The sequence below is a fragment of the Nocardia thraciensis genome (assembly GCF_054782435.1).
The window spans coordinates 1-208,631 of record NZ_BAAGSM010000037.1 but is presented as its reverse complement, the minus strand read 5'-3'; the positions used below and the strand labels follow the sequence as shown (position 1 = coordinate 208,631).

General features: G+C 68.4%; 166 protein-coding genes, 1 tRNA gene and 7 pseudogenes. 78 read left to right on the top strand and 96 right to left on the bottom strand.

Features of this window, described 5'->3' with window-relative positions:
* Positions 1–223: 223 nt before the first annotated feature.
* Genes ACYVLQ_RS24965 through ACYVLQ_RS24950 form a run of 4 tightly spaced genes read right to left on the bottom strand, consistent with a single transcriptional unit; the run spans position 224 to position 3,769 of the window.
* Positions 224–1,627, bottom strand: a complete 1,404-nt coding sequence (locus tag ACYVLQ_RS24965) for a cytochrome P450 (RefSeq protein WP_460699947.1) — start codon at positions 1,625–1,627, stop codon at positions 224–226.
* 14 nt (positions 1,628–1,641) lie between these two features.
* The gene (locus tag ACYVLQ_RS24960) at positions 1,642–2,859 is read right to left on the bottom strand and encodes an MAB_1171c family putative transporter (RefSeq protein ID WP_460699946.1); all 1,218 of its coding nucleotides are present in this window, start codon (positions 2,857–2,859) and stop codon (positions 1,642–1,644) included.
* The gene (locus ACYVLQ_RS24955) at positions 2,856–3,353 is read right to left on the bottom strand and encodes a hypothetical protein (RefSeq protein WP_460699945.1); all 498 of its coding nucleotides are present in this window, start codon (positions 3,351–3,353) and stop codon (positions 2,856–2,858) included. Before ACYVLQ_RS24955 ends, ACYVLQ_RS24960 begins: the two co-directional genes overlap by 4 nt.
* Positions 3,353–3,769 (bottom strand): helix-turn-helix domain-containing protein, encoded by a 417-nt coding sequence (locus tag ACYVLQ_RS24950; RefSeq protein WP_460699956.1) that lies wholly within the window; start codon positions 3,767–3,769, stop codon positions 3,353–3,355. The genes ACYVLQ_RS24955 and ACYVLQ_RS24950 overlap by 1 nt, the downstream gene beginning before the upstream one ends.
* Positions 3,770–4,333: 564 nt before the next feature.
* Between ACYVLQ_RS24950 and ACYVLQ_RS24945 the strand changes: the two genes are divergently transcribed.
* Complete coding sequence (locus ACYVLQ_RS24945) at positions 4,334–5,311, top strand: hypothetical protein (RefSeq protein WP_460699944.1); 978 nt, start codon at positions 4,334–4,336, stop codon at positions 5,309–5,311.
* Between the two features lie 45 nt (positions 5,312–5,356).
* Here the strand turns inward: ACYVLQ_RS24945 and ACYVLQ_RS24940 are convergent, their stop codons facing one another.
* Genes ACYVLQ_RS24940 through ACYVLQ_RS24930 form a run of 3 tightly spaced genes read right to left on the bottom strand, consistent with a single transcriptional unit; the run spans position 5,357 to position 6,949 of the window.
* Positions 5,357–6,190, bottom strand: coding sequence for a helix-turn-helix domain-containing protein (locus tag ACYVLQ_RS24940; RefSeq protein WP_460699943.1), 834 nt, complete (start codon positions 6,188–6,190; stop codon positions 5,357–5,359).
* Positions 6,187–6,720, bottom strand: coding sequence for a DUF6879 family protein (locus ACYVLQ_RS24935; RefSeq protein WP_460699942.1), 534 nt, complete (start codon positions 6,718–6,720; stop codon positions 6,187–6,189). Before ACYVLQ_RS24935 ends, ACYVLQ_RS24940 begins: the two co-directional genes overlap by 4 nt.
* Entirely contained in the window at positions 6,704–6,949 is a 246-nt protein-coding gene (locus ACYVLQ_RS24930; RefSeq protein ID WP_460699941.1) for a hypothetical protein, read from the bottom strand. The genes ACYVLQ_RS24935 and ACYVLQ_RS24930 overlap by 17 nt, the downstream gene beginning before the upstream one ends.
* 330 nt (positions 6,950–7,279) lie before the next feature.
* Between ACYVLQ_RS24930 and ACYVLQ_RS24925 the strand changes: the two genes are divergently transcribed.
* A complete protein-coding gene (locus ACYVLQ_RS24925; RefSeq protein WP_460699940.1) occupies positions 7,280–7,435 on the top strand; it encodes a hypothetical protein in 156 nt (51 codons plus the stop codon).
* Entirely contained in the window at positions 7,432–7,572 is a 141-nt protein-coding gene (locus tag ACYVLQ_RS24920; protein WP_460699939.1) for a hypothetical protein, read from the top strand. Before ACYVLQ_RS24925 ends, ACYVLQ_RS24920 begins: the two co-directional genes overlap by 4 nt.
* A gap of 72 nt (positions 7,573–7,644) precedes the next feature.
* Here the strand turns inward: ACYVLQ_RS24920 and ACYVLQ_RS24915 are convergent, their stop codons facing one another.
* Entirely contained in the window at positions 7,645–8,256 is a 612-nt protein-coding gene (locus ACYVLQ_RS24915) for a TrmH family RNA methyltransferase (protein ID WP_460699938.1), read from the bottom strand.
* Positions 8,257–8,295: 39 nt separating this feature from the next.
* On the opposite strand from ACYVLQ_RS24915, the gene ACYVLQ_RS24910 reads away from it, so the two are divergent.
* Positions 8,296–8,637 carry a hypothetical protein gene (locus tag ACYVLQ_RS24910; RefSeq protein ID WP_460699937.1) on the top strand — a complete coding sequence of 114 codons (342 nt, stop codon included), beginning with the start codon at positions 8,296–8,298 and terminating at the stop codon, positions 8,635–8,637.
* Here ACYVLQ_RS24910 and ACYVLQ_RS24905 read toward each other — a convergent pair.
* The gene (locus ACYVLQ_RS24905) at positions 8,615–8,929 is read right to left on the bottom strand and encodes a DUF4190 domain-containing protein (protein WP_460699936.1); all 315 of its coding nucleotides are present in this window, start codon (positions 8,927–8,929) and stop codon (positions 8,615–8,617) included. The two genes, ACYVLQ_RS24910 and ACYVLQ_RS24905, sit on opposite strands and share 23 nt — an antisense overlap.
* A 184-nt stretch (positions 8,930–9,113) precedes the next feature.
* On the opposite strand from ACYVLQ_RS24905, the gene ACYVLQ_RS24900 reads away from it, so the two are divergent.
* Both ACYVLQ_RS24900 and ACYVLQ_RS24895 read left to right on the top strand, forming a co-directional pair.
* Positions 9,114–10,490 (top strand): sensor histidine kinase, encoded by a 1,377-nt coding sequence (locus ACYVLQ_RS24900; protein ID WP_460699935.1) that lies wholly within the window; start codon positions 9,114–9,116, stop codon positions 10,488–10,490.
* Positions 10,487–11,137, top strand: coding sequence for a LuxR C-terminal-related transcriptional regulator (locus ACYVLQ_RS24895; RefSeq protein WP_460699934.1), 651 nt, complete (start codon positions 10,487–10,489; stop codon positions 11,135–11,137). The genes ACYVLQ_RS24900 and ACYVLQ_RS24895 overlap by 4 nt, the downstream gene beginning before the upstream one ends.
* A gap of 42 nt (positions 11,138–11,179) precedes the next feature.
* Here the strand turns inward: ACYVLQ_RS24895 and ACYVLQ_RS24890 are convergent, their stop codons facing one another.
* The 7 genes from ACYVLQ_RS24890 to clpB all read right to left on the bottom strand — a co-directional run bounded on the left by ACYVLQ_RS24890 (position 11,180) and on the right by clpB (position 19,408).
* A complete protein-coding gene (locus tag ACYVLQ_RS24890) occupies positions 11,180–11,938 on the bottom strand; it encodes a lysoplasmalogenase (RefSeq protein WP_460699933.1) in 759 nt (252 codons plus the stop codon).
* A 102-nt stretch (positions 11,939–12,040) separates the two neighbouring features.
* Entirely contained in the window at positions 12,041–13,096 is a 1,056-nt protein-coding gene (locus ACYVLQ_RS24885) for a beta-ketoacyl-ACP synthase III (RefSeq protein ID WP_460699932.1), read from the bottom strand.
* Entirely contained in the window at positions 13,093–13,638 is a 546-nt protein-coding gene (gene pyrE, locus ACYVLQ_RS24880; RefSeq protein ID WP_460699931.1) for an orotate phosphoribosyltransferase, read from the bottom strand. The genes ACYVLQ_RS24885 and pyrE overlap by 4 nt, the downstream gene beginning before the upstream one ends.
* A gap of 4 nt (positions 13,639–13,642) precedes the next feature.
* Complete coding sequence (locus tag ACYVLQ_RS24875) at positions 13,643–14,455, bottom strand: SDR family NAD(P)-dependent oxidoreductase (protein WP_460699930.1); 813 nt, start codon at positions 14,453–14,455, stop codon at positions 13,643–13,645.
* 21 nt (positions 14,456–14,476) lie between these two features.
* Positions 14,477–15,826: a hypothetical protein gene (locus tag ACYVLQ_RS24870; RefSeq protein ID WP_460699929.1), complete on the bottom strand. Its 1,350-nt coding sequence runs from the start codon at positions 15,824–15,826 to the stop codon at positions 14,477–14,479.
* Between the two features lie 90 nt (positions 15,827–15,916).
* Positions 15,917–16,786 (bottom strand): DUF5666 domain-containing protein, encoded by an 870-nt coding sequence (locus ACYVLQ_RS24865; RefSeq protein WP_460699928.1) that lies wholly within the window; start codon positions 16,784–16,786, stop codon positions 15,917–15,919.
* Positions 16,787–16,849: 63 nt separating this feature from the next.
* Positions 16,850–19,408, bottom strand: coding sequence for an ATP-dependent chaperone ClpB (gene clpB, locus ACYVLQ_RS24860; protein ID WP_460699927.1), 2,559 nt, complete (start codon positions 19,406–19,408; stop codon positions 16,850–16,852).
* A gap of 240 nt (positions 19,409–19,648) precedes the next feature.
* Between clpB and ACYVLQ_RS24855 the strand changes: the two genes are divergently transcribed.
* The 4 genes from ACYVLQ_RS24855 (at position 19,649) to ACYVLQ_RS24840 (ending at position 23,799) form a co-directional block, all read left to right on the top strand.
* Positions 19,649–20,581 (top strand): NADP-dependent oxidoreductase, encoded by a 933-nt coding sequence (locus ACYVLQ_RS24855; protein WP_460699926.1) that lies wholly within the window; start codon positions 19,649–19,651, stop codon positions 20,579–20,581.
* 84 nt (positions 20,582–20,665) lie between these two features.
* Positions 20,666–21,523 (top strand): pirin family protein, encoded by an 858-nt coding sequence (locus ACYVLQ_RS24850; RefSeq protein WP_460699925.1) that lies wholly within the window; start codon positions 20,666–20,668, stop codon positions 21,521–21,523.
* Between the two features lie 209 nt (positions 21,524–21,732).
* Positions 21,733–22,890: a globin domain-containing protein gene (locus tag ACYVLQ_RS24845; protein WP_460699924.1), complete on the top strand. Its 1,158-nt coding sequence runs from the start codon at positions 21,733–21,735 to the stop codon at positions 22,888–22,890.
* Positions 22,891–23,013: 123 nt separating this feature from the next.
* Entirely contained in the window at positions 23,014–23,799 is a 786-nt protein-coding gene (locus ACYVLQ_RS24840; protein ID WP_460699923.1) for an FAD-binding oxidoreductase, read from the top strand.
* 63 nt (positions 23,800–23,862) lie between these two features.
* On the opposite strand, the gene ACYVLQ_RS24835 is transcribed toward ACYVLQ_RS24840, so the two are convergent.
* The 6 genes from ACYVLQ_RS24835 to ACYVLQ_RS24810 form a co-directional block, all read right to left on the bottom strand.
* Entirely contained in the window at positions 23,863–25,032 is a 1,170-nt protein-coding gene (locus ACYVLQ_RS24835; protein ID WP_460699922.1) for a globin domain-containing protein, read from the bottom strand.
* Between the two features lie 970 nt (positions 25,033–26,002).
* The gene (locus ACYVLQ_RS24830) at positions 26,003–26,398 is read right to left on the bottom strand and encodes a heat shock protein transcriptional repressor HspR (RefSeq protein WP_460699921.1); all 396 of its coding nucleotides are present in this window, start codon (positions 26,396–26,398) and stop codon (positions 26,003–26,005) included.
* Entirely contained in the window at positions 26,398–27,567 is a 1,170-nt protein-coding gene (gene dnaJ, locus ACYVLQ_RS24825) for a molecular chaperone DnaJ (protein ID WP_460699920.1), read from the bottom strand. The genes ACYVLQ_RS24830 and dnaJ overlap by 1 nt, the downstream gene beginning before the upstream one ends.
* Positions 27,568–27,621: 54 nt before the next feature.
* The gene (grpE, locus tag ACYVLQ_RS24820; RefSeq protein WP_460699919.1) at positions 27,622–28,347 is read right to left on the bottom strand and encodes a nucleotide exchange factor GrpE; all 726 of its coding nucleotides are present in this window, start codon (positions 28,345–28,347) and stop codon (positions 27,622–27,624) included.
* The gene (dnaK, locus tag ACYVLQ_RS24815) at positions 28,344–30,188 is read right to left on the bottom strand and encodes a molecular chaperone DnaK (protein ID WP_460699918.1); all 1,845 of its coding nucleotides are present in this window, start codon (positions 30,186–30,188) and stop codon (positions 28,344–28,346) included. Before dnaK ends, grpE begins: the two co-directional genes overlap by 4 nt.
* Positions 30,189–30,470: 282 nt before the next feature.
* The gene (locus tag ACYVLQ_RS24810) at positions 30,471–31,121 is read right to left on the bottom strand and encodes an HhH-GDP family DNA glycosylase (protein WP_460699917.1); all 651 of its coding nucleotides are present in this window, start codon (positions 31,119–31,121) and stop codon (positions 30,471–30,473) included.
* A 138-nt stretch (positions 31,122–31,259) separates the two neighbouring features.
* On the opposite strand from ACYVLQ_RS24810, the gene ACYVLQ_RS24805 reads away from it, so the two are divergent.
* Positions 31,260–32,420 carry a zinc-binding dehydrogenase gene (locus ACYVLQ_RS24805; RefSeq protein WP_460699916.1) on the top strand — a complete coding sequence of 387 codons (1,161 nt, stop codon included), beginning with the start codon at positions 31,260–31,262 and terminating at the stop codon, positions 32,418–32,420.
* Between the two features lie 23 nt (positions 32,421–32,443).
* Here the strand turns inward: ACYVLQ_RS24805 and ACYVLQ_RS24800 are convergent, their stop codons facing one another.
* Positions 32,444–32,716 carry an IniB N-terminal domain-containing protein gene (locus ACYVLQ_RS24800; RefSeq protein WP_460699915.1) on the bottom strand — a complete coding sequence of 91 codons (273 nt, stop codon included), beginning with the start codon at positions 32,714–32,716 and terminating at the stop codon, positions 32,444–32,446.
* Positions 32,717–33,092: 376 nt separating this feature from the next.
* On the opposite strand from ACYVLQ_RS24800, the gene ACYVLQ_RS24795 reads away from it, so the two are divergent.
* From ACYVLQ_RS24795 to ACYVLQ_RS24775, 5 genes are all read left to right on the top strand, one after another.
* On the top strand, positions 33,093–36,086 hold the full coding sequence (locus ACYVLQ_RS24795) for a LuxR C-terminal-related transcriptional regulator (RefSeq protein ID WP_460699914.1): 2,994 nt from the start codon (positions 33,093–33,095) through the stop codon (positions 36,084–36,086).
* Between the two features lie 47 nt (positions 36,087–36,133).
* Positions 36,134–37,369: a hypothetical protein gene (locus ACYVLQ_RS24790; RefSeq protein ID WP_460699913.1), complete on the top strand. Its 1,236-nt coding sequence runs from the start codon at positions 36,134–36,136 to the stop codon at positions 37,367–37,369.
* A 176-nt stretch (positions 37,370–37,545) separates the two neighbouring features.
* Positions 37,546–38,913, top strand: a complete 1,368-nt coding sequence (locus ACYVLQ_RS24785) for a S1 family peptidase (RefSeq protein ID WP_460699912.1) — start codon at positions 37,546–37,548, stop codon at positions 38,911–38,913.
* Positions 38,914–39,036: 123 nt separating this feature from the next.
* Complete coding sequence (locus ACYVLQ_RS24780) at positions 39,037–40,389, top strand: S1 family peptidase (protein ID WP_460699911.1); 1,353 nt, start codon at positions 39,037–39,039, stop codon at positions 40,387–40,389.
* Between the two features lie 122 nt (positions 40,390–40,511).
* Positions 40,512–41,351 (top strand): NRDE family protein, encoded by an 840-nt coding sequence (locus ACYVLQ_RS24775; RefSeq protein WP_460699910.1) that lies wholly within the window; start codon positions 40,512–40,514, stop codon positions 41,349–41,351.
* Positions 41,352–41,369: 18 nt separating this feature from the next.
* Here the strand turns inward: ACYVLQ_RS24775 and ACYVLQ_RS24770 are convergent, their stop codons facing one another.
* The 3 genes from ACYVLQ_RS24770 to ACYVLQ_RS24760 all read right to left on the bottom strand — a co-directional run bounded on the left by ACYVLQ_RS24770 (position 41,370) and on the right by ACYVLQ_RS24760 (position 44,040).
* Complete coding sequence (locus ACYVLQ_RS24770) at positions 41,370–42,023, bottom strand: hypothetical protein (RefSeq protein WP_460699909.1); 654 nt, start codon at positions 42,021–42,023, stop codon at positions 41,370–41,372.
* A gap of 199 nt (positions 42,024–42,222) precedes the next feature.
* Entirely contained in the window at positions 42,223–43,062 is an 840-nt protein-coding gene (locus tag ACYVLQ_RS24765; protein ID WP_460699908.1) for a hypothetical protein, read from the bottom strand.
* Positions 43,063–43,272: 210 nt separating this feature from the next.
* Positions 43,273–44,040 carry a hypothetical protein gene (locus ACYVLQ_RS24760; RefSeq protein WP_460699907.1) on the bottom strand — a complete coding sequence of 256 codons (768 nt, stop codon included), beginning with the start codon at positions 44,038–44,040 and terminating at the stop codon, positions 43,273–43,275.
* Positions 44,041–44,526: 486 nt separating this feature from the next.
* Between ACYVLQ_RS24760 and ACYVLQ_RS24755 the strand changes: the two genes are divergently transcribed.
* Both ACYVLQ_RS24755 and ACYVLQ_RS24750 read left to right on the top strand, forming a co-directional pair.
* Positions 44,527–47,604 (top strand): (Fe-S)-binding protein, encoded by a 3,078-nt coding sequence (locus ACYVLQ_RS24755; protein WP_460699906.1) that lies wholly within the window; start codon positions 44,527–44,529, stop codon positions 47,602–47,604.
* Positions 47,605–48,228: 624 nt separating this feature from the next.
* The gene (locus ACYVLQ_RS24750; RefSeq protein WP_460699905.1) at positions 48,229–49,086 is read left to right on the top strand and encodes a lytic polysaccharide monooxygenase; all 858 of its coding nucleotides are present in this window, start codon (positions 48,229–48,231) and stop codon (positions 49,084–49,086) included.
* Between the two features lie 198 nt (positions 49,087–49,284).
* Here ACYVLQ_RS24750 and ACYVLQ_RS24745 read toward each other — a convergent pair whose 3' ends face one another.
* Positions 49,285–49,734 carry a hypothetical protein gene (locus ACYVLQ_RS24745; protein ID WP_460699904.1) on the bottom strand — a complete coding sequence of 150 codons (450 nt, stop codon included), beginning with the start codon at positions 49,732–49,734 and terminating at the stop codon, positions 49,285–49,287.
* Between the two features lie 200 nt (positions 49,735–49,934).
* On the opposite strand from ACYVLQ_RS24745, the gene ACYVLQ_RS24740 reads away from it, so the two are divergent.
* The 3 genes and pseudogenes from ACYVLQ_RS24740 to ACYVLQ_RS24730 all read left to right on the top strand — a co-directional run.
* A complete protein-coding gene (locus tag ACYVLQ_RS24740; protein WP_460699903.1) occupies positions 49,935–51,323 on the top strand; it encodes a helix-turn-helix domain-containing protein in 1,389 nt (462 codons plus the stop codon).
* Between the two features lie 76 nt (positions 51,324–51,399).
* The gene (locus tag ACYVLQ_RS24735) at positions 51,400–52,677 is read left to right on the top strand and encodes a pyridoxal phosphate-dependent aminotransferase (RefSeq protein WP_460699902.1); all 1,278 of its coding nucleotides are present in this window, start codon (positions 51,400–51,402) and stop codon (positions 52,675–52,677) included.
* Positions 52,678–53,043: 366 nt separating this feature from the next.
* Positions 53,044–54,339, top strand: a pseudogene (locus tag ACYVLQ_RS24730) (YibE/F family protein); the annotation flags it as partial.
* Between the two features lie 622 nt (positions 54,340–54,961).
* Here the strand turns inward: ACYVLQ_RS24730 and ACYVLQ_RS24725 are convergent.
* Both ACYVLQ_RS24725 and ACYVLQ_RS24720 read right to left on the bottom strand, forming a co-directional pair.
* Entirely contained in the window at positions 54,962–56,323 is a 1,362-nt protein-coding gene (locus ACYVLQ_RS24725) for an Hsp70 family protein (protein WP_460699901.1), read from the bottom strand.
* A gap of 162 nt (positions 56,324–56,485) precedes the next feature.
* Entirely contained in the window at positions 56,486–57,808 is a 1,323-nt protein-coding gene (locus tag ACYVLQ_RS24720) for a UDP-glucose dehydrogenase family protein (protein WP_460699900.1), read from the bottom strand.
* A 269-nt stretch (positions 57,809–58,077) separates the two neighbouring features.
* On the opposite strand from ACYVLQ_RS24720, the gene ACYVLQ_RS24715 reads away from it, so the two are divergent.
* Both ACYVLQ_RS24715 and ACYVLQ_RS24710 read left to right on the top strand, forming a co-directional pair.
* Positions 58,078–58,611, top strand: coding sequence for a YdcF family protein (locus ACYVLQ_RS24715; protein ID WP_460699899.1), 534 nt, complete (start codon positions 58,078–58,080; stop codon positions 58,609–58,611).
* A gap of 130 nt (positions 58,612–58,741) precedes the next feature.
* Positions 58,742–60,385 (top strand): purine-cytosine permease family protein, encoded by a 1,644-nt coding sequence (locus ACYVLQ_RS24710; RefSeq protein ID WP_460699898.1) that lies wholly within the window; start codon positions 58,742–58,744, stop codon positions 60,383–60,385.
* Positions 60,386–60,588: 203 nt separating this feature from the next.
* Here the strand turns inward: ACYVLQ_RS24710 and ACYVLQ_RS24705 are convergent, their stop codons facing one another.
* Both ACYVLQ_RS24705 and dcd read right to left on the bottom strand, forming a co-directional pair.
* Entirely contained in the window at positions 60,589–61,632 is a 1,044-nt protein-coding gene (locus ACYVLQ_RS24705; RefSeq protein ID WP_460699897.1) for a fused (3R)-hydroxyacyl-ACP dehydratase subunits HadA/HadB, read from the bottom strand.
* 142 nt (positions 61,633–61,774) lie between these two features.
* Entirely contained in the window at positions 61,775–62,353 is a 579-nt protein-coding gene (dcd, locus tag ACYVLQ_RS24700) for a dCTP deaminase (RefSeq protein ID WP_460699896.1), read from the bottom strand.
* A 163-nt stretch (positions 62,354–62,516) separates the two neighbouring features.
* Here dcd and sigK point away from each other — a divergent pair, with 163 nt between their 5' ends.
* Complete coding sequence (gene sigK, locus ACYVLQ_RS24695) at positions 62,517–63,167, top strand: ECF RNA polymerase sigma factor SigK (RefSeq protein ID WP_460699895.1); 651 nt, start codon at positions 62,517–62,519, stop codon at positions 63,165–63,167.
* Complete coding sequence (locus ACYVLQ_RS24690; RefSeq protein WP_460699894.1) at positions 63,160–63,903, top strand: anti-sigma factor; 744 nt, start codon at positions 63,160–63,162, stop codon at positions 63,901–63,903. Before sigK ends, ACYVLQ_RS24690 begins: the two co-directional genes overlap by 8 nt.
* 190 nt (positions 63,904–64,093) lie before the next feature.
* Here the strand turns inward: ACYVLQ_RS24690 and ACYVLQ_RS24685 are convergent, their stop codons facing one another.
* On the bottom strand, positions 64,094–65,176 hold the full coding sequence (locus ACYVLQ_RS24685; RefSeq protein ID WP_460699893.1) for a DUF4185 domain-containing protein: 1,083 nt from the start codon (positions 65,174–65,176) through the stop codon (positions 64,094–64,096).
* 203 nt (positions 65,177–65,379) lie between these two features.
* The gene (locus tag ACYVLQ_RS24680; protein ID WP_460699892.1) at positions 65,380–67,215 is read right to left on the bottom strand and encodes an acyl-CoA dehydrogenase; all 1,836 of its coding nucleotides are present in this window, start codon (positions 67,213–67,215) and stop codon (positions 65,380–65,382) included.
* A 302-nt stretch (positions 67,216–67,517) separates the two neighbouring features.
* Between ACYVLQ_RS24680 and ACYVLQ_RS24675 the strand changes: the two genes are divergently transcribed.
* Positions 67,518–68,120 (top strand): alpha/beta hydrolase family protein, encoded by a 603-nt coding sequence (locus ACYVLQ_RS24675; protein WP_460699891.1) that lies wholly within the window; start codon positions 67,518–67,520, stop codon positions 68,118–68,120.
* A gap of 56 nt (positions 68,121–68,176) precedes the next feature.
* On the opposite strand, the gene ACYVLQ_RS24670 is transcribed toward ACYVLQ_RS24675, so the two are convergent.
* From ACYVLQ_RS24670 to ACYVLQ_RS24655, 4 genes are all read right to left on the bottom strand, one after another.
* Positions 68,177–68,887, bottom strand: a complete 711-nt coding sequence (locus ACYVLQ_RS24670) for a class I SAM-dependent methyltransferase (RefSeq protein ID WP_460699890.1) — start codon at positions 68,885–68,887, stop codon at positions 68,177–68,179.
* A 232-nt stretch (positions 68,888–69,119) separates the two neighbouring features.
* The gene (locus ACYVLQ_RS24665) at positions 69,120–70,226 is read right to left on the bottom strand and encodes a DUF4185 domain-containing protein (protein ID WP_460699889.1); all 1,107 of its coding nucleotides are present in this window, start codon (positions 70,224–70,226) and stop codon (positions 69,120–69,122) included.
* A 170-nt stretch (positions 70,227–70,396) separates the two neighbouring features.
* A complete protein-coding gene (locus ACYVLQ_RS24660) occupies positions 70,397–71,140 on the bottom strand; it encodes a crotonase/enoyl-CoA hydratase family protein (RefSeq protein ID WP_460699888.1) in 744 nt (247 codons plus the stop codon).
* 26 nt (positions 71,141–71,166) lie between these two features.
* Positions 71,167–71,952: an alpha/beta fold hydrolase gene (locus tag ACYVLQ_RS24655; RefSeq protein ID WP_460699887.1), complete on the bottom strand. Its 786-nt coding sequence runs from the start codon at positions 71,950–71,952 to the stop codon at positions 71,167–71,169.
* Positions 71,953–72,050: 98 nt separating this feature from the next.
* On the opposite strand from ACYVLQ_RS24655, the gene ACYVLQ_RS24650 reads away from it, so the two are divergent.
* The 4 genes from ACYVLQ_RS24650 to ACYVLQ_RS24635 all read left to right on the top strand — a co-directional run bounded on the left by ACYVLQ_RS24650 (position 72,051) and on the right by ACYVLQ_RS24635 (position 73,361).
* Positions 72,051–72,275, top strand: a complete 225-nt coding sequence (locus ACYVLQ_RS24650) for a hypothetical protein (RefSeq protein ID WP_460699886.1) — start codon at positions 72,051–72,053, stop codon at positions 72,273–72,275.
* A complete protein-coding gene (locus tag ACYVLQ_RS24645; protein WP_460699885.1) occupies positions 72,262–72,558 on the top strand; it encodes a hypothetical protein in 297 nt (98 codons plus the stop codon). Before ACYVLQ_RS24650 ends, ACYVLQ_RS24645 begins: the two co-directional genes overlap by 14 nt.
* Positions 72,559–72,670: 112 nt before the next feature.
* On the top strand, positions 72,671–73,000 hold the full coding sequence (locus ACYVLQ_RS24640) for a hypothetical protein (protein WP_460699884.1): 330 nt from the start codon (positions 72,671–72,673) through the stop codon (positions 72,998–73,000).
* Between the two features lie 178 nt (positions 73,001–73,178).
* Positions 73,179–73,361 (top strand): hypothetical protein, encoded by a 183-nt coding sequence (locus ACYVLQ_RS24635; protein ID WP_460699883.1) that lies wholly within the window; start codon positions 73,179–73,181, stop codon positions 73,359–73,361.
* Between the two features lie 51 nt (positions 73,362–73,412).
* Here ACYVLQ_RS24635 and ACYVLQ_RS24630 read toward each other — a convergent pair whose 3' ends face one another.
* Entirely contained in the window at positions 73,413–74,222 is an 810-nt protein-coding gene (locus tag ACYVLQ_RS24630; RefSeq protein WP_460699882.1) for a MerR family transcriptional regulator, read from the bottom strand.
* 38 nt (positions 74,223–74,260) lie between these two features.
* Positions 74,261–74,788, bottom strand: coding sequence for a VOC family protein (locus ACYVLQ_RS24625; protein WP_460699881.1), 528 nt, complete (start codon positions 74,786–74,788; stop codon positions 74,261–74,263).
* A 93-nt stretch (positions 74,789–74,881) separates the two neighbouring features.
* On the opposite strand from ACYVLQ_RS24625, the gene ACYVLQ_RS24620 reads away from it, so the two are divergent.
* Complete coding sequence (locus ACYVLQ_RS24620) at positions 74,882–75,349, top strand: hypothetical protein (protein ID WP_460699880.1); 468 nt, start codon at positions 74,882–74,884, stop codon at positions 75,347–75,349.
* Positions 75,350–75,518: 169 nt separating this feature from the next.
* On the opposite strand, the pseudogene ACYVLQ_RS24615 reads toward ACYVLQ_RS24620, so the two are convergent.
* Positions 75,519–75,853, bottom strand: a pseudogene (locus tag ACYVLQ_RS24615) (ATP-binding cassette domain-containing protein); the annotation flags it as partial.
* A gap of 182 nt (positions 75,854–76,035) precedes the next feature.
* On the opposite strand from ACYVLQ_RS24615, the gene ACYVLQ_RS24610 reads away from it, so the two are divergent.
* Both ACYVLQ_RS24610 and ACYVLQ_RS24605 read left to right on the top strand, forming a co-directional pair.
* The gene (locus tag ACYVLQ_RS24610; RefSeq protein WP_460699879.1) at positions 76,036–76,392 is read left to right on the top strand and encodes a DUF1048 domain-containing protein; all 357 of its coding nucleotides are present in this window, start codon (positions 76,036–76,038) and stop codon (positions 76,390–76,392) included.
* A 7-nt stretch (positions 76,393–76,399) separates the two neighbouring features.
* Positions 76,400–76,717 carry a DUF1048 domain-containing protein gene (locus ACYVLQ_RS24605; RefSeq protein ID WP_460699955.1) on the top strand — a complete coding sequence of 106 codons (318 nt, stop codon included), beginning with the start codon at positions 76,400–76,402 and terminating at the stop codon, positions 76,715–76,717.
* A 186-nt stretch (positions 76,718–76,903) separates the two neighbouring features.
* On the opposite strand, the gene ACYVLQ_RS24600 is transcribed toward ACYVLQ_RS24605, so the two are convergent.
* Positions 76,904–76,974 (bottom strand) — tRNA-Gly (locus ACYVLQ_RS24600).
* A 462-nt stretch (positions 76,975–77,436) separates the two neighbouring features.
* Here ACYVLQ_RS24600 and ACYVLQ_RS24595 point away from each other — a divergent pair.
* Together ACYVLQ_RS24595 and ACYVLQ_RS24590 are read left to right on the top strand one after the other, a co-directional pair.
* Positions 77,437–77,982: a histidine kinase gene (locus ACYVLQ_RS24595; protein WP_460699878.1), complete on the top strand. Its 546-nt coding sequence runs from the start codon at positions 77,437–77,439 to the stop codon at positions 77,980–77,982.
* Positions 77,983–78,208: 226 nt separating this feature from the next.
* The gene (locus tag ACYVLQ_RS24590; RefSeq protein WP_460699877.1) at positions 78,209–78,577 is read left to right on the top strand and encodes a hypothetical protein; all 369 of its coding nucleotides are present in this window, start codon (positions 78,209–78,211) and stop codon (positions 78,575–78,577) included.
* Positions 78,578–78,685: 108 nt separating this feature from the next.
* Here the strand turns inward: ACYVLQ_RS24590 and ACYVLQ_RS24585 are convergent, their stop codons facing one another.
* The 6 genes and pseudogenes from ACYVLQ_RS24585 to ACYVLQ_RS24560 all read right to left on the bottom strand — a co-directional run bounded on the left by ACYVLQ_RS24585 (position 78,686) and on the right by ACYVLQ_RS24560 (position 82,378).
* A complete protein-coding gene (locus tag ACYVLQ_RS24585; protein WP_460699876.1) occupies positions 78,686–79,000 on the bottom strand; it encodes a hypothetical protein in 315 nt (104 codons plus the stop codon).
* A 133-nt stretch (positions 79,001–79,133) separates the two neighbouring features.
* Positions 79,134–79,649 (bottom strand): DUF5994 family protein, encoded by a 516-nt coding sequence (locus tag ACYVLQ_RS24580; protein WP_460699875.1) that lies wholly within the window; start codon positions 79,647–79,649, stop codon positions 79,134–79,136.
* A 100-nt stretch (positions 79,650–79,749) separates the two neighbouring features.
* Positions 79,750–80,980: pseudogene (locus tag ACYVLQ_RS24575) on the bottom strand (fatty acid desaturase family protein).
* A 408-nt stretch (positions 80,981–81,388) separates the two neighbouring features.
* Positions 81,389–81,550 (bottom strand): hypothetical protein, encoded by a 162-nt coding sequence (locus ACYVLQ_RS24570; protein WP_460699874.1) that lies wholly within the window; start codon positions 81,548–81,550, stop codon positions 81,389–81,391.
* Positions 81,551–81,666: 116 nt separating this feature from the next.
* Positions 81,667–81,744 (bottom strand): annotated as a pseudogene (locus ACYVLQ_RS24565) (hypothetical protein); the annotation flags it as partial.
* Positions 81,745–81,880: 136 nt separating this feature from the next.
* Positions 81,881–82,378, bottom strand: a complete 498-nt coding sequence (locus ACYVLQ_RS24560; RefSeq protein ID WP_460699873.1) for a DUF5994 family protein — start codon at positions 82,376–82,378, stop codon at positions 81,881–81,883.
* 267 nt (positions 82,379–82,645) lie between these two features.
* Here ACYVLQ_RS24560 and ACYVLQ_RS24555 point away from each other — a divergent pair, with 267 nt between their 5' ends.
* A complete protein-coding gene (locus tag ACYVLQ_RS24555; protein ID WP_460699872.1) occupies positions 82,646–82,792 on the top strand; it encodes a DUF6307 family protein in 147 nt (48 codons plus the stop codon).
* Positions 82,793–82,931: 139 nt separating this feature from the next.
* Here the strand turns inward: ACYVLQ_RS24555 and ACYVLQ_RS24550 are convergent, their stop codons facing one another.
* Positions 82,932–83,939 carry a glycosyltransferase gene (locus tag ACYVLQ_RS24550; RefSeq protein WP_460699871.1) on the bottom strand — a complete coding sequence of 336 codons (1,008 nt, stop codon included), beginning with the start codon at positions 83,937–83,939 and terminating at the stop codon, positions 82,932–82,934.
* A gap of 259 nt (positions 83,940–84,198) precedes the next feature.
* Between ACYVLQ_RS24550 and ACYVLQ_RS24545 the strand changes: the two genes are divergently transcribed.
* Positions 84,199–84,708: a DUF5994 family protein gene (locus ACYVLQ_RS24545; protein ID WP_460699870.1), complete on the top strand. Its 510-nt coding sequence runs from the start codon at positions 84,199–84,201 to the stop codon at positions 84,706–84,708.
* Here ACYVLQ_RS24545 and ACYVLQ_RS24540 read toward each other — a convergent pair.
* Both ACYVLQ_RS24540 and ACYVLQ_RS24535 read right to left on the bottom strand, forming a co-directional pair.
* Positions 84,650–85,984 carry a fatty acid desaturase family protein gene (locus ACYVLQ_RS24540; protein ID WP_460699869.1) on the bottom strand — a complete coding sequence of 445 codons (1,335 nt, stop codon included), beginning with the start codon at positions 85,982–85,984 and terminating at the stop codon, positions 84,650–84,652. The genes ACYVLQ_RS24545 and ACYVLQ_RS24540 overlap by 59 nt on opposite strands.
* A gap of 89 nt (positions 85,985–86,073) precedes the next feature.
* Positions 86,074–86,247, bottom strand: coding sequence for a hypothetical protein (locus ACYVLQ_RS24535; RefSeq protein WP_460699868.1), 174 nt, complete (start codon positions 86,245–86,247; stop codon positions 86,074–86,076).
* Between the two features lie 174 nt (positions 86,248–86,421).
* On the opposite strand from ACYVLQ_RS24535, the gene ACYVLQ_RS24530 reads away from it, so the two are divergent.
* Complete coding sequence (locus ACYVLQ_RS24530; RefSeq protein ID WP_460699867.1) at positions 86,422–87,162, top strand: TetR/AcrR family transcriptional regulator C-terminal domain-containing protein; 741 nt, start codon at positions 86,422–86,424, stop codon at positions 87,160–87,162.
* Positions 87,163–87,179: 17 nt separating this feature from the next.
* On the opposite strand, the gene ACYVLQ_RS24525 is transcribed toward ACYVLQ_RS24530, so the two are convergent.
* Positions 87,180–87,947, bottom strand: coding sequence for a TetR/AcrR family transcriptional regulator C-terminal domain-containing protein (locus ACYVLQ_RS24525; protein ID WP_460699866.1), 768 nt, complete (start codon positions 87,945–87,947; stop codon positions 87,180–87,182).
* A 114-nt stretch (positions 87,948–88,061) separates the two neighbouring features.
* On the opposite strand from ACYVLQ_RS24525, the gene ACYVLQ_RS24520 reads away from it, so the two are divergent.
* From ACYVLQ_RS24520 to ACYVLQ_RS24505, 4 genes and pseudogenes are all read left to right on the top strand, one after another.
* Positions 88,062–88,499, top strand: coding sequence for a DUF5994 family protein (locus ACYVLQ_RS24520; RefSeq protein ID WP_460699865.1), 438 nt, complete (start codon positions 88,062–88,064; stop codon positions 88,497–88,499).
* A gap of 41 nt (positions 88,500–88,540) precedes the next feature.
* On the top strand, positions 88,541–88,966 hold the full coding sequence (locus tag ACYVLQ_RS24515; protein WP_460699864.1) for a DUF5994 family protein: 426 nt from the start codon (positions 88,541–88,543) through the stop codon (positions 88,964–88,966).
* 718 nt (positions 88,967–89,684) lie between these two features.
* A pseudogene (locus ACYVLQ_RS24510) lies at positions 89,685–90,206 on the top strand (nucleoside hydrolase); the annotation flags it as partial.
* A gap of 171 nt (positions 90,207–90,377) precedes the next feature.
* Positions 90,378–90,803 (top strand): PPOX class F420-dependent oxidoreductase, encoded by a 426-nt coding sequence (locus tag ACYVLQ_RS24505; protein ID WP_460699863.1) that lies wholly within the window; start codon positions 90,378–90,380, stop codon positions 90,801–90,803.
* Between the two features lie 15 nt (positions 90,804–90,818).
* Here ACYVLQ_RS24505 and ACYVLQ_RS24500 read toward each other — a convergent pair whose 3' ends face one another.
* From ACYVLQ_RS24500 to ACYVLQ_RS24485, 4 genes are all read right to left on the bottom strand, one after another.
* On the bottom strand, positions 90,819–91,232 hold the full coding sequence (locus ACYVLQ_RS24500; RefSeq protein WP_460699954.1) for an SDR family oxidoreductase: 414 nt from the start codon (positions 91,230–91,232) through the stop codon (positions 90,819–90,821).
* Positions 91,233–91,256: 24 nt separating this feature from the next.
* Positions 91,257–91,706: an SRPBCC family protein gene (locus ACYVLQ_RS24495; RefSeq protein ID WP_460699862.1), complete on the bottom strand. Its 450-nt coding sequence runs from the start codon at positions 91,704–91,706 to the stop codon at positions 91,257–91,259.
* Between the two features lie 125 nt (positions 91,707–91,831).
* Positions 91,832–92,860: a hypothetical protein gene (locus ACYVLQ_RS24490; RefSeq protein WP_460699861.1), complete on the bottom strand. Its 1,029-nt coding sequence runs from the start codon at positions 92,858–92,860 to the stop codon at positions 91,832–91,834.
* A 207-nt stretch (positions 92,861–93,067) separates the two neighbouring features.
* Complete coding sequence (locus ACYVLQ_RS24485; RefSeq protein WP_460699860.1) at positions 93,068–93,685, bottom strand: trimeric intracellular cation channel family protein; 618 nt, start codon at positions 93,683–93,685, stop codon at positions 93,068–93,070.
* 231 nt (positions 93,686–93,916) lie between these two features.
* On the opposite strand from ACYVLQ_RS24485, the gene gnd reads away from it, so the two are divergent.
* Positions 93,917–94,945 (top strand): phosphogluconate dehydrogenase (NAD(+)-dependent, decarboxylating), encoded by a 1,029-nt coding sequence (gene gnd / locus ACYVLQ_RS24480; protein WP_460699859.1) that lies wholly within the window; start codon positions 93,917–93,919, stop codon positions 94,943–94,945.
* Positions 94,946–95,115: 170 nt separating this feature from the next.
* Here the strand turns inward: gnd and ACYVLQ_RS24475 are convergent, their stop codons facing one another.
* The 4 genes from ACYVLQ_RS24475 to ACYVLQ_RS24460 all read right to left on the bottom strand — a co-directional run bounded on the left by ACYVLQ_RS24475 (position 95,116) and on the right by ACYVLQ_RS24460 (position 100,878).
* Entirely contained in the window at positions 95,116–96,444 is a 1,329-nt protein-coding gene (locus ACYVLQ_RS24475) for a lipase family protein (protein WP_460699858.1), read from the bottom strand.
* Between the two features lie 47 nt (positions 96,445–96,491).
* Positions 96,492–97,757, bottom strand: coding sequence for a hypothetical protein (locus tag ACYVLQ_RS24470; protein WP_460699857.1), 1,266 nt, complete (start codon positions 97,755–97,757; stop codon positions 96,492–96,494).
* A gap of 426 nt (positions 97,758–98,183) precedes the next feature.
* Positions 98,184–99,605, bottom strand: coding sequence for a lipase family protein (locus ACYVLQ_RS24465; RefSeq protein ID WP_460699856.1), 1,422 nt, complete (start codon positions 99,603–99,605; stop codon positions 98,184–98,186).
* Between the two features lies 1 nt (position 99,606).
* Entirely contained in the window at positions 99,607–100,878 is a 1,272-nt protein-coding gene (locus tag ACYVLQ_RS24460; protein WP_460699855.1) for a hypothetical protein, read from the bottom strand.
* Between the two features lie 455 nt (positions 100,879–101,333).
* Between ACYVLQ_RS24460 and ACYVLQ_RS24455 the strand changes: the two genes are divergently transcribed.
* From ACYVLQ_RS24455 to ACYVLQ_RS24440, 4 genes are all read left to right on the top strand, one after another.
* A complete protein-coding gene (locus ACYVLQ_RS24455) occupies positions 101,334–102,488 on the top strand; it encodes a glycoside hydrolase family 3 N-terminal domain-containing protein (RefSeq protein ID WP_460699854.1) in 1,155 nt (384 codons plus the stop codon).
* A gap of 110 nt (positions 102,489–102,598) precedes the next feature.
* The gene (locus tag ACYVLQ_RS24450; protein ID WP_460699853.1) at positions 102,599–103,198 is read left to right on the top strand and encodes a TetR/AcrR family transcriptional regulator; all 600 of its coding nucleotides are present in this window, start codon (positions 102,599–102,601) and stop codon (positions 103,196–103,198) included.
* Between the two features lie 232 nt (positions 103,199–103,430).
* Positions 103,431–104,324 carry a helix-turn-helix domain-containing protein gene (locus ACYVLQ_RS24445; RefSeq protein ID WP_460699852.1) on the top strand — a complete coding sequence of 298 codons (894 nt, stop codon included), beginning with the start codon at positions 103,431–103,433 and terminating at the stop codon, positions 104,322–104,324.
* Positions 104,324–104,524, top strand: a complete 201-nt coding sequence (locus ACYVLQ_RS24440; protein WP_460699851.1) for a DUF397 domain-containing protein — start codon at positions 104,324–104,326, stop codon at positions 104,522–104,524. The genes ACYVLQ_RS24445 and ACYVLQ_RS24440 overlap by 1 nt, the downstream gene beginning before the upstream one ends.
* Before the next feature lie 178 nt (positions 104,525–104,702).
* Here ACYVLQ_RS24440 and ACYVLQ_RS24435 read toward each other — a convergent pair whose 3' ends face one another.
* Together ACYVLQ_RS24435 and ACYVLQ_RS24430 are read right to left on the bottom strand one after the other, a co-directional pair.
* Positions 104,703–105,578 (bottom strand): MaoC family dehydratase, encoded by an 876-nt coding sequence (locus ACYVLQ_RS24435; RefSeq protein ID WP_460699850.1) that lies wholly within the window; start codon positions 105,576–105,578, stop codon positions 104,703–104,705.
* 10 nt (positions 105,579–105,588) lie between these two features.
* Entirely contained in the window at positions 105,589–106,950 is a 1,362-nt protein-coding gene (locus ACYVLQ_RS24430) for a 3-oxoacyl-ACP reductase (protein WP_460699849.1), read from the bottom strand.
* A gap of 228 nt (positions 106,951–107,178) precedes the next feature.
* Here ACYVLQ_RS24430 and ACYVLQ_RS24425 point away from each other — a divergent pair, with 228 nt between their 5' ends.
* From ACYVLQ_RS24425 to ACYVLQ_RS24415, 3 genes are all read left to right on the top strand, one after another.
* Positions 107,179–108,519, top strand: coding sequence for an acetyl-CoA C-acetyltransferase (locus ACYVLQ_RS24425; RefSeq protein ID WP_460699848.1), 1,341 nt, complete (start codon positions 107,179–107,181; stop codon positions 108,517–108,519).
* Between the two features lie 130 nt (positions 108,520–108,649).
* A complete protein-coding gene (locus tag ACYVLQ_RS24420) occupies positions 108,650–108,859 on the top strand; it encodes a hypothetical protein (RefSeq protein WP_460699847.1) in 210 nt (69 codons plus the stop codon).
* Positions 108,856–109,275 (top strand): type II toxin-antitoxin system VapC family toxin, encoded by a 420-nt coding sequence (locus ACYVLQ_RS24415; protein ID WP_460699846.1) that lies wholly within the window; start codon positions 108,856–108,858, stop codon positions 109,273–109,275. The genes ACYVLQ_RS24420 and ACYVLQ_RS24415 overlap by 4 nt, the downstream gene beginning before the upstream one ends.
* Before the next feature lie 44 nt (positions 109,276–109,319).
* Here ACYVLQ_RS24415 and ACYVLQ_RS24410 read toward each other — a convergent pair whose 3' ends face one another.
* On the bottom strand, positions 109,320–110,657 hold the full coding sequence (locus ACYVLQ_RS24410; RefSeq protein WP_460699845.1) for an ADP-ribosylglycohydrolase family protein: 1,338 nt from the start codon (positions 110,655–110,657) through the stop codon (positions 109,320–109,322).
* Between the two features lie 6 nt (positions 110,658–110,663).
* Positions 110,664–111,110, bottom strand: coding sequence for a hypothetical protein (locus ACYVLQ_RS24405; protein ID WP_460699844.1), 447 nt, complete (start codon positions 111,108–111,110; stop codon positions 110,664–110,666).
* A 346-nt stretch (positions 111,111–111,456) separates the two neighbouring features.
* On the opposite strand from ACYVLQ_RS24405, the gene ACYVLQ_RS24400 reads away from it, so the two are divergent.
* From ACYVLQ_RS24400 to ACYVLQ_RS24375, 6 genes and pseudogenes are all read left to right on the top strand, one after another.
* On the top strand, positions 111,457–111,942 hold the full coding sequence (locus ACYVLQ_RS24400; RefSeq protein WP_460699843.1) for a universal stress protein: 486 nt from the start codon (positions 111,457–111,459) through the stop codon (positions 111,940–111,942).
* A gap of 98 nt (positions 111,943–112,040) precedes the next feature.
* Entirely contained in the window at positions 112,041–113,132 is a 1,092-nt protein-coding gene (locus tag ACYVLQ_RS24395; protein WP_460699842.1) for an isochorismate synthase, read from the top strand.
* A gap of 130 nt (positions 113,133–113,262) precedes the next feature.
* Entirely contained in the window at positions 113,263–113,433 is a 171-nt protein-coding gene (locus ACYVLQ_RS24390) for a DUF2613 domain-containing protein (RefSeq protein WP_084520114.1), read from the top strand.
* A 49-nt stretch (positions 113,434–113,482) separates the two neighbouring features.
* A pseudogene (locus tag ACYVLQ_RS24385) lies at positions 113,483–113,974 on the top strand (alpha-(1->3)-arabinofuranosyltransferase domain-containing protein); the annotation flags it as partial.
* A 25-nt stretch (positions 113,975–113,999) separates the two neighbouring features.
* Positions 114,000–114,563 carry a hypothetical protein gene (locus tag ACYVLQ_RS24380; RefSeq protein ID WP_460699957.1) on the top strand — a complete coding sequence of 188 codons (564 nt, stop codon included), beginning with the start codon at positions 114,000–114,002 and terminating at the stop codon, positions 114,561–114,563.
* Positions 114,536–117,967, top strand: a pseudogene (locus ACYVLQ_RS24375) (alpha-(1->3)-arabinofuranosyltransferase domain-containing protein); the annotation flags it as partial. The gene ACYVLQ_RS24380 and the pseudogene ACYVLQ_RS24375, both read left to right, overlap by 28 nt.
* 595 nt (positions 117,968–118,562) lie before the next feature.
* On the opposite strand, the gene ACYVLQ_RS24370 reads toward ACYVLQ_RS24375, so the two are convergent.
* Positions 118,563–119,702, bottom strand: coding sequence for an acyltransferase family protein (locus ACYVLQ_RS24370; RefSeq protein ID WP_460699953.1), 1,140 nt, complete (start codon positions 119,700–119,702; stop codon positions 118,563–118,565).
* Between the two features lie 299 nt (positions 119,703–120,001).
* Here ACYVLQ_RS24370 and ACYVLQ_RS24365 point away from each other — a divergent pair, with 299 nt between their 5' ends.
* Positions 120,002–121,135, top strand: coding sequence for a PorA family protein (locus tag ACYVLQ_RS24365; protein WP_460699841.1), 1,134 nt, complete (start codon positions 120,002–120,004; stop codon positions 121,133–121,135).
* A gap of 69 nt (positions 121,136–121,204) precedes the next feature.
* Here ACYVLQ_RS24365 and ACYVLQ_RS24360 read toward each other — a convergent pair whose 3' ends face one another.
* A complete protein-coding gene (locus ACYVLQ_RS24360) occupies positions 121,205–122,488 on the bottom strand; it encodes a polysaccharide biosynthesis protein (protein WP_460699952.1) in 1,284 nt (427 codons plus the stop codon).
* Between the two features lie 364 nt (positions 122,489–122,852).
* Here ACYVLQ_RS24360 and ACYVLQ_RS24355 point away from each other — a divergent pair, with 364 nt between their 5' ends.
* Together ACYVLQ_RS24355 and ACYVLQ_RS24350 are read left to right on the top strand one after the other, a co-directional pair.
* Positions 122,853–124,871, top strand: a complete 2,019-nt coding sequence (locus ACYVLQ_RS24355; protein ID WP_460699840.1) for a hypothetical protein — start codon at positions 122,853–122,855, stop codon at positions 124,869–124,871.
* A gap of 38 nt (positions 124,872–124,909) precedes the next feature.
* Complete coding sequence (locus ACYVLQ_RS24350; RefSeq protein WP_460699839.1) at positions 124,910–125,347, top strand: VOC family protein; 438 nt, start codon at positions 124,910–124,912, stop codon at positions 125,345–125,347.
* 18 nt (positions 125,348–125,365) lie between these two features.
* Here the strand turns inward: ACYVLQ_RS24350 and ACYVLQ_RS24345 are convergent, their stop codons facing one another.
* A complete protein-coding gene (locus ACYVLQ_RS24345; RefSeq protein WP_460699951.1) occupies positions 125,366–126,541 on the bottom strand; it encodes a glycosyltransferase family 4 protein in 1,176 nt (391 codons plus the stop codon).
* A 351-nt stretch (positions 126,542–126,892) separates the two neighbouring features.
* Between ACYVLQ_RS24345 and ACYVLQ_RS24340 the strand changes: the two genes are divergently transcribed.
* Positions 126,893–127,690 carry a class I SAM-dependent methyltransferase gene (locus ACYVLQ_RS24340; RefSeq protein WP_460699950.1) on the top strand — a complete coding sequence of 266 codons (798 nt, stop codon included), beginning with the start codon at positions 126,893–126,895 and terminating at the stop codon, positions 127,688–127,690.
* Positions 127,691–127,700: 10 nt separating this feature from the next.
* Here ACYVLQ_RS24340 and ACYVLQ_RS24335 read toward each other — a convergent pair whose 3' ends face one another.
* The 6 genes from ACYVLQ_RS24335 to ACYVLQ_RS24310 form a co-directional block, all read right to left on the bottom strand.
* Positions 127,701–128,000, bottom strand: coding sequence for a hypothetical protein (locus tag ACYVLQ_RS24335; RefSeq protein WP_460699838.1), 300 nt, complete (start codon positions 127,998–128,000; stop codon positions 127,701–127,703).
* Between the two features lie 187 nt (positions 128,001–128,187).
* Positions 128,188–128,391, bottom strand: coding sequence for a hypothetical protein (locus ACYVLQ_RS24330; protein ID WP_460699837.1), 204 nt, complete (start codon positions 128,389–128,391; stop codon positions 128,188–128,190).
* Positions 128,392–128,659: 268 nt separating this feature from the next.
* Positions 128,660–130,492, bottom strand: coding sequence for a phosphoenolpyruvate carboxykinase (GTP) (locus tag ACYVLQ_RS24325; protein ID WP_460699836.1), 1,833 nt, complete (start codon positions 130,490–130,492; stop codon positions 128,660–128,662).
* Positions 130,493–130,950: 458 nt separating this feature from the next.
* A complete protein-coding gene (locus tag ACYVLQ_RS24320; RefSeq protein ID WP_460699835.1) occupies positions 130,951–132,627 on the bottom strand; it encodes a hypothetical protein in 1,677 nt (558 codons plus the stop codon).
* Entirely contained in the window at positions 132,614–133,753 is a 1,140-nt protein-coding gene (locus tag ACYVLQ_RS24315; RefSeq protein ID WP_460699834.1) for a hypothetical protein, read from the bottom strand. The genes ACYVLQ_RS24320 and ACYVLQ_RS24315 overlap by 14 nt, the downstream gene beginning before the upstream one ends.
* A gap of 106 nt (positions 133,754–133,859) precedes the next feature.
* Positions 133,860–134,648, bottom strand: coding sequence for an SDR family oxidoreductase (locus tag ACYVLQ_RS24310; RefSeq protein WP_460699833.1), 789 nt, complete (start codon positions 134,646–134,648; stop codon positions 133,860–133,862).
* 485 nt (positions 134,649–135,133) lie between these two features.
* Between ACYVLQ_RS24310 and ACYVLQ_RS24305 the strand changes: the two genes are divergently transcribed.
* Entirely contained in the window at positions 135,134–136,552 is a 1,419-nt protein-coding gene (locus tag ACYVLQ_RS24305; RefSeq protein WP_460699832.1) for a lipase family protein, read from the top strand.
* Positions 136,553–136,577: 25 nt separating this feature from the next.
* Here the strand turns inward: ACYVLQ_RS24305 and ACYVLQ_RS24300 are convergent, their stop codons facing one another.
* Complete coding sequence (locus ACYVLQ_RS24300; RefSeq protein WP_460699831.1) at positions 136,578–137,432, bottom strand: NAD(P)H-binding protein; 855 nt, start codon at positions 137,430–137,432, stop codon at positions 136,578–136,580.
* 51 nt (positions 137,433–137,483) lie between these two features.
* Here ACYVLQ_RS24300 and ACYVLQ_RS24295 point away from each other — a divergent pair, with 51 nt between their 5' ends.
* Entirely contained in the window at positions 137,484–137,783 is a 300-nt protein-coding gene (locus ACYVLQ_RS24295; protein ID WP_460699830.1) for a TetR/AcrR family transcriptional regulator C-terminal domain-containing protein, read from the top strand.
* Here ACYVLQ_RS24295 and ACYVLQ_RS24290 read toward each other — a convergent pair.
* From ACYVLQ_RS24290 to ACYVLQ_RS24280, 3 genes are all read right to left on the bottom strand, one after another.
* Positions 137,704–141,885, bottom strand: coding sequence for an nSTAND1 domain-containing NTPase (locus ACYVLQ_RS24290; protein WP_460699829.1), 4,182 nt, complete (start codon positions 141,883–141,885; stop codon positions 137,704–137,706). The genes ACYVLQ_RS24295 and ACYVLQ_RS24290 overlap by 80 nt on opposite strands.
* A gap of 101 nt (positions 141,886–141,986) precedes the next feature.
* On the bottom strand, positions 141,987–143,078 hold the full coding sequence (locus ACYVLQ_RS24285) for a sensor histidine kinase (protein WP_460699828.1): 1,092 nt from the start codon (positions 143,076–143,078) through the stop codon (positions 141,987–141,989).
* Positions 143,071–143,766, bottom strand: coding sequence for a response regulator transcription factor (locus ACYVLQ_RS24280; RefSeq protein ID WP_460699827.1), 696 nt, complete (start codon positions 143,764–143,766; stop codon positions 143,071–143,073). Before ACYVLQ_RS24280 ends, ACYVLQ_RS24285 begins: the two co-directional genes overlap by 8 nt.
* A gap of 195 nt (positions 143,767–143,961) precedes the next feature.
* Between ACYVLQ_RS24280 and ACYVLQ_RS24275 the strand changes: the two genes are divergently transcribed.
* Positions 143,962–144,318, top strand: a complete 357-nt coding sequence (locus tag ACYVLQ_RS24275) for a hypothetical protein (RefSeq protein ID WP_460699826.1) — start codon at positions 143,962–143,964, stop codon at positions 144,316–144,318.
* Positions 144,319–144,342: 24 nt separating this feature from the next.
* Here ACYVLQ_RS24275 and ACYVLQ_RS24270 read toward each other — a convergent pair whose 3' ends face one another.
* Both ACYVLQ_RS24270 and ACYVLQ_RS24265 read right to left on the bottom strand, forming a co-directional pair.
* Entirely contained in the window at positions 144,343–145,401 is a 1,059-nt protein-coding gene (locus tag ACYVLQ_RS24270; RefSeq protein WP_460699825.1) for a tetratricopeptide repeat protein, read from the bottom strand.
* A gap of 90 nt (positions 145,402–145,491) precedes the next feature.
* Entirely contained in the window at positions 145,492–149,682 is a 4,191-nt protein-coding gene (locus ACYVLQ_RS24265) for an nSTAND1 domain-containing NTPase (RefSeq protein WP_460699824.1), read from the bottom strand.
* A gap of 143 nt (positions 149,683–149,825) precedes the next feature.
* Here ACYVLQ_RS24265 and ACYVLQ_RS24260 point away from each other — a divergent pair, with 143 nt between their 5' ends.
* The 4 genes from ACYVLQ_RS24260 to ACYVLQ_RS24245 all read left to right on the top strand — a co-directional run bounded on the left by ACYVLQ_RS24260 (position 149,826) and on the right by ACYVLQ_RS24245 (position 152,540).
* Positions 149,826–150,746, top strand: coding sequence for a hypothetical protein (locus tag ACYVLQ_RS24260; RefSeq protein ID WP_460699823.1), 921 nt, complete (start codon positions 149,826–149,828; stop codon positions 150,744–150,746).
* A 113-nt stretch (positions 150,747–150,859) separates the two neighbouring features.
* A complete protein-coding gene (locus tag ACYVLQ_RS24255; RefSeq protein WP_460699822.1) occupies positions 150,860–151,324 on the top strand; it encodes a DUF4189 domain-containing protein in 465 nt (154 codons plus the stop codon).
* Positions 151,325–151,364: 40 nt separating this feature from the next.
* Entirely contained in the window at positions 151,365–151,775 is a 411-nt protein-coding gene (locus tag ACYVLQ_RS24250; protein WP_460699821.1) for a hypothetical protein, read from the top strand.
* Positions 151,776–151,862: 87 nt separating this feature from the next.
* A complete protein-coding gene (locus ACYVLQ_RS24245; protein ID WP_460699820.1) occupies positions 151,863–152,540 on the top strand; it encodes an RNA polymerase sigma factor in 678 nt (225 codons plus the stop codon).
* A gap of 4 nt (positions 152,541–152,544) precedes the next feature.
* Here ACYVLQ_RS24245 and ACYVLQ_RS24240 read toward each other — a convergent pair whose 3' ends face one another.
* The gene (locus ACYVLQ_RS24240; RefSeq protein WP_460699819.1) at positions 152,545–155,025 is read right to left on the bottom strand and encodes an ATP-binding protein; all 2,481 of its coding nucleotides are present in this window, start codon (positions 155,023–155,025) and stop codon (positions 152,545–152,547) included.
* Between the two features lie 567 nt (positions 155,026–155,592).
* Between ACYVLQ_RS24240 and ACYVLQ_RS24235 the strand changes: the two genes are divergently transcribed.
* From ACYVLQ_RS24235 to ACYVLQ_RS24225, 3 genes are all read left to right on the top strand, one after another.
* A complete protein-coding gene (locus ACYVLQ_RS24235) occupies positions 155,593–155,718 on the top strand; it encodes a hypothetical protein (RefSeq protein ID WP_460699818.1) in 126 nt (41 codons plus the stop codon).
* 221 nt (positions 155,719–155,939) lie between these two features.
* A complete protein-coding gene (locus ACYVLQ_RS24230; protein WP_460699817.1) occupies positions 155,940–156,752 on the top strand; it encodes a hypothetical protein in 813 nt (270 codons plus the stop codon).
* A gap of 11 nt (positions 156,753–156,763) precedes the next feature.
* Complete coding sequence (locus ACYVLQ_RS24225) at positions 156,764–159,298, top strand: ATP-binding protein (protein ID WP_460699816.1); 2,535 nt, start codon at positions 156,764–156,766, stop codon at positions 159,296–159,298.
* Here the strand turns inward: ACYVLQ_RS24225 and ACYVLQ_RS24220 are convergent.
* Positions 159,291–160,478, bottom strand: a complete 1,188-nt coding sequence (locus ACYVLQ_RS24220; protein WP_460699815.1) for an LppU/SCO3897 family protein — start codon at positions 160,476–160,478, stop codon at positions 159,291–159,293. The genes ACYVLQ_RS24225 and ACYVLQ_RS24220 overlap by 8 nt on opposite strands.
* 211 nt (positions 160,479–160,689) lie before the next feature.
* Here ACYVLQ_RS24220 and ACYVLQ_RS24215 point away from each other — a divergent pair, with 211 nt between their 5' ends.
* Positions 160,690–161,280 (top strand): RNA polymerase sigma factor, encoded by a 591-nt coding sequence (locus ACYVLQ_RS24215; RefSeq protein WP_460699949.1) that lies wholly within the window; start codon positions 160,690–160,692, stop codon positions 161,278–161,280.
* Between the two features lie 23 nt (positions 161,281–161,303).
* Here ACYVLQ_RS24215 and ACYVLQ_RS24210 read toward each other — a convergent pair whose 3' ends face one another.
* From ACYVLQ_RS24210 to ACYVLQ_RS24175, 8 genes are all read right to left on the bottom strand, one after another.
* Positions 161,304–165,479, bottom strand: a complete 4,176-nt coding sequence (locus ACYVLQ_RS24210) for an nSTAND1 domain-containing NTPase (RefSeq protein WP_460699814.1) — start codon at positions 165,477–165,479, stop codon at positions 161,304–161,306.
* Positions 165,480–165,548: 69 nt separating this feature from the next.
* Positions 165,549–166,415, bottom strand: a complete 867-nt coding sequence (locus ACYVLQ_RS24205) for an alpha/beta fold hydrolase (RefSeq protein WP_460699813.1) — start codon at positions 166,413–166,415, stop codon at positions 165,549–165,551.
* A gap of 69 nt (positions 166,416–166,484) precedes the next feature.
* Positions 166,485–166,721, bottom strand: coding sequence for a hypothetical protein (locus ACYVLQ_RS24200; RefSeq protein ID WP_460699812.1), 237 nt, complete (start codon positions 166,719–166,721; stop codon positions 166,485–166,487).
* 128 nt (positions 166,722–166,849) lie between these two features.
* Complete coding sequence (locus ACYVLQ_RS24195; protein WP_460699811.1) at positions 166,850–168,805, bottom strand: hypothetical protein; 1,956 nt, start codon at positions 168,803–168,805, stop codon at positions 166,850–166,852.
* Between the two features lie 108 nt (positions 168,806–168,913).
* Entirely contained in the window at positions 168,914–190,969 is a 22,056-nt protein-coding gene (locus ACYVLQ_RS24190; RefSeq protein WP_460699810.1) for a YwqJ-related putative deaminase, read from the bottom strand.
* 6 nt (positions 190,970–190,975) lie between these two features.
* On the bottom strand, positions 190,976–191,125 hold the full coding sequence (locus ACYVLQ_RS24185) for a hypothetical protein (protein WP_460699809.1): 150 nt from the start codon (positions 191,123–191,125) through the stop codon (positions 190,976–190,978).
* Positions 191,122–192,549, bottom strand: a complete 1,428-nt coding sequence (locus ACYVLQ_RS24180; protein ID WP_460699808.1) for a hypothetical protein — start codon at positions 192,547–192,549, stop codon at positions 191,122–191,124. Before ACYVLQ_RS24180 ends, ACYVLQ_RS24185 begins: the two co-directional genes overlap by 4 nt.
* Positions 192,546–192,866 carry a hypothetical protein gene (locus tag ACYVLQ_RS24175; protein WP_460699807.1) on the bottom strand — a complete coding sequence of 107 codons (321 nt, stop codon included), beginning with the start codon at positions 192,864–192,866 and terminating at the stop codon, positions 192,546–192,548. The genes ACYVLQ_RS24180 and ACYVLQ_RS24175 overlap by 4 nt, the downstream gene beginning before the upstream one ends.
* 258 nt (positions 192,867–193,124) lie before the next feature.
* Between ACYVLQ_RS24175 and ACYVLQ_RS24170 the strand changes: the two genes are divergently transcribed.
* From ACYVLQ_RS24170 to ACYVLQ_RS24150, 5 genes are all read left to right on the top strand, one after another.
* Positions 193,125–193,754 (top strand): DUF4328 domain-containing protein, encoded by a 630-nt coding sequence (locus ACYVLQ_RS24170; RefSeq protein WP_460699806.1) that lies wholly within the window; start codon positions 193,125–193,127, stop codon positions 193,752–193,754.
* A gap of 122 nt (positions 193,755–193,876) precedes the next feature.
* The gene (locus ACYVLQ_RS24165; protein ID WP_460699805.1) at positions 193,877–194,128 is read left to right on the top strand and encodes a hypothetical protein; all 252 of its coding nucleotides are present in this window, start codon (positions 193,877–193,879) and stop codon (positions 194,126–194,128) included.
* Between the two features lie 297 nt (positions 194,129–194,425).
* Positions 194,426–195,184 carry a tRNA (guanosine(46)-N7)-methyltransferase TrmB gene (gene trmB, locus ACYVLQ_RS24160; protein WP_460699804.1) on the top strand — a complete coding sequence of 253 codons (759 nt, stop codon included), beginning with the start codon at positions 194,426–194,428 and terminating at the stop codon, positions 195,182–195,184.
* A gap of 44 nt (positions 195,185–195,228) precedes the next feature.
* Positions 195,229–195,951, top strand: a complete 723-nt coding sequence (locus tag ACYVLQ_RS24155) for an NYN domain-containing protein (protein ID WP_460699948.1) — start codon at positions 195,229–195,231, stop codon at positions 195,949–195,951.
* Entirely contained in the window at positions 195,951–199,514 is a 3,564-nt protein-coding gene (locus ACYVLQ_RS24150; RefSeq protein ID WP_460699803.1) for an MMPL family transporter, read from the top strand. The genes ACYVLQ_RS24155 and ACYVLQ_RS24150 overlap by 1 nt, the downstream gene beginning before the upstream one ends.
* Before the next feature lie 125 nt (positions 199,515–199,639).
* Here ACYVLQ_RS24150 and ACYVLQ_RS24145 read toward each other — a convergent pair whose 3' ends face one another.
* The 5 genes from ACYVLQ_RS24145 to ACYVLQ_RS24125 form a co-directional block, all read right to left on the bottom strand.
* On the bottom strand, positions 199,640–200,449 hold the full coding sequence (locus tag ACYVLQ_RS24145; protein ID WP_460699802.1) for an alpha/beta fold hydrolase: 810 nt from the start codon (positions 200,447–200,449) through the stop codon (positions 199,640–199,642).
* A 36-nt stretch (positions 200,450–200,485) separates the two neighbouring features.
* Positions 200,486–201,184, bottom strand: a complete 699-nt coding sequence (locus ACYVLQ_RS24140) for a DUF1707 SHOCT-like domain-containing protein (RefSeq protein WP_460699801.1) — start codon at positions 201,182–201,184, stop codon at positions 200,486–200,488.
* A 72-nt stretch (positions 201,185–201,256) separates the two neighbouring features.
* Positions 201,257–201,925, bottom strand: coding sequence for a response regulator (locus ACYVLQ_RS24135; RefSeq protein ID WP_460699800.1), 669 nt, complete (start codon positions 201,923–201,925; stop codon positions 201,257–201,259).
* Positions 201,922–203,100, bottom strand: coding sequence for a MacS family sensor histidine kinase (gene macS / locus ACYVLQ_RS24130; RefSeq protein WP_460699799.1), 1,179 nt, complete (start codon positions 203,098–203,100; stop codon positions 201,922–201,924). Before macS ends, ACYVLQ_RS24135 begins: the two co-directional genes overlap by 4 nt.
* Complete coding sequence (locus ACYVLQ_RS24125; protein WP_460699798.1) at positions 203,084–204,301, bottom strand: AI-2E family transporter; 1,218 nt, start codon at positions 204,299–204,301, stop codon at positions 203,084–203,086. The genes macS and ACYVLQ_RS24125 overlap by 17 nt, the downstream gene beginning before the upstream one ends.
* Before the next feature lie 599 nt (positions 204,302–204,900).
* On the opposite strand from ACYVLQ_RS24125, the gene ACYVLQ_RS24120 reads away from it, so the two are divergent.
* Positions 204,901–205,455 (top strand): recombinase family protein, encoded by a 555-nt coding sequence (locus ACYVLQ_RS24120; protein ID WP_460699797.1) that lies wholly within the window; start codon positions 204,901–204,903, stop codon positions 205,453–205,455.
* A 103-nt stretch (positions 205,456–205,558) separates the two neighbouring features.
* Here the strand turns inward: ACYVLQ_RS24120 and ACYVLQ_RS24115 are convergent, their stop codons facing one another.
* The 3 genes from ACYVLQ_RS24115 to ACYVLQ_RS24105 are packed head-to-tail and all read right to left on the bottom strand — an operon-like array spanning position 205,559 to position 207,229.
* Positions 205,559–206,404, bottom strand: a complete 846-nt coding sequence (locus ACYVLQ_RS24115; RefSeq protein WP_460699796.1) for a helix-turn-helix domain-containing protein — start codon at positions 206,402–206,404, stop codon at positions 205,559–205,561.
* The gene (locus ACYVLQ_RS24110) at positions 206,401–206,919 is read right to left on the bottom strand and encodes a DUF6879 family protein (RefSeq protein ID WP_460699795.1); all 519 of its coding nucleotides are present in this window, start codon (positions 206,917–206,919) and stop codon (positions 206,401–206,403) included. The genes ACYVLQ_RS24115 and ACYVLQ_RS24110 overlap by 4 nt, the downstream gene beginning before the upstream one ends.
* Positions 206,900–207,229: a hypothetical protein gene (locus ACYVLQ_RS24105; RefSeq protein WP_460699794.1), complete on the bottom strand. Its 330-nt coding sequence runs from the start codon at positions 207,227–207,229 to the stop codon at positions 206,900–206,902. Before ACYVLQ_RS24105 ends, ACYVLQ_RS24110 begins: the two co-directional genes overlap by 20 nt.
* 220 nt (positions 207,230–207,449) lie before the next feature.
* Between ACYVLQ_RS24105 and ACYVLQ_RS24100 the strand changes: the two genes are divergently transcribed.
* On the top strand, positions 207,450–207,617 hold the full coding sequence (locus ACYVLQ_RS24100; RefSeq protein WP_460699793.1) for a hypothetical protein: 168 nt from the start codon (positions 207,450–207,452) through the stop codon (positions 207,615–207,617).
* Positions 207,618–208,631: the final 1,014 nt, after the last annotated feature.

Below are 208,631 nucleotides of genomic sequence, written 5' to 3'. Positions count from 1 at the left end.
TCATGCAGCACAACCGGATCCGACGCATCCGAACCGGATCACAACCACGTAAGACACGGTCTTACGGCCGGAATCGATCGCCAGCGGAGTGGATCCCAACCAAAAGCATGCCGGGAACGCAGAGCCGAACGTGCCGGGAACGCATGAGCTGAACGTGGCGAGGATGACGAGCAGAACGGACTGGCTGAGCTGGGCGGGCTCAGGGAACGGAGGGGCTCCCGGGCTAGGGGCGGGTGCGGGGCCGGAAACGCAGGTGGAGGCCGGATGGCTTGAGGGTTAAGGTTTCTCGGACGTCGAGGTGGTAGGTGGGGTCCGGGTCCAGGTCGAATTGGTGGAGGAGGGCGGCCAGGGTGACGGCTATTTCGTGGTGGGCGAATTGGCGGCCGATGCAGGCTCGTGGGCCGGTGCCGAAGGGTTTGTAGGTGCGTGGGGGCAGGGCGCGGAGGTTGTCGGGCAGGAAGCGGTCGGGGTTGAAATCATCGGCGTCGGGCCCCCAGGCCGGATCGCGGTGCGCGGCCTGCAGAAGCACGAGCACCCAGTCCTTCTGCCGGAATCGGTACCTGCCGTCGCACAGTGTGGTGTCCTGTTTGGCGCGCCGGAAGTAGCCGGGGGCGGTGGGCCACAGCCGCAGCGTCTCGTCGACGGCGCGGCGCAGGGAGCGCAGCTTCGGGACGTCCTCGAAGCCGATGCCGGGGAATTGCGCTGTGGGCCAGCGCTGGTCGAGTTCGGCGCGGATGTCGTCCGCGAAGCGCGGGTGCACGGCCAGGTAGTGCAGGGCGAAGGCGATGGTGTTGGCGGAGGTCTCGCTGCCCGCGATGAGGAAGGTCAGGATCTGATTGCGAATATTGGTGGTGTCCAGACCCGTGCCGGTGTCCGGATCCACACCGTCCAGCATGAGATCGAGAATGTCGCGGGTACCCCTGTGCGGCTGGGCTTTTCGCGCCTCGATAATGGCATCGACGAACTCGTGCGCGCGGACGAGATCGGCCAGGTGCCGCCGCTGGTCGGCCCGGCGGAAGACCCGCTCGAACCAGGGCAGCACATCGGTGCGGCGGTTGGCATAGGTCAGTTCCCGAACCATGGCCGCCACGAACGGATTTCGCTGCGAATCGGCCATCGAGCCGAACGAATGAGAGAACCCGGCCCGCGCCATGATCTCGAACGTCAGCGTATTCGCACGCTCCGGAATATCGATCCGATCCGTGCACCCGTCCAGGCTTTCGGTCAGCTCGCGTACCGCGCCGACGATCGTCGCGTGATAGTCGGCCATCGCGGACTTGGTGAACGCGGGGGCCAGAACGTGATGTGCCTTGGCCCAGTTCGGTTCTCGATTGAAGGCCGTGAACAGCCCGTCCCCCGCGAGCGGCCGTAGCTTCATCAGCGAATGGCCGATGTGCTTCTCCCACAGCTGCTCGTTGTTGACCTCCTCGATCGCCGCCGCCCCGGTGACGATGGTCGCGGGAAATCCGAAGAGCTTCTGTTCGAAGACCGGCCCCAGCTCCCGCCCCTGCCGCGCCAGCCGCTGACAGGGTTTGGCGAAGTCCGTGGTCAGCACGTCCCCCAGCAGCGGCAGGCGGTAGGGCGGATGCGGCAGGGTCTGCGGCACCGCCGTCGAAAGCTCTGTCATATCGATTCCCCTGTTCACCGGGCCGGTTCCGGCATGGTGTCGATGGCGGTATCGGGCGGGTGGCTCGCGACGAACCGGCACGCGGCGGGCCACCACGCGGCGAGCCGGACCAGTTCGGCGACCTCCTCCCCCAGCGTGGCAGGCGCCGACGAGAGCGGCATCTCGGTGGCGTCGCCCGGGGCGTCGCCCGGGGCGCAGCACAGGCGCACCGCATAAGCGAGCCGCAGCGCATGGTTCGCGGAATCGATCTCCGACTGCGGAATGTGCTCGGCGGCAACGAATCTCGTTAGAACGGCGGAATCGATCTCGCGGAACCAGGGGCGCAGCTCCAGCATGGCGTCGCGAATCTCGACGGCCGTGCGGTGCAGCTGCAGCACGGTGGCCCGGCGCGGCGGCGGCTCGTCGTCCAGCGGGAGCCTGCTGTCGGGAAACAGGCCGGTCATCGACCGCCACAGGGGCTGCAGGCGACGCCAGCGGCGGCTCGTCGCGTCGACGCCGAGGAGTTCGCCGAGCGATCTACCCAGCGGTGCGGCGGCGACGACCCCGATGACGGTGGCGATCCAGAAGAAGTTCCGCGAATTCGTCTGCAGCCGGTACTCGACGGAATCGACGACCCCGAACTCCTGCAGCACCGCGAGAATCAGCGCGACGGCGGTCGTCACGCCGATCGCCGCACCCGCCGCCGCGATCCCCGCCAACACTGCCCGCTCGCCCCCGGTGATGCCGGGCTGCCGAAACTCCGCTCGGCAACGCCGGATCATCTGGGAGGCGAGGTACAGCGGCAGCACGGCGAACGCCACCCAGACGAACACCTCCGCCATGCCACCGGACACCTCGACCGGCTGTCCTTCCCGCCGCGCCCGCGACCCCGCTACCAGCATCGCGATCGACAACAGCGCGGCGAGACCGTAATAGGCGAACTGTCGCCGCCGCACGACGGCCGGGCACTTCCCCGAGAGCAGATCGATGACGCACAGAAACGGCCCGACCGACGCGACGATGGTGCACAGCGACAACTGCTGCACGGCGGTCACCGTCACCGGAGACACCGTGGCGATTGCCTGCTGCACCGCGTGCTCGCGCAGCAGTTGGGTCGCGGCGATAACCGTGAGCGTGGTGTTGAGGTACTGCTCGGCGCCGCTACCGTTGAACCAGCGCCAGCGGACCGCCACCACGACCACCAGCACGCCGATGAGCGGCCAGGCGATCGCGGCCGAGACCGACGACGTCACCGCTGCCTGAACAGGACGTTGCGGAGGTTCTGCCGCCGGGCGCCCGGCGCCGAGGAGACCATGACCATGGTGGCGAACAGTTCCGCCTCGCGCTCCATCCCGCTGCCGTAACCGGACCGGCCGAGCACGGCCCGCACGGCGGACGGATCGATATCGGGCAGCAGGGCCCGCAAGGTCGCATCGCCCGGCGGACCGCCGTCTCCCGCCGGATAGGCACGGTCGTGACCGAGCACCATATGCCCGACCTCGTGGCACACGATCTGGTCGATGTGGTACTCCGAGGTCCCGCCCTCGTAGACGATCACGTCGTCGTCCTCGCGCATCAACCACAGGCCGCAGGGGCTCTCGACCACGCCGAGCGCGCCGATCGGGACCAGGGTGATCGGACGGCCGCGCAGTTCGGCGACGGTCGCGACGAACCGATCGCGGTCCCAGGGATCCGGGATCGGCAGCCGCTCGAGCGCCTTCCTGATTCGCCTGGCCGATGTTCCCATTACGGTCCGTTCCGAGCCTGTCCTTCGTCTGCCGGTCGGCGCCGGGCGCCCTGCGAGTCGACCGGGGGCAGATTCTCCAGCTCCCTGGCCCGGTCGACGATCGAGGCGATACTGGACAGCGTGCGCGGGGTCAGACCCGACGCGCGCAGGGCCAGATTCCGCACGCCCGCATCCTTCATAGCCTGAAGCAGGCTCAACTGCGAATCGAGCGCGTCGTCCGTGCCGGTGTCGAGCAGGTAGGACGCGGGGACGCCGAAGAACTGCGCGATCGCCCGCAGGTGCGCGACGGTGGGGTTGGTCTTCAATCCCGAGCGCAACTGCCACAGATAGGCCGGGCTGATCGACGTGCCCGTCGCGCTCGTGATCGCCTCCGCCGCAGCGGCATTCGACAGCTGCGGCTCGGACGGCCGATGCATCACCTCGAACAGCCGATTGATCTTGTCGGCCAGGTCGGTCGACACCCCCTCCGGACCGCCGGATGGTGTGTGCTCGTCCCCCACGGCCCCTCCGTCCCGAGTATCGGCAGCTTTGACGACAGTACATCACACAGCCATTGACATATACCAACGTACATGGGACGGTCTGTGTCTACGTAAGTAGACGTAGGCCTCGTCCGGTGTGCACTGGCGCGAAGGGGGAGTCAGTGCGCACCGGACGTCCGGCACCCGCGCTGAGATGCGGGGACGGCGCTCCGGTCGACGACGCCCGGAGCGTTTTGGCGTTTGCGGCGAAAGATGGTGTCGCGCAGCGCCCTCGGCGCGCGACTCGCCGCATCGCACCGGCCGACTCGAGTAGTTCCCCCGATTCGTCGCGTCCGCCGGTGCGGAATGCTCGACGCATGGGCTTACGGAATCGGCATGGTGCACCGTCGAATCGGCGCTTGGGCGGAGCGGTTCGCGGGCAGGCCCGGGTGCAGCCCTCTACTCGGCAGTCGCACCCCGTACGCGGCGTTCTGCCGCCGGGCAGGGGGCGCTGAGGCAGTGTTGCGAGTCGGGATCGCCGCCGCCATCGCAATCGCCGCTGCCGCACTCGGGGCGTGTACGGGCGCGCCGGACCGGAAATCCGAGGCACAGGAACTGGAGCGGGAGGTGCGGGCGCTGCCCGGAGTGACCAGCGCATATGTGAACTACAGCAACGACATCACCCAGGGCGTCACCACGTCCGTCTCAGTGGATATGCACGCCGCCACGATCGACCAGATCGAGGCCGTCGCGGCGTGGGTCGCCGACAGTCACCGGCAGCACTTCGACGAGTACAAGCGATCGGCGAGTTTCTCCGTCGGCGGTGGCACTGTCGAACATCGCACGGACAAGCCGGACCGCCACGTTTTCGTGACCCCGGCACTGGTCGGAGGCGATGCCCGCGCGATCAGAGAGATCCGATCCGCACTGCCGCCCCCGACCACCACCGAAAGCCGGATCGACTGGACCCGAACGGATCTCGGCACCGAACTGACCCTGCACGACGCCGCCGACGATTCCGTACTGAGCGCCGTCCGCTCCGTGATCGGCGATCAACCGGTACCGGTGCGGGTCTTCCCAGCGGTGCGCACCGACATCGCCTGGAAGGTCGACTTCCCGTTCTCCGCCGACGACGATTCCCGAGTGCGCGACATACTTTCCCGCTCGCCCCTACCCGTCCGCAGCGTGGACGTCACGTCCGGCCGCATCGCACGGATGAAGGTCGCGACGGCGAACTCCGCCGAAGCCCACGCCCGATTGGTGTCGCTGATCGACACCGCCACACCAGATCCGGAACACCCGATGCTGCTGGAATGGGAACAACCTCGCCCGTCGAACACCAATAGCGAACCGAAGTTCCAAGGCAGCGTCCACATCGGCGGCTGCACCTACAACACCAAATCGGCGGGAGAACGCGACCCCGAGAAGTACTACACCCCCGAAGCCATCACCCTGCAACGGCAGCTGCGCGACAGGTACGACACCTGCCCCAGGTAGGACCCGTGAACAGCCTCGCGAGTTTCGGACCTGCGCCGCACGCCGTCATCGGCGTCTGTCCAGTTCGGCTTTGATCAATGCGCGGGCTGCCTCCCCGTGGACCGCTCGCTCCGCGAGTTGAGCAAACATCTTGCGGTACAACGCGATCTCCCGGGGCTGCGTGATCGTCAACTCCGCTGAAACGGCCTCCACGGTGACCATACGATCATCGAAGATCACGAAATTCGTTGTCTGCATCGGGAGTTCCGCAGACAACGGAAGGATCTCCAGATGCAGAGTCGGTAAGCTCATCGCAACGAACAGCCTGTCCAGCTGTCCGGCCATTACGTCGTTACTACCGACAGCATTGTGGAGAGCCTGCGCTCCGATGATGAAATGGAAACGTCGGCCACCTCGGTACAGGATCCGTTGCCGTTCCATCCGCTTGGCAACACCCTCACTCAAATCGTCCGGTATCTTATGGAATTCGATCGAGTGGGCCAATACCGCCTCGGCGTATTCAGGCGTTTGAAGCAGCCCAGGAATCAGTATCGGCTGATACGCTCGCATGTACTCTGTCTGCTGAGCAAGTCGCAGTGATTCCTGTTGTCCTCGCTTCGTGCCAGTGCCGAGTATTCGCCGCCATTCGAGATATGCCGCTTCCACATTGTTCAATGTCGCTGTCAGGTCAGGTAGTTGATCGATCTGACCCGTGTGTATGCAATAGGCCCTCAGGTCCGCGATGGTCGGCCGAGCTTTTCCGTATTCGATCTTCGATACCCGGGACTCGTGCCAGCCTGCCAAGTTGGCAAGCTGGCGTCCGGTGAGTCCAGAATTTCGACGCATCTCGCGAAGCCTCCGACCGAAGGCTTCTCTCGCTTCACGAACAGAATCAGTCACAGCCGGACGGATTCATCCGATCGCGAAATGTACTCCTGATACGGCGTCGCGAGTCCCCAGAGCCGCCTTCGGACTTCATTGCAATACTCGACGATCCGGGGGTCTTCCGTAATGCCAGCACCGGCTGGCTTCCCATCTCGATCGATAAGATTGAAGGCAACCGTTTCGGTGTCGAACAGCCACCAATCATCCGATGGAACCTCACCCGCAAGATGGCGCGGCAAATATCGTATGTCTTCACCTGCCTCCACGTTGCTTCGAGTCACCCCAAAGAGCCATCGCTGATAGTCACTGTGGGGCACCGTTACAACCCGTACTCGGCTGACCTTGACGCCTCGCTCGGCAACGGAGCGCATGAACGCGACCCACGGCCGCTCACCGTAATCCGGCTCAGGCTCGCCGTCGAGAAATCGCTGAAATGGTTCGGATTCTTGCGGAACGCCGTACGAGTCCCGAACCTCCAGGTGAAACGCATCGCCAGTGCATCGGCGAAATAGATCATCGAATGGCTTGTCAGTCAGCAGGTACACCGAAATATGTCCTTTCCGCCTTTGGCACCTCAATGGCAGCCTCGTAGCTTTCCATACTCAGCTTCTCCATCATCTGAGAATCGGTCACCGGCTCACCGGTGACAGTAAATGTCCCTCGCCCGGTGTCGATCAACGTCGCGCGGATGAACGATTCGTGCGGAAGATATCCGAGCAGCAGATGTGGAATCTCGACAGTTTCGGACTTTTCGGTGCGCCACCCGACGATCAAGAAGCCTGGATCTGTGGCATACAGGCTCGGACAGTCCCGGTCTCCCGAGCCACCCTTCCCAAGGAACGTGAGATTCAGACACATGTTTCGGCCCCCTATCTCGATGTCGGCCGGTCTGACCGACAGGTCTATCTTCGCTCGGATTGCCAGAACTCGATTCGAATCGGGGAATTTTGGCAAACATTCGCAAACTCATCGACTGGGTTCCGGGTGGCTTCGTAGCGTCCGAGTTGCACTCGACGCCTGGGACGCTTGCCGGTCTCGTCCAGGCCGTACGCAGGACGAACCCAGACCGGGATGGCTCACGATCGATCGATCCTTGGAGTCGATATGAACTGGCGCACAAGGCTTTTCGAGTTTCCCGGTGGAGTACTGGAGGTGCAGGACTACGGCGATACCGATCCGGAGGGTCGCCCGGGGTTCTACATGGAGTTTGTTTACGGTGGCGAAGACAGCGGCGGTGTGGCCGACCGCGAGGCGTCGTGAGCTGGCAGGTCGGTCTGATCGTGGTGGTGGCCATACCGCTCGTTGTCCTGGTGCTCGCGATGGCCTGGCCGGAGCGGTTGCCGAAAGACCGGACCGTTCAGGCGATCCGTGACCGGATCAAACGTGAGGACACCTGACCGATCGCCGCTCCGGCTTCACAACGCCCGAGTTGCGGGAAAGGTGTTGGTGCACTGCGGGTTCGGTGATTCTCACCAGGCCCGGGTGAGGTCGGCGTGCTGGCGGATCCAGGAGTGCATGGCGATTCCGGCGGCGACACCGGCGTTGATGCTGCGGGTGGAGCCGAACTGGGCAATGGAGACGGTCATGACCGCGGATTGTTTGGCCTCGTCGGTGATGCCCGGTCCCTCCTGACCGAACAGCAGCAGGCAATTGCGGGGCAGCCGTGCGGTTTCCAAGGGAATCGAGCCGGGGACGTTATCGACAGCCACCACCGCCAGTTCCTCGCGGTCGGCGAATTCCAGCAGGCCCGCGACGTCCGGGTGGTGCACGATGTGCTGATAGCGGTCGGTGACCATGGCGCCGCGGCGATTCCAGCGGCGACGGCCGACGATGTGCACCGCGGCGGCGGCGAAGGCATTGGCGGTGCGCACCACGGTGCCGATATTGGCGTCGTGCCCGAAGTTCTCGATCGCCACGTGGAAGGGGTGGCGGCGGCGGTCGATATCGGCCACGATCGCCTCGCGCGTCCAATACCGGTAGGCGTCGACGACATTGCGGCGATCGCCGTGCGCGAGCAATTCCGGATCCAGGCGCTGGTCGTCCGGCGGTGTGGCGCCGAACTCCTCCACCCACGGACCCATTCCATGCGGGTGTTCTCCCCATTCGGTGGGACCGGTGGTGTGCGAGTCGTCCAGGTGCGCGCCCTCCGGGTACGCCGCCCCGTTCTCCCGTTGCGCCGCTACATCTTCCCGGGCTTCGTGCCCCTGGCTACCGTCTTCGCGCCCTCGGGTACCGGCCTCGCGCCCTCGGGCATCGTCTTCGCGCCCTCGGACACCCGCCTCGCGCCCTCGGTTACCGTCTTCCCGCCACTGCACACCGTCATCGTGCCGCACGGTCATTTCGGTACCGCGTACGGTCCCGCTCACGACTCCACCTCGCTGGCGCTCGGCTCCATCGTGCGCGATGCGCGCTGTGGTGCCGGTTCGCTCGCAAGCTCGCTCACGCGGGCGCCCTGGCGATGAAAACCGCGATGAGGACGACGTAGCCGACCAGCATGAGCAGGCCGAGCAGGGTCAGCACTGTCGACACGATGCCGAGGACATAACCGGCCTGCACGGTGGAGCGCCCGCCGTACATGCCGCCGGAGTTGTCGATCTCGGTGAGCACCCGGCGCCCCATCACCCAGGCGAACGGCCCGACGAGGCCACACAGCAGGCTCACGATACCCAGGATGAGAATGGTGGTGGCCTGGGGATGCTCAGGCGGTTGGTACTGCGGGTAGCCATAGCCGTACTGCGGCGGCGGGTAATTCACCTGGGTCATCGTAACCGTGCGTCCCGGCTGGTGGTCGCCATCGAGGTCGCGGGCACAACCCCCGTCGCGCCCTGGAACCACGCCGCGCGATGATCGATGCCGACAGCCCGGTGTAGCTGGCCACACCACCGATTCGGTGGGTCACTCCCTCGAATCCGGCCGGGCCCGCGACCAGCATGGAGATATGACCGAGACCTTCGCCGAACCGACCCTGGTGCTCGAGCGCACCGACCGGCCGCCGCTGACCGCCGCACGGGTGGCCCGCGCGATCCTGCGCGCGCCGATCGAGGCCCGGACCTGGAAGGAACTGGCCTATCTGATCGCGGCCTTCGTGCTCGGCGGCATCGCGATCATGTACCTGTTCTTCGGGTACGGCGCCACTCTCTACATGTCCATCGCGCTGATCGGCATCCCGCTGCTGGCGCTGGTGCTGCTGGGCGGGCGGATCTGGGGCCGGATCCATCGCGCGCTCGGTTCCGTTCTCTTGGATACGCCGATGCCCGCGCCGCCGGACTTCGCGCCGCGGCGCGGTTTCTTCGGCTGGCTGCGCAGCGCGTTCACCGATCGCACGTCCTGGCGAGCGTTGGTTTTCCTGATCGCCGAGGTGGTGCTCGGCCTGTTCGCCGGATACGTCGTCCTGGTGTTCATCGCGATGACCGTATTCACCGCGATCTCCCCCATTCCGTGGGCGGTCTTCCATCCGATCAATGTCGACGATCAAGGGCGCGAACATCATTCGCTGTTCCAGTTCGGCGACTTCTACGTCGACACCTGGCCGCGGGCGCTCGGCATGGCCGCGATCGGCATCATCTTGTGCTTCGCACTGCCCTGGCTGGTGCGCGGCGTCGCCTGGCTGCACCGGCTGCTGGCGCTGGCCCTGCTGACCCCGACCGCCCGCGATCGCCGGATGGTGGAGCTGCAGGAGAGCCGCAAGGTCGCCGTGGAGGATTCGGCCGCCACCCTGCGCCGCATGGAACGGGACCTGCACGACGGCACCCAGGCCCGGCTGGTCACCATCGCCATGGCGCTCGGCCGCGCCGAGGAGCGCATCGCCGCCGGGGGCGATGCCACGGATCTGATCGCCGACGCCCACGCCAGCTCCAAGGAGGCCCTCGCCGAGCTGCGGGAACTGGTGCGCGGCATCCATCCGCCCGCGTTGGAACTGGGCCTGGAACCGGCGCTGGAGACGCTGGCCGCCCGCTGCGCCGTGCCGGTCGAACTGCGAGTGCTACTGCCGCAACGGCCCAATCCGGCCATCGAGGCGATCGCCTACTTCTCGGTCGCCGAACTACTCACCAATGTGGTGAAGCATTCCGGCGCCACCAGCGCGTGGGTGTCGGTGCTGCCGACGGGCGGGCACGCCATCGCCGTCTCCGTCCGCGACAACGGACACGGCGGTGTGCTGCAGCCCGCCGTCCCCACGGGGGAGACCATGGTGAGCGGCGGATTGTCGGGGCTGTCCGCGCGGGCCCGGGCGGTCGACGGAGCGTTGACCGTGGACAGCCCGGCGGGCGGGCCTACCGTCGTCACCGTGACGCTGCCGATCGAGGGGCCGCAATGAATGCCTTACGTGTCGTGATTGCCGAGGACAGCGCGATCCTGCGTAACGGTCTGGCCGGGCTGCTCGGCGACCGCGGCCACGAGGTCGTCGAAATGGTCGGTGACGCAACACGTTTGAGCGAGGTGATCGCCGAGCACCGGCCCGATGTCGCGGTAGTGGATGTGCGGATGCCGCCGTCGTTCACCGACGAGGGCCTGCTCGCCGCGATCGAGCTGCGCCGCAAGTTCCCGGATGTCGGTGTGCTGGTGTTCTCCCAGTGGGTCGAAACCCGGTATGCCACAGAACTTCTCGCGGGCGGGGCGAGCGGGGTCGGCTATCTGCTCAAGGACCGGGTGGCCGACGTGCGCGAGTTCGTCGACGCCCTGCAGCGCGTCGCCACCGGCGGCACCGCCCTCGACCCGGAAGTTGTGAGCCAGTTGATGGGCGCGGCACGCCAACAGGATTCGCTGGCCCGGCTGACTCCGCGCGAGCGCGAGGTGCTGGAGCTGATGGCCCAGGGCCTGACCAATGCCGCCATCGCCCAGTCGCTCACCGTCACCGAGCGCGCGGTCGAGAAGCACATCGGCAACATCTTCTCGAAGCTGGAACTGCCGCCATCGGATACGCATCACCGCCGGGTCCTGGCGGTGCTGCGGTTGCGAGGCTGAACCACCCCGCTTCGTCGCCTGATATGTCCCCTGCTCGGAAACCTACCGTGGCACCATCGTTTCGACGTCACACCGATCGACCAGTCGAGAATCCATGTCGGCGAGACGGTTTAGCCTCGAGTGCACCCGGGGATCGGTCAAAAAGTACTGTGCCGCAGCGTAAGTCGAGAGGATGGCGCCCTCCGTGACTCGGCGGGAGCGGTCGGTGCGGGCGAACAGGCGACGCAGCACGATCAGGCCGTCGGAGACGGTGAACAGTAGCGCGCCCAGGCCGAGGCGGCTGCGGGGATCGCGGTTCGGAAGATTCATTCCCGCAATATTTTTCGCGTCCGGGGCCAAGCTGGGATCGGAGGCGAGGACCGCGGCGGCGCCCAGTGCCGCGCCGTAAGAGGACAGCGGCACAGCGAGATTCGGCGCCTTGGCCCGTAGCAGCGCACCGGCGCCCACCCACGCGGCCACCCGTGGCAGCGCGATCGCCGGACGCGGCCGCGCGCCCCGCCGCCACCACAGCGCGGAGTACCCGGTCTGCATCACCGCGAAAGCCGAAGCGCCCGCGACCAATCGACGATCATCGTCCGGATCAATCAGCAGCATGTCCCCGACGGTCGCGGCGCCGAGTGCGCCGAGCAGCACCCGCCGCTCCGTGCGATCGAGCCGCGCACCGCTGTGCAGCAGGTCGGCGGCCAGCAGCGGCATGAGCAAAGGCTTTGTGGCCCACTGCCATCGGTCCCGCCCCGTCACCGCCGAGTAGACGGTTGCCGTGGCCGCTGCGACATATGCCGCACGAAATGGTCGCGCCATCGTAGGGAACCTTAGCTTTCAGTGATGGCCCCGGCCACAAGCATGCCGGGGATGCGGGTGGCGGCTATGCCGGGGATGCGGGTGGTGGTCATGGTGGGTGGGTCAAAAACTGGGGTCTATCGGCTTGGGAGGGAGTGTTACTACCTGGCCCGCGTAGCTGAGGCCTGCGCCGAAGCCTAGGACCAGGGCCAGTTGGCCGCCCTTGGCCTTGCCGGTGACCAGCATCTCCTCCATCGCCAGCGGGATGGAGGCGGCGGAGGTGTTCCCGGTGTTCTCGATGTCCCCGGCCATCGGGATGTCCTCGGCCAAGCCCAGATTCTTCTTCATCAGCTCGTTGATTCGGGCGTTGGCCTGGTGCGGGATGAACACCTCGATGTCCTCCTTGGCCACTCCGGACAGCTCGAGCGCACTGGACAGCGCCCGCGGCAGCGTCACCGCCGCCCAGCGGAACACCCGCGGGCCCTCCATCCGCAGCGACATCCGGCCCACCGGCTCCAGGGCCGGGTCGGTGCCCTGCAGCGCCTGCGCCTTGTTCATGAACTCGAGGAAGTCGACATCCTGGGCGATCGCCCCGGCGTTCTCGCCGTCACTGCCCCACACCGTCGGGGAGATGCCGTTCTCCTCGCTGGGCCCGACCACGACCGCGCCCGCGCCGTCGCCGAAGATCATCGCCGTGCCGCGGTCGGTGGGGTCGAGGCCGACCGTCATCGTCTCCGCGCCGATCACAAGCACGTACTCGGCCGACCCGGCCCGAATCATGTCGACGGCCACGCTCAGGCCATAGCCGAACCCACCGCAGCCGGAGGTCAGGTCGAAGGCCGGAATGCCGTTCATCCCCAGGTCGTAGGCGACCGACGGAGCCCCGTGCGGGGTCAGCTTCAGCCAGCTCGAGGTCGCCAGCACCAGCGTGCCGATCTTCGCGCGATCCACGCCGCTGTTGACGAGCGCCCGCTCACCCGCGGCCACGGCCATCGTCTGCAGCGTCTCGTCGCCGCTGATCCAGCGCCGGTTGCGAATGCCGGTGCGCTCGAAGATCCACTCGGGAGTGGAGTCGAGCATCTCGCACACCTCGGCGTTGCTGACGATGCGCCGCGGTCGGTAGGCACCGATGCCGAGCATCGCGACGTTCTCGCGACCCCTCTGGACTGCGATGGTCATCCGAGCGCCAGATCCTTCAGTCCGAGAATCGACCGGTACTCGAGGCCCTCCTCCGCGATCACCTTGTCCGCACCGGTTTCCCGGTCGACGACGGTGGCCACCCCGACCACGGTCGCCCCGGCATCACGCAGCGCGCGCACCGCGGTGAGCGGCGAATTTCCCGTGGTGGTGGTGTCCTCCACCACCAGCACCCGCTTGCCCGCCACGTCCGGACCCTCGATCTGGCGCTGCATGCCGTGCGTCTTGGCGGCCTTGCGCACGACGAACGCGTCCAGCGGGCGGCCCGGGGCGTGCAGCATGGCCAGGGCGACCGGGTCGGCGCCCATAGTGAGTCCGCCGACGGCGTCGAAATCCCAGTCGGCGACCAGTTCGCGCAGCAGCGTGCCGATCAGTGGCCCGGCCTGATGCTGCAGGGTCGCCCGGCGCAGGTCGACGTAGTAGTCGGCTTCCTTGCCCGACGACAGGATGACCCTGCCGTGCACGACGGCCAGCTCGCGCACGAGCTCCGCCAATCTGTCTCGGTCCGTCGTGGACTCGATCATGTATTTATGTCCTTCCGCGTGCGTTGAACATGCCTCGGTTGAGGCGGACCTGCACGGACCTCGGGATCAGTCCGGCGACCGCCGTCAGCGCTTTGTACTGCACACCGGGCACACTGATCACCCGGTCCTTCTCCAGGTCGTGCATCGAGCCGGCCACGACCTGATCCACACTCAGCCACATCGGTTTCGGCAGCGAGGACATGTCGATTCCCGCTCGCCGATGGAATTCGGTGCGCACGAAGCCCGGGCACAGCGCCTGCACCCGAACCCCGGTTCCGGCGAGTCCGCTCGCCAGTCCTTCGCTCAAGGATATGACGTAGGCCTTCGAGGCCGAATAGGTCGAACCACGTCCGGGCACCAGGCCCGCGACGCTGGCCACATTCACGACCGATCCCTTGGCCGCGGCGATCATCGAGGGCAGCGCGGCCCTGGTCAGCTGCACCACCGCGGTGACGTTGACATCCAGCTGCGCCTGCAGACGGGCGGGGTCGACGGACCAGAACTCACCGGACAGGCCGAATCCCGCGTTGTTGACCAGGAATTCGACCCCCTTGTCGAGGCGGGCCGCGACCCGGTCGCGGTCGGCGGCGTCGGCCAGGTCGGCCCGCAGAATCTCGGACCGGGTGTCGAAGCGCCGCCGCAGCTCCTCGGCGAGCGCCATGAGTCGCTGCTCGTCGCGCGCCACCAGCACCAGGTCGTAGCCGAGCGAGGCCAGGCGCTCGGCATAGCCCTGTCCGATTCCGGAGGTGGGGCCGGTGATCACGGCGACGGGACGGGTGGCGCCGGGCAGACGCGCGGCCGCAGGAGAATCACTCATGCGGCCATCATCCCGCACCCGTCATCGGGGTGCGGGGCCCTGATACGGGCGGAACCCGGGATGGAACGGACCGCCCGGCTGCTCGGGGAGTTCGTCGCGGGTGCGCCCCTCGCGCCACTCGTCCTCGACGAAATCGTCCTCGAAATCGGCTGCGGGAGAATCGGTGTCGTCGTCCTCCGGTAGCTCCTCGGCGGGCGGCCAGTCGCGCCGGATGCGCTGGCGCGGATCGGGCACGACCGCCAGTTGCGGGCGGCGCGGCGGCTCCGGATCGGTCTCGCCCGCGATGTCCTTGACCAGCGGGGCGAAATCGGCGTCCTCGTCCTCGTCCTCGTACTCGTAGCGGCGGTCTTCGACGCGCCGTGCGGCCTCGAACCGTCCACCCGCGTGGTCGCGGTCCTCGTCGTAGGCGCGGTCGCCGTACTGACCGTCGTCGTCGGCACGATCCTTGCCATAGGCACCGGCGTACGGGCGGCCCTCGTCGTAGGCGTCGTCGCCACCGGGGCGGTCGTCGTAGGCGCGATCGTCGTCGTAGGCCTTGCCCGCGTACGCGCGATCGTCGTCGTAGGCCTTACCGGCGTACGCGCGATCGTCGTCGTAGGCGGGGTCGTCGTACTCCGCGTCGTCGTCGAAACGCGCGGCCGCGTAGCGCGCATCCCGACCCGGGTGGTCGTCCTCGTCCGGCTCGGGACCGCGGGGCCGCGGGCGGGGGCGGCCCGGATCGTGCAGATCACCGTCGCGACGGCTCGCGTCGGAACCACCGGCCACGGGCGGCAGCACGTGCAGCAGACCGGACAGCCGCAGCACCGCGTCGATGGCGCCCTCCCAGTCCCGCGACGTGGCGCCGACCGGCAGCATGCCCAGGGTCCAGTTGCCCTCGCTCCACAGCTGCTGCACCGAATCCGGCAGCGATTCGATGAAGGCGACCATGCGCTGGTCGACGGCATGGCGGGCGATATCCGGATTGGTCGCGAAGACCACGCGGTCCCCGATCGCGCCGAGTAGCTCGAGATCGGCGTCCTTCGGCGGCGACGCCGTCTTCAGCCGCAGGTCGATATCGATGTCGGAGCCGATCTGGCGGCGCACCGCGACGAGCGTCGCCGCGTCCTCCAGGTCGAACAGCACGAACTTCTCGCCCTTGCGGTTGCCCGAGACCACGTCCACGGCGGAGAGATAGCCGAGTTTCGCCATGGCCCCGCGGCGCCAGTTGGACGCCAGCGACGGTTCGACGGATACGTAGGTGTAGCCCTGCGACTTTGCCCAGACCTGCCGCACATGACCGGTCCGCTGCCGCTGGAGCCGATCGAAATACAACAGCACGATCGCACCCACCAGTGCGATCGCTGCAAGCCCGAACCAGATTGCTGCGGTCATCGCCGTCGAGTCTAGTTGGCGCACGCGCGCCACGGTGGGCGCACGCCGGTGCGTGGCGGGTTGACGCGTCCCGCGACGGCTCCGGCGCGGTTATCTCGGCGGGGTGACCGAGGTGCTGATGATGATTTTGGCCAGGATGGAGCCGTCCGGGGCCTTGTCGCCCTGCACCACTACCATGTCGCCGGGGTGCAGATCGGTGACCGCGCTCGATCCCGACGCGATGATCTGGGTCTGCGCGTCGGTGTGCACCGTGACCGTCGTACTCAGCAGCGACTCGATGGTCAGGGTGGAGCCGTCGTTGGTGCTGATCGTGCCCATGGTGGCGCCGATATCGTCGATATCGCCGAGGCCAGGCAGCGGCGGCAGCCCCGGCTGCTGACTACCGGAGGGATTCGGCGGGACGACCGGGATGCGCGACGCCGACGTCGACCGGGTGCCGGTGTTACCGGCCGTCGTGGAGGAGGAATCGTCCCCCGCCAGGAACAGCCCCGCGGCGATTCCGCCCAGTACCACCAGCACGAAGATGGCCGCCGTGATCGCGATCCACAGGCCGGTGCGGCTGCGGCGCGGCGGTTCCCCAGGTGGACCGGGTGGACCGATCGGCTGCGTGGGGCCACCCGGCGGCGCACCGGCGGGAGCGACGCCCTGCTGGTCGTACCCCGGCGCCCCCGGGTAGCCGCCGTAGGGATCCTCGTATCCGCCCCAGGCACTGTCGTAGGGCGGCAGCTCCCGAGTCGCATTGGGTCCGGGCGTCTGATCGAAATACGGATAGGCCCGGGTGGGCTCATGCTGCTGCGGATACTGGTACCCCACGGTCGGATCGGCCCCCTGGCCGTACGCCTCCGAGTACTCCGACGTGTGCAGCTCCGGCTCGCCCGGCCGCTCCGACGGGCCGACCCGCTCGGTCGGCGCATCGGGCGAATCCGGCCGCTGCGCCCACGGGTCACTCGGATTCGTCATGCCGTCCAGCGTAGGTGCAGATCCGGAATACAGCGGGTAAGTGCCCCACGGGAACGCCTCTCGCTATGACCTCCCGACGATCAGGCCGTCGCCGTCCGGGGAGACGGAGACCTTCACCAGGTCGCCGTCGGCCACTTCGCCTGCCAGCAGTTCCTTGGCGAGCGAGTCGCCGATGGCCTGCTGGATCAGTCGGCGCAGCGGGCGGGCGCCGTAGGCCGGGTCGTAGCCGCGCACGGCCAGCCAGAACCGGGCCGAATCGCTGACGTCCAGCTTCAGCCGCCGCTGGGCCAGGCGCTTCTGCAGCTGAGCCAGCTGGATGTCGACGATGTCCTCCAACTCCTCCTCGTTCAGCGCGTGGAACATCACCACGTCGTCGAGGCGGTTGAGGAACTCCGGCTTGAACGCCGAGCGCACGGCGTTCATCACGAAGTCCTGATCGCCGCCCGCCCCCAGGTTGGAGGTGAGGATGAGGATGGTGTTGCGGAAGTCGACCGTGCGGCCCTGGCCGTCGGTCAACCGGCCCTCGTCGAGCACCTGCAGCAGGATGTCGAACACGTCCGGGTGGGCCTTCTCGATCTCGTCGAACAGCACCACCGTGTAGGGCCGCCGCCGCACCGCCTCGGTCAGCTGGCCGCCCTGGTCGTATCCGACGTAACCGGGCGGGGCGCCGACCAGGCGAGCCACCGAATGCTTCTCGGAGTACTCGCTCATATCGATGCGGATCATGGCGCGCTCGTCGTCGAACAGGAAGTCCGCCAACGCCTTCGCCAGCTCGGTCTTGCCGACGCCGGTCGGGCCGACGAACATGAACGAGCCGGTCGGCCGGTTCGGGTCGGCCACCCCGGCGCGCGCCCGGCGCACCGCGTCGGAGACGGCCTGCACGGGCTGCTTCTGCCCGACCACGCGCTTGCCGAGCTCCTCCTCCATGCGCAGCAGCTTCTGGGTCTCGCCCTCGAGCATGCGGCCCACCGGGATTCCGGTCCACGACGACACCACCTCGGCAATATCGTTGGGCCCCACCTCTTCCTGGAGCATGACCTCGCCGTCCGCGGCGGTGCCCGCCTTCTTCTCGGCCTCGGCCAGTTGCTTCTCCAGCTGCGGGATGCGGCCGTAGCGCAGCTCGGCGGCCTTACCGAGATCGCCGTCGCGTTCGGCGCGCTCGGATTCGCCCCGGAGCGTCTCGAGCTCCTCCTTGACGACGCGGACCGAGTCGATGGCCTGCTTCTCGTTCTGCCAGCGAGCCATCAGCTGGCTGAGCTTCTCGCGATCGTCGGCCAGCTCCTGGCGCAGCTTCTCCAGCCGCTGCTTGGAGGCCTCGTCGGTCTCCTTGGCCAGGGCCATCTCCTCTATCTCGAGGCGCCGCACGGCCCGCTCGACCTCGTCGATCTCGACGGGGCGCGAGTCGATTTCCATGCGCAGCCGCGAGGCGGACTCGTCGACCAGATCGATCGCCTTGTCCGGCAGGAACCGCGAGGTGATGTAGCGGTCCGACAGCGTGGCCGCGGCGACCAGCGCGGAGTCGGTGATGCGCACGCCGTGGTGCACCTCGTAGCGCTCCTTGAGTCCGCGCAGGATGCCGATGGTGTCCTCGGCCGAGGGCTCGCCGACCAGCACCTGCTGGAAGCGGCGCTCCAGGGCGGCATCCTTCTCGATGTGCTTGCGGTACTCGTCCAGCGTGGTCGCGCCGACCAGCCGCAGTTCGCCGCGGGCGAGCATCGGCTTGATCATGTTGCCCGCGTCCATGGCCGATTCGCCGGTGGCGCCCGCGCCGACGATGGTGTGCAGCTCGTCGATGAAGGTGATGACCTCCCCGGCGCTCTGCTTGATCTCCTCGAGCACGGCCTTGAGCCGCTCCTCGAACTCGCCGCGGTACTTCGCACCGGCCACCATCGCGCCCAGGTCCAGGGCGACAAGTCGCTTGCCGCGCAACGATTCCGGCACGTCACCGGCGATGATGCGCTGGGCCAGGCCCTCCACGATCGCGGTCTTGCCGACGCCGGGCTCGCCGATCAGCACCGGGTTGTTCTTGGTGCGGCGGCTCAGCACCTGTACGACGCGGCGGATCTCGGTATCGCGGCCGATGACCGGATCGAGCTTGCCTTCGCGGGCCGAGGCGGTCAGATCGGTGGAGTACTTCTCCAGCGCCTGATAGCTGCCCTCGGGATCTGGCGAGGTCACCCGGGTGTTGCCGCGGACGGCGGTGAACGCCTCGCGCAGCGCGTCGGCGGTGGCGCCGTATTTCAGCAGCAGCTGCGAGACATCGGAGTCGCCCTCGGCCAGGCCGACCATCAGGTGCTCGGTGGAGACGTACTCGTCGCCGAGTTCGGTGGCCAGCTTCTGCGCGGCGGTGACCGCGGCCAGCGATTCGCGTCCCAGCTGCGGCGATGTGGTGGCGCCGGTCGCCCGGGGGAGCCGGTCGACGATGTCCTGGGCCTCGCGCCGCACCGCTGCCGGGTCGACAGCGACGGCCTTCAGCAAGGGGGCGGCGATGCCATCGGTCTGATCCAGCAACGCCACCAACAAGTGCGCCGGACGGATCTCCGGATTGCCCGCGGCGGAGGCCGCCTGCAGGGCGGCGGTCAGCGCCGCCTGGGTCTTGGTGGTGGGATTGAACGAGTCCACGTGCACCTTCCTACTAGTCGATTCCGCAGCGCCCGATGTGCTGCTCCGATCAGTTCAACGCCGTAGAAGTTGAGTGTGTTCCGCTCAAGCCTAGATTTTTGACCCGAGTCAACGCTACGCGCCGCGAACGAAACCGAATGCCCTGAATTGCATAACTATTCGGTGCACTCTGCCTACGATGGCCGTGCTCGACGCATCACCCAGCTGACCGAACACCCGTTCCGGACGAATGGAGCAGCGATGCGCGCGATGGTGGTACAGAAGTTCGGTGACCGGCCCGGGTCGGGCGATATGCCGACGCCGGAGCCGGGGCCCGGCAGCATCCAGATCCGGATCGAGGCGGCCGGGGTCAATCCCTACGACCGCAAGCTCATCGACGGCATCCTCCAGGGCAAGCTTCCCTACGATTTTCCGATGATTCCGGGGGTCGACGGCGCCGGAACGGTCTCCGCCGTGGGCGCCGGCGTCGGCGTCTTCTCGATCGGCGACCGGGTGGCGGGGAAGTTCCTGGTCCCGCCGATCGGGCACGGCACCTTCGCCGAATTCACCACCGCGCCCGAGGACAAGGCCACCCTGATCCCCGACGAGGTCACCGCCCTGCAGGCCGCGGCGCTGCCGACGGCCGGACTCACCGCCCAGGACCTGGCCGACGCGACCGGCATCGGCTCCGGTCGACTGGTGCTGATCAACGGCGCGGCGGGCGGCGTCGGCTCGTTCCTGGTACAGCTGGCCGCCACGGCCGGGGCGCAGGTGATCGCCACGGCCCGCCCCGACGACAGCGACCGGATGATCCGGCTGGGCGCGACAGAGGTGGTCGACTACACCCGGGCCCCGGTCGGCGACTCGGTGCACTTCGCCCATCCGGACGGCATCGACGTGCTGATCGACCTGGTCTCTCCCGCACCGCAACTGGCCGACCTCACGCGGATCGTGCGACCGGGCGGCCTGGTCTACAGCACGATCTTCGCCGCCGACGAGGCCGCACTGCGCGCCCGCGGCCTGAAGGGCGGCAACTTCGAATCCACCGGCGGGGCCCCCGAACTGCGCCGCCTGCTGCAGCGCGTGGCCGACGGCGACGTGGTGGTCCCGATCGACGCGGTCCGCCCGCTCACCGACGCCCCCGACGTGCTGGGCGCGAGCGGTGCCCGCGGGAAGACGGTGCTCGTCGTCTGAGCGGAAGTTCCCAGCCCCGGGACGAACCGCGTCCGTCGGTCACGATCTGTGGGGCGTCACGACCTGCGACAGAGGGAGCCCACCATGACGACAGCGGCACACCTGCCCGGTCGTGCGGTCGCCGCGGTCCGCAACCGGATCGATCGCGGCCCCGGTGGCGGCAGCGACAATTCGGCCCTGGTGATCGCGCCGGGCAACTGGGAGGCCAGCGACCCGTTCCTGCAACTGTCCGAGAACTGGTTCAGCACAACGGGATTCGACTGGCATCCACTGCGTGGCTTCGAAGCCGTCACCTATGTCGTCGACGGTGAACTCGAGTATCGCGACAATCGCGACGGCGGCGGTGTGCTGGAACCCGGTGACGCGCACTGGCTGACGGCCGGACGGGGCGTCATGCACGCGGAGGCCGCGCACCGCGGGCGGCCGGTGCACACCCTGCGCCTGTGGCTGAACCTACCCGCCGCCGACAAGTTCGCCGAACCGTCCGCGCGGGAACTGCGCGGCGCGCAGATGCCGGCGCGGTCCGAGGAGGGTGTGCTCGTGCGGGTATTCGCCGGACGATCCGGCGATATCACCGGACCCGCCTCCGGTCACCTGCCGGTCACCCTCGTCGATGCCCGCATCGAGCCCGGACACACCCTGAGCCAGGAGATCCCGGCGGGACAGCGCGGCTTCGCCTACGTGCTCGAGGGCGGCGGGCGCTTCGGCGCCGACGGCACCGCCGCGCGTGCGGGCCAGGTGGTGCACCTCGAGATCGCCGACACCGAGACCTCCCTGTCGATCACCGCGGACACCGGCCTGCGCGTGCTGCTGTGCACCGGGAGCCCGATCGCCGAGCCGGTGGTCGCCTTCGGCCCGTTCGTGATGAACACCGACGATCAGATCCGCCAAACCCTGATCGACTACAAACGCGGGTCCTTCGGGCCGTTCCCGGCCGCTTGAGCGTCCTGCCTCGTCGAACGTCGTTCGCGCCGTCCGTTTTCCGCGCTGATCGCCGCCCGAAAACACGATCGTTCCGGGTTTCACCACCGGTCATTGTGGGTAATGGAATCCGCCCATAACCGTGCGACCACGGTTTTTTCGGGGATACTGGACCGCGAGGCCGCCGGTACACCGGTGGACAGTTCTATGTAGAAAGGAAGCTCGACGTCGTGGATGCGCGTACGGCTGCGCTGGTCCGCGCCAACTTCCGGTCCGTTGTCGAGGCGCCGAACGGGCCCGAGCGGTTGATCAACGCGTTCTACGGGCACCTGTTCGCGGAGAATCCGCAGTTGCGTGAACTCTTCCCACCGGCGATGGATATGCAGGCCAAGCGGCTGATGACAGCCATCGGCTTCGTTCTCGACCACCTCGAGGACTGGGATCGCGCTCAGCGCTTCCTCGAGCAACTCGCGCGCGACCATCGCAAGTTCGGTGTCCAGCCGGGCCACTACGACCTGGCCGGACGCGCGCTGGTCGCCGGGTTCCGGACCTACAACGGCTCGAACTGGACCCGGCAGCTGGAGGAGGGTTGGCGCGATATCAGCATCCTGATCTCGGCCTCGATGGCGATCGGCGCCAACTCCGACACCTCGCAGCCGTACTGGGAGGCGACGGTGGTCGGCCACCGCCGGGTGCTCGACGATCTGGCCATCGTGCGGCTGCAGTCGGAGTCGCCGATTCCGTACCAGGCCGGGCAGTACGTGCCGGTGTCGATTCCGCAGCGGCCGAAGATGTGGCGCTACCTGTCGCCCGCCATCCCGACGAACCCGTACGGGGAGATCGAGTTCCACGTGCGCAAGGTCCGCACGGGCTGGGTGAGCCCCGCGATCGTCAACGAGACCCGGGTCGGGGATCCCTGGCTGATCGCCGGGCCGCTGGGCGGGCTGCACGTGGAGCGCGACACCGGCCGCGACGTGCTGCTGATCGGCTCCGGCACCGGCGTCGCGCCGCTGCGCGCCCAGCTGATCGAGATGGGCAGGCGCGGCATGAATCCGCGGGTGCACTTCTTCATCGGCGGCCGCTACCCCTGCGACCTGTACGACGTCGAGAACATGTGGCAGCTGTCGTTGAGCAATCCGTGGCTGACCGTGATTCCGGTGTGCGAGAACGAATCCAACCCGTGGTGGCACCCGTACCCGCCGGTCGATCCGCCGTTCGGCATGCACCGACGGTTGATCGGTAATCTGGGCGCGGTGGTCGCCAGCTTCGGCGCGTGGGCGGACCGACAGATCCAGATCGCCGGGTCGGCACGGATGATCGCCGACACCAAGCGCGCACTGATGGCGGTCGGCACACCGGAGTGGACGATCATGTCCGATCCGGTGTGAGAGGTTCCGGCCGAAAGCACGCCGGAATGACGAGCTGCGCAGGGCACGCCGGAATGACAAGGTGCGCAGGCACACCGGAATGATGAGCTGTGCAGGAACTCTTCGACTGATAGGGGTAGCCCAGTGACGATCGGGCCCGACGACACCGGCGAAATCTACCTGGGCGCACCGACGGAGTGGACCACGACGGTGGTGGGTCATCACCGGTTGCGCCACGACATCGCGGTGATCCGCCTGATCGGCGAGTACGTGCCGTTCCTGGCCGGGCAGTCGGTGGAGGTCCAGCTGCCGCAGCATCCCGGGCTGCGGCGGCGGCTGTCCCCGGCGCTGCCGCCCTCCCTGGACGGCAAGCTGGAGTTCCACGTGCGGACGGTGCCCGGTGGGTGGTGCAGCGGCTCCATCGTGGCCGATACCCGGCCCGGCGATCAATGGCGGATCGGCGCACCGGCGGGCTGGCTGAGCGTCGACGACTGGGCCACCGACGTCGTGATGATCGCGGGCGGAACGGGTTTGGCGCCGCTGCGCTCGCTGCTGCTGGAACTGGCCCGCCGCCCCGAGCCGCCGCGCACCCACCTGTTCATCGGCGGCCGTTCCCCCCGCGACCTGTACGCCTCGGACATGCTGTTCCTGCTGGCGGGCGAATTGCCCTGGCTCACCGTCGTTCCCGTGGTCGAGAGCGCCTACGACCCGGAATGGCAGGACGACTGGTACGAAACCTGCCGCGTGGACGTCGGTTTCGACGTGAACGAGATGCTGGAGGGCACCCTCGCCGAGGTGGTCGGCGATATGGGCCCGCTCCTGAACCACCAGGTGCTGGTGTGCGGTTCTCCGGGCATGGTCCGGTCGACCATGGACAGCCTGATCCGAAACGGAACCCCGGCGGAAGCCATTCGCTACGAGGGGATTTAGAGCCACCGGGTATTTCCGGCGGGCCGATGGGTTGGCGCTCGGTGTATTGCCCAGGCTGTGCAGCTAGAACAGGGGGTCGTGGCGGATGTTGTTGGTGGGGGTGCCTGCGGCCATGAGGCGGAACTTGGTGGTTTGCACCATGCTTGGGGAGCCGACTATCTGCACGTCGCGGTCGGCCCAGGGGCCCTCGGCGGCGACCACCTTGCCGATCTGGCCGAAGCGGCGGGGTTCCAGGCCCGGGAGTTCGCGCGACCGGTCGTCGGAATCGTAGAACCACCACGGGTTTTCGCTGTTCTCCACGACCGGAGTGACGGTGAGCCACTTGTTGGCGATGGCGAGTTCGCTGAGGGTCTGCAGGTCGTAGAGGTCGCACGGATGATGGCCGCCCACGAACAGCTGCACCCTGGGATTGGACCGCCGCTTGGTCATCGCCATGAGCTGGGCGCGCAGTGGCGCGATGCCGGTACCGCAGCCGACCATCAGCATCTTGCGCCGCGTATTGCGGAGAATGCCGAGCCCGCCCAGCGGCGACCCCAGCAGCCACCTATCGCCCACCACCGTATGCCCGACCACTGAGGGACTGACCCAGCCCCCGGTGACGGCGCGGACGTGAAATTCGATCTCCCCCTGGTCGTTCGCGGGCACGGCCGGTGACATGTACCGCCACATTCGCGGCCGGGACGGAATCTGCACGCTCAGGTACTGCCCGGCGGCGTACTGCATCGGCTGATCCAGCCGCAGCCGCACAATCGCCAGATTCTGCAGCACCTCGCGGTGCTCGATCACGGTTCCGGTCCAGTACGGCGGCGTGTCCTCGCGTTCGGCGGCGCCGATCATGGTGTCGGCGATGACGCCGATGCCCTCGTTCCAGGCGCGCTCCACCTCGTCGGTCCACAGCTCCGTCCCGGCGTGGGCGCACAGCGCCGTCTGCAGCGATTTTCCCACGGCCGCATAGTGTTCGGCGGTCACGCCGTACTTGCGGTGGTCGCGCCCGAGCTGCGCCAGGAAGGGCAGCAGCCGGTCCGGCTCCTCCAGCCGGTCCACCGTGTAGGCGATGGCCCGCACCAGCCGGTCGCGCTGGGCGTCGAGGGCGGCCGGGAAGAAATCGCGAACGTGCGGATGCTCGGTGAACAAGATGGCGTAGAACGATCGGGCCAGCTTCTCCGGTCCCCCCTCCTCCGCAGCAACCGCCTTGAACGTCGTTCTAATCAATGCGACGGTCCGCGAATCCATGTGTCTCACAACCCCATTTCGCATTCGAGCACGGGCCGCGAGAACGAGTGAGGTGCTGCGGACACTCGACAGCAGCCGATGTGAATCGAGTGTAGGTGAGGTTTGCCAGCGACGGAATGGTCCGTTTAAACAACGCGCATGTAATTCCGTTTAAACCAGGAGTCTGGGTGTAAACCCCCGTGGAAACAGACCGTTTGACTAGGACACGCCGCTCGAATAGGTCTGCACATCAACTAATTTGGGTGATTCGTTTTGTGGATCGCCGATTTGCAGCGACATTGCCGCAAACAGTAGACATGTCGCAGCGCACTACGAAACCTCGCGAATCCGACAGTCCGGCAACGACACCGCGACCCGCCCCCTATTTCCGGCACGAACGTCCCACTCGCCCACGCTGTTCCATGCACCTGCAAGCACAGCACATATCTCGCAACAAAACGCAAGCCTGCAAAGCCATGCTTCCCAACGCAATTAGAGACTGGACAGTACGGCACCTTCTCCTCAGTCCGGCGTACTTTTGGCCGGAATCCACAGCGAGACCCCGGCCAAAAGCGTGCCGGGGATGACGACGGACGGGCATACCCGGGGATGACGACGGACGGGCATGCCCGGGGATGACGACGGGCGAGCATGCCCAGGGATGACGACGAGCGGACATGCCCGAGGATGACGACGAACGGACATGCCGGGGATGACGACGAACGGACATGCCCAGGGATAACGACGGGCGGACATGCCCAGGGATAACGACGAACGGACGTGCCCCGGGATGACGACGGGCAGACATGCCGGGGATGACGATGATGGGCGGACGTGCCCCGGGATGACGATGGGCCGACATGCCGGGGGTGACGATGGGCGGGGCGACGCAGGCCCACGGGTGGGGTGATCAAGGCGGCGGCGACAGCCGGGACGAGGACAGCGCCTCCGGTTTCCCAGGGGCGCTGTCCTAGAGGTGTTTTCGCGGCAACTACCGCCGCTTGTTGCGCGGCTGCCACACCACCAGTGCCGTGCTGCGCTGCGGTGGGGTCAGCTCCGGGCGGTAGCCGACGCGCAGCCGCTCGACCTCGGCGGCCAGGCTCCGGACCTGCTCCTGCAGGTCCTCGACCTGATTGGTGAGTTCGATGATCCGCTTGATACCGGCCAGGTTGACGCCCTCGTCCTGGGACAGCCGCTGCACCTCGCGCAGCAGTTCCACGTCCCGGGCCGAGTAGCGGCGACCGCCGCCGGAAGTGCGTTGCGGAGTCACCAGACCCAGCCGGTCGTACGTGCGCAGCGTCTGCGCGTGCATACCGGCCAGCTGGGCCGCCACGGAAATCATGAAGAACTCCGTGGCGCCGTGTGCCTTCTTCGGATCGCCGTTCATCACGCACCTGCCCATCCAGCACGCGGGTCGAACCCGCCGGCCTTCTCCGCCTCCGCATAGCGCCGCAGCGCCTCGGAGGCATCGTCGTCCAGCTTCTGCGGCACCGCGACCTTCACCGTGACGAGCAGGTCGCCCGCGCCGCCGCCCCGCTTGGGCACACCGCGTCCACGCACCCGCAGGGTACGCCCGTCGGCCGTGCCCGGGGGCACCTTCACGCCGACCCGCCCGTCCAGGGTCGGCACCGAAACCGTTGTGCCCAGCACCAGTTCACCGTAACTGACCGGCAGCACCAGGGTCAGGTCGTCGCCGTTGCGGCCGAAGACCTTGTCCTGGCTGACGTGCACGGTGACGAACAGGTCGCCCGCCGGGGCGCCGCGCAGACCCGCCTCTCCCTGACCGGCCAGGCGAATGCGCTGACCGTCCCGGACCCCGGGCGGGATCCGCACGGTGATGGTGCGGGTGCGGTTCTGGATGCCGGAGCCGTGGCAGTCCGAGCACGGGTCGTCGATGATCGACCCGGTCCCGCGGCAGTCGTCGCACGGCTCGCTGAACCCGAACGCACCCTGGTTGCGGCTGATCACACCGGTTCCGTTGCAGTGCGGGCAGACTCGCGGGCTGGTGCCCGGCTTGGCGCCGCTACCGTGACAGGTGGTGCACGGCGACGGGCTGGTCATCCGCAGCGGCACCGTGACGCCCTGCGCGGCCTCGCGGAATCCGAGGGTCGTCTCGGTCTCCACATCGCTGCCGCGCCGCGGCCGCGTCGAGGTACGCGCTCCGGCGCCACGGTTGAACAGGCCGCCCAGCAGGTCACCCAGGCCACCGTCGCCACCCGCGGCCTGCGCGCCGCCGAAGATGTCACCCAGGTTGAACTCGCTGAAGCCGCCCTGCCCGTAACCGCCGCCGGGCGAGAACCCGCCGCGGCCGAAACCGCCGCTGGCGAACAGCCTTCGGGCCTCGTCGTACTCCTTGCGCTTCTCCGGATCCGACAGCACGGCATGCGCCTCGCTGACGGCCTTGAACCGCTCCTCGGCCTTGGCGTCGCCCGGATTCTTGTCCGGGTGCAGGTCACGGGCCAGCTTGCGGTAGGCCTTCTTGACGTCGTCGGCGGTGGCGCTGGAGGAAATACCCAGCTCTTTGTAGAAGTCCTTCTCCAGCCACTCCCGATTCACCGGGCATCTCCTCCTTTCCTGTTGTCGTCCGGCCCGCGGGCCGGAAGGCGCGTCTTACGCGATGCCGTCGGCATCGTCGCCAGCGTTCGCCACGTCCGGTGTCTCCACCAGATCCGTCACCCCGTCGGTGACTCCCACGAGCGCGTGCCGCAGGACTCGGTCACCGAAGCGGTAGCCCTTGCGCATCACCACGCCGATCACCGGATCGTGGCCCTCGCCCTCGTGCTGCACGGCCTCGTGCAGCGTGGGGTCGAAAGGCTCGCCCTCGCTGCCGAATTCCTCGAGGCCCTGCTTGGTCAGCGCGTCGACCAGCTTGTCCGCCACCGACTTCAGCGGCCCGGACTCCAGGTCGCCGTGCGCCTTGGCGCGGTCGAGATCGTCGAGCACGCCGAGCAGTTCGGTGACCACCGACGCCTTGGCCGTGTCGATCGCGGCCTTGCGGTCGCGCTCCACCCGGCGCCGGTAGTTGGCGTATTCCGCGGTCAGCCGCTGCAGATCCGCGGTGCGCTCGGCCAGTTCGGTGCTGATCGCGTCGGCGAGGGCCGAGCCGTTGCCGGACTCGGCGCCACCGGCCTCCGGGGCGGGGGCCGCGGCGCCGTCGGCCCCGGCCTCCGCCTCGCCCTGCGGCGCAGGGCTTTCGGAGTAACCCTCGAACTCCGGAGCGGAGCCCGCGGTGCGACCCTCGAACTCGTCAGCGGCGCGACCCTCGAATTCCGACGGCTTCACCTTCCGCTTGTCCACGATGGTGATCGGCTCCTGTTCGGGGTTGCGTTCGGTCACTTCTTCTCCGGCTCTTCCACGACCTCGGCATCCACGACGGTGTCGTCGGTGGTGGATCCGGCGGGACCGTCACCGTTGCCCGACGCGGCCGACTCCGCCGCCGACGCCTCGTAGATAGCCTGGCCCAGGGCCTGCGACTCGGTGGCCAGCTTCTCCACCGCCGTCTTCACGGCCGCGGTGTCGGTGCCCTTCAGCGCCTCCTTGGCCTCGCCGATGGCCGCCTCGACCTTCTCCTTCACGTCGGCCGGGACCTTGTCCTGGTTGTCGGCGATGAACTTCTCGGTCTGGTGCACCAGCGATTCGGCCTGGTTGCGGGTCTCCGCCTCCTCGCGACGCGCCTTGTCCTCGGCCGCGTGCGCCTCGGCGTCCTTCACCATGCGTTCGATCTCCTCCTTGGACAGGCCGGAGCCGTCCTGGATCTTGATCGTGTTCTCCTTGCCGGTGCCCTTGTCCTTCGCGGTCACGTGCACGATGCCGTTGGCGTCGATGTCGAAGGTGACCTCGATCTGCGGCACGCCGCGCGGGGCCGGCGGGATGCCGGTCAGCTCGAAGGAACCGAGCAGCTTGTTGTGCGAGGCGATCTCGCGCTCGCCCTGGAACACCTGGATCTGCACCGAGGGCTGGTTGTCGTCGGCCGTGGTGAAGGTCTCCGAGCGTTTGGTCGGGATGGTGGTGTTGCGCTCGATGAGCTTGGTCATCACGCCGCCCTTGGTCTCGATGCCCAGCGACAGCGGGGTGACATCGAGCAGCAGGACGTCCTTGACCTCGCCCTTGAGCACACCGGCCTGCAATACGGCGCCGATGGCGACGACCTCGTCCGGGTTCACGCCCTTGTTGGGCTCCTTGCCGCCGGTCAGCTCGCGCACCAGGTCGGTGACGGCGGGCATGCGGGTCGAACCACCCACCAGGACAACGTGATCGATGTCCTTGACCGAGATGCCCGCGTCCTTGATCACCGACTGGAACGGCTGCCGGGTGCGGTCCAGCAGATCGGAGGTGATCTTCTGGAACTCGGCGCGGGACAGCTGCTCGTCGAGGAACAGCGGGTTCTTGTCCGCGTCGACGGTGATGTAGGGCAGGTTGATCGAGGTGCTCTGGCTCGAGCTGAGTTCGATCTTGGCCTTCTCGGCGGCCTCACGCAGGCGCTGCAGGGCCATCTTGTCCTTGGTCAGGTCGATGCCCTGGGAGCTCTTGAACTTGTCGACCAGCCAGTCGACGATCCGGTTGTCCCAGTCGTCGCCGCCGAGGTGGTTGTCGCCGGAGGTGGCGCGGACCTCGACGACGCCCTCGCCGATCTCCAGCAACGAGACGTCGAAGGTGCCGCCACCGAGGTCGAAGACCAAGATGGTCTGTTCCTTCTCGCCCTTGTCCAGGCCGTACGCCAGCGCGGCGGCGGTGGGCTCGTTGACGATGCGGAGCACGTTCAGGCCCGCGATCTGCCCGGCCTCCTTGGTGGCCTGGCGCTGCGCGTCCTCGAAGTAGGCGGGCACGGTGATGACCGCGTCGGTGATCTCCTCACCGAGGTAGGCCTCGGCGTCGCGCTTCAGCTTCATCAGCGTGCGCGCGGAGATCTCCTGCGCCGTGTACTTCTTGTCGTCGATCCCCACGTTCCAGTCCTCGCCCATGTGGCGCTTGACGGACCGGATGGTGCGGTCGACGTTGGTGACGGCCTGGTTCTTCGCCGGCTGGCCGACCAGCACCTCGCCGTTCTTGGCGAAGGCGACGATCGACGGGGTGGTGCGCGAGCCCTCCGAGTTGGCGACGACTACCGGCTCACCGCCTTCGAGTACGGCGATGACCGAGTTGGTGGTCCCGAGGTCGATACCGACCGCACGAGCCATGGTTGTTCCTCCTAGTTGACGTACGTGTGTGGGGTGCAGGGGCGAACCTCCTGCGGCGGACCTCGCCCCGAACACCTCACGGAGCACGGTCCCAGCAACGCTGAGCGTGGTCCACTCAATCCTGCCTGCACTCCGAACCGGAGTCAAACGAAGACTTGAGTCTCACTCACTCAACTTAGCCTCGATCGACTCAACGGACGGCACACCGCATCAATTCCCGCCGGGCGAAAATTCTTTCGGGAGCCCGGCGGGTCGTGGAGATGATCGTCGCTTCGACCGCCCTCAGGGGGCCGCGGCCAGGATCTCGTCGGCCAGTTCGCGGTCGAGGCTGATACGGACCAGGGCGGCGGCCAAGTCGGCGTCGCGGCCGCGGGGGCCGAGGTCGTCGAGGGCGTGCGGGTCGGTGGGCAGGTGCAGCTGTTCGGCGCCCTTGCGGGCGCGCTCGTCGAAGTGGGGACGCACCCAGGTCCACACGTCCTGCACCTCGCGCAGGAAGATGTCGGCGCCGACCGGGCCGATGCCCTTGAACTGTTGCAGCAGTTCGGCGAGGCGGCGCGGATCGCGGTCGGCCTCGTCGGCGAGCCTGCGCAGGTCACCGTCGTACTTGTCCAGCAGCAGGGCGGCGTTCTCGCCCAGCCGGGTCGCGGTGGACTCGTCGTAGCGCTTGTAGTGGGCGCGGCCCAGGGCGTCGACGAGTTCCTGCCAGTCGGCGTCGGCGACCCGCTGCGGGGTGCGGTAACCGGAGCTGTTCAGCTCCCGCGCGGCGGCCACCGCGATCTCCGCCGAGATCCGGGTGCTCAGCAGTTTCGCGAGCACGAGCAGTTGGAACAGCGGAGCGGGTTTGTCGGCCAGCGTGATCCCAGCCTCCGCGGCGTAGCTGGTGCCCGCGCGGTCCAGCAGCACGCGCACGATGTCGGTGTTCTTTCGACTCATCTCGCACCACCTTTCGTCAGCCTCGGCGTACCCCGCCAGTCGCGGGTTACACAGCTTCGTCGCGCTGTCGCCCGATATGTGGAACCGCAGTGTTCCGAAGTGACTGTCGGCCGCCCGGGGGCGGGGTACCGTGCGGGTATGAGGGCGGTGGTCTGTTCCGAAGGCGAGCTCGAGGTCGCCGAAATCGGTGCGCCGCAACCGGGTCCCGGCCAGGTCGTGCTCAATGTGCTGCGGTGCGGGATCTGCGGGTCCGACCTGCATGCCCGGGTGCACTGCGACGAACTCGCCGAGCTGGCGGCGGCCACCGGATACGACCGGTTCATGCGGTCGGACCAGCGGGTCGTGATGGGCCACGAATTCTGCGGGGAGATCGTCGAATACGGGCCGCGCTGCCGCACACGGTGGCGGCCGGGGACGCGGGTGGTGGCCCTGCCGATCGTCCGGCACGGGCGAATGCCGGAGCTGACCGGACTGTCGACGGCGGCCCCCGGTGGCTACGCCGAACAGGTCATCGTGCAGGAGGCGATGACCTTCCCGGTACCGAACGGGCTGTCGTCCGAGCATGCCGCGCTCACCGAACCCATGGCGGTGGCATGGCACGCGGTGCGCAAGGGCCGGGTGAACTCGCGGCAGACCGCGTTCGTGATCGGCTGCGGCCCGATCGGCCTCGCCGTGATCACCATGCTGCGCGCGGCCGGTGTGAAAACCATTGTCGCCAGCGATTTCTCACCCCGCCGCCGGGAGCTGGCCACCCGCTGCGGCGCCGATGTGGTGGTCGACCCCGGCACCGAATCGCCCTGGACCGCCGCACCGCGGAAGGGCCGTGTCATCGGGGTCGAGGATGTGCTCAATCTCGGCTTCGACGCGATGGACCGGCTCCGCCGAGTCCCGAAACTGCCGTGGTGGTATGTCTTTCGGCTGGCGCATACGCTCAATGCCGGGCCCGCCGGTCCGGTGGTCTTCGAATGTGTCGGTGTCCCGGGCATCATCGACCAGATCATCACCGCCGCCCCGCCGCGATCGCGGATCGTGGTGGTCGGGGTGTGCATGGAGACCGACAGCTTCCGCCCGGCGATGGCGATCAACAAGGAGATCGAGCTGCGGTTCGCGTTCGGCTACGATCCCGGCGAATTCCGCGACACCCTGCACATGATCGCCGACGGCAAGGTCGACCCGGCTCCGCTGATCACCGGCACCGTGGGCCTCGACGGCGTGGACAACGCCTTCGCCGCCCTCGGGAGCCCAGAGGAGCACGCCAAGATCCTCGTCGATCCCGCTAGCGCGGCCACCACGCCCTGAGCGACCGTGGGGCCGGTGCACGCTCACCGCGGGTGATCGGCGCCGGCGGCGGGCGCATCGATACCGCGGTCACCGAACGCCTCCGCCATGTCGACCGGCGCCCAGACACTCGCCGTCGCCGGCGCGGTGACCAGTGTCGACTCGGCCAATACCGGTGCCACCGCGGCAATATCCTCCGGTGTCACCGTCGTCAACCCGGCCGCTGCCAGCGCCTGTGCCGGGTCGGCGCGATAGTGCGCCGCGGCCTCGTCGTCGCGCAGGCCGATGAGGAATTCGCGTATCGCGTTGGTGCTCATCGCGCGTCGCCTCCTGGATCGGCGGATGCCGGGCGATCCGCGGCATCGACTTGTCGCTCTCACGCTAGGAACCGCCGTCGGCCGCCGAATCGGGGCGAAGCCCCCTGTTTTGCACGGCCGCGGGCCGGGCATTGGGGGAATTTCCCCGAACCGGCCCGGCCGGAGTAACAACGAACACCCAGCAACCGAAAGCACCGGTAGGTCGAAACGACCACTAAGCCTTGCGAACAACATGTGCTTCACCTCGCGTTTCGAACGACAGGGGCTCTCGAATGACGCATGGCCCGGTGCCCGGCGGCACCGTCGGATCGTCGATTGCGGCCGCCGCGGCGACCGCGGTCCGCTGCTTGCCGGACGAACAGGTGGTCGAGGTTCGGTGACAGCGAGTACCGCGATCGCGCACGATTCGCTCCCGGGTGCGCGAGAACTCTTCCGGGAGCTGGATTCCGCGGGTCCGGACCCGCTGATCTATCTGATCCGGGGCCGCTCCGGCACCGGTAAGTCGACGCTGCTGGCGGCGGTCCGGCACCGGCTGCGCGGCCGGGGGATCGTGTCGTGTGAGACCGCCGCCGAGGCGGCCGCGGGCAACGGGAGCCGTCCGGCCCTGATCGTCGACGACGCCCACGCCCTCGGCCCCCACGAGCTGGAAAAGCTTTGCGAGACCGTCGAATCGGGGCAGTACACGATGGTGCTGGCCACCCGTCCGCGGCCGCACGATCCGGCCCTGCGCGCCCTCACCGCGGCGGTATCGCGCCGCGGCCGGGTGCTCGACCTGCGCACCCTCGGCGTGGCCGATATCGCGCCGTTCGCACGGGAATTGGGAATGATGGTGCCGCGGCCGGTGTCCCAGCACATCCACGGGCGAACCGCGGGCATCCACGGCGGCGTGGTGGCGGCGCTGTCGGCGGCATGCGCCACCCGCCTGGAGGCGGGGATCGAGGCGGTCGACGAGGCGGTGACCGCCTGGGCGCGAAGGCTGCTCGACGACACCGACCAGGCGCTGCTGGACGCGTTCGTCATCGCGTCGACCGGCGCCGGACTGGATCCGATCGAGCTTGCCGAGGTACTGGACATGCCCGCCGACGACGCGGCGGATCTCATCGATCGCGCCCGCGCGAGCGCGCTGGTGACCGATGCCGACCTGCTGCTCGCGCTCGCGGTGGCGCCGCTGCGCACCCTTGTCGGCGACCGGCGCTTCCTCGCCGTCCAGCGGCGACTGCTGCGGGCCCGGCTCGAGGCGGGGCTGCTGCGCAACCACACCGCGCTGCTGCTGGCCGAGGGCGGCGTCCGCGATCCAGGACTGTCCGAATTCCTGTGCGGTGCAGCCGAAAAGGCGGGACCCGAGGCGAGCCGCTACTACGCGGCCGCGGCCGCGAGCGGCATCGGGGCCGGGTGGAAACCGACTCCGGCGGTGACGGTCCGCTGGGCGGAGGCCGCGGCCCGACTCGGCAACCACGACCTCGCACTGCGGCTGACCGAACCCCTCCTCGCCGGGCCGGACACCCCCGCAACGGAACTCGCGGCGGCCGTCCGCATCTGCTCCGGAGTGTGGATCCGCCGCGGACTCCCCGCCCGGGCGGCGGAGCTGTACTCGTGGCTCGGTCCGCAACGCGTCGGCACCGACGGGGCCGCCGGGGCCACGGTGTTGTACCTGGTGGGCGAAATCGATGCGGCCGCAGCGATGTCCGCCGCCGCGACATGGTGGCCCCCCACCGAGGCCACCGCCCACGCAAATCTCATCGCCGCAGCGGTGGCCCAATCCCTCGCCACCCCCACAGCAACCGACAGCACCACCGAACCGACGGACGAAACCACCTACGGTCCAGGCGCTTCCGCCGCCCGACACGGCGCTACGGACACGCCCTCGCCGATGCCGACCACCGCACCGACCGACGCGACCTGGGCCCCGACAGATTCGGACTCTTCCGGCACGAATATCGCCGCCGCCCCGCGGACCCAACCCGCCAGCACAGCAGTGCCTCGGCAAACGCCCACCACCGCGCCGCGCGCTGTCGCCCGGGATCAGGCCGGTCCGGACACCGCCGCCGTGGGCCACGGCGCCACTGGAACGCATTGGCGAACGTCCACCACACCGCCGGAGGACACCACTCGCGATCAGGACCGACATGGCGGCACGGGAACGCGGCCGCAGGTGTCCGATGCGGCGGGGCGCACAGCGGTCTTGGGGGCCGCGTCGGCGCTGATTCAGGCTGCGCGAAGTGAAGTTTCGGAGACCGCCGATCGCTTTCTGCCGTATTCGGCGGTATCTCTCGCGACGCTGCTGTGCCTGAGCATGGGCGAGCCGCGGCGGGCCGCCGATGCCCTGCGGGGGGCGGCCGGTCCCGTCGACACCGACGCAGCCGCGCTGACATATCCGGATGCGCCACCGACCTCCGACACGCGGACCTCCCCCGACCCCCACCTGCTGGTGCTCTCGGCGTGGACATCCATGCTGGGCGGCGACGAGCAGGCCGCGGCCGCACTCCTCGCGGCGCTGCCCCTCGACACCCTCCCGGCACGCGACCGGCTACTGGCGCACGGCGCCCTGGTGGGGTTGGCGCGGCGCAGCGGCGACCACGCCGCGCTGACGCTGACCTGGCAGGCCGCGCGCCCGCTGCTCGACGACGTCGGCGTCGACCTGCTGGCACTGCTGCCGATCGGCGAGCTGTGGCTGGCGGGTATCCACCTGCGCGACGAGGACCGGGTCGCCCCGCTGGTCGACGCGGCGGGAAAGCTGTTGCACCGCTTGGGCGTTCCCTCCGCCTGGTCGAACGTCTTCCACTGGTACGCGATCCAGGCGGCGATCGCGCACGGCCGCCCCGACGAGCTGATGGCCCCCGCACGGCGTCTGCAGGCCGCGGCCCGGGCCGGGGATCCGCACGCGGCGGACCTGGCCGGTGCGGGCCGCACCTGGGTGCTCGTGTTGCGGGGCGAGGTCGTCGGCGAGCGGGTGACCGCCGCGGTCCACAGGCTGGCCGACATCGGCATGGCCTGGGATGCCGCGCGACTGGCGGGCGACGCCGCCCTGGCGGCCGACGATTCCGCGACGGCGACCGCGCTGCTGAAACTCGCCCGCACCGTCCGCACCCGATCCCGCCCGCCCCGGCTGCCGCTGCCCTCGCCCGAACCCGTCCAGGGTCCGCGGCCCGCGGCCGTAGCGCACGACACCATGCTCAGTGAGCGCGAACGCGAGGTCGCCGAACTTGTGCTTTTAGGACTCACCTACCGGGAAATCGGCGCTCGACTGTACATCTCGGCGAAGACGGTGGAGCATCATGTCGCGCGGATCCGGCGTCGGATCGGAGCCGGGTCCCGTTCGGAGTTATTGTCGATGCTCCGCGCCATGGGCCACGGCTCACTGCTCGTGTGACATCCGGTGCGGAGCCGACGGAACACACCGAAGCGAGGTAGAAGAGGATGGCCACAGGGGTGGGCCTGCGCATCGCGGAGGACGAATGCATCGCGGCCATCGTTGCCGGAGCCGGTGAACCGGACGACGATCCGACCGAACCCCACTACATCGTCCGCGATTCGGTATTGCACATGTCCGACGACGGCGATGCCGCGCTGGGCGGCGACCCGCCGGAAGGACACTCCCACTCCATCACCGAATTCTTCGCGGCCGTCGGCGACCCGGCCGGTATCTCGGTCGACGACGGCGAGGCCTACCGCGCCGAGGACCTGGTCGCGACCGCGCTGTTCTGCCTGATCAACCTGGCGGCCGACCATCTCGACGGCCCGGCGGAGTTCTACGCCACGCACCCGGCGGACTGGCCCGCCCAGCAGGTGAGCGCGCTGCGCGACGCCCTCGACTATCTCGGCCTGCGCTCGGTGGTGCTGGTCAGCGAGGGCGACCTACCCGACCCCCCGGGCGAGAGCGGGAGCACCCCGGGGGCGCCGGACACGGCAGGCCGCGACTACGCCCGCAACGCCGCACGCGCCGCCTTGGCGGCCGTCTTGGCCACTCCGGCCGGAACCACCCCGCCGGATCCGACCCACACCGAGAATTCGCTGATCGCCACGGATGTGCTCCCCGCACTCTCCGCCGACGGGTCTGTGGCGCAGGCCTATTCCGCGGCCATGCCCGCGGCGTATTCGGCGGATATTCCGACGGCCTATTCGGCCAGCGTGCCGACGGCCTACTCCGAGGCCGCACCCGCGGACAACCCCGCCGCTGCGGCGGCCGGAGCCGCGGCGTCGACCGCGGCCGAACCGCCGTCCACACCACCGGCGGAATCCCGCCGCAACCGCCGCACCCTCCTGTTGGTCGCGGCCGCCGCCGTCTGCGGCCTGGTGCTCGGCGGTGTGGGGATGCTGCTGATGCGCGACGAGCCCGCCACCCCCGTCCCACCGCTACCCAACGCCCGGTCCGAGCCCGTCCCGACGACCGCCGCCCCGCCGCCCGTCTTCGTGGCCCCGCCGCCGACGACCGTCATCGTGGTACCCGCCCCGGAGCCGGAGACCCTCGAACCCGCTCCCCCGCCGCCACCGCCGACCACCGAGCCCGCGCCGCCGCCGCCGACGACCACCTCGCCGACGCGGACCCCCCGGCCCACTCCCACCACACCGCGGCGCACCCCGACTCCGCTGCTGCCGTACGTGCCTATCCCGAGTTGGCTGCCGTACCCGACGCTGGATAAGCCCTACCGCTGAACTCCGTGATCGTTTCGTAGCGAACTCCGCGCATTTGTGCCCTAAAGTGAAGCGCTGACCCGAGTCTCCGGCGCCCGACCGGACACTCGGTCTGCTGCAGGACGAGGGCCGGTGCCCCACAACGGTTTACCGCCCGCGGATTCACCTGGCACAACGGTGCCTGACGAAGGGACTTCATGCGCAAGTTGCCGGCGCGTCGCGCCACGGTCAAAGCTGCCGCGGTTGCGTTCGCCTCGACCATTCTCCTAGGTCCCTGGATCGGCTCTCAGCCTGCGCTAGCGGAACCGGCCCCGAATGCGGTGCAGCTCAACGCCGATCAGCTGCCCCTGGAACTGACGCAGGCGATCACCCGAGACCTGAAGATGACAGCGGCCGAATACCTCGACCGTTCCGCGCGCGCACAGCAGCTGCGCACCTACGCCCAGGAGTTCCGCTCCGAGCGCCCCGACGATTTCGCGGGCGCCTGGATGGCCCCGGACGGCAAACCGGTCGTCGCGGTCACCTCGCTCGACGCCGCGCACGTCGCCGCCTCCGACGGCTATCAGACGCGGCTCGCGCCGATCTCCGCGAACAGTCTGGAGTCCTCGCTCGATCAGCTCGTCGGCTGGATCGGCGGCCTGCCGCGCGAGATCTCCGCCGCCATCAACTCGGTGGCCGTCGATTTCCTCAACAGCCAGCTGGTGCTCAACGTCGCCAACACCCCGGCCGGGCATCTGCTCAATCTGCCGACGCTGATCGCCAACGTCAAGGTGGTGCTCTCGCCCGACGGCGGCGGTCCCGTGGAGCGCCGCCCGATGGCGGGCGACACCTACATCAGCGCGCCGACCGCACTCGACAATGCGGAGCTGAAGGCGGTGGATGTCTGCTCCTTCGGCTTCAACAGCACCGACGCCGCGGGCAACGCGCTGAATATCAGTGCGGGACACTGCGATCCGAATCTCGACAAGGGCGACGGCCAGGCCGACGTCTACCTGCCCAATATCCGCGACCTCAAGGCCAGCCCGAAGCTCGGCACCTTCGTGCGCGCCCGGGTGGGCGGCCAGAGCGGCCTGGACTATTCGGTGATCAAGCTGAGTGAGCGCGCGGTCAAGGCCGGGATGGACCAGCCGTCGGTGCGCGGTGCCAACGGCACCACCCTCACCGTGACCGGCACCGCCGAGCCCGTCGTCGGCGCGCCGATCTGCAAATCGGGCCAATCCTCCACATTCACCTGTGGATTCGTGGTGGCCGACCGCGTGGAGACGCAGCTGTTCACCTCGACGGGCGAATCCAAGACCGTGCGCGGGTTCGCGAGCTCGGCCTGCACGCTCGGCGGCGACAGCGGCGGCGCGATCGTGTCCGGCACGCTGGCGCTGGGCATCACCAGCGGGTCGAATGCGGCCGACGCGCCCGACTGCGGCGAGGCCAATATCGGTCTGGCACAGTATGGTGGCACCGCATCGCTCGGAATTCCGATCCGGGCGATCCTCGCCGACATCGACGCCGCCTCCGAGGGCGGAATCGGCTCCGGTGTCTCGGTTCGCACCCGCCCGAACGCCGGGTGAAAGCCGAACGAATGATGAACTATTCGCGTAACACCCTGACACTGTGTCGGTATGTCCGAGTGTCAACCGAAATAGACCCCGGGATAAGTAGGCATAACCGTGCACAACCCATATAGTCGGCACATGCTCCTGCCACGCATCCGTCTTTCGCCGCCCGTCGCGGGTCGGCACCCGCACATCCGCCGCCGCAATCGCCGCGCCCTCCCCTTGGTCGCGGCGTCGATGCTGGTCCTCGGACCACTGGCGGCGACGGCGTCCGCGGAACCCGCTCCGGCGCCCGCCCTGCCCGCCGATCTGATCTCGGCCGTTACCCGGGATCTGCACATCTCCCCCGACGAGTACATGCACCGCGCCGACGTCGCGCAGCAGGTCGGCGCCTTCGCCACCAACGCGCAGCGGCAGTACCCACAGGCGTTCGCGGGCGCGTGGCTCGACGAGGCCGGTAAGGCCGTGGTGGCGGTGGCGCAGGGGCAGGGTTCCGACGCCGCCCGCAAGTCGGCGCAGGACGCCGGCTTCCAGGTCAAGGACGTCGCCAAGAGCGAGACGGTGCTCCGCAGCGAGAAGAACGCCTTCCAGCAGTGGCTCTCGACGCAGCCGGAGGCGGTCGCCCAGGCGGTGCGCGGCGTCGTCGTCGACACCGTGAACAACAGCATCGCCGTGCGAGTGGAGAAGGCCGGGCTGCCGATGCCGGGCTTCGTCGATCCGGCCCGGGTGATCGTGATGCCGAAGGCGCCGGTGGGCCCGGAGGAGGCCGACGTCGCGCAGGCCACCCCGATCGCCGGCGAGCAGGGCCCCGGCCCGTACGCGGGCGGCGACGGCTACGCGTCGGTGGCGGGCAAGATGAAGCTGGTCTGCTCGGCCGGGTTCAACGGCCTGGACCGCAACGACAACATCGTGAACATCACCGCGGGTCACTGCGATCCGAACATCCCCGCGGCGGGCACCGCCAACGCGCCGGGCATGTTCGAACTGTTGCCGGGCAACAAGACCGGCGCGCAGCTGGGCACGTTCCAGAAGTCGGTGCTGGGCGAGCAGGACTACTCGATCGTCGCGATCGACAACGCCGCCCGGGATCGGTTCTCCAACAACATGGTTCGCCAGGGCAACGGCGCGCCCATCGCGATCACCGGGGTGGCCACGCCGGTCGTGGGCGCCCCGGTCTGCAAGTCGGGTTCGCGCACCGGCTTCTCCTGCGGCGTGGTGAACGCGGTCGACCAGACGGTGCAGGTCGGCGATCGCGACCTCACCCAGGCGTTCTCGGTCAACATCTGCGCGCTGCCCGGTGACAGCGGTGGCCCGATCGTGACCGGCACCCAGGCCCTGGGCATCTCCAGCGCCTCGTCGGTGGCCGACTACCCGATCTGCGAGATCCCGAACATCATCGGAGCGCTGACGGGCAACGCTCCGCAGCTGTTCGCGCAGCCGGTGAGCGTGGTGCTCTCCGACAACCCGGGTCTGCGGGTGCGCACCAGTTGAGCGGCATTCGACGGTGAAAGGGCCGACGGCGACCACGCCGTCGGCCCTTTCACTGTGCCGGGCAGTCCAGCGGCAGCGCAGGGCCGTATCGCGGGCCGTGTGCTGTCGGGCATGCTGGAGTCATGTGCTTGGTTCTGGTGGGCTGGCGGGCTCACCCGCAGTACCGGTTGATCGTGGCGGCCAACCGGGACGAGTTCTACTCCCGCCCCACCGAATCGATGCGGTGGTGGCCCGAGGAGCCGGGTTTGCTGGCCGGACGGGATCTGGGGGCGGGCAACGCGATTCCCGGCACCTGGCTGGGCTTGCTGCCGTCGCGGTACCGCTTCGCCACGGTGACGAACGTGCGCGGGCCGAACGAGGCGCGCGCCGACGCCCGTTCCCGCGGCGCGCTGCTGATCGACTATCTGCACGGTGACGTGGGTCCCGAGAAGTTCGTGCGCGGCGTCGCGGCGGCGGCGGACGACCACAACGGCTACAACCTGGTGGTTTCCGATCTGGAAACGCTGTGGTGGCACAGCAATCGGAGCGCGCACGCGCCGCTGGAACTGGCCGCGGGCCTGCACGGGGTGTCCAATGGCGCGCTGCTCGGCTCCGCGGAGAACGGCGCCGCCGTGATCCACACCGATAACGGGGCGGCGGCCTGGCCGAAGGTCCGCGACGGACTCGCGGCCCTGCGCACGGTGATCGATTCCGAGCCCGGCGATGTGGCGGGCTATTTCGACGTGCTGTCCGACCGCACCGTCGCCCCCGACGGCGAACTGCCGCGGACCGGTCTGTCGCAGCGGCGCGAGCGGGCGGTCTCGGCCCGTTTCGTCGCCGATGCCATGCACGGGACCCGGTGCAGCACAGTGCTGTTGGTCCGCGAGGACGGCGCCTTCACGGTGGCCGAACGGTCGTTCGGCCGCCTCGGGCGGCGCCGAGGCGAGGTATCGTTCACCGGCAGCCTGGAGCTACCGGTGTGACGGTCCGTCCGGTACCGGTCAGCTCGCCGGATTCGCGGCCGCCTCCGGCCGATCCGCCCAGGGCGTGGTGCCGTCCGGCGCCTGCAGCGTCCGCATCAGTTCCACACCGTCCCTGACCACCGCGGGCCCGCCACCGGCGACCGCACCCAGCACGGCGCCGACCGCGCCGAAGACGATCGCGCCCGGAACACACAGCATCAGAACGGCGATGACGCAGCCGATCGCACCGGCGATGGCCCCGCCGATCAGGGCGCCGATCGCGGCGGCGACTCCGAGCCGGGACGAGAAATCGTTGATGGCGCGGCCGTTCTCGAGCGGTGAGGCGACGAAGCCCACGGGCTGCTCCGGCGTCAGTTCGAGGACCCGGCCGTCTTCCCGCAGCATGGGTCGGACCGGAATCGGCGCGCCGGAAACGCGGAAGTCGAGCGGGAATTCGAGGGCCACGGCGCCCGCGGAATCCTTGATACCGACGAATTGCCTGGTCTCCCCGGGCTTGTCGAGCAATTCGAAGGTGCCCCCGGCGAGCTTGGTGACGACCGTCTTGTCCACCAGCTGCGCCGAGTAATCGATGGAATGCGGGACGGAAGCGGGTTCGGCGTGGGCGGTGCCCAGAACCGTGGTCATCGCGCCGACGACCACGGCAGCGGCCACGGTGACGCTGCGGAACTTCATGCGATCTTCCAATCCCCTAGCGGCCGCGCGACGTGTGTAAAGTGCACAAACACCGCACAGAACGCCGTGAGCGTAGCCGACGCCGACCCGGCGCGGGACCGATTCGGACAATCCGGCGGATAGCAACCGGGACAGCGATATTCACAACGAAACCGGCCCGCTCTCCGCGGGAGAACGGGCCGGTTCGACGAAGTGATCGTTACCGCGGTTTGGTGTTGTCCGCCATCGGCGGACCGTCGGGCACCGGCCCCATCGGCCGGGACGGCGGGCCCACGGGATCGGCCCACGGCGTGGTCCCGGGCGGCGCCTGCAGGGTGTTCATCATCTCGACACCGGCGGTGGTCACTGTCGGCCCGCTGCCGATGGCGGCGCCGACGATTCCCAGCCCCACCGCGCCCGCGACGGTTCCGGCGACGGCGCCGATCAGACCGCCGACGACGAGTCCGGGAACACAGAGGGTCACGGCGTCGGCCACACATCCGACCGCGGCGCCGGTGGCCAGGCCGAGCACCGCGCCGACTCCGATGCCGAGCACTACCCCGATCACCGCGCCTATGACCGTTCCGGCTCCCGCGCCGAGGCTGAGCTTCGTCGTGAAATCGTTGATCGCGCGCTGATTTTCGATATCCGACGCGATCGGCTGGACGATGCCGGTGACCGGGCGGGAGGTGTCGAGACCGACCGGCTTCTCCGGCGTCACCTTCAGGACCCTGTCGGCATCCTCGACCGTGGCGTGGACCGGAACCGGCACGCCGCCGACGCGGAAGCTCAGCGGCATCTCGAGCGCCACGGCACCGACGCGATTCGCGACACGGAGGACCTGCTGCGCCTCGCCGGGAGCGGCCGACGGACTGTCGACCAGCTCGAACGTTCCCCCTTTGAGCTTGGTGACAACCGTCTGACCCTCGACCACCGACCCGTAATCGATGTAATCGCCCTGCGGTCCGGCCGTAGCCGGGTCGGCGTGTGCGGTACCCGCCACGACGGTCAGGGCACCGATGGCCACGGCGCCGACCGCGGTCATTGCGCGAAACTTCATAGATCTTCCAATCCCTCATCAGGACGCATCGTGCGTACCTTCGCCCTGTGAGCCTCACCTCGCGCGAACCGGCAGTGCCGCGCGGATGAAGGTACGTACGGTGCATGCGTCGAGGCGAGCTTAGTCGAATCCCGCCGACGCACTGTCCCCGAACGCGAACCGGCCCGCTCTTCCCTATAAGAGCGGGCCGGTTCGGATCGAACAGAGTGACTAGGCGGGCGGCTGCTGTTGCTGCTGCTTCATGGCCTCGTCGGTGTAGCGGGTGGTGCCCGCCGGGGCGTTCAGGGTGTTCATCAGCTCGACACCCGCGGCCACCAGCGTCGGCCCGCCGACCGCGACGGTCCCGAGAATGCCGCCGATGGCCGCGCCGGTCGGCAGACCGACGAGACATCCGACGATGACACCGAGCAGCCCGAGGGCACAGCCGACCACCGCGCCGATCGCGGTGCCGACGAATCCGCCGATCGCGGTCGCGAGTCCGAAGTACGTGGAGAATTCACCCAGCGCCCGCTGGTTCTCGACGTTGGACGCCACCGGCTTGACGACGGGCTTGACGTTGAGCGGCTGGTCGGTCGGCAGTCCGGCCGGTCGCTCGGGCGTGACCGCCAGGGTCTTGCCCTCGTCCTTGACCTCCGCCTTCACCGGAATCTGCTGTCCGGCAATCGAGTACGCCAGCGGGAAACTCAGAACCGTGCTGCCCGTGTCGTCTTTGAGATTGACGAGGGTCGCCGACTCTTCCGCGGGGTTGCCGGCGATCTCGGTTGCCGTGGCGTTCGGCGCCGCGGGTGCCTCGGTCTTCGTCAGTTCGAAGGTGCCGCCGGCTCCGAGACGGGCGACGGCGGCTTTGTCTTCCTGCTTGACCGAGTATCCGATCGTTTTCTCGGCCGGTGCCGCGGGTTCGGCGTGGGCGGTGCCCAAACCCACGGTCAGGGCGCCGATCACCAAGGCGCCCACCGCAGTAGCGCTGCGGAACTTCATTCGGTTATCCAATCCATCATCAGGTAGCGGCACGCATCAAACCGCGAGAGCCCACGCATCCCTCAAGTCGCTGCTCCGTCCGAGCGACCTGCGAGACCCTCCCCGAGCGGTGTGATGATGCGTACAGCAGGCAGGACGAGGTGAGCCTAGTTCAATAGCTGGCGAGAAGCGAGATCCGTTTTCCGCCAGTGGAACTAAGCCTGTCCTGCGTTATGGGCCGGATTTGCCGGGTTTTACCGTGATAGCCGAACCACGCCCGAGCAAATACCCAGGGCGGCCCCGCCGAAAATCCAAACCGAAAAGTGTGCACGGTCACACATCCGGCAAGGGTCAAGCCCCAGCAATCTGGGGCCGTTTCCCGGCTGAGATCATAGGGTAGACATGTAAGTTACCGGCGGGTAACTTACTGGACGTTAAGATGCGTGCAACCGTCCACGGCAACAGCCCCGCCGTTGGATGCTCGTTGAACCGAAGGAAGGTCGCGACATGAATGCCCTGACAGTGACGCTGGGCGTGATTGGAGTGGCGTTCAGCCTTGTGGCTTGGGCGTCATTCTTCGGCGGCGTCGGCAAGATGGTCCGCGCCATCATGATCGGACAGCCCGCCCCGGACCGCTGGAGGCCGTTCTTCCCGCGCATCAAGACGATGCTCGTCGAGTTCCTGGCGCATACTCGGATGAACAAATTCCGCACCGTCGGCTGGGCGCACTGGCTGGTGATGATCGGGTTCCTCGGCGGGTTCATCCTGTACTTCGAGGCGTATCCGCAGACGTTCGATCCCGAATTCCACTGGCCGATCATCGGCGACTGGGGCATCTACCACCTGTGGGACGAACTGCTCGGCATCGGCACCGTGATCGGCATCGTGACGCTGATCGTCATCCGCCAGCTCAATCATCCGCGGGTGCCGGAGCGGCTGTCGCGGTTCAGCGGCTCGAAGTTCGGCCCCGCCTACACGATCGAGCTGATCGTGCTGATCGAGGGCCTGGGCATGACCTTGGTCAAGGCCGGGAAGATCGCCACCTACGGCCACGCCACCGTGTGGAGCGACTTCTTCACCATGCAGGTGGCCAAGTTGCTGCCGTCCAGCGTGGCGATGGTGTCGGTCTTCGCCTTCGTCAAGATGGTCTCGGGCAGCACATTCCTGCTGCTGGTCGGACGCAATATCAACTGGGGTGTCGCATGGCACCGCTTCGCGGCCTTCTTCAACATCTACTTCAAGCGTGAGGACGACGGCGGCGTCGCACTGGGCGCGGCGAAGCCGATGATGTCGAAGGGCAAGGCCCTGGTCGACATGGAGGAGATCGACCCCGACAGCGACACCCTGGGTGCGGGCCGGGTCGAGGACTTCTCCTGGAAGGGCTGGCTGGACTTCACCACCTGCACCGAATGCGGCCGCTGTCAGAGCCAGTGCCCGGCGTGGAACACCGGTAAGCCGCTGTCGCCGAAACTGCTGGTCATGTCGCTGCGCGACCACGGCGTGGCGAAGGCGCCGTACCTGCTGGCCGGTGGCCGCAAGGCTGGGTCTTTGAAAGACGGGGGCGGCGACGAGGTCGGCCTGGTCGACGCCGACGGCAAGCCGAACGAGGCCGCGCTGGCGAAGATTTCGGATGCCGCGAAGGCCGAGGCGGAGCGCCCGCTGGTCGGCGGCGAGGACGTCGGCGGCATCATCGACCCCGAGGTGCTGTGGAGCTGCACCACCTGCGGCGCGTGCGTGGAGCAGTGCCCGGTGGATATCGAGCACGTCGACCACATCATCGATATGCGCCGCTACCAGGTGCTGATCGAATCGGAGTTCCCCTCCGAGCTGGCCGGTCTGTTCAAGAATCTGGAGAACAAGGGCAACCCCTGGGGCCAGAACGCCAAGGACCGGCTCAACTGGATCTCCGAGCTGGACTTCGACATTCCGGTGTTCGGCAAGGATGCCGAGAGCTTCGAGGGTTACGAGTACCTGTTCTGGGTGGGCTGCGCCGGTGCGTACGAGGACCGCGCGAAGAAGACCACCAAGGCGGTCGCGGAACTGCTGGCCACCGCGGGCGTGAAGTTCATGGTGCTGGGCCAGGAGGAGACCTGCACCGGCGACTCGGCGCGGCGCGCGGGCAACGAGTTCCTGTTCCAGCAGCTGGCGATGCAGAACATCGAGACGCTGAACTCGGTGTTCGAGGGGGTCGAGGAGGCGAAGAAGAAGATCGTCGTCACCTGCGCGCACTGCTTCAACGCGCTGAACAACGAGTACCCGCAGGTCGGCGGCACCTACGAGGTGGTGCACCACACCCAGCTGCTGAACCGTCTGGTGCGGCAGCAGAAGCTGATCCGGGTCACCCCTGTGAGCGAGAAGGTGACCTACCACGACCCGTGCTACCTGGGGCGGCACAACAAGATCTACGACGCGCCACGCGAGCTGATGGGCGCGTCCGGCGCGACGCTGACCGAGATGCCGCGCCACGGCGAGCGGTCAATGTGCTGCGGCGCCGGTGGTGCCCGCATGTGGATGGAGGAGCAGCTCGGCAAGCGCGTGAACCTCGACCGCACCGATGAGGCGCTGGCGGCCCTGGGCGGCGGCAACGAGCCTTCGATGATCGCCACCGGCTGCCCGTTCTGCCGCGTGATGCTCACCGACGGTGTCACCGCGCGAAAGGATTCCGGCGAGGTCGGCCAGGGCGTCGAGGTCGTCGATGTGGCGCAGCTGATGCTGAACTCGATCGAGCGGGCCGAGCCGGGCACCCTGTCGGAGAACCTGAAGGTGATCCAGGAGCCCAAGCAGGCCGCGCCGGCACCCGAGCCCGCGGCCGAGTCCGCCACCCCGGCGTCCTCCACTTCCCCGGCCTCGTCCACCTCCGCGTCCACTTCCCCAGCCTCGTCCACCTCCCCGGGCTCCTCCGCATCCCCGGCGAATGCCGGGGCGGGTAAGGGCCTGGGTATGAAGGGCGCCGCAAAGGCCCCCGGCAAGGCCCCCGGAGCCAAAACGCCTGCGGCCGAGGCCGCCCCGGCCACCGAATCGGCCGAGACCACCGAGGCTCCCGCGGCACCCGCCGCCAAGCCCGGCGGCCTGGGCATGAAGGGCGGAGCGAAGGCGCCCGGCGGCAAGGGCCTCGGCATGAAGGGCGAGGCAAAGGCCCCCGGCGGCAAGGGCCTCGCCATGAAGGGCGCGGCCAAGGCGCCCGGTGCCAAGCCCGCGGCCCCGGCGGTGCCCACCCCGGCCGAGGAGACGGCCTCGGCCGAACCGGCGACGGAAACCGCTGCCGCCGAGTCGAATCCGAGCGAGACCAAGCCGACCGTGGCGCCGAAGGGCCTGGCGATGAAGTCCGGCTTCAAGAAGCCGGGAGCGAAGGCGCCCGGTGCGCCCAAACCCGCCCCCGAACCGGCTGCGGCCGAGAAGGATTCGGCAGACGGGGAGGCAGCCTCCGAACAGGCACCGGCTTCCGAACAGGCGCCGGTCTCCGAGTCGGCAACGCCCGCCGAGTCGTCACCCTCGGACAAGGGCAATGGCACACCGCCGCCGACCGCCAAGCCCGGCGGTCTCGGCTTCAAATCCGGCGCCAAGGCACCCGGCCGCAAGAACTGACGGAAAGGCCGCGCGCAAATTGCCCCATCGCTTGCGATGGGGCAATTTCATTTCGTGCTACGGCGCCGGGGCGGGAGTACCGCCGTCGGCCCCGGCCACTTCCCACGCAGGGCCACCCGGAAGCCGACCGCGGCACGAGCCGGATCACCCGAGCGGCACCGCGGCCGATGGCCCGACGACCCGGAGCCGCGACCGCCTCCCGCCGCCGAGACACCGCGGGGGTCGGGCAACTGTAGTTTCGAACGAAATCCGCTTCCATAACGGTTTCACATTCCGTTCACGCTGGATACTTGCAGCACAAGGGGTTATGAGCTAGCCGAAGAGTTTGCTGTCCAGCAAATAAGACGACCGACCAGAAGTATGGCGCGATCCGCCGCCGGCAATCCGTTATCGCTATTTCAGCAGGTAGTTACGGTGGTCAACTTTTGGACAACGGCCCACCTGTGACGAGTACCCCATCAATCGTTTGACTGACAGATTGCTGCGACTTAGGTTCTGAATGCCTAGGTTTTGGAGCATTGTTTTCATGCAAAATAGTCCTGACCGCATCACAGGACAATCACATAGCGATCACGGGGCGGCATGCCGGCTGCGCTGTCCCACAATCTCTCACAAGGAGCATCAGTGAGCAAAAGAATGCTGTCCATCGTCGGCGCCGCCGCCGGAATCGCACCGATCCTCATCGCCGTGCTTCCCACCGCCACCGCGAGTGCGCACGGCTATGTCTCCTCGCCGCTGAGCCGCCAGGCCCAATGCGCCAAGGGCCAGGTGTCCTGCGGCGACATCAGCTACGAACCACAGAGCGTGGAGGGCCCGAAGGGCCTGAAGAGCTGCGGCGCGAACAAGTACCCGGAGCTCGACGACGACAGCAAGGGCTGGAAGGTCCAGGATGTCGGCAGCAAGGTCGACTTCACCTGGACGAACACCGCGCAGCACCGGACCTCCGACTGGCAGTACTTCATCGGGGACACCGAGGTCGCCAAGGTCGACGGCAAGAACGAACTGCCCGGCGACACGGTGACGCACTCGGTCGACCTCAGCAAGTTCAGCGGTAAGCAGAAGCTGCTCGCCGTCTGGAACATCGGCGATACCTCCAACGCCTTCTACTCCTGCGTCGACCTGAACATCGGTGGCGGGGACGGCGGCTCGGGCGGCGGCACGACCACCACGGCCCCGACCACCACGGCCCCGACCACGTCGACGCAGCCGACCACCAGCGCTCCGGCGACCACCACACACGAGCACCCGACCACGTCGGCGCAGCCCAGCACCTCGTCACAGCCGACGACCTCCTCGCAGCCGACCACCAGCTCCGCGCCGACTTCCGCCCCGGCGGGCCAGGCATGGAAGCAGGGCGGCGACTACAAGATCGGCGACACGGTGACTTACGAAGGCGCGCAGTACAAGTGCCTGCAGTCGCACACCGCCCACGACCCGGGCTGGACCCCCTCGGCCACGCCCGCCCTCTGGCAGAAGGTGTAATCCGGTCCTCGACAGCATGATTCCGGGCTGTCGATAACCGGACGAACCGGCTGGATGAGGGAAACGAATGCGGTTGCGGTACTCGGGGTGCCGCAACCGCATTCGTGTTCGCGCACGAAACCCCGCTATTCCGGGTCCGCCCCGTCGACTGCCAAGTGGGGCGGACCCGGCCGCGGGGTGACGAGGACCGGTCTGCGGTCAGTCCTCGCCCCCGCCTCCCACCGCCAAAGCGGTCGTGATGAGCACCGACAGCGGTGGGAGTTTGTTGTCGCGGCTCGGCGGAACGACCCAGCGGCACCCTTCCCGGGTCCAGCGGCCGAGACCGGTCGGCAACATCACGGCGCTCCCGATGGCGGGAATGCCGATGTCCAGGCGGTTGAGCACATCCAGCACCTGGGCGCCGGGACGACTGTCGGGCGCCACCAGAAAACTCCAGCGGATCTGCCGGGCCAGCATCGGACCGGCCATGCCCTGTTCGGTGAGGGAGTCGCGGACGCGTTCGGCGCGCACGGTGGGCAGGTGCACGATGCCGATGCGGCCGGTGATCGGAAGCATCACGAAACCGCCGCGCTCGTTCACCGGCAGACCGAACTCGTGCCGATAGAACGTCACCCAATCCTCGACGGTCCTGAGTTTCTCCACGTTCACGGCGAGCTCCCTCGATCGTCCTCTCAGCTTCTCGCCTCGGCGCCCGAAGTGAAACGCCCGCACACTCGCCTTGCGCTGCCCTTCCGCTGCCTCTGCCTCACAAGCCGGAAAACCGCTTATACCAGCTCGGTTTCGGCTGTGGCCGTGATCACTACTCGCTCGTACCCTGGAAACGGAGTTCATGCGGAAGGGATGACATCGTGGTCCGGCAGTGGTCAGGCAAGGAAGCCCGCGCCCTCCGCGATGCCAAGCGGATGAGCATCCGGGAGTTCGCGGCACATCTCGGTGTGCACGAGCGACTGGTGTCGAAGTGGGAGGCAGGCGGCCTCCGGGTGCATCCCCGCCCGGTCAATCAGGCCGCGCTGGACACTTCTCTCGCCAGGTCCGACGAAGTAGTGCGGGCACGGTTCGCGGCGTTGATCGATCAGCCTCTCATCGATCGACCCGCGCCTGAATTCGAAGTGCGCCCCGACAATTCGGCGCATGCCACATACACGAGCGACGCGGAGCTCTTGGCGCTGGTTGATGCCGGTGCGATGAGAGGTGATGCGTTAGCCGAGATTTCGGAGAGGGATCTGATCATGGCGGCTGCCCACGAAGCAAGCGAGCACGCCGGTCGGGCCGAGACCACCAATGTGGGCGCCACCGCTCTGGAGCAACTCGACGCCGACGTGACGCGCATCGCCAACGAGTACGTGCATGTGCCACCGGTTCCGATGATGGTGGAGATGCTGCGCGTGCGCAGACGGGTCTACCGGCTCCTGGAAGGACGCCAAAGGCCCTCGGATACAACACATCTGTACCTGCTGGCCGGTACGCTGTCGGGTCTGCTCGCCAACGCCAGTACCGACCTCGGATATCACGACGCCGCCGGTGAACAGGCCAGGGCCGCGTGGGCCTACGCCGAACTGTGCGGGCACAACGGATTACGCGCCTGGACCCGCGGCATGCAGGCGCTGATCGAATACGGTTCGCAGCGCCCGCGGCGCGCGGTGGTGCTGGCGCAGAGCGGCCACCAGTACGCCGAGTCGGCGACCGCTCGGGTGCGGCTGCACAATATCGAGGCCCGTATCTGGGCCAAGCTGGGCAGCCCCGACAGCACCGAGCGCTGCATCCGCTCCGCCGACGCCGCCCGCGACACCACCACCACCGACGACCTGCACGACGAGGTAGGCGGCGTCTTCGGCTTCAACGAGCCGAAGAGCCAGTACTACGCCGGGGCCACCTATATCCATCTGGGCCAGGCCGCCCCGGCGCTGCAGGCCACGCAGCGCGCGATCGACCTGTACGCGAACGGCCCCGAGGAACAGCGCTCCTACGGCGCGGAATCGCTGGCCAGGGTAGACAACGCGACTGCCCACCTGATCAACGGCAGCCTCGACGGCGCCGCCGACGTCCTGCAACCGGTCCTCACCCTGGCCGAGGACAAGCGCATAGCCCAACTCGAACAGCGCCTGGCCGGTGTCCGCGAACGCATCGCCACCCCCCAGTTCCGCGACGCGGTCGAGGCCCGCAACCTCGACGAACGGATCGAGGAGTTCTGCGGAGCCAGTGCGCGGGGAATGATCCCCGCGGGCGGCGAATCGTGACACCGCCCGTGCGGGAGGCTCGAGACCCGTCATTCCGGCGCGGAAACGACGCCGGGATGCCTGGGCCGATATCTCCTTGCCGACAGCTGGCACCATTGGACAGGTGAGCCCTACCAGTCAGTCACATCACCAGCCCCCGCGGCCGCTGGAGCAGTCGACCAAGCTCCAGAACGTCGTGTACGAGATCCGGGGGCCGGTACACGCGCATGCGGCGCGGCTGGAGTCGGAGGGACACCGGATCCTCAAGCTCAATATCGGTAATCCGGCGCCGTTCGGATTCGACGCGCCGGACGTGATCATGCGAGACATGATCGCGGCGCTGCCGTACGCGCAGGGGTATTCGGAGTCCAAGGGCATCCTGTCGGCGCGGCGGGCGATCGTGACGCGCTACGAGCTGGTCCCCGGGTTCCCGGAATTCGATGTCGACGATGTCTACCTGGGCAACGGCGTCTCCGAGTTGATCACCGTCACCATGCAGGCGCTGCTGAACAACGGCGACGAGGTACTGATCCCGGCGCCCGACTACCCGCTGTGGACGGCGATGACCAGCCTGGCGGGCGGCACGCCGGTGCACTATCTGTGCGACGAGTCCACCGGCTGGCAGCCCGATGTCGCGGATATCGAGTCGAAGATCACCGACAAGACCAAGGCGCTGCTGGTGATCAACCCGAACAACCCGACGGGCGCGGTGTACTCATCGGAGGTGCTACAGCAGCTCGTGGACCTGGCGCGCAAGCATCAGCTGCTGCTCCTCGCGGACGAGATCTACGACAAGATCCTCTACGACGACGCTAAGCACATCTCGCTGGCGTCGCTGGCGCCCGACCTGCTGTGCCTGACCTTCAACGGACTGTCCAAGGCGTACCGGGTGGCGGGTTATCGCTCCGGCTGGCTGGTGATCACCGGTCCGAAGGAGCACGCGGCGGGATTCCTCGAGGGCATCGACCTGCTGGCGTCCTCGCGACTGTGTCCGAATGTGCCCGCGCAGCACGCGATTCAGGTCGCGCTCGGCGGACACCAGAGCATCGAGGATCTGATCCTGCCGGGCGGGCGACTATTGGAGCAGCGGGATGTGGCCTGGGAGAAGCTGAACATGATCCCCGGGGTGTCCTGCGTGAAGCCGAAGGGCGCGCTGTACGCGTTCCCGCGGCTGGACCCCGAGGTGCACGAGATCCACGACGACTCCAAGCTGATCCTGGACCTGCTGCTCCAGGAGAAGATCCTGATGGTGCAGGGCACCGGATTCAACTGGCCGCACCACGACCACCTGCGGATCGTGACGCTGCCGTGGGCGCGGGATCTGTCGGTGGCGATCGAACGCTTCGGCAACTTTCTGGCCAGCTACCGGCAGTAATTCCGGGCGGAACCTCATCGGGTCACGAAACAGACTGTGAGTTCGGAAAAGGTCGGTTTTTGAAGACTTAGCTAGCGCAAAGAACGGCGATTTGTGTACAGTAGTCCTTGGCACTGAGAGTGCCCCGGCCGAGTCGCCTACCCCCCTGGGCCGCTCGGCCCCGGGTTCGATCGCCTACCCCCCTGGGCGGTGGATCCCCGGGCGGCGGAGACATCCCCCTGCTCTCCGCCGCCCCTCCTCTCCGCATTTCTTGGGCGTGCCCGGTGAGTTACCCATGTTCTGGCGAAATCAGTTGTCCCGTGGGATTGCCGACCTTGTGGGTTGCCCGCCCGTTGCACCGGTGCCTGCTCGGTCGTCACCCCGGCAATGGTTTTCGTTAGGCTCGCGCGGGTGAGCGACCACCATCACCACCACGATCACTCCGGGCCTATCGCGATCGGGGCCACTGCGGCGCGCGTCGTCGTGGGGCTGCTGACCGGCACCGGGGTGCTCGTGCTGGTGGGGTTGTTCTGGCTGTGGCCGAGTCATCAGCATGTCGATATTCCGTTGCCGATGCAGAACGGTGGCGGTGGGGCCGTGCATACCGAGGCGGGCACGGTGTCGATGCAGGACATCGGGGCGTGCGGAAGCCTGTCCAACGGCAAGGTTTTCGACGACACCCCGAATCCGCCTCGCAACGGCGCCTATCAGTGCCAGCGCAGCCTGGTCGTAATCGAGTCCGGACCGGATCAGGGCAAGCACACGCTCTTCGAGATCGCCCCCGGGCCGGGCCAACCGGACCTGCGCGTCGGTGACGATATCCGGATCGTCCGGCAGGCCGATCCCGGGGGCACCACCATGTACTCGTTCGACGACTACGCCCGCGGGCTTCCCCTGACGATCATCGCGGCGGCCTTCGTGGTGGTGATCATCGTGGTCGCGCGCTGGCGGGGCCTGCGCGCGGTGCTCGGGCTCGGATTCGCGTTCGCGGTGCTGGTGATGTTCCTGCTGCCCGCGCTGCTCGACGGTAAACCGGCCGTTCCGGTCGCGCTGGTGGCGGGGGCGCTGATCCTGTACGCGGTCCTGTATCTGGCCCACGGGGTGAACCTGCGAACCAGTTCCGCGCTGCTGGGGACCCTGACCGCGATGCTGCTGGCGGCGGTGCTGTCGTGGGTGGTGCTGAAGGCGACGCACGTCACCGGGCTGTCGGAGGAACAGAACGCCAACGTCGCCACGTATCTGCAGCACGTGAGTATTACCGGGCTGCTGCTGGCGGGCTTCATCATCGGTTCGCTCGGTGTGCTCAACGATGTGACCATCACCCAGGCCTCGGCCGCGTTCGAGCTGGCCGCCCTCGACGAAGCTGCCTCGCGCCGCGAGGTTTTCGCCGCCGCCATGCGGGTCGGCCGCGACCACATCGCCAGCACCGTGTACACGCTGGTCCTCGCCTATGCCGGTGGGGCGCTGCCGCTGCTGCTGCTGTTCTCGGTGGCGGGCCGGTCGTTCCGCGACGTGCTGACCGGCGACGCGGTGGCGATCGAGATCACCCGCTCCGCGGTCGGCGGCATCTGCCTGGCGCTGTCGGTGCCGCTGACCACCGTGATCGCGGTGCTACTGGCCAAGCCCTTCGGCCGCAAGCCCGCCCCGACGCCGACCACGCCCCGGCGCTCCCGGCACGCGAAGAGCGGGGCGGCCCGACGAGCCACGCCGAACACCGGATCGCGCCGCCGTGCGGGCACCGCAACCACCCGCCCCGCACAGCGCCCAGCAGCACAAGACATTCCGCCACCCCTGTCCGACGACGACCTCTCCGAGGCCGACACCCCACCCGACGGCCTGCGCGCATACCACCCGGACCACCTCCCGCCCCACCGTCCCGGTGCACCTCGGAATACAGGCCCGATCCGGTTACGCCCCCCGGACGAGGACCCCCGCCCCTACTGACCCTCGCCCAGCCTCCCTCCTCCGCCCCAGTCGTCTTCCGGCATGTTCATGGCCGGAATCCTCTGGCGCCAGCGAGTTTCCGGCCAAGAGCGTGCCGGAATGACGGGAGCGACCAGGCACGCCGGAAGTGACGGGAATGGCCAGGCACGCCCGAAATGACGAGAGCGGCCAAGCACGCCCAAAACGACAAGAACGACCAAGCACGCCCAAAACGACAAGAACGACCAAGCACGCCCGAAACGACGAGAGCGATCAGGCACGGCCGAAACGACGGGAATGGCCAGGGACGCCGGCGGGATCGGGTGCGCAGGCACGCCGGAGTCTCGGGCGTTGGCAGGGGCGGGCGGGGCGGTTCGGCCTGTCAGCGGCGCTGGGGGGCGGGGCCCGGGGGCGGGAATAGTGGGGGGATGGTGGGGACGACGAGCGGGGGGAGGCCGGGGACGCGGATCGTGTTCGGGTTGGGGGGTGGGGGTGCGGCTTCCGTGGTCGTCGACCGCCATACCGGCGGCGGGGCGGCGACCGAGGCGTTGGTGGCGTCTACCGGGGGCGGGGCTATCGAGGGTTCCAGCGCGGCCTGGCGCGGAGCGGTGGTGACGGCCGAGCTGGGTGCGGAATTGCTGTGCGAATCTCCTTGCAGCACTTGCGGGCCCCAGCCCAGCCCCAACCCGAGCGCGGCCACCACGACCAGGGCCCCGGCCGCGACACCCGCCACGCTCAGCTCGCGGCGGCGGCCGTGCGCCCGCTCCCGCATCGGATCCCGGCCCCGCCCCCCGGTCCGCCGACGCGGCGCGGAGCCGTCCGCCAGCCACACCGGGGCGAGCTGTTCGGTCTCGGGTTCGAAGGCCGACGGCGCCGGGGCGATCGGCTGCGGCGGGCGGGCCAGCAGCGCGGCGCCGCGCACGATCACCGACTCCGGATGCACCGGCACCCGCACCGGCATGCCGAGCCACCGCTCCAGGACCCGTGCCACCAGCGGGATCTCGGCGCAGCCGCCGATCACGACCACGGCCTGCACCGCCTGCTCGGAGCGCATGATCACATCGCGGGTCATCCGGGCCGACGACTCGAGGGCCAGCGTGATCAGCGCCTCGAAGTTCTCCTGAGAGATCAGCACCAGGCCGTGCTCGGACGGCAGCGCGACGGCCGTGGTGGTGGACAGCTGCTCCTTCGCCTGGCGGCACAGCGTGTCCAGTTCGGCCAGGCCCGCCGGGTCGGGCGGATGGGCGATCCGGCCGGAGGCGATCTGCTGCTCGCGAATCAGCGAATCCAGATAATCGCCGCCGATATCGCTGGTGCGCTCGCTGTAGGTGGCCTGGCGGCTGGCGACATCGACGACACTCACCGACAGACCGGAACTGCCCAGGTCGTACAGGGCGATGGTGCGCAGACCGGTCAGCTCACCGGCGGATCGCAGAAACTCCACGGCCGCTACGACTTCCGGCACCAGCTCGTAGTTGGTCAGCTGGCGGCGGGCCAGCGCGCCGCGCACGGTGCGGGCCTGCTGCTCGGAGCGATAGGCCACGACGGTGGCGGCGATATCGGGCGCGGCGGCGAGGGTGGTGGCGACGGCCTCGGCGGCCACTTCCTCGAGCCGCTGCTCACCGACGGGGCTGGTCTTCAGATCGAATCGGTCCGGCGCGAAGTGTTCGGCGGAATTCCCGGCATGCGGCCGCGCGACACGGATGGCGCCGGCCCCCACCGAGACTCCCAGTACCGAACTCATCTGCTGCCCATCTCGTTTCAATTCCACGACGTGCGCGCGAGGCCGCCGCCTCTCCTCTTCGAAACACGGATGGCCAGCGTCGCTTCACACTGTGTCCGCTGCGGTGTGCGCGGGGCTTCGCGCACGCCGCGGGCGTGTGGGTCACTGTACCTGCCAGACACCCTACGATGTGCCGAGCCCCGAGTACACCCATCCGGCATCACGCCAGCTGGCGCGATCGAGACAGTTGCGACCGTCGATGATGGCGCGGGCCCGCACCACCGGATCCAGATCCTGCGGACGCAGCGCGGTGAACTCCGCCCATTCGGTGAGTACCAGCACCACATCGGCCCGCTCGCAGGCCTCGGTGATCGAGGTGGCGTAGTTCAGAGTCGGGAAGACCTTGCGGGAGTTCTCCAGCGCCTTGGGGTCATAGACGGTGACCACCGCACCGTGCAGCTGGATCATCCCGGCCACGTTCAGCGCGGGCGAATCGCGCACATCGTCGGACTCCGGCTTGAAGGCCGCGCCGAGGACGGCGACATTCGCGCCGAGCAGCGAGCCGCCGCAGGCCCGGGCGGCCATGTCGACCACCTTGGCGCGCCGCCGCATATTGATGTTGTCGACCTCGCGCAGGAAGGCCAGCGCATGGTCGGCGCCGAGTTCGCCCGCGCGGGCCATGAAGGCGCGGATGTCCTTGGGCAGGCAGCCGCCGCCGAATCCCAGGCCCGCGTTGAGGAATCGGCGCCCGATGCGCGCGTCGTGGCCGAGCGCGTCGGCCAGCACCGTGACGTCGGCGCCGGTGGCCTCGCAGACCTCCGAGACCGCGTTGATGAACGAGATCTTCGTGGCCAGAAAGGCATTCGCGGAGACCTTCACCAGCTCCGCGGTGGCCAGGTCGGTCAGCAGGTACGGCACCTCGGCGGCGAGCAGGTCGGCGTAGACCTCGCGCACCAGATCCTCGACCCATCCCGAGTTTTCGCGGTCGCGGTCGACGCCCAGCACCAGGCGATCGGGCCGCAGCGTGTCCTGCACGGCGAAGCCCTCGCGGAGGAATTCCGGATTCCACGCCACCTCGACGTCGACGGCGGCCGCGGCCCGCGCGCGCCTGCCCAGCTCCACCGCCGTGCCGACCGGAACGGTGGACTTGCCGATGATGACGGACGGCCGTTCCAGCATCGGCGCCAGCGAATCCACCACGGCGTGTACGTATTTGAGATCGGCGGCGTACTCGCCCTTCTTCTGCGGCGTGCCCACGCCGAGGAAATGCGCGTCGGCGTGCGCGGCCGCCTCCGCATAGGACGTGGTGAACCGTAGTCGCCCGGCGTCCAAATTCCGGCGCAGCACATCCTCGAGTCCCGGCTCGTAGAACGGCGCCACCCCGTCGGACAGCTTCGCCACCTTGCCGGGGTCGACGTCCACCCCGACCACCTCGTGCCCGAGCTCCGCCATGCATGCCGCATGCGTCGCCCCCAGATATCCAGTCCCGAAAACCGTGAGACGCATGATCGATTGGTAAGCGCCACGGTTGGCCGCGCCGCATCATCTGGGCGAGTGCCCGGGCAACATCGGATGTACAAGTGGAAACCCGCAGCTCACCAAGGTCCTTCCCTCCATGCCCCGCGGCTCCCTGCCATCCCGGCGTCCGTCCCGTCATCCCGGCACGCGTCCTCGTCATCCCGGCACGCGTCCTCGGAGGTGGCGCGTCCTGTTCGCGGACGGCGGCGGGCGGAGGTGGAGGTGCTCTCGTTCGCCTGCGGGATAGCATCGGGCGGGTGTGGCGGAGGTGGGGGCGGGTGGTCGGGGTGCTGGGGGCGGGTGTCGTGGTGGGCGTGGTGGCGCTGTGGCCGGTATATGTGCGGCCGCGTGTCGATGAACCGGCCCGGGCCGATGCGATTCTCGTGCTGGGCGGGGCGCACGACGGGCGGGAGGAATTGGGGCTGCGGCTGGCGCGGGAGGGGTACGCGCCCGTAGTGGTGTTCTCCGATCCGTACGAGCACAGCCCACGGATGAACCGGATCTGTCACGGCGGGTACAGCTTTCGGGTCGAGTGTTTCGATCCGGAGCCGCGGACCACGCGGGGCGAGGGTCGGGAGCTGGCGGCGCGGGCGCGGGCCGAGGGCTGGCAGCGAGTGATCGTGGTGACGTGGACGCCGCACATATCCCGGGCGCGGTACGTGCTCGGCCAGTGCTGGGGCGGGGACATCCTGCTGGTCGACGCGCGTCCGCCGATATCGGTCGGGAGGTGGGCGTACAACTTCGCCTACCAGTCCGCCGGATACGTCAAGGCCGCGACCGAGGATTGCTGAACCAGCCATCTCACATGATGGGATAATGTGACGTAACGGATCCGTAACGGTCCGGAAAAGCCGACTCTACATTCACCCACGACCCTCACTCTTCGAGCCTGCTCGTTGAGAGCCGGATTGAGGAGTTCTTGTGGTCGACGTAGAAACACGCCCGGCGAATTCGGTCGCGGCGACGAAGGAAACGCTGGAGGATTACACGCTGCGCTTCGCGCCGCGCAGCTACCGCAAGTGGAGCCCGGCGGTGGTCGGCGTCTCCGCGCTCGGCGGCATCGCCTATCTGGCCGATTTCTCCATCGGCGCCAATGTCGGCATCGCCAACGGCACCGGCAACGCACTGCTGGGGATCGGCATCTTCGCCGTCCTCATCATGCTCACCGGATTCCCGCTGGCCTACTACGCCGCGCGCTACAACATCGACCTGGACCTGATCACTCGCGGCAGCGGGTTCGGCTATTACGGGTCGGTTGTCACCAATCTGGTGTTCGCGTCGTTCACCTTCATCTTCTTCGCCACCGAGGGCTCGATCATGGCGCAGGGCCTGGAACTGGGCCTGCACATCCCGCTGTGGCTCGGCTATCTCGTGTCGACGCTGATCATCTTCCCGCTGGTCATCTACGGCATGAACACGCTGGCCAAGCTGCAGGTGTGGACGACGCCGCTGTGGCTGCTGCTGATGGTGCTGCCGTTCCTGTTCCTGGTTGTGCGCCACCCGGATTCGATCGGGGACTTCTTCGCCTACGGCGGCAAGGACGGCGTCGGGGTGAGCATCACCGGCTCGCTGCTGGCCGCGGGCGTGTGCCTGTCGCTGATCGCCCAGATCGCCGAACAGATCGACTATCTGCGCTTCATGCCGCCGAAAACGCCGGAGAATTCCCGCAAGTGGTGGAGCTGGATGCTGCTGGCCGGTCCGGGCTGGGTGGTGTTCGGCGCGATCAAGCAGGTCGTCGGCCTGTTCCTGGCGGTGTACCTGATCGCGAGTTTGCCTGGCGCGCAGAACATCGCGAACCAGCCGGTGCACCAGTTCCTGGAGATCTACCGCGATATGGTGCCGTCCTGGCTGGCGATGACGCTGGCGGTGGTGCTGGTGGTCATCAGTCAGATCAAAATCAATGTGACCAACGCGTATTCGGGGTCGCTGGCGTGGACGAACTCGTTCACCCGCGTCACCAAGACCTACCCGGGGCGGCTGGTGTTCCTCGGCTTGAACCTGGTGATCGCGCTGGTTCTGATGGAAGCCAACATGTTCGACTTCCTCAACGACATCCTGGGCTTCTACGCCAACTGCGGTATCGCCTGGATCGTCACCGTCGCAACGGATATCGCGGTCAACAAGTATCTGCTGAAGATCTCGCCGAAGCAGCCGGAGTTCCGCCGCGGCATGCTCTACGACTTCAACCCGGTCGGCCTGGTCGGCTTCGGGCTGTCGGCGGTGCTGTCGATCATGTGCTTCTTCGGCCTGCTGGGTGAGGCGTTGAAGCCGTACTCGCCGATCGTCGCGGTCGTGATCGCCTTCGTCGCCACGCCGCTCACCGCGCTGGCCACCAAGGGCAAGTACTATCTGCGCCGCACCGACGACGGCATCGAGCTGCCGATGTTCGACGAGCACGGCAACCCATCCGGGGAGACCCTGCCCTGCGCCGTCACCGGGCTGGAGTTCGAACGCCCCGACATGATCGCCTCGGCGGTCCCGGGCCCCCAGGGCGAGATCCAGTACATCAGCTCCTTGGCGCTGTCGACCGACAAGTCCGGTGCACACGTACTGCCGGAACGGTAGCCCCGGCCAAAAGCATGCCGGGACAAGGAAAATGCCACTCCCTCCCTTCATTACGGACAAGGAAGTGGCACTCCCTCTGCCACTCCGGACTAGGGAGCGGCACTCCCCTGGTCACTCCGGACTAGGGAACAGCACTCCCCTCTGTCATTTCCGGCACGCTTTTGGCCGGATTCCAGAGGACAGCAGCTGATGGCCCGGGCCGGTCAGCGGAAGCGGATGTCGACCGTGGCCAGGCCGAAGATCTTGCGTCCGGCGGACTTCGCGACGATGGCGACGACGCCGGAGCGGCTGTCGGGATCCCGGGATTTCACCCGGCCGGAGTACTCGATCTGCCCGCCCCCGCGACCCGACACGATCGCGTAGTTCGACAGCCGAACCCGATACCGGGTGACCGCGCCGGGATCGTCGGACCACGCGGACACGAATCCGGCGCCCAGCCCCATCGTGATCATGCCGTGCGCGATCACATCCGGCAGCCCCGCGAGTCGCGCCACGGGTTCGTCCCAGTGGATCGGATTCCAATCCCCGGACACTCCCGCGTAGTTGACGAGATCGCCGCGCGTCAACCGCGCATCACGGATCGGCAACTCGGCGCCGACTGCCAGGTCATCGAAAGATACTGCCGTGGACGGGATTCGCTCGGCGCCGCGCGGTGAGAGCCGCAGCTCCCCCTCGGGCCGCCGCGGCTGCTCCTCGTCAGCCGAGGTCGCCACGGCCTCGCTCCGGCCCAGCATCTTCACGTCGTGCACCATCAGGTTCTCGACGGCGTTCGTGATGCCCGGGTCCACTTCCGCACCGGCGACACCGACCACCGTCGTGTGCATGACGTGCACGACCTCCCCGTCCACGTCGGTGAAGGTGTTCGTCACGGTGATCAGGTCCTTGCCCGCGATCCGGCGCACGGCGGACAGCTCCACGTCGGTGATCAGCCGGTCCCCCGCCACGATCGGCCGGTGCTGCTCGAACACCTGCTCGGTCTGCACGAACATGTCGTAGCCGACCACCACGCTCTCGAACAGCTTGCGGTTCGCCGCCATCGCGGGAATGGAGACGAACGTCAGCGGGGCGACCAGCCCGTCGTAGCCGCGCTCGGCCGCGGCGTCCTCGTCCCAGTGGGCCGGATGCCAATCCTGTACTGCCCGCGCGTATTCGCGGATCTTTTCGCGCCCGACCACATAGGGCTCGTCCACCCGGTAGTAGTGCCCGACCTTGGACGCCACATCGGGCGCCTCGACCTCAACAGTCACCGTCCACCTGCCCTTTATCTCGACAACGCCCCAATCGGACACTATCCGACACGGCTCCATGATTGGGGTATGAAGCCGTCCAGCATCTCGGCGGTCGAGGCTGGAGCCATTCACAGGCGGGCCGGCCGACCGTGCGCCGGGCTCAGGAATTGCTGGGCAGCGGAAAATTCAAGTACGCGCGTGACGGCGTCGGCCCGCGCTGCCCCTGATACTTCGAGCCGGCCGCGCTGCTCCCGTAGGGGTTCTCGGCCGGGCTGCTCAGGCGGAACAGGCACAGCTGCCCGATCTTCATCCCCGGCCACAGGGTGATCGGAAGATTCGCCACGTTCGACAGCTCCAGCGTGATGTGGCCGCTGAAGCCCGGGTCGATGAACCCCGCCGTCGAGTGGGTCAGCAGGCCCAGCCGCCCGAGGCTCGACTTGCCCTCCAGCCGCCCGGCCAGATCGTCGGGCAGCGTGCACACCTCCAGCGTGGAGCCGAGCACGAATTCGCCCGGATGCAGCACGAACGGCTCTCCGTCGCCGGGTTCGACCAGGCTGGTCAGCTCGTCCTGCCGCTGCGCCGGATCGATGTGGGTGTAGCGGGTGTTGTTGAACACCCGGAACATTCGATCCAACCGGACGTCGATGCTCGACGGCTGGACGAGTTTCGCGTCGAACGGCTCCAGCGCGAGCCGTCCGGTACCCAGCTCGGCACGAATGTCGCGATCGGAAAGCAGCACGCAAGGATCCTATTCTGCAGCGCGCAGCGCCTCCGTTGCGGGCGGTGGGAAGCGGACAGGTTCGGCGGAACCGTTCATCGGGACCGCGCTGCTGTGAAATTCTCGTCGGGACACCTCCACCGCCGCAGGCTGTCGAAGGCCTTGTGTGCGGTCAGGAGGAACCATGACCGGTGATCCGAGATTCGTGTCCACGCGACATCATCGCGCCACCCCGCCCGATACCGCCGACCCGACAGCACCTCCGGGCAACGGCGGCGGCAGCCAGCACGGCCTGGTCAAGCTGCTCGCCGCGACGGGAAACGGGGACCGGCACGCGTTCACCGAGTTCTATCGCGCCACCAACCCCAGGGTGTTCGGCCTGGCGTTGCGGATCCTGCGCAACCGCCCCGCCGCCGAGGAGACCACCCAGGAGGTCTACCTGCAGGTCTGGTCGAAGGCCGAACATTTCGATCCGGGCCTGTCGACACCGATCGGCTGGCTGATGATGATCACGCACCGCCGGGCCGTTGACCGGGTGCGCACCGAGCAGACCTCCTTCGTCCGCGATGTCGCCTACGGTCACAGCCATCTCGGCCGCGACCACGATGTCGTCGTGGAGACGGTCGGACAGCGCCTGGAGGAGCAGGCGGTGCTGCGCTGCCTGGAGTCGCTCTCCGGCATCCAGCGTGAGACCGTGGCGCTGGCCTACTACAGCGGCCGCACCTATCGCGAGGTCGCCGAGCATCTGGCCGTGCCGCTGCCCACCATCAAGAGTCGTATGCGAGATGCCTTGAAGCGCTTGCACAATTGCCTGTCCGGAGTTGCCCATGCCTGATACCGATCCGCCCGGCCCGGCCGCCGACGACGATCTGGTCGAACTGGCATATCCGTACGCGCTCGACGCGGTGTCCGACTCCGAGCGCGACGAGATCGACGAGCGGGTCGCCGCCGCGGCTCCCGAAACCGGCCGCGCCTTCGGCGAGATCGTCCGCGAGGTGCGCGAGACCATGGGCGTGCTGTCGGCGCTCGATGCCCAGGCCGCGCCGCCGGAGGTGGAGGCTCGCATCATGGCCCGCCTCGACGAGGCGGCGAAGGATGCCCCGACACCCCTCACCCGCGCCCGGCGGCGCCCGCCGCTACGCTGGCTGGCCGCGGCGGCCGCGGCGATCATCGCGGCCGTGGTCGGAGTCGGCGTCGCGACCGACTGGGGCCGGGACGAGCGGACCCCACCGATCGCGGAACGCATTCTGCAGCAACCGGATACCCGCACGGCGACCGCCGAGCTGAGCACCGGCGGCAGTATGACCGCACATGCCTCGGCCGAATTGGGAGCGGCCACAGTGGCTTTCGAGGCCGTCCCCGCGCCACCGGCGGGCCGGGTCTATCAACTGTGGCTGGTCCCGCCGGACGGCCAACCACGATCCGCCGGAGTCCTCACCCAGCTCCCCTCTCCCACAGCCCCTTTGGTGACAACATTCGCCCCCGACGACAAACTCGCAATATCCATCGAGCCGGACGGCGGCTCACCCACCCCCACCACAACCCCCCTAGGCGCCGTCGCGTTCGACTGAACCCGCCCGTCGCCCCACCGACAACCCGTCCTGGCATGCCCAACAACACCCGTCTCGCTGGCCACCAACACCCGTCGCGGCATGGCCACCGACACCCGTCGCGGCATGGCCACCGACAACCCCGTCATCCCGGCATGCTTTTGGCCGGGATCCGGCCAAAAGCGTCCCGGAAGTGACAGGGGCGCGCTGGTTACAGCGGGGTGCGCATCAGCACCACGTTGTACTGGGTGTGCTGGGTGACGAGGAAGTACAGGTCACTGCCCGTCTGGTACGGGTAGATCATCGGCGCGTAAGCGGCGGGGAGTTCGCGGGTGTCGATGAGGACGCGCGGCGGGGTCCACGGGCCCTCCGGCGACGGCGCGGTGCGCATCACCACGGAGTTGGCCCGGTCGGTGGTCAGCATGACGTACTGCCCGAGGTGCTGGTTCCACATCACCGACAGCTCGCCGACGTCGCCGACGATCGGCTTGGCCGCGTTCACGTCCTTCGGCTTCCAGGCGCCGCCGTCCCAATATTCGTAGGCGTCCATATTGGCGATATCGGCTTCCTTGACGCGGGAGACGAACCCGTCGTTCTCGCGCCCGGCCGGGGTGCCGTACCGGTAGACGTAGCCCTCGGCCTTCAGATACGCCGCCTGCTGGAAGTTGTGGTCGCCGCCCTCGTCGGCGCGGCGGGTGTTGGGCAGCTGGGCCCACGTCTGACCGCCGTCGCCGGAGACGGCCATGGTGGAGAAGTTGGTGTCCCAGTGCCCGTTGGCGCCCCACTCGCGCACCGACATCATGTTCATGTACTGCACGCCGCCCACGGAGATGCCGGCGGTCGGGATGAAGCTGATCTCGATGCCCGGAATCTTCGGGCTGGGCAGCGGGTTGTCGACGAAGCTCGTGTAGTGGATGCCCTGGGCCGGGCTCGCGTCGGCCGCGCTGCGGAACAACACATTGGACCGCCAGGCCCACATGCTGCCCGCCAACAGGTTCGGCATGCCCAGTCCGGCGGTGTCGCCGTAGGCGGTGAGCATCTGTCCGCGTCCGTCGTCCCACATGATGCCGAGATCCGCGCCGAGCACGTTGTTGTTCTGGGTGTTGTTCGGCGAGGCCATGCCGGTCATCTGATAGACGGCCTGGGTCGCGCCGTGCAGTCGCGGCAGGCCGTTGACGCCGTTGAGGCCCGGAATCGGGTTGATGTTGTTGGGATCGGCCCCGGCAGGCGAGGCCGACAGGGCCAGCAACGCAACCGCCGCGCATGCTCCGGCAAGTGCGGACAGACGATTCATGCTCCCGTTCCCTTCCGTCATCAGGTCACGCCGTGGGTATTGTGCCCGTTTCGGGCCATCGATGTGGAGTATGCGTCGGACAACATTCATCACATCGCTGTCACGGGTGTGGTTCGTTACGGCAACAAGGCCCCGCAACCGGGGCGAATCCGGTTGCGGGGCCTTGTCGTTGGTAGCCGGTCAGCTCGCGCGTGCCGGGGCGGTCAGAAGGCCGCCTCGTCCAGCTCCATGATGTCGTTGTCCAGGTTGGACAGCACCGCGCGGGTGGCGGTCAGCTCGGGCAGGATGTTGCGGGCGAAGAACTGCGCCACGCCGATCTTGCCGTGGTAGAACGCCTCATCGGAGCCGGTGGCGCCGTTGTCCAGCGCCTTGATCGCGATCTCGGCCTGGCGCAGCAGCTGCCAGCCGATGAGCAGGTCGCCGACCGAGAGCAGGAACCGCACCGAGCCCAGGCCGACCTTGTACAGCTCGCTGGGGTTCTCCTGGGCTCCCATCAGGTGCCCGGTGAGGGTGGCGGCCATGCCCTGCACATCCTCGAGCGCGGTGGCCAGCAGCTTGCGCTCGGCCTTGAGGCGGCCGTTGCCCGCCTCGCTGTCGATAAACTTCTGGATCTGCCCGGCCACGTGCGCCAGCGCCACACCGCGGTCGCGGGCGATCTTGCGGAAGAAGAAGTCCTGCGCCTGGATGGCCGTGGTGCCCTCGTAGAGGCTGTCGATCTTGGCGTCGCGGATGTACTGCTCGATCGGGTAGTCCTGCAGGAAGCCCGAACCGCCCAGCGTCTGCAGCGACTCGGTCAGGTACTGGTAGGCCCGCTCCGAGCCGACGCCCTTGACGATCGGCAGCAGCAGGTCGTTGACCCGCGCGGCCAAGTCGGCGTCCGCGCCCGAGACCTGCTCGGCCACAACGGCATCCTGATGCGCCGCGGTGTACAGGTAGACCGCGCGCAGACCCTCGGCGTAGGCCTTCTGGGTGGCCAGGCTGCGGCGCACGTCGGGGTGGTGGGTGATGGTGACGCGCGGGGCGGACTTGTCGGTCATCTTGGTCAGGTCCGCGCCCTGCACGCGCTGCTTGGCGTAGTCCAGCGCGTTCAGGTAGCCCGTCGACAGCGTGGCGATGGCCTTCGTGCCCACCATCATTCGGGCGTTCTCGATCACTTCGAACATCTGCGCGATGCCGTTGTGCACCTCGCCGACCAGCCAACCCTTGGCCGGGATGCCGTTGCCGCCGAAGGTGACCTCACAGGTCGCGGACACCTTGAGGCCCATCTTGTGCTCCACCCCGGTGACGAACACGCCGTTGCGCTCGCCCAGTTCGCCGGTCTCGTGGTCGAAGTGGAACTTCGGCACGAAGAACAGCGACAGGCCCTTGGTACCGGGTCCGGCGCCCTCGGGGCGGGCCAGCACCAGGTGCACGATGTTCTCGAACAGGTCGTCGGAGTCGCCGGAGGTGATGAACCGCTTCACACCTTCGATGTGCCAGGTGCCGTCTTCCTGTTTGATCGCCTTGGTGCGACCCGCGCCGACATCCGAACCGGCATCCGGCTCGGTCAGCACCATGGTGGCGCCCCAGTCGCGCTCGACCGCGATCTCGGCCCACTTCTTCTGCTCTTCGGTGCCGTTGTTCCAGAAGATGGTGTTGAAGCCGGGACCGGCGGCGTACATGTACGCCGCGGGCTGGGCGCCGAGGATCAGCTCGCTGATGGCCCAGTGCACACTGCGCGGGACGCCGAGGCCGCCGAGCGCCTCGGGCAGGCCGAGCTTCTCCCAGCCGCCCTCCTGCAGAGCGCGGAAGGACTTCTTGAACGACTCGGGGATCGCCACGCTGTGGGTCTCCGGGTCGAAGACCGGCGGGTTGCGGTCGGCATCGGCGAAGGACTCGGCGAGCGGGCCCTCGGCGAGGCGGCGAACCTCGCTGAGCATCTCCTTGACGGTGTCGGCGTCCAGATCGCCGAATGCGCCGCTCTCCAGGATCGAACCCAGGCCCAGGACCTCGAAGAGGTTGAACTCCAGGTCGCGGACGTTGCTCTTGTAGTGACCCATTTTTCTCTCCATTGAGGTTGGTGCGGTCCGGTTGTCCCGTTCCCGCCCGTTGTCTCCGCCGGGTAGCCGTCAACCTGCTACTCGCGGGTAACTTACCCTGTATATTACCGGCGGGTAATGCCTCTTTCAAAGGACTGAGCGGGGGATGTGACGCGATGAACAGTCCCGCCCCGGCGATTCGCGCTGGCCACGCCCGGATCCCCGGCGTCGAACGCCGCTCGGCGACGTCCACCGAGAACGGAACAGGGCCAGGTAGCGTCGCATATTCCCGATGTACGGCGGTCTCCGGGTTACCGTTGGGCGTGCGCATCGAGACGAGTGCGGGACCCGCGGAGATCGAGCTGGACAAGCCGCGGAAAGCGGCGTTCCTGTTGCTGCTGACGCACGGCTCGGGCGGCGGGGTGGACGCGAAGGACCTGCTCGCGGTGCGCGACTGCGCGGTGGAAATCGGGGGCGCCGTGGCCCGCGTGGTGCAGCCGTACCGGGCCGCCGGACGGCGCGCTCCCGGCGCCACGAGCGTGCAGGACGCCGCGTGGCTGGAGATCGTTGCCGCGTTGCGCAAGAAGGTGCGCGGGGTCCCCCTGATCCAGGGCGGGCGCAGCAACGGAGCCCGGGTCGCGTGTCGCACCGCGATCGATGCCGATGCGAAAGGCGTTGTGGCGCTGTCGTTCCCACTGCACCCACCCGGGAAGCCGGAGCAGACGCGACGCGACGAGCTGTTGGCCGCGCGGCCGGTCGAGGTCGTCGTGGTCAACGGCGCCCGCGATCCCTTCGGTATTCCGGCCGCCGCCGATGCGACCGAGGTGAAAGTCATCCCCAACCAACCACATTCGTTCCGCAGCGGCTTCGACCTGATCACCGGGACGGTCGCGCCATGGTTGCGCCGGTGGAGCGAGAAGCACTGAGCCGCGACAGTTTCCGTTCCCTCACTTATTCCGGCCTGCCGGGGAGGCGAGGTGGCTCAGGCGTCGGCCGCGTCCGGGGTGATGGCCTGTTGTTCGAGGTCGGGGACGGTGCGGACGGCGACGACCAGGGCGTCGACGGCGTCGCCCGCCTCGGTCGGCCGTAGTACGCGGTCGGCGACGCGGATGCGGATGTGGTCGCCGACGGCGGTCAGGTCGGCCATCACGTCGTTCGGGGTGAACAGGATCGAGGGGTCCCGCGGACCGCCGTGGCCCTCGGTGAGGTTGGTGGCGTCGTGGCCGAGCACCAGCAGGGTGCCGCCGGGTGAGAGCAGGTCGGCGGCGTGCCGGACCAGGGCGCGGCGCTGCTGCTCGGGCAGGTGCAGGTAGGTCAGCAGGATCAGCTCGAACGGGCCGGTGATCCCGGCCGCGTCCAGATCGGTGACGTCGGCGCACTGCCAGGCGATCCGCCCGCGCACCGACCGCGACAGCCGCGATGCGACCGTCCGCCCCTTATCGATGCCGACCTGCGAGAAGTCCACGGCCCGCACCTGCCAGCCGTGCGTGGCCAGCCACAGCGCGTTGCGCCCCTCCCCGCAGGCCAGATCCAGCGCCCGCGGCAGGGCGGGCGGCGTCTCGCCGGGTGCGTCCGGCGGCAGCGGGGTTCGCCGCTCCAGCCCGAAGACGTGCTCGACCACGGTCCCGTTCGGCGGTGCGCCCCACACCAATTCACTCTGCGCATACCGCGCATCCCAGTCGGCCGCGTCCATGCACCGAGTGTATGGGCCGCCCCGGACGCGCCATCGCCGACCGGATCGCACGGCGGTACGCGATCCGGAAGCATCCGACTCCGAACTGGTGCGGCGCTGCGCGGAGGCCGCCGCTCAGGCCGGATGCACCTGGTTCCATGTCGACTTCGACCCCGAACCGACGCCTGGGGGTTTCGCCCCACCGACGCCGGACTGATCGCGCTGTGAGCATCCGCCCACACCGAAATCCGCTCTACAGCGTGGTGCGCATCAGTAGCACGTTGTACTGACTGTGCACCGTGGTGAGGAAGTACAGGTCACGACCGGTCTGATACGGGAAGATCGACGGGGCGTAGGCCGTGGGCAGCTCGCGGGTGTCGATCAGCACCTCCGGCTCGGTCCACGGGCCCTCCGGGGAGGACGCGCGCCGCATCACCACCGAATCCCACGGATCCGTGGTCAGCATGAGGTATTGCCCGAGGTACTCGTTCCACATCACCGACAACTCGCCGACGCCGCCCGCGATCGGCGCGGCCGCGTTGACATCGCCCTTGACCCAGCGGCCGCCGTCCCAGTACTCGTACTCGCCGAGGTTCTGGATGTCGTTCGCGCGCACCCGGGCCACATAGGCGGCCTGTTTGCGACCCGACGGCGTGCCGTACTCGAAGACCCAGTCGCCCTCCTTCACGAAGGCGTTCATCTGGAACTTCGAGTTCCCGCCCTCGTTGGGGCGCCGGGTGTGGCCCAGGTCGGCCCAGGTCTCGCCGTTGTCGGCGGAGGCGGCCAGGCCGGAGAAGTTCGTGGTCCACTCGCCGACGTCGTCCCAGCTCCGCACCGACATCAGGCTCATGTACTGCACGCCGTTGACGGAGATGCCCGCGGTGGGAATGCGGCTGATCTCGACGAACGGGATCTTCGGGCTGGGGATCAGGTCCCGGGCCTGGCCGAAGACGTCGCGCACCACGCTGTCGTAGAAGATGCCGTTCACCGGATTCTGGGTGTGGCTGCGCAACAGGATATTGCTGCGCCAGGCCCAGGTGCTGCCGGAGAGCAGGTTCGGGAGGCCGAATCCGGCGCTGTCGCCGTAGGCCGTAAGCATTTCGCCGTAGCCGTTGTCCCACATGATGCCCAGGTCGGTGCCGAGCACGTTGTAGCTCTCGGTCCGGTTGGGACTGGCCAGGCCGGTCACCTGGAATACCGCATCGGTGCGACCCGGTAATTGCGGTAGGCCGTTGGTGCCGTTGAGCACCGGGAAGGGATTGATCGCATTCGGATTTGCGGCGGCGGGGGCGGTGGCGGTGAGCAGCACGGCCGAGGCGCCCGCTATCGCAGACAGCAGGATGGAAACGGTCCTGGTCAAGTCGGTGAGCCCTCCGGATCCAAGCGGGTACGGCGCACCGGTGGAGCTTGTGACGCCGCACTCGAAAATCGACTGGCTGGCACGAGCGAGCAAATGCTAGCAGCGAATCGACATGGAACCGGTTTGTCTCACCAGGTTTCGGGGTAATGCACTATTTCTGGGCTGAATTGTTATTTCTTCGACAGTGCCTGACGTATCAGCAGCGGCAACTGGGTGGCGCGCTCGATGCCGAGGGTGCGGCGCACGCCCGCCTGCCAGCTGCGGTCGAACAGCCGCTTGGCGCTGGCCACCGCGTGCGGCGAGCGCGCCGCGATCCGGTCGGCCAGCTTCTCCGCCGCCGCCCGCGGATCGAAGGTCACCTCGGTGACCAAGCCGATGCGCTCGGCGTAGGCGGCGTCGACCGGGTCGGCGGTCATGGTCAGCAACAGCGCCTTGTCGACCCCGATCAGCCGCGACAGGGTGGCCGCGCCGGTCATATCCGGGATCAGGCCGTGCTTGGCCTCCATGACCGAGAAGTCCGCGTCGGGCGTGGCGAACCGGATGTCGGCGGCGAGCGCGAGTTGCAGTCCGCCGCCGTAGCAATGCCCGTGCACGGCCGCGATCACCGGCTGCGGCAGTCGCCGCCACGCCCAGCATGCCTCCTGGAAGGTATTGGTACCGCGCCACGGGATCGGCACGAAGTTGCGCACGATGGTCAGCGGATCGCCGACCGCCTTGGCGATATCGAGGCCGCTGGAGAAACTGGGCCCGTTGCCCGCCAGGATCACCGCGCGAATATCGTCGCGCCCGCCGATCACCCGAGCCACCTCGACCAGATCGCCGAGCATCTCGATGGTCAGGCCATTGTGCTTGTCCGCACGATCCAGGGCGACGTACGCACGATCACGATCGAAGGTGAGGGAAACATTGCTCATCGCAGCAAGCCTCTCATTCTCGCCTCTCATCCCCGTCCGGTGTCCAGTTGGTCGAGGAGGATTCGGGCGCACCGGGCGGGGTCGTCGTAGAACGGGGTGTGGCCGCTGCCGGGGAGGGTCAGGTGGCGGGCGTTGGGCAGCCAGGCGCGGGCCCGGCGGCTCTGGGTGGCGTAGGTCAGCAGGAGGTCCCGGTTGCCCCACGCGACGGTGACCGGGACGCGGTCGAGGCGGCCGCCATCCTGCAGGCGCGCATCGGTGAAAGAGGCCAGGGCGGCGTCGAATCCGGGCGCGTCGATGGCACCGGCGGCGGTGTCGATCGCGACCCGGGTGCCGACCGCCCAGGGCTTGCCGAACACCAGGCTCAGAAAAGCGGTGCGCCCCGCGGCCGTGCCGAGCAGCGTCGGCATCGCGGACCGCATCCGACGACCCAGGCTCTTGGTGCGGCCGAGTGCCTGCTGGCACCACACCCGCCCGGCGACGGACCAGAATCCGATCGGTGAGAACGCGGTGACCGAGCGCGCCAGGCCGCGGGCGCCCAGATTCAGCACGATCAGCCCGCCCATGGAATTGCCCGCCAGATGGGGTTGCTCCAAGCCCTGCTCGTCGAGGAATGCGGCGAGCGCGTCGGTCAGTGTGTCGACTGTGGTGCTCTCCAGCGGTTCGGAGGCGCCGAAGCCCGGCAGATCGACGGCGACCACCTCGAACGATTCCGCGAGGGCTTCGATGACCGGCTCCCACACCTCCCAGCGGCTGCCGACGCCGTGGACCAGGACCAATGGTTCGCCCGTACCGGTTCGGTGGTGGTTCAGCATGCTCCTCGACTTCCCCGCGTACCGGTGAGACCGCCGCCCACAGTAGCAACGATTGACGCAACGCCAACAGGGGTGCGGTAGCGGGTACGATAAATGGTATGGCTACCCGTAAGGTGACGTTATCCCTGGACGCGGCGTCCTGGTCGTACGCCGAGCAAGCGGCGGCCCGTGCCGGAATGTCCCCGTCCGCGTGGATCTCGCGCGCCGCCCGGCGCGAGGCGGTGCGCACCGGTTGCGTCCCCGCACCGGAGCCGACCGCACTCGCGGCCGCCGACGAGTCCGAGCTGATCGCCGCCGAGGAGGCGATGCGTGCGCAGGGGTGAACTGTGGATCTACAACCCGCATGGTTCGCCCCGCCGTCGCACTGTCGTCCTGATCTCCAGCGACGGCATCAATGAGTCCCCGCGCCCCTGGCTGATCGCGGCCGAACTCCTCGACGAGGACCCGCTGGACATTCTCGCCGTCTCCGTACCCGACCACGGCTGGGTGCACGCCGGGAACCTCGGCCGCATCTACCGCGGCTGGCTCGCCGAACGCATCGGCGAGGTCGATGCCGAAACCCTGGAGCGACTCGATACCGCACTGCGCGCCGCGATGGATTTGTGAGCCGTCAGCCGATTCGAGGCGCCGACTGTTCCCGAACCGCGCGATACGGCAGGATCACGACGGCGGTTGTGCCGCCGCCCCGACACATCACATTGCGAGAATCGAGGAACCGTTGAGGATTTCGCTGATTGCCGCCGCATTCGTCGCGCTGCCGCTGCTGGCGGCATGCGGCGGATCGGACCACTCGGAACACGAGTCGAAGATCACCCAGGCGGACCTGTCCAAGTCCCTGCAGGACAGCGGCCTCAAGGACACCAAGATGGCCGACTGCGCTGCCGAACACTATGTCAACGAGGGCATTTCGCAAGACGGCCTGAAGATCATGACCAAGCCCGGCAACAACGCGCAGACCTCGGATCCGGCCGCCATGGGCCTGAACCAGGGCGATGCCGACAAGGCCCGCGAGGCCACCAAGAAAATCGTCTCGGAATGCCTGCAGTGAGCCCCTTCGCCCGGCCCGCCGAATGTGTCCGATATTTCCAGCCGAAAAAGGCGCGGAGTTAGCTGGACACTCGCTAGGCTTGGGCCGTCTCCTCGCGAGACACCTTGCAGGGCGGGCCGCGATTGCCCCCGCGGCCCGCTATCGCATCTGTTCGGTGAAGTCTCCAGGGGGAGCGCTGATGCCCAAACTGCTCGATCAGAAGACGGCCGCGGAACAACTACTGTCGGACATACTCGCGGCTGGCTATACCGTTGACCAGTTCATCGCCCTGCTCCGGGTGGACCCGTTCGAGGACACCCGGCCGATGCCCCCGATATCCGACAGCGACTTCTGGATCATTCCGCCGCTGCGGGCCGGGTGAGTCCGGGCTCGGCAGGGGTTGCTGCCCGCTCGCCCGACACCTATCGATCGCTCAGTTCCATGTCGCCGATTCCGGGTCGACGCCGTGGGCGCGGGCATTGGCGTCGATGATGTCGCGGAGCCAGGCCGCCAGGCCGGGCTCGAAGTCGTCGTACGCGGCGGCGAACCCCCGATCGGCGACGAACCTGCGCCCGAGGCAGACCTGCATCGAGTGGGTGCAGTCGAAGTAGGCGCCCATCGATGCGCGGTGCCGCTCCGCCAGCGCGTCGGCCTCCTCGGATCCGGGCGCCACCCCGGCGCGACAGGCCGCGGCCAGATCGGTGTTGAGGGTTTCGACATCCGCGGAGATCTGCTTCCAGTCCTCGGCGGTCCGGCTCGCCGCGCGTTCCGCGTACTGCGCCCACTCGGCGGTATCGCCCCAAAGCTCTTGCGCCTCTTGGGGCCACGAGGGTTGCCAGTCGCGGCCGAAGATCTCGACCTGCTCCTCGTCCGACAGCAGTATGCCGGATGTGCGGGCCTCGATCATGCGGTCGAGCGCGTCGCCCATCCGGTGCAGCCGGGCCACGCGTTCGCGCAGTCGATCGCGCTGATTGCGGAGCGAGGCCAGCGCATCGGCGGCCGGAGCGTCCAGCAGGTTCCCGATCTCGTTGAGCGGCACCGCCAACTCGCGGTAGATCAGCACCCGATGGATTCGGGCCAGATCCGCCGCGGTGTAGAGCCGGTAGCCGGAGCGGGTGCGCCCGGACGGCCGGACCAGCCCGATCTCATCCCAATGGTGCAGGGCCCGCACGGTGATGCCGAGGTGTGACGCGACCGCGCCCACGGTGCGCCCCGCCTCGGGCTCATCGAACTCTCGGGTCACACCGTCCAGTCTGGCAGCCCCGGACTCGACGGCACCGGTCATCGGCCGGGCGCCGGGATTCCGACGGAGTCGAGATAGTCGGCTTGCGGACCGTCGGGGTCGTAGGGCTGTGCGGCCGTCATGATCACGTGCACGTGCTCCGGCGTGGTGATCTCCAGCTCCACCGAACCCCACGGCATCGTCCGCGGTCCGGCCGTGCTGCCGGGCCGCAATTCCTCGCATGCGGCGGCGATCTGCTCGATCTGGCTCAGCACGCAGGAGAAGCTCACACTCATGACCGGTGCCGCGGCCGGACGCTCGCCCGGCACCAGCAGCACGTCCTGGAACGCCCACCGCCGCAGGTGCGTCACCTGACCGGGCGCCGAGAACAGCTCGATGAAGCCCAAGCCGCGGCTCCAGAAGTCAACGGACACAGCGAATTCGGGAGTCGGCACCGTGACGAACATCGGCATCCCGTAGATGCCACGGTAGGGCTCGGGCGGCACGGCGTCCGGCCCGGGAACGGGCACGGGGCTGATCTCGAAGGCTGAGTAGGTGTCGGCCATGCGGTCATCGTCGAGCCTCACGCGACGTGAGGGTCAAGGGCTGGCCCCGGGAACGGAGGTCATGCGCGGGTGGTCCGGCTCGGCTAGCTTGATCGAACCGACCAAAGGGATTTCATGTACGAGAAGCTGTTCACGCTGTTGCGGCGACACCCGCGAGGGGTCGCCGTCACACTCCTGCTCGCATTGTTCATCGGTGGCGGGGTCTGGCTGTGGGACGAGAAGATCCTGACCGAGAGCGAGCTACGCGACATCGGTGCCAACGCCTCCGGGAAGCTCAGCGACCGTGGACTCCCCCGCGACTCCGACCCGAGCGGAGTCTATACCGCTGTTGCGGACCAGCTGGAAATCGCCGCCCTGTGGTACGGAGAAGGGCGAGTCACGGCGCGCGGAGCCGGGATCGACAGCGTCGGCCCGCCCGGCTTCGGCGAAACGGTGTACCACTATTCCGTCACTCAGGACCGCGGTGACGGACAGGGGATCATCACCGTTCCGGACAACGGGCCGTCCGTATGCCTGAAGCTCGAGCTCAGCAGCGGCAACCGCATCGAAGCGGGCATTACCGATCGGTCCGAGTGCGACTGATCAGAGCAGCCCGTCAAACGATCTTGTGACGGTAGGTCCGCATGGCACACAGGTAGGCGACGACGAGAATGCCGACGCACCAGGCCGGTGCAATCCAGATATCGCCGCCGACCGGCTGCCGTGCAAGCAGGGATGACGGCGAGCCAGGTCAGCGCCAGCGTAAACAGAGCTGCCGCACCTCGATGCGCGCCTGGGGATCGAGACCGGTCGTCGACTCGTCCAGGAAGATGACCGGCGGATTCCCGATGAGGCTCATGGCGATATCGAGGCGGCGGCGCATGCTCCCGGAATACGTCGATACCCGCCGCGTGGCCGCCTCGCTCAGCGAGAAGCGTTCGAGCAGGCCGTCCGCGATCCGATGCGGGTCCCGCAGGCGCCGCAGGTGGGCGACGAGCACGAGATTCTCACGCCCGCTGAGGATTTCGTCGACGGCGGCGAATTGCCCCGCGCCACCTCGAAGTCCACGCCGCGCAGCACGCGCAGATCCTTGTACGACTTCTCCAGGCCCCGCACATGAATGGCGGCTTGCTGTGTTGTCACGGTTACTTACCTCCTGCGTGGAGTCGCCCCCGACCCTGGCGCGACCGGATGGCCGGGCCATCTACTCTGTGTTACTGTATACCAGTAGTCAGCGTCGCTAAATAGTGCACGGCTCATCACGCATCTGCAAGCGCGAGGAAGCGGAAATGAACTTTTGGGAGACGATCACCGGGAACGATCTCACCAGGGAGTACAAGGCCTTCGAAGCTAGAGCCGAGGCCCTACCGGCCGAGTATCGAGCGGCCTGGGAACAGATCCAGGCAAATCTCTTCGCCTATGGCGATTTCACGGGCCGCAACCTGATGCCGATTCTCGACGGGGCTCTCGGACTCCCCGAAGAAACGGCCGCGGATGGTCAGAGCGTCCGCGAGGCGGTGGGCGACGACATCGAGGGCTTCTGCGCGGCACTCGCCGGTGAGGAAGGGGCCAAGAGCTTCCGCGACAAGTGGCGCGATCAGCTGAACCAGAATGTGGCGAGAAAACTGAACCGGCTGGGAGAATAGCGGGGGCATTCGCGACATCATCGAAGGAAAGAAGGCGTGGCGGGCCCACATGGCGCGGGTCAAGGCGCTCCCACCCGACTATCGGATCGTCTACGAGGAGACCCAGAAGTACTACTTCAAGGTCGGCCCGGTCGGACTCACAGACGGCACCCTGCTCTCGGGAATCCTCGAATTCTTCGAGGAGGGCGCCGCATCCGGCAAAGGCGTCATCGAACTCATCGGCAGCGACGTCGCCGCCTTCCGCGACGACCTGATCAAGGACTCCCCAACCTACGCGGAGGTCTACCAAGAGTCGGCCAGCGAGACCGGTGAGGAGAGCAAGTAGTCCCGCACCTCAGTACTGGATCATTCCACCGACCGGTCAGGCCGCCGCCGGCGATCGACATCGCGGATCCGAGTCCAGGTCGGACCACACCGTTCGACTCGAACTCGAACGCCAGCACTCGAATGCCGTTGCCAGACATACGGTTCGGCTCGAAGCGAAAGCCGCTGGCCAGATGAATCAAAAAAGAGCCGGTGACGGGAATCGAACCCGCACTCTCAGCTTGGGAAGCTGATGTTCTACCACTAAACTACACCGGCCGACGCCCCGGGGCGCTGGAGAGACGATAGCAGATCCGCCGTCGGACATCGCAACATCCCTGCTCAACAGGGCCTGAGCTGGTGTTTCGAGTCACGGTTGGGTTGGCCGGTCGCCGCCGCCGCTCGAGCGGACGAGCCCATTCAGCCCGGTTCGGCACACTTCAGCCCGGCTCGGAACGACCATTTTCCCAAACTTTTCCCAAAATCAGGCCATGAACCCGTGCGGGTTCGATCGCACGTGTACGGCAGCCTGTATCCGACGGAGAAGACCGGCGGTGCGCCGTTCATAACCATGTGGCCGACCGAGTAGGCACCTGTCCGGCTCACGGTTGTCGCTGATCGCTCGTACCGGGCCGGGCGGCCTGCGCGTCGCACATTCGAGCGGTCCCACGCTCTCGCAGATCGAAGCTCGCCCACTCGACACCACGGCCGATCGGTGAGGTATTCGCCGACGGCACCGCGGTGCGGGTCGGCGACACCACCGCCCTCGGTCTCGATGGCGTGGCCACCGAACCCGGACCGGCAGTCCTCGTGCCGCTGCGAACGCCCGACGCCGCGCTGGGAGTGCTGGTCGCGGCGCGCTCGGCGGAAACCGGCGCCTATTCCTGTGAGATCCTGGAGCAGACAACGGCTTTCACCGGCCAAGTCGCACTGGCGATGCAGCTGTCGGCCGAGCAACGGCGGCTTGGGCTGCTCGGTGTGCTCTCCGGCCGTTCGCGCATCGCCCGCGATCTTCACGATCTCGTGATGCACCAGTTGTTCGCAATCGGACTCTCGCTGCGCGGCACCCTGGCCTGCACCCCGGTGCGCAACAACGGATTTCGCACATCATCGACGAGTTGCACGGGGTCATCCAGGAGGTCCGTAACTCGATCTCCGACCTCAGCGGTGTGGATGGTATTCGGTGCACCGATCACGACCGGCGGAGTGACAGTGGTGTGCGCGGCCACGTACCGGCCGAGGATCCCCTATGTTCCTGCGTCCGTCGGTCGCGACATGCTGGACTGAAAGCGATTGCCGCGCAACTGTAGCCGCGTGAGGAGGCTCAGTGTCCCAAGACCCTCTCGATGGAGGCGTTGCGGATCCGATGGTCGCTATAGATCCACAGCTACGATTGGTCACTCCCTACGTCGTCCGGATCACCGGCAGTTATCGCTGCCCACCGGACATATCCTGCCGCCTGCTGGTCACGTGCCAACAGCCGTCGGCCGGTCGCCGCGCCGAGAGTGCGACTGTGGAGGGTGGCGAGGTCTGGCAGATCGACGCCGACGGGCACAAGCATCCATTCACCGTCGACCTCGGCCGCCACGCCGACTGCGACGAGAGCTGGGTATCGATCCGGGACATCAGGGGCAAAAAGGCGCGGGTGGGTGCGTGGCTCTACTACGACGAGTTCGCCGACCGGGTGGACTGGCACAGTTTCGCCGACGACATCACCACTCCCACACCAGAATCGAGCAGGCACCACGGCACTACTCCCGCCGGGCCGGACCGTTCAATAGGCGCAGGTGTCGATCCGCGGCCGAGAGCGGTGACCGAGCCGCGCCGGCGACACCGCGAGCCCCTGCTGGTCTCGGCCCTCGAGGCGGTCGTGATCACCTGACGCCCCGACCGACTGCGCAGCATGGGATCAGGGCCGACCCACGCCGTCGAACTCGGGACACGGCACGGGGTAGATGCGTTGGGGGTGCTGCGTATTTGCGGCGAAATATCAGGGGCGGCGACGGCGGGGCAGCTCCAGCCGGTCCCGCCAGCTCGGGTGGGTACGGATGTGCCGCGAACCGCCGGCGTGCTCCACGCGATCGCGGCTCAATGGGGAGTCGTCGAGCGACTGCCAGTTCCGATCGCGGGCGGCAGCGTTACCCGAGCCTGCGAAGCGCCGCACGATGGTCGACAGCAGCACCGATCCGGCTGCACCGACCGCGCCGACGACGATGCCGAACAGGAACGGCCCGTCGGTCAGCACACCAACGATGCCGAGGATGACGGCGGCGCCCACAGCGGTCAGACCGATGATGATGCTCATTGGGGCACTCCTGAACGTTGCTGGGGTGAAATCGTTCTCGCCTCCCGGCCATCCATTGCCGGTTACCGATCGCGTACCCAGGCCGTCGATCGTTACTCCCGCCGCGATGGCCGGGGGATCATGCCGGTGCGGACTACAGGGCCGGCGCGGCATTCCAGCGCTGGTGTGCGGCGGCTCTATTCACGCGGGCCCGGCGTGCCGACGGCCTGATCGCCAGGAGGTCGTCGACGGTGGACGCGTCGTCGGTGGCGGACGCGGACATGATCGCGGTGAATGCGTGGTGCGCGTCGGTGTAGGGCGGGATCACCAGCAGCACCAGTCGCCGGTCGGCGGTGTCGAGCATCTCGACGGTGTGCGCGGTGCCGTATCGGTGCCCGTCGAGTCGCACGGTCTGCCCGCGGAGGACGAGTTCGCCGGGCGCCGCGGCCCATTCGGGGAGATGGTAGGCGACCCGCTGCACGGGGCCGAACCGGATCGCCGCGGCGGCCAGCAGTAGTGGCAGCTCGGTGGTGAGGTCGTCGGTGTAGGGCCACCAGGCCCCGTCGACGTAGCCGGTCTTCGCCGTGTTGGATTTCAGGCGCAGGCGCGGTGTGCGCATGGCGGGTGGGCCGTGAGCGAGGGTCCCGGTGTGGGTTGTGTGTTGCGTCATGTCGACGCTCCTGTCTCGGCCACGAATCGGCCGGAATTCTGCGAATCGGCGTCGATACAGCTCGAGAACGATTGTATTCGATATGTTGCCGATATATTGATCATACACGTAGGGCGGCCATCGCGCGGAGCGCGGAGCGCAGGCCTCGGCGGCCTGTCGAGCGGTCGGTGTGGCTGTCTGCGATGGTGTTGTCGGCGTGGAACTTTCGTTCCGCGGCGGTTTCGGGGGCGTCGTCGGCAGTGGCGGTGAGGAAACCGTCCGGCAGGGCCAGCTTGTGGATGGTGCGCAGCGTCAACAGGTACTGGCTCAGCAGTGGGCCGGTGGTGTAGGGCAGCCCGTATTTCTCGCACAGCGCGCGTACCTCGGGGGCGATCTCCGCGTAGCGGTTGGCCAGCAGGTCCGGGAATAGATGATGCTCGATCCGATGCGACAGGTTGCCCGACAGGATGTGGAACAGCCCGCCGCCGGTGATGTTGGCCGAGCCGAGCATCTGGCGCACATACCATTGCCCGCGCGTCTCGTTCGCCGTCTCTTCCTCGGTGAATGTCTGCACGCCGGACGGGAAGTGGCCGCAGAAGATGATCGAGAACGCCCAGATATTGCGGACGATGTCGGCCGTGGCGTTCCCCGCCAGGGTCGTCGCGAACAAGGGTCCACTCAGCAGCGGGAACACCACGTAGTCCTTCAGCACCTGCCTGCTCGCTTGCGTCACTGGCCGGGGAGAAGCCGTTTGATGTCAGCCCATTTGCGTTTGCCCTGGATGACGTTCTCCGCCTCCAGGTCGTGCAGCAGCAGACCCCATTCGACCGTCAGCATCAGCATGAACGCGTACACCGGGTTACCCAGGTAGTACGGATTCCACCGCTGGGATTCATCAATACGCAGGATCCCGTACCCGATGTCGCGATCGCGGCCGTGGATATTGGTGAAGGTGTGGTGCAGGTAGTTGTGCGAGCGCTGCCACTGATCGGCCGGGCACACCAGATCCCACTCGAACACACGGGAATTCAGGCCCGGCTCACGCATCCAATCCCACTGGCCGTGCAGGACGTTATGACCGATCTCCATACTGTCCAGAATCTTGGACACACACTCAGCGCGGCGACCCCGGCCAGCCAGTACGGCGGCAGGAAGACCAGATACTTCAGGCCGCGCCCGGCGACCTCGACACCGCGTTGCGCCTTGATGACCGAATAGATGTAGTCGCGGTCGCACTGGCCCAGATCGGCGGTGATCCGCTCGCGCAGCTCGTCGAGCTGCCGGCCGATCTCCTCGACTTCTCGCGGGCTGAGGACCAGTGGTCCGTCATTGGTTTCGGCGAGTACAGCCATAACCGCTCCCTGTCCTCTCGAATGTCGATGGCGGCCCCGCCATATCGGCATCGCGTCGGCCGGATCGGCTCACGAGGATCCCTGTGTGCCGCAGAGTGCGAGTGAAGCCCGGACCTTTTCATCGAGGCACAGCACCGAGCGAGATCATCGCACCGTTGAATTCTGTTGTGCACCAAGCTGTTTCGACACGATTAGGGTATGGCCGCGTACAGGAAACGAATGTTTCCTGCCCCGCATCCACGGCGGGGCTGCCCTTGACTGCCGGAACGCTCCGGACAGCGGCGATCACCGGGTTGGCGACGCCGGCGACCGTTCCGCGACGTCGGGCGGGACGGCAGGACCTCCTCCCTGATGCCGAGCTGTCCGGCAGGTCTATTGTGTCATCCGGCGGGTCGGTCCGCAGGGCCCTCAGGCGCGGGCGGTGGGGTTCACTCGGGTTGCGGCGCCGCCGTCGGATTCCCACCGTTGTTCCGCGCTAACGGTTTCCGCCTCGTCGTCGCGGTGTGGTGCGGTGATGGCGAGCAGGGCCGCGACGGTCGCGGTGTTGCGGGGGTCTGCTGCGGCCGTCATGGCGGCGTCAGCGGAGTCGTAGCAGCCGGTCGGTGCCGGTTATCCGTCCAGGCATACCCGCCGGCCCGCGAGGGAGGCTTTGCTGGGTGCCAGGGCCCAGGCGTCGAGGTGGTAGATCACGCGATGGATCGGGCCCCATTCCGGGCGGTGAGCACCGCGAGCAGATCGGGGAGTTCGGCGACGAGGTCATTGCTGTGCGGCCACGATGCACCGTCGACGGAGCGGGGGCGGCGGGGTTCGGGCTCTGTGGTGGTGCCGTCATGGCTATCCTGTTGCTGCTAGCGAACCTCGCGCGGCGCTGCGCAATGGTCCCGAACCCCGCCCACCCGCCTACCTCGAGACGTGATCCGCGCTTCCGGCCTGCGGCTCCCGCCGCGCCGCCCGATGCCGGGCCCGGAGCCACGCGGCGGCGTCGGCGCCCTCGCCGCGTTCGGAACCCCAGCGCTGCTGTACGGCAGTCATATCCGCATCGGCGACCGGGGTGATGATTCGAAGAGTCAGGATCGCGCCGATATCGTCTCCGATCACATCGAGCGTGCGCGCGGGCCGATGCCGGGAGCCGTCGAGGCGGACCCGCCGCCCGGCGCTGTCCAATTCCCCGGGCGCGGTCGACCATTCGTCGAGGTGGTAGCTCACCCGACGGATCGGCCCGAGGCCGGTCCGCAGTGCCGAAAGCAGACTCGTCAGCTCCGCGACCAGATCACGGCTGTGCGGCCACCAGACTCCGCCGATATTCGCCGTGCCGGCGACATCGAGCTCGAGCCGCAGCCTGCGAGACGGCGACGACGCCTGCCGACCGGCGTTTGTCACGTGCTGTTGTGGTGTCATGGTCGACACTCCTGTCGCGGCCATTGCGGTCCGCCATGGGGTTCGGACCTGGGTCCGATGGTCGTCCGAAGCATCGCGCCGACGGTCGATCGGCGCTGCGGACGAAACGTTTCCAACGATGTAACTCTACGCTGTAGACGTACGTCGTCGAGGCCAGTTATGCTGACGGGGGCCGGCGGACATTCCCGCCCACCGCCTGTCGCGAGGACAGCGTCGGCCATGGCGAGGAGCCGAGGCCAGAAGACCCGCTACCAGAAGGAACGAACAATGGCGACGAAAACGCCCTACGAGCGCCGAGTGGCTCGTGTCCGAGACGTGGTGCGGAAGTACTCGGAACTCGACGATACCGCCGCGACCGCGCTCGCGGTCCACGTGCTGCACTCCCTCGATACGATCCCCGAAAAGATTCGCTGACCGGGCGATCGCCCGCGACTGCACGCGCAATCGCGGGCCTTCGGCGGGACCGCTCGACTCTCGAGCCGGTAACCAGCTCCGACGGCGCCGGATGCCGTAGCCGCTCGCACGGGTGCGCTGCGGCAATCCTGTTTCATGCCTACGTTTCCCGCGCGAGGCGACGCGCCTGCTGTTGGGTGGAGATCAGGGCGAGTGTCGCTTCGGCGCCCTGGTTCTCGTTGCTGCCGGTGGGTTCCAGCCCGTCGGAGCAACCGCTGCTGTCGGTGTCGAGCAGCGCGGTGGCGACGTCGTTAACGCCGCGGAACCAGGCTTCGCACAGCATGACAGCATCCTTCCACCGCCGCTCGCCGGTGGCGTCGTAGGCACGGGCGCAGGCATCGGCCAGCGCCGCGACCTCGATCGGCTGCTGATCGAACCCGGGACGCGATTCCCCGGTCGTCCACCCGTCGATCGGCGTGACGGACAGGTGATCACCGGCCGTCTCGACCTCGAGCAGCCAACGCAGCATGGCCAATCCGTCGGCCTGGGTGCGCCCTTTTCCGGGAAGCGCACCGGCTACGAGCAACGCCTCGGCCAACACGGCATTGGCGTATTGCAGTCGCGGCTCCGGCCACCGCCAATCCAGCCTGCGCGTGGGAGCACCGATTGTCTCCACGGCAGCCGCCAAAAGGTCACGGGCGCAATGATTCTCCGGATACTCCCGCAGCACCTCCGCGGCACCCAGCGCGGCGAAAGCCATGGCACGGGACGAGCGGGCGCGCTGTCCCCCGGCGATCGTGAAGTGCGGCAGCACGGTGGGCGCCAGGTCGGGCCTGCGCGCGACGACGCTCCCGAGGGCCCATACCGCGCGGCCCCAGTGATCGTCGAGGCTGGGCTCGTCCTGCCAGCTTCGGTCGAGACCGCGCCGGTTGTGGCAGTGCCCATCAGGCGTGAGCGCGGCGAGCACGAAATCCAGGTACACCCCGATGAGCGAGTGCAGGTCCGACGGAGGTTCGGTTTCGCGGACCGCGACGACCAAAGCGCGCGCGACATCGTCGACGCAGTAACCGTTCTCGATGCGCGGCTCGGTGAGCCTGGCATGTTCGAAGATTCCGCACTCGTCGCTGAGTCGGATCACATGCGCATAGGAAATGGTGGTTGTACTCATGCACTCACCGACCCACGGTCGTCGCGCGACGACCGTGGTCGACGGCCGTCGGATCCGAGCGATGCGCCCGGAGGTCTGTCGGATCGAATTGTCACACGTCCACCCTTCTTCGTTCGGCCGGCGCACATTGTGCCGCCGGTGTCACTCGACTGACTGTTCGCGCCAGGCCGCATAGACGCCCATAACGTCCGGTATCTACGGTGTAGTCTTACATTGTAGGCAACGACCTGCGGCTCCCGTCCTGGAAAGGAGCGCTCCGATGATGTTGCAAACAACCCGCACCGGAACGGATCGATACAAGGCGCCCATCGATCGGCCGCGACTGCGGATCGCGCCCGGGCAGCGGCATTCCGCACCGGTCGACGGCGCATGGTGGCCGCGCGGCGAGGACTTGGCGACCGAACTCACCGAGTTGCTCCCCGCACTCGCCACCCGTCTCGGCCCGATCCAGCGGGTGATCTACCACCTCGACGAATGGATTGCCGCGCCGGGCAAAGCCGCCATCGGAGACCGGCGCATCAACCTCGACGGGTACCGGCACAGGCCGACCGGCACCGTCGAGGTGCTTCCCCTCGACGGCACCCCGCTCACATTGCTGGTCGTTCCGCCGGGTACGGCCGCCGAGGCGGCGGGCGCCGTCATGTCGGCCGCCGCCGATTCCGGCAATACCGCGACAGTCGTCGACCTGCTGGGCGCGCTTACGCTCGACATCACCGAAACCGGTGGCGCAGAACAACGATGGGAGTCCGAGGGCGGCTCCGGCCGCTAGCACGAGCCGCCGGTCCGCGGCGTCGATCTCCGGCGCTCCCGCCCCAACCGCCGAACGGCCGGATCCTTCGACTCCGCGCCCCGCGCAGCGCCGACACCAGGCCGCGCCGACCGGTCGATCCATCGGCGTCGTCGACGGCGCGGAGCGGGTCGCCGGCGAACTTCCGTTCCGACGCTGTCTCGGGCGCGTCGTCGCTGGTCGCGGTAAGGAAAGCGTCGGGCAGTGCGAGTTTGTGAATAGTGCGCAGGGTCAGCAGGTATTGCCGCAGCAGCGGACCGGTGGTGTAGGGCAGATCATATTTGTCGCACAGTGCCCGCACCCGTTGCGCGATCTCTGCATAGCGGTTGCTGGGCAGGTCGGGGAAGAGATGATGTTCGATCTGGTAGCACAGGTTCCCACTGAGGAATGCCAGCGCCGGACCGGCGTCGAAGTTGGCGGTGCCCAGCATCTGCCGGAGATACCACTCGGCTCGCGACTCCTCCTCGACGACGTCGGGCGTGAATTTCTCTGCGCCGTCGGGGAAGTGGCCGCAGAAGATCACGAGATAGGCCCAGAAATTGCGGGCGGTGTTGGCAGCCGCGTTCGCGGCCAGCGTGCGGCGCCACCGCCGCCCGCTCAGCAGCGGAAACAACAGATAGTCCTTGCCGACCTGCCTACCGATCTTGGTGGCGAACAACTTGGTCTGCGCGGCCTTCCGCGCGGGCGTGGCGGCGCGGTCGCGTTCGGAGTACAGATCGTGCAGGGCGATGCCCCATTCGAATGTCGCTGCCAGGAACAGATTTTGGAGCGGTTGTAGCAGCAGTCGAGGCCGCCACGGCTGGTCCCGGGTCACACGCATGACACCGAAGCCGATGTCGTCGTCCATGCCGAGCACGTTCGTGTACACGTGGTGACGGAAGTTGTGGGAGTAGCGCCATTGCGCCGACAGCCCGGCCATATCCCATTCCCAAGTGCCGGAATGGATCTCGGGATCGTTCATCCAATCCCATTGGCCGTGGCCGATATTGTGGCCGAGTTCCATGTTCTCGACGCTCTTGGCCACCGCCAGCCCGGCGGCACCGACCAGCCAGCCGGCCTTGCCCCGGCCGAGCGCGATGGTGAGCCGGGAGGCCGCGTCCAGCGCTCGCTGAAAGGTGATCGTGCGGCGGATGTATGCCGCGTCCCGGCTGCCGCGCCGCTCCTCGATGTCGCGTCGGACGACATCGAGTTCGCGTCCCAGCGCCTCGACATCGGCGGGGGTCAGGTGTGCGTAGCTGCCGACTTCGGTGATTGCCATAGTTCATACCCTCGTATTGCCGGGTGTCGTACCTGGCCGGACCGATGTCGGGCGACTGCGCGAACACGCGGCGCCCCTTCGGAACCGGCTCAGCGTTTGAATGCCTCCGCGAGCCCCTTCTTGGCTCGGTCGATGGCATTGCGGGCCTGCCGGCCAGGGCTTTCCGTCCGATGGCTGCCGTCTCCGCCCGCCTTGTCGAACAGCTTGTCCAGGTTCGCCTTCGCTGCCCGAACCTGGTGGGTGATCTTGTCGCCGATGGTCATCGGGATGGTCCCATCCCCGGATGCGCTGTGAAGCCGCGGCCGGCCGTTCGCCGACCGGTCGACGCATAAGACCGGTTATAACTACACCCTAGCCCCGAATACGACGTCTGTCTACAGTGTAGGCTTACAGCGTATCCATCTGTGGAATCGACGGGAGACTCGAGGAAGTCTGCGATGAACGACGCGAGAGCGGGGCCGCCCGGCGACCCCGAACCATCCGGCGACCACGCCCGCGACAGCCGCGCCCACCCGCTGACCCGCGCGGAAATACTGGCCGCGGCGCTCGAGATCATCGACCATGACAGCATCGAGCGGCTATCGATGCGGCGCCTGAGCCGACGGCTCAACCGGCACCCCACGGCGCTCTACCGGCACGCCGCCAACAAGGCCGCGCTACTCGACGGCGTCACCGAGTTCGTCCTCGAGCAGTTGACCGTCGACTCCACCGACCCGGACTGGCATCATCAGTTGCGCGTGATAGCCCGAGATTTCCGCCGGCTCGCCGTGACGCATCCGCATGTCGTGCCGCTGCTGGTCACCCACCCGCTGACCACCCCGCTGGCGCTGCGGCCATGGGGAACACTGCGCCCGCTGGAACATATCCTCGAGTTGCTGAGCCGGGCGAGCTTCAGCGGAAGCGACGCCCTGCGGATCTACCGGGCGCTGTTCGGATTTCTGTACGGGCATGTGCTCAACGAACTGCAGGAACTCGTCCACCTGCCGGAAGAGTCCACCGATCTACTGCGGCTCGGGCTGCACCACCTTCCGATCGGAGAGTTTCCGCTTCTGCGCGGGCTCGCCTCGGAGCTGGCCGCCTACGACGGCGTCAGCGAACTCGAACGCGGCCTGGACACTCTGCTCGCGGGCCTCGACACCACTCTCACCACGCCCGCGACACGACCCGATCGCCCGTAACCGCGCCGGGTACCCGGTCAACGCGGCGCGGGCGCGTCCTCCGGCCCGGGCAGCGCGGCATCGCCCGACCTGGGACGGGGGGCATTGCCCGGCCCGGGCAGCGTGGCCGCGAGACCGGCCAGCAGAATGTCGAGCCCACGCTCGAGTTCCGCCGCGCCTTCGTAGCTCGCCAGTACCGATGCCAATCCCCGCACCAGCGGAAACTCCCCGATCGGCAACCGATACAACCCCAGCCGCAGCAGATCGTCGGTCTCCTCCGGACGTTCCACAAGTTCCTGCAACTCGTTGAGCACATGCCCGTACAGGAACCCGAACAGCGCTCGATAGATGTGCAACGCGTCGACCTCGGCGTATCCGACCCGTGTCAGCAACGCCAGCATGTCCTCCAGCAGGCGCACCGTCGCCGGCGGACGCTGCCCCAGCGGCGTCGCCAAGGGCCGCGTCACCAACAACGGCACCGCCCGCGGATGCGCCAGCGCGATTCGCCGGAATTCCCGGGCGACGCGCCGCACCTCCGCGACCCAGTCCGACGCCGCCGCGTCCACCGACAGCTCCGTGAACACGACCTCAGCGACACCATCGATCACGGCGGCCTTGTTCGGCACGTGCCGGTAGATCACCATCGGATCGCGGCCCACCGCCTCGGCCAGCCGACGCATCGACAAGCCCTCGACCCCCTCGCGATCCACGATCTCCAGCGCCGCGTTCAGCACCGCCGCCCGAGTCACCGGGCTGCCGCCGCGCCCAGCTCCGACCCTGTTTCCACCACTCGGCGATTCAGCCATTACAGACGGACTCCATCCCTCGGAAAACCCGGCATCTCTTTATGTAGGTCTACAACGTTGACATACGGCCCCGCACGGCGTCTACTGAAAGTAGCCGACTCAGGGAGCAACCCCATGGCACCACTCCACATCCGCCGCCGGACCACCCGGCACCACAGCCCTCCTGACAACACGCTGCGACTGCGGCTCAGGCCGGAAAGCGACGCATACATCGACGGTGCCTGGTGGCCACGGTCGGGCGAACTCGCCACCGAACTACCGGGTCTGCTGACATTTCTGGAGATTTGGATGGGCCCCATCCGGCGCGTCGTATACGACCGGGCCAGCTGGGCACCCGCGCCGCCCACCTCGACCGTCGGCGGGCACGAGGTCCAACTCGACGCCTACCCGTTCGAGGCCGGCAACACGATGTATGTCTTCGGCAACGACAACAGCATGCTCGTGCTGCAGGTGATCCTCTCCACCACCGACGACCACAGCGCACGTTCCACCCTCATCACCGCCGCGCGACGACCGGCAGCACAGGCCCTCGAAAAGGAAGCAAACTCATGATTCACGGCAACACGCGCCGACCTATCACCAACCACCTCGCCATGAACAGAAGCACCGGCCCACCAGGAAGGCACACCCAACCGTTCAGCATCCCGACCCGCACACCGCGACTGCTACTAGACGAGAACAACACCCCCGCCGGTGACATCGACGGTGCCTGGTGGCCCTGGACAGCCAACCTCACCGGCGAACCACACGACCTGATCGCCGCCCTCACCCCGCGCCTCGGCCCGATCACCGCAGTCGGCTTCGACTGGAACCGGATCAGCCGCGCCCAACGCCACATCGATCACGACGACGGCGTACACATGCACGACGCGAACACCGATCAACCCGTCGGCATCATGCGCCTGACCGCCGCCCACGGCCCCCGAGCGACCCTACTCGTCATCCCCTTCGACACTCCCCGCGACCGAGCCGACAACCTGATGCGGCGGGCAGTGCCCACCACCGGTCTGCCCATTTAACCGCTCTGTATCGTCTCGACCGAAGGCCGACCCGCCATCTCGAGTCACCATATCGCGCACAGCGGCCGAGGCCGCCGCATCCGGTCGTCGACGCCTCCGAGAGGCGCCATCGGTTCGGCAGAACTTCTCGTAGTCATATCTGGTGAGACCTTTCCAGTAGATCCCTCACCGCCCGCCATTCCATCAGCGCGTGCTCGACCTCGGACAGTGTCTCGAGCGGTCCCTCCCAGCGCACGAGGGCCTGTCCGGACAACGGCTCTGTCCCACGTCCGGCGGTAGCGTATCGGAGACTACGCCAACAGGCGATCGGCCCCCGAGCTTCACTCCCGACCCCGGCCGACGCCCCAACCGGCCACACTAGCGTGACGCTAGGGAATAGCATAGCCGGGGAGTAGCACCGCCCACCGGTGGTCGTTCTCACTCTCCAGGCGCGCAACCAGCGCCAAGACACCACTCTGAAACAGTGGGTACCCGGTGATGCTATACAGTTGCCAACCGCTGCGGAAACGCAACGGCTGCAATGGTAATGCCCGAAGCCCGGCCACCGTGTGACGTCGGCCGTATCCGGCCATCGGGGTCCTTCGCGGATTCCGCCGCACCGCTGACGTTATCCGGAGCATCAGCGGAACAGGGCAGTTGCAACGGGCGGGGCGCCGCCAGGTCGTAATTCTCCCACCATCGTGAGCCGAGCAGCCAATGCTCGGTACACAACCGGGCGGCCCGCGCCATCGACACGGTCGTGCTCATGGGCGGCTCGGCGACCAGCGGCAACCACACCGCCGCCGAGTTCAACACCTACGCCGACCCCGAAGCGTTCGACGGCCTGCTGCGCTCCGGCGTCGACGTGCGCATGTTCGGCCTCCACCTCACCCGGCAAGTCCTGCTCACCCCCGAGCACGAGCAGCAGCTGCGGGCCATCGGCACCGAACGCGCGGCCGTGATCGCCGACCACGTCGGCTTCTACCTGCGCATGACCGACCGGACCACACCCCGCCCGATGGCGCTGCACGGCCCCACCGCCGCCGCCTACCTGCGCTGGCCCGACCTGTTCGAACTCGAGCCCGCACGAGTCGACGTCGAACTCAGCCGCGCCGTCGGCCGCGGCGCCACCTTCATCGAATTCCGGATACCCCGCAAAGCCCACCCGAACGCACTCGTCGCCACCACCGCACACGCCAAGGACGTGATAGCCCGGGTAATGGCCGCGACCGGATCAGCAGAGTGCCTGTTCGCAAGCTGATCGGCTAGATTGTGCGGGACTCACGAGCAGCAGAAATCATTGCACAACTCGACTGCCTCGCCCGCCAAGCTCAGACCTCACTAGCTGCGGTAGGTGACCGCCGAGATCCCGGACACCTTGCCAATATCGCGCCGGGAATCCCGGTGAGGACCGATGGCGTTGACTGTTTTCATGACCTCGTTCAACCCGCGCTCGTTGCTCGCGGAAAGCCGGATCGGCGTGCTTGCGACTATCAAATCGAGTGGGCTGCCGCAGCTTTCGCCTGTCACGCCCTTCTATCACCAGGACTCCGATGTCATCTATGTGTCGATGACCGAGGGCCGGGCCAAGACGGTGAACCTGCGCCGCGACCCGCGGGCGGCGCTGGAGGTCACCAGCGCCGACGGCTGGTCCTGGGCCACCGCCGAGGGCACGGTGACCCTGACCGGCCGGGGCGCCGACCCGCACGGCCCCGAGGTCGAGGCGCTGGTGGACTACTATCGCGCCGCCGCCGGGGAGCACCCGGATTGGGACGAGTACAGAGCGGTGATGGTCTCCGACCGCAGAGTTCTGATGACGATGACCATCGACCGCGTGTACGGCGAGAAGATCCGCTGACCTCGCCATCGCTCCTCAGGACGGGATGGGCAGGCCCTGGGCGAATCCCCCGTCCACGGCCAGTTCGACATCGGTGGTGAAGGTGGCGTCGGCGGCCAGGAACAGCGCCGCCGCCGCGACCTCCTCGACGGTGCCGGTGCGCCGCAGCGGGGTGGATTCGTGGCCTTGCCGCACGAACTCCTCGCGTTCCTGCGCGCTCAGGCCGGGGAAGATCACGTCGTTGCCGACCGTGGTGAACACGATCGAGCCGCCCTCGGCGAGCAACGGATCCAGGGCCTGCACAGTGAAGAACGCGCCCTTGGTGTTGATCGCGAAGTGCCGGTCCCAGGCCGCCTCGGTCACCTCGGACAGTTCGGCGAATTCGGCGATGCCGTGGTTGACGAAGAGGTGGTCGACGCGGTCCAGACGCTGCCGGACGGTGTCGGCCAGCGCCCCCTGCGGCGCGGTCGGGGACTAACGGCCGGGGGCGTCGAGCACCTCACGCAGCCGCGACAGCGCCGCCTTCCAGCCTCGCTCCATGGCATTGCGGGCCATCTTCTGCCGCCGGTCGGTGATGTCGAAACCGGTTTGCGTCAACAGCAATCGGGTGCCGCGGCCCTGCGGTTGGATCGTCCAGTCGAGAATCCAGCGCGCGGGGTGTCGCGCACGCAGGTCGACCCAGCTGAACGTCAGCTGTTCGCCCGGACGGGCCTCCAGGACCTCGCAGGCGATCTCGCCGGTCGGCTCGGTGAGAATCGCGAAAATGAAATGCGTTCCGACCGTCGCGGACAAGCCCGTCGACCGCATCAGCCAGCGCTCGACCAGATCCGGCTCCGTCAGGGCGCGCCACACGGCATACGGCGGCTGCGGGTAGAAGCCGCCGATCTCTACCGCCGCGGGATCCAACTCCGAATCGGAAGTCACCGGCGCACCGCCGCAACGAAGGCAACCATGTCCCCAGCATTCCATGAGATACCGCCGCCCTCCTGCCCTCGCGGGAAACGGTCACCGCGGCATCCGATTCCGCCTTCCTGGCGTGGGCGGGCGAATCAGGCTGCGGCTTCTGCTCCGGCGTCGGCTGCGACGTCGCCGTTCACATCCGGGGCCGGAGCGTCGTTGACAGGCGCGCTGTCCACTCCGGCGCCGAACGCGCCGCCGATCGCGCCACCGACGACACCGCCCGCGACGGCGGCGGGAATTCCCAACGCCGCGGCGCCGATCGCACCACCGACAACCGCACCGACCGCAGCGCCAGTCGCGGCTCCAGCCGGGCTGGCGAGCAGGCCGAGGCCACCAACCGGCACTGCGGGCAGACCCACTATCAACCCAGCGCCTGCACCGATGAGCCCTCCGGCGACCGCACCGACCGCCGCGCCCGGCACGGCACCGACCACCGCCGCCGGAATGCCCACCACAGCCGCACCAGCAGCGGCACCGGCCATCGTTCCCGCGGCGACCTTGTCCGATCGACTTCCGCCGATACCAACGGATTTCAGGCCGGTAGCCACGTTGGCCTCGGCCTGGGCGACCGTGGTGTTCATGCCGTACAGCACGTCGTCCGGAAGTTCGCTCGGGGCCGGCGCGGTGAAATCACCGAAGCGGACCGTGCGCGGGGGCGGGGCGATCGGGGCGACCGGTTCCACCGGCCGAGGCGCGTGCAGGTTCTGCCAGTTGATGCCCGGGGCCGACTTGCCGGGGGCGCTGTCCTTCGGGATCGGCCGGAAGTTCGGGGGGACAACATAATCCGCGTTCGGCGGGGCTACGCGCGGCGGCGCCGGGGTGGTGACGCCGGGCTGGACCTGGCCGGGACGCGGGGCAATGAGGGTGTCGGAGCCGCGCGGCGCCACGCCGGGCTGAGAGGTGGTGGGGCCCGCGGGACGGGACGGCGGCTTCACCTGCTCGCCACGGGGCGGGGTGGTCGGAGTGTCGGGCTGCTTCGGCGCCGTCGGCTGCTGGCTCGACGCGGAACCGGTGGTCGGCGCGGCGGCGCTCGTGGACGATTTCACGGCCTGATCGGCGGAATTGCCGCACGCGACCAGCAGAGCCAGCGGAATCACGCCGACCGCGGGCAATATCACGCGCCGCGTTGTGCTGTTCAGTTTCCGATGCCGACCCTGCACGTCGTCACACCACCCTCATCAGTACTCGTCTAGAGAGGCCCCCCGTAGCCGGGTGGCCACGTGCGGCTGCGATCGTATCCGCTGCACGGCACGTCAGAGCAAATCGAAGTGATGTAGGCCACATTCAAAAGGGTTCGGGCACAATGCATATCGGCTACCACTCGGTCAGACCTCGCCCCGCGACTTGGGCGGCCGGGGCAGGTGCACCCCGAAATAGATAGCCGCGATCCGGAGCGCGAACACCAGCCCCGCCGACATCATGGCGGCCGGGCCGTCGGCGCTGCCCGCGGCATCCATGCCCAGGTAGCATCCGGCGCCCGCGAGGGCCGCGACGGCGTAGACCTCCTCGCGCAGCAGCAGCGGCGGGAACTCGCCGCACAGCACGTCGCGGACGACCTCGCCCGTCACCCCGGTCAGCACCGACAGGATGAGGACCGCGAGCGGGGTGACACCCGATTCGATGGCCGCGCGCGCTCCGATCACGGTCACCACCGCGAGCCCGACAGCATCGACCACCAGCAGGGCTCGGCGCGGCAGTTGCCAGAACCGCAGGTAGACCATCGTGCCGACGCCCACGCAGCAGATCAAGGTCAGCAGCACCCAGTCGTGGGTCCAGTACAGCGGATGCCGATCGAGGATGAGATCGCGCAGCGTGCCGCCGGAGATCGAGGCCGCGAAGGCGAGCGCCAGCCCACCGAACGGGTCCATATCGGCCCGATAGGCGGCCAGCACCCCGCTCGCGGCAAATGCGGAGATACCGACCAGGTACAGGGCGTGCAGCATGGCCTCATGATCGCAGCCGCCGCCGGGCAACCCTGAAAGATAAGGGCTCCGTGCGGTTGCCGGGTCGGGGGTCTGGCAACAGCACGGAGCCGACCTGAATATCGGTCCCTCGCTACGGGCGTTACACACAGACCTGAGAAATTTCTGATCGGCGCACCGGGGACAATCGGGGACAGGCACAGCCAGCAGAGCTCGGACCTGCCGGAGCTCGGACGACTCGAGGAGATGGGTATGCAGCTTGGAATGATCGGGCTCGGCCGGATGGGCGCCAATATCGTGCGGCGCATCGTCCGCGACGGCCACACCGCGGTCGGCTACTCGCGGCACGAGGACCAGATCAAGGAGTTCACCGCCGAGCTCGGCGACAAGTTCACCGGTGCGACCGATTACAAGGCGTTCGTCGCGCTGCTGGAGAAGCCGCGCATCGTGTGGGTGATGATCCCGGCCGGGGCCACCGGTGCGGTCATCGACGAGGTCGCCGAGCTGCTCGAGCCGGGCGATATCATCATCGACGGCGGCAACAGCCGCTACCACGAGGACATCAAGCGGGCGAAGGCCCTGACCCCCAAGGGGATTCACTACCTGGACATCGGCACCTCCGGCGGCGTGTGGGGCTTGGAGCGCGGCTACTGCCTGATGATCGGCGGCGAGGCCGAGACGGTGCGGCATCTCGAGCCGCTGCTGCAGGCCATCGCCCCGGGTGTGGAGGCCGCCGAGCGCACCCCGGGCCGGACCGGCGAGCCGTCGCCTGCCGAGCAGGGTTACCTGCATTGCGGCCCGGCGGGTGCCGGTCATTTCGTGAAGATGGTGCACAACGGCATCGAATACGGCGCCATGCAGGCCTACGCCGAGGGCATGAACATCCTGCACAAGGCCAATATCGGCAAGGCGTTCGACGGTAAGCACTCCGCCGAGGAGACGCCGCTGGAGAATCCCGAGTACTACCAGTACGACATCGACGTGCCGGAGGTGACGGAGGTGTGGCGGCGCGGCTCGGTCGTCGCGTCCTGGCTGCTGGACCTGACGGCGCAGGCGCTGCACGCCGATCCGGAGCTGAGCACGTTCGGCGGCCGGGTCTCCGATTCCGGCGAGGGCCGCTGGACCATCCACGCCGCCATCGACGAGGGCGTGCCCGCGCCGGTGCTGTCGGCGGCGCTGTACCAGCGCTTCTCCTCGCGCGATGAGTCGCTGTACGCGGACAAGGTGCTGTCGGCGATGCGCAAGGCCTTCGGCGGGCACAACGAGCTTCCGGGGAAGTAGGTAGGGCCCCGCATTCATCCCGGCGAAAAGCGTGCCGGGATGAATGCGGGGAGGCGATGGGTGCCGGGCGATGGCGGGGAGGCGATGGGTGCCGGGCGATGGCGGGCTTGCAAGGAGGGGGTGGCGGTTATCGGTGCTAGGGCTGCTTGTTTCCGGCGTGGTTTGGCCGCTCAGTCGAAGTTGCTGTCGAGCCAGTCTATGGTTTGCATGCCGAAAAGGTCTGTGCCCCAGCCGTATAGGTCGGTGAGCATTTTCAGCATGCTGCAGTCGGTGGGGTGGTAGGTGACGTCGGCGCCCTGGGCTCGGTAGGTTTCGGCCAGTTGGCGGGAGTCGCGCGCGGGGACCAGGGACATGAACGAATCGTCCTTGGCGCACGAGGCGATGAGGACCTTGCCGCCCGGGGCCCCGGACTTGCCGACTTCGTTGTCGTCGAACACGCGCTGGAAGGCGGGCTCGTCGGCCGGGCTCACGCCGGAGTTGAACAGGGTGTTCAAGGGCACGAACGGCATGCCGAAATACGTGTCCTGGCACTGGGTCCGGAAGAAGTCCGCCACCGCGCGGCCGGCGGGATTCAGCTTCTCGTCCAGCTTCATCTCCGGATACTTGGGCTCCAGCCCGAGCAGCGTCGCGAACGCGAACCCGGACCCGACCCCGCCGTCTGCGACCCGCATGAAGTTGCGCTGGTTGACGACCATCCCTTCCAGCACAGTCGATTTCACGTTCAGCTCGGGGGCGTAGTCGGGCTGGAGTTCGGCGGAGAACGCCGCGCCCACGCCGCCGCCCGCGATACCGAACAGGGCCAGCTGCGCATTCGGATCCAGCCCGGCCTCGGTGTGGCGTAGGGCCGCTCGGGCGCCGTCGAGCTGGGTGTGCGCGGCGTACTTGCCCGCGAACACCCCGTGCGGGCGGCGGTCGGCGTCGTTGCCGACGTCGGAGATCATCACCGCGTGGCCTTTGCCGAACAGCAGCGCCAGCGGTCCCAACGCCGACCACGAGGCGCCGTCGAACGGATCGCCACCCGTCCACTGCGTGCTCGGATGGCAGCTCGCGCCCACGCTGTCATTGGCCTCCTGGTAGGAGATCAGCTTTTTCTCGTTGGCGGGCTTGCCATCTCGCGGAATCATCAGGATGCCGGTGCTGATCGCCGGGGTGACGCCGTCGAGTTCGGTGGTGACGTACATCAGCTTCCAGGCGTCGAGATTCGCGGGCTTCAGCCCGGTGAACAGCACATCGACCTTCTTGGCCTTCAGCACCGTGCCCGGCTGCTCGGTACCGGTGAGCGCGGGCTCCTGATAGAACGGGTCATCGGCCCTCAAACCCTGAAATATCTCCTGCGGCGAGGCGGGGGTCGCCCCCTGCAGGGACCCGACGACGAAACCATTGAACACCTTGTCCAACCCCGGTGTCTGCGGCGGAACCGGATCGCCCGCAACGGTTCCCGTTCCCCCGTACACCATCGCCAGAGCCGCGACCGCCGCGACGAGAGTCCGTGTGCGCATCTCAACCTTCCTGTCCGACCGGGTGCTACGGAACCCTCGCACGGGCCTCAACCCTCCTGCCCGGCAGGGGTGACCTTCAGCTCGCTCGCCGCGGACCCCAGCAGCTGCGGGATATTCAGCAGCGGGCGATGCGATTCGAGCTGCACCTCGTAGGGGGTGCGCATCGTGGCTTCCAGCGCGGGCCAATTGTTTTCGACCTGGTACTTGTACTTCGGCAGCAGTTCGGTGGTGATGTAGTCCCAGCGCGCGTCGAGCACCGACCAGTTCCAGTCCGGCAGCGGCAGGGTCAGCAGCATCGCGCGTCCATCGGAGGCGGTGAAAGGCACACGCACCGGCCGGAATTCGCGCGGCGGCACCACACCCGCCACCGACGGCGACCCCGCCGCACCACTCAGATAGGTGATGGCCTCGCCGACCGGCCCCTTGTACGCGCGCACCTCGTCCCACTGCGCGCCGATCGCCCACTGCTGTTCACGCCGCAGCAGCGTCCCGTTGCCCGCGGCGATCCGGTCGTGCTCGCCGGAGGCGATATCGCGCCAGGCGGTCATGATGTCGCCGCCGAAAAGCCCGGCGGCCTGAAACTCCTCCAGCGCCGAAATCCCCTCGGTGACATAGGCATCGTGCATGGGCATCAGGTCGGAGAAGATGTTCTTCTGCATCACCAGGATCATCCCGAGGATCCAGCGCAGATCCTCGGGAGTCATGAGCGGCGCCGCGACGGCCAGCGCTCGCAGGCCGCTCGGCAGCATGGCCACCGCCTGCGGCCCCGCGGCCTGCGCGACCGAACCGAGCACACCGCGCGCCGCTTCGGCGATGCCGGGCAGGTCGTAGAGGTTGGTCATGAGCTCGAAATCGACCAGCCCGCCGCCGAAGTCGGCGCCCACCTGTCCGCCCATCCCCGCCCACTGCAGTTCCCGATGAGCCAACTGCAGGTCCTCGTAATAGCGGTAGGACTTGATCAGATTCTCGCGGTTGGCCCGCACGCCCGCCCGCGGATCCCACGACCGCAGGTCGATGCCCGCCTTGCCGGTCGCGTCGACCAGCCAGTACTGGTACAGCAGCGCCGCATACCGCGGGGGAGCCACACCCTCGGACCGCGCCTGATCGAGCAGACGGCCGAGTTCGGCGTGGTCATAGGGCAATTCGGGGTTCACCCCGCCCGGCCCCTCCGCCGCCTTCCGGTTGACCAGCGGCAGATCCAGATAGCGATCCACCTCCGAGGCGGCGACGGCGGGTCCCGCCGTCGTGAGTCCCAGCCCGATTACCGCCGCCAGTGCCAGTCCCGCACCGCGCACCAGGGCGCCGATCCGCATCGTGAACCAACCTTCCGCCGTCGTCGGGGTCGCGCACGCGATCACAACCCGCCTCGTTGCGATTACCAGCTGATAACTACCCACCGAAGGTGGTGCGAAATACGTCTCCGACGCCCACCCTTACCCGGGGCTGAGAGATTACCGCCATTCGGACAACACCTGCGTTTTCGAATCCGGCGCGTCCGATGTCAATCCGCTCGAATGCTAGGACACCGGGACGAAGAGGACAAACTTGCCACCAGTTAGCGGGAGGGTCAGCGACCGGACCGCAATCCCGTGCGGCATGCGAAAGGGCGGTGGATCGCTCCACCGCCCTTCGCTTTTCGTCAGCTCAGGTGCATTGCCTGCAGGATCTGCTTCGCCACCGCGAACGGTCCGAAGGTGAGCAGATAGATCGCGGCGTCCACGATCGCCATGGTGTTCTCCTCAGTCGAACTTGCTGTCCATCCAGTCGATGGTCTGCATACCGAAAAGGTCTGTGCCCCAGCCGTACAGGTCGCCCAGCATCCTGGGCATGCTGCAGTCGGTCGGCTTGTAGGTGACGTCGGCGCCCCCCGACCGATAGGTGTCGGCGAGGTGACGGGCATCGGCCGCCGGAACCAGCGACATCGGCGAATCGTCGGCGGCGCACGAACTGATCAGCACCTTCGACTTCGGCGCGCCGGACTTCCCGAGCTCGTTGTCGTCGAACACATGCTGGAAGGCGGGCTCCTCGGCCGGGCTCTGCCCCGACCTGAACAGCGCCTGCAGCGGAACCATCGGCATGCCGAAGTACGCCGGTGTCTGGCACTGCGTGCGGAACACGTCCGCGACCTGCTTGCCCAGCGGATTCAGTTTCTCGTCCAGCTTCATCTCCGTGTAGTACGGTTCGAGCCCCAACAGCGTGGCGAACGCGAAGCCCGAGCCGACCGAACCGTCCGCGATCCGCATGAAGTTGCGCTGGTTGACGACCATCCCTTCCAGCACAGTCGATTTCACGTCCAGCTCGGGGGCGTACTCGGACTGGATCTCGCTGGAGACGGCCGCGCCGACGCCGCCGCCCGCGATACCGAACAGCGAGACCTGGGCTTTCGGGTTCAGGCCCGCCTCACGATGGCTCAGCGCGGCGCGGACGCCGTCGAGCTGCGCGTGCGCGGCGGGCTTGCCCGCGAAGACGCCGTGCGGCTTGCGGTCACCGTCGTTGCCGACATCGGAGATCATCACCGCGTAGCCCTTGTCGAACATCATCCCCAGCGGTCCCAGGGCCGACCAGGACGAGCCGTCGAGCGGGTCGCCGCCGGTCCACTGCGTGCTCGGGTGGCAGGACCAGCCGACGCTGTCGTTGGCCTCCTGATAGGAGACCACCTTTTTCTCCCCGGCGGGCCTGCCGTCGCGCGGGACCATCATGATGCCCGTGCTGATCACAGGGGCCTTGCCGTCGAGGCCGGTGGTGACGTACATCAGCTTCCAGGCGTCGAGGTTCGCGGGCTTCACCCCGAGGAACATCACGTCGACCTTCTTGGCCTTCAGCACCTGCCCCGGCTGCTCGGAACCGGTCAGCTTCGGCTCCTGATAGAAGGGGTCGTCGGCCATCAGAGCCTGAAAGTTCTCCTGCGGCGAGGCGGCGGTCGCGCCGTTCAGCGAACCGACCACGAAACCGTTGAAAACCTGTCCCGGAACGGGGGTTCGGGGCTCGACCTCGGACTTGGGCGGTGCGGACTCGGGCACCGGCCCCGGCGCGGGCGTCGTCGACTGCGGCGACGCCGGGGTGGGCGACGGCTCGGCAGCGGGTTGTGCGGCAACGGTTCCCGCGGCGGTGCACAGCATCGCCAGGCTCGCGGTTATCGCGATCAGAGTTCGGCTACGCATCTCAGCCCTCCTGTCCGGCCGCGGCGGGCGCGACCTTCAATTCGTTCGCCGCCGAGATCAGCAGCTGCGGGATGTTCAGCAGTGGGCGGTGCGATTCCATCTGCTGCTCGTACGGCGTCCGCATGGTGGCTTCCAATGCGGGCCAGTTGTTTTCGACCTGGTCCTTGTACTTGGGCAGCAGTTGTCCGGTGATGTAGTCCCATCGCCGATCCAACACCGACCAATTCCAGTCCGGCAGCGGCAGGGTGAGCTGCATGGCCCGGCCGTCGGAGCCGGTGAAAGGCACACGGACAGGGCGGAATTCGCGCGGCGGCACCACTCCGGCCACCGAGGGTGAACCGACCGCACCGCTCAGGTAGGTGATTGCCTCGCCGACCGGCCCCTTGTAGGCGCGCACGTCGTCCCACTGCCCGCCGATCGCCCACTGCTGTTCGCGCCGCAGCAGCGTCCCGTTGCCCGCGGCGATCCGGGCCCGGTCGCCCGAGGCGACATCGCGCCAGGCGTTCATGATGTCGTCACCGAACAGCCCGGCCCGCTGGAACTCCGCCACCGCGGGCAGCCCGCCGGTGACGTAGGCGTCGTGCATCGGCATCAGGTCGGAGAAGATGTTCTTCTGCATCACCAGGATCATCCCGAGGATCCAGTGCAGATCCTCCGGCGTGATCTGCGGACCGGCCTGGGCCAGCGCCTTCAGCCCGTCCGGCAGCATGGCTACCGCCTGCGGGCCCGCCGCCTGCTCCACCGCGCCGAGCACCCGGTTCGCGGCATCGGCGATGCCGGGCAGGTCGTAGACGCTGCCCATCAGTTCGAAATCGACCAGCCCGCCGCCGAAGTCGGCACCCACCTGGCCACCCATCCCGGCCCACTGCAGTTCCCGGTGCCCCAGCTGCAGGTCCTCGTAGTAGCGGTAGGACTTGATCAGGTTGTCGCGGTTGGCCCGCACGCCCGCGCGGGGGTTCCAGGACTTCAGGTCGATGCCCGCCTTACCGGTCGCGTCGACCAGCCAGTACTGGTACAGCAGCGCCGCAAAGCGCGTGGGCGCCACGCCCTCGGCCCGCGCCTGGTCCAGCAGGCGGCCGAGCTCGGCGTGGTCATAGGGCAGTTCGGGGTTCACCCCGCCCGGGCCCTGCGCGGCGTTCCGGTTGACCAGCGGCAGATCGAGATAGCGATCCACCTCGCTGCTCGCCGATGCCGGTGCCGCCGCGACGAGTCCGAGTCCTACCAGCGCTGCGAGGGCAAGTCCCGCGCCGCGCATCATTGCGCCGATTCGCATGGTTGTTTTCAGCCTTCCGCTTACGCTGTGGGGGTCGAAATAGTGATGACGACGGCTATTTGCCATCGAATAGCTGATATATGTCGATATCCGGCACGCGCCGCCCGGCGCCGTTGCCGCGCCGATGGCCGATGTCGTCCGGCGGTCGACTCAATGGTTAACGACAGATTACCAACGCCCGTTACAGCGTTTACCAAAGTCATGGGATGATTTTGCCTGGCAGCTGAGCCGGTCGACCACTCAAATTGCCTGCCAGCAGCGTGTTTTGCTGATCTGGCGAAAGATCCGCGAGTCCGTGCGCGCGACAGGTCCAAATGGCACATATCACAGATAGATAACGTTTGATATAGGTATTTGCGGTGCGGGTCACGCTCGCGCGGTCATCGGCCATCGGGCCCGCCACACACCGGTCCCGAGCTGTCGGACCGGCGCCCGGGCGGCTACCGTCGGATGCCATGCGCACCGTTCCCGGGATCGTTCTCGCGGTACTCGCGGTCACCGTGACCGCCTGCTCCGGCGGCAACCGGACCACCGACACCCCCAGCGCCACCGCGGCGCCACCGAGCTCGACCACGGCGGCGACCACCAGCGCGCAACCCGACTGCACCGCAGGGTTTCTCGCCCAGTTCACCACCCGCCAGAAGCTGGCCCAACTGCTGACCGTCGGCGTCAACGGGCTCGCGGACGCCGAGAGCCTGGTGCGCTCGGAACAGATCGGCGGAATCTTCCTCGGCAGCTGGACCGATCAGTCGCTGCTGGCCGACAAGCAGATCGACCGGGTCAAGGCGGCCGCCCGCACCCCGCTGATGGTGACGATCGATGAGGAGGGCGGCCGGGTGTCGCGGCTGAGGAACCTCATCGGCGCCGCGCCGTCCGCCCGGGTCAGCGCCCAGACGGTATCCGCGGACGAGTATTACCGGGAGAGCGTGGCGCGCGGGCGGGCCATGAAGGACCTCGGCATCACCGTCGACTTCGCCCCGGATGTCGACGTCTCGAGCCAGCCCGACGACAGCGTGATCGGCGACCGGTCCTACTCCGACGCTCCCGAGGTCGTCACCCGCTACGGCGACGCCTACATCCGCGCGATGCGCGACGCCGGGCTGGGTGCGGTGATGAAACACTTCCCGGGCCACGGCTCGGGTTCCGGCGATTCGCATACCGGCGCGGTCCGCACCCCGCCGCTGGAGCAACTGCAGCAGGTCGATCTCGTGCCGTATCGCAACCTGATCGGCTCGGGCGCGGGCGTGATGGTGGGCCACCTCGACGTGCCCGGCCTGACCGAGCCCGGCGTCCCGGCCAGCATCAGCCCGCAGGTGATGGCGCTGCTGCGGCAGGGCAGCGGCTACGGGGCCGCGCCGTTCGACGGGCCGATCTTCACCGACGACCTGAGCGGCATGGCCGCCATCACCAGCCGGATGGGGATAGCCGACGCGGTCGCGGCGGCTTTGGAGGCAGGGGTCGACAACGCGCTGTGGATCAACAGCGACGCGGTCGCGCAGGTGCTGGACCGGCTCGAGCAAGAGGTGCGCGCGGGGCGGCTGCCGATGAAACAGGTCGACGACTCGGTGCTGCGGATGGCGCGCTACAAAGGCATCCCGATGCACTGCTGAGGCGGCCGACGCGGCACTCCCCCGCGGTGGGGAGCGAATCGCGGGCAAGTGCCTTCGCTCGAACTTACCTTGGAGTAAGATAAGAGTTTCACCATGGTCTAGGAGAGCGGATGGCAGGCGGAACGAAACGGCTTCCTCGGGCGGTTCGTGAACAGCAGATGCTGGACGCCGCCGTGGAGGTGTTCTCGCGCAAGGGATACCACGATACCTCGATGGATGCCATCGCCGCAGAGGCAAAGATCTCCAAGCCGATGCTCTATCTGTACTACGGCTCCAAGGACGAGCTGTTTCGCGCCAGCATTCAGCGTGAGGCCGCGCGCTTCATAGAATCCGTGGCGGTGGCGGGCAACCCGAAGCTGACACCGCACGAACAGTTGCGCGCGGGCCTCGAGGCCTTCCTGTCGTACGTGGACAACAACCGGCTGTCCTGGCAGGTGCTCTACCGCCAGGCACTGGGCCAGCAACCGTTCGCGTCCGAGATCACCAACAGCCGTGAGCGGGTCATCGAGCTGACCGCCAAACTCCTCGAGTCCAGCGCCAAATACGCCGAGCCCGGAACGAATTTCGACATCGTGTCGGTCGCGGTCATCGGCGCGGGAGAGGCCATCGCCGACCGGATCGCCGACGGCGAGGTCGAGGTCGCCGAGGCCGTGGATCTGCTCGACAATCTGGCCTGGCGCGGCCTGGCGGGCAAGAAGAAGGCGGATTGACGTCCTCTCCGGCCATGAAAGACCGAGTGCGGGACGCCGGGGACCGCGACGAATTGCGCGAGTGCGGAGATCGGGATTCCGGTGGGCGCGATCTGGATTGCGATCCCGCCTCCGGCCGAAACATTTCCTGGGGTTATGCGCGAGTTGCATGGGTTTTCCGCTGTGTTGACGCGGCCGGAGATCACAGCGTGGTGTGCTGGCGTGACCACACAGAACCTGGAGGGAGGCGGGCATGTCGGACCAGGAATCGACGGACGAGGGATCGACGCTGGCGCGGCGGCAACTGGGAAAGTATCTGCGCGAGGGTCGGGAGGAATGTGGATTCACGCTGCGGCAAGCATGTGCGCTGATCCAGCGCAGCGCCAGTGCATTGCAGCGGATCGAAACGGGTGCAGTACAAGTGCGGGATGCGGATCTCGAGGCACTGTGCAAGATCTACGGATTCGACGACGACCGCACCGCTGCGATGCAGGCTCTCGCGGCTCAGGGCAACGAGCAGAGCTGGTGGCTGGACTACAGAGACCTGATGCGAGGACGTTTCAATTTTTATGTGGACCTGGAGGCGGCAGCGGAGAAGCTGACGACCTACGAGCCCGAACTCGTGCCGGGGTTGCTACAGACACCCGGGTACGCGAGTGTGCTGATCCGGTCCGTCTATCCCGACGACGGCCCCGACGAGCATGCCCGCCGAGTGCGGTTGCGGATGCGGAGACAAACCAGGATCACGCGCAAGTACCTGCCAGCGAAGCTGGAGGTCATCCTCCGAGAGTCGGCCCTCCGGACCGTCGTCGGCGGACCGAAGATCATGGAGGCCCAGGCAAAACACCTTGCCGACATGGGAACCCGATCCAATGTGACCGTGCGGATCCTCCCCAGCAGCGCCGGATTCCCGCTGGGAGAATCGGTCGGTCCGTTCGTCATGCTCGAGTTCGGCACGGATAGAAAAGGGCAGCTTGCCGAGCCGCCCGTGATCTACGTGGAGTGTTATACGGGGAGCCTGTACCTGTCGAAACCAAAAGACGTCCAGAGATACCATGAGGCGTACGAGAGCCTCCGGCGCAGCGCGATGGATCCCGCAGCTAGCCGGGCTCTGCTCAGGCAGATTGCGAAGGAGTACGCGTCCTGATGGTCGATCTAGCGAATGCCCGGTGGTTCAAGAGCAGCCGTAGCGGCGGCGGGGAGAACTGCGTCGAGGTCGCCTTCCTCCCCGATAACCTTGTCGGCGTTCGCGATTCGAAGAACCCCGGCGATCCCGCGCTGGTATTTACCGCGGACGAATGGTCGCAGTTCACGGCCCTCACCGAGCGGACCGCATTCGATCTCTGACTCTCGCCGATACACCGCCCCCGGCGCTCGGCAGCTTCTTTCGTACGGCGGGGGGTCTCAACCCGGAAGAGCCGCTCACCTTTTCGACATAGCCGCATATCGAATCCCCCATGCGATCCGATATGTGGCCGCGAAAAGGTGTGCGGCTCCTCTTATCCGGTCCCCGACGGTCCGAAGCTCAGCGCAGCGTGGCGGTCAGGTGCGGGTAGCCCTTCTTCGGGTGCTTCAGCGACAGGTCCCAGCCGGCGGCTCCGTCCGAATCGCTGACCTGGTCGGCGTACACGTTGACCGTCGACGGCAGCAGGATCGGCTTGCCGAATTTCACCGCGTAGGTGCTCTGTGCCGGGACGCGGCCCTCGATGACGCCGAGAACCGCCGCGGCCGACCACATTCCGTGCGCGATCGAGCGCGGGAAGCCGAAGGCCTTGGCGCTCAGCGCCGACATATGGATCGGGTTGCGGTCGCCGGAGGCCGCGGCGTAGCGGTGGATCATCGCCTGGTCCACGCGCAGCGTGCGCAGCGGCGGCGGGGGCGCCTCGTCCGGCTTGGGCTCCGGCTTCGGGCCACCCGACAGCGACGTGCGCTGCTGGTGCAGGAACGTGGTGACCTGCCGCCACACCTGCTCCCGGCCGACGCTGATCTCGCTGATCGCGTCGACCAGCAGGCCCTTGGGGTGCTCGCGCAGATTCTCCACGTGCGTGCGGATGTCCAGCGGCTCGCTCACCGAGATCTCGCGGGTGCGCTCGATCAGGTTCTCCGCGTGCACCGCGCCGACCGCCACGAACGGGAAGTCGCGCGCGACGACCAGTTGCATGGCGAGCGGGAAGGTGAGCACGAACGGATAGGTCAGCGGCAGCGAATCGCCGAACCGCAGCCCGGTCGCGTGGCAGTACGCGGCCAGGTGGTCGACGTCGACCTGCACGCCGCTCAATTCCACTGCGCGGTCGGGGATCTGGGACTTGCGCGCCGAGAGCAGCGGGACGGCCCCCAGGGCGGCCCGCAGATAGAGGCTGCCCGTCTTCGGGGGCTCGTGCAACGAAATGGTCTGGGTCATGATGCTCCGATCAGGCGCCGATGAGGCTCTGGCCGCAGACGCGAACGACATTGCCCGTCACCGCGTTCGACGCCGGGCTGGCGAAGTAGGCGATGGTCTCGGCGACGTCGACGGTCTGGCCGCCCTGCGACAGCGAGCTCATCAACCGGCCCGCCTCGCGGGTGCCCAGCGGGATGGCGGCCGTCATGGCCGTCTCGATGAAGCCGGGGGCGACGGCGTTGATGGTGATGCCCTTCTCGCCCAGCTTCGGGGCCTCGGCGTCGACCATGCCGATGACACCGGCCTTGGAGGCGCCGTAGTTGGTCTGGCCGCGGTTGCCCGCGATACCGGCGATGGAGGACACGTCGATCACGCGGCCACCCTGCTTCAGCGCGCCCTTGGACACCAGAGACTCGGTAATGCGGTGCGGCGCGGCGAGATTCACGTTCAGCACCGAGTTCCAACGGCCCTCGTCCATGTTGGCGAGCAGCTTGTCGCGGGTGATGCCCGCGTTGTGCACGATGATGTCGATGCCGCCGAAGCGCTCGGTGGCGAACTCGGCGATCTTGTCGGCGGCGTCGGCGGCGGTGACATCCACGGCGAGCGCGGTGCCGCCGACCTTGTTGGCGGTCTCCGACAGCGCCTCACCGGCGGCCGGGATATCGGCGACGATCACCTTGGCGCCGTCGCGCGCGAACACCTCGGCAATGGTGGCGCCGATGCCGCGCGCCGCACCGGTGACCACGGCGACCTTGCCCTCGAGCGGCTTGTCCCAGTTGATGCCCGCGGTGGCGTTGTCGTCCTTGCCGACCCGGAAGACCTGGCCGTCGACGAACGCCGACTTGCCGGACAGCAGGAACCGCAGCGTGGACTCCAGCCCGGTGGCCGCGGCGGCCGCCTCCGGGTGCAGGTAGACCAGGTTGGCGGTGGCGCCGCGCAGCAACTCCTTGCCGACGCTGCGGGTGAAGCCCTCCAGCGCGCGCTGCGCGATCTGCTGCTCGACGCCCGAGGCCAGTTCGGGAGTGGTGCCGATGACCAGCACCCGGCCCGACGGCGCGATCGAGCGCATGGCGGGCTGGAAGAACTCGAACAGCTGCTCGAGTTCCTCGATGGAGCCGAGGCCGGTGGCGTCGAACACCAGCGCGCCGAACTTCACGCCCGGCGTGGGGGAATCCACGAAGGTGTAGTCCGACAGCAGGTTCCGGGTGGCGTCGGCGACGCGGCCCTTGCCGCCCACCAGCACCGGACCGGGCAGCGCCGGTTCGCCGGGGGTGTAGCGACGCAGGTTTTCCGGCTTCGGCAGTCCCAGCTTGCTCGCCAGGAACGCACCGGGGGCCGAGTGAATGAACGATCCATAGAGGTTGGGAGCGCTCTTACTCTTGCTGGCTGCCACTGTTCCTACCTTTTCTCGTGTCGAATGTGGACGTCTGCATCGACCATCGCATGCTGCCGCCCCGAGCGTTGTTGCGCACATCTACGGGGGTACGGTGTCGACAACGAACTTACTCCAGAGTAAGTTTAATGTAAACCGACAGCGTAGGAGCATCGGTGCGGAGCCGAATTCCGGCCACGCCCGAGCGCCGAACATCCGACGAGAACAATCCGACGAGTGGAGACTCGAGTGACTACCAAAGCCCGTTCGGCGAAGGCCGCCGCTTCGAACAGCAGCGGGGCCAAGAACACCAAGCAGACCCGACCCGTCGCGGTCCTCGGCGGCAATCGGATTCCGTTCGCCCGCTCCGACGGCAAGTACGCGCACGCCTCCAACCAGGATATGTTCACGGCCGCGCTGAACGGCCTGGTCAGTCGCTACGGCCTGCAGGGCGAGCGGCTGGGCATGGTCGTCGGCGGCGCCGTGCTCAAGCGCGTCGGCGAGCACGGCATGATCCGGGAGAGCGTGCTCGGCAGCGAGCTGTCGCCCTACACCCCGGCCCACGACCTGCAGCTGGCCTGCGGCACCGGGCTGCAGTCGATCGTCACCGTCGGCGACGCGATCGCGCTGGGCCGCATCGAGGCGGGCGTGGGCGGTGGCACCGACACCACCTCCGACGCGCCGATCGGCGTGAGCGAGCCCATGCGCGAGTGGATGCTCGACGCCAACCGCGCCAAGAAGAACTCCGACTACGTGAAGCTGGTCGGGCGGCTGCGGCCGTCGATGGTGGGCATCGAGATCCCGCGCAATGCCGAGCCGCGCACGGGCCTGTCGATGGGCGAGCACGCGGCCATCACCGCCAAGGAGTTCGGCATCGCCCGCGAGGCGCAGGACGAGCTGGCCTATCTGTCGCACCGCAATATGGCCGCCGCCTACGACCGCGGCTTCTTCGATGACCTGATCACGCCGTTCCTGGGCCTGACCCGCGACGACAACCTGCGCCCGGGCTCGACCATCGAGAAGCTGTCGACGCTGAAGCCGGTGTTCGGCAACAAGCTCGGCGACGCCACCATGACCGCGGGCAACTCCACCCCGCTCACCGACGGCGCCTCCGCGGTGCTGCTGGGCAGCGAGGAGTGGGCCGCCGAGCGCAACCTGAAGCCGCTGGCCTACCTGGTCGACAGCGAGGTCGGCGCGGTGGATTACGTCTGGGGCCCGGACGGCCTGCTGATGGCGCCGACCTACGCGGTGCCGCGGCTGCTGGCCCGCAACGGCCTGACCTTGCAGGACTTCGACTACTACGAGATCCACGAGGCCTTCGCCTCCGTGGTGCTGGCGACCCTGCAGGCGTGGGAGTCCGACCAGTACTGCAAGGAGCGGCTGGGCCTGGACGGCGCGCTCGGCTCCATCGACCGCTCGAAGCTGAACGTCAACGGCTCCTCGCTCGCCGCGGGCCACCCGTTCGCGGCGACCGGCGGCCGCATCATCGCCCAGACTGCCAAGCAGCTGGCGGAGAAGGGCTCCGGCCGCGCCCTGATCTCCATCTGCGCCGCGGGCGGCCAGGGCGTCGTGGCCATCCTGGAGCGCTGACGCACCGGTTTCGACGTTCGCGCGAGGGCGGCATCGGGTTCACGAGCCCGATGCCGCCCGCTGGCGTTCGGGACGCATCCATCCGGCCTCGTGCGTGCCTCGAATCTCTGTTGTGCATTATCGTGAAATCGTGAGCGCTGAACGTGACGAACTGAAGCGCCTGGTCGATGAGATCCCCGAAGACCAGGTGCCACAGGCGTTAGCGGATGTCCGGAGACACCTGCATGTCGCTGCTGCGCGCACGTGGCCTCCAGCGTGGTTCGGCAGCGCAGAGGGTGATGGCACCGCCTACGGCGCTCGAAGCGAGGAACTGTTGCGCGACGGCTTCGGCCGTCGATGATCGTCTGCGACACCGGTCCGCTAGTCGCCGCGGCATTCACGAAAGACCCCGACTATCACGCCTGCGCCGAACTGTTTACGAGCCTGCATCTGGCAAATCGGCCGATGCTCGTGCCGACTCCGGTACTCGGGGAAGTCGGGTACCTCCTCGGGAATCTTGCTGGTCCACGAACCGAGGCCGCGTTCCTCACGTCACTGGCGGACGGCGATTTCACCGCGCTGGACCCGATCGACGAGGATTACCGGCGCACAGCAGAACTGGTCGAGAAGTATGCGGATTTTCCGCTCGGAACATGCGATTCGATCGTCATCGCTGTCGCCGAGCGGCTGGGCATCACCGAGGTAGCGACCCTCGACCATCGGCATTTCAGCGTCGTCAGGCCCCGGCATGTGCGAGTGCTGACACTGTTGCCCTGACGGAGCCGTCCACCACGCCAGGCGTCACTTGATAACCGAGGAATTCACCCGCACACCACGTGCTGGTGGGCCAGATCGAAGGTGCGGCGGGCCAGGTCGGAGATGCTCAGGACGTCGCAGCCGGAGACGGCACTGCGCAGCTGGTCGCGCAGGGGTGTGGTCCAGTGGCGCGGTATCGCCGCGGCGCCCAGCAGTACCCCGGCGACGGAACCGGCCGTGGCGCCGTTGGAGTCGGTATCCCAGCCGCCCTGCACGGTCAGTGCCACGGTCCTGCTGAAATCGCCTTCGCCCCAGAGCAATCCGCATGCCACGAGGCAGGCGTTGCCGATGGCGTGCACCCAGTTGTAGTGGCCGTGCCGGGTGTGCACGGACTGCATCGCCTGCTCCCAGCCGATGCCGCGCCGGTGGTCCTCGATCACCTGGGACAGCGCCGAGGCGAGTCGCGATCGTTCCGGAATCACCTGCTGCGCAAGGGTTATCGCGGTCAACGCGTCCGGAGCGGAGAAGGCGCCAGACACCAGCGCGGCGGCCCACATCGCGGCCCAGATCCCGTTGCCGGTATGCGAGACCGAGGCATCGCGGGCGGCCAGTGCGGCCGCCCGCGCCGGGTCGTCGGGGCAGACATAGCCGTAGATGTCGGCGCGGATCATCGCCCCGATCCATTCGCGGTAGGGATTGCGGTGCCGGGCCGTCGCCGGCGCCGCCCAGCCGTCGATGAGGTTGCGGTACGCGACCCGCTCCGCGGTGTAGGTCTGCAGGAACGGCAGGCGCGCGAGCCATTCGGCGGCGACCTCGGCGGCGGTGAACTCGGTGCCGTGATGTTCCAGCAGGTGCAGGCCGAGGACGGTGTAGTCCAGGTCGTCGTCGCGCGGGCAGCCATCGATGCGGCCCCGGGTGGACTCCGGCCAGCTGCGTTGCAGCCGGTAGCCGTCCGGCATCGGATCGAGCACCGGCACGTAGTCGGTCAGCGGATAGGCGTCGGCGCGTTCGAGGTAGGCGCGGATCAGCTGCGGGGTCCAGTGGAATCCGTTCTCCAGCGGCTTCCCGAGCGTGCAGCCGACGCAGCGGCCCAGCCAGCCGCCGAGAATGCGGTCGTAGAGCCGGTTCCCCGACTGCGAGGGTATCGCAATTCGTTGCGGTGCAGCGGTTTCCCCGATCTCGTCGTACGGCCACGCCGGGTCGCGCGGCGCCGTTTCGACGCGATCGAGCAGTTGCCAGCACGCCGCGGGATTGGGGGCCGGGGTGTGGGTGAGATCGCGGACCTCCTCCGCGAAATCGTCGACGATATAACCTGATTCGCTCCGCTGCAGCCATTCGAAGTACAGCAGGGCGCGCGGATCCCCTTCGGGATGGCCGAAGAAGGCCGATTCGATCGGTTCCATGATCTTTCACAGGATCGTGGTGACCACCGCGACGACCTCCGACAGCAACGGCAGCGATTCGTCCCGCTGTGGCGCACGCGCCCACCAGCGTCCCTCGTGGGTGTGCCGGCCGAAGCCGGTGGGCAGGATGACGTTGCTGCGATGCGGGCCGATGTCCACGCCGTGGCGCTCCAGTTGGACGGTACATTCCAGAGAGGGGTACCCATCGAAGACCGTGAGGAACGTCCGGCGGGCCGGTCGGTCGCGCACCAGCACCGGGCCGGGTATCCCGCGCACCGTCAGCTCGCCGATAATCAGCGCGCCCAGCAGTTCGGGGGTGTTCACCGCGGCGATCGTGTCGAGCAGGGGTAGTACGACGAACCCGGGCGAGGTGACGTGCACGCGCGGCAGCCCGAACAGCGACCGATACGCCTGTGCCCAATCCTGAGGAGTGGCAAGTTCTTCCAACCGCACGATCAACCTCATTCGGTTCGATACCCGGCCCGGCGACCGGTGACGGTCGCGGGGATATTCCAGTGAAGACCGAAAAGCCCAGTCGAATCAGTGGTTTCGGTGAATCATGCGCAAATTGTCAGATACGACTGTGTGGAGGGGCTATAGCGAACCAACGGTTTGAAATCCTTGTGCCACAAACTGTTCGGTCCGAACGGGTCGGGGCGCGAGGGCAGCGGACCGGTCACACGATCACACACCCGCCGGAAAACCTCCGGGAAAAGCACCCCCGACATCCGCGTTTCGGGAGGTCGGCGGGGTACTCTCGCTGACATAGGCCGAGGCACCGGAACCCGGGAGGTTCGCTATGCCCTGCGACACGATGCTCATTGCCTACGACGGCTCCGAGAACGCGAAGCGGGCCGTCGAGTACGCGGGCAGGTTCCTGTCCGCGACCAGAGCGGTGGTGCTCACCGCCTGGGAGCCGATGGTGCGCCAGGCCGCGCGGATGTCGGGGCTCTCGGGGGTCATGCAGCCCGAATGGCTCCCCGACGAGGAGATCGAGGACGTCGCCTACGTCGATGCCAAGCACATCAACGCCGAGGGCGTGCGGCTTGCCAGGCTCTCCGGGCTCAACGCCGAGGCGCGCACGGCCGAATGCACCTCCACGATCTGGAACGCGATCGTCGACGTCGCCGACGAGCTGAACGTCGACATCATCGTGGCCGGGACCCGCGGCGCCACCGGCATCCGGGCGCTGATGCATTCCAGCGTCGCCGAGGCGGTGCTCAAGCACTGCCACCGCCCGATCCTGCTGGTCCCCCCGGGCAAGGATCCGGCCGACTCGCGGTAGACCCCCGGAACATGCGCCGCGCGTGCCCGCAACCACAGTGAGATGTCCGTCGCTTCTCCCGGGGCGTCTCGGAGACCGCGGACTATGGTCGGGGAGTCATGGACGGTTTTCTGCTCGCTCAGCCCGGGGGTGTGGTGCGCACCGGCGGCGCCCGGCGCACGTTCGACGATGCGCGCGCAGCGGCGGCGGCGCTGCGCGAGGGTGCCGGACTGATCGTCGGGGCGCTGGCGTTCGACCCGCGTCACCCCGCGGCGCTGTGTGAACCCGAGCGAGCCGAACACACCGCGGGACCGTGGCGTCCGGCGGCGCTGCCGGAGCTGCCACCGGTCCGGGTACTCGCCGAACTGCCCAGTGCCGCAGAACATATCGCGCGGGTGACGAAGCTGGTCGAGCAACTGTCGGACGCGGCACAGCCGCTGCGCAAGGTGGTGGCCGCGCGGTCGCTGCTCGCGGCGGCCGATGAACCGCTGGATCCGACGGTGGTGGCCGGTCATCTGCTGGCCCGGCACCCGCGCGCGAACGTCTTCGCCGTGGATCTGACCCCTGCCGGGCGATCCGGCGCCACCCTGGTCGGCGCCACCCCCGAGGTGCTGGTCGCCCGCCACGGCGACGTCGTGACGCTGCGTCCGCTGGCCGGTACCGCACCGCGCGGTCCGGACCCGGACGCCGATACCGCGTTGTCGCGGGAACTGCTGGCCAGCAGCAAGAATCGTGCCGAGCACGCCTTCGTCATCGACTGGATCCGGGAGCGGCTCGCCCCGGTATGCCGCGAACTGGACGTCCCCGATGGTCCGGAGCTGATCAACACCGCCGAGGTCTGGCACCTCGCCACGCCGATCCGCGGCCGCCTGCGCGACCCGTCCACCACCGCGCTGGACCTGGCGGTGCTGCTGCACCCCACGCCCGCCGTCTGCGGCACCCCCACCGATCTGGCGCTGGAGACCATCACCGAGACGGAAGAGGATCGCGGCTTCTACGGCGGTGCCGTCGGCTGGTGCGACGACCGCGGCGACGGCGAGTGGGTGGTCGCGATCCGCTGCGCCGAGTTGTCCGCCGACGGCCGCACGGTCCGCGCCTTCGGCGGCGGCGGCATCGTCGCCGCCTCCGACCCTGCCACCGAACTCGACGAGACCACGGCCAAACTGCGCACGCTGCTCGGTGGCCTGCGCTGCGAGGTGCCTGGACCGTGATCACGTCCGGCGCCGGACCCCGTCCCGCGGCATCGATCCCCGGCCCATTCACCCGCGCCCGTCGCCGCGCACAGCTTGATGTTGTAGGTTGACTCGGAATACGCCTGCGTCGATGTATGGGAGTCCCGCGATGAAGTTTGCCGTCCCTGGTGCTGCGAGCGCCGTCGCCGGAGCGCTGCTCGGCGTCGTCGCCGTGTTCGTCATCACGACGGCGATGGCGCAGAACTCGCGGCCCGAGGTCGACCGCAGCGGCGACGCGTCGTCATCGCTGCTGAACAACGTTGAGTACGGCTCTCGCTGAGTCGTCGACCGTCGCTGCCCCAACCGCCGACACCGACCGCACCGCGCCGCTGGGTCGGCGCTGGTTCGCAGGCACCATCGTCGCGGCATTCCTGCTGACCTTTCTGCAGGCGCCCAGCCTGACCGTCGCCGACACCAAATACGATCTGGCACAGAATCCGCTCGGATTCCTGGAGCGCGCGGCGCACCTGTGGAGCAGTCAGGCCCCCATGGGGCAGGTGCAGAATCAGGCCTACGGCTATTTCTTCCCGCACGGGGCCTTCTTCTCGCTCGGGCACGTTCTCGGCCTACCGGCATGGGTGACCCAGCGGATCTGGTGGGCGCTGCTGATCCTGGCCGGGTTCTGGGGAATCGTCCGGCTGTGCGAGGCGCTCGGCATCGGCGCCCGCGGCTCCCGGGTAGCGGCCGCGCTCGCCTTCGCCCTCTCCCCACGAGTCCTGACCACCCTCGGCTCCATCTCATCGGAAACCCTCCCGATGATGCTCTCCCCCTGGGTACTGCTTGGCGTGGTCGGATTACCCCGCTTGGTATTGCGGCAACGCTCATCCCGGCAAAAAGCACGCCGGGATGACGAGGGCGGGGCACGCCGGGATGACGACGGCGGAACACCCCGAGTTGACGACGGCGGAGCACCCCGGGATGACGACGGCGGAGCACCCCGGGATGACGACGGCGGAGCACCCCGGGATGACGACGGCGGAACACCCCGGGATGACAACGGCGGAACACCCCGGGATGACAACGGCGGAACACCCCGAGTTGACGACGGTGGGACGCGCCGAGATCACAACGGTGGGGCATGCCTGGAAAACGGCGGTGGAGCACGCCTGGATGACGACGGTGGAGCACGCCGGGATGACGGTGGCGGAGTTCCCCAGGACGACAGCGGAATACACCGCGATGACAACGGCGCAGCACACGAGGGTGACGGCGGAGCGCGCCGGGACCATGACGGCGGGGCACGCCGGGGGGGCGACGGCGGGGCACGCCAGGATCACGACGACGGGGCACGCCGGGGTGACGGCGGTGGGATGTGCCGGGGTGACGGCGGTGGGGTGTGCTCGGGTGGTGGGGCGGGGCGTGGGGCTGTTGGGCTTGGTCCGGCGGGGGGTGCTCTTGCGCTCGGTTTGATGGGGGCTGTTAATGCGGTGGCTACTGTGGCCGCGTTTTTGCCTGCGTTGGTCTGGTGGTTGTCGTATCGGTGGGATCGGCGGTGGTGGCGGTTCAGCCTTGTGTGGGTTCCGCTGCTGGTGTTGGCGACCTTCTGGTGGGTGGTGCCGCTGCTGTTGCTCGGCCGGGTGAGCCCGCCGTTTCTGGACTACATCGAATCCTCCGGGGTGACCACGCAGTGGGCATCGCTGGGCGAGGTGCTGCGCGGCACCGACAGCTGGACGCCGTTCGTCTCGCCGGAGCGTATCGCCGGGGCTGTGCTGGTGACCCAGCCCGCCGCGGTGCTGGCCACAGGGCTGCTGGCGGCGGCCGGGATGGCGGGGCTGGCGCTGCGATCGATGCCGTGCCGGGGGCGGTTCACAATCATCCTGATCGTCGGGCTGGTCGGCATCTGCGCCGGCTATGTGGGCGAACTCGGCGGGCCGTTCGCCGAGCAGGTGCGGATCTTCCTGGACGCGGGCGGCGCGCCGCTGCGCAATGTGCACAAGCTGGAGCCGCTGATCCGCATCCCGCTGGTGGTCGGGCTGGCCCATCTGCTGCGCAAGGTCCCGCTGCCCGCCTCGGTGCCGATGCCGGTGTGGCGCAGGGCCTTCGCCCATCCCGAACGGGACCGGATGGTGGCCGTCGCGGCGCTGATCCTGGCCGCGCTGGCCCTGTCGACCTCGCTGGCCTGGACCGGCAAGCTGGCGCCGCGCGGCGCCTACGATCAGGTCCCGTCGTATTGGCAGCAGACCGCGGACTGGTTGGCGCACAACGCCTCCGACACCCGCGCCCTCGTCGCCCCGGGTGCGCCGTTCGGCAGCCAGATCTGGGGACTGACCCGCGACGAACCGCTGCAGGCGCTGGCACGCAGGCCCTGGGCGGTGCGCGATTCGGTCCCGCTGACCCCGCCCGGCGCGATCCGGGCCCTGGATTCGGTGCAGCGCCTGATCGCCGACGGGCGGCCGTCGAACGGGCTGGCGCCGACCCTGATCGCGCAGGGCATCGGAATCCTGGTGCTACGCAACGATCTCGACCCGGAGACCTCGCGTTCGACCCGGCCGATGCTCGCGCACCAGGCGGTCGAGGGCTCGCCGGGACTGACCAAGGTGGCCGAGTTCGGCGAGAAGATCGAGATCGGGCGAGGCGACGGCCTGATCGCCGACGGTGATCTGCGCCCGGCCTATCCCGCGGTCGAGATCTATCGGGTCGGCGCCGCGCCGCCCGGCACGCCCGAGGACGTCCGCAGCGGGCCGGGCGCACCGCCGTCGTTCCCCGGCGCATACACGGTGCCACTCGATTCGGTGCCCGTGGTGCAGGGCGGGCCCGAGGCGCTGGAACGGTTGCGGCGCACCGCCGATGCCTCCTCCGGGCCCGCGCTGCTCACCTCCGATGCCGCTCGCGCCGGGCTGCCGGGCGGCTCGATGACCGTGACCGACACCCCGATGGACCGGGAGGCCGACTTCGGCCGCGTCGACAACCACGCCTCGGCGCTGCGCGCGCCGACCGATGCCCGCCGCACGCACAACCTGGTGCCCGACTATCCGGTCCCCGGCGCTCCGCTGGTGGAGGGCGAGTGGTCGGGCGCCACCGTGACCGCATCCAGCTCCGCCGCCGACGCGACCCAGCTCGGGGGCGCCGCGCCGGGCGCCTCGACCGCCGCGGTCGTCGACGGCGACACCTCCACGGCCTGGTTCAGCAACAGCGCCGAACACGCTGTCGGACAATGGCTTCGGCTCACCCTCGACCACCCTGTCCAGGCCGGGTCGCTGCAGGTGGCGACCAGCCCGGCGGCGATCGGCGACCCGGTGAAATGGATCGAGGCGCGGACCAACAACGGCACCGTCGCGGCGCGCGTCTCCGAACCCGGAGCGCCGGTGTCGGTATCACTGCCGCCCGGGCGCACCGAGTGGGTGCGGATCATGGCGACCCGCACCGAGGGCGGCACCGCCGGAGGGCAATTCGGCATCAGCGAGCTCGGCCTGACCGACTACTCGAACCGGGACGCCCCGGTACCCGTGGACATCCGGCACCGCACCGTGCTGCCGCCCGTGGCGCCGGGTACGGATTTGCGGGGCTGGTCGCTCGGACAGGAATTCCCCGGCCGCAGTAGCTGTTTCGACGCGCCCGACCGGGTGCGGTGCAGCAAGGGGCTGGGGCTGGGCGCCGAGGAGTCGGGCACCTTCGAGCGCACGCTGGACGTCCCGGCGCCGATGGACGTCACCCCGCGACTGACCGTCCGCGCCCGCCCGGGCCCCGCCCTCGAATCCCTGCTGACCGATCCGGATCGGCTGATCGCCCGCGGCAAGGCCGACGTCGGCGACCTGCGCGGTTCCGCGTTCGCCGCCACCGACGGCGATCCGCGCACGAGTTGGACGGCGCCGGAGGACACCGTGCGCCATCCGTCCGGCCCGAAACCGACGCTCACCGTCGAACTGCCGCGCCCCGCTCTGGTGACCGGCCTCGAGGTGACCACTCCGCACGGCGACCTGCCCGCCCGCCCCACCTCGGTCGCGGTGAATCTCGGTGACGGACCGCAGGTTCGCGAACTCGACGACGAGGCCGAGCCCGGGACACCGACCCGGATCGAGTTGCGGCCGCGGATGACCGACCGCATCGAGCTCAGCATCAACACCTGGCGATCCGTATTGGACCGCACGGCACTGGGTTTCGCGCAGGAACAGCCGCCGGGGCTGGCCGACGTCTCGGTGCTGGGCCCGGACTACCCGCCGCCCGCCGCGCCGGACCGCCCGATCACCGTCGACTGCGCGGGCGGCCCGACCGTGGCGCTGGCGGGCAAGATCGTGCACACCACGGTGACGGCGACCGCGGCCGAACTGCGTTCCGGGGCACCAGTTCCCGCGCAGGTGTGCGGGGTGCAATCCGCGGCTCCGGCCGGGACCGACCCAGCTGTGTCCGACCCCGCTGCGCCCCAGGAGGTTTCGGCCGACTCCCCGATCGCCCTGCCGGACGGCCGCGTGGATGTCACCGCCGCGCCGACCGAACTGTTCTCGGTCGACCAACTGCGGCTGAACCGCACCGACGCCGCACCGCGGTCACTGTCGGCGCCGCCCGGCACCCGGCTGCTCGTTCTGCCGCTGAGTACCAACGTGGGCTGGAAGGCGCACACGGCCGACGGCAGCACTCTGGATCCGGTCGTGGTGGACGGCTGGGAGCAGGGGTGGTTGCTGCCCGCCGATGCCAAGGGGCCGGTGACCGTCGAGTTCCCGGCGGACCACTGGTACCGACTGGCCATCTTCGGCGGGCTGCTGCTACTGATACCCCTTGTCGCCCTGGTGGTTCCGTGGCGACCGATGCCGTGGCGACGACGCGCGACAGGAGTTACCCCACCCGACAGTGCGATCCCGGCCGACAGTGCCGCCGTCCCCGGGGAGGCACCCACGCCTGGAAAAGCACACACACTCGAGGACGCACCCGCACCCGACGAGGAACCCACGTCCACGGTGGCCGGAGAATCCTCGGAGCGTTCGAGTAGTGGAATGCGCCCCGGCGCGAAGTCGCTGCGGGCTACTCCTCACACCGGTCGGGATGCCGCGCCGGGCAACGACAATCGGCCGTCCTCCGCATCCCGGACCGATCCGTCGGCCCGACCCGACAGCGGACCGAACACCGCCCCCGCACCGTCGAATCCGCCTCCGCGGACCTGGAACAGCCGCGTACTCGGGGCGGTGGGTCTCTGCCTGGCCACGTTCCTGATCGCGGGGCCGGTCGGAATCGCCCTCACGGCAGCGGGTCTCGTCGCCGCGTACTTCGGCGGTCGGATCGTTCCGCGGGTGCTGGTCGCCGTGGCGGGGATCGGTACGGTGGCCTCGATGGCCGCGCTGTCCACCGGTCCGTGGCGGTCGCCCGAGGGGTATATGGGGGGCTCGATCTGGGTGCAGTTGCCCGCGTTGCTCGCCGTCGTCGCCGTCGGCATCGCCGCGCTACCGTCACGTGATCGCAGCTGAGACGGCCGGCGGATCAGCCGAATCGGCGCCGAACACAGTGGCGCACAGGCTCTTCGACCAGTGCGTAGCTGGCGGCCGCGAGCGGCAGCGTGAAGGCGACCGTCAGCACCAGAACGGGCACGAAGCTGCGCTGGAAAGGCACGATGCCGAATACCGGGAACACCATGGCCAGCACGGCCAGGTGCCAGATGAAGACGCCATAGGACCAGCGGCCGATCGTCGCGGCCACCCGGCTCTCCAGCCAGCGGTGCGGCCGGTCGCCGAGCACCAGCGGCGCCAGCAGCGCGAAACCGATGAGTGCGCCCAGGCCCATCTTCATGGCGTACTGCCACGGGACGCCCCGGGTGAGACCGGCCGGTCCCGCGAGGTCGGTGGCCGACAGCAGGAAGATCACCAGCGCGATCGGCCACATGACCCAGGGATTTCCGGCGATCCGCCGCCACGTCGACCCCGCACCCGCACCGCCCTCCACCAGCTCGGCCAGCAGCATGCCCGCGACGAACCACGGCAGATATCCGGGCAGCCAGTTGTCGGCGTTGATCGCGTCCGGCGTCGGCACCGGGAGGAAGTTCCAGCCCAGGCTCACGACCCCGAGCGCCAGCACCACCGGCGCCCGCCACCGGGCCGCCGCACCGCGCAGCCGCACGACCGCCAGCGCCAGCAGCGGCAGCACGAGATAGAAGGCCACCTCCACCGACAGGCTCCACATCTGCGTCAAGCCGTCTGTCAGCGTCAGCGGCACGAAGACCTGCAGCAGCCCGAGGTTCGCCACCCATACCCGCAGCCCGGCCGAATGCGCCGCCGAGGGCAGCAGAATCAGCACCGCGCACACCACCACCCAGTACGCGGGCAGGATGCGCGCGGCGCGGTGGAGGAGGTAGCGCCCGGCGGTCGGGGCCGGGCCCAGTCCGCGGGCGGCCGCGGCATGGGGCCGCCACAGCAGGAACCCCGACAGCCCGAAGAACACGGCGACCGCCATATCGAATCGCCCCCACACCCGACCCACCACCGGCATGCCGGTCGCGCCGGTCTGGAAGGCGACGTGGGTCAGCACGACCCCGAGCGCGGCCAGCCCGCGCATACCCTCGAGCGCCGGGACGAACGCCCGGCGGCCGGGCGCCGCCGATCCGTCGGACGGGGCGTGCGCGGACACCGACGAACCGCTGGGCGAGACCGCAGCCTCGGCCGCCACGGGCCGCCGTTCGGTGGGCGCTGCCACCGTCGCGCTCGAGGCGGCGACCTGGTCGGCATGGGGTGTCACGGGCACTATCATCGGGCTCCAGTCTGCCGCTTCCCCCCGGCGGTCGGCAGTCCCGCATCCGATTGCGGAGATTTCCGGGCTCAGCTCGGCATGCATACCACAGGGACTGTTAGTGTCGGGGCTCACGAATACTGCGCTGCGACCGTAGTGTTCACCCCGGAACGGCCTGTTCGACGACGAGGAGAGTTTGCATGGCACTCAGTGCCGGAACCAAGAGGACGGTGGCGTGCCTGCTCGTGGGCCTCGGCGCGCTGCTGATCGTGGCAGCAGTGCTGGTCCCGACATACGCGGTCGGCCAGCTGGCCAAGACTCCCCTCGACCTCGAGATCACCACGATCGCCAAGAGCAATCCGGACGCACCCAGTGAGGTACTCGACTCGAAGTCCCTCACGAGCGGTGACGGGCCCGCGAAGATCGACAAGAACGTCCGGCTGCTCTCACAGCGCTTCCTCACCGTCGAAGACCCGTCGGACAAGACCGATGTGACCATCCAGGCCGGGCAGACGCTGCGCAATATCGACAAGCAGGGCGACACCGGCCTGCTGACCGCGACGATCGACCGGGTGACCATCGACCGCAAGAACGGCATGCCGGTCGACACCGACCCGAACGGGTCCATCGCCTCCACGGTCAACACCAAGGGTGAGAGCGTCGCCGAGCCGGTGCAGCACACCGGCCTGCAGTACCGGTTCCCGATCGGCACCGAGAAGAAGACCTACCCCTACTTCGATACCAACGCGCGCAAGTCCTTCGATATGAACTTCGTCGAGGAGACCGAGATCAACGACCTGAAGGTCTACCACTTCCAGCAGCAGGTCCCGGCCACCAACCTGGCGAAGGCGTACAACTCGCCGACCAACAAGCTCGCGCTGCCCGCCAGCAAGTGGGGCGTCGAGGGCGGCGACGCCACGATCACGATGGACCGCTACTACAGCGACGTGCGCGATGTGTGGGTGGAGCCGAAGACCGGCACCGTCATCAAGGGCGGCGAGCAGATCCACATGTACTACTCGCGCACGGGCGAGCCCGAGGTCACCGCGCTGAAATCGACCCTGGTGTTCGACGACAACACGGTGAACTCGCAGATCGCCGAGGCGAAGAAGTACACCGACGAGCTGTCGCTGTACGGCCGGACGCTGCCGATCGTCTTCGCGGTCCTCGGCGTGATCTCGCTGATCGTCGGCCTGTTCCTGGGCGTGCGCGGCGCGGACGGCTCCGGCCCGGCGGGCCGCTTGGTCAAGCGCCGCAGCCCCTCGCCGAACCAGCCGCAGCCCGGCGCCGACGATTCGCCGACGCAGCAGATCAATATCGGCAAGCAGCCCTAGGTTTTCCGAGTTCGCGAGGGGCTCCCCGGCACGAAAGCCGGGGAGCCCCTTGCGTTTCGCGTGCCGTGACTAGTCGGCGCTCCGGGTCGGGTGTGGCTCCGGTGTGCCGCGTCGCCGAGTCGCGCGGAGCACGACGGCGACCATCGCCGCGGTGGCGGTCGCCGCGACGATGGTGGCCGTCGCGATCAGTGCGGGCAGCGACCGCGCGAAGACCAGCATGACCGCGACCTCGACCGCCAGCGCCGCCCACGTGACCGCCGCGGGAGCGGTGCGATCCACCGCGATCGCCGACAGCAGGGCGCCCTGCAGCAGTGCGAGCAGGGCGCCGTCCAGCGCGAACAGCCACAGCCAGCCCTCGATCGGGGCGTAGTCCCGACCGGCGAACAGCGGGGCCAGCGGCGCACAGACCGCCGCACCGGCCACCGCGGCGACCCCGATCGCCGACAGCACCCCCAACGCGTCGCGAACCGCCCGCGCGGAATGCCGCGGCTGCGCCATCCGCGGATACAGCACCACCCCGACCGCCTGCGGCAACCAGAAGGCGATCTTGGTGGCGATGGCGCCGAGGGCGTACCGGCTCGCGTCGGCGTCGTCGAGCACGATCCGCGCCACGATCAGGTCGACCGACGACAGCGCCATCAGCACCGCCTGCACCTGCGCGGCGCGCAATACCGGCAGCACGCCCACGGCCGCACCTCCTGCGCGTTCCCGCACTCGTTGCCCGGGCTCGACAGGAGTGCGGGAATGTGCAGGGGGTGCGGCTGGGCTGGACGGCTGCCGAGGGCTGTCGGGGCCGTCGCTCTCCCCCACGGTTGCTCCGGGCAGATCGGCGGATGGGGAGTTGCCTGCGACTCGGCGCGCTCCGAATGCGGCGGCGGACAAGCCTGCCGCGGTGGCCCACAGGGCGACGGACGAGCCCCCGCCCACCGCGAGCACGGTCAGTGCCGGGGTCACTCGGACGACTCCCGCGCCGCCCAGAACCAGTGCCAGGGAACGGAATCGGCGGCCGCCCTGCAATACGCCCTGCTCCCCCGACAGCAGGACCAGGGCGGGCGCCGCCAGCATCGCACCGGCGGCCGCGGCCGCGCTCACGTGCAGCACCACCGACACCACCGGAACGAATACGACCGCCGCCACCGCCACGATCGCCGCGCACCGCCATCCCAGTCGACGCACGTCGGCGATGGACGCACCCCGCACCAACTCCCGCGCGACCACGTTCTGCAGGGCCAGCGCCGGGACCGCGCACAACAGTTGCACCGCAAGCAGGCTCGCGAACTCGCTGTACCCTGCCACCCCGAGCCACCGCCCGGCCAGCAGCTGCAACAGATATCCGGCGACATTGGCCGTCATCGCCCCGGCCGTCACCAGCGTCAGATCGGCGACGACAGGCAGGCGACCAAGGGCAGACACCCCGTCATGCTGCCATCCGCGAACCACCCCCGGCACAGGGCCCGACCGAACCGGCAGCCGCGCTCGCCCCCGGCGTCAGCCCCCGATCCGCCCGCACTGTGGCGCCTGGACTTCGATGCGGCCCGATCACAACCGGCCCATCGATACGCGGGGTGCTCACGACCGTGCCCGAGGCGCCGCATCCGGCTCCCAGGACTTGCGCAATTCGTTCGCGGCGCACGATGTGGCCGGCCATGACCAGCACGGATGCTGCTCGGACAGGCCAGCACGCGCGCCCGGAGCGGGGCACGTAGGGTGGCTGACCGTGGTCGAGGGTGGTCGGACGGGCAGCGGGCGACGGGGGCGGTTCGTGCCGGTCGGCTACAGCCTGGTGTTGGCGTCGATCGTGGTGGGGCCGCTGCTCGGGCCCGGGTATCTGTTGCTGCGGGATGCGGTGAGTACGCCGCGGTCCTATCTCACCGACTCGGGGCTCGGGCTGGGGGACGCGGCGCCGCGGGCCGTTCCGCAGGACGCGCTGCTGGCCGCGGTCTCGACGGTCGTGGACGGCGGACTCGTCGTGAAGGCGATTCTGGTGCTGGCGCTGTGGGCGGCGGGCTGGGGCGCCGCCGAACTGGCGCGACGGCTGCTGCGGGCGTCGACGGCGCCGCAGCTGGTCGCGGCGACCGTCGCGGTATGGAATCCGTACGTGGCCGAGCGCCTGCTGCAAGGACATTGGAGCCTGCTGACCGGATACGCCGCCCTCCCCTGGACGGTATTGGCGGCCCAGCGCGTTCGCCGGAGGACCGGTGGTGCGCGAGGATCGGGCGCGAGCACAGGAATCCCTGCGCGGCATGCCGATTCCACGGCTGCCGCGGGCGATTCTCCGTGCCGGACAAGCGAAGCCGTCGAGGATACGGTCGCGCCGTCGAGAACGGGCACGCCGAACAGCCGGGCCGAGACAGCGCACCGTGGCGGCGCCGGACCTGCCCCGGGCCGAACGATGGCCGAGTACGACCGCTCGAACAGCGGCCGTACGCGGCGACGCGAGTACGCCGGGTCGGCCATGTGCGCGTGGGCGATGCTGGCCGGATGTCTCGCCGCGGCCGGGTTGACTCCTACGGGCGCGCTGCTGGCCGGGTGCGTCGCGCTGGTGGTCGTCGGCAAGCGGAATATTCCTGGGGCACTGGCGCTCTGGTGTGCCGCCTCGGCGCCATGGCTGATGGCCACCGCGCTGTCCGGGGCGGGAGCCGAACCGTCGGATCCGGCGGGGATCGCGGCGTTCGCGGCGCGGGCCGAGCCCGGGCTGGCGACGCTGGGAAGTCTCGCGGGACTGGGCGGGATCTGGAACGCGGACGCGGTGCCGGGCTCGCGCACCACGCTGATCGCGGTGGTGGGCACCGCGGTGCTGCTCGTGCTGGTAGCGGCGGGCCTGCGGCAGGTCGCCGGGGCCGGTGCGGCATCCACGCGGCACACCCGCCGGGCACTGCTGGTGATGGCGGCCGCGGCGATCGTGCTGCCCGCACTGGGCGCGACCGCCTGGGGCGTACACATCGGCGAATTCCTCGTCACCAAGGTGCCGGGCGCCGGGCTGCTCCGCGACACCCAGAAGTACGTCGCCCTGGCGATGCCCGCCGTCGCGCTGTGCGCCGCCGCCGGATGCCGGGCGATCGCCACGGCGGGCCGCGGGCACTCGGGCTCGACGATCGGAACACCGTTGACCGCGACGTTTTCCATCGCGCTGCTGGTCTTCACGCTGCCCGATCTGGCCTGGGGCGTCGGCGGCGAGCTGCGGCCGGTGCGCTATCCGCCCGCCTGGCAGCGCGTCGCCGCACTGGTCGGCGGCCCGGGCGACGTCGCGGTGCTACCCGGCGGCATGTTCCGCAAATTCCCCTACAGCGGCCGCGCCGCCGTACTCGACCCCGCGCCGCGCATGCTCCCCCGCGATGTGCTGCAGACCGGCGAACTCCCGGTTCGCGGGCGCACCGTCACCGGCGAGGGCGCCCGCGCCCGCGCCGTCGAGCAGTTGCTGCTGCGGGGCGGCGCCGCATCCGATCTGGCGGCGCAGGGGGTCGGCTGGGTGCTGATCGAGCGCACCACACCCGGGCCGCTGGGCGATTCGAAAACCACACTCGCCCAATTGGTTCCGGAGTACACCGACGCCGAACTCGCGCTCTACCGCGTCCCCGGGCCGATCGAGCCGCGCGCGGACGCCACGGCGACCCACCGCCTGCTCGCGATCGCCGCCCATCTGCTCTGGGCGCTGCTGCTCCTCGCCGGACCGGCGGGCCTGCTCGCCGACCGCACCCGGCGCCGCCGCGCACCCGGCGGGCGGTCGGCCCGGTAATCCGATATCCGGCGGTCGCGATGCTCGATGATGGGCCCATGGCAGCGAGCTTCCCCACCCTGCGCTCGACGGTCCTCGACGCCACCGATCCGCGCGGTCTGGCCGAGTTCTACCGGCAGCTGCTGGGATACGAGTACCGCCCCGGCGACGAGCCCCCGCCCGCGGGCGAGCCCGACGCCGCGGACTGGCTGGTGCTGCTGGCACCGAACGGCCGGACGCGACTGGCCTTCCAAGGCGTGCCCGAACTGCCCCGGCCGACCTGGCCGAAACCGGATATGCCGCAACAACTGCACCTGGATCTGAGCGTCCCGAGCACCGCCGAACTGCTCACCCAGCACGAGCGAGCCCTCGGCTTGGGCGCCACCCTGCTCTTCGACCGCTTCGACGACCCGGTCGAGCCGCTGTACGTCTACGCGGACCCGGCCGGGCACCCGTTCTGCATCTTCGTCGTCCCGCCGGACAGCAATGAGCCCTGAAAGCGCGGAACCCGACTATTACTCCCGATCGGCGGGACCGGCGACCAGGCCCGCGACATGTTCCCCACGCACGGCGGCCGACAGCACCTCGAGGACCCCGTTCCCCGTTTGCTCCCAGGAGAATTCGCGGGCCCGGATACGGGCCTTCTCGCCCATGACGGTGCGGGCCTCGGCGGTCGCGAGCAGCTCCCCGACCACCTCCGCCAGCTGGGCGGCATCGTCGACCAGCATTCCCGTGACACCGTCGACGATGGAGTCGGTGAGACCGCGGGAGCTGCGATAACCGACGGTGGGGACGCCGTGCTGGGCCGCCTCGATCACCGCCAGACCCCAGCCCTCCTTGCGGGACGGCAGCACGTGCACCCAAGCGCGGGAAAGCAATTCGTGTTTCCGGCACTCGTCCACGTGGCCGTGGAAGGTCACCGCGTCGGCGATACCGAGTTGGCGCGCACGGTTTTTCAGGTTCTCCGCCCACCAGCCGTCGCCGACCACGTCCAGCCGCAGTCCCGGAATGCGTGGGCGCAGTGCCGCCGCGGCGGCGAGCGCGTCCTCGATCTGCTTGTGCGGCACCAGGCGAGACAGCACCACGATGCTCGGGTGGGCGGTGCGGGTCTGGGCGGCCCCGGTCGGCGCCCGCACCGGGATCGGCTCGGCGCCGTTGCGCACCACGGCGATTCGATCACGGTCCACGCCGAGCGCGGCGAGCTCCTCGGCGGACGGCAGCGAGACGGTCAGGTACTGGTTGTGCCGATGCAGGCGCGGGGACAGCCGCGATTCGATCCACCAGCCGATCCGCCCCACCAGGCGCCCGGCGACCGGCCACTGCTCGCGATGCCCGTGATGCACCAGCAGCACCGACGGGGCCCGGCTCACGGCACGGGCGAAGAAGGGGATGCCGTTCTGGGTGTCGATCACCGCGTCCGGCCGCAGCCCGCGCAGCGGGCCGAACCCGAGCCGCCCGCAGACCATCGCCGCCAGCGCCCGCGGATACACGGTGTAGCGCCCGCCGCCGCGGCTGATGTCGATGCCGTCGATCCGCTCGCGGCGCGGGGCGCCGGGATAGTGCGCGGTCCGCAGGGTCACCCGGACCCCGCGGACGGCCAGCTGCGCCCCGACCTGTTCCAGATAGCGTTCACTGCCGCCGCCCTGCGGATGCCCGGTGTCGCGCCAGCACAGCAGCAGCACCTCACGCAGTTCCCCGGCGGCCTGCGGGACCGTAGAGAGTTCGCGAAGGCCGGTTTCGGGCACAGCACATCTCCAGGTCGTACTCGGTCGGGCGACTGACAGTGGGCTCCACCCTATAGGTCACAGCGACGGACCGCCTGACCGGCAGCCCGGCCGGAATCGGCGCCCATCGCGGCACAGGGTTCCCAGGCTCGGAGCGGCCGCGGCGGATGGCTCCTGTGTTGCTGTGCGAAACTTGGGCCGCTGTGCATGGGCGGCAGGGCCGCGGCGCGAGAACAGGAGCGGAAGCGGCATGCGTGATCAGAGAACGGCCCCGAATGCGCCGTCGGCGGAGGCGGCGTGCATAACCAGGTAGGACTCGTGCACAACCAGGCACAGCTTCGGGGCGGCGGCTCCGGAGCCCGCCCCCGCTTCGCCCGGCGGGCCACCCTGCGGCGATCGCTGCGGCTGCTGGGCAGCTTCCGCTTCGAACAGACCGATCCCGCGGTGTTCTACGGCGGCATCGCCACCGATACGGCCGAGCTGATCGGTGACTTCTACCGCGACCTCACCGGCCGCGACCTCACCGGCGCCACAGTGCTGGACGTGGGCGGCGGGCCGGGCTACTTCGCCGACGAGTTCACCGCCGCGGGCGCCCGCTATCTCCCGGTCGAACCCGATCCGAGCGAGATGCACGCCGCCGGGCTGGCCGTCCCGGGCGCGGTCCGGGGCTCCGGGATGGCGCTGCCGTTCCGCGACGGCTCCGTGGACATCTGCCTGTCCTCCAACGTGGCCGAGCACGTGCCGGACCCGTGGCTGATGGCCGAGGAGATGCTGCGCGTGACCAAGCCGGGTGGGCTGATGATGCTGTCCTACACGGTGTGGCTGGGTCCGTTCGGCGGCCACGAGACCGGTCCCTGGCACTACCTCGGCGGCGAGTACGCCGCCCGCCGCTACCGACGCCGGTTCGGGCGCGAGCCGAAGAACCGCTTCGGCAGCTCGCTGTTCGAGGTGCGGGCCGCCGACGGTCTGGACTGGGCCGAGCGGGCGCGGGGCCGGGCGCGGATCATGGCCGTCTTCCCCCGCTACCACCCACGCTGGGCGTGGTGGCTGGTCCGGGTGCCCGGCCTGCGGGAACTACTGGTCAGCAATCTGGTCGTGGTGGCGGCAAAGATCTAGCACCGCCGCGCTAGCGCTCCGAACCGCCTCGACGCCAGAACCGGCCGCTGCCGGTATGGGTCGGCTCGCTCCACGGTGGCTCCTGAATTGCCAGGCCGACCGTCTCCAGTGGGGTCAGTCCCACCCGGTCGGCCAGGGCCCGGACCGCGGTGACGGCCTCCGCCGCCTGTAGCGCCGCGGCGGCCTGTTCGAGCGTGAGGGTGCGACCCGGGAGGAAGGAGACTACCCAGCCCCCTTGGCCGACACACCTCGCCTGATGTGGGGTTTGGTCGCTGGTCATCAACGACCGGCCGACCACTTGCACCGCCATGACTCGGACTCCCCTGCGATTGCATTTGCAAAATCGAACGGGCAAAGCAGATTGCTACAAGCATGCTCCGCCGCACGTCGGAATGCAATAGTGCGTTCTCCGAAAAGCGAACCGGCAGGTAGGGTTTCGAGGCTGGGGATGCCTGGGGATGCCTGGAGTTAACTGACGTGACGCGTGGTACGCCCTGTCAGTTCTCCGGCATCCGGACCCTCAGCACCGGCTCGAACGGGTCGCCCACGGCCCGGGCACCGTCGACGACGTCGACCAGCCAACCCGGTGGCAACACCTCCTGCAACCGCCCCGCCTCGCGCTGCAGCGGCGTACTCGACGCCGCCAGTCGAACCTCGGCTACCTTCGGGACAACCAGAGCGTCGAACTTCAGATCGGACATGCCCACCACCCACCTATCCACGTTCGGCCCCAGGTTCGCCGCGGCCGGGTCACGCCCGCGGGCAACACTGAAGCAATCGGTGTCCTCGATCAGTTAATACCCGGCAATCGAACTGGTCAGTCCTGAGACGTAGAACACATCCAGGATAGGGCAGTCAGCGGCGAAACCCCGCGCAACGGACGCGTCACGCATGACAACATCGCATAACGAAACCGCCCGCACCCTCCGAATGGCGGTGCGGGCGGCTGCGTTTCGCGGATGCCGGAAGTTATCCCAGGCGCTGCTTGAGCGCGTCGAACTCGTCGCGCACCCCGGTGGGTAGCTTGTCGCCGATGAACTCGAACCACTCCTCGATGAGCGGGATCTCCCGGCGCCACTCCTCGACGTCGACCTTCAACGACTCGTCGACATCGGCCGGGTTCGCGTCCAGGCCGTCCAGGTCGAGCTGGGCCGCGGTGGGCACGTGGCCGATCACGGTCGACTCGGCATCGGCCTTACCCTCGATGCGGTTGACGATCCACGCGAGCACGCGGGAGTTCTCGCCGAAGCCCGGCCACAGGAAGCGGCCGTCCTCGCCGCGGCGGAACCAGTTGACGTAGAAGATCTTCGGCAGCTTGGCGGCGTCGGCGTTCTTGCCGATATCGCCCCAGTGGCCCAGGTAGTCACCGACGTGGTAGCCCATGAACGGCAGCATCGCCATCGGGTCGCGGCGCACCGTGCCGACCTTGCCCTCGGCCGCGGCGGTCTGCTCCGACCCCATCGTGGCGCCCATGAACACGCCGTGCTGCCAGTCGAAGGACTCGGTCACCAGCGGCACCGTGGTCTTGCGGCGGCCGCCGAACAGGATCGCCGAGATCGGCACGCCCTGCGGATCGTCCCACTCCGGGGCCAGGGTCGGGCACTGCGACATCGGGGTGCAGTAGCGCGAATTCGGATGCGCGGCAAGGGTTTCGGTCTCCCGGAGGAACCAGTCGTTACCCTTCCAGTCGATCAGATGGTCGGGCTCGCCCTCCATGCCCTCCCACCAGACGTCGTTGTCGTCGGTCAGCGCGACGTTGGTGAAGACGGTGTTGCCCGCGTCGATGGTCGCCATGGCGTTCGGGTTGGACTTGTGGTTGGTGCCCGGCGCGACGCCGAAGAAGCCGAACTCCGGGTTCACCGCGTACAGGCGGCCGTCGTCGCCGAACCGCATCCAGGCGATGTCGTCGCCCAGGGTCTCGGCGCGCCAGCCCGGCACGGTCGGCTGGATCATCGCGAGGTTGGTCTTGCCGCAGGCGCTGGGGAAGGCCGCGACGACGTAGTAGTTCTTGTTCTCCGGCGAGATCAGCTTGAGGATCAGCATGTGCTCCGCCAGCCAGCCCTCGTCATGCGCCATGGCCGACGCGATCCGCAGCGAGTAGCACTTCTTGCCCAGCAGCGCATTGCCGCCGTAACCCGAACCGTAGGACCAGATCTCGCGGTCCTCGGGGAAGTGGGTGATGTACTTGGTGTCGTTACAGGGCCACGGCACATCGGCCTGGCCCGGCTCGAGCGGCGCGCCGACCGAGTGCAGCGCCTTCACGAACGGCTTGTCGGCGCCCAGCTTCTCCAGCGCGGCCTTGCCCATGCGGGTCATCACGCGCATGGAGACGACGACGTACTCGGAATCGGTGAGCTCCACGCCCAGCTTCGGATCGGTGGCGCCCAGCGGGCCCATGCAGAACGGCACCACGTACATGGTGCGGCCCTTCATCGAGCCGCGGTACAGCTCGGTCATGGTCTTGCGCATCTCGGTCGGGTCGACCCAGTTGTTCGTCGGACCGGCGTCGGCCTCGTCGCGCGAGCAGATGTAGGTGCGCGATTCCACGCGCGCCACGTCGGAGGGGTCGGAGAGGGCCAGGAAGGAGTTCGGCTTCTTGGCCTCGTTGAGCTTCTTGAAGGTGCCCGCCTCCACCAGCTGGGTGGTCAGCCGGTCCCACTCCGCGTCGGAGCCGTCGGCCCACACGACCCGGTCCGGCTGTGTTAGTTCAGCGACCTCCTGCACCCAGGCGAGCAGCCCTGCATGCTCCGTCGGTGCGGTGCCATCGGATCCGTGAAGACCAGGAATGGTCACTGAGGTCATGAAAACTCTCCTGAGACGGGCGGCTCTCGGCGGCTCGCGACACCGGGGGAGCCACCGTTGGCGGTGGGTACCCGCTCCGGCTTGCCGAAAGCACGCCCCGGCTGGGCGGCGTACAAGGACGAAAGCGGACGCCCAGGTTCCTTGATTAAGAGGTTAACGCGATGGGACCCCAGGTACGGAATGGGGTCGCTCACTCGGTACCCGCTCGAGATACCCGGCAATCGTCGCGGACCGGCGACGTTGCGAGCCGTTACCGATCGGTAACGGGGCTCGGCCGGGAGTCATAGGTGGTGCGGGCCTTATTAATAGGCTACGCGGCATTCGGGCAGCGTGTGACAGGTCACACACCGTTCGACCCGAAATCCGGTCGAATCGCACACCGGGGCCGCGCCGAATTTCCGATCGGAATGATCATGGCACAACCGATTCGTAATGCGGATAGACAAGCGGGCGTGACGCTATTGCGGCACGACCGTGTCGAGTACGGCGAGATCGCGCTCACAAGCGGCCAATTGCGCAGGCTGCTGGGCGGACAGCTCGCGTAATTGCATCTCCAATTCCGCGACCCGGCGGTCGGCGTCCACCACGCGGGCGGTGCTGGCCCGCACCACCTGGTCGGTGAGCCGCGATTCGGCCTCCACCAGGGCGGTCGCGACGCGCTGCTCCAATTGCGCCTTGACGTTCACCAGCGCGTCGGACATCCACTGCCGCAGGTGCGCGCGGTCGGCGAGGTGGCCGCGCGCCCGCACCACCCAGTACGCCACGCTCGCGCCGAGCAGCAAGGTCACCGGGACGGTCGCGTAGTCCAGGGTGGGCACCAGTGCCAGCGGCGCGACGACCAGGCGGCCCAGACCGAATCCGGCGGAGGTGCCGAGCGCGATCATCAGGTAGTCCTCGACGCCGCGGTGGCGCGGTTCGGGGTCGGGACCCAGCCGCGGCGGCGGATCCGTATGCAGCTGTCCCGGCCCCGGTCCCGGGGCGGGGCCGGTGACCGCTTCGAGCTGGCGGCCGAGTTCGGCGAGCCGCTGGCCGACCACGACGTCGAGTTCGGCGGTCAGCTGATTCACGGCCTGCTGCAGCTGGTCCAGGTAGTCGCCGGTGGCGCGGCGATCGAGCCGGTCCAGTTCGGCGCGGGCGGTCGCGTTCAGGGCGCGGATCCTAGCGCCGACCTCGTGCAGCAGATCCACGCGGGCCAGGTGCAGCCGGTTGCGCAGCGCGGCCATGGCCTGCGCCCGGCCGCCGTCGCGCCCGGCCAGCAAGGTGGCACGCTCCTCGCGCAGCCGGGCCACCGAGTCGCCGGATCGCAACGTGGTCACCTGGGCGCGAATGCGCCCGCGGGTATCGGCGAGCACCCGGTCGATGACCGCCGCCGCGCTGCCCGTGCCGCCCGCGGCGCCGATCATTCCGGTCAGGTGCGCGTGCAGGGTGCCCAGGCCGGATCGATCCAGCAGCGACGGATCGCCGTTGGCGCGGGCCGCCACCGCCAGCCGCGCCGAAACGGGCACGATGTCCGGGTCGGCTCCGAGCACGGGGCGCAGCAGCGCCCCGTTGCGGTCGAAGACCGTCCGCCAGTCCGGATGCGCGTGAATGCCGTTCATCGCGAAGACGATTCGGACGCCGCCGGACCGCAGCCGGGCCACCAGGTCCAGCGTGGCCGCCCCGAGCGTGGCGCCCGCGTCGAGCAGCAGCAGCGCCAGCGGCGGCGCCACCAGCGTGGACGGATCGGTGAGCGGATCGGACAGGTCGATGTGCGGCTCGAACCGGGCCAGCTCGGTGCGCAGCAGGGTGGTGTTGGCGTCGGCGGGGCCGATCAGCGCGACAATCACCGGAGGCGTGCCGTTTGCGGCGGGCTCCGTTCCGGCCCTGGGCACCGCCCGCAGCAGCGCGCTGCCCTGCGGATTCCAGCGCGCGACAACGGCTTCCGCCTCGGGCGGCAATTTCGGCACCGCGTCGGCACCCGATGCGGCGGCACCTCCCGATGCGGATATCGTGCCCGCCGGACCCCCGCCGGGCACAGTCGCCGCGAAGTCGGCGGAGTGCCCGGGACTCGAACCGGACGGACCGGCCACCGACGCCGGATACCCGTCCGGCGGGTGCGCCGGGCGGGCGGGACCGGCGGGATCAGAATCCGGCACTGCTCATCCGCTCCCAGATCCGGACGTAGCCGTTGTGGACCCGGACCGCGGCGCGGCGGGCCGCGGGCGACATATCGCTGGACACCACGGCCCGCCAGCGCTGCGCGCGGGTCAGGGCGTCGTCGGCGTGCGACGGCTGCGGGGCGGGGTATCCGGTCGCGAGGTGCATGACGTCGGGGCAGGCCAGCCCGGCCTGCAGGCCCAGCCACAGCGCCTCGTCGCCGGACAGGTAGTCCTCGATCAGATCGCGGGCACGGCCGCCGCCGCCCGGCGGCACCCCCGGAACCGAGCGCGCGGCCAGCCGGTGGAGCTCGTCGAGGAAGTGGCCGCCGCGCTGGGCGCCGATCTGCTCGTAGCGCCGGTGCAGCAGCGCGTGCACGGGGTCGATGCCGCTGACCGCGTGCAGCAGCTGCAGCAGTTCTCGCGGGCCGAGATTCGGCTCGTGGCGCAGCGCGGTCAGCGCGCACGACACCCCGTAGAGGCCCCAGCGCTCCAATACCGCCTGCCGCTCGGCGACGTCGGGACCGGCGGCCGGGGCGGTGAACAGCTCCGGCGACAGAGTGAAGGTCGGATCGGCATTTGTGGCGTGTCGGCGCAGCGTGCGCAGGTCGTCGTCGCTCGGGGTCCCGGCCCGGGTGCGCACGGCCAGCGCGGAGACCAGCGGCAGCACCGGAACACCCAGCCCGTGCGCGACCTGCTCGGCCGCCGCGACCGCGTCGCCCCACCGGGAACCGATCGCGTCGGCCTTGTTGAGCACCACCACCGTCCGGTCCCCCGGCAGATCCGCCAGCATGCGGCGATCGGCGGCCTGCAGCGCCGCGGGCACGACGTAGACCACCAGATCGCCGTCGAGGACGGGATCGGGGCGGCCGGGCTGGTCCACCGGCTCGGTCTCCACCGCGGACATCAGTGCCAGGGCCTGCAGCAGGGTGGACTTACCGGCGCCGGAGCGGCCCGCGACCTGGATGCGCAGCGGACGCCGCCACACCCCCGCCGCGGTGACGAGCTGGTCGGCGATGCGCGGATCGTTGCCCGCGCCGACGCGCAGGGTGGCGATGAGTTGATCGAGTTCGGGTGCGGGACCGCCGTGATCGTTCACGAGCCCGGACGCGGTGACTGTCGACACGGGTGATACCCCCTTCCGCCGCGCAATTCTGTCAGAAGCGCGACCCATTGTCGGCACCGACCGCCAGGTTTCCCGGAGCCGGGCGACAGGCCCGGGCCGGGCGGCGTCACCCGACCCGGGTGATGGCCCGATTGGCCAGGCGCACAGCCCAGTTGGGTGCGTATTTTCCGGCGGCGGCCAGCAGTTTGGCCTGGGCGCCGATCGAATAGTGAACGCGCCGCAGCGGCCGGCGCCGCGGCCTGGTCGCGTTCCATACGCCCGCGGCGACGTCGTCGACCGTGAGCCGCACGCCCAGCGACCGCGTCGACCCGGTGTCCACTCCCGCCAACATCGCGGTCGCGACGAACAGCGGCCAGACGGCCAGCACCCGAATGTCGTGCCGCCGCCACTCCAGATCCAGCGCCTCGGTGAGGTTGCGCACCGCCGCCTTGGAGGCGCCGTAGGACGCCAGCTCGGCCTGGCCGTAGATGGCCGAGGCCGAGCACAGGTTCACCACCTGCGCGCCCGGTGTGTCCCGGAGGTATTCGAAGGCCGCGTGCGTGCCCGCGATGACGCCGCCGAGATTCACCGCGACGATGCGCCGGTGCGCGGCCGGCTCGATGTCCTGGAACGGACCCGCGCGCAGGATTCCTGCATTGTTGACCAGGATGTCGAGTCGTCCGGCGGCGGAATGGAATTCGGCCAGCCGCGCCCGCCACTGTTCGGTCTCGGTGACGTCGAGCGCGCCGGTGTGCACGGCGCCCCCGGCCGCGGTGATCTCGACGGCAAGCCGCTCCAGCCCCGGCTCGTCGACATCGAACGCGCCCACGCGATACCCGCGCGCCGCGAACAGCAGCGCGATCGCCCTGCCGATCCCCGCCGCCGCACCGGTAATGAAAACCGCCGGTTCATCCATGCGTCGCAGCATATGCCCGCCGATCCACCGCTTCGCCCCTTCCGACTTCCCCGCACCCGGCACTCGTTCCCGCACCTCCCGCAGGCGCTGCAACCGGTGCGGGAACGAGTACCGGGTGCGGGAAATATCGGTGCGATGCGCTTGCACCACAGACGGTTTGGGAGACGGCGGGATGAACTCGCACCCGTACATGCCCGGTATAGCCGAGGGTCTTGAGTGTGCGATCGATCACGCCGGGACGGGCCACCCGGCGGCGGGTGAACTCCCGAGACGATCTTGTCGGTGCAGGTGGAACCGTCGCGGGACCGTCGGGGGTCAACTACGCTGTGTCGTGGTTTTGACTGTGGCACAGCACAATTCATGACAGGTTCGGCGTGGTGCGGGCGCGGGTCACCTAGTCTGAGACGATCGGCCGACGCCGATGCGTGGCCGCGGTGGGGCGGATTCCCCGGGGGAGCGGCCGCGGGACCTGTGAGGAGGGCAGGATGACCGTCACCGATGTCATCACCGGAGCGGCCGGTGCCATCGCCCGGGCCGATACCGCGCTCGGCCTGGTGGACAGCCTCGTCGGCAGCCGACCGCTGTTGCCGTCGCGGGACCCGTTCCTGCGCCCGCCCGCCGGTTTCGCCGCGCACGCTCCCGGCGCGGTATTGCGCAGCCGCCCTGTACAACTGGCGCTGCTCGGGCTCGTTCCCCAGGCTGTGCGCGCCTGGCAGTTGCTGTATCGGAGCAGCGATCTGCACGGCCGACCGGAGGTCGCGGTCACCACGGTCCTGCTCCCGGCCGATGCGGACCCCGCCACCGAGCGCCCGCTGCTGGCGTTCCAATCGGCGATCGACGCGGTCTCCGAGCGCTGCGCGCCGTCCTATGCCCTGCGCCGCGGCGCGTTCGTGCCGGGTTCGATCACCCAGCTGGAGTATCTCCTGGTCGCCAACGCGCTGCGGCGCGGCTGGGCGGTGAGCATCGCCGACCACGAGGGACCGCACGGCCACTTCGGCGCCCCGCGCGAACCCGGATACCGCGCTCTCGACGGCATCCGCGCCGCGCTGCGTTTCGCACCGCTGGGCCTGCACGCCCGGACCCCGGTCGCGGTGTGGGGCTATTCGGGTGGCGGCATGGCCAGTTCCTGGCTGGTGGAGATGGCGCCGACCTACGCGCCCGAACTCGATATCGTCGGCGCCGCGCTGGGCGCGCCCGTCGGCGATCCCGGCGAGGTCTTCGTGCGGCTCAACGGCAGTCGCTACGCGGGATTTCCCGCCATCGTGATCGCGGCGCTGCGCCCGCTCTATCCGGCGCTGCGCCGCGTCCTCGACGAGAACCTCACCCCCGAGGGGCGGGGCCTGATGGACCGCGCCGCGGCGATGGCGCCGATCCTGGCGCTGCCGGTGCTGGCGGGCCGCAATGTCTCCGACTATCTGACGCGGCCGCTCGAGGAGATCCTGGACGTTCCGGACATGCGCGCCATGTTCGACGACCTGCGCCTGGGGACCACCGCGCCGCAGTGCCCGGTGCTGGTGATACAGCCGTTGCACGACAAGATCATCCACACCGAACACGTCGACGCGCTGGTCGATCGCTATCGCCGCGCGGGCGCCGACGTCACCTACCTTCGCGACCGCTGGAGTGACCACTTCTCGCTGCTGCCGCTGTCCACTCCGCTCAGCCTCGACTGGCTCGCCGACCGGATCGCGGGCCTGCCGGTGCGGGCGCCGGTGAACGAACAATCCGCCCCAGCGCCCGTGCGAGACACCACCGCGCGGGATGTGCGGTCGGTGGCGGCGCCTCCGGCACGCTGGCGAGGCCTGTTCGACATGGCAGTCACCGCAGTACGGGTCGTCCTCGGCCGACCGCTGCGCCAGCGGTCCGAACCCGTCCTGAGCCCGGCGCCGACCCTGGCGGCCTGATCGAGTTCCCCACGGCCGCTACGGATCACGCGGCGGACCACACACCCGTGGCCGCCGCCCGCCGGGCGTACTCGGCGAAACCGCGCGGCTCCCGCCCGGTCGCGCGCAGCACCCCGTCGCTGAGGAATCCGGTGTTCCCGCGGTGCAGCCACTCGAACGGACCGGCCTGCATCTCCGCCGCGCCGCGGTCGTAGCCCCGATCCACCAGGTGCCGCACGTATTCGGGCACCTCGACCGGCACGTACCGGATCTGCCGACCTGTGGCCGCCGCGATCTCGGCCACCGCGTCGGCGAAGGTCATCGCGCGCGGACCGGACACCTCGTAGATCTGTTCCCGGTGGCCCGCCTCGGTGAGGGCGGCGACGACCACCGCGGCGATGTCGACGGCGTCCACGAAGGGCACCGTGCCCGCGCCGTCGGGTATCACCACCTCGCCGTCGCGCACCGCGGACAGCTTCGGGTCCTCCTCGAAGGTCTGCGCGAACCAGCACGGCCGCACGATCGTCCACTCCGCACCGCTCTCACGGGCGGCGCGCTCACCGTCCGCCACGGCCTGCGCCCACGGTCCGTACGGGGTTTCCAGCAGGTAGTCGTCGCCGTTGTCGCCCCGCCCGGACAATGCCACGATCCGCCGAACCCCCGACCGCACCGCCAGCGTGGTGAACTCCGCGGGGTCCACGACGCCCACCACGCCCCAGACATTCAGATACACCGTGTCGACATCGACGAGGGCGGGCTGCCACGTGGACCGGTCCGCCCAGTCGAAGCGATCGGGGCTGGACCGGGAGACCGCCCGCACGTCACGTCCGCGTTCCCGCAGCTGATCGACTACATGGCGGCCCACCTTACCGGTCGCGCCCATCACCAGAATCTTGTTCACGCCGAGCAACCTACGGCAAGAAATTTGGTAAGGCTAGCCTAATTATCAGTCGTGGCGGGGCATCCGGAATCTTTGCGTATCGATCATGCCCAGGTCGCCGCCGAGCAGTTCACCTGGCTCACTCGCCGCGCCGCTGAACCGCCTCACCCTCACGGGGGCGCGGTCAGCTACACACCCGAGGAACTGGACGCCGTCGCCGACGGCGCCGTCACCACCGTTCTGCATCGCTACGCGGCACGCGTCTTGCGTGGAGGGCGAGCCAGGATATCGATCAGTCGTCACACGGCGGGGTGGTGTCGGCCCCGATCGGGAGTCCTGCGCGCTCGGCCGGGGTGTAGTCGCGGGAGCTGATCGCACACAGGATCTCGAAGGCCTCCTTGCGGCGCGGGTGGACGACGGCCGGGCCGTCCTGCGACATCATGAGCACACTGCCCGCGCCGACGACGACCTGCAGTCCGGGACCCGGCGGATGGAATTCGAACAAGCGCCCGCGCCCGGCATCCCAGAGTTCGACGGAGTCCGACTTCACCGCCACGATCAGCCCGTCGGCGGTGATCCCCCGCGCGGCGGCCATATTGGGCACGGGATGGGCCGGAGTCGTCATCTCGCCGGTGTCCATATTCCAGATCCGGGCACCGATATAGATCTCCGGTTTCGCGGCGGGGAACAGCAGCGACGGCCACGTGGCCGCGGCATCGCGGCGCCAGGCTCGCAGTTTCCGGCCGCTGTGCAGGTCCCAGACCGCCAGGCCCGCACCGGATGTGACGACGACCTGATCGCCGCGGTCGGAACGCGGGACCGCCCTGCCGATCTCGGCCAGCGTGCGCAGTTCGCCGCCGTCCTCGTAGACCGGTATCGGATCCCCCAGCGGCGCACCGTCGCTGATCCGCCACCGCGTGAGGATTCCAGCGAGAAACACCACGACCTCGTCGGCGCCGACCACGAGTACGTCCTTCGCCGTCCGGGGACCGGCGGCGGCCAGTTCGGCCGGAACGGGCAGCGGCACGGTGCGGACCGGGCGGAGATCCTGGGCCTCGTAGACGTGCAATTCGTCGGTCTGCCCCACGGCGAACACGTAGCGGCCGTCATTGCTGAGCGCCAGCGCGACGTCCCCGTTTCCGAGGTCGAGCTCGCCCGGCCCGCTACCGATCGTCGCGCGCGACACGCGGGTCTGATGCGGCCACAACCGGATGACGTCCAACCGGCGGCTGTCGGCCGCCGTCCGGTACAGGCCGACCGCGGTGTCGCGGCCGGGCGTCCAGACCATCTTGGCGGGGATCGGGTCCCGGAACTGGTTCGGATCCTCGACCCGGGTCGCCGGTGTGTATCGCAGCACGCCGGTGGAGTAGACGGCGCGGACCTCCACGCCCTCCGGTGTGGGCCGGACGAAATATCCGTCCTTCGAGGTGGCCGCCATCTGCTGGAATTCGAACAGTTCACCGGACCGCAGGTCGACCACGTAACCCAGGCCGAACGCGTCCCCCGGCTCCAGGTTCGTCATGACCGCGTAGCGTTCCGACAGGTCGACGGTGACGGTGTCACATGTCGCGGACGGCACCCGGAGGCGGAATCGCTCGGCGCCGCTCTGGGGATCGGTGACCACGAAGTCGCCGACGACGTCGGCGGGGGATGCGGTGACGCACGCGAAGGTCGCATCGGACGAGCCCGGTTCACCGTCGGGCAGACGGCGTACGACATCGCCGGTCGCGATGTCGCGCACGACATTCGATACGCCGGTCTCCAGCCGCTGCTCGCGGAACCACACCGTCGAACGGTCGACGCGCCTGGGCAGCCGATCGGTCGGCTCGTCGGAGGTGTAGGCCGCGATGCGGGACGGTCGCGTTCCCGACGTGTCGTACACCTCGATCCGATCGGGCCGGTCCGTCCACGGGCTCTGCGCGCGATCGGGATCGTAGGTGACCACCAGCCGGGCGCCGTCGGCCGAGAACCGGCCCATGGTGGACAGCGGGCTCGTCGCACCGTCCGATTCGCGAACGACGAAGGGCCCCTGCCGGTTCCGCGGCGACCACATCGTCACCTCACCGGAGCCGGTGAGCAGCGCGAACCGGCTGCCGTCGGCGCTGACCGCCACCGCCGTGACGGTCGTCGACGCGGGAATCGGCAGGGTCCACGGCCGCGGGTGGCCGGACAGCACGTCGGTCCACACCGTCACGGAGTGATCCTTGCCGACGATCAGGAACAGCGATCCCGCGCGATCGGTGGCCACCAGTTCGGGATCCGCCCACGGCACCGCGGCGAACGACGCCGCCCCGGCCCAGGCGATCTGCTGCCGCAGCAGGGCCGCCTCGGCCTCCGGGCGCCCGGGCGCGTTGCGTTCCGCGGCCTGGGCGTACTGGAGCGCGGTGAGGGGATCGCGATCCGCGATCCGGATCGACTCCTGCGCCAGGCTCAGCCCGGCCGACAGCCGCAGCTGCGCTTCCCGTTCCCGGCTGCCGCGGTAGGCCACGACCGCGGTGGTCGCGGCGACCAGGGCCAGCACCGCCACCACGGCGATACCGGCGCGCAGCCGCCGCACCTCCCGGCGCCGCAGCCGACGGCTCGCCCCGATGTATCGGCGGTCGGCCTGCGGGATATCGGAGGCCCGGGCCGCGAACCATTCCTCGGCCGTGGACAGCGCGCTGCCCCGCAGGAGCGCGCCGCTGTCGCGCTGTGCCGCTTCCCAGCCCAGCCGATGGTGTTCGAGTTGCCGCTGCCAGGAACGGAAGTCGCGGTCGCGCTCCAGTCGCTCGCGCAGCAGCGGCCAGTTGTCGACCAACGCCTGATGCGCCAGCTCGACGGTTTCGGCGCCGTCGAGCCGACGGTCCACGACAACGAGCCAGTCGCGGGCCAGACAGCCCGCGACGGTCCGCAATTCCGGAAAGTCCGACAGCGAGGCGACCGCACGCACGAACCGGTCGCCGGTCGCCGTCGGCGCCGCCAGCATCAGCAGCAATCGCCACGCCTGATCCGCGGCGCGGGTATCGGTGAACTGCGCCAGGGCCCGCTCGGCCAGCCGCGTGATCGAACCACCGGCGCGCCCGACGCGCTCGTAGTCGGCGAGCGTCAGCCGACCACCGGTGCGCTGCTCCCACAATTCGGTGAGCATCACCTCCAGCAGCGGCAGCCCGCCGGGCTCCGAGACGGTGTCCTCGACCAGCCGCTCAACCAGATCGGCGTCGAAATCCACTCCGGGGGCGCGGACGGCCGGGCCGCAGATCACCTCGCGCAGCTGCCCTCGACCCATCGGCGCCAACGCGACGGTCGCCCCGTCGAGCAGCCGGGCCAGCTCGTCGTCCACCAGTTCGTCGAGTGCCTCCCAGCGCAGCGTCAGCACCACCCGCACCTGCCTGCCCGCGCTCGCGGCGGCCTCGACCAGTTCCACCAGCCATCCCAGCAGCGCCCGGGCCCGCTCGGGAGCTGTGGCGGCCAGATCCTCGAACTGGTCGGGGAAGATCAGCAGCCCCGGGTCCGGGACGCCGTCGACCAGTTCGGCCACCGGCCCCGGCGAGCTGTCCGGGTAACGCACGGCGCGATGGGCGAGTTCGGCCACCAGCTCCGACATGCTGGCCCGAGGATCGCCCTGCGGGGGCGAGTCACCGGCGAGGCGGAACGCGGCGATCGCCCAGCCCCGTTCCCGGAGCCGGGGGATCACTCCCGCGCTCACCAGCGACGACTTCCCGGTGCCGGATCGACCGGCGACGGCGACGACCGCCCGTTGCTCCAGCGCGGCCAGCACCCGGTCGATATCGGCGCCGCGCCCGTAGAACAGGTGCGCGTCGTGCTCGTCGAACCGTTCCAGCCCGCGGTACGGATTCGGCAGCAGCGTGGGATCGGTGCCCAGCACCTCGGCGATCGGGATCATGAACGCCGTACGCGTGTAGCGCCGACGGTCCGACGCCACCGCCATCCCGACCACGGCGGCCGAACTCGAATCCCATACGGCGGCGCCGCTGAATCCGGCCGTGATGGGTTGGCCTCCCGGCGCGGCCTGCAATTGCAACCAGCCGCTGCCCTGCGACGCCCGGAACTCACCCGATATCCACACGCCGTCGTCGTACTCCACCGGAAAGCCCAGCATCCGGAATTCCCGGCCCCAGGGTTCGTCGGCACGCCAGAACGGCGGCGCCGCGACGAAGTCGGCGGTGCCCGGTTCGATGTCGAGCACGGCGATATCCCCGCCCCCGGCCGCGTCGACCGGCACCCACCGCCGCACCCGGGCGACCAGGCGCTCGCCCGGGCTCGACAGTGGGTGATCAATCCGAACCGCGGCCGCGGGGGCCCGCCCCTCAGCCGAATCGGCGCCGATCGCGTCGGCGATCACGTGAGCGCAGGTCGCGACCAGTCCGGGACCGACGATGAACCCGGCCCCGACGACCTCCCCCGACGTCGAGAACACCCGCACAGTCGTCGCGCCCAATCGCCCGGCCCATCCGGGTTCGGCGTGCTGCACCACCGTCCGCCTCCTACCTCCCGTCCCGGACGGTACGGCACATTCCGTACGGCGGAGGGTGATAATACCGCCGCCGACGGGGCCGGGAGATGCGGTGCGGCTGATCAGGTCTCGGCGGGAAGTCGCACGGTCACGCGGAGACCGCCGCCGGGCCGGGGCGTGAGGGTCAGGGCGCCGTCGTGCGCCCGGGCGATGCTGTCGACGATCGCGAGGCCCAGGCCGACACCGGCGTCATGGGTGCGGATGCGCTCGGTACCGCGTTGAAACGGCTCGATCAGCGTCGACACCGATTCCGGGGTGAGCTCGGCGCCGGTGTTCTCGACCGTGAGCACCGCACCCGCCGGCTGCACGTCGGTCGTGATCCAGGCGCGGCCTCCGTCGGGCAGGTTGTGGACGATCGCGTTGTGCACCAGGTTCGTCGTCATCTGCAGCAGGAGGGCATGCGACCCGACCGTGGGGGTCACCTCACCCGAGGTCTCGAGGGTCACCTCGTGCTTTTCGGCGAAGGGAAGCAGCGTCTCGGTGGCCTCTTCCGCGAGCAGGGACAGATCGACGCGTTCGCGGGTGAACGTGCGCTGACCGGCGCGGCTGAGCAGGAGCAGCGCTTCGGTGAGATCGATCGCCCGGGCGTTGACGGCATGCAGCCGGTCGACGAGTTCGTCCGGACCGCGGGCGCGGTCGTTGCGGGCGACGTCGAGCAGGGTCTTGGTGATGGCCAGCGGGGTGCGCAGTTCGTGAGAGGCGTTGGCCGCGAACCGCTGCTGTTCGGCCACCTTTCCTTCCAACTGCGCCAGCATGTCGTCGAAACCGTCGGCGAGCTCACGGAACTCGTCCCTCGGTCCGGGCAGGCGGATCCGGTGGGAGAGGGATCCGTTCGCGGCCGTCCGGGTGGCCTCCGTGATGCGATTCAGCGGGGACAGCATGCGGCCCGCGAGAATCCAGCCGCCCAGCAGGCCGAACACCAGCAGGAAGAACATCATCACCGCTGCCGCGGTACCGAAAACCTTGGGGCCGAAGTTGGTCGGATTGAAGACGAACGGGAGGTACGACAGGCTGGGCGTGATCCGGCTGGCTGGCAAGTCTCGCAGCAGGAAGACCCACACGGCGCCGAGCAGCAGCGCACCGGCGAGCATGAGGAATCCGGCGTAGCTGAGGGTGAGTTTCAGGCGAACGCTGAACCCGGATGATCTATCCACGGGCCGCTTCCGCGCGCTCGCCGTCCGAGGCGGTCTCTATGCGGTAGCCGACCCCGGCGACGGTGGCGATGATCCAGGGTTCGCCCAGTCGTTTGCGCAGTGCCGAGACCGTGATGCGCACGGCGTTGGTGAACGGGTCCGCGTTCTCGTCCCACGCCCGCTCCAGGAGTTCTTCGGCGCTGACGACGCCGCCGTCGGCGGCGACGAGGACTTCCAGCACGGCGAACTGCTTCCGGGTGAGCGCGACGTAGCGGCCGTCGCGATAGACCTCGCGGCGAAACGGATCCAGGCGCAGGCCCGCGATCTCGCGCACGGGCGGCCTGCTGTGCTGGCGCCTGCGGTCGAGCGCCCGGAGCCTGAGGACGAGCTCGCGGAGTTCGAACGGTTTGGTGAGGTAGTCGTCGGCGCCGAGCCCGAAGCCGGTCGCCTTGTCCTCGAGCCGGTCGGCGGCGGTGAGCATCAGGATCGGCATACCGCTGCCCGCGGCGACGATGCGCTGGGCGATCTCGTCGCCGGAGGGGCCTGGAATGTCGCGGTCGAGGACCGCGATGTCGTAGGTGTTGATGCTCAACAGTTCCAGCGCGGTGTCGCCGTCTCCGGCGATATCCGCCGCGATCGCCTCCAGGCGCAGACCATCCCGGATGGCCTCAGCCATATAGAGCTCGTCCTCGACCACCAGCACACGCACAGAACGGATGTTACGACCCGGCGCATATCGTCGGCGTATCCGAAACCGCATACGCGCTGACAACATCGCCGTGTCCTGACTGGAGGGATGAACCACCGCGGACCAGCACGGACGCAAGGCAGCCGATCGATCACCTGCGCGACCCTCGTGGTCTCCGTCGCGGCGACGGCCGTCGTTCTGGTTCACCAATCGCCCGTGTCCGCGTCCTCGGCGTCCTCGGCGTCCTCCGCCGCCACCGTCGGTTCCGAGCCCGAACCGCCCAGTCTCGTCCACGAGCCGGTCGGCCGCGGTGAGCATCCGGACCGGCACGCCGCTGACGACAGCGACGACACGTTCGGTCGGCTCCGGGCCGGAGGCACCTGGACCGGAGCGATCGAGGACGGCGATACCGGGGACGGCGACGCGCGGCGGACCCGCCGCGGTACCGCGTTCGTTCGCGACGGCGGCCGTGACCTCCAGGAGGCCGTCGCGGAGGGCCTCCGCCAGGCCGGTCCCGCGCTCGACGACCAGCACGTCCGTCGTCGCCACCACGACATCGGCGGTATCGACTGAGACGGGCCCGCCGGCGGCACGGCGTCAGCCCTGTCGTTGCCGGTCTTCGCGCAGCCGCTCGATGGCACGCAGCAGCAACGTCGCCCGGTCGGCGTTCGCCGCCTTCTTTCCCTCGTACGCGATCAGTCGTTCCGCTGTGGCGTGACTGCCCTGCACCATGGTGAGGAGCAGGCGGTAGGAGCCCGGCTGAGCGAGTTCGGGACTGGCCTTCCGGCCCCTCGGAGCGGGCCTGCCGACCTCGGTGGCGGCCGTCCGGCCCAGCCAGTATCGAGCCTCGGCGCCGCTGCCCTTTCTCCGCAGGAGTAATCCCAGGCTTCTCGTGGCGCCGGGAGCGCCGCCGTCGACCGCGCGGCGCAACCAGTGTTCCGCCTCGGCGAGGTCGCCGCGCTGATGCAGCAGCCACCCCAGGTTGTGTACCGCGAGGATATTTCCCGCCGTGGCCGCGCGCCGGTACCACTGTTCGGCTTCGTCGAGGTCGTGACGGTTCCGCGGCGACGGGAACAATCGCCGCAACCGCGCGCGCACGCCCGATCCGGCCACCCGGCTGTGCAACAACCGACCCAGGCTGAACGCCGCGTCGGTATCGCCGCGGGAAGCGGCTTTGCCGTACCAGTATTCGGCCTCGGTGAGGTCATCGGCCTCTTCCAGCAGCGATCCCAACTGGTTCATCGCCCGGGTGTTTCCGTCGGTCGCGGCCGAGCGGTACCAGTACACCGCCTCCGGCAGATTGCCGCCGTCCCGCAACAGCGCCGCCAGATTGCATGCGGCATAAGGGTTGTCGGTGGCCGCCTTGCGGTACCAGTACTCGGCCTCGACGAGGTCGCCGCGCTCGCGAGCCAGCACGCCCATCTTGTTCCGCGCCGCGGCATTGCCGGTGTCGGCGGTCTTGCGGTACCAGTATTCGGCCTGGACACGTTCGCCGCGTTGCTCCCACAACCGCCCGAGGGCGACGGTGGCGTCGAGACTTCCGGCCTCGAACGCTCGGCGCAGCCAGCGTTCGGCCGCGGCGGGGTTACCCTGACCTTCGAGTTGCCGTGCCGTGGCCATCATCTCGTCGACCTCGACTGTCCGACCGACTGTCATCCGATCCTCCCGGGGTTCCGACCGACCCATGCTGCTGTAGACCTGCCGGACGCCCGGAAGGTTGGGTCGTGGCAGGGAGGAGCGGAGAGGTCATCGGCGGCACGGGGGCGTGTCGTCGGCGCCGACCGGCAACTGGGCGCGTTCGGCCGCGGTGTAGTCCCGGTTGTGGACCGCGCACAGCCGGTCGAACATCTTCTCCCGATCCAGATTCACGCGCAGCACACCGCCGCGGTAGAGAATATGGACCATATTGTCGTCGACGGCCACATCGTAGATTTTCCCCGGCAGTTGCAGCGCGGCTATTCGCCCACGATCGCGGTCCCACACGTCGATATTGTTCGGAGCGGCCGCTTCCGTCACCACCCACAGGCCGCCCGGCGTGGTTCCCCGGATATACGGCGGCGGCGGCATCGGCTGGGACAGCTTGGTGACGGCGCCGGTCTCCGGGTTCCACGCTTCCACGAATTCGGTGGATACGTACACAGTCGGGTCGATCGGGTCGTGGTACGCCCCCTCGTATTCCCACGGCCGCTGAAAATCGAAACTTCTGACGCGCTTCCGCTCGGACAGATTCCACACGGCGGCCGCACCCGAGGAAATGACCAATATTTCGTCCGGGCGGGTCGCGGATCGCCCGATGTCGCCGTCGGCGCCCAGCCGCACGAGTTCGTCGCGGTCGCGCCCCAGCGTCAGCGGCTCGGACAACGGCTTGGCGTCGCCGAGGCTCCAGCGGGTGAGCACGCCGCCGTACATGGCGAGAACCTCGTCCGGGCCCGAGAACATCACATCGCCCCGCCACCCCTCGGGGTCGCCGAGTTCGGCCGGGAACGGCAGCGCGATGCGATGGACGACCTCGAGCGTCCGGGCATCGAAGACCACCAGTTGCGGGCGCGAGCCGACGGCAACGAGGTAACGCCCGTCCGGAGTGAATTCCACGACCGGTTGGGCGCCGAGGTCGATGATGTCGACGGGGCCGCCGGGAACGGTCTGCGCCAGACGCCGCACCCGCGGCCGCACCTGATCGACCTCGAGCCTGCCGGTGGGCGCGGCGGAGTCGCGGGTATAGGTGGCGACGGTCGCCCCATCCGCCGACCACGCCGTGACCGCCGGCTCCTCGGCGAACGGATCGGCGTCCACGGGCGTCGCGGGAGCGAAGCGCAGCAGCCCCTGCTGGGCGAATACGTTGACGACCGGGCCCCGATCGGTGTCGGTGATGATCGTGCTGTCCTGTCCGGTGCTGCGGCCGACCTCGGCTCGATAGATCTTGCCCGTCTTCAGGCTCATCAATCCGAGGCTGAAGACGGCGTCGCGTGGATGGTTGTCGGCATCGATGAAGAACTGCTCGGAACTGTCCAGCTTGGCCCGTATGCAGAAGTCGTGGTCCACATCGAATCGGAGCCGCTCGGCGCCGGTTCGGATATCGAAGACCGCGAGCGTCCGCCCTGATTGATTCGGCCGTTCCGGGAGACAGGAGTAGATGCTCCCCCGGACGGGGAACCCGTCCGGCAGCGCGCGGATCACCTTCCCGCCGAGGTCGCGAACCACGTTGTGGATTTCCGTGCCGTCGGTTTCATCGAACACGATTTCCGTGCCACCGGCGCCGACGAACCGTGGAATCTGATCGCGCCGATCCGGCGCCGGTGGAAGCACCGCTATACGAGTCGGATGCGAGGTCGAGGTGTCATACACCTCGATGGCGTCGGGGCCGGACGCCTTCCCGGGCCCTCGCTCCGGATCGATGGACAACACCAGCATTCCGCCATCGGCCGAGAGTCTCGCTCTGATGGCGTGGTCCGACAGCTCCCGTGCGGCGCTCGCATAAACGTGCACCGGCCCGGTGCGGCCGCGCACATCCCACACCGAGACCCGTCCGCGCCGCTCGACCACGGCGATCTTCCCGCCGTCGTCGGACATCGCCACCGAACTGACGCGCTCATCGACAGGCACCCGCCAGACCGTCGGATGTCCGTCGCGCAGACCGGTCTGGACCCGGACCCCGCCATCGGTGCCGACCGCCGCCAGCGTCGCGCCGTCCGCGCTGGCCGCCGCCGCGATCCGGCCCTGGCCGGTCGGCAGCTCACCCGGCGTGAAATCGGAGATCGCGCCGAGGCTGGCTTGCTGGTACAGCAGGGCGCCCTCGACCTCCGGGTGGCCGGGCGCGTGACGCTGTGCCGCCTGGGCGAATTGCCGGGCGGTCAGCGGCTGGGTGTCGGCCAGGCGCATCGATTCCTTGGCGAGGTTGATCCCGGCCGCCAGCCGCAGTTGCTCCGCGCGCTCCTGGCTGGTGCGATACGCCACGACCGCGGTGGTCGCGGCCACCAGGGCCAGCACGGCCGTCGCGGCGGTGACAATGCGCCAGCGGCGCACCTCCCGGCGCCGCACGCGTCGGCTCGCCTGGACGAAGCGGCGCTGCGCCGGGGAGAGGTCCGAGGCGCGGGCGGCCTGCCATTCCTCGGCGGTCGCCAGCGCACTACCGCGCAGCAACGCGCCGCTGTCGTAGTGCGAGGTCTCCCACTCGAGCCGCCGATTGTCGAATTCCTGCTGCCAGGAACGGAAGTCGCGATCGTATTCGAGCCAGCCGCGCAGGGTGGGCCAGTTGTCGATCAGGGCTTGATGGGCCAGCTCGACGATCACCGCGCCGTCGGAGCGGCGATCGACGGCCACCAGCCGCTCGCGGGCCAGATGTCCCGCGAGACCGTGCAGATCCGGGTGGTCGGCCAGTGTCACCGCGGACCGGACGAATCCGGCGCCGGTCCTGAGCGGTACCGCGGTCATCGTCAGCAGCCGCCGCACCGCCGCCGCCTCCGGCTCCGTGAACCGGGCGAGCGCGCGGTCGGCCCGGCGGGTGATCGCCCCCGCGACGCCACCGGAGCGCTGGTAGTCGGCCAGGGTCAGCCGCCCGCTGCCGCGCTGTTCCCACAGCTCGGTCAGCGTCGACTCGAGCAGCGGCAAACCTCCGGGCTGATGCACCGTGTCGTCGACGAGCCGCTCGACGAGATCGGCATCGATACCGACACCCGGCGCATGGGCCAGCGGCCCGCGAATCACATCCCGCAGTTGTTCCCGGTCCATGGCCGCCAGCGCCACGGTGGCGCCGTCGAGCAGGCTCGCGATCTCGGTGTCGACGAGTTCGCCGACGGCCTCCCAGCGCAGCGTCATCACCACCCGCAACGTCCGGCCGCGGTCCTCGGCGGCGGCGACCAGCTCGATGAGCCGGTGCACCAGCGCCTGCGCCCGCGTCGGCGCCGTCGCCGCCAGATCCTCGAACTGGTCGGAGAACACCAGCAATCCCTCGTCGGGGATGCGATCCACCAGTTCCGCCACAAGGTCGCGGTTCACCGCCGCCTGCCGCACGATATTCATGACCAGGGCCGACAGGTCGCCGCCCTCGTCGTGCACCGGCGAATTCGAGGTCGTCGACAGGCCGGTGAGCCGGACGACCGCGACGGCCATGCCGCGCGCCCGCACCCGGGGGACCACGCCGGCACTCACCAACGACGACTTGCCCGTCCCCGAACCGCCGACCACCGCCACGAACGAGCGCTGGTCCAACGCGGTCAGCACCCGTTCGATATCGGCATCGCGGCCGTGGAACAGCGCGGCGTCGCCTTCCTCGAATCGCTCCAGCCCGCGATACGGATTCGGCAGCATCGCCGGATCGATCCCCAGCACCTCGGCGATCGGAATCATGAACGCGGTCCGGGTATATCGGCGCCGGTCCGCCGCCACCGCCATGCCCACCACGGCACCGGAGGCCGCATCCCACACCGCGGCCCCGCTGAACCCGCCCGTAATCGGCTGCCCGCCGCCGGCCGCCTGCAGTTGCAGCCAGCCCACCCCCTGCGCCGCCCGGAACTCACCCGCCACCCAGACACCGGAGTCGAATTCGGCCGGGAAACCCAGCATCCGGAACTCCCGGCCCCACGGCTGCTCGGCCCGCCAGAACGGCGGCGCCACCACCGGCTCCGGCAGGTCGTCGACGATCTCCAGAACGGCGATATCGCCGCCCCCGTCGGCCGTGATCGGCGCCCACCGGCGCACCCGCGCACGCACGCGGACACCGGCGGGCAGCAGCGGAAAGTCGATCCACACCGCCGTATCCGGTGGCCGAGTCTCCTGTGCGTCGGCACCGGCCGCCTCGGACACCACGTGCGCACAGGTCGCGACGAGGCGCGGACCCACGACGAACCCGGCGCCGATCACCGCGCCCGACTCCGCGCGGACCCGTACCGCGGCCGAGCCGAAAACCCCGCTCTCCCCGTCCGGTACGCCTGCCCTCATCTCGCGACTCCTCCCACCGCAACCCGAGGTCGGCGGTGGCGCGGATACTACCTCGACGCGTCGCTCCCGACGCGGCCGAAGCCGTCCGCCCAACCCTTTTGCCGCCCACCGGGTCTATGACTGCAGGAACACCAGGAGGGAACATGGGGAACAACGGCATAACCGTGGACCTGCCACTGCATCCCGATGTGGTGAACGCGCTGTGGCAGGCGAGGTCCGACGCCGGACCGGAGCCGGTCGACACGCAGGACCTGCTGGTCGCGCTGATGCGGATGGACTCGTCCGGCCGGTGGAACCGGATCGAGTTGCACTGCGGCGATTCCGAGATTCTCGCCGGAAAGGTCGCACTGGATCCCGCCGCCGACAGCTCGACACACTGGGAGGGCATCCGGCTCACCGACACCTGTGCCACCGCGCTGCGCACCGCCGTGGACCTGGCGCACCGTTACGCCATGCCGGGCGTTCCGGCCGGGATCGTGGCGCTCGCGCTGGTCGCCGATGGTTCCACCGCCGCCGCGCAGGTCCTGAACGACGGACTGGGCCGCCAGGACCTTCTCGATCTCGTGCAGGCCGATGTCCTGGGCACCACCCTGACCGGGCTGGAGTCCGTGCTGTCGTCGGCGCCGCCACCTCCCGAGATATCGGCTCCCGCAACATCACCCGCCTACCCGCAGCGCCTGTACTGCCAGCACTGCGGCGCGACGCCCGCGGCCGCGGTGACGATCCGGAGCCATCGCGGCTTCATCCTGATGATGCAATTCGTGCGCATGCCCGGCCCGTTCTGCCGCGACTGCGGCCTCGCCACCCTGCGGCGGATGACGATCGAGAGCGTGTGGCTCGGCTGGTGGGGGCCGCTGTCGCTGTTCATCAACGGCATCACGATCGTGTCGAATATGTCCGCCCATTCGCGGATAGCCCAGCTCCCCCCGCCGATTCCGGGCATGCCGGGACGGCCGATGGATCCCGGCAGGCCGCTGTTCCGCAGACCCGGGTCCATCGGGTTCCTGATACCACTGGGAATTCTCCTGTGGTTCCTGGTCATACTCCCGCTGCTGTCGAGCTGATCCGCGCCCGTGGACGGTTTCCGATGTGGCCCAACCATTTCGCCTCGACCGCCGTCGTACCCGGTAGGCGATGACCTCGTCGACCACACGAACTCACCCGAGAGGGCAATCACATGTCTTTGTCGCGCACGACATTCGGCACATTCGCGCTGCTGACAGCCGCCGCACTCGTCGGAGCGGGAGCGGGTACGGCACACGCGAGCGCGGATATGCACGGCGCGATCGCCATTTCGTTTCGCACCGGCAAGGTGGCCTCGGCCGTGAACTACCCGACCCCCGCCGAGGCGGGCCGGGCAGCCGACGAGCGCTGCGGCGGCGGCCGGGACTGCTCCGCCTACGTGTACTTCGTCAACGGCTGCGGCGCGGTGGCCCAGGCCCCCGACGACAGCATCGCCTGGGCGTGGGGCGTGAACCGGGAAGACGCCGAACAGAGCGCCATCAACGGGCTCGGCCTGCGCGCACCCAAGTTCCCGAGCCTGGGCTCGGCCTCGCCGAGCGCCGCGCACATCGTGCTGAGTGACTGCACCCGGACGGGCGGCCCCTCCGCGCCGGGCGGCCGCACGCTGCCCAAACCCTGACCTGATCGGACTGCACAGTGATCGAGACGGCGGCGGCCCCGTGACCAGGATCGGTGAATGGTCCACCATCCCCGAGCCCCGTACCCCGCGACGGTGGTCGAAATGGTGGATCGTGTTGTATTTCCTCGCCGGAATCGTCGCAGCGACAGCGACTTTCGAATCCAACCTGGCGGCCTGGGACCGGTGTGCGGTGGACCCGGAGGCTGGCGGGAGCTTCGCCATCATGGCCCGCTTCGCCGCCGCCCTGGTGGTCATGCCCCTCGTGGGTGCCGCGACCGGAATCATGGCGGTCGTCGCCAACGCCTTGTTGCTTCGTAATCCGCACCGGCCCCGGCTCACCGGCCGTGTTCCCCTCGCTATCACCCTCGTGGGCGCGGGCGTGCTGCTGTACCTGATGAACATCTGGATCGCCGCGGGCGTACCGCCGGAAGGCTATTGCGACATGAGATGAACCACGCGGCGGCGCGAACCATCGGTATGGTGTTCGGGTACCGACAGGTCCGTCACCCGGCGGCCGCGAACAGCATGGCGAGATCGAATGAACAGCCTCCCCGAATCCGGCCTACCCGCCGAGACCGCACTGACGGCACTACTGGGAGCCGTGCTCGCGGACTGCGCCAAGGATCCGCTGTCCTGGCTCGCCCAGCCGATCCCGGGCCCGGCCCTCATCCGGATCGGTCGCGGCAGCGCCCGGCCCGAGCAGGCGGACCAGTTCGACGAGTTGTTGCTCGAGGCCTTCGATTCGGCCAGCGACATGCTGCTCGCCTGGGCCACCCGGCAGGTCGGCAGCCGTACCGATGCCGAGGACATCGTGCAGACCGCGTTGATGCGGGTGTATGCCGCCAGGCCCGACATCGCCACCGCCGACCAGTTGCGCGCCTATCTGTGGACGGTCGCCAAGAACCTCGTGCGCGATGCCTGGCGGCGGGCGGCCACCGATCGCGAACGGTTCGACTCTGACGGCGACGAGCGGATCGCGCTGCTCGCCGACCGCGCCGGCCTGAACATGGACGACATCGTGGTCCTGCGCCAGGCGTTGATCGGCGCGCTGGACACGCTGCCGCCACGCGAGCGAGAGGCGGTCGTGCTCCGAGCCTACGAAGGCAACACCTACGCGGAGACCGCCCGCATCATGGGCGTCGCCACGGGGACGGCGAAAGGGTACGTGCACGACGCCCTGCAGCGGGTGCGGGCGCAGCTCGATCTGATCGCGTGACAGCTCAGCTCCCCTGACTGCAGCGCATACCCCGCGCGACGGCGGAGCCGGGGTCGCTTCGGGCCCGGCGCGCGGCTTCCTGCAGAATCTCGTATCTCCGTGACGCCGGGACGAAACCGGCGATGTCGCGGCGCGAGGTGATCATCAATTTGTGCAACGCCGCGGCCATCTGCGCGTGCACCGTGCGGACCGATGTACCCCGGCGGGCGGCGATCGCGGTATTCGTCCATCCGGCGGCGGCCAACAGAGCCACGTGCTGCTCGGACTTCGACAGCTCGTTCCATCGCGAATCCGCCGCGCCGTCGAGATGGTCCGGCTGCCGCTCACGATCGAATCCGAAGGTCCCCGACAGCACCCGCTCCAGTCCGTCCCGCTTCAGCCGCAGTCGCGCGCCGCGGCCGTGGGCGGCGGTGAATGCCTCGGGCCCGAGCAGATCTCGGGCGACCGCGACCGCGGCGGCGGTGCGTTCGGCGAAGTCCGCGCAGGCTCCGAGGTCGATCCCGAGACCGGCACGAACCGCATCCATGACACCGGCCAGGCGAGCGATCTCGGCGGCGGCGCCGGTGCGCAGCGCCCCGGGGCCCCCGGCGCCCGCGATGCTCAGGGCGAGCGCCCAGATGCGAAGCGACGCCGCCCACGCGATGCCCCAGTAGTCGCCGACCGATATCAGGTGCGACGCCGCACGGGTGATGAGATCGGTTGCGCGCGAGGCCTCCCCGCGGTGTATCAGCACCACGGCCTCGATGAGATCGCCCCACGCCATCGTCCATCGGGACGCCGCCGCACCGGCGCGGGCACGAAGCGGACCGAGGAAGCGATCGGCCTGCTCGGGCCCGTGCAGCAGCGCCGACGCCGCGGCCCCCGACACCGCGCACCTGGCCGCCATGCCCGGCGCACCGTCGCGCTCGAACTCCTCTCGGGCGCGGGCCAAGACGTCGATCGCCGCCCTGTCCCGGCGAACCAGCCACAGCTCACATCCGGACGCGAACTCGGCGGCGGGTGATCGGCGGAATTCACCCGCGGCAGCGCACTCTTGCAGCCACCCCGCGGCATCGTCGGCCGAACCCTGCCGCAGCGCGATCCACGCCAGCGCGGCCGTCGCGCGCACCCGCAGCCCCGCCGGTGGTTCGGCGGAGGCCAGGGCGCGCACGGTCCACTGCCGCATTTCCGGTAGCGACAGGGTGGCCGATGCCGGAAGTTCCTGCAGGCCGACGCATATCTCGAGGCCGAGAACCGCGTCGGCGGGTCTGTCGAGGCCGAACCGAATCGCCGTCCGCAGGTTCGGCCACGCCGACCGCACCCAGTTCAGCAGTTCGTCCTCGCGCGGGCCGAACCAGTGTGCCGCGGCATCGACGACCCTGTTGCGGTAGTACTCCAGATGCCGACGCGCCGGATCGCCCGCGGCGACCGCCGTCCGTTCGCGCAGCCGCTCCCGTGCGAACACCCGAAGGCTCTCCAACAGCGAATAACGCGGACCCGCCGGTGTGAGGTGCACCGATACCATCGATCGGCGCACCAGCCGCTGCAGCAGATCGTCGATCCGGCTGCGGTGCAACCGTGTCGCGGCAGTACCGCGCCCGCCGCCGGGGAGCGCGTCGTCGGCGCAGACGGCCTCGATCGCGGCCAGTTCGCTGCCGCCGTCGGCGCCGGGTGCGACGGACCCCGGTGCGAATACCGACATGCGTTCGAACAGCAGGCGCTCCTCGGCGCCGCACAGGTCGTACGACCACGCGATCGCCTCGCCGATCCCGCGATGCCGGTCCTCGACCCCGATACGGGGCATCCGCGGCCACCGCAGCCGTTGATCGACTTCCCCGTTCAACCCGTGCAGCAGGACCTGCAGCGGCCGGCGCTGGAGGTAGGCCGCCGCCAGCCGGATGTAGAGCGGATTGTCGTGCAGGTGACCGCAAATGGCGCTCGCCGTCTCGAGCTGATCGTCGGTGAGGGAGCGGCCGACGAGTTCGGCGCGACGCCGAAACAGGTCCAGCGCATCGTGCCGCGGCAGCGGCGGGACGGCGATCGTCTGCTCCTCGTCGAGCCCGAGCGACTCGCGACTGGTTGCCAGCACGATCATTCCCGGCACGGTGTCCAACAGGCCGGGCAGCATCGCGGCGACGCCGCCGCGGACGTGTTCGCAATTGTCGAGGACCAGCAGCACCTGCGATCGGCGGGCCGCCGCTGCCGCGGCGGCGAGTGCGTCGACGATCACCGGCCCGGCCCGGCCGTCCACCGCATCCGACCCCACCACGGAACGCGCGATCTCCTCCTCGATGGCGGCGCGGCCCGAGTCCTTCGCCATATGCGCGAGCCGAATCCAGCGCACGGGAACGCCGGTGGCCCTGCGATATCGGCGAACCGCCTCCGCGGCCAGTTGCGTCTTGCCGATCCCCCCGGTCCCGGTCAGCGTGACCAGCCGCGCCGGTGTCGTCAACGCGGCCAGCAGGCCGTCGAGTTCGGCATCGCGGCCGACGAATCCCACGGTCACGACGGGCGGATCGGGAACGCGCAATTCCGGGCCGGGAGGTCGATCGAATGGTGTGATATCCGCCGCCGCGACCTCGCGAACGGGTCGCGGCGCAAGACCCTGCGATGATTGCCGGTTCCAAAGCATCGGAATCATGACTCTCCTCGCATGCCGCATCCGTCCTAGGTCATCTGCTACGACCGTGGGCGGTCCGAAAAGGTTGGGGCTTGGGCGACCGCGGCACTCGACACCCAATTTCTGCCGGAATACCTAGGACATACCGATGACTCACCTACCTATGGGCGGTATAACTGGCGCCCGGCTCTTTTTGACCTGTGAGTACGTGATTCGAACACAAAAGAGGAACGCACCCGACAAAGCCGACTACCGAAAAAGGGTATCGCCGTCGATATGGCATCGAATAGACCTCGAATGCCGGCCTGCGAATACCCTCTACTGTTCCCAAGAATGGGGGTTCAAAGCGGATGTGATATGCAAGCATTGCGCCCGCCGAAGTTCGGCGGGATATTTCGGGTTCTCCGGGAGATTCCGTTCTCGGGGAATACGATGCGGATGAAGGTCATCACAATGAACGCTCGGACCGTGCTGGATTCGAGTCGCAGACTGCTCGTGGGCGCCGTGCCGGTCGCGATGGCGATGGCATCTGCCGGAGCGGGCACCGCCGACGCGACCAATCCCCAGGTGCTGCCCTGACCCCTTGCGACGCGCATTTCGGCGGCCGACCCCAACCCTCTCCACCCGCGAACCGTCTGTAAAGAAGTGACAAGACCTTTGCCAGGCACGACTCGGACACATAGGTTGACCTTCGGGACAAACCGGCAGTCCGAATGGGGAACGAAGTGAAAGCGCTCGGCCAGCTTGCAACTTTCTTGCTATGGCTCGGCGCATGGCTTGCCCTCATCGTCGGCGTGGTCATGCTCGTTCCCGCGGCCGCGATGCTCATGCGGGACCCCCAGGCCGCCCCCACGTGTGACGAGAAACCGATGACGCCCGGGACCACGTGCCGCTACTACCGCAACGGCGAGTCGGCGGGCGGGAAGTCGTACGAGCAAGCGCTGGCGGAACAGCGCGGCAGCCACGAGACCGGCACCCAGCTGCTGCTGAGCGCGGCCGGGGTGATCATCGTCAGTTCCGCTGTGCTGGTAGGGGTCAGATACGCCCGCTCGTCCGGCGCCCCGAAGTCGGCCGCCGCCACGCCGACGAATCCGGTCGACCAGGATCCGCGGCAGCGGGAACTGCTCCGGGCCGCCACTGGCGGCGATCCGGTCGCGATGAACAACCTGGCCCGACTGCTGCAGGATCAGGTCGCCCGACAGAGCCGCCTCGAGCGATGGCGACGCCGGTACCGCAACGGCGGCGACCTCGCCGAAGCCGAACTCTGGTTTCGCAGAGCCGCGGTCGCCGGCCACCCGGACGCGATGGCCAGCCTGGCGGCCCTGCTCAACCAGGACGGGAACCGCGACGAGGCCGAATTGTGGTATCGCAGAGCGACTGCCGCCGAGGGCGTGCCGTACACGCCGCACACGGTCGCGGGTACCGGCGCGCCGGTACCGCCGCCGACCCCGACCCCGGCCGGTGAGTTCAAGACCCTGCTCGGCATGGTGATGGGCAGCCACGCCACGGCCGAGCGGCTGATCGCCTTCGAGCAGCGGAAATTGCCGGATGCCGGCCGAGCGGCGGCCATCACGAAGGCAATCGAGAGACTGCAGGCGGATCGCCGCCGGTGAGTCGGAGAAACATGTCGCCAGGTAATCTCGAGCACCGCGCCGGTCGGGCGCCGTCCGATGATTTCGTCGGGCGCGAGCAGGAGCTGGACGCGATCGTCACCCTGCTGCTGCGGGGGACGCGGCTGATCACCTTGATCGGCCCCGGCGGCATCGGGAAGACCCGGCTGGCCGCGAAAGCGGCGCAGCGGTTGGCGAAGGCGCGTCGCACACCGATCCATTGCGTGCGGCTGTCCCGGCTGCCCCCCGACAGCGATGCGGCGGCGATCGAGGAGGAGATCGCTCGATCCGTTGCGGTGACGGACTATTCGGGCCGTTCGACCTGGGAGGCGTTGTCCGCCACCTTGACCAAGACCGACGCCCGCGGCCGGTCCGTGCGGGTCGTGCTGGTGCTGGACAACTGCGAGCACGTACTGGCCGGTATCGGCACGATGGTCGCTCGAATGCTGGAGGCGATACCGGGGCTGTGCATCGTCGCGACCAGTCGCGAGGCGATCGGCTGGGTGGACGAGCAGCAGTTCGCGGTACCGCCGCTGCCGCCGCATCGAGCGCTGCAATTGTTCCGGGACCGAGCCGAGCTCGCCGGTCGGCCGATCTCCGGTGCGGACGACACGGCGGTGGCCACACAGATCTGTCGGCAGATGGACTATCACCCGCTGTTCATCCGCCTGGCCGCCGGGCGGCTCGCGCGCCAGCCGCTGCGAATGGTGCTGCAGCAGATCGGCGGCGACCGCGGCAGCGACCGGCGCCTGGATTGGTCCCCAGGACCGGTATTCGGCAGCGAGGAGCGGCACCGCAGCATCAACGACGTCATCGGCTGGTCCTATGACCTGTGCACCGAGAAAGAACAGCTGCTGTTCGACCGGCTGTCCGTATTCGCTGGGGGCTATGACACCGATTCGGATGCCCCGGATGCGCCGCTGCTGCCGGTCGGAGCCGATATGGACGCGATTCGGCGCGTCTGCGCCGATCCCGGAGACGACCGCGCCGCCACCGCGACGCGCATTACCGGCGCGGAGGTCGAAGATCTGCTCGAGCGGCTGGCAGACCAGTCGCTGGTGTCGCGCCACATCACCGCCACCGCAGTCTACTACTCGCTGTCGGAAAATCTTCGCGTGTACGCCCAGCAGCAGCTGAGCCGACGCCCGAGCGAGGGGGGCGACGCGTCCGCGGAACTCGCCGAGCGTCATCGCGACTACTACCGCGACCGAATCCGACAGGCGGCGAAGAACTATTTCGGCCCGGCGGAGGAAAGCCCGATCGACTGGGCGATGGCCGCCTGGCACAACATCGTCCTCGCGATCGACCGCAGCCTCGCCCCCGGCGGTGACGCGCTGCGCGGCCTGGAGATCTGTGTGGCACTGCTGGTGCTGCGGCTCGCCTTCGTCAAGGGTTCGTTCCGGGATATGCGACGGCGGACCGAGCGCGCGCTCGACGCCACCCGCGAGTTGTCCCCGGCGCCGAACGACCTGCGGGTGACGGCGATGGCTCTACTGGTGTGGATCATGTTGTGCCAGGGCGAAATCGGCGATGCCGAGCGACTGCTCGACGAATGTTTCCGAACCTGTGGGCCCGATGCGACGGGCGCGTGGCGCGCGACGCCGGACCGAGACCTCGGTCTGCCCCCGGTCGTGGATTTCGCCTGGGGCGCAGAACTTTTCGTGGTGAGGAAGGATCCGGTGGCTGTCGCGGTGCTGCAACGCGCACAGCGCGGGTACGACCGCGTAGGCGACACCTCGGGGGCGATTCCGAGCCAGCAGCTCACGGCGCTCGCCGCCGCACTGCTGGGAACCGTGGAGCAGGCCCGGGAGCTGGCCCGGCGGTACCTGGAGCGGACCACCGCGGCGGGCGTGTCCTGGACCAGGTCGTGGGCTCAGCTGACCTGGTCGATCGCGCTGACGAGGCTGGGCGATCCCGGCGCCGCCCTCGCCGTGCAGCGCACGGTGCTGGCCGAACTCGTACCGGCTCGCGAACGGTGGGCGGCCCTGTGGGCGGTGGAGTTTCGCGCGTGGACGCTGGCGCGGATCATCACCGATCCCGGGTGCCGGTCGGCCGACCTGCGCACGACCGCGGAGATAGCCACCGAGATCGCGCTGCTGGCGGGCGGCACGCGGCGACTGCGCGCCCGGCTGGGCGTCGACATCCGCCAGCTCGGGCCGTTCGCGGACCTGGTCGAGGAATACGTGCGGGCCGCCGAGAACGCGCTGGGCCCAGACATGTTCGCCGCCACCGAAGCGCGCGGGGCGCGCCTGCGGCCGGAGTTCAACGAGGTGCAGCGCCTCGCCATGGGCACGTGGCACGCGCGCAAGCGCGCGGCCCCGGCCGACGGCTCGGATGGCGCGCGCTCTCGATGGGCCACCCTGACCGCGGCGGAGCAGGATGTCGCGGTGCTGGCGGCGGCCGGATGGACGAACTCGGCGATCGCCGCGCGGCGCGGTAAGTCGCGCCGCACCGTCGACACCCAGGTGGCCGCGATCCTGCAGAAGCTACAGATCACCGCGCGCGGCGACATCGCGAAATTCGTTCCGGAAGAGGGCGATTTCAGCTGAACGCGCGCAAACACAGCACGTAGTACCGAGTGTCGTCGGAGTTGACGTAGGCATCGTTGTAGTCCGGGTACTCCCGGCACAGGAAGGTGTTGTTGGTGCCCTCGAGGCGCGCGAGCACCTTCGCCTGGGCGGCCGGGTCGGAGCAGTCCATCGTCACGAGTTCGACTCGGGGCGAGTCGATGCTCTTCCCGTCCCGGGTGCCGACGCAGTCGCCCGCCGACACCTCGCCGGAGCCCCCGGTCTTGCCGAGGGCAACTCCCGCCACCACGCTCACGACGAGCACGACGGGAACCAGCAGGCCGAGCGCGGCGGGCCGCCGCAGCAGCGGTTTGCCCGGGTCTCGCGGGGGCCGCACACCGCCGGGCGCCGGTGGCGCCAAGGCGGCTACCTGCGCGCGGGCGGGCAGGTTGAGCAGCATGGTGGCCGGGTTGACGACGAATGACAGGATGCCCCACCAGCCGAACAGGGCGCTGTCGGCGGTCATTTCCCGGTAGGTGGCCAGCCCGCAGTCGCGGCAGAAGGGGCCGGGTGTCCGGCGGAACTGCATCAGGATCACCATGCCCCGATGTCCCCGGAAGTCCACCCGCGCCGCGGGACTCGCGCCACAGACGGCGCACTGGATGCCGTCGGCCCCGGGGGCGCTCGGCGCCGCCGCGGGACGCGTCTGCTCGAGCTGCGACTGCCCTTGGGCAACAGGGTAATTCGGCTGCTCGGCGGGCGCGCCGGAAGCCTCGGCGGGACGCTTGAACCACTGCCGGGCCGAGCCGCTGTACAGCAGCACGATGATCGCGATCACCGCGATCAGGCCGAAGGGGCCCGGGGACATTCGCACGATGGTGTAGCCGGATTCGGTGTCGGCGTTCCCGCTGCTGCTGTTGAAGGCCACGGAGCCGAACGCGACGAATCCCTCGAGAACGGCGAATACGGTGGCGGTGGTGCGCACCCCGCCCCGGCCCCGGGTGAAGTAGCGGGCGGTGATCGCGAGGGCCCAGAAGAACACGTATCCCCGGGCGTTCCCGCCTGCCGCGTGCGGGTTCCCCATTGCGATCAGCACGACGGTGCCGACGCCGCCGATGGCGGCCATCACGAAGACGATCACCCGCGCCGCCCGGACGGTGCCGGGCAACTGCCGGGACGAAGGCGTACCGACCTGGCCCGCGGGTCGCGATGTCTGGTTCATGTCTGTCGCCTCCCGGGGACGGTTCCGCCGGTATCGGTTCCCGGCCTCGTAGCTGTCGACGTTCGGCGACCGCGAATGGTTGGGGCCCTTCGCCGCCGCGATGGCGGTGATGCGGACCGCATGCTGATGCGAAACCGGCTACCTAGGTAACCAACCTGAGATCGTCGAGTCGCGCGAACGACACTGGGACCGCAGAGAGGTGTGAGCCGTGATGTGCCACTTGCCGTTCGAGCACGCCGGTGATCGACCGGCGCAGCGGGCTCCGGCTCGCGGGCGCCCGACAACACCCGGCGTTCCGTCGTTCGACGAGTTGCTGGTCGCGGTCGTGGGGTCAACGTGGGACACCCTGCTGGCGTCGGTGACACGGCAGGTCGGCAGCCGGATCGACGCCGAGGACATCGTGCAGACCGCGCTCCTGCGGGTGTACCGGACCAAGCCGGACATCACCGAGGCGGACAAGCTGCGCGCCTACCTGTGGGCGGCGGTCGCGAACCTGGTGCGCGACTCGTGGCGGCGGTCGGCCGATACACGTAGGCAACACGAATCCTATGGGGTCGAGCGGGTCGCATCGCTCGCCGACCGCACGGAGCCGAACATCGACGACATGATCGCCCTGCGTCACACCGTCCTCGCCGCCCTGGGCACGCTGCCGCCGCGCGAACGAGAAGCCGTGGTGCTGCGGGCATTCGAAGGCAATACCTATGCCGAGACCGCCCGGATCATGGGGGTGACCACAGGCACGGTGAAGGGGTATGTGCACGATGCGCTGGCGCGAGTCCGGGCGCGGCTCGCCGCGGCCTGATCCGTGGTCTCGCATCGCCGGCCTCACCCGTGGCAGGGCGGCGTCGAATCGGCGCCGATCGGCAACTGTGCGAGCTCGGCATCGCTGTAGCCGCGGTCGTTGATCGCGCAGAGACGGTCGAACATGCCCGCCTGGTCGAGGTCGATGCGCAGCGTGCCGTTGCCGTACAGCACGTACAGGGAGTCTTTCAGCACGGTGACGTCGTACGACTGGTTCGGCAGCTTCAAGGTCGCGATCCGGCCGCGAGCGGGATCCCAGATCTCGATATCGTCCGGAGATCCCGGCTCCCGCGAGACCCACAGACCGCCTGCGGTCACCTTGATGATGTCGATCGGGTCCGGCATCGGCTGCGCCGGTCGGCTGATCGTTCCGGTCTCGGCGTTCCACATCTCGGTGGCGCCCTTGCGTGCGAGATAGACGACGGGACGAGAAGAGTGGAAGAACATTCCCCGTATCTGTGAGACCTGCTCGTGGTCGAGTGTCCGGACGCGCCTGCGCTCGTTCAGATTCCACACCGTGAGGCCATGGCGCGAACCGATCAGGACCTCGCCCGGAACGCCCAGTTCGGCGATTCCGCCGTCGTTGGTCAACCGCTCGAGTTCCGCCAGGTCACGCCACAGCGGCAACGGATCGGCCAGTTGCCGCCCGTCCGTGACGCGCCAGCGCGTCAGCATGCCGCCGTACACGGCGGCCACCTCGTCGTTGCCGAGAAACGTTGCCGCCCCGCGCCATCCGGTCGGGTCGACGATCTCCGGCGGGGTCGGCAACGCCATCCGGTGCACTACCGCCAGCGTTGCGGCCGAGTAGACCACCAGTTCCGGGCGGCCGCCGATGGCGATGAGATAGCGCCCGTCCGGTGTGAATTTCAGCATCGGGCGATCCCCGAAGCCGCCCCCGTTCGGCGCCGGGCCCAGCTCGAGGCGCGCGATACGGCGCTGCCCGGCGCCGACCCGGACGACCTCCAAACGTCCCGCCCGCGTGGCGGTGTCGACGCTGTAGGCGGCCACGGTCTCGGCATCGCTCGACCACGCGGTGACCGCCGGTTCGTCGTCGAGCAGTCTGGTGTCCACCACCGGGGCGGCCGGGGCGTATCGAACGAGACCGCCGCCGGTGAGCATGCCCAGGGCCGGTCCACGATCGGTCTCGGTGACGATGAGCCCGCCGTAACCGACATTGCGCGCCAGGCCGATTCGATAGGTGGCGCCCGTGGCCAGGCTCGACACCAGCCCGCTGTGGGCGGTGTCGCTCTCGCGGCCGTCGGCGGAGAACAGGTACCGGTCGGCCATATCCGTCGTCGGGCTTTCACAAGCCTTGCGGCCCATCCGATATCGGAACCGCTCCGCACCGGATTCCGGATCGATGACGGCCAGGTCGGCCATCGACTGCTCCGGCGGTGACGGCTGGCACTGCAGGATGGCGTTCCGGGTCGCCGTACCGTCCGGCAGGACTGCGACGACGTTTCCGGTCCGGATATCGCGCACCACATTGTGGAACCGGGTGCCGTCGAATTCGGTGACCCAGAGCTGAGTTCCGTCGGCGCGGAAGCTCGCCGGATATTGATCGAAGGGAACAGCGGGCAGGGTGCCCACACGGGCCGGTTTCGGTCCCGAAGTGTCGTAGATTTCTACGATGTCCGGGGGCGACGGTTTCAAACCGTTCCTGCCGGGATCCCACGAGAGCGCCAGCAATCCGCCGTCCTCGGAGAATCTTCCGGTCACCGCGCCCTCCGACGCCTGCCGCACGGCGCCCTCGCGGACGGTCACCGGCCCGCTCCGGTCGCGGACGTCCCAGACCGACACCGCGCCGTTCTTCGTGAACAGCGCGATCTTCCGGCCGTCTGGAGACAGATCCAGACCGACGGCGGGTTCGGGCATCGGGATCCGCCACACCGCCGGTCGCGGCTCCCGCAGCCCGCTCACCACCCCGGCGAGGCCGTCCGCCCCGACCGCGGCGATAACCGAACCATCATCGCTCGCAACGCCTTTGCCTTCACCGGTCGGCATGCCCGCGGTGAAGTCGGCCATCGAACCCAGCCCCGCCTGATGGAACAGCAGGGCGGCGTTCACCTCCGGATCGTCCGGGGCATGCCGCTGCGCGGCCTGCGCGAACTGCAGAGCCGTCATCGGCTGGGTATCGGCCAGCCGGATCGATTCCTTGGCGAGGCTGATCCCCGCCGCCAGCCGCAGTTGCGCCGCGCGCTGCTGACTGCTCCGGTAAGCGACGACGGCGGTGGACGCGGCGAGCACCACCAGCACCGTGAGAACGGCGGCGACGGCCCGCCAGCGTCGAATCTCCCTGCGGCGCACCCGCCGGCTCGCATCGATGTAGCGGCGATGCGGATACGGAATGTCCGCCGCCCGGGTGGCCAGCCAGTCCTCCGCCGCCGTCAGCGCGCCGCCGCGCAGGAGCGTCCCGTTATCGCGCTGCGCCGCTTCCCAACTCCGCCGGTCGTGGTCGAGAGTGTGCAGCCACGAACGGAATTCACGATCGTGTTCCAGCCGATCGCGCAGTCTCGGCCAATTGTCGATCAGCGCCTGATGGGCCAGTTCCACCAGTTCGGTCCCGTCCGGCCGGCGGCCGATCACGACCAGCCGATCGCCCGCGAGATACCCCGCGACGCCGCGTGCCTCCGGGACATCCGCCAGCGACACCGCCGAGCGGACGAAACCGGCGCCGGCGGTGCCGGGCACCGCGAGCATCAGCAGCAACCGCCACGCGGCGGCCGCCGAGACCGGGTCGGCGAACTGTGCGAGCGCGCGCTCGGCACGCTCGGCGATCGCCGCGCCGACCCCGCCGGAGCGGTGGTAGTCGGCCAGCGTCAGCCGCCCGCCCCGGCGCTGGTCCCACAGCTGCGTGAGCATCGACTCCAGCAGTGGCAGCCCGCCCGGTTCGTGCGCCGTATCGTCGACGAGCCGCTCGACGAGATCGTCGTCCACCACGACGCCGGGAGAATGCGTTGCCGGGCCGCGGATCACCTGGCGCAATTGTTCGCGGCCCATCGGGGCCAGCGAGACGGTCGCGCCGTCGAGCGGGCCCGTCAGCTCGTCGTCGACGAGGTCGCCGATCGCCTCCCAGCGCAGCGTGGACACCACCCGAATTCGCGGCTCCGCCCCGACGAGCGCGAGGATCCAGCGCAGCGTGGCCCGCGCCCGGACCGGATCCGTCGCAACCAGTTCCTCGAACTGGTCGAGGAAGATCAGCAGGCCCGCGCCCGAGAGGCGTTCGGCCAGCCGCGCCGCGCAGTGGACCGGGTCGAGATGCGGCGCCGCCTGGGCCAGCTCCGCGACGAAGGCCGACAGTTCCGGCGGGTCCCCGCGGCCGCCGGGCCGCGCCACCGGTACGCCGCCCACGAGTCGCACCGTCGCCACGGCCAGGCCGCGGCGCCGCATTCGCGGCAGTACGCCCGCACCCACCAGCGACGACTTCCCGGTCCCCGACCGACCGACGACCGCCACGAACGACCGCCGCTCCACCATGGCGAGCAGTCGATCGATATCGTTGTCGCGGCCGTAGAACAGGTGTGCGTCGTTCTCCTCGAATCGTTCCAGGCCGCGGTAGGGGTTCGGCAGCGCCGCGGGGTCGAGCCCGAGCACCTCGTCGATGGGGATCATGAACGCGGTGCGGGTGTATCGTCGCGCATCCGCGGTGACGGCCATGCCGACCACCGAGCCCGAACTCACATCCCACACCGGGGCCCCGCTGAAACCCGGGGTGATCGGCTGCCCGCCCGCGGCCGCCTGCAACTGCAGCCAGCCGACGCCCTGTGGTGCGCGGAACTCACCGGCGACCCACACGCCGCGGTCGATCTCGACCGGAAATCCCAGCATCCGGAACTCGCGCCCCCACGGCTGGGTCGTCATCCAGAACGGCGGGGCGGCAAGGGGTCCGGGCGATCCCTCGACGATGTCGAGCACCGCGACATCGCCGCGGCCGTCGGGCGAGATCGGCGCCCAGCGGCGCACTCGTGCCGCGGCCCTGCCGCCCCCGACGTGCAGCGGGAAGTCGATCGTGACGGGCAGCCGCGGCGCCCGCGGATCTTCCGGGTCCGTGTCGAGCGCCTCGGCGACCACATGGGCGCAGGTCGCGATCGAATGGGGTCCGATCACGAAGCCGCCTCCGACCACGGTCCCGGCACCGGAGATAATTCGCACCGAGGCCGAATCGGGTTGCAGGCCGCCGGGTTCCCCCGCCACTCCCATCGGAGAACTCCTCACCACCGCCGCCCGCTGCCCTGTTCGGCCGCGCGACGTCGCCAGATATTAACCGATCTACCGCGCGTCGAGTACTTCGTGGAGGATCCGGGCGAAGGCCTCCGGCTGGCCCGGGTACCCGGACTCGGGACCGGAGAAGCCGCCGTGGTGGCTGGGGAACAGAACCAGCTGCCGACCGAGTCGGTCGGCGATGGCGGCGCTGGTGCGGTGGGTGACCGTATCTGTCGATTCCTCGCCGTAGCCCAGGACGATCCGGGTCGACGCCGCGGTGAGAGCGGCGATGTCGGGCCGGTAGGCGAGGACGGGCCGGGACCGCTCCGACAGCAGCGGGTGGTCGCGCACGCCGTCGTCCTCGGTCGGCAGGCCGAACATCGCGGGGTCCGCGGCGGGCGCGGCGAAATAGTCATCGGTGAACTCGCCCTGCCAGGATGTCATCGCGATGAAGGTCGCCATTCCCGCGCCGAAGCCCTTCGCCGCGTAGGCGCCGCGATACCCGTCGGCCGCACGCTCGGCCGCCGCGGCGTCGGGGAGCGCGGACAGCAGCGGCGGTTCGTGCGCCACCAGCGTGACGACATCGTCGGGGTGGGCGGTCACGAGCGCCAGCGCGACGATGGCCCCGCCGCTGCTGGCGAAGATCTCGACCGGGCCGCAGTCGAGGGCCTGGATGACGGCGTGCACGTCGGCGGCGTGGACCGCCGGGACGTTGTCGACCCGGCCGTCGGTGCGGATGCTGCGACCGAGTCCGCGCGGGTCGTAGGTGACGACCGTGCGATCGGGGAAATGCGAGGCGAGCGTGGTGAAGCCGTTCGCCTCCATCGGGAGGCCGATCATCAGCAGCGGCGGCCGCCCGTCAGCGGTCGGCAGCGGCCCGTCGACATCGTAGGTGAGTGTTGCGCCGGAGGTTTCCAGTTTGTTGGTGATCATGCCGGTATTGACGTGCCCGGCGGCGCAAACTCATCGGTGGTGCCCGGTGCTGTCGCGAATCGTCACTCGTTACTTGCCGCAGTCAGGGCGCGTATCGAAACTGCACTGGCTGCCGGTGCTCGTCCCGATCAGTCCGGTCACGAACTGATGCAGCAGATTCTGCGGGCTGCGCGTCGAGACAGCACTCGGCTCGGCGTGGCCGTCGGGCGCCGCCGCGGCGGCCGCACCGGCGGCGGTCAGCAACGCCGTGGTCGCTACCGCGGCCGCCGCGGCGATACGGACCGAAATGCGTTGTGTCGAAGGCATTGTTCTCCATTTCCACTGCTGTCGATGTGCACTGCTGTCGATGGCCGGTGGGTATGCCGACCGGTAGCCAGCATGGCTACCTACGTACCGAGTCGTCATCGGTATCGCCCGGAGCCAGGGCGCCCGAGCTATTTCCCAGCGAGCCCGAGCGCGGTGCGCGCCACCGTGGTCGCCCGGTCCTTGGCTTCGCCGTAGGCCAGTCCCCGGCCGGTCCAGGTGATCTCGACGGTCACATCACCGGCCAGCACCGCCGCCGTGGCGCCGGGGTTGCTGTACAGCTTCGCCTGTGCGACGGCCGCCTGCTCGCCGAGGCCGGGCATATGCTCCGGTACCGCACCGTATTTCGGGTCCGACATCGTCGTGATCGCTGCCTCATAGCGTCGGCGGGCGTTGTCGGCGGCCTGAAATCCGGCACCGCTGTAACTGGCATGCGTCCGCACAGCGACGGAGACGAATCTGGCGCCGGTGGACCAGGTGCAGGACTGCTCGACCGGCGTTTCGGTCGGCGGGGTGATCGGGTTCATGGGTCCGAGCAGTTCGCGGTCCGGCATCCGAGTGGCCAGGGTGCGGCACAGGCCGCTGAGGTCTTCGGTCGCCGGAGCCGCCGCCCGGCCGGGCATCGGCCTATCGACGTAAGCGCCCAGCGCCCGCTGGATTTCGGCGAGGTCCGGCTCGGTGTGCAGGTTGGATCCGGCGGGCAGCAGCACCAGGTACGGGCACCCGTCGGTCCGGCTGGAGCCGCGCAGCGACACGCTGCCCACCTTGGCGCCGGTGCGCGCCTCGTACACGCTGGCGTCGTAGAGTCCGCGGTGCAGCGGGATGTCACGGTTCTGGAAGACGCACTGCCCCAACCGTTCTCCCTCGCGCGCCACCCCCAGGCAGACGATCAGCTGGTATCGCTCGGCGTCGACTCCCATCCACTGCCGAGCGCGGTTCAAGTCCCACCCCGAGCTGTCGGCCGGGTTCACGTTTCCCATCTCGTCGGTGCGGAATACCACGACCGGGTGCGGACCGGCGCCCGCATAGGGATCGGCCCGCGTGAAGTACGTGCGTTGTTCGGCGCAGCCGTCGGAGAGGTCGCCGCTGTCCTGCAGCGCGACGTCCGAGGCGATCGGAGTAGGCTCCGCGCCTATCCTGCCGAGCACTCCGCTGTGGGCGACCAGCCCGATCGCCACCACCACCAGGGCCGCGGGTATGAGGAATCCGAGCGCGGCGGGCCTGCGGGACAGCGGCTTTCCCGGCCGCATCGGCCGACCCGGCATGCCCGCGATCGGCGGCGGGAGCCTGCTGATGTCCCGATAGGTCAGCAGGTTGAACAGCATCGTCAAGGCGTTGATGAACACCGAGAGCGGACTCCACCAGCCCCGCCACACGTTCTCCAGCGTCATCCGCCGGTAGGTGGCGAGCCCGCACTCGCGGCAGAAGGGTCCGGTCTCGCGCCGAAAGGTCATCCACAGCAGCAGTCCGCGGTGACCGTAGATGGTCGCCGGAGCGGCGGGCGTCCCACCGCAGTGCGCGCAATACCAGAGTCGTTGCGGCGCGGGAACAATGGGGGCCCGGGCGGGGGTCGACCGCGGGCCCGCCCGGCGCGGTGCACCCGCCCCGGCCGCGAACTGCCGCAGCGCGGATTCGATACCGCCCAGCGGCAGACCCAGGACGTCGGATTGCAGCAGGCTCAGCAGTTCGGCGCGCGCCAGGCCGTCGAGAGCCCGTGCGGCCGCGCAGTTTTCATCCGCGACCAGGGCCAGCGCCAATACCCCGGCGGGCAGTGGCCACAGGTCGTAGCGGTGCGCCAGCCGCCCGGCGATATCGAGCGCCGTCGCGCAGCTGTCGGTCAGCCGCACCCCCTCCCAGCTCGCGGAGCTTCCGTTCGCCGTGTCCAGCACAGTCTTCCCGGCAATGCCATCGGGATCACCGCAGTGCAGCCATACCCGATCCCACGCCCCGGCCACATCAGCCCGCATCAACGCCACAAGCAGATCGCGAGTATCGACAGGACGCGGCGAGACCCGGGACCCCGCGGTACGCAACGCCACCGTCACGGACTCGTGTAGCTCGCCGCCGATCGATAAGCGCTTTTCCATCGACACTCACCCCTCGAAACCGGCTTACAGAGCAGCTGTCCGACAGTCGCGCGCGCCGGTCACAGCAGAGAAGACCGTCGGTGGGCGCAAAAGGTTGGGTCCCTCGGCTCAGGGGGCGGAGGGCGGTGGCGCGGGTGGGTCGGGTCTCAACCGAGCCGCGTCCGCCGCCGCGGCGCCGAGGAATATCCCACGTTGCGGTCCCGGCTCCAAGACCTCCATGGCCCCGCCGAGGAGCAGCTGGCAATTCCGGCACGACGGGTACGGCTGCCCAGTCGGGGTGCGGACGGTGCTGTAGACGAGGTCGCTCATGTCCGGAGGCCCGAGGTGTCTGTGTATCGACAATGATTCCGGCAGTGACGCATCCAGCAGCGCCTTGTTCGCGGCGTGCACCTCCGCGCAGTTCGCGGCGGGCCACTCCTCCAGGCTCTCGGCGGGCATTCGCGCCCCGAACAGCGGGTGGAGAGGTTTCGGCGCCCCCAATCTGATCTTCACGTGCGGCGGGTCACCGACAGCGTGCGTGTTGTTCACGCCGAAGAAGACCTCGCCGGTGCGGCGGTTGTACACCGCGGACGAGGCGGCAGGCGGCAGCAGGCCCAGTTCCTCGCTCTCCCGAAGCACTTCGTCGGCGTGTGTCCGCGCCAGACTCATCAGATCCGGTGACCGATCGAGCGCAACCCCCGCATTGTCCGGCCCCGTGACGATGAACCGTGTCTCTCGACCGGCGCCCGCCCGGGCCTCGGACGGGCCCGGCTCCGGCCGACTTCGGAATATCACCCAGATCGTCGGGTCCGTCAGCACGGTTTCCGCCGAGAAGACGGCGCTGCGTTCCAGATGTTCGCGTAGCGCCCGGCTGTTGACGGCGATTCGGATCGGTTTGCGGGCACCCAATGCCGTCAATCGCTCCGCGAGCAGTCCCACGGTGTCCCGGTCCGCCGTCGAGTGGAACGGGTTGTAGAAGTAGAAGGCGCTGCCGGCGGACAGATCGGCTTCGAGCGCATGCTGATGGACGAAGTGCACGTGCGGCAGGGCCAGTGCCCGGGCACGGGCCGCGGCGTAGGCGGCGTAGGCGGGCTCGATCTCCAGTCCGATCACTCGTCCGACCGGCGTGAACGCGCCGAAGAACGTTCCGGCCGTACCGAGACCCGAGCCGATGTCGTACAGGGTGTCCTCGGCCGTCAGCCGCAACGCCCGCGCCACGGGAGTCAGGTACATCAGTCGAGACGGTTCCGGCTGGTTGATGCCCGCCGCCGCGGCAGGCATCGACGACGGCAGGTCGAACGGCTCGGCTGGCCGATCCGACGCCGGCGCACCGTGATATCGGTAGGGCGGCATGCCGAGGACATGCGCGAGATGGCTGTCGGCCTCCGGTCCGTAACCGAGATCGGCGAGTTCCATCAGTTCGCGGCCCCACGCCACGCGCGCAGCATGATCACCCCGGACGAACAGGCGCTCCCGCATCTCGAGATAGACGGCTTCGACGTGCTCACGAGACCGCAGCTCCCGCTCGACAGGAGACAAACCGCTCCAGGGAGTGGACAGTCGCTTCTCCCCGGTGTCTGATCGAGGTGGAGATTCCTGCACCGTCTCCGCCGTCCAGCGCGCGGTGCGATCGCCGCCGACCTCCGACCACCCGAACGGATCCGCGGCGAGATCGGCGGGAATACCCGGCCGCGACGAGTCGCCCGGCTCGGGTACAGCCTCTTCCTCGGTCGTTGTCCGACGGCGTTCGATATCGGCGATCAGGTCGCGGGCCATCGTGTCGAGTTCGCCGAATCGGTGGTCGTCCGATACCTTTTCGAGTTCGGCGATGAGTTGGCCGATCTTCTTGTACTGCTTGTCCAGGTCTGCGGCCCGGGTGATCAGGCGTCGGCGGTGATCGATATCTGCCAGAGCTTTCGCGAACCCGGCGGATCGTATGACCAGGTCGGCGGGCACGTCGGGCCCGAGTGCCATTACCCGGTTGCGTAGTTCGCGAGCCTCGCCAGCGAGGCCGCCGCGTTGCAGCCACGGCGGGTCCCCCGGGCGGCCCACCCCCAACTCCTGCGTGGACCGCCGGATGGCCGCCTCGACCCAATCCTGGATCTGCGAGGTCACCGCAATTTGCTGTGCGAGCCAGGCACCGGCGTCCATGGCTCGGCGCAGCACTTCGTCCCGCCGCGCGACCAGGTTTCCGGCCGGTTCGGAGGGGAGCCGGGGGTCCGTCGCAGCCACGGCATCGAGCACGGCATCGAGAGGGGCGCCATTGCCCGCCGACAGGCATACTCTCATCTGGTAAGCGACCGATTCGCGGTAGGAAGCGGGCGTGATCTCGTAGGTGTCCTCGAATTCCCGCACCCAGGACGTGAGTAGGCGGTCCAATTCACGTTCGGCCGCACCGACGACTGTGTCGGTGGGATCGGTATCCAGCAATTCGTTGGCGTACTGCCACAACATTCCCGCCGCGCGGGCCGAGAGCACCCGCGTCCACACCGGGTGACTCGGCTGCTCCGGCTCAGCGCGCCAATGCTCCACGTGCCAGCGAGCGAGGCCTATGAACATGCGAGCGGCCCGGTATTTGTAGGAGGCCGGAGTCACCGGCAGTTTCGCGGCGACATCTTCGAGAATCGCGAATCGCCGCTCGGCGATATCGGCTGCCTCAGCCAGCGAAAGTTCAGAAAACTCGCCCTCCCGCCACATCGGCGCCTCGATAACGATGACGGTCGGGCGCGAGATACCCTGCCGCTCCGCATAATCGGCGATCCTGTGCCAAACGTACCCCTCCGGGATCTCGAGCAGGCCCCGGACCACCTCGCGAGCCCCCGGCATGTCGTAGATCGGATCGCCGTCGGACAATCCCGACAGCCGACTCGCGGCCGCCACCGCCTCCGCCAGGCCGGGGATCTCGCGCGTGGCTGCCACCCAGGGAGCACCGATATCAAGGTTGTGCAGCGAGAACAACATTTCGGGCCGGTGTTCCCGAATTATCGCCTCGAGCGCACGCGTTTCGGGCATATCCGTTGGCGAACCGAAATTACGTTCCGGCTGATCTTCACCGAGTTGGCGAGCGAGGGTGCGGTTGGCCCATTCGTAAGGCAGCGGGGAATACCCCGCGAAGCCTTCAGCCCGCATCCCGCCGTCAGGGTCGAGGCCGAGCAGGAGCACCCGCTTCCGGGTACGCGCCCCAGGCTCGCTGACGGAGTAGTCCATCAGGCCCTCGATCGTGCCGGACGACCAGAATTCGTTGGAATGGACCAGGCCGTAGTACAGATGCGGCGCCGCTTCGCGATTGTCGTCATCGGCGTGCACGACGAACTGTTCCATCGGTACACCGCCACGGCTCAGCATCGGACTGCCGTCCTCGTCCAGGACCGGCCGCAATTCACACACGTCCGGATGTGCCGCGGCCAGCTCCCGAGCACGGTCCACCAATTCGTGATACCTGCGGGGGCGGCCGGGCAGCCGATCCAGTACCCGGGTGATATCGGGGAACATGGCGGCGTCGGCCTCGGGCGGGGCCCGGCCCGGCGGACGCTCGCCCATCGGCGAGCGCGGAAACTCCAACCCCGGCAGGCCCGCGGGCTCTTCTCCCGGGCGCAGTGGGTTCTCCGGTTCCCCGTTCGCCTTGAAGGCCAGGCCGTGGAATGTGGCTCCCGCGCCTGCGGTCTCGAAAAGGTGGGCGACCCACGCGGCCACGGCGATATCCCCCCGCACGGTTCGTTTGCCCATCACCACCTTGCCGTCGTCGAGCCGCGCAACCTGTTCCTCGGCAACGACCACATCACCGACCATCTTCACCGTAAACGCGTGCGCACCAACGGTTCCCGAATCCTCCGGGTCGAAACTTCCGTACTCCACCGCACCGATGACCGTGCCCCTGGTCCGGCGAACATGCGCGACAATCGCCTCCGGAGACTTGAAGGCACGCCAGTTCGCACCCGCCCACTTCGCGGCATCCCTGCCGTCCACGCCCCCCAGCCGCTCTATGTCGGCCATGTGGTCGTCCGGAACAGCGATCTGCGGCCGGGGTCCCGGGCCCTCGGCCGCCCACTCGGCCGCCGCCACAAAACACGTCTTCGGAGCCCCCGTCGTCAACACGTGGTGCGTGTCGGCCGCCGCGTCCTCGTTCACCGCCGCTCCGATCTCAGCGACCAGCCCCAGCGCGGACTCGGCCGTGAGGTCCGGGAAGTGCTGTGCCAGCACGTCGTTCACCCGCGAACCACTGCCCGCGGCCAGCCGCCAGCGTCCTTCGTGCAGTTCGAGCGCGAGTTGCACATCCATCGCGCCCAGCGTCACCTTCGGGTTCTCGACACGACTTCCCGGCTCCCGGGATCGCCGCACACGCTCGAGCGGCGGAATCCGCCGGGTCTGTAGCCGGTGCAGCACACGGGCCGGGTGGTACTGCCCGACCTCGACTCCGGAGCGCACCAACCGGGACCCCAGCCACAGCAGGTAGGCAGGGTCGACCAGCGTCTCGCGAGTTCCGGCGCCGACTTCGCTGCTGCGAAACGCCTGCGGCCCGAGTTGTTCCAGCCAGGAACGGAATCCGAGATCGATCGCTCCGGCCGCCCGGTAGGCCAGATAATGGTCCAACAGATGCATCAGGATATCGGTATGGCTGTGCGCGCGGTTCGGACCTTCCGCCTCGAAGGCACCGATGATCTTCGCTTCGACCTGATCACCGTTCCGGGTCACCCGCAGATAGCGCTTGCGCATATCGTCGCGCCACAGGGCGCCCGCGAACTTCGAATCCGTCACAGCCAGCTCCGACAGACTCCGCATGTGCCCACCCGCCGGGGCAGCGACAATCAGCAGGCCGCCCTCCGCATCCGGCAGGTATCCGACGCTTTCGGTCGGCTGCCGCCCGGCGACGCCACCCTCCAGTTCTGCCGCGACGACTCGTCCGGCGAGAAAACCGTCACGCGCTCGGGCCGCGCGCGACATATCGGCGGCCAACGAAGCATGCTGTTCGGCCAGCTCCGCGAACTCGCGCAGATCGGATTCACGCCGCAGGATATCCGCTCGGCGGGCAGCCGGACCACCTTCCAGCGGTAGCGATTCCAGGTCGATCGGATCGATCCCCAATTCGTCGGCCAAGGCCTCGCGATCGAATATCACCGACTGCCACAGCACAGCCGCCAACCGCTCGGAGTAACCCGAATCGTCGCCGAGGTCCGGCATTTCGGGGTGGTCGGCGGCGAGGCGGTCGACCACGGCCGCATTCGTCTCCGACCATGTCCGCAACCGCTTTGCGGTCTCGGCCGCCGCACGTTCCAGTTCTTCGTATCGCTCGACATCGTCGCGCGACAGCGGAATCTCGACTACGCGCGAAACCTCCTCAGCATCATCGGAATCGGCCGCGCGCAGCTGCTGTCTCACCTGCCACGCCAGCCGGGTGAGGCTCGAATCCCGCAGATCCGCGGGGAGCCCGGCGGAGTCGGCCAGCGCACCCGGATCCACTCGCCACTCGTCGCCGTCGCGCCGGATATCGACAACGACGTCCCGACCGTGCACAGCGACGGACAGCTGCCAGAGATCGCGCGGTACAACGGAACTGCGTAACCCGGCAGGCGTCGCCGTCACCGCCCCCGTCCCTCCGGCATCGACCACCCGGCCGATTCGCCGCAGCAACCGGCTCGGGTCGAAGTCGGTCATCCCTCGAGACCACCGGCTCAGCACATCGCCCGCGTGACCACGGCCGGGCGGCGGCGCAACCCGCCAACCATCGCCGTCGTCTCTGAGTTCGACTGTCGCGTCGATACCTCCGAGGTCGATCGTCGCTCGCAGCACGAGTCCGGTGCCCGAACGATGATCGTCGGCGTCGGGGTCCGGCAGCGCGAACTGCCGGGTGAAGGCACGGACCAACACCGCGGTCGGGTGCGGAAGATCGGGATCCACTGCGGATTTCGCCTCGGCCACCGCCAAGCCGAACGTAGACAACGTGCTGTCCTGCTTCAGCCGGCCTCGCACGGCTTCGGATCGCCCCGAGCGTTTGCGCTTCGGGCTGTCGAAGGCATGATCGCCCAAACCCGCGAGCCAGTCACCGAACCCGGTCTCGATCAGGCCCAGTTGGCGGAAGCGTAGGTATTCGTCGAGAAGGATCCCCTCTATCTCCGCGACCTTGGGTTCGCGATAGGGACCCTCGGCTCGAGCGGCCGATATTTCTGTTTCCTCGACCTTCGGACCGTCAATGCCCAGCGAAATTTCGAGATACTGCTTGTCGAACCTCGCGCGCCACAGGGCTCCGGCGTACCTCGGGTCGGTCACGGTCGCGTCGAGCAGCGCCCTGCGGTGGCGGCCCAGCGGAGCGACGATCAGCAGTCTCCCGCGGTCCATTCCCGGAAGGAAGGCGACCTGGTCGGAGAGTCGTTCGCCTGGCAGAGCCGCGTCGAACGACTTCTCCAGCTGCGAGTCTATCGCGGCCCTGGCGACGTCCAGTATCGCTTGGTCGGGCCCGTCGACGTCGACTGCCCCCGGACGGCTCGGCTGCGACGTCGTGGTCGTACTGCCCGCCGTAATCGAAGCCGTTGTCGCCGTGGTTATTTCGGGATCCCCGCGGTCGAGCTGTTCCGGTGCCGCATGCCGATCGGCGGGACGGACCTCCTGAACGTAGACCTGACCGCTCTCATCGATCATGATTTTCCGATAGCGGAAAAGAACAGCCCGGCCGGTGAATTCGTCACGAACCTCGGGGTCCACCGCGGCCAGTGGGTCGGCCAGAACGGTCACCGGACCGGCGACAAAGATCTCGGGCGGCGCGTTTTCCCTTTCCACCACCGCCACGCCCGGTCCCAGCGAGCGGCCGCCGCGCCCGTCGACAACCTCGCGCTCGATCAGCTCACGGCCGATATCTCGCGCGGCCGCCGCCCGCTCCGCGCGCTCGTCGTCGAGCGCGTAACGGCACAATCTCGTGTAGGCCAGGGTGGTCGCCGCGACATCCACAATGTGGACCGCGTGCTGCCGATCCGCTTCGCTCCCATGTGGATTCTGCGAGTATCGGAAATCGTCGGACCAGCGCACCAAACGCCCGACAGCTGCTCGCAGCTGTTTCACGGGCATTCGGTCCGGATGCTCGACCCCGATCAGTTCCGCGCCCCGCACGGCCGCGCGGTGGGACCGCCTGCGCCGGTCCGCTGCCGCGGCGATCCGTCCGCCCCGGTCCTGCGCACCGGGGTGGTCTTCGGCCGCCAAGGCGCGCGCTTCACCTACCGGTATCCAACCGGTCCCCCTTCTGCTTTCCCACCGGAACGCCGATGCGTCCCGCGCGGCCTCGAACTTGCCAGACCGAGCGATGAACTCGCGATCCAGACGTTCGCACTCGTCGACGTAGTCGAACAGATGGCTGAGTCCGAGATAGCGCTGTGCACGGTCGCGCCATCGCTGCAGTTCGGCGTGTCGGACCCAGACCCAGGGTCCTTTCGAAGTCCGCCGCTGCTCGGATTCCCATGCCGCCTCGGCTCGCTGCACCCAGCCCCGGCGGAGCGGTGTGTCCGGCGGCAGGACATCGGTCCGCCGCAACTCCGATGTCAATATCGTTGCTAGTTCGGCGAATTCGCGTCGCAACCCGGGTATCGCGGAGCTGCGCTCCGCGGGGGCGGCACCACACAGTTCCGCCCATCGGTCACGCCGCCACCGCGCATCGGCGGCCGCGTCGATCAGGTCCAGCATCACGGCCACACTGTCGGTAGTCGGGACTGCTTGCCGCGCTGAGCCTTTCAGCGCTCGGGTCGACGCGGCGTCGGACAGCGCCTCGAGGTCCGCCAGGGCTGCCACGTGCTCGTCGTAGGCCGCGAAGAGGTCGGCGAGTTCGCCTGTCGGGTACGGGGAATTGGTACGCAGTCGCGCGATTCGCCTCATCGATTCCCCCGGAGGGCAGTGTGCGACATCGATGTCGAAGGATGCGGCGACCACTTGCAGCAGCAGCCGCTGGTACCTCTCGCGGCATTGTGCGTGTTCTACCTCCAAGTCAGCCATCCGACGCCACTGCGGGTTTCGGTCCGACTCGATCTCGAGCAGTTCCCGCCGGATCTGCTCGCCCCGCAGCCGGGCGGCCTCCATCCCGTCTTCGAGGAGGCGGCCCGCGACGGCGGCGAGCTGTCCGGTTTCGAGGTATCGGATCACGGTGTCGAGCACCCGACCGGTCGATGTCGCGCGTGGCACCGACGCCCCTAGCAGGCGCAGTTCGGGCAGCGGGTCGGTCCCGTCGGGGTGTGCCCCCTCGGCTTGCGGTATCGGTTCGGACAGCTCGAGCAGGGCGACGAGTTCGGCTTCGTGAGCGGAGCGTCGGCGATCCAGTTCCGCCCGGCGCGCCGGATCCTCCGAAAGATCGGCAGCCGACTCGGCGTCGAGAAGCAGGCCCCGCGCTATCCATTCGGGCAGCCGTTCGAGTCGAGCGAGCCCCGCATTCCCGGTCAGCTCACGCCAGGCAGCGCTGTCGACGAGTCGCAACCCCCGCTCGATACGGCCGACCACTTGCGCGACCCGCTCCGGCCCGCTCGCGAGGGACAGGATCAGCTCGGCCAGGCTCTGCTGCTCCGGCGCGTCGATGGTCAAGAGGCCTACGAGTTCTCTTGCGGCCGAGTCGAATTCCGTGACCTGCTCGGCAAGTTCCGGCGAGCCCGGCACCGCCAGCGACGGCTCCACGCCCCGCTCCGCGGCCAGCCGGGTCAGCTCTACCTCAGAACGTCGCAGCCAGGTTGTCGCGGCATCGTACAGTTCGGCCGAAGTCTCTTCTCCGAGTTCGCGCATCGCACCGATCGGGTGGCGCCAGCCGAGACGCCTTGCGGCCGTGGCGATCACGGACCGCTCGGCCGAGTCCGAACCCAGCACGCTCAGGCCACGGGCTCGCATTATCTCCGGAATCGCGTGGTCCGGGTTGTTCGCGCGGGCATCGGAGAGGTCGGTGTGCAGGGCCCGAACGGCGCGAGCGGCCAGCACGGCGGGATGCGACGGGCCCAGCCGGTCGGTCGCGGGCTCGAGAGCCGCATCGATCCGGCGCACCAGCGCGAGTGCCGTATCCACGTCACGGGTGCGGGTGAGATAGTAGCCGACCGCGGTGTTCAGCTGTCGCAGAAGGGATTCGGTGGCGAATACGTCGTCCGGCTCCGAATGCTCGCGGGCCGCCGACCTCGCGTCCGGCGTCAGGGCGCGCAGGGCCGCCACGAGAGCCGGAGAGAAATCGCTGCGCAGATGCGCCGCCAGATATTTGTCGACCTGCTGCGACCAGTTGGTGCCGTCCGGTAGCCGCCGCGAATCGAAGAACGGCGTGAAATCGTCGACGAGCCGGATCGCCGTCGGCAGCGTCTCGTCCCAGAGCGTATCGATATCCGAGTCGATCCGGATTCTCGACCACGCCTCCGTCGTTCGCCCCAGGTGGTCGGGAAAGGACCGCAGGAATTCGATGTAACCCGGGGTCGGCGCCGATGGCCGAACCCACCGTTCGGTGGGAAGCGTACCGATGAGATCTACGACAAGACTGGCCGCGACGGACAACTGCTCCAGCTCCGGCCGTTGCGCGACAACATCATCCACGAAGGACGCCAGGTCCGGCGGCGCCGGACGCGGCGTCGGCATGTCGCGGATGTCGTCGCGATAACAGCGGCACTGATCCCAGACGAGCGCATTCAACGCACGCCCGGTAGCGATAACCTCGCCCATGGGCGGCGGCTCTCCGCGCCGAAAGGCTGTCAATTGCTCGGTAGCCAGAGAGCAATACCTGTCCAATTCCGTGCCGGGCTCCAGGCCATCCAAACTCTCCGCCCACCTACGCAGCCGCTCTCCCTCCGCCGAGTCGACCTCGGCCACAGCGTCTTCCGGCCGGCCGTCGATAGTTTCCCGATGGCGCTCGAGATCGGCGAGGAAGGCGCTGGCCTTGGTGTCGAGTTCGCCCAGCTCGTGTTCGTCCGACACACGTTCGAGTTCTTGGATGAGCCCGCCGATCTCGCCCTGTTGCCGGTCCAGCTCGGCCGCTCGCGCGATCAGGCGACGGCGGTGATCGATATCGGCGAGGGCTTTGTCGAACCTGGCCAACCGTGCGACCAGATCAGCGGGCGCGGCAGATCCGAGTGCCGCTACTCGAGTGCGCAATTCGCGTGCCGTGCCCGCAAACTTGCCGCGCCGCAGCCACGGGGGGTCCTCCGGGCCGCCGATATCCATCTCCTGTGCGGCCCGCCTGATCGCCGCCTCGACCCAATCCCGGACTTCCGTCGTCACTGCCGCCTGCTGGGCGAGCCAGGCATCGGCGTCTCGAGCGCGGCGCAGCAGATCTTCGCGCCGGGCGACGAGGTGCCCGGCCAATTCGGGCGTGAGGGTCTGCGCGATATCGGCGTCGGAGTGCTCATTGGCGCCTGCCCCCAGACACACTCGCATCTGATAGCCCACAGAATCGCGGTAGGAACCGGGGGTGACCTGGTAGGTGTCCTCGAATTCAGGGACCCAGGACGTGAGGAGCCGATCCAATTCACGTTCGACCGAAAGGAGTCCGGTGTCGGCGGGATCGCCGTCGAGCAGCTCATTGACGTATCGCCACAACAACGCGGCCGTGCGGATCGGGAACAGGCGAGCCCATAAGGTGTCGATCCCCTTGTCAGGACGATCGCGCCAAGACTCCACGGCTCTGCGGGTGTCGTCGATGAACATGCGTACGGGCCGATAGACAGCGAAGGCGGGCGCCGCCGGTAGTTTCGCCACGACTTCGTCGATCGAGGCGAGGCGCCGCTCGGCGATGTCGGCCGCCTCGGAGGGCGAAATGTCCGGATACCCGCCCGCGCGCCACATCGGCGCCTCGACCACGACAACCGCTGCCTTGTCGATGCCGTGCTGTCGCGCATAGGCAGCGATCTTGTGCCAGAAGATGTGTTCCTTATACCGGAACAGCCCCGGGCCTAGCTGTTCGACCTCGCCCTCCGAGAGGGTATCCGTCAGTCCGTCTCCGAGATACGTCGTCACCAGGCGACTCGCGGCCGCCACCACCTCCGGCAAACCCGGCACGGCACGGGTGGTTCCCGTAAACGGCTGGCCGATATCCATGTTGTGCATGGAGAAACACATGGTGGGCCAGTGCTCCCGGATCAAGGCCGCGAGCGCAAGCCCTTCGGGCATTTTCAGGAACATGTATTCCGGCTGTTCTTCGGCCGGCTGCCGATACCAGGTGCGCTTGTGCCACCCGAACGGCAGCGGGTACAGCGAGGCATGGCCTTCGGCCAGCATCGCGCCGTCGGGATCGAGGCCGAGCAGAAATACCCGCCTCCGCGTGCGTGCCCCCGGCTCGTTGACGGCGTAATCCATCAGACCTTCGATGGTGCCGGACGACCAGAATTCGTTGGAATGAACCAAGCCGTAATAGAGATGCGGCGATCCGACCACCACGTCGGACGACCCGTCGTCGGGGTAGACCACGAACTGTTCCATCGGCACGCCGCCGCGGCTGAGTATCGGCCGACCATCCTCGCCCAGAACCGGTTTCAACTCACACACATCCGGATGCTCCGCCGCCAGCTCCCGAGCACGATCAACCAATTGGTAATAGGTCGGCGGACCCTCGCGCAGCCGATCCAACACCGGCGTGATATCCGGAAACGCCCCGCCCTCAGTGGGATCGGACAGCCCAGCGCCGCCGTTGTACTTCTCCCGCATTGCGTCCGCGTGCGACTGGGCATCTCGGTATGCGGCCAGCGGCGTATAACCCGGGTTGTCTACCAATCGGTCCGCCGTTTCCCAGAGCGTGTCCAGCAGCGGATAACCCGGGTCGGATTCCAACCGGTCGACGATTTTCCGGAGCTTCTCGGCATGATCCCGGCGCATGTCCGGGTTGCCGAGCCGCCACCCGTCCGGAGCCCGATACCCTCCGTCCGGATGAATGAAGTCGACGCTCTTGCGGAGTCGATCGATGAAAGCCCGGCGTAGGGAGGTGTCGTCGTCCCGGGAGTATCCGCCCGGCTGCATGCGCCCGTATAAACCCGTGAGCCGCAACGCTTTACCGATATCGTTCACCCGTATGCCCGGCCTGGACAGGACTACGCCCAGTTCCCGCTCCGGCGAGGAGCGCCTCGACATCAGGTCCTCGAGCGCCAGTTCGATCGTCCGGACGAGAGCATCGGGCTCCGACAGTGTCTGCAGGTCCGCGGCGGCGACCCGGCGGCCGACCCGCATCGCTACCTCGAACTCGTTGTCGGACAACCCCCAGCGTCCCCGCAACTCCTCGACGGACGCGGTCGACGCGATCATCTGAGTGCCGGTCGCCTCGTCGAACCCGGTGGCGTTCACCGCAAATCCCAGAATTCGAGCGGCGCCGCTGTCATAGCCGTACACCGGGTGTGACGCGATGCGGTACAGCAGCTCAGCCGATTTCAGTTCGTCGTAGCCGTCGGGATTGTCGCTGCGCCGCCCGGCGCCGTAGACCACGTCACTCCACGCGTCCGCGACGATCGTCAGCATGATCTCGCCGATATCGTCGTCCTGCATCAGCCCGTTGTCCAGGATCGCCCGCAGGTCATCGATGACGTCGGTGCCGTTGTGGTAGAAGGCGGCGATCCAATGTTCACGCTTCTCGAAGACGTCGTGGTAAAGATGGTTGGCACGGCCGACATCCGGATCGCCGTACAACGTCCTGCTGATGAATATTCCCTCGGCGGCCAGCCGGATGCCGCGCCGAACCTCCGGATCGCCGATCCGGGACTCCGGCAGACGCGAGCGAAGCATGGCGGTCACCTCGTCGCGGGTATGCGCGATCACCGACTCCGGCAGCGGCGAACGCTCCGGATCCAGCAGATAGCTCTTGATCCATTCCGTGGACAACTTGTCCTCGGGCAGATCCCGCTCCTGCGACCAGGCATAGATGTCGGGCAGGCCCGCGTAACGCACACCGTCCTGCGACGGCCGCCACGACCGGCGCAGCAGATCTTCGTGCGACACCACACCGTGCCACCCCACCGACACTCGTACCGACCCCCGCTGCAGGACCGGAAAGCGCGTCCGATGACGCGGCCAGTCGCTCACCGCACGGTCCTCGGAAAAGGTGCGAGGACGATCCTGGTCGTCGGTCGATACCGCGTTCCAACCTGCCTCGGCGAGTTCCCAGTACAGCCACTCCGGGACCGAGTACTCGACGATCTCCTGCTCACCCGGCGGGCGCGAGCCCAGGGCCGGGGCTACCGCGGCATCCCCCACGACGACCCCATGTTCGGCCAGTAGCCCGTCGAAGTCCCCGGGCCCTGCCTCTGGGGCGGGAGCGTCGACAGGCGGGGATGACTGCTCCGACCAGATCGTGCCGCGTGCGACGAGCCAGCCCAGTCGGAGGAGGGCGTCGGCTGCGTCGAGACCCATCTTGCTTTCGATGTGGGCCGCAGGGCACCGGAGCGGTACGCGTGGATCCCGCGATTCCAAGGGGGACGTCAGGTCCTGATCAGGGGCCAGCCCCAGAGCTTTGCGCGCAGCGCGTTGCAGCACAGCCGGATCCGGATCCGGCGACATGAGCTCGCGAACATAATCGCTGAACAGGTTCGTCAAATCAGCCCTGCCCCGAAAAGTTTCCATTCGAAGAGCCGGAATCGAGGGCTCGAAAAGCTCCGGCTTCTCGTCGTCCGACACGGTCGATGCGAAGTGAAAAGCACCGATCACCTCGGTGAGAGACAGTGCCGGAGACTGCATTCCGGTCTCTGTTGTCGCCCGCCCGATATCGGTGATTTCGGCTATGAATTCCTCTCTTTTTTCGAATTCCTCCTCGCCGCCGCCTGGACGGCGCTTTTTCATAGCGGGAAAGAACTCGCTGCACCACTTGTCCATGGTTTCGGCATCGATATCTCGGGCGCGGCAATACTCGGCGAAGAACTCCTCGTATTTCCCGCCTTCCTGACATTCTTGCCACACGATTTCGGCACATTGTTTCAAAATTGCAAATATCGCGTCCGAGAACTGGTGGACCGGCTCCCGTACCGCGGTCCGGGCGGCAGGCAGATTATTAACGAGAGATTCGCCGGACCCCTCCCGCAGAGCCGCTACCAATGTGGCGACGGGTTCACCGCGCTCCACATGCGACTGCACCAAATCCAGCGCGCGCTGGATTGTACTGTACTGAAGGAATGCAATTGTCACGGTCCACCAGGCCCGCGTGGTCTCGTAGCGGGCGCGATCCTGGCTGCCGGCCGTGGTCCGACCGTGCAGATAACTGTCGTACACGGCCTTCTTGAACCATTCGCCGACCACTCGCGCATTATCCGGGTTGATCCGAAGACGACGATGCGCCTCGGCGGTGAGCTTCGCCCGGGCCTGCACGAACCGCTCCGTGACCTCGAGATGCCGGATGGTCTCCTCTATCGCCTCGCGGGCCACGCCGCCGCGCTCGAGGATCTCGAACCCGTGGCGCCGCATGCTCGGCCTTTCCGATGACCCTATGCGGAATTCCGCCCTCAGCGCTGTATCCAATTGATTGAAAACCTCGACGGCCGCCCAAGCTGGACCGTCGTACCCCGTACGACTCGCGACTGTCGACAAATCGAACTGCGCCTGCCATACAACGTGACGCCCGGCGTTGAAATTTCGAGACCGAGTCAAATAGTAGCGGGCAACCAGGGTTAGATCCGACAGATAGGACGCAGCGGCTGCAGCAAATCCCTGAGCCGAACCGGACTCGTACTCATCAAAGGCCGCTTTCTCCGCCGGTAAAGATCGGAACGCCTTCAACAATGCCGGTTCGAACTCATAGTTCGCACGAGCATCGACGTATTCGTCGACATACTCCGACCAGCCCATCCGCCCGGCATATCTATCCGCTTCGAAAAAGCGCGCCAAGCCCGCCGCAGCGTTTTCGACCAATGGCCCCTTTTCCATTCTCCACAATGAAGTAGCCCGCTCCCCTGCCGGAGGTTCTCCGAACAAATTAACCATCATTTGGAGGTATGCCGGAACAGAATCCAGGACGTACAGCGAATCCTCCGAGCTGCCAGTCGGCCCCCTTACCTCCCCTCCCACCTCTCTGGGCAGGGCACCGGCGATCTCACACACAGCGGTCGCCGCATCGTGCAACTTATGGAGAGTTGCCTGACAAGTGTGGAACTCGCGCCGCAACTCGTCCGATTCCGAGCCTGGTGGGGCATCCGCCAACTCGACCAAATCATCGATCAGTCGCCGAGCGGTCTCCCGCACAATCACGTTCAACACCCGCGCCGTGTCGACCATCTCCTCGATCGGCGGCGGCTCGCCTCGACGAAACGCCGCCAAACGCCCGACCGCCTCGAGGCGCTGCGTTCCCATCACTCGGACGAGGGACACGTCATCAAGGCTGGTAACCCTCGCTACCAGCGCCCCGCGAAGCCCCGCATCGAGTGCATCACCACTCGCGGCCGGGTGGCCGCTGTCAACCGGGTCATCCACGCCCAGGTCTTCCCTCAGTCGACTGATGAAGGAGCCCGTGGACCCGCCCTGCTGCCCCGGGTCGAACTCACCGAGGAGCCTGTCGATATACCGGTCGTAGTCGGCGCGCGAGGTGGCGAGGCCGATTTGATCGGAGCGGTGGCGGTGGTCGGCGAGGGCGGTGATCAGTCGGCCTGCGGCCGTTGCGGGGTCGGTCGTGCCGGCCAGGCGTTCGAGTCCGGCGCCGGCGGACTCTTCGAATGGGGCGGCGCGGCCGAGGATTTCGTCGAGTTCCCGCAACAGCCGCTTCCGCCGTTCCGCGATCGACCTCTTCAGTTCGGCTATTGGCGTCTCCGAGGCGGTGAACGCGGTGGCGCGCTGGAGGTCGTCTTCCAGTCGCAGCCTGTCGTGCACCCAGACGGCCAGCCGGTCCAGCCCCTGTTGTCCCGCGGTGGTGGACAACCGATCCCATTCTCGCTCGCCAAGCCTGTTGAGCCGCTTCTCCAACTGGTTGATCGCCTCGCTCACCGGCACCGACCGCATCAGTTCCCGCTGCGCACCGATCAGCTCGGAAATCGTCGCGGCAGAACCCGCTCGGTCCCGCTCCCAGGACTCCACGGCGGCCGCCTCCCCACCCCACGGCGGCGGCTGTTCGCCGCGCTGTCGGGTCAGGTCGTGGAGCTCGGCGACCACTGCCGCCCGCGCCCGCAGGGCGCCATCCAGCGTGGCGTCGCCGTACAACACCGCCGGTCCCGCCAACCCGGCGGTGAGCAGCACCGTGGCGGCCCACCGCTGCCGCCGAACCGACGCCGGGGACAGCCCGGTCCGACGTGCCAGCTCCTCGCTCCGGTTCACTCCGTCGAGGAACATCAGCCGCGCGATCTCGGCGAACTCTTCCAGCCCGGTCCGCGCCCCCAGACGCTGTATGTGCCAACGCAATTCGTCCGGCCGAAACCGCCCGGCCTGCCGCACCAACTCGCCGGACCCATCATCGTCGTCCGGCTCACCTGCGATATCCCCCGGCTCCGCGACCTCCGGCGGCGACTGGCTTTCTTCACCCGCGATGATCTGTGCCATGCGCTCGGGAGGTAGGTCGGGCGCCTGCGCCGGACGAGCGCTCGTCGGGCGCGCCGGAGCGGGATCTCCCTCGACCATGACGGCCGTACGATTGAGAATCACCCAGTATTGGTCGTTGTAGCGCGGCAGCGAGCCATGGGTGGCGTAGGCGTCGTAACCCAGCGCCGCGGCGAGGCGGCCCAGGTCCGACAGCACGGCCCGGCGGGCGACCAGGGCCTCCTCACGCGCGATTACCTCGCGCGTCTGCCGCTGCGTGACCAGTCGGCCGAGTTCCCCGGCAACGGAATCGAGCTCCGCCCGCTGCACCGCTCGCAGGTGGTCTTCGTCGGTGGTCCTCGCGCCGGGATACAGGACCATCCTGATCACCTGGTCCTGTCGGTTGTCCGCGTAGAACAACAACGCCGCGTCCCGCTTCGTCGTGACGTACGTCCCGTTGCCCATCTCGGTGATCATCGACCGACCGGGGAAGTAGTCGCCGTGGCGGAAGTTGTCCACATGCCAGGGAACCGTCACGCCGCGGAAGAACTCGCGGCCGCCCGCGGCGATGAGCTCGTCGAGGTCCTCCGCGGCGGCAACCGCCGGCAGTCCGTCGAACCCCTGCTCTCGGCAGATCATCCCCAGCGCGGGATCGCTGACCTGCTGGTCGTCCGGTGGCATTGCGCGGGCGATCAACGTGTAGTCGAGTTCATCGAGTCGATCTCGTCCGGTCGCGAGTGCTGGTTCGACATGATCCGAGCCCCGGCCGACCGCTCCGGGTGGCCCGTCGTCGGCCGGAGCCGGGTCGGGGTCGTGGGGGCGGCTGCCCACATTCACAGATTCGGTTCGCCGGGAGGTGGGCGGCGATACGGTGGGAGTCGGTGCTAGGGCTGGGGCCACGTCGTTGTCGCTCGAAGCCGACGAGTTGACCGCTCTCACCAGTTCCGGGGTGGCGCCCTTGCCGTAGGCGATGCCGTGGCGGTTCAGGCGGATCGACCAGAATCTGCGATCGGCTTCGGGCAGCCGGTCGATGAACTTGTGCTGCTTGCTCCGCCATTTCTCGAACGAGACGGCCTTGTCCAGTAGGGCGCGGGGGTTCACCAGGTCCTGCGGGCCGTAGTCGGCGCCGGCCCGCCCGTCACGGGAGGCCGCGAGGTCGACCACGACCCGCTTCGGGGTTTCGCCCGGTGTGCTGATGTCAACCAGCAGAACAACGTGGTGGTCGGAGTGTGTGTCACCCCTGGCCTCGGAGTCCTTCCATCTGTAGGCCAGGACCGAGATGTCGCCCGGCTGCAGCGATTCGGCCGCTGCGTCCAGCGATCCGGCCGGCTGCAGCGGAGCCTCGAAAATATTCTCGAGGACGTGGATGTTGTGACCGCTCAGGGCGGAGGACGGTCCGCGACGCGCGGCGGCGGGCATTTCTATGCGACTTGCGCGGCGCGGGCACAGCACCCGCACGCCGGTCATGGCGTTTTCGACACACCTGTTGGGACTACGGCGGTGGACCTCTATCACCAGGTTCAGCAGGGCATCGACGGCCAGGTAGTGCGCTGCCACGGCGACATCATCGCCGACACCGGCCGGGCGCTCGGCCACACGATCTTCGGCGCGAGCGACACCGTCCTCGGAATCCGGCTGACCGACGCGATCGCCGGTCAGGCGGCGGGTGACCGCTTCACCCACGATGTCGCGAGCGACAGCCGGGGTGGTATCGGATTCGGAGCGACCCACCATGCCGGCCAGAGCTTCCCTGGCCTGGTTCACCTCGCCGGTCAGTACGCGAACCCCCTCGGCGCCTTCGATTTTCGCCGGTGCGATACCGAGCAACTCGGCGAGGTCGTCGCGTCGCGGTATCAGCTGATCCAACGCCTGCTCGTCGGTGAGCAGCGCGTACCGCACCGCGGCCGCGGGGGCGGTCGCTTCGACGTGCTGTCGCAACGCCTCCACGGCGGCGGGAGGCAGGGCCGCCTGCCGCAATAGCGCGTCGAGGGGGCGATCGTCATCGTCTTGATCGAGTAGCGCCGCCGCCATGACCGAACCCGGGATCCCCAGCAGGTCGGCGACGCGTATGACCTCTTCCGTCGAGGGCTCGGTTTCCGCGATATCCGGATCCCGTCGCTCCTCGGCGAATTCGAGGGCGTCGACCGGGTCGACCAGGTCGAGCGGGTGAATCGCATTGCGGCGGAGAAATTCGGCGTTGGCGTGGTGCAGTGCACGTTCCTGCAGTTCTGGCACCAGTGAGACGAGCTTGTCGCTGGATTCCGCAAGGGCGTGCAGGTTTTCGGGGGTCGGATCTCTTCGGTGGGCCTCTGCCGCCCTTCCGTAGTACACGACCGCCTCGCGCACGTGATGCAGGTGCATAGCGTTGCGGATCAGCGAATCCTGTGGTGACATCAGCGCCTGTGCGGTGCCGCGGTCGCCGTCGCGCGCGGTGCGGTTCTTGGCCTGCTCGTAGATGTAGCTCTGTTCGGGGACCTCGGTCATCCAGACGTGCATGCCGCCCTTGGCCAGCACCGCATCGGAGACCGAAATGTCGACGCCGCGCTGCCCCTGCCGGTTGATCACCAGAATCCGGCCCTGCTCGCCCGCGGCGTCGAATACCTTCTGCAGCTCGGCTTCCCAGTCGACGCCCCACTCGGCGATCCGGTCGGCATCGACCGCTTCTATCGCCTCCTCGGGAATTCCCTTGCGCAGCAACGCCTGGACCTGATGCTCCACCAAGTCGTTGCGGTGGCACAGCACCATCTGGAAGCGTCCGTCGCCGCCGTCCCATATGCCATGGGCGTAGTCGGCGACGGCGTTCAGCTTGGCGCGGGTGTTCTCCACTACGTGTGGCACACCCTCCACCAGCCTGTGTTCCTGAGACCGGCCGACCTCGTAGGCGTCTTGCAGCCCGTAGACCTGCTCCAGCACGGGGTTCAGGTCCTGAAGGGTGCCCGAGGCGCCGGTGACCTCGTCGAAGAACGGTTCGCGACCATCGGTCGCCTCGGTGCGGTAGATTTCGGCCGCGGTGATGGACCTGTGCGAATCGGCGTCGGCACGCACCTTGATCCGATGCTCTTCGGCGGTTCTGCCCTCGGCCTCGGCGGCCCGGATCTCCTTGGCCTCCACGGCTTGCGCCAGACTCGCCTTGCCTTTCTCGGCGCTCCACCGCGATTCGCTCGAGGTCGCCGGATTGTGCTGCAGGCTGTGCTCGTCCTGGTTGACGATGATGATCTTGCCCGCGTTCTCCACGTAGTGAGTTGTCTTGCGACAGCTGAACTCCGCCGCGGCGGCCATCTCCAGCCGCGAGGCGCCCATCGCCTCCAACCACCGCTCCCCGCCCGGCAGCGCCCCGACCTTCTCTCGGCCGCCGGGGGTCAGGTCGACCTGACCCAGGTACCAGTACTGCTGTCCGATCTCCCAGGTACCGTCCGGCCGTCGCACATCGAGTTCTTCGGTGATCCGCTGCAGGCCGAAATCCCTGTACGACAGTTCCCCGTTCGCGAGCGCGCCCGCGAGGAAGTCGTGCGCTGCGAAGACCTCGAGGGCCGTCTGCTCGGGCGCGTCCAGATGCACGCCTTCGGAGGCGAGGAACGTCTTCTCACCGCGGTCGATGATGCCGTCGATCTCATCGATCAAGACGTGGCGCGGCGGCCTGTGGCCCGCGTTGCAGAGATGCCCGACCGTCTCGCCGGTAGCCACCACGATGGCCGGCCGCCCCTCGACGACCGACCCGAAACCCTGCTGCTGATCGGCTCGGAACACATCGATCCCGAAGCCGGACAACAGCTTCCGGTACCGGGTGAACTCCCGGTTGGCCAGCCCGTCGGTGGTGGTCACCAGCAAGCACGCATCGTGACGCACGGCCCGCTGGATCGCAACCGCCATGAACACCAGCGACTTGCCTTCGCCCGGCTTCATCTCCACGGGACGTTTCGCCAACGCGTACACGGCCTCGGCCTGCTCGGTCCGCAACACCATTCCCCCGGGCACGGAATCACTGACCGTGCCGCGCCGAATGACTTCCATCGTCGCGAGCATCGACTTGTGCGTGTCGAGATCGAACAGCCCCGCCTGCAACGCCTCATCGGGAAGGTTGCGCAGCCGCAACTGTTGCGGAACCTGGTCGGCGGACGCCGCGTGAAAATCGGCGATCAACTCGACGGCATGGTCACGGGAACTCGGTATCGCCGGGCCGGAGTCCGTCGATCGAAGCTCGTCGGCGACAGGCCCTTCTGCTCCGACGCCGGAACCAGGGTGCGGGCGGGTGCCGTCCGGTGTTTCCGGCGAGGCTGGCACGATCGAGTCGCTTTGCCCGGCGGTGCGGCTGTCGTCGTCGCCGTCCGACAATCGGTGGTCGCTCGGGGCGACGAGAGTCCCGTGCCCGTTGTCGGCAGGACCCTGGGCGTCGCTTACCGAAACCTTAGGTGGCGGAGAGGTTTCCGCGCCCGCCTCGACCGACGCTCGCTCCGAGCGACCCGACGAATCCGCTGCGCGACCGGCTGTCTCTCCGAGCGGCTTCGTGTGGGACCGCGATTCTCCGGATTCGACCGCTACGGCCCGCCCGTTCGCTCCAGCTCGGGAGGTCTCGCCGTGGCCGCCCCCGGCAGTGACCGCCTCCGGCGCGGCCCGCCACGCCGTCCGCGCGGCCGCCCACGACCGTTTCGCCTCCTCAGAGACCTCGACAGGCCCGGAGGGCGGGGCCTGCACCGCCGTATCCGCACCCCGCGGAAGCTGCTCGGCGTTGCTTTCGCTGCGGGCCGCGGGTGGGTCGGGCCGGGTGAAGCCACGGGCTCCGTCGACCGCCACATCCGGTCCCGGGCGGGCTCCGGACTTGGCGTGTACGGCCCCGGCGAATCCGCCATTGAGCAACGATGCCAGCACCTGGTCGAAATGCTCCGGCCACCCGGTCACCAGGGCCGCAGCACCCAGGCCCGACATCGCACCCGCGCCCCCGTGCACCAGCCCCAGCAGCAGCCGGCGGTTCTCCAGCCCGGGGAAGATCCGCGGCGCGAACCGGCCCGCGAGCATACCGCCCGCCGCACCTCCGGCGCCCGAAATACCCGCGGCGAGAATGGATATCGGGTCGATCCCCGTCGGGTTCTCGCCGTTCGGCCCGACCGCCGACCAGTTCCGCTCTCCGGCCGCTGCTTGCCACAGTTGCACGCCCACGTCGACACCCGCGGGCAGGGCCGCGGCCTTGCCGAGCGTGACCGGCAACCGCAGCGGCCCCAACTCCGAGCGCCGGGCCGCCGCCTTGACCGCGCCCCGCTCCAAGGCCACCTTCAGACCCGAACGCATCAGCGCGACCTTGGCCCGGCCCTGAACCAGCGTCGACTGCACCGTCGCCGCCGCCGCTACCTGCCCGGCGGGACCGGCCGCCGCGGCCTTCGCGAGAATCCTGATGATCCGCCAGGCCAGCTCGACGCCGAACGCGAGCATCACGCACAGCGACTTCTCCGCATCGTTGGCCGCGGCCGCCGCCTGATCGGCCAGCAGCCGCGCCTCGTCACCCAGCCTGACCGCACCGTCGCGGTGCAGATGCAGCGCCTCACGCATGCGATCGCCGAAGACGCCGACCGAATCCTGTTGCGCCAGTACGCTTGCGGCATCCTGCCCGTGTCCGTCCATCGCCGCTGCTCTACGCCGCAGCTCCGCCGCCATCCACCGCATCCGGGACACATCGGCGCGCGGCAGGTCCCCACCGAACACCACTATCTCGATCGGCCGTCGCACCCCGTCGGGCAGAGCTTCGAACAGCCCCCGCGCCTGCGCCAGCGCATCCGACGCCAACGACTCGCCCATCAGCGCCTACCCTCGCGCCGGAGCCGCATCGAAGACGAGCCCATACAGCGTCCCGGCCCGCATACCGGCCGCGTCGCCACGCGGCACGACATCGGCGGACACGGCGTAGGCCAGGCTGTCACGCAGTTCCGTATCCAGCCGCAGTCGGCCGCTCACGACCGCGCCTTGCTCCCGGGACCACCCTCGAGTCCGGCCATGCGGACCCGGCGCCGCCGGAACCGTCGCTCGAAACCGGCCACGAACACCGACAGCGGCACCGAGGAGGCCGAGCGCTCCACGACACCATCGTCGGCGACATAGAAGACCGCGCGATCGAGCAGGGCTTCCCCGCCGGGCACCGGCGACCGCACCAGCCAGCCCACGTCGATACGTTCGGCTCGCAGGCTCGACAGCGGGTAATCCGTTGTGTCGTAACGCCGCCGGAGAATATGGTCCCGGACCAGATCGACGGCCTTCGCCTCGGTGATCCGCCCCGTCTGCTCCGAGATCAGGCCCGCGACCATGAGCTGGAACAGCGCGCCGCCGATGTCCACTCGCTCGTCGTCACCGAAGACCTGCGCGATCGCTTCGGGTGTCACGGTACCGATCTGGGCCGCGGCCACCAGTCGCGCGGCGGCCCGCGGCGCGTCCGACCGGTCGGGTGTCAGGCTGCCGATGACGTCCGCCGCGGTGTCGGCGGTCCACACGGCGGGCACCGCCGGTGCGCACTCCGGCATCGGCGCCGACTCGCCGCGAAACCACCGCCCGGCCTCCCACCAGTAGCAAAAGCTCAGCAGGCCGGTGGCCACCCGGGGGTTCAGCACCGGGTCCGCGACCCAATCCGGCGCGCCCGCAAAGAGATTCGGCATCGCCGCTCCGGAGTTGTAGGCGGCGTCCAGCGCTGGCGCGCCCCAGACACCCCCCGATAGCACCGCTCGGTCTCCGGGCAGCACGGCCAGCGTCGAACCGCTGTGCGCGGCGTTTTCGAACAGACCGACAGCGGGAGCGATCCGTGGTCCCCGGGCCGACCCGACGGCCACGAAAGCCGCCGACAGGACCGCCCACCGCGCCCACAGCACCGGAAGATCCGGCAGTTCGCCCTCCACGACCGTCGCGCGCACGCCCGCGCGCTCATCCGCCCGCATCTGCTCGACGGCACGGCGCGGCGGGCGCGACTGCGGTTCGCCGCGGCCGACGTAGGCGGCCAGCCACACCGGAAGCCGCTCCCGGGGATGGACTTCCAGGTCGGCGAGGTAGGCCTCCGGTGCGAACAACTGCTCGCCGGGGAACGGCTGCTCACCACGATCAGGGACGACAGCGGTATCGGCCCCGCCGATCCGCACCGACAACCGCCACCACGGCCCGTCCTCCGACAGCGCCGACATTTGCCGGTGCCGACGAACCGCGTCCCATACCGGCTCCGGCACCTGACACCGAATCGACCGGGCGCCGTCGTCGACGGTCAGGAGCGCTGCCTCGGCGACCACGGTCATCGCGAACCACGCCTCCGCCCGCCGCCAGCCCGGCGGCAGCGACGCACGCAACCGGTGCACTATCCGAGCGGCCGGCTCGACGGGCTCGTCCACTCCGGGCTCGCTCACTCGGCGTCCTTCCGCCCCTGCCGCCGGTGGTAGCGCTGCCGGAAGCCTTTCACGTACTCCGATGGCGCGACAGAGGACGACGATTGTTCGAGCACGCCGTCGTCGGCGACGTAGAAGATCGCCCGGCCGATCGCGATCTCGCCGCGCGGCACCGGCACATACACCATCCACCCCGCATCGATCCGGGCCGCCGTCAGCCGCGCCAGCGGATAGCCGGTGGTATCCAATCGCCGGTCGGTCACGTGCGCCCGGACACGGTCGATGGCCTCGGATGCGGGCATCTCGGCGATGATCTGCGAATCTTCCTGCGAGTCCACCCGAAAGCTCCTCTCTGCCGACCATCGACACGGACGCGCGATCACGCCGCCGAGCCTATCGGCCGCGCCGCGCGCACCTATGCGCATTAATGGGGACCCTCTGGAGGCCGAAAAGGTTGGGGGAACGTCGTCCAACCCAACCTTCTCGGTATCTGCGCGGTTTACCCGGCCATGAACGCGAACCAGCCCCGAACGCCTCCGGCCCCCACCGTGCGTGCAGCCCAGGAACCTCGCCCCCTCGGCGGACTCGGAGCCGCTGTGGTGGTGCTGATCGGAACGGCGTGCGCCATGCTGTCGGTAGCACTGCTCCTGCGCTGGATCGGCTACGCGGCGGTGGCGTCCCGGGTCCGCGGCACGGTCGGCCGCGATACCTACGCGGCCGGACGAAACACGTTGGGGCCGATCGAGGTCGGCCTGTGGCCCGCGGCGTTCGTGGTGATGCTGGCCGCCTGGATCGTGCTGGTGGTGTGGCTCGGGCGGGCGCGGGCCAATATCGACGCGCACAGTCCGTCGCCGCAGCGGCTCTCGGCGACGTGGGCGCTGTGGTCGTGGCCGGTACCGCCCGTCCTGCTGTGGTTCCCCGCGCTCTTCGTGCACGACATCGACCGGGCGTCGTCGCCGCGGCGCGCGGGAGGCGGTGCGGCCGTGCTGGTTTGGTGGTCGGCCTGGCTACTGGCCTGGGGATCGTTCTGGGTGTCGACGATCGCCCTGCGTCCCCGTCGCGGCCGGACGATCCAGACCATGAACGACGCCGACCTCGACGCGCTGTTCCAATACAGCGCGGGGCGCAGTGTCGCCGTCGTGCTGTTCTGTGTGGCCGCGATCGCCCTGGCCGTCGTCATCATCCGTACCGGCCGGTCGCAAAGGGCGTGGACCAGCATCACTTAGGTAATACTCGCCATGAATTGCCGATGTGCGAACCGCATCCGTTCGGGCAGTGTGTAGTCACGGAGCAGTGCCCCGACGCGACGGGGAGCGGCCGTTGCTGGAGTGTGGGAAGGCTGGCAGGAATGCACAGGGCACCGAGTCATACGGACATAGGACAACGGATCAGCCTGGCCGACGTCATATCCGAGCGCGGGACATCCGCGGCCGTACTACAGCGCATCGCCGAACTTCGCGCCGCGGGATTGGTCGCCGCGGCCCACGCGATCGAGCGGGAACTGGCCCAGATCGAAGGCCCGCACGCACAGCGACGGGCCGGGAATGTGGGGAAGATCGGGTCGCACAGCCGAGCGGTGAGCAACACGGCCGCCTCCTGATCGGGCGCCGTTCACTCGGACGCCGCTCCCGCTGGTGCGCGACCGTGGCGAGAATCACGGCATCAACCCCGGCGACGCTCGCCGGAGCACCGTTCCGCCCGGGCTCATCGGCGCCGGATCGCTGGCCCAGCGCCGGTCCGTCGATCCGAATGGGTACGTTCGAGGCGTGGTCGACAACGCAGGGGTCCCCGAGTTCCTGAACCCGGAAAATCCCGGTAATGTACCGGTCTCGGGGTCCGACGCGCTCACGTCAGCAGCCTGACCAGGGGTTTATACGATGTCATCGAATACTGGACAATGGACGCCGTGAACGACGCCGCGAACCCCGCCACCGGTCGCTCGAACGGCTCACGACTTCACCCGCGGGTGACCAGCTTCCGGTCCCGGCGGGGCGCCCTCACCCCCAATCAGCAGCTGGCCTGGGACCGGACGTGGCCGCGCATCGGGCGCGAGGTGTCCGACGATCCGCTCGACACCGCGGCCTGGTTCGGTCGCCGGGCGCCCCTGATCGTCGAGATCGGGTGCGGTACGGGCACCGCCACCGCCGCGATGGCACTGGCCGAACCGCAGTTCGACCTGATCGGGATCGAGGTCTACCAGCCGGGCCTGGCGCAGTTGGTGCAGCGCATCGAGCGCGAGCACATCGACAACATCCGGCTGCTGCGGGGCGACGCCGTCGACGTCCTCGAACATATGATTGCCAAGGATTCGCTATCGGGTGTCCGCGTATTCTTCCCCGATCCCTGGCCGAAGGCCCGCCACCACAAGCGGCGGCTGCTGCAGCCGGACACGATGACGCTCATCGCCAGTCGCCTGAAGGTCGGCGGCGTACTGCACGTGGCTACCGATCACGCCGGCTACGCCGAGCACATTGCCGAGGTCGGCGCGGGAGAACCCCAGTTCATCGGCCTGAACCAGGCCGCAGGCGGAGATCCGGAACGCCTCCGGACCGCGGCTCCGATCGGCGTCGATCGCCCCGTCACCAAGTTCGAAAGCAAGGCGCATCGCGCCGGAAGCGCCATCACCGAGCTCATTTGGGGGAAGATCGAATTATGAGCGTCAGCGAGATGGCCCACGAGGTCATGGATGTTGCCGAAATAATGCACGGCACCACCCCGGAGTCGAACGACGGCGCCGCCGTATCGGGGAGCACCGGCGTTTCCGCGGTGCCGGGCGGCACCACCGACGTGCGCCGAGTGCTCCTGGTCTGGGATGCCCCGAACCTCGACATGGGTCTGGGCGCCATCCTCGGCGGGCGGCCCACCGCGGCGTATCGCCCCCGGTTCGATGCCCTCGGCCGGTGGCTGCTGGCCCGCACCGCCGAACTGTCGGTGGGCAGCGTGCAGCGCGTCGAGGCCGAGGCGACGGTGTTCACCAATATCGCGCCCGGCACCGCCGACGTGGTGCGGCCGTGGGTCGAGGCACTGCGCAATGTCGGCTACGCGGTCTTCGCCAAACCCAAGATCGACGAGGACTCCGATGTCGACAGCGACATGCTGGCGCATATCGAGTCGCGCCGCCGGGGCGCGGGCCTGGCCGGGATCATGGTGGCCTCCGCCGACGGCCAGGCCTTCCGCGAGCCACTCGAGGAGCTCGCGGCCAGCGGGATTCCCGTGCAGGTGCTGGGATTCCGCGAGCATGCGAGCTGGGCGGTGACGTCCGATATCCTCGAGTTCATAGACCTCGAGGACATCCCGGGCGTGTTCCGTGAACCGCTGCCCCGGGTCAGCCTCGACTCCCTGCCCGAAGAAGGAGCCTGGCTGCAGCCCTTCCGCCCGCTGTCGGCCCTGCTCACCTCCCGCCCCGCTCAAGGAGTCGCTTAGTGTTCACCCGCTGGGGCGACCTGGTCTACAGATTCCGCTACCTCGTACTAGGCGCCGTGGTAGCCGCGCTGCTCGGCCTGGGCGGTTTCGGCTTCGGTCTCGAAAGTCACCTCAGCGCCAGCGGGTGGTTCGACCCGACTTCCCAGTCGACGGCGGCGGCTGAGCTCAAGGACGAGGCCTACGGCCGCGATCACACCGGCGACGTGATTCTGCTCTACACGGCGCCGGACGGGAAGACCGTCGATGATCCCGAGTTCAGCCGGAAGGTCACCGACACTCTGTACAGCCTCCCGCAGCAGTATCCCGATCAGATCGACAAGATCAATTACGCGTATTGGCGTTCGAACAACAACCAGTGGCTGGCGACCGGAATCACCTCCCCGGACAAGAAGATCACCTTCGCCACCCTCGCCATCACGGGCAACAACGACACCGAGATGGTGAACAACTTCCGGAAGGTCAAGGATGTCTTCGACATCCCCGGGGTGGATGTCCAGGTGGCTGGCCTGCAGGCGGTGTCCGGCACGCTCAACGACACCATGGCTCAAGACCAGAAGCGGATGGAGATCATCGCCATCCCGGTCGTCGGGGTGCTGCTGTTCTTCATCTTCGGCGGGGTCGTCGCCGCGGCGCTGCCACTGATCGTCGGCGGCCTGACGGTGCTGGGCGCGAACGGCATCGTCATGGGGATCACCAAGTTCACCGAGGTGAACTCGTTCGTCAGCCCGGTCGTGTCGATGATCGGGCTGGGTTTGGCGATCGATTACGGCCTGTTCATAGTCAGCCGCTTCCGCGAAGAACTCGCAGCGGGTTACAGCACCGGCGCGGCGGTGCGGCGGTCGGTGATGACCGCTGGCCGCACGGTGGCGATGTCGGCGACCATGATCATCGCGGCGAGTGCGGGCATGCTGCTCTTCCCGCAGGGCTTCCTGAAGTCGGTCGCCTACGGCACCATCGCCACCGTCCTGCTCGCGGCGCTCACCGCGCTCACCGTGCTACCCGCGATCCTCGGCATCCTCGGCCGACGGGTGGACATGCTGGGGCTCAAGTGGTTCCGCAAGACCAAGACCGCCGAGGAGATCGAGAACGGTTTCTGGGGGCGCAGCACCCAGTGGGTGATGAAGCATCCGCTGAAGGTCTCGATCCCGCTGGTGATCATCCTCCTGCTGCTGATCATCCCGGTGAAGAACCTGAAATTCGGCGGAATCAGCGAAACCTATCTGCCACCGGACAACCCGACACGCGTGGCGCAGGAGGAGTTCGACAAGCTGTTCCCGCAGTATCGGTCGAATCCGGTGCAGTTGGTCATGGTCACCGACAATCCGAGCGGGATCTACGGGGTCCTCAAGCAGGCGAACGAGGCGCCCGGGCTGGACAGCAAGTTCAAGACGCCGGACAAGCCGCCCAACGGGTCCAACGTCTGGACCACGCAGGCGCCGCTCGTGGACGCCGAGACCACCACCGCCGACGAGGCCATCGACTATCTGCGGCACGACATCTCGGTCCCCGACGACATGCAGTTCATGGTGACCGGAACCCCGGCGTTGCAGAAGGACAGCATCGATTCGCTGCTCGACCGCATGCCGCTCATGATCGCGCTCGTCGTGCTGGTCACGACGCTGCTGATGTTCCTGACGTTCGGTTCGCTGGTGCTGCCGATCAAGGCGGCGTTGATGAGTGCGTTGGGCCTTGGCTCCACGCTCGGCATCCTGACGTGGATCTTCGTCGACGGACACGGTGCGGGGCTGCTCAACTTCACGCCGCAGCCGATCATGTCGCCCGTGTTGGTGCTGATCATCGCGATCATCTACGGCCTGTCGACCGACTACGAGGTATTCCTGCTCTCCCGCATGGTGGAGGCGCGCACCGTGGGTGCGAGCACCACCGAGGCCGTGCGCATCGGCACCGCGCAGACCGGGCGCATCATCACCGCCGCCGCGCTGATTCTGCTGGTGGTGACCGGCGCCTTCGCGTTCTCCGATCTGGTGATGATGCAGTACATCGCCTACGGCATGATCGCCGCGCTGTTCATCGACGCCACCGTGCTCCGCATGCTGCTCGTCCCGGCCACGATGAAGCTGCTCGGCGACGACTGCTGGTGGGCGCCGAAGTGGATGAAGAAGATCCAGCAGAAGATCGGCCTCGGCGAGCCCATCCTCGACGACGAACGTCCGGGCAGCGACCAGGTGGTCGACCTGGTGAAGACCACTCCGGTGACCGATCCGGTGACCCAGCAGATCCCGGTGATGCCCGACGGCACCCCCTCGAAACCCGCCCGCAAGATACTCAAGCGGCCCCGGTTCATCGGCGGTGTGGACGGCGATGCGCCCACGCAGCAGCTGGGTGTGATCAAGACCGAGCCTCGGCGCTCGGACGACACCCCCGGCTCTTCCGGCGCCTCGAGATCCGAGACCTCCGAACAGGGTGGGCCGCAGACGTTTTCGAGCTTTCCGTCCGCGAACCCGGACGCGCCGAAGCTGAATCTCGGTACGTCGCAGCCGAAGCCGTCCGGATCGGGCGGTGCGGCGGATCCGGGCATATTCACACCGCAGACCACCCCGCAGACCAATGTGAGGCTGCCGCGGTCCATCGAGCCGCAGTCCGGGGTCATCGGGGTGACGCCGAGTGCCGGTGTGCCGCAGTCGGATCCGGGGCTCGAAAGGCTCACGGCGTCGACGCCACCGGCAGTATCAACTCCGCAACCGACCCGTCCCCCGCTCCCGCCGCGGACCGTGTCGCGCCATCCGGCCGACGCGACGCAGCCGACGCAGCCGCAGGAATCGGCCCGGTCGGAGTACCAGGCCCAGTCCGACGACCCTGCCCGGCCGCAGGAATCGGTGCGGCCGGAGAATCGCACGTGGTCACAGGAGCCGGGGGAGCCCACCGCGCCCGTCGGCACGACCCCCCGGGTGCTGCCGCCGCAGCCGAACCCGCCGAAGGTGGCGCCACACCCGGCCACCCGCGCCCAACAGTTCCACCCACACGAGACGCCGCGCCGGGAAAGCGGCTCTCCCACACCGCAATCCCAGGCCGCACCGGAGCACCAGGCTTACTCGGCGCAACGGCCCTTCTCCGCGCCGGAGCAACAGCCCGCCACGGAGCCGGAGCACCAGGCTTACTCGACGCAGGGGTATCAGGCTTACTCGGAGCCCGAACACCAGGCGTACCCAGCGCAGGGCAGCCAGCCTCACTCAGAACCCGAACACCAGGCGTACCCAGCGCAGGGCAGCCAGCCTCACTCAGAACCCGAACACCAGGCGTACCCAGCGCAGGGCAGCCAGCCTCACTCAGAACCCGAACACCAGGCGTACCCAGCGCAGGGGAATCAGGCTTACTCGGCGGGCGAGCAGTCGGCGGAGCCGGACGCGCCGTCCGCCCCGCAAGACGAGGCCGATCCGCCGGACGATTCCAACCGCAACAGCATCGAGCGGTGGATGGCCGATCTGCGCTCCTCCCGCCGCAAGCCCGAACAGCCCGATCCCGACGACGAGGGCAAGCACCGTGGCGGCGCGGGCCGCACCGTCAGCGTCAACGAGCTGTTGCGCCGCCAGAACCGCGACTGAGTCACGACAGGCCGGTCCGGCGCGGCAGTACCGGCGGAGGGCCGCCGCCACCAGGCAGCTCACCGTTCAGTCGCTGACGCCGGAAACCGGCGTGCTCCCGGCCGTGTGCCTCGGAGTGGGCGACTTCAGGTCGCGGCGGCGGGTCTGGGGGCGATGCTCGCGCGGATTTCCGCGGCGACCAGGCCGGGGGCCTCGAGCATGGGGACGTGGCCGACGCCGAGCAGGGTGGCCGAACGCATGGTCGGCGACTGCGCCGGTGCGGTGTGCAGGTGCGGCGGCAGGACGCGGTCGTGTTCGCAGTACAGGACGGTGAGCGGCGTCGAGATGTCGGCGAAACGACCGAAACCCGTTGCGAGAGCGGGATCTTCGGCGAGATCATCGACGATGCGGCAGTGCCCGGGAGCCGCGGCGACGGCGGTGGCCAGGCGATGCGGGACCATCGCGGGGCGGTAGGACAGCAGCGGAATCACCAGGCTGCGCGCCATCGTGCGGGTCGCACCCGCGCCGACGCCGATGACCGGCGCGAACGCCCGATACTTGCGCAGCAGCTGCGCGGCGGCCCGGGTCTCGCGATCCCACATGCCGCCCGGCGCGACGGCGGTCACCGTTCGGGCCCGGCCGCGCGCGGCCAGCTCCAGCGCCAGCCAGCCACCCAGCGAGTTGCCGACCAGATGCGCTGTCTGCCAACCGGTCTCGTCCATCAGCTGCTCGGCGAAATCGGCCAGGGCGGCGAAGGTGGCCGGGCGCCGCACCACCGGCCCGCCCCAGTGCCCGGGCAGGGTGGGCGCCAAAACCGCGTGGTCGCCGGACAATTCGTCGAGTACTCCGCCCCACGATTGCCAGTTCAGCAGCAGCCCGTGCAACAGCAGCAGCGGTTCGCCTCGCCCGGCACGGTATTGCGGCTCCGGTTCGGTCGCGCCCATGCCATCGGCCATGCACCGACAGTACCGGCCCGCCGGAACGGCCGCCGGTCAGAAACCGGACATCAAGCGGCGCCACTGCGCGGCGAAAGGCTGTTTGGCCGTGACGGACCCGAACCGCAGCTTGCCCTGCACCACCACGTGCAGCGGGCCGAGGGGCGGGCCGGTGCGCACCTTGTTGTTCGCGCTGGAACCGATCAGGTCCAGGCCGTTGAGGTCGACCGTCGCCTCCGCCGGGACGATGAGGGTGAGCGAGCTGCCGAGGTCGTCCACGTGCAGCTCCACCACCTGCGTGGACATCGTCGCCTGGGTGAAATCGAGGGTGACCCCCGACAGCAGGTTGTTCAGATACAGCACCGGCGGCACCTGCCACCGGCCCTTGCGCGTCACGCCCGACAGCCGCGCCCGGATGGTGTTGCCGGTGGCCGTGGGGGCGGGCGGCGGACCACCGAACATCGGACGCCTAGGGGGTGGCGCCGCCGACATCGGGCTCGGCTGCCCGGCCACGCGGATGCCGGGAAGATCGACCAGCACCGCGTTCAGCTCGCCGCGGGTCTTGGCGGCCAGCGCGGTATCCATTCGCTCGGTGAACTCACCCAGTGACAGCATCCCCAGCCCCACCGCCCGCTGCAGCAGGGTGCCGACATGCTCGCGCTCGGCATCGGTCACCCGGAGATCGCGATCGCCCACCGGGCTGCCGGACTCCGGAACCGGCCGCGTACCAGGAGTGGAAACCGTCTCACCGCCCATGCGATCGAGGGTACCGATGGTCGTGTTCGCGCACATCAGGGCAATCCCTGAGTGGCGAGTACCACGCCGCTACTACTCCAGCCCCTGCTCGATCGCGTAGCGGGTCAGTTCGACCCGGTTGCCGAGCTGCAGCTTGCGCAGGGTGGCCTGGACATGGTTCTCCACCGTGCGGTGGCTCAGGCTCAGGCGGGTGGCGATCTGCTTGGCGGACAGCCCCTTCGCGACCAGCCGCAACACCTCGGTCTCGCGCTCGGTGAGGGCCGGGCGGTGCGGTTCGTCGCGGTCGGCGGGGGCTTGGGCGATACGGCGGTACTCGCCGAGCACCAGACCCGCGAGACCGGGGGTGAACACCGCCTGTCCGGCCGCGGTGGCGCGGACGGCGGCGATCAGCTCCGCGGCCGACGCGCTCTTGACCAGGTAGCCGGTGGCGCCGGCCTTGATCGCGTCGAGCACGTCGTCGCGCTCGGCGGAGGCCGAGAGCACCAGCACCCGGCTCCGCGGCGATACCCGCAGGATCTCGGCGGTGGCCTGGGCGCCGTTGCCGTCGGGCAGCTGCATGTCCATCAGGACGACGGCGGGGCGCACGGCGGTCGCGCGCCGGGTCGCCGCTCCGACACCGTCCGCGGTGGCGGTCACCTGGAACCCCGCCTCCGTGAGATCGCGCGAGACGCCGTCCCGCCACATGGGGTGGTCGTCCACCACCATGACCGAAATACTGTCGGCGGCAACGTCTTCACTCATAGCTCCACCTCCCGGATTCCGGCTCCGCGCGGCACCCGGAACTCCCACTCCGTACCCTCGTCCGTGGTCAGCAGTTCCGCCGTACCACCCAGTGCCTCGATGCGGCCGAGGATGGAGCGAGCCACTCCCATACGGCCCTCGGCGGCGGCGTCGGCGAGGCGGCCGGGCGCGATGCCCGGCCCGTCGTCGCGAACGCTGACAACCACAGCATCGCCCATATCTTCCAGCAAGACATAGGCTTTTGCGCCCGGCCCGGCGTGCCGCTCGGTGTTGGACAGCGCGGCGGCCACGGCGGCGGCGATCTCGTGGGCCGTCCACTCCCCGACCGGTACCGCCTCCCCCGGCGTGGAGACGAAGACCGCCGAGGTCGCCCGGGCGGTCAGCAGGGGACGCAGATCCACCTCGGCGCCGGTCTCGGCCCGGCCGCCCTGCTCGGAGATCAGCACCCGCAGCGCCACCTCCTGTTCTCCGGCATGCAGCGCCAATTCCTCTGTCTCACCGCCTATTTCGGCACCGCGCCGCTTGATGTAGCTGAGCACCTGCAGCACGCCGTCGTGCACCTCGCGCGCGAGCCGCTCCCGCTCCTCGGCGGCGGCGGTCAGGCGCACCGCGGCCTGCAGTTGCCGCTGTGCGCGGCGGGCGGTGTTGGCGGCCAGTCCGATGGCCAGCCCCACCGACACCAGCACCGGTGCGGTGGCATCGCTCCACAGATCCAGTTCCCACTGCTCACGCACGACGATGCTCACCGCGGACACCAGGACCCCCGAGAGCACGCCGCCGATCGGGCCCCACAGGATGGCCGCCGACATCACCGCGTTCGCGGCCCACAGCGTGGTCGGCAGCGTCTGGTGCCCGTGGTACCAGTCGTAATCGGCGACCAGCCGGGTACTGGCCATCAGCACTGTCACGACCGTGAGATCACCGACCACCACGAGCGTCCGTAGCCGGGCCGCATCGCCACTCCCCCACTGCGACAACAGAATCGCCGAGATCACCGACCAGACCATGAGCACCCCGATCAGCGCCCAGCTGAGCCCCGGTTCCCGATAGTTGTCCGCCGAGTCGATCTGCTGTCCCACGGCGTACAGGACGGTGACCAGCCGAAAGACCTGCACCGCCCGCCACAGCGGCGTGGTCGCGGCGGTATCGGATTCGGAGTCAGTCCGGGCCCGCATCGGAACCCTTTATGCCCGAACTGATTCCGGGTATCGGATCCTGACCGGGTTCGTCGGGCTCCGCGTGGTACATCGGCTCCCCTGGCTCGCCCGTGTTGAGTTCCTGGTACAGCTCCTCGGGGTTGTCGGCCAGCAAGGAGCGAATGGCCGTGTTGAGCACCGCCACGAACGGCACCGCGAGCAGGCCCCCGGCGATGCCAGCCAGCACCACACCGGCGGTGATCGCCAGCACCACCGCCAGCGGATGGATCCGAACCGCCCGCCCGAGCAGCAGCGGTTGCAGCACATGGCTTTCCAGCTGCATCACCGCGATCGTCACGCCGAGCACGATCAGCGCCGTCACCAGGCCCTTGGTCATCAGGGCCAGGAACACCGCGATCGATCCGGCCAGCAGCGAGCCGATGATCGGAATGAACGCGCCGATGAACACCAGCGATGCCAGCGGCAGTGCCAGCGGCACATTGAGAATCGCCAGCCCCGCCCCGATCCCGATGGCGTCCACCGCGGCCACCGCCACGGTGGCCCGCACATAACCGATCAGCGTTCCGAACCCGAGTTGCCCGGCGAGGCGCACCCGCTCGCGCTGCGCCGTCGGAATGATCCGGGTGACGTACTGCCAGATCTGATCGCCGCTGTAGAGGAAGAAGATGGCGATGAACAGGGTCAGGAAGGCGCCGGTGAGGATCTCCCCGACCGCCGCCGCAGTGGTCAGCGCCCCGCTGGTGAGCGAATCCTGGTTGGACTCCAGGGTTTTGATGATGGTGTTGCCCGCGTTGCGGATCTGGTCGTCGCTCAGGTGCAGGGGCCCGTTGATCAGCCAGTCCTGAATCGTGTGGATGCTGGTCTTGAACTCGTCGGTCAGCTGCGGCACGCCGTTGACGAACTGCTCGATGACGAAGGTGAAGACGCCCGCCAGCAGTCCCAGCGACCCGACCAGCGCCACCAGCACCGCGAGCCCGCGCGGCAGCCCCATCCGCTGCATCCAGTCCACCGCCGGGGACAGCAGCGCGGCCAGCAGCAGCCCGATCGCCAGCGGTATCACCACGGTGGTCAGACGCTGGGCGAGATAGGCGACCGACAACACCGCGACCAGGATCAGCAACAGCCGCCAGGACCACTCCGCCGCCTCCCGCACCAGCGGATGCACCGCATCGGCCGCGCGGCGCGCGGAGCGCTCGCGACCGTTCCCCACGTCACTCACGCCGCGAGCCTATCCGCACCACCCGGCACGGGCACGTGACCGCGCGGAACGGCCGTGCACCGACGGGGGGCCGTCGACGTCACGGGAGCACCGGCGGTCCGGAAGGGCCCGAAACGCTAGATTGGTCCTCGTGTCGGCGCCCTTGGAAGCAAGGGCAATCAAAGTACCTACATGCGGCATTCTCGCAGCCCTGAAACCCGTACAGGATCTGGCAGCCGCATTACGGCCCGGTCCTTCAGCCGGGGGTGAGGGTTCCCCCCGTGGGGTTGGACCCATCCAGTAAGCAACCGGCTGTGCCGACACGCCCGACCTACACGCACGCCCGGCTGTGCCTGCCGGGCCTCTCTTAGCCTGCCCACGCCCGAGCGAACGCCAGGGCACCCCCACGCACGCCACACCCGGAGTGCTGCCCCTGCTCGCACTCAGAGCCACGCCGATACGTGTCTCATAAACGAACCCTTCTCGGGACTGAGACCAGCGTGCGGCCGGAGGTCGGCCGTCCTCGGCAAACAACCACACCAACTGTCTTGAAAACCTGTCTCATAACCTCTAGTCTCAAAACCGTTAGATCAACGGGATTGTGAGACAGGACCGAATCAGTGGCACTCATCGGATACGCCCGAGTCAGCACCACCGACCAAGACCCACAGCTTCAGCTCGACGCGCTGAAGACTGCCGGGTGCAAGCGCACGTTCACGGATCACGGTGTGTCCGGCGCGAAGGCCGTACGGCCGGAGCTGACCAGGTGCCTGGATCATCTTCGTGAGGGTGATGTGCTGACCGTCTGGAAGCTGGATCGGTTGGGCCGCAACACGGTTCACGTTCTCCAGCTCATCGAACAACTGACAGAACGCGGTATCGGCTTCCGGAGCCTCACCGAGGGACTGCACACAGACGGACCAATGGGCAAGGCCATGCTCACGATCATGGCCGCATTCGCCCAACTGGAGCGGGACACTATGATCGAGCGCACCCGGGCCGGACTGGAAGCAGCAGCAGCGAACGGCCGTAGGGGCGGCCGTCCTCGCAAGGTGGATGATGCCGACGCGGCGAAGGCTCGCACGCTGAAGGGGCAGGGTGTGAGCGTCCCGGACATTGCGAAGATGCTCGGATGCTCTCGGGCTACTGCGTATCGGTATCTCTCCGGAGAATGATCCGAACACCAACCAGGCCCCGGTAAGACCGGGGCCTATTTTCGTTTCTGAGCGACTGGATCACCGCTACCCATGCCGTCTGTTGATAGACGGGTACATGGGCTCAACGGGCCATCTGAGACCGGATTTCGAGAGCCTTCCGGATCAGCTGTCGCGCTCCCTCTCCAGCTACAGACTGACCGGCAAGCGTATCGAAGGCTCGGCTATATAGCGCAATCTCGCGCGGCTGGGTGATCGTGAGTTCTGCCGTCACGTTCTCAACCATGACACGTCGGTTGTCGAACATGATGAAGTTCGATATGGGGACACGGTATCGAGTGACCGCCGGAATGACCCCCAGGAGTATCCGGGGCATACCTAGGATGGAGTGCAACCGATCCAACTGCCCGATCATCACTTCATCGGTGCCTACTGAGGTGTACAACGCTTGTTCAGAGATAATGAAATGGAATTTGTGATTCTTCTGGTAAAGGATTCTCTGACGTTCCAAGCGCTTGGATACGCCTTCATCCAGGTCATCAGTTATTCCGTAGAAGTCGATGACGTTGCGAATGATTTCTTCAGCATACTCCGCAGTTTGCAGTAGTCCCGGTATCAATACCGGTTCGAACCATCGCATGAACTGAGTCTCCGACTCCAGCTTTACCGATGCTTGCTGCCTACGTTTAGTGCCCGTTCCAAGCAGACGCCGCCACTCTAGATAAGCGGCTTCGATATTTCGGACGGTTGCTATCAGGTCCGGTAGCTGGTCCTCGGCACCTGTGTGGGTGCACCAAGTCCTGACATCGGCATCGGTTGGCTTGGTCTTGCCGTATTCGATTTTCGACACTTTGGTTTGATGCCAGCCAGCAAGACGAGCAAGTTCGCTCCCGGTCAGTCCAGCGTTAAGGCGAAGCTCTCGGAGCCTTACCCCGAGAGCCTCCTTAGCCTCATGAAGCGAGCTAGTCACTGGTTGGGATACTCCCCTAACGGCGTCGCAAGTGACCAAACACGGCTTTTTACACGCTTGGCGTACTCGACAATGTTTTGGTCTGTGGTGACAGCAGCGCCAGCCCAACGCCCAGATGGCTCGAATACTGTGAAGCCTAGAACCGCGTCATCGAACAACCACCAGTCATCAGCGGTAAGGGAATCAGGCTCTATTAGATGACGGGACAGGTACCTGACATCTTCGCCCGCCTCCACGTTGAAGCGGGCTACAGCTTTCGCGAACAGCGTATAGTCGGTATGAGGCACAGTGACTATACGAGCACGTTTTACCGATACGCCCCGATCGGTTGTAATCCGAATATGGTCAAGCCATGGCCGAAACCATTCGTAGTCGTCTGGTTCGTTTTCGACAAACTTTCGGAACGGCTCGGATTCCTCCGGCGTCTCGTAGGTGTCCTGCGTCTCTAAATGGAACGCTTCGCGATCCGCGTTGTAGAAGAGTTCCAGAAATTCCTTATCCTGCGCTAGTAGCACCGTAGAATTTCCTTTCGACCTTACCCACCTCTACAGCAGTTTCGTCCAGATAGATGTCCATCTGTGCCAGAGCCTCGACATCCGTAACCGGGACACCCGACAAGATGAACGTTCCGCGTCCCGTGTCTGTCATTGTCGTACCTATGAACGTGTCCGGCTCGGCATAGCCAAGCAGCAAATGCGGTATTTCGATGATCTCGGGTGCGTCTGTCTTCCACCCTTGCACAACGTATGTACCTCTGTCCGTGGCGTAGAGGCTCGGGCACCCGCCGCCTGTCGTGCCTCCCTTGCCGAGGAACTGTAACCGCATGATCATTCTCCTATCGGTCGTATGCGTAGATATGCCCACGCACGACCCATGATCCCCCACCTATGCTGCTTGTGTTCTCGGATCAACAAATATGAGCATACTGAAGCATAAGCATGGACCGGGGCTATAACCACTTCGTAGCTTCATAGCTGGCACCCGGGACCGGCTGGAGCTGTCCCGGCTCCGGGTCGCCTTCCAACAGCGGACTACAGGAGTCGGGATGGACGGGCGCACAAGGATCTTCGAGTTCCCCGGAGGCTTCCTGGAAGTCGAGGACTACGGGGACACCGACCCGGAAGACGGTCCCGGGGTCTACATGGAGTCCTACCTCCCAGACCCCCGGACTGGCTCGGAGAAGACCGGCCGGACTACGCCGGAGGCATCGTGAGCTGGCAAGTCGGATTGTTCGTCGTGATCGCTCTACCGCTGACCGTTTTCGTAGTCGCCGTGTTCTGGCCTGAGCGTGCACCGAAGGACCGGACTGTCCAGGCGATTCGGAAACGAATCGAGCAGGAGAATGCGGACGGCTGAAGGGTGCGCCGACGCCCGCGCTCCCCCGGACTCCGTTTCTTGCGTGTATCCGGTAACCGACACTCGACACCCCCGGTCTTCCCGCGCATGTTCTTCCGGGGGTGTTCAGAACTCAGAGGGCAGCCGAGAGAGCGGCCCCAGAAAGCTCACAGACGGACGAACACCGCCCTACCCATAGTCGGGGTATGGGAAAGACGGCTCAGGTGCTCAGGCGAAGTCCATTTACCCCCCGTCCCCCCTCGCGTGCGCGGGTGGACAGTATCCTGAGGGGTGGGTCACAAAGGGTCGAACCGGGGCACCTCCCCAGGGGTATAAGACGTGAGAAACAGCCGGGGGGATACCGGCCGGTTATCAGGGAAGCAGGCCAAGGCCCCGGTAGAGGGGGCCATAGCCCTGGGTATTACTTAGACATATACCGAAGCCGCCGGGTCAAAGGAGGCGGCCATAACTGACCTATCTAACTCAAGGGAGGGCTCCAGCCAGAGCCCGACCCTTTCCGGGGTCGGACTTGTTCATGGACAAGTGTAAGGCAGCGGTTTCCCCAAGCCGCTGCTCTCCATGATTGACATATCCATCAGAACCGGCCATGCCCCATACATGGCCGCTTCTCAATGCATTAGCCCAATTGATGGCAGCGGTCCAAGCCGCTGCCTTTACCCTCTATTCTATTACTAGTCTCTGTGTGCTAATTATCGGCCATGCCGTCCCGCATGGCCGTTCTTCATGTACCTAGTCTATGGCAGCGGTTCCAGGCCGCTGCCTATAACTATCTCCCAGTCCCTGGGATAACCGGATATATAAGTGGGTTAAGACCGTGTCTCATGTCGCTGATTTCGCCTTCGTGAGTTTCTTGTAGCAGGTGAGTGCGGCG

Excerpts from the sequence above, each read along its gene's own strand:
- ACYVLQ_RS24965 (WP_460699947.1), bottom strand. The coding sequence starts at position 1,627 with ATGACAGAGCTTTCGACGGCGGTGCCGCAGACCCTGCCGCATCCGCCC.
- ACYVLQ_RS24955 (WP_460699945.1), bottom strand. The coding sequence starts at position 3,353 with ATGGGAACATCGGCCAGGCGAATCAGGAAGGCGCTCGAGCGGCTGCCG.
- ACYVLQ_RS24950 (WP_460699956.1), bottom strand. The coding sequence starts at position 3,769 with ATGCATCGGCCGTCCGAGCCGCAGCTGTCGAATGCCGCTGCGGCGGAG.
- ACYVLQ_RS24925 (WP_460699940.1), top strand. The coding sequence starts at position 7,280 with ATGAACTGGCGCACAAGGCTTTTCGAGTTTCCCGGTGGAGTACTGGAG.
- ACYVLQ_RS24915 (WP_460699938.1), bottom strand. The coding sequence starts at position 8,256 with ATGGGTCCGTGGGTGGAGGAGTTCGGCGCCACACCGCCGGACGACCAG.
- ACYVLQ_RS24900 (WP_460699935.1), top strand. The coding sequence starts at position 9,114 with ATGACCGAGACCTTCGCCGAACCGACCCTGGTGCTCGAGCGCACCGAC.
- ACYVLQ_RS24895 (WP_460699934.1), top strand. The coding sequence starts at position 10,487 with ATGAATGCCTTACGTGTCGTGATTGCCGAGGACAGCGCGATCCTGCGT.
- ACYVLQ_RS24890 (WP_460699933.1), bottom strand. The coding sequence starts at position 11,938 with ATGGCGCGACCATTTCGTGCGGCATATGTCGCAGCGGCCACGGCAACC.
- ACYVLQ_RS24885 (WP_460699932.1), bottom strand. The coding sequence starts at position 13,096 with ATGACCATCGCAGTCCAGAGGGGTCGCGAGAACGTCGCGATGCTCGGC.
- pyrE (WP_460699931.1), bottom strand. The coding sequence starts at position 13,638 with ATGATCGAGTCCACGACGGACCGAGACAGATTGGCGGAGCTCGTGCGC.
- ACYVLQ_RS24875 (WP_460699930.1), bottom strand. The coding sequence starts at position 14,455 with ATGAGTGATTCTCCTGCGGCCGCGCGTCTGCCCGGCGCCACCCGTCCC.
- ACYVLQ_RS24870 (WP_460699929.1), bottom strand. The coding sequence starts at position 15,826 with ATGACCGCAGCAATCTGGTTCGGGCTTGCAGCGATCGCACTGGTGGGT.
- ACYVLQ_RS24865 (WP_460699928.1), bottom strand. The coding sequence starts at position 16,786 with ATGACGAATCCGAGTGACCCGTGGGCGCAGCGGCCGGATTCGCCCGAT.
- ACYVLQ_RS24855 (WP_460699926.1), top strand. The coding sequence starts at position 19,649 with ATGCGCGCGATGGTGGTACAGAAGTTCGGTGACCGGCCCGGGTCGGGC.
- ACYVLQ_RS24850 (WP_460699925.1), top strand. The coding sequence starts at position 20,666 with ATGACGACAGCGGCACACCTGCCCGGTCGTGCGGTCGCCGCGGTCCGC.
- ACYVLQ_RS24835 (WP_460699922.1), bottom strand. The coding sequence starts at position 25,032 with ATGGATTCGCGGACCGTCGCATTGATTAGAACGACGTTCAAGGCGGTT.
- ACYVLQ_RS24830 (WP_460699921.1), bottom strand. The coding sequence starts at position 26,398 with ATGAACGGCGATCCGAAGAAGGCACACGGCGCCACGGAGTTCTTCATG.
- dnaK (WP_460699918.1), bottom strand. The coding sequence starts at position 30,188 with ATGGCTCGTGCGGTCGGTATCGACCTCGGGACCACCAACTCGGTCATC.
- ACYVLQ_RS24810 (WP_460699917.1), bottom strand. The coding sequence starts at position 31,121 with ATGAGTCGAAAGAACACCGACATCGTGCGCGTGCTGCTGGACCGCGCG.
- ACYVLQ_RS24805 (WP_460699916.1), top strand. The coding sequence starts at position 31,260 with ATGAGGGCGGTGGTCTGTTCCGAAGGCGAGCTCGAGGTCGCCGAAATC.
- ACYVLQ_RS24800 (WP_460699915.1), bottom strand. The coding sequence starts at position 32,716 with ATGAGCACCAACGCGATACGCGAATTCCTCATCGGCCTGCGCGACGAC.
- ACYVLQ_RS24790 (WP_460699913.1), top strand. The coding sequence starts at position 36,134 with ATGGCCACAGGGGTGGGCCTGCGCATCGCGGAGGACGAATGCATCGCG.
- ACYVLQ_RS24785 (WP_460699912.1), top strand. The coding sequence starts at position 37,546 with ATGCGCAAGTTGCCGGCGCGTCGCGCCACGGTCAAAGCTGCCGCGGTT.
- ACYVLQ_RS24780 (WP_460699911.1), top strand. The coding sequence starts at position 39,037 with ATGCTCCTGCCACGCATCCGTCTTTCGCCGCCCGTCGCGGGTCGGCAC.
- ACYVLQ_RS24775 (WP_460699910.1), top strand. The coding sequence starts at position 40,512 with ATGTGCTTGGTTCTGGTGGGCTGGCGGGCTCACCCGCAGTACCGGTTG.
- ACYVLQ_RS24770 (WP_460699909.1), bottom strand. The coding sequence starts at position 42,023 with ATGAAGTTCCGCAGCGTCACCGTGGCCGCTGCCGTGGTCGTCGGCGCG.
- ACYVLQ_RS24765 (WP_460699908.1), bottom strand. The coding sequence starts at position 43,062 with ATGAAGTTTCGCGCAATGACCGCGGTCGGCGCCGTGGCCATCGGTGCC.
- ACYVLQ_RS24760 (WP_460699907.1), bottom strand. The coding sequence starts at position 44,040 with ATGAAGTTCCGCAGCGCTACTGCGGTGGGCGCCTTGGTGATCGGCGCC.
- ACYVLQ_RS24755 (WP_460699906.1), top strand. The coding sequence starts at position 44,527 with ATGAATGCCCTGACAGTGACGCTGGGCGTGATTGGAGTGGCGTTCAGC.
- ACYVLQ_RS24725 (WP_460699901.1), bottom strand. The coding sequence starts at position 56,323 with ATGAGTTCGGTACTGGGAGTCTCGGTGGGGGCCGGCGCCATCCGTGTC.
- ACYVLQ_RS24720 (WP_460699900.1), bottom strand. The coding sequence starts at position 57,808 with ATGCGTCTCACGGTTTTCGGGACTGGATATCTGGGGGCGACGCATGCG.
- sigK (WP_460699895.1), top strand. The coding sequence starts at position 62,517 with ATGACCGGTGATCCGAGATTCGTGTCCACGCGACATCATCGCGCCACC.
- ACYVLQ_RS24690 (WP_460699894.1), top strand. The coding sequence starts at position 63,160 with ATGCCTGATACCGATCCGCCCGGCCCGGCCGCCGACGACGATCTGGTC.
- ACYVLQ_RS24685 (WP_460699893.1), bottom strand. The coding sequence starts at position 65,176 with ATGAATCGTCTGTCCGCACTTGCCGGAGCATGCGCGGCGGTTGCGTTG.
- ACYVLQ_RS24680 (WP_460699892.1), bottom strand. The coding sequence starts at position 67,215 with ATGGGTCACTACAAGAGCAACGTCCGCGACCTGGAGTTCAACCTCTTC.
- ACYVLQ_RS24670 (WP_460699890.1), bottom strand. The coding sequence starts at position 68,887 with ATGGACGCGGCCGACTGGGATGCGCGGTATGCGCAGAGTGAATTGGTG.
- ACYVLQ_RS24660 (WP_460699888.1), bottom strand. The coding sequence starts at position 71,140 with ATGAGCAATGTTTCCCTCACCTTCGATCGTGATCGTGCGTACGTCGCC.
- ACYVLQ_RS24655 (WP_460699887.1), bottom strand. The coding sequence starts at position 71,952 with ATGCTGAACCACCACCGAACCGGTACGGGCGAACCATTGGTCCTGGTC.
- ACYVLQ_RS24650 (WP_460699886.1), top strand. The coding sequence starts at position 72,051 with ATGGCTACCCGTAAGGTGACGTTATCCCTGGACGCGGCGTCCTGGTCG.
- ACYVLQ_RS24635 (WP_460699883.1), top strand. The coding sequence starts at position 73,179 with ATGCCCAAACTGCTCGATCAGAAGACGGCCGCGGAACAACTACTGTCG.
- ACYVLQ_RS24620 (WP_460699880.1), top strand. The coding sequence starts at position 74,882 with ATGTACGAGAAGCTGTTCACGCTGTTGCGGCGACACCCGCGAGGGGTC.
- ACYVLQ_RS24610 (WP_460699879.1), top strand. The coding sequence starts at position 76,036 with ATGAACTTTTGGGAGACGATCACCGGGAACGATCTCACCAGGGAGTAC.
- ACYVLQ_RS24585 (WP_460699876.1), bottom strand. The coding sequence starts at position 79,000 with ATGAGCATCATCATCGGTCTGACCGCTGTGGGCGCCGCCGTCATCCTC.
- ACYVLQ_RS24580 (WP_460699875.1), bottom strand. The coding sequence starts at position 79,649 with ATGACGCAACACACAACCCACACCGGGACCCTCGCTCACGGCCCACCC.
- ACYVLQ_RS24570 (WP_460699874.1), bottom strand. The coding sequence starts at position 81,550 with ATGACGGCCGCAGCAGACCCCCGCAACACCGCGACCGTCGCGGCCCTG.
- ACYVLQ_RS24560 (WP_460699873.1), bottom strand. The coding sequence starts at position 82,378 with ATGACACCACAACAGCACGTGACAAACGCCGGTCGGCAGGCGTCGTCG.
- ACYVLQ_RS24555 (WP_460699872.1), top strand. The coding sequence starts at position 82,646 with ATGGCGACGAAAACGCCCTACGAGCGCCGAGTGGCTCGTGTCCGAGAC.
- ACYVLQ_RS24550 (WP_460699871.1), bottom strand. The coding sequence starts at position 83,939 with ATGAGTACAACCACCATTTCCTATGCGCATGTGATCCGACTCAGCGAC.
- ACYVLQ_RS24545 (WP_460699870.1), top strand. The coding sequence starts at position 84,199 with ATGATGTTGCAAACAACCCGCACCGGAACGGATCGATACAAGGCGCCC.
- ACYVLQ_RS24540 (WP_460699869.1), bottom strand. The coding sequence starts at position 85,984 with ATGGCAATCACCGAAGTCGGCAGCTACGCACACCTGACCCCCGCCGAT.
- ACYVLQ_RS24535 (WP_460699868.1), bottom strand. The coding sequence starts at position 86,247 with ATGACCATCGGCGACAAGATCACCCACCAGGTTCGGGCAGCGAAGGCG.
- ACYVLQ_RS24530 (WP_460699867.1), top strand. The coding sequence starts at position 86,422 with ATGAACGACGCGAGAGCGGGGCCGCCCGGCGACCCCGAACCATCCGGC.
- ACYVLQ_RS24525 (WP_460699866.1), bottom strand. The coding sequence starts at position 87,947 with ATGGCTGAATCGCCGAGTGGTGGAAACAGGGTCGGAGCTGGGCGCGGC.
- ACYVLQ_RS24520 (WP_460699865.1), top strand. The coding sequence starts at position 88,062 with ATGGCACCACTCCACATCCGCCGCCGGACCACCCGGCACCACAGCCCT.
- ACYVLQ_RS24515 (WP_460699864.1), top strand. The coding sequence starts at position 88,541 with ATGAACAGAAGCACCGGCCCACCAGGAAGGCACACCCAACCGTTCAGC.
- ACYVLQ_RS24505 (WP_460699863.1), top strand. The coding sequence starts at position 90,378 with ATGACCTCGTTCAACCCGCGCTCGTTGCTCGCGGAAAGCCGGATCGGC.
- ACYVLQ_RS24485 (WP_460699860.1), bottom strand. The coding sequence starts at position 93,685 with ATGCTGCACGCCCTGTACCTGGTCGGTATCTCCGCATTTGCCGCGAGC.
- gnd (WP_460699859.1), top strand. The coding sequence starts at position 93,917 with ATGCAGCTTGGAATGATCGGGCTCGGCCGGATGGGCGCCAATATCGTG.
- ACYVLQ_RS24475 (WP_460699858.1), bottom strand. The coding sequence starts at position 96,444 with ATGCGCACACGGACTCTCGTCGCGGCGGTCGCGGCTCTGGCGATGGTG.
- ACYVLQ_RS24470 (WP_460699857.1), bottom strand. The coding sequence starts at position 97,757 with ATGCGGATCGGCGCCCTGGTGCGCGGTGCGGGACTGGCACTGGCGGCG.
- ACYVLQ_RS24465 (WP_460699856.1), bottom strand. The coding sequence starts at position 99,605 with ATGCGTAGCCGAACTCTGATCGCGATAACCGCGAGCCTGGCGATGCTG.
- ACYVLQ_RS24460 (WP_460699855.1), bottom strand. The coding sequence starts at position 100,878 with ATGCGAATCGGCGCAATGATGCGCGGCGCGGGACTTGCCCTCGCAGCG.
- ACYVLQ_RS24455 (WP_460699854.1), top strand. The coding sequence starts at position 101,334 with ATGCGCACCGTTCCCGGGATCGTTCTCGCGGTACTCGCGGTCACCGTG.
- ACYVLQ_RS24450 (WP_460699853.1), top strand. The coding sequence starts at position 102,599 with ATGGCAGGCGGAACGAAACGGCTTCCTCGGGCGGTTCGTGAACAGCAG.
- ACYVLQ_RS24445 (WP_460699852.1), top strand. The coding sequence starts at position 103,431 with ATGTCGGACCAGGAATCGACGGACGAGGGATCGACGCTGGCGCGGCGG.
- ACYVLQ_RS24440 (WP_460699851.1), top strand. The coding sequence starts at position 104,324 with ATGGTCGATCTAGCGAATGCCCGGTGGTTCAAGAGCAGCCGTAGCGGC.
- ACYVLQ_RS24435 (WP_460699850.1), bottom strand. The coding sequence starts at position 105,578 with ATGACCCAGACCATTTCGTTGCACGAGCCCCCGAAGACGGGCAGCCTC.
- ACYVLQ_RS24415 (WP_460699846.1), top strand. The coding sequence starts at position 108,856 with ATGATCGTCTGCGACACCGGTCCGCTAGTCGCCGCGGCATTCACGAAA.
- ACYVLQ_RS24410 (WP_460699845.1), bottom strand. The coding sequence starts at position 110,657 with ATGGAACCGATCGAATCGGCCTTCTTCGGCCATCCCGAAGGGGATCCG.
- ACYVLQ_RS24400 (WP_460699843.1), top strand. The coding sequence starts at position 111,457 with ATGCCCTGCGACACGATGCTCATTGCCTACGACGGCTCCGAGAACGCG.
- ACYVLQ_RS24395 (WP_460699842.1), top strand. The coding sequence starts at position 112,041 with ATGGACGGTTTTCTGCTCGCTCAGCCCGGGGGTGTGGTGCGCACCGGC.
- ACYVLQ_RS24390 (WP_084520114.1), top strand. The coding sequence starts at position 113,263 with ATGAAGTTTGCCGTCCCTGGTGCTGCGAGCGCCGTCGCCGGAGCGCTG.
- ACYVLQ_RS24380 (WP_460699957.1), top strand. The coding sequence starts at position 114,000 with ATGACGAGGGCGGGGCACGCCGGGATGACGACGGCGGAACACCCCGAG.
- ACYVLQ_RS24365 (WP_460699841.1), top strand. The coding sequence starts at position 120,002 with ATGGCACTCAGTGCCGGAACCAAGAGGACGGTGGCGTGCCTGCTCGTG.
- ACYVLQ_RS24360 (WP_460699952.1), bottom strand. The coding sequence starts at position 122,488 with ATGACGGCCAATGTCGCCGGATATCTGTTGCAGCTGCTGGCCGGGCGG.
- ACYVLQ_RS24350 (WP_460699839.1), top strand. The coding sequence starts at position 124,910 with ATGGCAGCGAGCTTCCCCACCCTGCGCTCGACGGTCCTCGACGCCACC.
- ACYVLQ_RS24335 (WP_460699838.1), bottom strand. The coding sequence starts at position 128,000 with ATGGCGGTGCAAGTGGTCGGCCGGTCGTTGATGACCAGCGACCAAACC.
- ACYVLQ_RS24330 (WP_460699837.1), bottom strand. The coding sequence starts at position 128,391 with ATGTCCGATCTGAAGTTCGACGCTCTGGTTGTCCCGAAGGTAGCCGAG.
- ACYVLQ_RS24325 (WP_460699836.1), bottom strand. The coding sequence starts at position 130,492 with ATGACCTCAGTGACCATTCCTGGTCTTCACGGATCCGATGGCACCGCA.
- ACYVLQ_RS24310 (WP_460699833.1), bottom strand. The coding sequence starts at position 134,648 with ATGGATGAACCGGCGGTTTTCATTACCGGTGCGGCGGCGGGGATCGGC.
- ACYVLQ_RS24305 (WP_460699832.1), top strand. The coding sequence starts at position 135,134 with ATGACCGTCACCGATGTCATCACCGGAGCGGCCGGTGCCATCGCCCGG.
- ACYVLQ_RS24270 (WP_460699825.1), bottom strand. The coding sequence starts at position 145,401 with ATGACAGTCGGTCGGACAGTCGAGGTCGACGAGATGATGGCCACGGCA.
- ACYVLQ_RS24265 (WP_460699824.1), bottom strand. The coding sequence starts at position 149,682 with ATGAGGGCAGGCGTACCGGACGGGGAGAGCGGGGTTTTCGGCTCGGCC.
- ACYVLQ_RS24260 (WP_460699823.1), top strand. The coding sequence starts at position 149,826 with ATGGGGAACAACGGCATAACCGTGGACCTGCCACTGCATCCCGATGTG.
- ACYVLQ_RS24255 (WP_460699822.1), top strand. The coding sequence starts at position 150,860 with ATGTCTTTGTCGCGCACGACATTCGGCACATTCGCGCTGCTGACAGCC.
- ACYVLQ_RS24245 (WP_460699820.1), top strand. The coding sequence starts at position 151,863 with ATGAACAGCCTCCCCGAATCCGGCCTACCCGCCGAGACCGCACTGACG.
- ACYVLQ_RS24235 (WP_460699818.1), top strand. The coding sequence starts at position 155,593 with ATGAACGCTCGGACCGTGCTGGATTCGAGTCGCAGACTGCTCGTGGGC.
- ACYVLQ_RS24230 (WP_460699817.1), top strand. The coding sequence starts at position 155,940 with ATGCTCGTTCCCGCGGCCGCGATGCTCATGCGGGACCCCCAGGCCGCC.
- ACYVLQ_RS24225 (WP_460699816.1), top strand. The coding sequence starts at position 156,764 with ATGTCGCCAGGTAATCTCGAGCACCGCGCCGGTCGGGCGCCGTCCGAT.
- ACYVLQ_RS24220 (WP_460699815.1), bottom strand. The coding sequence starts at position 160,478 with ATGAACCAGACATCGCGACCCGCGGGCCAGGTCGGTACGCCTTCGTCC.
- ACYVLQ_RS24215 (WP_460699949.1), top strand. The coding sequence starts at position 160,690 with ATGTGCCACTTGCCGTTCGAGCACGCCGGTGATCGACCGGCGCAGCGG.
- ACYVLQ_RS24210 (WP_460699814.1), bottom strand. The coding sequence starts at position 165,479 with ATGGGAGTGGCGGGGGAACCCGGCGGCCTGCAACCCGATTCGGCCTCG.
- ACYVLQ_RS24205 (WP_460699813.1), bottom strand. The coding sequence starts at position 166,415 with ATGATCACCAACAAACTGGAAACCTCCGGCGCAACACTCACCTACGAT.
- ACYVLQ_RS24200 (WP_460699812.1), bottom strand. The coding sequence starts at position 166,721 with ATGCCTTCGACACAACGCATTTCGGTCCGTATCGCCGCGGCGGCCGCG.
- ACYVLQ_RS24195 (WP_460699811.1), bottom strand. The coding sequence starts at position 168,805 with ATGGAAAAGCGCTTATCGATCGGCGGCGAGCTACACGAGTCCGTGACG.
- ACYVLQ_RS24190 (WP_460699810.1), bottom strand. The coding sequence starts at position 190,969 with ATGGGCGAGTCGTTGGCGTCGGATGCGCTGGCGCAGGCGCGGGGGCTG.
- ACYVLQ_RS24165 (WP_460699805.1), top strand. The coding sequence starts at position 193,877 with ATGCACAGGGCACCGAGTCATACGGACATAGGACAACGGATCAGCCTG.
- trmB (WP_460699804.1), top strand. The coding sequence starts at position 194,426 with ATGGACGCCGTGAACGACGCCGCGAACCCCGCCACCGGTCGCTCGAAC.
- ACYVLQ_RS24155 (WP_460699948.1), top strand. The coding sequence starts at position 195,229 with ATGCACGGCACCACCCCGGAGTCGAACGACGGCGCCGCCGTATCGGGG.
- ACYVLQ_RS24145 (WP_460699802.1), bottom strand. The coding sequence starts at position 200,449 with ATGGCCGATGGCATGGGCGCGACCGAACCGGAGCCGCAATACCGTGCC.
- ACYVLQ_RS24140 (WP_460699801.1), bottom strand. The coding sequence starts at position 201,184 with ATGGGCGGTGAGACGGTTTCCACTCCTGGTACGCGGCCGGTTCCGGAG.
- ACYVLQ_RS24135 (WP_460699800.1), bottom strand. The coding sequence starts at position 201,925 with ATGAGTGAAGACGTTGCCGCCGACAGTATTTCGGTCATGGTGGTGGAC.
- macS (WP_460699799.1), bottom strand. The coding sequence starts at position 203,100 with ATGCGGGCCCGGACTGACTCCGAATCCGATACCGCCGCGACCACGCCG.
- ACYVLQ_RS24105 (WP_460699794.1), bottom strand. The coding sequence starts at position 207,229 with ATGCGGTTACAGTTCCTCGGCAAGGGAGGCACGACAGGCGGCGGGTGC.
- ACYVLQ_RS24100 (WP_460699793.1), top strand. The coding sequence starts at position 207,450 with ATGGACGGGCGCACAAGGATCTTCGAGTTCCCCGGAGGCTTCCTGGAA.